We start from the raw sequence: 230,686 nt of genomic DNA, 5'->3' as shown, positions 1-230,686 counted from the left end.
CGTGCGCAACACATTCTTCCGTTTCGTGTTCCCCCTGATAGGCGGTCTGATACTCCTTGCCGTATTCGTCTTCTCCTTGGACGAAAGCATGGACCCGGACAATGCCAGCGGAGCGTCCATCGGCGGGATCGGATTGGTGTTCTTCCTGGGATTCGGCGTGCTGCTCTTCGGCGCTGTCCTGATGATCGTGATGAGATTCCGCAGTCCGGCGTTCTTCCACGGCAAAACGCTGGATCGGGACACCACGGCTCTACGGCACGAGGGCGACCTCTCCGATCTGCAACCACCGACGACGCTGGACTCGCACCGAGCCGACTGACCTGTTCTCGAAGCCGACTCGACAACCGACAGGAGACCAGACGATGGCTATTGCGCTCGACAGTGAGGTGGAGGCGGCGCTGCACTCCGCCGTCGCCGCGGCGGGCGTTCCGATCGCAACCGAGCGAGGCGATGTCGCGACGCTGCGCGCTGTCGTCGACGCCACGCTCGCCATCGACCACGGCGCACTTCCGGACAGCACTTCTGTGAGCAGAGCGGATTTCGTGGTCGAAGCGGACGACGGATGCGCTGTCGCCATTCGCTGGTACCTGCCGGACAACAGGGTGAGCAGCAGTGCAGTCGTCTACGCGCACGGAGGTGGAATGATAAGCGGCTCGCTCGAACTGTACGACAAGGTCGTCGCTCATTATGCCCAGCTCACCGGCGTGGCCTTTCTCTCCGTCGACTATCGTCTCGCGCCGGAGGTGACCGGCGATACTCCTGTGAAAGATGTCTACGCCGCGCTCACCTGGCTGGTGCTCGAGGCAGACAATCTAGGAGTCGACCCCGAACACATCGCGATCATGGGCGACAGCGCCGGAGCCGGTCTGGCGGCGGGGGCCGCAATCCTCGCACGGGACAACGGCATTGCGTTGGCTCGACAAATCCTGATCTATCCCATGCTCGATTGTCGCACTCTCGTACCGGATCCTCATTTGAGCGCGACCGCGACATGGACGTACGACGACAACTACACCGGATGGAACGCGTTGCTACCCGAGGGAGTACAGGTGTCGTCGCTCTCCTCTCCCTCGCAGCTCGACGACTTCTCGGATTTGGCGCCGACGTTCATCGACGTCGGAGACCTCGACATCTTTCGGGACGAATGCATCGACTACGCGCTGCGCTTACTTCGTGCCGGAGTGTCGTGCGAACTGCACGTGAGAACGGGTGCCCCGCACGCCTTCGAGTGGATCGCGCCCGACGCGGCGATGAGTCGTCGGTCCACCGAAGATCGTCTGCGTGTCATCGAGGCGGTCTGACGGACTTGCTTGCTGCGGACGGGTCTCTCACCGAGCTGGTGCAAAATTGTTGCCCGGGAGTGAGGTCAGCGACGAGTCGCGCTGAATACGTCCACCGGGTGCGGGACTCGAAGGCGGCCGTCGGCACCGGGCACCGACACGGCTGCGAGGTAGGCCCGCACTGGCTCGCGCAGCTCGGGGGTCAGCCGGGCCTGCACCGCGAAGTCCAGCACTTCGGTGCTCGCGGCGGAGAGGTCGACCAGCGCATCGAGAGTGACCGTGTCGTCGAGGTCGATCGCAGCGTCGACGAACGCTTTTTCCACGTCGGCGCTGAACCATTGCCGATGGCCCTGCAGCGGAGGGGCAAGGACTTCGACGAGCGCGTTGAGCGCGGCGGTCGGCGCAATCGCCACCCACAGCTGACCTCCGGGTCGTAGCAGGCCGAGCGCGGCACGCAGCGTTGCTCGTAAGTCTGCGACGTAGTACATCGAGTGCACGAACGTCACGACGTCGAAAGCCTCGTCGATGGGTGCGTCGTCGAACGACGCGACGTATGCGCGAGCGTCGAGTTCGGTGGCCTCGAGCGCCGCCATCCTGGCCGTGAAGAGCTCGGCGCTGCCGATCCAGGGGTCGATGCCGACGTACCGAACCGGGCGGCGCGGGACCCGCTGCACCAGACCCGCTGCGAGCCGGGCATCGAGCGAGCCGTCTCCGCAACCCACCGACAGTACCGAGAGCGGCCCGTTCCCCATCCTGGCCAGCCGATCTGCGAAGTGCGTGGCGATCAGACCGCGCTGATCGGAGAGCATCTCGAAGGTGGCGTGGTGCTCGGCGTAGGACTCGGGCGGCAGGCCCGCCAGTGCCTCGGCCCCGCGCCGCATCGCCCGCAATCCATCGATGAGCACGACGGCAGTGTCGGTCGGCGAATTCGGAGCTATGTTGGACATTGGACCGAGTCAACCACGGCGCCCCGGCCGGTGCGTCGTAGTCGGCTTCCTAGGAGGAATCTCGTGAGCAGCGGAGACACAGCCGAACGCAGTCTCGAGCACTGGAGCGAGGCGGGCCGCACGGGCATGGAGGCGTTCTACGCCCTGGCCACCGAGGACTATCACCAGCTGGCGTTGGCAGCCGATTGGCCGACGCTACTCGCCGGCCAGGCCCACGAGAACTGGTCGCTCCTCGACGTAGCCTGCGGCAGCGGCAAATTCCCCACTGCGCTCCGCCGTTACACAGACCTCTCCGCGGTACCCGAAGTGGCCTACGACTTGCTCGACCCGTCGGAATTCTCGGTGGCCGAGGCACGCGGAGCTCTAGGTGCGCCGTTCGTCGCCCGGAACGATTTGGTGATGACGCTGCAGGATCTGCCGAGCGATCACGTCGGCTACGACGTCGTCTGGGCCACCCACGCGCTCTATGCCCTTCCTCCCGCCGAGTTGGACGCCGCAGCCGAAAGATTCGTGGCCGCACTGGCTCCCGGCGGTCTCGGCCTGGTGGCGCAGGCTACGGAAGCCTCCCACTACATCGCGTTCTACGACGCCTTCCGCACCGGCGTCCGTGAAGCAACGCCGTACACGACGGCCGAGCAGGTGCGCGACGCGCTGATCCGCGCGGGTGCAGAGGTGCGCGATCAGCGCGTCTCGTACACCACCGGAACGACCGATCGCGCTGTCGCCGAAGGCTTTCTGCAGCGGTGCGCCTTCGACGACTCGGTGTCCCTCGACGAGATGGAGGCGGCACCCGTGCTGGGCGACTACCTCGCTTCGTGCCGTGACGCGTCCGGTTCCTACACTTTCTCGCACGAGGCGGCGCTGCTGTGGCTCTGAACGACCCTTCCACCAATGAGCTTCTCCCCGAACGTAATCGCGAGGGCGGAATCGACCAGGACTGGGCGGGAAACGATCAGGACTGGTGGGACTGGTACGTCACCCTGGCCGCCAACGACGCGGCGCCCGCAGAACTGGTAGACGGCCCTGGCCTGCCGAACATCGGGGCTGCCACGGACGAACAGGTCGAGCGTGAACTCGCCGAGCCCTACGATCTCGACCCTGCCGCTGTCGACGCATTCGCGCGGAACGCCTTCGTGCGGCTGCCCGCGGTGTTCTCTCCTGCCGTTGTACGACGCCTCGCCGAGCGGCTCGACGAGCTGCTGCGCGCCGAGCACGGAGACGACGTCGCCGGCCGGTTCACCGCGCTCGAGCAGATGTGGCTCCACGACGAACTGATGCGTGCCGTGGCGCTGTCACCCCGAATCGGCGGTCTGGCCGCGGCTCTTCTCGACGTGCCCGGTGTTCGGCTCTATCACGACAATGCGCTGTCCAAGGAGCCCGGCTGCGGACGTACGCCGTGGCACCACGACGCCGAGCACTTCCCGTTGCAGACCACCGACGCCGTCACCGCCTGGATGCCGATGTCGGCCATTCCGGGCCGGATGGGTCCACTGTCCTTCGCGCGCGGACGGGACGTGCTGAGCGAGGTCGCCGACCTGAAATTCGACAAGGTAGGAACCTCGTACGACGAGGCAGTCACCCAGCGCTTCGTCGCGCGCAATGTCGCGGTGGAGTCCGAGCCGTTCGCGGTGGGTGACGTGTCCTTCCACTCCGCGCTGTGCTTTCACACCGCAGGACCGAACCGGACGACACAGCCTCGGCGGGCACTGGCCACCACCTACTTCGCCGACGGGACCCGCGTCGTGGAGTCGCCGACTCTGATCAGCGGCACGTGGCGCGAGTTCCTCCCCGGCATCGAGCCCGGCGGGCTCGCAAACTCCGAGCTCAACCCGGTGGTCGGCCGCCTGGACTGAGCCGGCCTGCTGCAGCGACAGCAGTTTCAGTGGACATGCGTACACTGAAACTCGTGGGGAAGAAATCTCAGCGCACACAAGAGTTGGGTGAGCTCGGCGAGCTCACGCTGCGCGAGTTGGCTTCGGCTGCGGGCGGTGTGCGCGCAGTCCACTCGGCCATCGCACGACGCACGTTCGCTGCCGTGCGGCGCGGCATCGGCCCCTCCGTCCTGCCGACACAGCTCATGCACGACGCCATCGCCGCCGGAACGTATGCGAGCATCGCGGCGGCCTGCACCGGCGCAGCCAAGACGGTCGGCGCACTGACCCGAAGCGACGACATGTCCGAGGACGACACGCGGCGCGCACCCTCACACACCAGCCGCGGCGCGCAGACCATCGCCGTTCTGAACGGTCTCATCGGCGACGACATGGAGAAAACAGCACGGGTCCTGGCCCATCCGATGTCGATTCGCGTCGACGGACGCCCTGTCCCCCTGAAGTACCGCGCGCTGGCCGCGGGGTTTCCCACCGCAGGGGCGCACCTCGTGGTGTTCCTCCATGGGCTGGTCGAAACCGAATCGGCCTGGCGGCTCGGTGGGCGGCCCACGTATGGGGAGCGGTTGGATTCGGAAGCCGGAACAACCTCGATCTTTTTGCGCTATAACACCGGACGGCGCATTGCGGCGAACGGTGCCGACCTGTCGGACTTGCTCGAGCAGCTCCTACCGGCCTGGCCCGTCAGGGTCCACCGAGTCACACTGGTCGGACACTCCATGGGTGGGCTGGTCTCACGCAGCGCCGCTCACCACGCAGCCGAGAGCGGTCGCCGATGGGTCGACCTGCTGACGGACGTATTCACGCTCGGGACACCACATCTGGGTGCGCCACTTGCTCACGGTGTGCATGTCGCCGCAGCCGCGATGGCGCTCGCGCCCGAGACCCGGCCGTTCGCCAATCTGTTGGCGCGTCGCAGTGCCGGAATCCGCGACCTGATCCACGGATCCATCACCGACGACGATGGCCATGCTCGCTACGCCGACAGCTTCGATGTCGGTGCAGCCATGGATATCTCGGTCCCCGACAAGGTGCGTCATCACCACGCATCCGCGGTCGTCACCGGAAATCCGCGTAACCCGGTCGGAGTGTTCGTGGGCGACGGGCTGGTTCGCACCGACAGCGCAGGCGGTCTGAACAAACTGCGCAACATCGGACTTCAGCCCGATGACGGTCTGGCGATCAACAGTGCGCACCACTTCACCCTCCTCAACGACGAGAGGGTGTACGGCTGGATGCGGCGCACCTTGGTCGGCAGAGATTCCGATCTCGGCCCGGCGTTCTGATTCGGGCTCTACCCGAGTACCGAGGTCAGCTCCGGCCGCTTGGCTGTGCGACTGTCGCCTGACGAGCGTCTGCGGACTCGGCGAGTCAACCACGGCGCGAGGAACATCCCGGCCCAGGTGAGGTCGGCACGAACGCGCGACAGCCGGCGTGGCCGGGCCAGCGGTGCCAGGGGGTGATTCCATGCGTCGGTGGCACCCGGCAGACCGAGCGCGTAGGCGGCGGCCGCGCCAAGCCGCGCGTGTCCCGTCTCGTTCAGATGCAGACGGTCCCAACTCCACAGCCGAGGATCCGACGCCACGTCGTGCCGCTCGAGGTCGATCACCACGACACCGAATTCTTCTGCAACCTTGCGGATTTCGGCGTTCAGCTCGGTCATACGCCGCGCGATGACCGTCCTACCGGGGACCGGGTGAGCAAGACGCGGAAACGTCATGGTGATCACGGTGCAGTCGGCCGACCTCAACGCGGCGAACATTGCGCCCACTTCACTTGCCACGGTCCGCGCATCGAACTGCGGACGCAAAATGTCGTTGACCCCGGCAGCGACGGACGCGACCGTCGGCTTCAACGCCAAAGCAGCCGGCAACTGCTCGGCCCTGACCTCCGCGGCCTTACGTCCACGCACCGCGAGGTTGGCATAAACAGCCCCGTCCGCGCCCTCGGCCATGTGCTCGGCGAGCCGATCGGCCCATCCACGAAAGCCCGATGTGTCGTCGCCGTCGTTCAGCCCCTCCGTCTGACTGTCCCCGAGGGCTACATACCGCACCTGATCCTCTTGCTTCACTCAGTCCACTCCCTTTCGCGAAAGTTTAATATACAACAAATTGACTATTACGAGGACGTTGAGTCGCCTGGCGACGGGTACTGTCCGGATCATGTCGCTACGTGATGCCGTGCTCGCTGCGCTGGTCGACGGGGAGATGTCGGGTTACGACCTGTCCAAAGCGTTCGACGCAACCGTCGCCAACTTCTGGACCGCCACTCCCCAACAGCTCTACCGCGAGCTCGACCGAATGGATCGAGACGAGGTGATCTCGGCGAGACTCGTCGAGCAGGACGGCCGACCCAACAAGAAACTGTTCAGCCTCACCGACAAGGGTTGGGCGGCACTGCGCCTGGTCAGTCACAGGAAGTCGAAACTCCCTGCCATTCGGGACGAGCATCTGGTGGCAATTCACGCCCTCGAAGCCGGCGACCTCGAGCCGATGACCGACGCGATCAGAGAACGAATACAGCTCTCGCGGGACAAGCTCGCTCGGTACGACAGATTGGCGCACCGCCTGCTCGACGGACGTACCGAGACCGACTTCCTGGCGACCGCCGATCGCATCGGCCCGTACCTCACTCTGATGCGGGGACGGATGTTCGAGGAAGAGTCGCTTCGCTGGGGTGCCCGCGTCCTCGACGTGCTCGCCGCGCGCGCTGAACGCCGCAAAACCTGATCGATAGTCACAAAGTTGTGTATCGTTCGCCGGTAGCAACTCGATCATGGGCCGCCCCGGTCCCGGCCTCACTCAGGAGATGACGCGTGCAACTGTTCCGACAAGCCGTCGAGGCCAACGACCACGAGACCATAGCCTCCACCCTCGCCGAGGACGTCGTCTTCAGCTCCCCCGTTGCCTTCAAGCCGTATCACGGAAAACAAACGACCGCGGCGATACTGCGCGCCGTCACGCGCGTCTTCGAGGACTTCCGCTACGTCCGAACCGTCGAGGACATCGGCGGCAGTGATCACGTCCTGTTTTTCGAGGCCCGCATCGACGACGTGACCATCCACGGCTGCGACATCCTCCACCTGAACTCCGAGGGCCTGATCGACGACTTCACCGTGATGGTGCGTCCCCTGTCGGCGGCACAGGCACTTTCGAAGAGGATGGCCACCGAGTTCGCGGTCGAAATGGGCTCGATCGGTTCCGCAGACAAGAACGGCTGACGCGGACCTCGTCACGTCCGTGAAGTTTGCGTCCGACTCGGATTCACCCGCTGCGGCCGTGCTCTACCACTTCGCGAGACCTAGTGCCGCTCAAAGATATTCGCGCGAATCCCGAAACGTCTGCACAACGCCCCGTCCCGCGACGGCTCGGTACCGACTGATCTGATCGTCATCGAGGAGGTCGAGTACGGTGCTGGAATCTGCGTCTGTTGACCCCGATTGCCGATGACCTGCGAGTCTCGGAAGCGTTGGTGGGCCAGGCTGTCACAGTCACGGCTGTAGCAGCAATGCTCTCCGGGCTTCTGACGGCGAGCTTGACCAACAGAGTAGATCGGCGAATCGTTCTGCTGGGATTCACGGGGTTGATGACCGTCTCCAATGCGTTTGCGGCCCTGGCACCGAATATGGCGACACTCTTGGCGATGCGGATCTTGCTCGGTATAGCGTTGGGTGGATTCTGGAGCATGGCGGCAGCTACAGCGATGCGGCTCGTACCGCCAACGTTGGTACCTCGCGCCGTGTCCATCATTTTCAGCGGTATAGCCGTAGCGACCATCGTGGCTGTTCCCCTCGGCAGCTATCTCGGTGAACTGTCTGGGTGGCGTAGCGCCTTCTGGGCAACGACCGCCCTCGGGCTCGCGACCTTCGTCTTCCAACTGTTCGCGTTGCCGCGGATGCGACCGCAAGGAGCCGCGCAGTTGAGAACCCTGTGGGCTGTACTCGCACACCCGGGATTTTCGATCGGAATTGTCGGCATGCTGCTCGTCCACGTCGGACACTACGCACTGTTCACCTACATCCGCCCTGCGCTCGAAACACTCGTCGACGTCGAGTCGTCCACTCTGGCAGTGCTGTTGTTCGCCTTCGGCGTCGCGAACCTCGTAGGCACACTGCTCGCCGGATGGCTCATCGAACACAGTCTGCGTCTGACGTTGACACTGACACCCCTCTTGATCGGGATAGCTGCCCTCGGTCTTGCACTACTACCCGAAATTCAGGGCTTGTCTATATCTCTGGTTATTCTCTGGGGCCTCGCGTTCGGCGGAGTGTCGGTAGCTTGGTCGAACTGGGCCACACGCACAGTGCCGGACAAAGCCGAACGCGCCGGGGGAATCGTTGTTGTCGGCGTCCAGTCTGGTATCGCTGCGGGTGCCGCCGCCGGGGGTGCGACCTTCGGTATCGGTGGAGTCACAACCGTCTTCACGGTGTTCGGCATTGTCTTGATCGCGTCGGCACTGTTCATCTCGTTGTCCTTCAAGTCTCAACCACGTTCAGGTCGCTGAGTCTCCAGGTGCGCGGCGAACGACAAGAGCTCGGCTTCGGCATGCGCACGCCCAACGATCTGGAGTCCAACAGGAACACCGTCGACATCGGCTGCCGGAATGGACACTGCCGGCAGACCGAGAAGGCTCCACGGTGCGGTGAGCGCAAGCAAGCCAGCAGGGACATCGACCTCTCGATCGCCGATGATCGCCCTACGGCTGAACAGCGCCGGCACCGAGAACGGAATCGTCGGCAGTACCAGGAAGTCGACCGTCGCCAGCAGTTGAGCGGCGCGTACACGTACTTGTTCACGGACAGAGAGTGCCTGGGACAGTTGCGCGTTCGTATACGCGCCGCCCATCTCCAGACGCGCGCGAACCTCCGAGCCGTACAGCTCAGGTGCACTGTCGAGCCGCTCGGCGTGAACGCCGTGAGCCTCGCGCCCCTGAATGACACGGTAAGTGTGCAGTAGCTCGTCAGCACCGGGAAGATCCACTTCGTCGGTGACCAACGATGCGACCAGATCCCGCGTTGATCTGACGACCGAGTCCTGCGCGGGATGAAAGGCCTGCGGCGACAGCCAACCGACACGCGCGACGGCAGTCATCTCAGTGCGAGCCGTAAAGCCGTCGATCAACGCCGACAGCACAGCGCGGGCGTCAGCAACTGCACCGGCCAGAACGCCGACGGTGTCCATCGATTCCGCCAGTGGATAGACACCGCTCGACTCGATGGCACCCTGAGTCGGACGAACACCGACCACTCCGCAACATGCTGCCGGAATGCGCACGGAACCGCCGGTGTCGGTACCCAGGGCGAACGGGACGATGCCAGCGGCTACCGCTGCCGCTGAACCGCTGCTCGACCCGCCTGCGATGTACCCCAACGCATGTGGATTTCTCGTCGGCCCGGTGGACGAACGGTCCCCCGTCGGACCATTCGCGAATTCGTGAGTTGTCGTCTTTCCAATCGGAATCGCACCCGCGCGCCTAAGGCGTGCGACAGATCCGGCGTCTCGATCTGCAATTCGATTCGCGAAGTGACGCGAACCGGCCGTTGTCGGCTGGCCTCGAACATCGATCATGTCCTTCACCGCCATGGGCACGCCGTGCAGCACACCACGATCGACGCCGTAAGCCAGCTCTCGATCCGCCTCGGCGGCAGTAGCACAAGCACCGTCACGATCGATGGTGACGAAGGCGTTGATCGCCGACTGCGAGCGCTCCGCCTCCTCGAGCGCGATGCCGACCAGGTCGCGGGAGGAAACCCGGCGAGCCCGAAGATCCGCAGCAAGATCCGCTATGGTCCTTCGGGCAAAGTAGCCGTCGACGAGTCTTTCCCGGCTGGCCGAACGCGGACCGTCCGTCACGGTGCCGTCGCTGCCTGGGCATCGAGGGCCTCGAGGGCCTCGAGGAAAGGTTCGACAGGCGCAATGAGCAAACCAGCGCCCGCGTGTCCGCCGCCGCGTAAAGCAGCACCCATGTGGATTCTCGGAGTCACCGACGTGGACGCCACACGCGCCGCGTCGATTCCGAATGGGGCACCTCGGAATGCGAGCGAAGGAATCCGCCACTGAGGATGCTCGGTGTGTGTTATTCCGTACATGGCCAGCGTGGTCTCGACCATGGATTCCGCTGATCCCCCGCTGTAGTCCTGCAGAGAGAAAGCGGCGGCCGCGGAGAGCCCTCCGAGCCCAACGGTCTCGGTGATCAAGCTCTCTCCACCCATGAACGCCGTGTCCTCGGCGGTGATTCCGTCGAAATATTTGGCGCGCAAGGGTGGAATCGGTGCGCGGAACCATCGCTTGCCGGTTCCGGCAGTTCGAATCGCGAACTCTCTCTCGTTCAGCGCCATTGCGGTCACAATGCTGCTGTGCGGCGTACCGACCGCAGCGTCGGCGATGCTCTTGCCTGTCGCCATGGCAACATGCAAGAAGAACAGGTCGTTTCGGCTCAGGAAGTCGAGTACCTCGCGCGCGGCCCCGCTCGAACCCTCGGCATCCAAAATGGGCCCGTACAACTGTTGGAAGAGAACGGCTGTCGCCGCCGTGTTACGACTGTGCAGATCATCCCCCATCCCGAGCGCACGACGAATGATCGGACTGACTCGTACCCCGCCTCCATACCGCAACGCCGCAGACAGGATGGGACCGAGCACATCCTTGATCCACACGAGTTGTCGGTGCACGGCCTCGTTCCAGACCCCGTAGGTCAGCCTCTCTCGAGCGCCTCCTTCGTAGAGAACGCAATGACCACGTGATCCCGACACCTTGTCTTCGACGACGAGGACGGGCATCGACGCCGAAGTCACCCCGGTCACCGAGCCCACGCACCCGAAGTCGTGACAGGGCCTGACGAGGATATCTCCGTCGGTCAGTCGGGCATCTGCCTCCTCGAACGAGTCGGCGAGCCCCTCGAACAGTGCCGCTCCGAGTATCGCCCGACGCTGACCCCCTTCGTAGGCAGACCAAGGCAGGGGCGCTCCAGAAGTGAGAATCGTTCGACGAGTCATGCCAGGAAGTGCGTCGAGTGCCGGAACCACATCGATCAGAACAGGATCGGCATTCAGCATCGCCTTCAGCGAGATGTCGTTGGCTTCGGTTCTCTTGTCGAACAGTAGTTCTTGCACGGTCGTCACCTGCTGGTCGTTGGTCGCAGACGTCATGACCACTGACCGATGAAATCGAGTACGGCAGCGTTGACCTCGGCGGGCTTGGAGGCACTCAAGAAGTGGTGTCCGCCCGAGATGGTCTCGAGACGGGCTTCTCTCGAACGAGTGAGCAGTTTGATCTCCTGCTCCGCGTTTGCGACCGAGTAAACCTGGTCGGAGGTGCCGTGCAGCCAGAGGACTGGTTGCGTCACTTCGTCGAGCCGTCCGTACAGCCCGTCGCGATCACGGAGATTGACCGTGCACAGCCGCAACCGATGCCGGCCGGCATCCCCAGCATAGTTTGTTCGGTAGATCTCGAGCCACGACGCTCGCTCTTCCGGGGACAAGCCGCCCAACGCAGCGTCGAATGTCGAGTCCACGAAATCATCAGGTACCAACCAGTTATCGTCGACAGTTTCCGCGTAGGAGTCGATGTACGGCGAGCAGAACGCGGGCCCGTCCCAGCATCCGAGGTCGCGGCTGCGCTGACTTTCGATATCCATGGATGTGCCCAAGGGGATCAGCCCCTGCACCACCTCAGGTGCTAACAGAGCCATGCGCGTGGCAATCCAACCGCCCTGCGAAGTGCCCAGCACGAATGCCGAGGAAATGTCCAGCGCAGCAAGTACCTGTAGGTTCGCGATTGCGCTGTCCCAGTAGGTGAAGTGCTGGTATGTCGATCGTGTTCGGCCGTGACCGTAAGGTTCCAACGCCAACAGATTGACGGCGTCGTTCAATGCGGAATCGGAAAACTGAGGGCGATAGAGCTCTGCGGATGTCGTGTACGAATTAATCATGACCACGGTCGGCAGCTCCGGGTTGTACGGGCGCCCGAAGGTCGCCCCTATCAGCGAACCACCCAGGTGGGGTACGGCTATGGTTTGTTCTGACGCACTCATCGAATCTATCCTTTTGTTGCAGAAGCAGTTCGGGTAAAGATGGGCTACAGCGACGGCGCTCTGACCGCAGGAACCGGGTCCGGAGCTTGCTCGCGCGCCGACCGGAAGAGCTGATCGACTCGGTCCAACTCTGTCCGGTCGCTCGGTCGAACAAGGCTGACGATCACGAAGACCAGCAGATTGACGACCAGACCGACGAGGCCGGAACCCAGTCCTTCGAGCCACGGCACTGCGCCGCCGTTGTCCATGTAGGGAACAGTCAGCGCGAGCGCGATCGCCGCACCGACGAGCAGGCCCGCTATGGCGCCGTCTCGGTTGCCCCGGCGCCAGACAAGTCCGCCGAAAATCGGCACCGCCAATTGGATGATGGCTTGGTAGGCCAATTGTGTAACGCCCGCCAGGTTGGGCGAATCATAGATTCTGTAAGCGATCACTGCGGCGATCACTGCGGTGACAGCCATCGCGGCCTTCGCGAGATAGAGCTCCTGCTTGTCCCTCAGTGGATGAACGACGGCGACGATGTCGTTCGCAACTTGAGTGCCGATGGCTTGGGTGACGCCGTCGACGAAGCCCATTCCTGCGGCGAACACTATGACGAGCGCAGCGGCCAGCAACCACGTACCACCGGCGTTCTGCGACAACGCGAAAAATGACGAGACCGGGTTCGCCGCGGCGAACGAAAGCGGTGCGGCGCACAGCGCGACGAGCATGAGGAGCACACAGAATACGAAGCCTATCGCCATCGTCTGAAGTGAACCCTTCTTGACCTCACGGACACTTGCCGCCGTGTAGATACGGGTGAAAATCATCGGCCAGCATAGGCTTCCGATGATTCCGGCCGCCACGATGCCGAAGTAGTAGAGGCCGCCTTCGGCTGAACCGAAGCCGGGCAAACTCAGTTGCGAGTCGGTCAACTGCCCGATGTTCGACACGCCGCCGAAGTAGAAGAACAGCAGACCCAGGCACAGAACAGCTGAGCCGATGTAGGCAACAACGCCTTGGACCATGTCGGTAACTATGAGACCTCTCATGCCCATCTGGACCGTCCAGAACTGACGCACGACCAGCACCGCGATCCCGATCAGGATGGAATCGGCATCGGAAAGTTTCCCAAGCGATGCCCACTGAATTACCGCCCCCATTGCTATGAGACCCAGGACCAGCCAAGGGACGAGAGCGACGACGCTGATGGCACTTCCGATCAGCTTCAGAGCCCGGCTGTCGTACCGCAGGTCCAGAAGGTCGGCCTGGGTGCGAAGATCGAACTTTTTGCCCCACTTCCATACTGGCCGCGCGATGAAGTACATCGCGAGAACACCGAGGACGGAGTAGACGAGAAAGTACAAACCGATCACCCCGCTGGCAACTGTCAGGCCGAACACCGCCGTGAATGTCGATCCAGGCCACCAAGAATTGGTGTACGCCATCGAAACGAACCAACTACTGAACGAACGCTCCCCGACTGCATAGTTACTGAACGTTGCAACACTTCGCCGGGTCTTGGAGACATGAAGGACACCCACGATCAGTAGGAAAAAGACGCTCAAGGCGCCGAACGTGATGATCATCAGTCGACAACCCCTCGTCGACACTCGGAGACCCAGAGCCCTGTGGTCGCCGCGATTGCAGCGGCAGACACCAAGATCAAATACCACACCGACACTGGCAGCCCGAACACCAAACCGTGCTGGCGTGACAATGCGATGTAAACAGGGGGCAATAGCGCGATCGCATTTACCACAGCGAACAACGCAATGAACACGCCGTTCTCAGGTAAGGACCGCCGGAACATATCGGTGCGTTTCACTTCTACCTCTTCGTCTCAGCGGGTCGTTGTCATGGCGACCGTCGTGTACGGCTAGGTGAAGAGCGTATGAACTGCAGAGGCACTCTGAACATCGGTCAGTTGACGTATCCTGCAAATGAGTACGGATGAGATTCCACCCGTCGAAAAGGGCATCACAGGACCAAAACTATTCCCTAACAAGGATACTGGCGGGATCATCCAGGCAGGCGAAGCTTCGCCACCGAACGCAGAGCAACGCTCCACTGTCGGGAACCGCGCTCAGCGGTCGTCACATCTCGCTGGCGAGCAACAGACCTGCCTCGACTGCAATGGCGGCAAGCTGCACCCGCGACTGGCTGCCGAGTTTCACGAGGAGATGCTCGACATGGGTCGAGACGGTTCGGGGGCTGATGAACAACTGTTTTGCAATCTGTGGGTTCGAGTAGCCCTTGGTGACCCAGTGAAGGATCTGCACTTCTCGACAGCTCAGTCCAAGCGGCCACTGCGTCTGGCGTTCTACGACCACCACGCTGGTTCCGGATCCGACCGACAGTTCGATCCGATGACAGGAACCGTCCGGTTCTGCCCACAAATACTGCGCAGGACGGCCGGCCCACCTCAGTGCTACCGACGCTAACCACGGGCGCGCCCGTTCCCCGAGAATCTGTCCTGCCGTGTAGCCGGGCAGCTCGGACAACGCGCCAGTATCGGTAACAAGCACGGCATGCGATGCACTTCCAGCACGCTGGGCAGCGCCATGCGCGCTTCCCAACAGATCGCAAATGTCCGCGAGTAGCGGCCGAAAACTCTCGATCACCCGCAGAGCCTCGTCACTTGCGTCCTTGGCGTGCGCCCAGCTCACGTGAAGTGCGCCGGTGTACCGGCCGCTGGGCAATCTCAGGCACATGGTTGCGCCCTCCCTGAACCCCGCGGGAATCAGGAACCCTTCGGCTGACTGGGTCTCTGCGAACGGTATGTGCCAATCTCGTTGCAAATCCAACCAACGAAGTGCGTGGGGTACCTGGGTATGCAACAACTGGAACCCCGGATTGCCGTCTACGAATGCATCGTTCATGTGTTCGTCGAGTGCTGCTGTGTAGCCTTCGCTGGCCAAGGTGGCGTGCCGATGGGTTCCCGATCCTGCGTCCCAGGCAGTCAACGCATAACCATCCCACGGAATCAGATCACGTAGAACGCGCATCGCGGCGTCAGCACGTCTACCGGAATCTTCCGGCCGCGCCGTCTGGACATCACCTGGCGCAACCATGGCCGGGAGCATCGCTCGGATCTGCATGCCGTCCTCCTGGATACTCGTGCTCTGAGTATGCACCGGTCGCTGCCGTATCGTCAGCCGAGTAGACGCTCGGTAAAGATACCTCGGCGACCCGGAGCAAGGGTTTTGGCTCTGATCGAACACGTCAGCACCTGCTGCTCGCCGGAGTTCTGCGCTCGAAGTGTCAGCTCCGGATCACGGGCACGCAGTGATGGGCAGGTTTGGGGTCGGACGCATCAGGGGCGGTGGAGTCCGTGATTGTGAGTGTGCGGTCGACACCGACTACTACGGCAGTCAGGGATGCGCCCTGGTCGTTACCTCGCTTTCAAGGAAGACGATGGCAGGGTGGTGTTCTGTGCCCAGAAGTCCGAGGTTGGTTGTCAAGACGCCTGACTGAGTAATCGCTATTGCGGTCGGTCCGTCGAGACCGTCGGCGGATGTCCCGAGTGCGGTGTGCTCTCCCGTTGCATCGACACGGATCACGGCATTGTCGGGATGAACGGCGAGGTAGAAGGCACCGCTGCTGTCGATTGCGAAATCGTCTATTGCGTGACCAGATACAAGCACTTCTGGGGAGCTGGATCCTCGCTCCGAAAGCGGAATCCGAAGTAGAGTTCTCTGTGCTGTATTGGATGCGTATAGGTGGTTGTCGAAGACTTTGAGACCGTTGACGCCTGATGCCGCGATCGGGTCTGCTGAGGATGTCGGCTCGAGTGTTGGGTCATCGAGCCAGATGTTGAAAGACGGTTGACCCGGACTGACACTCAGTATCTTCCCGTTGACGGAGTCGGCGGCGAACAAAGTCCCATCATTGCCGAAAGTAATACCGTTCAAACCGGCATCGGGTGCGGCGGCCGCGTATCGAGTCCAGGCGCCGTCTGCGGCTCGGCGCCATACTCCCGCCACCGACTCGTCTTTACTCCGAACAGCTACGTACAAGCGGCCTTCGACGTCCTGGGCTACTCCCAGAGTGACTGCATCCGAGCTTCCGGGAACAACTTTTTCGGTATGTCCATCGGACCACCACACAGTATTGTTCAGAAGAGTCGCAACGAACTCACGGCTGGAGCTATCGGTTGTAACGATGTTCTCCGGGGTGTCGCCCCGAGCATAATCGAAAGAATGTACGATGTGGCTCTCGCCATTTTCGACGTCCGAGCCGCTATCAAGCGCACTCGCCTCCGGCCCGTTGCTGAACTCTCTGTCAGACTGTTCGGACGTACACCCCGCGGCAGAAAAAACTATCGTCAGGACTGTCGCCAGAGAGATCCCGATATGTGTAATCTTCATGGTCACTTCTTCCCTATGTAGGCCTCTACCTGTGGAACCTCTCCGCGTCCAAGATCGATGCTCAACGCGAAGGCTGTATCACTTGTCGATACCAAATAGTCGACTGCCCCTAAATGGACGGCGTGAAGAAGAATGTATCTCGCTCGGTAATGAGGCCTTGCTCATTGAGAGAAAAGAAATCAGAGAATCTGACGTTGACTTGCGATCCAGATTTCAGTTTTCCTTCGAAGCACCCCACTACTGCTGCGGAGCGATCTTGTTTTATCACGCATGTGATCTGGTGGCTTCCGTGTTCGATTACCCTTACGCCGTTGTAAAACGACCTGAGCATGGACTTTCCATTCAGAGGTTCGTAGCCCGGTCGGCGGTAGATTGCCTGGTCGTCGAAGAGAGCGAGCATGTCCTCGACACGGTTTGCATCGACTAGCTCGTAGTACGAGCGAACCACAGATTCGGGACCGTGTTCTACCGAGTGATTATCAAAGGGTGTTGCATGAGCTGGGAGTGGTGCGCCGCTCCCTGCAGCATGTTCGTGTCGGTGACCACCATCGGTAGATGCCATGTGCGCAGGCCTGCTCTCGATCACGTGCGGGCTGCGATTTCGCGTTGAACTCGGCCGGCTTCGATTCTACTCAATGCATACTGTTGCGCAGCTTGGACAGTCGTCAACGTCGAATCACGCGCCGTTCCAAGGATATCCCTCACTCGTTCACCGATGCCGGCCAACGCTGCTCGCCTTTCAGCATCGGTCCTTCCACGATGCCGACCGTCTACGTCTATTACTCCCCCGGCGTTGGCCAAGAAGTCTGGTACGTAGACAATTCCGCGGTCCTTCAGCGTCTGGGCGACGGAATCGTCGGACAATGTATCGTTCGCTGCTCCGGCAATGACTCGACATTTGATGCGTTCGGCCGTTCTCTGGTCAACCACGCGCGCAATTGCGCACGGCGCAAAAACATCACAGTCGACCTCAGCTGGAATCGAGTCCACGATGACCTTTGCTCCCAACTCGGCCGCGAGGGTTTCTACTCGATCGCGGTCGGTGTCTGCCAGCGACAGTCGTGCGCCCGCTTTCGCTAGATCCCGCGCGAGGCCCTCACCGACATGACCGACGCCCTGAATGAAGACGTGGACGTCCGTGAGGCTTTCACACAGCTGCACGGAGGCTACAGCTGCCCGGATAGCGTGCAGAACTCCTGTCGCGGTGGCAGGCGAAGGATCATCGTCAACCCATAGAACCTCGGCTCCGCCCTCGATCATCCATTTCAAGTCGTCCGTGGTTGTACCCATGTCGACTCCGGGCATGTACGCGGAACCGGTACGCGCGATGAACTGCCCGTACCGTCTCATGAAGGCCGGACGATCGGATACCGGTTCGGGTCCTGCGAAAAGAACGGACTTTGCGCCCCCGTAGTTCAAACCGGCGGCCGCGTTTTTGTAGGTCATGGCTCGTGCGAGTCGCTGCGCTTCGGTTATACCGGCCTCCGCCGATGGATACGATTTGAAGCGAACGCCTCCGAAGCCGTTGCCCAGGGTCGTGTCGTCGATCGCAATTGCAGCACGGAGGCCGAGACTGTCGTCGCGGCACAAGATCAATTGCTCACTGGACCAGGTGCCGAAGGGCGACGTCGGTGTGGCAGTCATCGAGTTTGCTCCTTAGTTAGGAAGATGAGTGGGTTCAGATCTCACGAGGCTTATACAAAGATACTACGACCGGTTTATTCGTATATGCAATATTGCGAAGGCTTCGACTAAGCCGGACCCAGCCTCGACCAGGAGACCCCCTCGCTCGCACACACGTGGAGAGTCGCGGTCGTGCTCGGCGGGATCGGCTAGCTGATATCTTTTGGTGCGGAACTTTTCGTCGCATCTCGATCGAGGAGAAAATGGAAAAATTCCCTGAGTTGGTCGAGCCCATCAAAGGGCAGACATTGATGGATCAGGCGTATCACCGTTTGAAGCGGGACATCATCGAACTGCGACGACCGCCTGGTGACCAATTTACCGAGCAGGAGGTGGCGTCCGCATGGGGCTTGAGTAAGACGCCCGTCCGAGAAGCTCTGGCCCGGTTGCACCGCGACGGGTTGGTGGAACCGATCGCGCGGTCGGGGTATGTGGTGGCGCCGGTGACGCTTAGGGATGTATCGAACTTATGTGACATGAGAACGCTGTTACAGGGCGAGGCCGCCGCGAGGTGCGCTTACAACGGCTTGAGCCCAGATCGTCTCGCGCATCTGCGCGAGCTGGGGTCCGATGATGGGTACGGCCAGTTGGCGGGACCTCTGATGGCCGAACGATTGCGAGCCAATTTCGAGTTCGAGTCGATAATCGCCAATGGCTCGAGAAACGAGCGGTTGGCAGAGGCAATTGCCAGAATTTTCGACGAGATCGAGCGCGTGGCTCGAATTACCGTCCAGCTGGAGCCAGACATGCCACCTTGGCGAAGCGCCGAGCGTAAGGCGATCGTGGATGCAATAGCAGGTCGGGACCCGGATGCTGCGAGACTGGCGATGCAGAGTCGAACGGAGTCCGGCAAGCGAGAGATGCTCGATGCTTTGAGTAGGAGCCCGGAAGTATCGACAGCGCAGATATCCGTGCCGGTGCTGCCGGCAAACTCAGGAGCAGCTCCCGGGTAATTGTGTGGACAGCCTCGTAGCCAAGCCTGTCGTCCGGTCGGCGTACTCGGACGACAGGCCTGGGTGGTCAATCTAGTTTGATTGCAGTTGAGGCATTCGAAGGTTCTGCACCGATTCCCTCCGCTCGTCGACCCACGGTCAGGAGGATTCCAATTCCACCGACCATAACCGCGGCTATCAGCAACAGGGCGTAGTTGTAGCTGCCGGTCCGGTCTTCGATGAACCCGGTGACGTAGGGCGCAACCAGTCCACTGGTGTTGCTGACCGAGTTGATCAGGGCAATACCAGCGGCTGCCGCTGCCCCGCTGAGCGCAATTGCAGGAATTCGCCAGAACTGCGCAAAAGCTGAGTAAATTCCGGAGATGCTTACGCACACCGCGATGATGAACAAAATCCCGTTCTCCGCGAACGTTGCGGCTACAAGACCCGCGACTCCTACGCCCATCGGTACCGTCGTCGAGAATACCGCTGATCGATTGGTTCCGACCCGTCCCCAGATGATCATTGCAACCAGGGCGAAGAAGTACGGGATTGCAGCTAGCAGTACACCTGAAACGTCTCCGTCAGACCCGAGAGTCTTGTTGAGGGAGTCGATCATCGTGGGAAGGAAGAAAGCGAAAGGGTATATGCCGAAGACGACTGCAAAAAATGCCACGGCCAATGCCCAGATCCGGCCGCTGGTAAGCGCTTGACGCATTCCGGTCAAAGCCCCGTGAGCCGAATGTTGTTCGTTCTCGAGTTTGATCGTGCCGGCAATGTAGGCACGTTCGTTCGGGTTCAGCCACTTCGCATCGGACGGACGGCTTGGTAGGAGGATCAGGATAACGATTCCAACAACAACAGTCAGAATCCCCTCGACGACGAACAATGACCGCCAGCCAGATATTCCCATTAATTGTTCGCCCCATTTCAGGAATGTGGCAGCGATGGGGGCACCAACAATGTTGGAGATCGGAATCATCAGGAAGAAGGTCGACATTGCCCAAGCTCGCTGCTTCTTGGGAAACCAAAAGGTCAGGTACAGAATGATTCCGGCTGAAAGTCCAGCTTCTGCAATTCCCAATAATATGCGGGCGATGAAAAGTTGCGTCTGAGAGTGTACGGCTGCGGTTACGACGGTTACGAGGCCCCAGCTGATGATGATGCGTGAAATCCAGATTCGCCCCCCGAATCGTTCGAGCATCATATTACTGGGTACTTCCATCAGTATGTAACCGACGAAGAACAAGCTGCCTGCCAGCCCTAACGCAGCTGAGGTCAAGCCAAGATCAGCTGAGAGCGGTTTCGCGATGTAGCCGAGGTTGGCTCGATCGATGTAGCTGACAACAAAAGCCAAACCGACGAGCGGCATAATGCGAAAGCTCACTTTGCGCCACATTCGGCGCTCTTCGGTTGGTGTGAAATGGGGAAGAACCTTGCCATCAGTCATGGCGGAGGCCTTTCGGGCTAGTGGGGACTCGTATGAGTGAGGTGGGCGGTGTTACTTGCTTCTGGCGCGCTTGGTTTCTGCGTCGAGCAGGACCGGTTTGCCTTTCTGTACCTCTATGGCGACGCCGTAGTCTCGCAGTGCGCCTTCGACTGTCACTTTTCCTTCGAGAACGTCGTCGAGAACCAGCCTGGGTTCTCTGTCGTACGGATGCCCGTAGCCGCCGCCGGCGGCGGTGATGTGTCTATGTGTTGTGTCTTGTTCGATGACCAGGAACGGTTTGGTGTCCAGGATCTTCTGGTGATCGGTATCGCGGTCGAGGAGGTTCAGTGACGGTGCACCTTGGTGCCCTCCATGGAGGCCGTACGGCTGCGATGTGCGACGGTCGGACCGGATCTGCATCGTGGCCTCATCACAGAGGAGCGTCATATCGCGGAACAGAGACAGGCCGCCGCGGAACTGACCGGCACCGCCGGAATCTGGCACGAAACCGTACGCATCGATCCTTACATGGCCCGAGGATTCCACTTCCTCTACCGGAATGTTCGCCATGTTCGCCCCGAGTGGGCTGATGCCGTCGTTTCCATCGCCAGAACGTGTAGCGCCCCATGAGCCCATCATGAAGTCCCAGATGACCACCTGGGACCCATCCGGCTCAGTGATGCCGAGCGCGATCGAACCGGGACCTCCGTCACCTGCAGCCGGGACGTGGTCCGGCAGAGCCGGGGCAAGGGCGCCAAGCACCAGATCGACGAGACGGTAGGCAACCAGACCGCGGGCTCCGCGCGCAGAGGGTCGTTGGCCGTTGAGAATCGATGCTTCCGGGATGGTGAAGGTGAACGGACGATAGAAGCCGCTGTTGGCGGGGATGTTCGATCCCAGTGCGCCCTGAAGTGACGCATAGGAAGCCGATCGTGTGAAAGATTCTGTGGCGTTCAGCGCTGAGGCGACCTGGGGAGACGACCCGGTGTAGTCGAAATGAATGTCGGTTCCGGTGATCGTGATCTCGACTTTGAAGGGAATCGGTCCCGACCCGAGACCATCTTCGTCGATCTGATCTTCGAACCGATAGACGCCGTCTGGTGCGTCCTCGAGCGCAGCTCTGACCAGGGCTTCGGAGTAGTCCAGCAATTCGTCGATCAAGACCTCGTACTCGGGGACTCCGTATCGGGTCGCTAGTTCGATCAAGCCAGCGCCACCCGCGTGACACGCTGCCATCTGCGATTCCAAATCCCCACGCAACATCGACGGCTCGCGCACATTGCGCAGAATAATGTCGTAAAAGGTCTCGTTGACCGTTCCTGCTGCAATCAAACGAGATGGTGGGATCTGAATACCTTCAGCAAAGATGCTGGTCGATTGGGATGCCATGGACCCCGCGGACCATCCGCCTACATCGCTGTGATTGACCACTGTGACTACGTAGCCCAGGAGTGCTGCTTCGTAGAAGATCGGTGCGATGATAAAGATATCGGGCAGGTGCATACCGCCCTGACTTGGATCGTTGAGAATGTAGACGTCCCCGTCGGTGATCTCATCACCGAACACTCTCAGGACCGCGTCCATTGCGTCAGGAATTGATCCAAGGTGTACCGGACAGGTATTTGCCTGGGCAATGGTCCGACCGGACGCATCACACAGAGCGGCGGAAAAGTCCATACTGGACGCGACGATTTGGGAGTGCGCTGTCCGCAGAATAGTGATGGCCAGTTCGTCCGCAAGCCCCGATACGGCGTTGCGGAATACTTCGAAGGTCGCTGCGTCTCGTAGAATTCGCTTGGTCATTTGGATACCTCGGCGTTGTCCCAGTTGATAACAATGTTGTTGAACTTGTCTAGGTGTGCTGTCGCGCCCGGAGGAACGAGAGTCGTGGAGTCCATGTCCTCCACGACGAATGGTCCACTCACCGGGTCTGCTGTCAGATGTGCACGCCGCAGAATCGGGGTCTCGATATCTTCAGCGAAGCGGCAGGTTCTAGTCGACTGCTGGCCGGGATCCGTTGGCGGAAGCATCAGTGCCTTGTCGATGCCGATGGGATTGACGATCGATCCTCGGATTCGCAGATTGACGATCTCGACGAGATCGTCGCCGCTCGCGCGACCGTAGGTCTTGAAGTGCTCGGCGTGGAAGCGAGCGAACGCAGCAGCAATTAGATCTGTGTCGACAGTGCCGTCCGGAAGAGAAATCCGCAACTCGAAACGCTGGCCGCGGTACCGCATGTCGAGGAGTCGCTCGATAGAGACATCCTTCGTCGTGGACGAAGACAAACGATCGACGACCTCTTTCTCCAACGAGTCGAACTGATCGGCCAGAATCGCGACGTTGTCGAAGATCGAGGTGTAAGGGGCGACTACTTGATACTCGGTATCCGCAACAAGAAGCCCTAGGCTACTGAACAGGCCTGTGTGAACCGGAACGATGACCGTCTTGATTCCCAGTTCCCGCGCTAGTGCAGCACCGTAGAGTGGGCCGGCACCGCCGAACGCGACCATAACAGAATCACGGGGATCTCTCCCACGCTCGCTTGTTACAGCTTTTACCGCGGACGTCATGTTCGACACTGCGATTTCGTATGCGCCACGTGCTGTTTCGCGAACATCTTTGTTCACCTGATCGGCGATTTGCGAGAGCGCCTTGACTGCGAGGTCGGGACTGATGCCGACTCGGCCACCGGCGATCGACTCTGGATTGAGGTATCCGAGCACTACATTGGCGTCGGTCAATGTGGGGCGTTCGCCGCCCTGCCCGTAGCACGCGGGACCTGGTCGCGACCCCGCACTCTGGGGGCCCACGTGCATCGCGCCCGCAGTGTCGATGTTGATGATGCTGCCTCCGCCGGCGCCGACCTCAGCGATGTCGATAGAGGGCACCCGGATTGTGTATCCGGCACCCTTCCCCATGCTGCGAGTGATGTTCATGCCACCACCGACCTCGTAATCACTCGCCACGAATGGTCGCCCATTCTCGATCAACGACGCCTTCGCGGTGGTTCCTCCCATATCGAAGGCAACCACGTTGTCGAGGTCGAGCAGCTGAGCGAGCTTCTGCACCGCAATGACGCCCGCTGCGGGGCCGGATTCGATGATCTGTACCGGCTTTTCGGCAACAGCCTCTGCGTCGAGCAAGCCCCCAGAGGACTGCATGATCGAGAACGGGCAGTCGATGCCCCGGTCGTGAAGATTTCGACTCAGCTCTGTCACGTAGTTGTGCACCACCGGTCCCACATACGCGTTGACAGCTGCTGTACTCGTGCGCTCGAACTCTCCTTGCTCGGGCGAGATGTCCACCGATGCGGTGATATATACGCCGGGAAGCAGCTTCCGAAGCTTTCCAGCGACCGATCGCTCCTCTTCAGGGTTGACATGGGAGTTGACGAGACACACTGCTACCGCTTCGATTCCGTCCGCCGTCAACTGTGCGGCCAAGGTGTCGAGGTCGCTGTCCACAATTTGCGTCACGACCGCCCCGTCGAAACCGATCCGCTGAGTGAGTTCGTGGCGATCGCGCCGCTTGACGAGGGGCTCGGGCTTCTTCCATGACAGGTCATACAGCAGGGGGCGCCGCATTCGACCGATCTCGAGGACATCTTTGAAGCCCTTGGTCGTCACCACAGCGGTTCGAGCGCCTTGGCGTTCAAGGATCGCGTTGGTGGCCACGGTCGTTGCATGCAGGACGGCGGCCACATCGTGCGGCTGCACAGCGCCTGCGGCCAGCGCGTCAACGGCTCCGTCGATGACTCCGGTTCCGAAATCCGGCGGCGTAGAAAGAACTTTCACCGGGATGACACTTGCGTGCGGACCAAGCGCGATGACGTCGGTGAACGTTCCTCCGATGTCAGCGGCGATCAGCCAGCCAGGACCCTCCACTCCTCGAGTGAACCCAGATGTGTTTGTCATATGTATTCCTTAATGAGATTGATGCACTGCAGTCGGAACGTCGTTGATCGACTCCGACTGGTCCACGTGCGAAAGATATTATGCCGGGAGAGAAATATATTTGTACCGTTTTCACCGTCTGCACCGGAAGGGTGTGGCCCTGCGTGCCTCACAATCTAGGCAGAAGGGCGAAACGCTCGGCCGCTCGACGTATGTTTTCCTCCTTCCCGCCGTACATGATTCGTGCGTAGTGCGAGTCCCGGCCTGCGAAACGGTCACCGGTCGACGCCGGTACCCCGACATCGAGCAGAGCCTCTTCGAGTTCTCGGCCGGCCAGTCCAGTCTTCGCGAAATCGACGTAGCAGAAGACGCCAGCGCCGGGCGTCACCGCATCGAATCCCGCGTTGCGGGTTGCCTCGAGCAGGATGTCGCGACGGTCTCGGAAGGTACCGAACTCGACGTCGAGCCAGTCCCTGGAGCCGATAAGTGCAGCGTGAGCAGCCAACTGTGGAATATCGCCTACGTTGATGGAGTCGCACTCGAAGGCTCGCTGAATAGCGACAAGGAGGTCCGCTGGGGCGTGAATGTAACCCACGCGCCAGCTGGAGAAGGCGTAGTTCTTGCTGAAGCTGGTCACCGTGACCAATCGATCGTGAATTCCGGACAGTGTCATCTGTGGTGTGTACCCGTGAGCGTCGTGCACGTAGTCCTCGTAAGACTCGTCTGAAAAGACATACAGGCCATGTCGTTTGGCAAAAGACAGCACGGATGCGAGTTCAGATTTGCTGGGGACGTAGCCGGTGGGGTTGTTCGGATTGCACAAGATGATCGCCCGTGTAGCTGGCGTGATAGCAGCTTCCAAACCTTCGAAAGGTAGTGCCCATCCTTCGTCGGCACACGCTTGGACGTAACGAGGCCGTGCGCCGGCCATTCGCACCAGCGCATCGTAGAAGTAGGTGGGCGCTGGAATGAGTACCTCATCGCCCGGGGCGAGTAGTGCACGAAGCGCGATGCTCATGCCATGTTGCGCACCGTGTGTCACAAGTAGCTCGGTGTCCGGCTCCGACCTGAGACCAAACCGCGCGTTTAGGTGTTCGGCGATAGCCGCTTTCAACACCATCAGGCCACGTGGGGCGCGAGGGAAGGCTTTCCCAGCGGATTCCGACACGGCTTTGACCACGTGCTCAGGCATCGGAAGAGTCGGGACTCCCTGCATGGGCACGATGTCCTGACCGGCGACGCGCCGTGCGGCGGCCCGTTCCCAGAGCTCGAGGGTAGGTAGGCGGTCGTACATACTTCTCCAATCCTTGCTGGCGGTGCGAGAGGGTTAGTATTCTCACAAACATAGGTTAAGATCTTACAGATGTACATAGATATCTGCTGGGGAACGGGAACGTACTGTGAACCGAGCGGTAGCAAGGGGCTGGACGCCCTCCCCCTACGGTTCCGGGGCTGCTCGGTTCGTACTGCGGATGGAAGAGGGCTGCGTGATGCCGATAGAGCCTTCGGGCGATCGACCCTTCATGCGAATTGAATTCGCGCCGAATGCCGTTTCTGAGCGGGCATTTAGTCCAGCAGTGCATGCGGAGTCGACGCCACCTCGCATCTAGCACAAAATATGTCCAAAGTTGTTCAGCAGCAGTTTATTTCGCACACTAGACTGACCCGGATCAGACGCCCTTCCTATCTCCGGGTCTGGAAAATATCGCAATAACGTCCACGTTGAAGAGTTTTCATAGACCGCGATCCGTCGCTCGAGACCGCGAATCGTCAATCCATGTCCTACCCCTCGCAAAGGAGCTTCACATGTCCAAGCCGTTCTATCTCAAATCCGCCATCACCGCGCCCACGCCCACGGGCGATCCGGCTGTCGCCGACACAGTCGCCCAGGTGATCGCCGACATCCGTGAGCGCGGCGACGCCGCTGTTCGGGAGTACTCCGAGAAGTTCGACAAATGGACGCCGGAGAGCTTCAAGTTGAGTCACGCCAAGATTGAAGAGATCGTTGCGCAGGTGCCACAGTCGGTTGTCGACGACATCAAGACGGTCCAGCAGAATGTGCGGGTGTTCGCGCAGCACCAGCGTGATTCCCTGACCGACTTCGAGGTGGAGACGGCCCCCGGGGTGCACCTCGGGCAGCGCAATGTACCCATAGCCGCCGCGGGTGCCTACGCGCCGGGCGGCCGTTACCCCCTGGTTGCGTCTGCGCACATGACTACTGTTACCGCAAAGGTCGCCGGGGTTCCGCACATAACAGCCTGCACCCCACCGATCCGCGGTGAGATCCCTGCTGCCACCGTAGCGGCATTTCACCTGGCCGGAGCTGATGAAATCTATCTTCTCGGAGGCGTCCAAGCTGTTGCCAGCATGGCACTGGGGACCGAGACCATTCGCAAGGTGGACATGCTCGCCGGACCGGGCAACGCATTCGTCGCAGAGGCGAAACGGCAGCTGTTCGGCGAGGTCGGCATCGATCTGTTCGCCGGGCCGACTGAGGTTTTGGTGGTAGCCGACGAGCATGCCGACCCGTTCATCGTGGCCGTGGACCTGTTGAGTCAGGCAGAGCATGGACCGGACTCACCTGCTGTCCTGATTACCGAGTCCGAGGCTCTTGCCCGGGCCGCGCTCGATCACATCGACGCGATTCTCCCGGAAATGCCGACCCGCGACTTTGCCGGTCCGGCGTGGCGGGACCACGGCCAGATCATCGTGGTCGAGGATATCGAGGCTGCTTACGCGTTGGCAGACACCTTTGCCTCCGAACACGTTCAGATTCTCACCGACACCCCACGCCGAGCCCTCGAGGTGATGAACAACTACGGTGCCCTCTTCCTCGGTGAGAAGACTTGTGTCTCCTACGGCGACAAAGTAATTGGAACCAACCACACCCTGCCGACCCGCGGTAGTGCGCGCTACACCGGAGGACTGTGGGTGGGCAAGTACCTCAAGACGGTCACCTACCAGGAAGTCACATCCGAATCGGCGAGCGCCGAACTCGGCAAGCTGTGTGGGCGCGCAGCGCGAGTCGAGTTCTTCGAAGGACACGCCCGCTCCGGCGACGTGCGCGCCGCAAAGTATGCCGGCGCACCCCTGGTATGGGCGCCGCACGACTCCACGACTCGTCGATGAGAACGGCCACAACGCACCCGATGGATGCTTCATCGCGGCTGAGTCGTCGGCTCGCACCCCCGCCCATCACACACTCCGAAGGGCCGCCATGGTCACGTTCACGCTAGACGGCAAACGCGCGCTGGTCACTGGCGCCAACAGAGGTCTTGGGCAGTCAATCGCCCGCACCCTATCCAGTCTCGGCGCCACTGTGTACGGAACGTCCCGGACGGAGGCGGGGGCTGCGCAAATCGAGTCGGACCTAGCCACTCCGGGGTTGGTTCTCGATGTCCAGAACACGGCATCGATCGCGCGGTTCGTGGACTCGCTGGCCGAACGCATCGGGGGCGGAATCGACATTTTGATCAACAATGCTGGTGTCAACCATCCAGCCCCTGCCCTCGACGTGACCGAGCAACAGTGGGACGCGGTCGCGAGCACCAATCTGAAGGGCACATTCTTTCTTACCCAGGCCCTGGCACGGACCTGGGTGGCTGCCGCAGCGGGTGCGGTGGTTGTGAACATCGGATCCCAAGCCGGCACGGTCGGCATCGAAGAACGCGCGGCGTACTGCGCCAGCAAGGGCGGACTCGATCAGCTCACCAAGGTACTCGCCATCGAGTGGGCACCTCACGGCATCCGAGTCAACACCGTTGCCCCAACGTTCGTGCGCACCGAGCTCACCGCCTCCACCCTCGACCGACCGGGATGGGGGCAGACACTGCTCTCCCGCATCCCTGCCGGACGCTTCGGGGAACCGGAAGACATCGTCGGCGCCGTCGCCTTCCTGGCCGGTGATGCCGCGAAGATGATCACCGGGCACACGTTGCTGGTCGACGGCGGCTACACCGCCTGGTGAGCAGTAGCCTGCGATGCACGGGAACCGCAGTGGTCATTCGCTGCGATGATAATTTGCGCAAACCCCGTACAACCCTGCGGCGGTGTGGTTTCGAGCGAACGGCCGGTCGGTAGGTCGGCCACGGAGTGTGATAAATCGAGTCGGATCCGATGTCGATGTCGGCGCCGCAGGTCGGGCGATCAGTAGGTTGGCGCGGCGTCGAAGGCGGAATCGGAGAAAGTGACGATGCCGTGGTCGGGAACCGTAGACGTGAGCGAACGGCACGTCGTACGGCGCGCAGCCTCGGGTGCTGGAGCCACATGCACGTGCACTAGGCCCGATGCGGTCGAGACGACGACATCCTGCCCGACTCCGGACGAGGTGACCGCTGTCGGGCGCACGTCGTCGATCCCGGTGATGCCGTACCTGGTACGTACGGCATGTTCGGCAATCTGGACGGCCGGCGGGTCGCTGCACCGGCCTCGGTAGTGCTCCATCGTCAGCTGCCCGCAGTCGTGCCGATCCACCACGGCCTGGGCATTGGTCGGGGTGAGATTGCCGTAGTAACTTCCCTCCGGTAACGCCACCATCCCAGCTGCGAAGCGGTCCCCACCGAGGTGCGTGGATTCCCACACCCGTCCGCGGTGTCGGTTCAGGGACAACGCAACCGGACGCCCGAACACCGCGCAGCACGGATCCTTCTTTCCGTGCGTGCACACAAGATAGAGGGGCAGTTCGACCGGCGTTCCGTGTCCAGGTGCCGTGCTCGTCGACGCCGACTCCACATTGAGCTCCAGCAACTGATCGACACTGTCGAATGTGTACTGCTCGATCCACGGCCCACTACGACCCGAATGAACCAGGAACGCTTTTCTCACATCCGAATGTTCACGAGTTCGGTGCGGATCGCGAACAAGCTGGGGCCGCACACCCGAAGCGGCGCACCGCCGTACGAGCTCGACACCGGTCCGCCCCAGCGGTCCGTCCGGGCCGAGCGGTTCGAGGCCCCATGGACCTCGGTGTTCGATCAGCAGCCATCCGTCGGCTCTGGCTGCGGTCCCCCGCAGCGATTCCTCGCTCTCACGCGCCAGCACCGCGCACCCGTCCCAGCGGCCCGACACCGACATCTCACTCACCGATTTCGGACGCAGTCTCCACCAGAGCCTGCGCGGTCAGAACGTTGCCGAAAAGGAAGTCCTTCGACGGCAGCTCCGTCACACGGGCACCGAGCGCGGTGAAGAGCGGGTTTTGCCGCAGTTGCGCCACCGCGTCCTCCGTCCCGGCGTCGGTCAGCAAGACGATGTCGTCGGCGGCGAGCACATCGATCAATTCGGGGCTGACATCGACGGTCTGCACAGCATCCGACCCACGGTCCTGCTGTTCAGGAGCGCGATAGCCCAGGTCGGCAAGAACCGAGTAGGGAAAGGACCCGTCCTGCGTCATGTATCGCAGCGCATCGGCGCGCACCCTCGCAACCGTCAGTGTTCGGCCCTCTTGCGGTGCACGTGCGCTGGATTCGTCGACCACTCGCTGGTAGTCGGCAATCAAGCTGTCGGCCCTTTCCTCTTCGTCGAGGAAGCCAGCCACTTGCTCGAGAGTGCTCTGCCACGACGCCGGGGTGTATTCGACCACAACAGTGGGCGCGACGGCGCTGACCTGGTCGTAGAGGTCCCGGTTGTCCTCACCCGACGTACGCATCACGATCAAATCCGGTGCGGTTGCGATGAGCGCCTCGACGTTGACCTCGACGTCGGCCGAGCCGATGTCGGTCGGTTCGGCAGCGAGCCGGGCGCGTACCACCGGGGCGTAGTCACCGGTCAGCGGGGGTTTCACAGCGGCAACAGGCTCGACACCCAACGCTACGACTGCCTCCATGGTGCGGTCACCGTCGAGGACGGCGACACGCGTCGGATCTGTCGGGACGCTCGTCTCCCCGAACGCGTGCTGCACCACCCGAACATCACTGTCGCCGCCGGTAGGGGTGGCGTCCTGACTGCACGCGGTCACCGCCACGGCGCACAAGATTGCTACAGCACCGAGGCGCCAACGGCCGAACGCCGACTCATCGTTTTTCACCGAGTTAGGGTATCCCTCGAAATCGCCCGTCGGGGTGGTCACGTCATGGAGTACCGATCTGATCGTCGGGCATGGCCACGTAAATGCCACTCGATGCAGCGGACCCAAGTCCGTCAGCCGCGTGAGTTCGGCCCGCGGGTGCGCGTAGACCTAAGCTGCTGTCGCGCCCGCACCATTCGCATCGGAAGGCGAGCACATTCGGAAGGTAACCCGGTCTGTCTGCCGATCAGCTGGCGATTCTCCAGGTCGCAAACACCGCTTGAACCCAGGTGGACGAACCGGGCTCGCAGCTGAAACGAGCGGCCACTACAGACCAAAAAGAAAAGGCCCCAACCATTTTCACTGGCCAGAGCCTTCTCGACGAGCCTCCTAACGGGATTGAACCGTTGACCGCTCGCTTACAAGGCGAGTGCTCTACCGCTGAGCTAAGGAGGCGTTGTGCGGGACCCAGCATATCCGCACACCGAACTCACAGTCCAAACAGGTACCTTGTCGGTGGATCACCCCAGCTACAGAAAACGATCATGACTTTCCTGCAAGACTTGACGACGTCTTTGAGTCGTCTCACCGGTGAGCGTCGGGCCACCATCGATACACCGACTGCAGCGCCGTCACCGCTGCGGCCAATCGACCTCGCGGACGATGCCGTCGTCGCTGAGGTGCTGGATCTGGCGGTCCGCGTCGGCGAGGTTCTGCTGGCGTCGGGAACGTCGGCCATGGATACGACCACACAGGTGCAGTACATCGCCGCAACCTACGGTTTGGCGCGCTGCGACGTGGACGTCACGTACAACTCCATCACCATCAGCGCCCACCGCGGCCCGACGCGTCCGCCGTCGACGACGATGCGCATCGTCCACTACCGCTCGATGGACTTCACCCGGCTCGCAGCCGTCGACCGCTTGATCCGCGGCGTCCGCTTGAAACTGATCCCGCCCGCGACCGCTCGCGAGACGCTGGACCGGATCACGACGGCTCCGCACCCTTACAACCGCTGGGTGGCCACATTTGCGTGGTCGGGGCTGGCGGCGTCCATCGGTGTCCTTCTCGGCGGCGGCGCGTTGGTAGCCGTCGTTAGCTTCTTGACGACGATGGTCATCGACCGCATCGGCCGAATCCTCAACCGCGCCGGGCTGCCGTTCTTCTTCCAGCAGGTAGTCGGCGGCTTCGTAGCTGCCACCCCCGCCATCACGCTCTACAACTTCCAGGACCAACTGGGCGTGTCCGTGTCACCGTCGTTGATCATCGCCGCAGGTGTGACGGTGTTGCTGTCGGGGCTCTCGCTCGTCGGCTCGGTGCAGGACGCCATCACAGGGGCGCCGATCACGGCGTCGGCCAGGTTTTTCGAAGTTCTGATGATGACGGGCGGCATCATCGCCGGCGTCGCTACGTCCCTGAAAATTGCATCGATCCTCGGCAGCAACCTGCCGCTCATCAGCAACACTCCACCACCGGACATCACCGAGGTCCCGACGAAAGTGCTGGCAGGTGCGGCCGCATCACTGTTCTACGCGCTCGCCTGCTACGCGGAAAAACGGGCTCTGACCGCTGCGTTCTTCGGCGGCTTCGCCGGTGCCCTCGTGTATCTGATGGTGCAGACGGTCGACACTGGCCCGATCATCGCGTCGGCGTTCGCGGCCACGGTCGTTGGTTTCGCCGGTGGTCTCATGGCACGTCGCGCACTGATTCCGCCACTGATTGTCGCGGTCGCCGGAATCACCCCGCTGCTGCCAGGCTTGTCTCTCTACCGGGGGCTATACGCCATCATCAACGACCAACTGCTGATCGGCATCAGCTCGCTGTTCGCCGCGTTCGGTATCGGCGTCGGGTTGGCTGCAGGCGTCGTCCTGGGTGAGTGGGGAGCTCGTACGCTGCGTCGGCCGCGGATCCTTGCCCGCACCGAGGAGCTCCTACGACCCACCCTTCGGCGCAGAGAAGAACCGCGCCGCCCGACTGTTCGTCGGCGACGCGGTTCTGTCGATCTCAAGAAGAAGAAAGGCTAGGCCCTAGTCAGGACCCCGGCTCAGGACTCAGTAGTTCCCTCAGCGGACTGGCGTGCAGCCGCGTCGGCCTCCATGGCCTCACGGAGGCTGCGGGGACGCATGTCGGTCCAGTTCTCCTCTACGTACTTCAGAGCTGCCGCGCGGGTGTCTTCACCGAAGACAACGCGCCAACCCTGCGGAACCTCGGAGAACGTCGGCCACAGCGAGTGCTGATCTTCGTCGTTGACCAGCACGAAGAAGCGTCCGTCTTCGTCATCGAATGGATTGGTACTCATCTCGCCTCACTCGTCGCATACGTATACAGGCAGTCTTCTTGGAAGAAGTGCCCCCTGACCCTAGCAACGCACAGTATCGCAGTAGTGGGTCACGTCCGGAGAAATGCCAGCACTGCCTCGTTGATCGCCTCGGGCCGTTCGAGGTAGCCGTAGTGGCCGACATCCGGAATCTCCACGTATTTGGCGTCGGGAATCGCTTTCGCCAGCTCCGCGCTGAGGTACGCCGGAATCATCCGGTCGTGCTCGAACCCCACCGACAAGCACGGGATGCCGATCTTGCCGTAGGCGGCGCCACGGTCGAAGTTCTCGTCCATTCCCAACTGTGCACGCACGCCTGCGGAGGTAGGTCCGACGGAGAACTCGAGAAGGTCGAGCCAGTCGCGGGCCTGCCGAGGATCGGCCAGCGTCGTCGGCGACAGGTTCATCGCCGCGGTAATTGCTGCGGCGTATTTGGGCGGAAGATCGGTCTTGGCATCGGCCAGGGCCCTTTCGCCCTCGCCGAGCGTCTTCTGAAACTCGTCGAGCCGCGCGTGACCGGCGAGGAAAATTGCCTTGTCGAGCAGCTCGGGGCGTCGCAGCGCAAGCTCCTGCGCGACGCGCGCTCCCATCGACGTGCCGACGACGACAGTCTTCTCCTCACCCGTTCGGACCAACTCGATGAGGGCGGCGGTGTCTGCGACGAGGTCGTCGATGGTCATCCCGTGAACGCTCTCGGAGGACGGCGCGATTCCGCGGTTGTCGAAAAAACACACCCGGTAGCCGGCCTTCACCAAGGCCGGAACCTGGTGAAGGTCCCAGACTCGGCCTGGACTGCCGGTACCCATGATGAGCACGACCAGCGGACCGGCGCCCTTGACCTGGTAGTTCAGCGATATCCCGTTCACCGTGGCGGTGGGCATGAGACTCCTCTTCTGTTGCAACTGCTCGCAAGAGTTTACGACCGGCGTCCGACACGGAGCCGACCGGCGGGTTTCTGCGGTGTTTCCAGGGCTTGCGCGGGGGTACTCGCGAGTAGGGCACATCGCCGTCCGGCGGACCGAACGACATATGCGCTAGGAGCCACAGCACATGACTGACGACAATGCATCTTCCGAAGCCAGAAAAGGCCTGCTCGACGGCATCAAGGGCAAGGCGAAAGAGGTTGTCGGCGCGGTGACGGGAAACGACTCGCTCACCACCGAGGGACAGCTCCAAGCCGCACAGGCCCGCGAGAAGAAGGAAGCCAAGGCGTCGGAGCTTGCTGCTGAGACGCAGGCCGCGCAGGCAGGCGAAGAGCTGGCCGAAACGAAGAACGCCGCGGACGATCAGCGAGCGGCAGCCGAGGAAAGCGCACGCGCATCCGAGGACGAGGCACGGCTGACCGCGCAGGCACAGAAGCTCGCCGCCGAGCGTGAAAAGACTCAAACGGTTGCAGCGGAAGTGGCCGATGCCGAGGTCGACGCCCGTGCCGAACAGATCGAGGCGGTCACCGAGGGCAACGCCGACGCCAGGGCCGCCACCGAAGAAGAGGCCGCCGCGGCTGCCCGTCACCGTGAGGAAGTAGCCGCCGCCGACGCCGCCCGCGCCGAGGCCGAGCGCGCACGTCGTAATGCTTGATTCTCGTTACTAGCTAGGAGCACATTCGCAGTGAACCTCATCACCATCCCGATCACCATCCTCCGATTCAATTACAAGCTCGCCCGGGTTCCGCTCGGATTGTTCGAGAGCAACGTCGTGCAGACGTGGAGTCCCGACGCCCCCGCGCGCCTGGCGTACGAAAAGACCGTTGGCACGCTCGATCTGAAAATCGGCGCCATCCTCGGCGACAAAGACGCCCAGCAGCGCGGAGCTTCACAGGTCCACCACGCGGACGAGATGGCCAAGGCTGTGAAGTTGGAAGCCGAGGCAGACGCGAAGGAAGCCGAAGCCGACCAGAAGCTGAAGGCATCGCGCGAAGCTGCCGAGAACGAGCGCAAGGCAGCAGCCAAGGCCGCCGAGGAAGCGACCGAAAAGGCTCGCGCCGAAGCCGAAGAGCGCAAGAAGACCGCCGCCCGTGAGGCCGAGGAGAAGGCAGCGGCCGAGAAGAAGAAGGCGGACGAGCTCGCGGCGTCGCGTGCCGCATCGGCTCGTAAAGCCGAGGAAGCTCAGAAGCAGCAGATCGACAAGGTCGAGAAGGCCGCATCCGCGCCAGCCGAAGCGGAACTCGCCGACGCCGCCGAGCACCAGGAGGACGCCGAGGACAAAAAGGCCGAGGCAGCTCGTATCGAAAAACTGTTCCTGGCGGAGAAGGAAGCGGACTAGCGCGGGTTTGCTCCGCTTAAGGGGTGACCGAATGACTCATTCGGTCACCTAGTTCGCTGGGCGCGCGGGTTGCAGCCCAAACACCTGTTGCAACCCGCGCGCTCGCTGAAACACGCGCGGGAAGGCTGCCGACGCCCGGGGGAAGGCCAGAAATTGGCTGGCGGGGCCTGGCTGCAGGATTTACCGTCGAAGGATGGGTCCAAGGGTTGCTGTGGTGACCGGCGTCGGCAGGGGTCGCTCGATCGGTTCGCACCTCGCGGTCGGTCTTGCCCGAGACGGCTGGAATCTCGCGCTGAACTACTGGACTCCGTACGACGACCGCATCGGATACGAACGCCGCGTCGACGACCCTGAGCTGACTGCGGATCTATGCCGTGACGCCGGTGCCGAGGTCACGCTGGTGCCCGGCGATCTGGGCGATCCGACCGTGCCAGCTGACATTCTCCGTCGGGCACGGCAACTGGGACCGGTGACAGGACTCGTTCTGTCGCACTGTGAGTCGGTGGACAGCAGCATCCTCACCACCGACATCGACAGCTGGGACCGTCACTTCGCCGTCAATGCCCGTGCGACGTGGCTGTTGATCAAAGCGTTCGCCTCCGAGCTCCCTCCTTCGGTCGATACGGCCGCCAGAATCGTCGCATTGACCAGTGATCACACCGCTCACAATCTCCCCTACGGTGCGAGCAAGGGTGCGCTGGACCGAATCGTCACCGCAGCTGCAATCGAACTCGCCGATCGGGGCGTCAGGGCAAACGTCATCAACCCCGGACCTGTCGACACGGGTTGGATGGACGATGCCACGCGCGCGCACGCCATCCGCGCAACCCCAACCGGAAGGCTCGGAACAGCCGACGACACAACCGATCTGGTGCGGTTCTTGTTCTCGGATCAGGGGTCGTGGATCAACGGGCAGATCTTGTACAGCAACGGCGGTTTCACGACCGGATAGGTACGCGCTACACCCGCGACAGTCCTAGCATCTGCAAGAATCGTTGGCCCGCAGATACTCTCGGCGGAGCGACCTCTTCGGTCTCGGATAGCAAACGGCGCGCAGCGTCGGAGTAGTCCGCGCACAGAACCTTCAGATTCGCTACTCTTCGTTCCATTGCCAATCCCGCCAGAAGTGGCAATGCGACCATAGTAGGAACAATAGTTGCTATGGGGTGTCGACTCTCGTTGAACGACCACACCAGCGCATAGATGAGGAGAGACCCGAAGACCAGCGTCATGCCTTTGCCTACATAGTGAAGGGCAGTCGACCGTGACTGCGCCATCCGACCGTAACGGAGGGCCGTCGACATCTCACGAATCGATCCTGGTGCCACCCAATCCGATCCCGCCGACCTCCAAGCACTATCGATGGAAAACGCTTCGTGTTCACGGTAATCCGGATCGACGCCATCGGTGATGAGTGGACTACCAGCAGCCTTACGAATGACACGAGCGACCTCCTTCGTCGCTATCGTCGTTGCAGTCACGACCACGGCCACCAGCACTGTGCACACACCTACATACAGACCTCCGCCCCAGACCGTTGAGTCGACGAACTTCACTGCCGTGAACAACGCAAGGGAGGCGAGAAACCACACTACGGTCGCGGATCCCCACACCGATCGAACCAACATTCCGAGCCACGTCGGCACCGAGATGTCGCTGTTGGATACAACGGGAATCGACGCAAAGTACACCGCGATGTAGACGAGAAACGCCGTGGTATAGGACATTGTGGCCACGAGCCACGCCCAGTCCCGAACGACGTTGATCCAGCCAGCATCGTAACCCGCCACCAACCCCCACATCGAGGCAATGGATACGAGTGCCGCCACGACCATGACCGCACCAGCGAACGCTCCACCCAACAGCGCTCCGAACACGCCATTCGGTATCGCCAGTTTTGTACCACTCCGTGTTTCGTACATCCCGAACCCCATTCGGCTTTCCGATCAGACTGTCGACCGATGCATATACTGCACGAGGGCACCGACAAGAACCTCGAAGCGCTCAGTGCACAACCCTGAACGTCGACCGATACGCACTCGGCGATACCCCGATGTCCGCCATCAACTGCTGACGCATCGAGGTGGCTGTCCCGAAACCTGCCTCGGCGGCGACGCGGTCGATGGTGTAGTCGGTGTTCTCCAGCAACTCTCTCGCGCGGTGGAGACGCTGCTGCACAATCCATTTCGCGGGCGACATTCCCACCTCTGCGGTGAAGCGCCTCGTGAACGTACGCACACTCATAGACTGCTTCGATGCCAACATCTCGAGACTCAACGGCTCACTCAGGTTGGCGACCGCCCAAGCCTGTGCGTCGGCGGTGGATGTGGCAGTCGTCCGCGGGACCGGGCTGTCGATGTATTGAGCTTGACCTCCACTTCGGTGGGGCGGAACGACGGTACCCCGCGCAACTCGATTGGCGACGGAAGAGCCGTGATCGCATCGAATCATGTACAGGCACAGATCGATTCCCGACGCCTCGCCTGCGGCGGTCAGGATGTTGCCCTCGTGTGTGTAGAGCACGTTCGGCTCGAGCAACACCCGTGGGTACTGAGCGCGGAACTGATCCGCCGAGTTCCAATGCGTCGTCGCGCGTTTGCCGTCGAGCAGACCCGCCGCCGCGAGCACGAACGACCCGGTGCAGATCGAGGCAATGCGCGCGTGTGCCGGCACAGCGTCGAGAAGGCCACCTACGTCGTGCCGGGAGGGCCCGTAGTCGAGGTCCGACGCAGGCACGATCACGGTGTCTGCGCTCTCCAGCTCCTCGACACCCCTCGTGACATAGATGTCCACGTCGGCGTCGGTTCGCACAGGACCGGGCGTCGACGTGCAGGTCACGACGTCGTACAGCGGTACACCGTCCTCGGACCTGGCCTGGCCGAAGAGTCGGTGCACCGAACCGAACTCCATCGCAAGCAGACCGTCACGAACGAACACGACAACCTTGTGCATGGCCGAATTCTTTCACATGTTGTCGTCTAGGCCACTGGTTCCAGCTCCGGAACTCGCGCAGGCTCGTCGTATGAACATTTTGTGGGTATTCGCGCATCCCGAACCACGATCCCTGAGCGGATCCCTCCGTGACACCGCACTCAAAAGCCTCGCCGACGCGGGCCACACCGTCGAAGAATCCGACCTGTACGCGATGGGCTGGAACCCCGTCGTCGACGCTGCCGACTACGGCCACAACCTCGCCGATCGCATGCTCGTCGCGACGGCGTCGTCGACTGCCCTTCGAAGCGGGACGCTCGCCGACGACTTAGCCACCGAACAGGAAAAACTGCGACGCGCAGATGCCGTCGTACTGCAGTTTCCGCTGTGGTGGTTCTCGATGCCTGCGATTCTCAAGGGCTGGGTGGACCGGGTGTTCATCGAGGGGTTCGGTTACGGAATCCGCAACCCCGAAGGCGGAACCCGGCGCTACGGTGACGGCCTGATGGCAGGTAAGCGGGCTCTGATCGTCACCACCATGGGCGGCAGCGAACACACCGTTGCGCCGCGAGGAATCAACGGCAGCCTCGACGAGCTACTGTTCCCGATTCAGCACGGATTCTTCTGGTACACAGGCATGTCTGTCCTACCGCCCGTGCTGATTCCGAGTGCCGACCGGATGACAGAACAGGGATATACCGTCGCCGAAAAACTGGTCGCACGCAGACTCGACCAGCTGTTCACCGATGAACCGATAGCGTTCCGCCATCAGAACGGCGGAGATTACGATGCCCGCTTCGTGCTCGAGCCCGAGCTCTCACCCGGGGAATCCGGCCTGCGGGTCCATGTGGCTCCGCCACCCGTGCGCGAATAATGACGCCCCGCGGTAATTACGCGCTCACGACCTGGTCAGGGGTCGTGAGCGCGTAGTTACGTTCGGCGGTAATCACGCACTCACCGGCGCGCTAGCGCGCACTCCACGCCGACCACAGCTCCGCATATCGCCCACCGGCGGCGACGAGTTCGTCGTGCGGGCCCTGCTCGAGGATTCGGCCGTGTTCGAGGACGATGACCCGGTCGGCCGCAGCGGCCTGGGTGAGTCGGTGCGCAACGATCAACGTGCTTCGGCCGCGCGTTGCGGCTTCGGCAGCGGCCTCGAGGTCACGCGCACCGGAACTTCCGGCTTCGGCAGTCGCCTCGTCGAGGACGGCGACGGCAGGGTCGGAGAGCACGAGCCTGGCGAGCGCAAGCTGTTGGGACTGAGCCGAAGTCAGCTCGCGCCCGCCCTCTCCTACCTGAGTGTCGAGACCGTCGTCGAGCGCATCCACCCACGTGTGTGCGCCTACGGTGACCAATGCAGCTCGCACGTCCTCGGCGCTCGCGTCGGGAGCCGCCAGACGCAGATCGTCGATCAACGAACCCGAGAACACGTGCACTTCCTGGCTGACGATCGCGATGTGCCTGCGCAGACCGTCGGCGCCCAGATCCTGCAGTGTCGCACCGCCGATGCGTACCTCACCGGCGCTCGCGTCGATGGATCCTGCTGCGATCGCGGCGATTGTGGACTTGCCTGCGCCCGTCGAACCCACGAGTGCAACAGTCTCCCCCGCTCCGACCGTCAGATCGATTCCGTGCAGCACCTCGTGCCCGGATTCGTACGAATGCCGAAGTCCCGTGACCTCCAGCCGACTGTCGACGGGGCTCGCCCCGGTTCCGACGGCACGCTCGTCGGGAATATCGATGACGCCGACGAGACGCGCGAGAGATGCACCGGCGGACTGGATGTCGTCGAACGAGAACATCAGCATGCCGATGGGATTGAACAATCGATGGAACAGTAGTGCGGCCGCGGTTACTTCACCGACCGTCACGTGGCCGTCCTGCACGAACAGGAAGCCGGCAGCGAGAATCACCGACAGACCAACGCATTCCGCGCGGTTGCTGCGCGAACCGAAGCGAGTGAAGAGCCGGAAGACATCGATGCCGATGTCCCGCGCCTTGCCCGACGCCTTGTCGATCTCGGCCAGGTGCGCTTCCTCGAGTCCGTAGGCGCGAACGGTTCGGGCGCCCTGCATGCTGCTGATGAGTGCCTGCGAACGCTCACCCATGGCCACACGTTCGGCGGCGTACAGGGGCGCGGATTTGGGGAGGTACCAGCGCAGTGCCATCACGTACATCGGGATGGCGACCATTCCTGCGAGACCGAGTCTCCAGTCCAGGCTCAGCATGGCGACGACGCTGAGCGAGACGAGCAACAGCGCCGAGACGATGTTGGGGATGACCTCGCCGATCGACTTGGCCATGACCGCGACGTCGTCGCCGACCCGGGACAGCAAGTCTCCCTTGCCCACTCGTTCCAGCGTTCCCACCGGAAGATGCAGTGCACGGCCGAGTACGCGCTCACGAAGCGACGCGAGGATGCCCTCGCCGAGCTTGCTGATCATGAAGCCACTCAGCGCCGTGAACACGCCACCGACGACGGCCGCGACCGTGATGATCGCGACGACGGAGACGATCGTCGACGTCGGCGCACCATCGGTCACTCGGTCGACCAGCACACCGAAAACGTAGACGGGAATCAGCGACATCGCCGCAGCGACAGCCGAAATGGCCAACGTCACCAGCGCCAGGCCCATTCGGCCCTTCAGCTCGCCGGACAGGAAGGCCCACGACCGCTTTCCCGTCGCGATGGGAAGGAGTTCTGGCTCCCAAGTGTTCGCCGTTGTCATCGCAGAACCGTTTCCCTGTAGCGCTCGTCGTTCAGAGCAAGATCGTGGTGTGTGCCCTCGGCGACGACGCGGCCGTCGTCGACCACGAGCACCCGGTGCGTCACCGCGAGGAGCGCGGGACTGGTCGTGATCAGCACAGTCGTCTGGGCATGCTCCACGACGTGTCGAAGATCCTTGATTCCGGTGGCGATGGAGTGCTCGGTGACCGCGTCGACCGCCGTCGTCGGATCGTGAAGGACCAGCACGGGCGCGGCGACCGACAGAGCACGCGCGAGCGCCACACGCTGACGCTGACCACCGGACAGCGACGCCCCGCGATCGGTGACGGCGTGATCGAGACCCCGCTCGTGCAATTCGACGACATCGGTCGCTGCCGAGGCGACGAGGATGCGGTCCAGTTCGTGGTCCTCTCGGTCGCGGCCGGCCGTGACATTGGTGCGGACGGTGCCCGCGAACAGATCGGTGTTGTGCGGCTCGACCAATACGGTCCGGCGCACCTCGTGCAATGCGAGATCACCGAAAGCGCGTCCACCGATCGTTACGGTGCCGAGGTAGTCGTCGGCACCGATCTGCCCCGACAGCACCGCAGCCAGCGCTTCCCCGTCCTGCGCGCGCAGGGCAACGACGCCGAGCAGTTCACCCGGCGCCGCCGACATGTCGAACCCGTCGAGCGAGCGGTACGTGACGCCGCTGACGGCCACCTCGGTGCTCGTCGGCGCGCCGGTACCACTGTCGTTCAGTACGTGATCGGCACCGAGAACCAGCGCGAGTCGGTCAGCCGATCCACGCACGATCGCGGCGACCCCGGGCAGACGCGACATCGTGGTGAGCGGCTCGATGACGAACTGCGACAGGCCGACGACCGTGATCAACTCACCCACCGAAATTCGACCCTGAAGCGCGAACAGGCCTGCCGTACCGGCGATCCCGACCGACAGCAAAGCGCTGACCGTCGTCGAGAATCCGACGTACACACTGTTGGCCTTGGCCATCTTCATGGTGGCACCCAGCGCCGTGCGGCTGGATTCGTGGAAGCGCACCGACGCCGCCGTCTCCGCCCCGATCCCGCGCAAGGGCCGCACGCCGCTGACCAAGTCGGTAGCCATCCCGGACACGCGGGCGACCTCGGCCTGCTGCGTCGTCGCCGTGCGGGTCAGCAGCGGCGCTGCCCGTTGAAGCAGATACATGATGACCGGAGTGCCGACGAGAACCGCGATACCGAGGGGGATGTCGATGATCAGGAGAGCAACCGCGCAGACCACCGTCGCGGTGATCGCGGCGACGGTGCGAGCGATGACGTCGAGAATCCAGGAGGTCTTCTCGGCGTCCGAGGTGGACACCGTCAGCAGTTCACCCGAGACCAGGTCGGTGCGGACGCCACGCGGATCCAGGACTCGTCCCGCGACCTCGACGCGCATCATGTGCGCCTCACGTTCGATGGCGACCACGATGATGCGGGCGCCGAAGCGGTACGCGTAGGACAGCACGACGAACAGTCCCGCCAGCGCGATCAACGAGATGATCATTGCCCGGCCGTCGCCTGTGTCGATGGCGCGGCCGACGATGAGGCCGATCGCGACCGGGACCATGGTCTCGCAGAACTGATGCACGCAGAAGAACAGCGACGAGATGATCATCCGTGCTCGTTGACGCATGACCGTGCGTCTCAGAATCGAGCTACCGGTCAGCGGGGTAGGAGCAGCAACGGGAACGGCCATCACGCCGCCCGGAAGGTAAAAGGCATTGCCGAACCCTATTCCATTTGCCCTTCTCGCTGGCCTGCTAGATCGAGCAGTGAAGGCTCACACACGGCGAAAGTGGCGAGAGGGCGTCGAATTCTCATAGAGTCGTGGCGCGACGAGCACATTCCTCGCAGGTTTCATCATTCAGCCGACGAAGACGGAGACGATCATGGCCGCCAAGACGACCGAGGAAAACGACATCGCCGACGAGGACTTGGTCCCACTCGCCGACGAGACCGCCAGCCAAGCACAGCGCGTCGTCGCTGCATACGCCACCGATGCCGACGAGTGCCGCATGCTTCTGGCGATGTTGGGTATTGAACCCACAGCGAAAGTCGACTGACCTCGCGCCACCTGAGATCGACGAACGAAAAGGACAGCAGTGGCTGACGCCTCGCAGGGCTCGGATTTTGTCGTCGTGGCCAACAGGCTGCCCGTGGACCTGGAGACGCTTCCCGACGGCACTACCCGCTGGAAGCGCAGCCCCGGAGGTCTGGTCACTGCATTGGAGCCGATCCTCCGCGCCAACAACGGGGCGTGGGTCGGCTGGCCGGGTGTTCCCGACGTCGAGGTCGAACCGTTCGTGGAGGACGAGCTCGAACTGTGCCCGGTGACGCTCAGCGAGAAAGAAGTCGCGGACTACTACGAGGGCTTCTCCAACGCCACGCTGTGGCCGCTCTACCACGACGTCATCGTCAAACCTGTCTACGACAGGGCCTGGTGGAATGCCTACGTCGAGGTCAATCGCCGCTTCGCCGAGACCACGTCCGCCGCGGCCGCCCAGGGTGCGACGGTCTGGATCCAGGACTACCAACTTCAGTTGGTTCCGAAGATGTTGAGGATGCTGCGCCCCGATCTCACCATCGGCTTCTTCCTGCACATCCCGTTCCCGCCGGTCGAACTGTTCATGCAGATGCCGTGGCGTGCCGAGATCATCGACGGTCTTCTGGGCGCCGACCTGATCGGCTTCCATCTACCCGGAGGAGCCCAGAACTTCCTGTTCCTGGCTCGGCGCCTGGCTGGGCAAGTGACCTCACGCGGCAGCGTCGGAGTCCGGTCGCGGCTGGGCTCGGTTCAGGTGGGATTCCGGACGGTACGCGTCGGCGCATTCCCCATCTCGATCGACTCGGGCGATCTCGACGAGAAGTCGCGGTCCAAGGCCGTACGGGATCGCGCCAAACAGATTCGCAAGGAGTTGGGCAACCCGAAGCGGATCATGCTCGGAGTCGACCGTCTCGATTACACCAAGGGCATCGACGTGCGCCTCAACGCGTTCCGTGAACTGCTCGAAGAGGACCGCGTCGACCCGGCAGAGAACATCATCGTGCAGCTTGCGACGCCGAGCCGTGAACGCGTCGAGAGCTACAAAGCGATGCGCGGAGAGATCGAGCAGCAGGTGGGACGGATCAACGGCGAATACGGCCAGGTCGGCCATCCCGTCGTTCACTACCTGCACCGACCGATCCCGCGTGACGACCTCATCGCCTACTTCGTCGCCGCCGACGTCATGCTCGTGACCCCGCTACGCGACGGCATGAACCTGGTCGCCAAGGAGTACATCGCGTCACGCAGCGACCTGGGCGGATCCCTCGTGCTCAGCGAATTCACCGGTGCTGCAGCCGAACTCCGACAGGCGTACCTGTGCAACCCCCACGACCTCGACAGCGTCAAGGATGCAATCGTGTCCGCGCTCGAGCAGCCGGCCGAGGAGGGTCGACGGCACATGCGTGCCATGCGACGCCAGGTCCTCGCCCACGACGTGGACCGTTGGGCCAGGGCGTTTCTCGACGCTTTGTCCAACCCGCCGCAGGATGGTCCGTCGGTGGGCGCTTCGCGCATGTGAGCGTTGGGCGCTCCGCGCCAGTGGCATGAATAAGTGCCCTCTGGGGCACCTATTCGTTCCACTAGGGCGGCCTAGATGGGCTCGAGATTGCTCGTCAGCCAGCGCCCGTCGACCTTCTCGAGACTCATCCGAACCCGGCTGCCGCTGCTCGCCGCGTCGGGGGCGTCGGAACTCGTGGTGATCTGGTTGAGGAACAGCAGGACTGTTGCCGCATCGGGTTCGGCGGACACTACGGCCGTTCCCTGCACGGTGACCTGGACGGTCAGCGACTTCTCCTTCGCTGCGGGGGCGATCACCTCGGTCACCAGCCCCAGGTATTCGTCCCTGAAGTCGCCGGTCAAACCGTCTGCCGCAGAGTTCAATTGCTGATCGACACCGCCGAAGTCGTAGGCCAACATCTTTTTCGCCTGCTCACTCGCTGCCGTCACTGCCTCCGAACGCGCCTGCTCGGTCTGCTCGGTCCGGTGATACTGGTAATAGAGCACGCTCACTCCCGCGGCCAACGCGAGAACGACCAACACTGCGAGCACTTTCCTCACGGCACGAACTCCACTCTCGATGCGGTCATGACACCGTCGTCATCGGCGATTCTGACGCGCAGCCTGAAGTCACGGGGTTGCGCTTCCTCGACGTCGGAGTTCTGCACCATCGCCCGCGCTGCCACCAAAACCTCGGCGTAATCGTCTCCGCTGCTCTCGATTCCCGCTTCGACGATCTCTCCGTTCGAGTCGACGCGGGCTTGCTGCACGACCTCGACGAACGGACCCTCACGGCCTTCGAACTCCGCCTTGAAGTCCCCGCTCGCACCGGCGAGCAACCGATCGACATCGGCCTGAGCCGAATCCGGATGAATCGTCGTCAGATTCAGCACCGTCTGGCGTGCGGTCTGCACGAAACGTTCCGCTCGTGCATCATCGGCGCTCGCCCCACGAAGACCGAGAAACAGATACACCCCCGCTGCAACCAAAGCGACCACCACGACGACGAACGCTGCCGTCAGAACAACGCCGCGTCGGCGGGATTCGATCTTCGGCGGAGCCTCGTCATGCTGTGGGGCTTCTGGATTCGGGGCCTCGGCTGGCTTCACGGCCTCGTCGGGCTTCACGGCCTCGTCGGGCTTCAGGGCCTCGTCGGGCTTCGGGGCCTCGTCGGGCTTCAGGGCCTCCTGCTGCGGGGCCTCGGGGTCCTCGGCCCGGGCGGCGGGGGTCTTGTCCAGAACCGGAGCCGAATCCTCCCCAGCCACGGGTCCTGCTGCGCGCACAGCCCGACGGCGCGGACGCCTGGGCGTCACGCCCTCGGGATCTCCCCCAACAGTGCCTGCGCCGACACTGCCTGAGCCAACACCGTCTTCAGTGACACCGTCTTCCATGACACCCTTCCTCGTACCAGCGGTACACGGCCATGCTAACTAGAACCGATTTCCGGGGGACCCCAATCGCTCGAATGCATGCCAGCCGATGCCCGACACACCATAACTGGAACTCGTTCCTGCTGCTAACCTCGGGCCATGACCCACCCCCTCACGTGGCATCACGACGTCAGCCGTCAGGCAAAGTTCTTGGCCTGCGCCATGAGACTGACTCTGAAGCCGACATTGCGCGTCTGGCCGCTCACCGACGGCGGCATCAAGGCAATCGGCCATTTCGATCGCGCAGTGGACAGACTGCCCAAGCCGAAGCGTGTGACCATCGAGCAGGTGACCCTCGGCGGAGTTCCGTGCGAGAAAACGACCCACCCACGCATCGCGACGGGATCTCTCGACGGCGCCACGGTGCTGTACTTCCACGGCGGCGGATTCGTGTTCTGCGGCCTCGCCACCCACCGCAGCGCCTGCGCAACCTTCGCTGCGCGCGCGGGCGTGCCCGTGTACTCCGTCGAATATCGCCAGATTCCGTACGGCGGCATCGGAACATCGATCGCCGACGCCATGGTGTCCTATCGGGCGGCCCTGGACGTCGTTGCCGACCCCTCGAAGATCATCGTCGCAGGCGACTCGGCCGGCGGATACCTTGCCATGAAGGTTGCCGAACTCGCTGTGCTGGAGGGCCTCACGCCTCCGGCTGCGGTCATCGGATTCTCCCCGCTGCTCAATCTCGACCTGAAGAGCCATCCACCGAAGTTCATGAAGAAGGACGCCTACCTTCCGATGAAACAGGTTCTGGCGCTGGAGGATCGTTGGATGAACGGTCCCGACGCCATCCCCGGGTCGAGTTCGCCGATCGACGTCGATCCGTCGATATTCCCACCGGTGTTCCTCTCCACGGCGGAGTACGAGCTCATGCGTCCCGACGTGGAAGCCATGACGGCCAAACTGGTCGACGCGGGCCGAACCGTCGAGACCCACGTGTGGAAGGGACAGGTTCATGCCTTCCCGGTCCTCGCCGGGGCGATACCGGAGGCCAGGGCTCTCCTGGACCTCGCTGTCGCATTCGCCGCTCGCAACCTCTAGGGCCCGATGGCCTGCTGCCCGGTCATCAAGCCCTCGATTCCCTGTACGGGGCTGAGACCTGGTTGGTGATAGGCGGTTCCGTCGGGTGCGACGTACGTACCGGTCTGCGGGTTGTACGGCCGTGCTGCCGATGCTGGGGCCACACTCGACTCCCCACTGGGGATTTCGGTGTACGACGGGACGCCTTGTTCGACGGGCCCCCAGGGTGGATTGTTGCCGAGTGGCACGTATCCTTCGGCGCTGCGACAGATCTCGGGCGTTGGCGCTCGTCGGCCAGGCACTTCCATGCACGGTAGGTTGCGCGATCCACGAACGGCAGTGCTGTCGTTCTGATCGACCTTGCAGAACAGGTCTGCCGGGGTGTCGGGTATCGAGAGTTCGTTCGGGTCGCGGCGTTGCTCCGGGGTGAGGAATCCTGTTGTGCAGGCGGGTGGGTCGTTGACCTCGAGCTGGAAGTCGACGATAGCTCCCTCGTCGGCCGGACCACTGCCGGCCGCCGTGACCAGCGCAGCCGTGACCGGTGGATACAACACCAGGATCTGTTCGATTCCTGCGTGGTAGATGACGCCCACCTCGCCGATGCTGACAAGGTTGGCGACCAGAAGCGGAAGCGTCGGGCGCAGGTTCTGGAACAGCTGATTGGCCTCCGCCGCAGCGCCCGGGCCCTTCTCGATCACTGCCCGTAGGTCCGGATCACTGGCCCTGAGCTGGTCGGTGAACGTCGCGAGACTGCTCGTCCACGTACGTATCGCATCACTGCTGACCACTTGCCCGTCGAGCAGCGGGCCGGCTTGGTCGAGCAGCAGTGTGGTATGCTCCGAATTCGCCTGTGCTTCTTGGACGAACAGACGCGACGAATCGATCAGCTGCTGCAACTCGGGCCCGGTTCCGTTGAACGCCTTGAAGGATTCGTCGACGACGGTCTGCAGCCTGGTGTCGGAGATGCTCTTCAACAGCACATCGGCCTGATCCAGCATCGGACCGACGTCCTGAGGCACCGAAGTACGGTCGACGGGTATGACGTCACCGCCTGCAAGATTGGGTTCGGAACTGCTACGCGGAATCAGGTCGACGTATTGCTCACCGATCGCGGAGACACTTTTGACCTGCGCGTCGACGTCGGCTGGGATCGAGTACGAACTGTCGATCGACAGTTGGGCGTCGACGCCGTCCGGGGTGAGCCGCACCGAATCCACCTCTCCCACGGTCGTGCCGCGGTAGGTGACGTTCGCGTTCCGGTACAGACCGCCCGTCGTCGGGAGCTCCACGGTGACACCGTAGCGTCCGATGCCGACGAGGGCGGGTGCACCCACGTACTGGGTGGCCATCATGACGAGCCCGATGACTGTCAGAATGGAGAAGATGATCAACTGTGCGCGAACAAATCTGGTGAGCATCATGGCGCGGGCACCCCTAGCCCGGGCAGACCCGGAATGACAGGGATCTCGATCGGCGGTAGACCGGGAATGTTCAAGGTGGGCGGCATGACAGGACCACGCAACGGGTCACCCGCCGACGACGCCGTGGGCGCAGCCTGCGTGCCGAGCGCTCCTTCGAGCCCACCCATCCTGCCCGCCAACGGAGTACCCGTCAGAAAATTGGCGTCGAGACGAGGAAGCGACAGGTCGATCGTCATGGCAAGGTTCGCGTAGTCCCCGCGAATCGCATTGTCGATGCCTTCCTGCGGGAACGGGTAGGTCAGCAGCACCGACAACACGTCGGTGAGAGCATTTCCGGAGTCTGCCAACGCTTTCAGCACCGGCGTCAAGCTCGCGATGTTGATCTGCAGGTTTTCGCCCGACGTCTCGATCAGCCGCGACACCACGTCGCTCATGTTGCCCAGCGACGTGAACGCAGCGGTGATGTTGGGCCTCTCCGCGATCAACACGTCGAGTGCGGGCGGAATCTCGTTCAGCGCCTTGGTCAACGTTGCGTTCTGGTTCTGTACGTTCACCGCCAGTCGATCGATACCGCTCATGGCGTCGATGATGTCGCCGCGTTGATCGTCCAAGCTCGAGACCAGCTCGTCGAGTCGGGGAAGAAGGTCACGCACCGAATCCTCGCGACCACCGATTGCGTTGTTCAGCTCGGTCGTGATGTCCTGGATCTGTGCGAGCCCGCCACCGTTGAGCACCACCGACAACGACGAGAGCGTCTGCTCGGTCGTCGGATACGCCCCTGCCCGCTCGATCGGAATGGTGTCGCCGTTCTCGAGCCGGCCTTCGGGGTCCTCCGGCGGCACCAGCGCCAGGTGCTGCGACCCGAGCAGAGACGTCTGGCCGATCTTGGCGCTCACGTTCTCCGGCAGTTCGACGCCATCGTTCACCGACACCGTCACCAGCGCGTGCCAGTCCTGCACCTCGATGGAGTCGACAGTTCCGACGGTGACATCGTCGACCATGACGGGTGAATTCTGTGACAGCGTCGTGACGTTGGGCATCTGAATCTGTACCTGGTAGGCGCCCTCGCCGCGTCCCTCGGTCCCGGGAAGCGGTAGGGAGTTGAGGCCGTCCCACTGACAACCGGCGAGCGTGAGAATCAGCAGGGTCGCGAGTAGTACCTTCTTCATCGCCCGCCTCCCAACAGATCCCCGAGACTCGGTACCTGAACGGTCGGCATGTCCGCAACAGGAGAAGGTGCCGGGGCTGGGGCTGGAGCTGGGGCCGGCTTCAGGCCTGGTTCGGTGTAGACGATCTGGTTCTCGAAAGCGTCGACGCCCATGATCGGATTGGCCAGGAACGCTGGATAATTGAACACCAACGAACTGAGCACCGGCCCGAGGTACTGCTTGCACAAGTCCGCACTACGCTCCGAGGTCGTGTTCTCGATTCCGGCGACGGCGCCGCACACGAAGTTGATCGGATTGCCGAAGTTGTTGGCAGCGATGGCGCCCGTCAAGGTGCCCTGTGCAGGTTGATAGATGTTGTTGAAGTTGGCCAACGCGTTGGGTCCGGCGTGGAGGATGCGTTCGATCTCGGGGCGCTTGGTGGTGAGCACCTGCGTGGCGTCGGCCAGCCGTGCGACACCTTCGACGAGTCCTGCTTGATTGTCGGCCACGAAGCGCTGCACCTCTCCCACTGCGACGTTCAGATCGGTCATGGCCGTGCCGAATTCGTCGGAACTCTGCGCGAGCATCTGCGACACCGACGCCAGACGGCCGCCGAACTGCACGATCTGCTCGTTGCTGTTCGACAGTGCCGTCACGAAAGCCTGCAAATTGCGGATCGTTGCGAACAAGTCGGTCCTGCCGTCCGAGAGCACACGCATCGTGTCGGACAGTTCGGTCAGTGTGGCTCTCAGCGAATCTCCGTTGCCGTCCAGGTTGTCGGCCGCGGTGTCGATGAATCGTCCCGCAGGGCCTTTCCCGTCGACCCCATCCGGGCCGAGAGCAGTCGAGAGCTTGGTCAGTTCGGTCTTGATCTCATCCCACTCGACGGGAACCGCAGTCCGCTCCAGTGGGATCACCGCACCGTCGGACAGGGAAGGTCCACCCGCGAACACGGGAGTGAGCTGGACGAAACGAGCCGACACGAGGCTTTGCGCGATGATCACCGCCTGCGCATCGGCTGGGATGTTCAGGTTGGCCTCGACGTCCATCGTCACCGTCGCGTTCTCACCGTTCGGATCGATGGAACGCACCTTTCCGACGTTCACTCCGAGCACCCGCACGTCGTCCCCGGCGTAAAGGCCTGTAGTCGAGGAGAACTCCGCAACGACAGTCTTCTGGGTTGCACTGTTGTACACGAAGTACCCCGCCACGGCCAGAACCACCGCAAGCACGACCACGATCGATATTCTCTTCATCTCACTCCCCCGGCGGTTTCAGGATCGGCGGGGCGTTCTTCGGGAGCAGGTCAGCCAGTGTGCCCGGCAATTGTTCCGGCGCAACGACACTGTCGACGACGGTCTTCCACCACGAACTCGGCAGGATGTTCTGGATGTATGCGTTGAAGAACGGCCCGCTCGCCACGGATTCGCCCAGTGCGCTGATGTACGGGCCGAGTCCGTCGAGCGCACCGGCGATGTTGTCGTTGTTCTTCTGCAACACTGCCACTACGGAATTGAGCTTCTCGAGGGTCGGCCCGAGTTGCGTCCGATTCTCCTGCACCAAGGCCGTCAGCTGACGCGATACGGCGGAGATGTTGGTGATCAGTTGGCTGATCGCGGTGCGGCGCCGATCGAGTTCACCGAAGAGCTCGTTGCCGTCGACTATCAGTTGATCGATCTGTCCACTGCGATCCGCCAGGATGCCGGTGACGCTTTCGGCTCTCTCCAGGAGCTGTTGGAGAGATTCGTCGCGAGAGTTGATGCTCTCAGACAGTCGGGACACACCGTTCAGGGCGGCCTTCAGATCGGGCGGGGTGTCGGTGAAGGTATCCGACACCACGTTCATGGCGTCGCCCAGCTGCTGGGTGTCCAGTTCGGACACGGTAGTTCCCAGATCCCCGAGCGCTTCGGTCAGCGAGTACGGCGAATTGGTCCTGCTCGACGGTATTGTCTGCCGCACCCCGATCGCGCCGTCGCCGGACGGGTCGACCTTCAGCGACTTTCGACCCAGAATCGTGTTGGTCTTGATGTCGACCGTCGTTGCGTCCCCGAGAACTATGTTCTCCTGCACCGTGAATTCGACGCGTACCTCTTGCTCGTCGAGGCCGATGGTCTCGACCTTCCCGACGGCAACTCCGGCGACCATGACGTCATCACCGACAGCAAGCCCTCCCGCATCGAGGAAATTCGCCGAGTAATTCGTCCCGCTGGACAGGAACGGCAGTCGGTCGTACTGCAGTGTCGCGAGAACGATGCACACGGCGAGGACGATGCCGATGACACCTACATGGGCGAGGTGTTTCGCTGTGTCACTTTCAGTTCGCTCCATTTATGTTTGCACACCTCCCCGTGTCTTGCTTCGCTGTCGGGACGAGAAGTGTGCGGCCGTCGGGACCGGAGAGTTTGAACGTGTTGGAGCATAGATAGAACTGGAAGAAGCTCCCGTAGGAACCGACGCGGATGAGCTTCTTGTAATCGCTCGGCAAGCGCGTCAGGACGCGGTCGATGTTGTCTTTCCCCAGATCGAGTTGCGTTGCTGTACGGCCTGCTTCGGCGATCATGGATTGGATGTCGGGCCGCGACGCCTGCAGAAGACCCGCGAGATCGGCCGTCGCACCGTCGATTTTCGGAATTGCCGCGCCGATGGGATCGCGGTCTTGCGCAAGCCCGCTGACGAGCTGCTGCAGTGAGTCGATGGTGGTCTCGAACTGCTGGCCTTGACTGTCGATGGTGCCCAGCATCGTGTTCAGGTTGGTGATGACGTCGCCGATCAACTGGTCACGGTCGGCGAGTGAGTTGGTGAACGAGCTCGTGTTGCCGAGCAGCGAGACCAGCGTTCCTCCCTGACCTTGCAGTACGTGCAACAGCGCGGCCGACAGGTCGTTCACCTGCTGCGGATCGAGCCCCCTGAGCAATGGCTTGAATCCACCGAGGAGCATGTCCAGGTCGAGTGCGGGGGCGGTCCGATCGATGGGAATGGTTCCGCCGTCGGCCAGTTCGTCCGTACCGCCCGGCCCTTCGAGCAGTTCCAGGTAGCGATCCCCGACGAGGTTCTCGTAACGCACCGTCGCACCCGTCGTCGTCAGCAGTCGATACTTGGCATCGACGTCGAAGTCGACCTGCGCTACGGTGCCGTCGGCGATTTCGACGCCCTTCACCGACCCGACCGGGACTCCTGCGATCCGGACCTTGTCGCCCGATTTCAGACCCGAGGCGTCGACGAAGACTGCATGGTATCGATCGGCGCTACCGAAGCGGTACTGGCTGAACACCAGCGCCAACGCCGCGAAGATCAACACCATGACGAGGGCGAAAATCGACAACTTGACGGTGTTGCTTCTCATGGCTGGTGTTTTCACGGCCACGCTCCGGCGAAGAGGAACTGAAAGATCGTCGGGACGTTGACGGCGGGTTGGGTCGAGGGAATGTACGGCTGCGTCCCGGTGTCGGCGACGACGAACGGCGCCGGCCCCTGCTTCGGGTCGAAATCGGGCAGACCGTAACAATTGGGCCCGCCGGACGCTGCGATCTTGGGTAGGTCCTTCTCCACCGTGTATGCCGGATCTCCCAGTAGGAAGCTCGAGCTCAACTGAATCGACGCTTTGTCCCCTGCACCCGCAAGTGGGCCGAACGCAAGCCGTCCCTTGTTGAGCCCGACGAGGAAGCACGTCAGGGCGGGCGAGTACTCGTCGAGCAGAGTCGTTGTGTCGGTGAGGGTTCCGAGTGCGGTTTCGAGCGGTTGCTCGTTCTCGGTCAGTACCCCGTTCGCGGTATCGGCCAGGCCGGTGACATTCATCAGAAGAAGATCCAGGTTCGCTTGCTCGGACACGACGGTTTCCGATGTCGTGGTGGCGTTGTCCAGTACCCGCATCAGATCGGGCGTCGCATCGGCGTAGACGTTGGTCACGATGGCAGCCGCCGACAGATCCCGTTGCAGCGCAGGAAGAGACGGGTTCATAGTCGTCAGGTATGCGTCGGTGTCCTCCAGCAGTTCGCCCAGCTCGTTTCCGCGACCGCGCAGCGCCGACGACACGGCCCCGAGGGTCGCGTTCAGCTTCTCCGGCTCCAGCTTCTGCAGCACCTCGGACAGATGTTGGAACAAGGTGTTGAACTCGACGGTCACACTGTCGGCCGAAATGACCGCGCCCGCTTGGAGAGTCTGCGGCGACGGGTCGGGAGGGACGAGGAAGTTGACGTACTTGGACCCGAACACCGTCGTCGACTTGATATCGACGCCGGCGTTCGCTGGAATCATCGACAGCGTCGCCGGGTTCAGATCCAGGTGAATCTCGGCCGTCCCGCCGTCCTGCGTGATGGTCGCGACCCTCCCCACTTCGACGCCGCGGAGCTTCACCTTCGCCTGCGGATCCATGACCAGTCCGGCGCGTTCGGAGGTGACGGTGACTCGAACCGTGTCGGTGAATCCACCCGCGAACGTCGTCAGCGCAAACGCCACGATGACGACGAGACCGAGAACGAGGCCGGCAGCGGCAAGTTTCTTCATCTCTACCCCGACAGGTTGAAGTTGCCGGAGCTGCCGTAGATGGCAAGCGAAATCAACAGGGTCACGGTTACGACAGCGATCAACGATGCTCGGACGGCATTGCCCACCGCCACGCCGACGCCGACCGGACCGCCGCTGGCGGTGTAGCCGTAGTAGGTGTGGATCAGCATGACGGCCAGCGCCATCACGATTGCCTGCGCGAACGACCACAGAATGTCCGTCGGGATCAGGAAGGTGTCGAAGTAGTGGTCGTACACACCAGGCGATTGCCCGTAGATCACCACTGTCGCAAAGCGGCTCGCGATGAACGACGCGATGACGGCGAGCGAATACAGCGGCACGATCGCCACCATGCCGGCGAGCACCCGAGTGCTGACCAGATACGGAATCGACGGAATGGCCATCGATTCCAGTGCGTCGATCTCCTCCGAGACACGCATGGCACCGAGCTGCGCCGTCGACCCGGCACCGATAGTGGCCGCGAGACCGATACCCGCGATGACCGGAGCCGCGATGCGGACGTTGATGAACGCGGCGAAGAATCCGGTGAGGGCTTCGACGCCGATGTTCCCCAGTGAGGAGAAGCCCTGCACCGCAATGGTTCCACCGGCGAAGAGCGTCAGAAATCCGACGATGACGACGGTGCCGCCGATGACCGCGAGAGCACCTGACCCCATGCTGATCTCGGCGACGAGACGCAACGTTTCCTTCTTGTACCGCACCGCTGCGCGCGGAACCGATGCGAGGGCCTGGAGATAGAAGATCGCCTGCTCGCCCAGACGATCGGTCGAACGCGACACACGGGCAATGCGCCTGCGCGTCAATGGGAATCGGCCTGCTGCAGCGAGAGCCATTCAGCGCCGCCTCATCCGGCCGTCAACTTGATACCGACGGCCGTGACGACGACGTTGACGACGAACAGTGCCATGAACGCGAACACCACGGTCTGGTTCACCGCATTACCGACGCTTTTGGCTCCGCCTTTGACGTTCAAGCCGAGGAAACACGCGACCAGCCCGGCGATCATGCCGAACAGTCCTGCTTTGACCTGGGATACGACGAGTTCACCGAAACCGGTGAGCAAGGTGATTCCGCTGACGAACGAACCGGGGTTGACGCCCTGCAAGAACACCGAGAACACGAATCCTCCGAGGATCCCGATGGTGCAGACGAGCCCGTTGAGCAACAGCGCTATCACCGTGGACGCGAGCACCCGGGGAACGACGAGGCGGTGAATCGGATTGATACCGAGCACCCGCATGGCGTCGATCTCCTCGCGAATGGTCCGCGCGGCGAGGTCGGCGCAGATAGCCGTTGCGCCGGCTCCCGCAACAATGAGAACGGTGACGATCGGCCCGACCTGAGTGACTGCGCCCAGTGCCGCGCCCGCCCCGCTGAGGTCTGCCGCACCGATCTCCCGCAGCAGGATGTTGATCGTGAAGCTGACCAGAACGGTGAACGGCACCGCGACGAGAACCGTCGGGACCATGGAGACGCGAGCGATGAACCACGCCTGATCCACGAACTCGCGCCGCTGGAACGGCCTGGAGAAGACCGCGCGCAACGTGTACCAGGACATGTCGAAGAATGCGCCGATGGCCCGCAGCGGTACGAGAAGGAGGTCGTTCATGCACCCTCCCTACTTGCGTCGTGTGACTCAGGTCATATTAACTAGAACGTGTTCGGTAGTCAAAGAAGAAGCTGCTTCAGCCATAAGATGTTGTGTAACAATTGAATACGGTTCCAATACGGATTAAGACTGGAACGTGATCCAGTTTGTCGGAAGGCGTCGAATATCGACCCGGACGTCACCATCTTCGTACTCCACCCCACTCACGTGTGGCGGAAACTCGAAATGACTACGAACCGGCCGTGACCTGGGGTTCTCCCAGGTCGAGTGCAGCCGACGCTGAGAAGGTTCTCGACGGATCCCGTCCCGAGAAGTGAGAACCGATCCGTTCCGCGAGTCCGTCGGGAGTCCAGGAATCTCCGGACGCGTCGAACCGCTCCTCGACGGTCGGCGCTGCCATGAGCGCGACCATCGGACCGTAGACGACGAAGACCTGGCCGTTGACCTGCTCGGCCGCAGGGGACGCCAGGTAGCTCACCAACGCCGCGACATGCTCGGGCGACAGAGGATCCGGTGCGCTCTCCGGTGCCGCGCCGAACACCGACTCCGTCATCGACGTTCGCGCACGAGGGCAGATCACGTTGGCACGCACGCCGTACCGCGACAGGGCCCGCGACGCAGACAACGTGAGTGCGGTGATCCCCGCCTTCGCTGCGCCGTAGTTGGCCTGACCCTCTGGTCCGAGAAGCCCTGCCTCCGAGGAGGTATTGACGATCCGTCCGTACACCGGCCCGCTTGCGGCCTTGGATTCCGCACGCCAGTAGGCCCCGGCGTTGCGGGTCATCAAGAAGTGCCCACGAAGGTGAACTCTGACGACGGCGTCCCAATCCTCGTCGGACATGTTGAACAACATGCGATCTCGGACGATCCCCGCGTTGTTGACGACAATGTCGACGCGGCCGAATCGCTCCTGCGCCACGGCGAACATCGCATCGGCCGTCGAGCGGTCGCCGATGTCGCCCGGAACGAATGCGACCTCGACACCAGCCTCCTTGACGAGGTCGATCGCCTCGTCGGCCGCCGGGCCTGCGGATAAGTCGCCGAGGACGATGTTCGCGCCCGACCGAGCGAGCCCGATCGCTTCGGCCCTGCCGAGCCCCGATGCCGCGCCGGTGACGAGGGCGACCCGTCCGTCCAGTCGTACTTGTTCGTCGTTCACGGCTCGAATGTAGAACGTGTTCTTGTTTATAGCAAGGAGGCTATGGCCGCCAGCGAAGCGCTGCGCGCGGGCACCCCGCGATGGCGTCGTCGATCGCGGCCTTGTTCTCTGGCAGGTCGGCCGCGTCGGTGACGATCAACTGATCGTCGTCGTCGAGCTCGAACACATCGGGAGCCAGGCCAACGCATACGCCGTTGGCCTCGCAGAGATCGAAGTCGACCTCGACCATGTCCGCTCCTCTCGGTGGGGGCTTCGCCCCCGTGCGTGCGTAGTGACACCAGGGCGTAACTACGCACTCACCGGGGGATATCAGTCGTAATACTAGAACCTGTTCCACCTCGTGTGCAATGATTCCACCAGCATGGAACGTGTTCCAGAAACGAGGCCACCAATGCACATCGCGTACACCGAGAAGCAGGCAGCGCTGCGCGAGGAGCTGCGCTTGTATTTCGCGCAACTGATCACCCCCGAACGGCGCGAGGCGTTGAGTTCGACCTCGGGTGAGTACGGCGAAGGCACTGTCTACCGCGACGTGGTTCGCCAGATGGGCCAGGACGGGTGGCTGGCACTCGGCTGGCCCACCGAGTTCGGCGGTCAGGCGCGCTCGGCGATGGATCAACTCATCTTCACCGACGAGGCAGCCATCGCAGGCGCACCGGTGCCGTTCCTGACCATCAACAGCGTTGCCCCCACGATCATGGCGTTCGGCACCGAGGAGCAGAAGTCCTTCTTCTTGCCCCGCATCGCCGCAGGTGAGCTTCACTTTGCGATCGGCTATTCCGAACCCGAGGCCGGTACCGACCTGGCGTCGCTACGAACCACCGCGGTGCACGACGGCGACGACTTCGTCATCAACGGTCAGAAGATGTGGACGTCCCTGATCCAGTACGCCGACTACGTGTGGCTCGCCTGCCGTACCGATCAGGATGCACGCAAGCACCGCGGCATCAGCATGCTCGTCGTCCCCACCGACGCCGACGGCTTTTCCTGGACGCCCGTGCACACCATGGCAGGCCCCGATACCAGCGCCACGTACTACCAGGACGTCCGTGTACCCAGCAACGCCCTGGTGGGGGAAGAAAACCGCGGCTGGTCCCTGATCACCAACCAGCTCAACCACGAACGGGTCGCTCTCACATCCGCGGGTCCGCTGGTGGCGTCACTGCGCGAGACCCGGGCCTGGGCCCAGAACACCAAACGGCCGGACGGCACCAGGATCATCGACCAGGAATGGGTACAGATCGCACTCGCGCGCGTGCACGCAAAGGTCTCGTACCTGGAACTGCTGAATTGGCAGATCGCCAGCGCGGACTCTTCCGAGCTCGGTCCCGCCGACGCGTCGGCGAACAAGGTGTACGGCACCGAACTCGCGACCGAGGCGTACCGCGCACTCATGGAAATCCTCGGCCCGTCCGCCACACTCCGCCAGGGTTCACCAGGAGCGCAGTTGCACGGCAGACTTGAACGCTTGCACCGATCCTCGCTGATTCTGACCTTCGGCGGCGGCACCAACGAGGTGCAGCGCGACATCATCGGCATGACAGCTCTCGGGCTTCCTGCCTCGGCTCGCTAGGAGTAGGCATGGATTTCACCAAGACCGAGGCTCAAGGCGACCTCGCCGACCTCACCCGCGACCTCGTCGCGAAGTTCAGCACCAACGACACTCAGCGACAGCTGGATTCGAATCCGTCGAGTATCGACACCGCGCTGTGGAACGCACTGGTGGCCGGTGGGCTCACGGCAGCAACAGCACCGGAAATCGTCGGCGGCGACGGGTTCGGCATTCTGGAGGCCACGTCCATAGCCATCGAGCTCGGCCGGGGTCTGGCAGCAGTTCCGCTGGTCGTCAGCTCCGTTGCTGCAGAGGCGATCACCGAGTTCGGTACTGCTGACCAGCAGGCGGAGTGGGCAGCTCCTGCTGTCCGAGGTACGAAGATTCTCACGCTGGCGATCGACGAAGAACACGGCGACGACGTGCTCGATCCCCTCACTCGTGCCGAGTCGACCGCCACCGGATGGACGGTGAGCGGAAGCAAGATTACCGTCGACAGTGCCTCTGCTGCAGATGGATTCGTCGTGACGACGACGCATGGTGTATTTCTCGTCCGCGCCGACGACCCGGGCGTCACCGTCACACCTCAGCACGGCGTCGACAATCGCAGTCTCGGTATCGTCGACTTCGACTCCGTCGAGCTGGGCCACGACAGACGGCTCGACGGCGAGGACGTGGCCCGGTGGATCCGAGCCCGCATCACACTGGCCACGTGTGCGTACCAGGTGGGCGTACTCGAGGAATCGTTGAAGGTCAGCGCCGACTACGCCCGTGAACGAGTGCAATTCGGCAAACCGATCGGCAGCTTCCAAGCGGTGGCACAACGACTGGCCGACGCCTACATCGACGTCGGCGGTGCGCGTCTCACGCTGTGGAAAGCCGCGTGGGCGCTCTCCTCGGGCGAGCCGGGTGACGACGAGGTTGCCGTCGCCAAATTCTGGGCCGCCGACGCAGGCCACCGCGTCGCGCATACTCTCGTGCACATACACGGCGGAGTCGGGCTCGACCGAGATCACCCGGTCCACCGTTACTTCCTCGCCGCCAAACGAGGTGAGTTCGCATACGGCGGTGCCACCGCGCAACTTCGGCGGCTCGGCTCGTCGTTGGCATCCGTTCCTGCGTGATGTCCACTGTTGCCGATCTACTGCTCGCCCGGTCTTCGGACACCGAGACGGCACTGCTCTTCGACAACCAACGCGTCACGTGGGCCGATCATGTCCTGATGTCGAGGAGGTGGGCGGCGTGGGTCGACAGCATGCTCGACGACGCTTCACCGCCGCACGTCGGTGTCCTACTCGACAACGTCCCCGAGTTCTCCTACCTGCTCGGCGCCGCCGCGCTGGGCGGCTTCGTCCTCGTCGGACTCAACGCGACGCGGACCGGAGCGGCCCTTACCGACGACGCCTCGCGCACGCACTGCCAGCTGATCCTCACCGATTCCCGACGGCTCGGCGACATCGAAGGCGCGTTCGATATTGCGACGGTCGAGCTGGCCGAGCCGTTCGATCTGTCCGGCACCGCGGCCCGCGCCGACGATCTCCTCGCGCTCGTCTTCACCTCCGGCACGAGCGGCGATCCGAAGGCCGTGCGCTGCACCCACGACAAGATCGCGGGGCCGGGAAAAATGCTCGCGTCCCGGTTCGAGTTGGGCCCCGCTGACACCGTGTACGTGTCGATGCCACTCTTCCACTCCAACGCCATCATGGCGGGCTGGTCCGTAGCCCTGGCGTCAGGCGCCAATCTCGCGCTTCGTGCAACGTTCTCGGCCTCGAACTTCATCTCCGACGTTCGCCGTTTCGGCGCGACGTACGCGAACTACGTCGGCACTCCGCTGTCGTACATCCTCGCCACACCGCCGAGGCACGACGACCGCGACAATCCCCTGCGAGTGGTCTACGGCAACGAGGCGACGCCAGGAGCCGCAGCCGTCTTCGCGGACCGATTCGCGGTGCGAGTTGTCGACGGTTTCGGATCCTCGGAGGGAGGGATATCGATCGCGCGGACGCCCGACACGCCCGCGGGCGCACTCGGGCCGATACCGGACGGCGTCGACATTCTCGATCCGTCCGGCACGAGTTGTGCCGTAGCTCGTTTCGATCCCGGTGGCGCGTTGGTCAACGACGGCGAGGCCGTCGGCGAGCTCGTCAACACAGCAGGGCCGGGGATGTTCTGCGGGTACTACGACGACGATGCCGCCGACGCCGATCGCATGCGCGGAGGCATGTACTTCAGTGGCGACCTCGCCTATCGGGACGCCGACGGGTACGTCTACTTCGCCGGCCGGTCGACGGGATGGCTGCGGGTCGGCGGAGAGAATCTCACTGCTGCCCCGATCGAGCGAATACTTCTGCGTCACCCAGAAATTCATGCTGTCAGCGTGTACGGCGTTCCGGCTACCGGACCGGGCGACCGGGTGATGGCGGCAGTCGTGGCACCGGAGCACATCATGGACGAGTTGCCCTCGTTCCTGGCCGACCAACCCGATCTGGGAGTGCGAGCCAGGCCCGAACTCGTGCGGGTATGCACAGACCTTCCTCGGACCGCGACTCACAAGGTTCTTGCTCGCGAACTGCAACGGCAGCGGTGGAACACCGCCGATCCGGTGTTCAGATCAGCGGACGGCTGCGGGCGCTTCGAGAGGCTCTCCGAGCGTGACCGGCGGGATCTGGATAATTCGGTCGACACCGCCAGAGCGCGCTGATAGCTTCACTCGCGTCAGCTTTTCGAAGTATCGATTCATGGTGAGGAGGGAATTTCGCATGGTCATTCGGCGTACGGCCGCGTCTGCGGCCCCTCCAGTCCAGTTTCCTTAGCCGGCCCGTAGATCTCGGGTCGGCCCTTCGAAGGGCTTCCCAGTGTCTACACACAGCACATCTCCGTCCACACACAGCACATCGCTTTCGACCTATGGATTCGACGGCCACTGGCGCGAACTCGCTGCGTCCGTCACCTCCCCTGGCGAGCCCGGACGCGTCACCGTCGTCGATCGCGGCAGTTGTGGTGTCGGGATGGAGACAGGTTTTCGTCATGTTCGAACTTCTCGACACAACGTGTGCACCGGCGACTGGGTAGTCGTCGACAACGAGACGGTCACTGCAGTTCTGCCGCGCCGCACCGCGATCGTCCGGGCAACGGCGGGAGGAACATCCGCCTCCCAGACTCTGGCCTCGAACGTCGACACAGTCGTGATCACCGTCGCAGCAGATGTCGGGCTCGACCTGGGTCGCGTCGAACGCTACCTGGCACTGGCGTGGGACAGCGGTGCGACGCCGCTACTCGTGGTCACCAAGTGCGACAAATCAAGTGCGGCTTCATTCTTGGTCGACGGCTTGCTTTCTGCCGCGCCTGGAGTGTCGCTGGCGACGGTCAGCTCGGTCACGGGAGACGGAATCGACGAGTTGCTCGGCCTACTCGTCGGCACGACCGCGGTAATCGGTCCGTCGGGGTCGGGCAAGTCGACGCTGGCGAACACCCTCGTCGGCGAGGGAGCACTCGACACGGGCGACGTACGCGCCGCCGACTCGAAGGGCAGACACACCACCGTCCGACGCGAATTGCTACGGATGCCGGTCACCGGCCAGTGCATCATCGACACACCCGGGCTCAGGTCGGTCGGGCTGGTGGCGTCGGAAGCTGGATTGCACCAAACGTTTTCGGATATCGACGAGCTGGCGGGGCTCTGCCGGTTCAACGACTGCTCGCATCGCTCGGAACCGGGATGCGCGGTTCGCGACGCGGTCGATCCCCGTCGGATCGCGAACTATCACCGCCTGGAACGCGAGAACCATTGGGCAACAACACGTCGGGACGCAAGAGAAAATCAGAAACGACTCGCCGAAGCCAAAGCGATCTCGAAGGCGCAGAGGCGGATGTACAAGGCTCGAAACGAGTGGTGAATCAGTCGAACAGAGTCGGGGATTCCGGTTCCGTCGTCGCCGGCTTGGCAGCGTCGACAGGGGACGCCTTACGAACCACGGACAACGTCGTGGTTCGCACCGACAGTCGATGGCCACCATGATGCTCGAGTAGCGCAAGGCCCTGCCGGATCTCGAGTACCTTCCACGGTCCGGCATGCCCGTTCGCCTGAACCAGGTCGCCTACTGCGATCTCGGAAGCCACTGCTTTGTCTCCAATCGACTAGGGTCGTGCTCGTCGAGTGTCAACCCTAGTCGACGGGTCCCTGCAGATGGGTCACCGCAGCTCGTTGAGCCTTTTCACCGCATTCTCGTAGCCGGACACGAGCTCGCCGACGATTTCCGATACCGGGCGTATTTCGTTCATCCTGCCCACGATCTGCCCGACGGGCATGGCCACCACATCCGGATTCTCGGCCTCGTTGATGCGCTGATGCGCCTCGCTGACCAGGATGTTCTGCAGCGGCATCGGGAGCGGGCTCGGAGCGTCGGGCTTGTCCCAGGCATCTGTCCACTTGGTTTTGAGCAGCCGCGCAGGCTTGCCCGAATAGATTCGTGTGCGGACAGTGTCGCTCGAGGTCGCCGTCAGCAGCGCTTCCTGCATCGCCGACGGTTGTCCGTCATGCCGTGCGCCGAGTCGATACTCGGCCGCGGTCAACCACGTCGACCCCATCCAGACTCCGTGCGCCCCGAGGGCCAACGCGGCCGCTACCTGACGTCCGCTGCCGATTCCGCCCGCGGCCAGCACCCGTGCCGAGTCGCCCACGGCGTCGACGATCTCGGGAAGCAGAACCATCGACGCGATCTCGCCGGTATGACCGCCGGCCTCGTACCCCTGAGCGATGACGATGTCGACGCCGTTCTCCACGTGCCGACGAGCATGTTCCGCCGTGCCGGCCAACGCTGCAACCGGCACGTTGTGCTCGTGCGCCTGGACGACGACGTCGTTCGGCGGTGACCCGAGTGCGTTGGCGATCAACGCGATCCGATGCTTGAGCGCAACATCCACATGCGAGCGTGCGACCGAATGAAGCCAACCGAGCACGCCCTCGTTGCGGGCCGCATCCTCGTCGAGCGGCGGCACCCCCAGCTGCTCGAGAGTGCGGTCGATGAACGCTCGGTGCTCGGCGGGGATGAGCTCGTTCAGGTCCACCGAGGCGCCCTCGGTCGGAATCTTCGCAGGCATCACGATGTCCACGCCGTACGGTTTCCCGTCGGTGTTCTCGTCCATCCACGTCAGAACCGCATCGAGCTCTTCGGCGTCGTTGAAGCGCACGCAGCCGAGTACGCCGAGACCGCCGGCCCGACTGATCGCTGCCGCAACGTGTTCGGACGGTGTGAAACCGAAGATCGGGTAGTCGATCCCGAACGTGGCACTGAGTTCGGTCCGCATCAGCGCACCTTGTCCGACAGATGTGCCACATTGACCTCGTCGGCGGGCCTGAGCTCGGTCTGCGCGACCGCCCATCGATAGTCCGGCTTGCCTGCTGGGGAGCGTTTTATTTCGTCGACGAACCACACCGCTCGCGGAACCTTGTATCCGGCAATCTCTTTCCGCGCGCAGGCGTCGAGGTCGGCGAGAGCTGGACGGTCGGAGCTTCGAGCCTGGACGACCGCTGCCACCGTGTGGCCGAGGCGCTCGTCGGGGACGCCGACCACGATGGCGTCGAACACCTCGGGGTGCGATTTCAGCGCACCTTCCACTTCCTCGGGGAAGACCTTCTCACCGCCGGTGTTGATCGACACCGAGCCGCGACCGAGCATCGTGACGCTGCCATCGGCCTCGACCTGCGCGTAGTCACCCGGGATCGAATACCGAACTCCGTGGATCTCCTTGAACGTCGCTGCGGTCTTCGCCTCGTCCTTGTAGTAACCGACTGGAATGTGCCCACGCCGTGCGAGCAAACCTGTTCTGCCGGAGCCCGGTTCGACGGGATGACCGTCCGCGCCCAGCACCGAGGTCGACGCGTCGATCTTCACCCTCGGCCCGCCGGTGTGTTCGGTTCCCTTGGTGACGACACTGAGGCCACCGAAACCGGTCTCCGACGACCCGATCGAATCGGTGAGCATTCGGTTGGGCAGCAACTCCAGGAACTTCTCCTTGATGCTCGGCGAGAACAACGCAGCGCTACTGGCCATCAGGTACAGCGTCGACAGGTCGTAAGGCTTACCGTCCGGCCCGCCCTCGATCAAGGCGTCGAGCATCGGACGCGCCATGGCGTCACCGGTGATGAAGATCAGATTGATGCCGTGCTTGTCGACCAACTGCCAGATGGCATGCCCGTCGAAATCGGGGTGCAACACTGTCTTTCCGCCACCGAACAGGGACTGGAAGGTGGCCCACTGCGCGCCGCCGTGAATCATCGGCGGGATCGGCATCCGCGTCATGACGGGGTTGTTCGCACCCATCTTCGCCAGGTCCCACTCATCTTCCAGGTACTCCCCGGTCATGAAGTTGATACCGCCGCCGAGCACACGCCACACGTCCTCGTGGCGCCACATGACGCCCTTGGGGCTGCCCGTGGTTCCGCCGGTGTAGAGCATGTAGATGTCGTCGGGGCTGCGCTCGCCGAAGTCGCGCTCGGGCGAGGACTGGGCGAGAGCGTCGTCGTAGGAAGTCTGACTGTCGTCCCCGTCGATCACGACGGTGGTCTCGAGTAGCGGGCACAGTGGCAGCACCGCGGTCACCTTGTCGGTGTATCTGCCTTCGTGAATGAGGGCAACCATGTCCGAATTTTGGAAGATGTACTGCAACTCGTTCTCGACGTACCGGTAGTTGACGTTGACCACCACACCGCGAAGCTTGAACACCGCGATCATGGACTCGATCGTCTCGATGCCGTTACGGCTGTACACACCGACCTTGTCACCCGGTCCGACTCCCTGTTTCTGCAGGTAGTGAGCGAGTCTGTTGGTTCTGTCCTCCATCTCGGCGTAGGTGATCTCACGATCTCCACACACCAGTGCCACCCGGTCGGGGACCAGGTCTATTGCATGTTCCACGAGGTCTGCGATGTTGAGGGCCACGTGACAAAAGTAGAACGTGTTATCGTTTCTGGCAATAGCCAATTGGAGACCCAGGTCACATAGAGCGGGAGTATGACAACAGTGTCCTCGATCGCACCGGAAACAACTGCCGAATCAGCACATGCGCTCGTCGAGAAGCGCGGCCACGTTCTCATCGTCACGATGAATCGCCCCGAGGCGCGCAACGCGCTCTCGGGCGAAATGATGGCGATCATGCGCGACGCCTGGGATCGGGTCGACTCCGATCCCGATATTCGCGTTGCGATCCTCACCGGCGCAGGCGGGGCGTTCTGCGCGGGCGCCGACCTCAAAGCAATGACGTCCACCCACCCGGGAGACAGCTTCTCCTCGGGCGGATGGGACATGTCGAAGATCGAGGCCCTGCTCAAGGGCCGCAGACTCACCAAGCCGTTGATCGCGGCGGTGGAAGGCCCAGCGATCGCGGGCGGTACCGAGATCCTGCAGGGCACCGATATCCGCGTCGCCGGCGAGAGCGCCAAGTTCGGTGTGTCCGAGGCGAAGTGGGGACTGTTCCCCCTCGGCGGGTCAGCAGTACGGCTGGTGCGTCAGATCCCGTACACCGTCGCAGCCGATATCTTGCTGACGGGCAGGCACATTCGGGCGCACGAGGCGTTGCAGATCGGACTGATCGGCCATGTCGTTCCGGACGGTCAAGCACTCGAGAAGGCGTTGGAGTTGGCAGATCTGATCGCCGCCAACGGCCCCCTTGCCGTGCAAGCGATCCTGAAGACCATCCGCGACACCGAAGGAATGCACGAGGAAGAAGCGTTCAAGATCGACGCCGAACTCGGCGTTGCCGTCTTCAAGAGCGATGACGCCAAGGAGGGCCCCCGGGCCTTCAGTGAGCGCCGGAAGCCGTCGTTCGAGGGTCGTTAGCGGCTCCGCCGCCTGTGCGTGCGTAGTTACGTCGGAGTGTCACTACGCACGCACGACCCCCACCCTCCCTCGTGAGTGAATAATTACGCCGGGACGTCACTACGCGCGCACGGGCGGGAAGAGCCGCACACCCGGCGGCCATTTTTCGTCGGACCTCGATGCAACTATGCGCGCATGAATCTCAGAAGCGACTGGCAGCGGCTCCTCGACGATCAGCTGGGCATGGTGAGCGCCGCTCAACTCCGCAAGCACGGACACACGGCACGCGCGACTGCACACCGCATCGAATCCGGTGATTGGCTACAGGTTCTCTACGGCGTCATATCGGTCACCAATGGCCCTCTGACCAGGCCTATGATGGCCCACGCTGCCCTCGTCTACGGCGGCGGCACGTCGATACTGAGCCACGACACCGCAGCCGAGTACTGGGGAATGCACCGGGCGTCCGACGGTCCGGTCCACATCACCGTGCCCTACGGTCGATCTGCAGTGGACCAGGGCCCAACTTTCAGGCCGGAAACCCGCCGACCGACAGCCGCCGCTCATGCGGCGGTTCACCCTGGAGTAGTCGTGCACAGGTCGCGAGCCATCCAGCACACCCGAATCGACGCCGGGTTGCCGATGACGTCCAGCGCGGACACCGTCATCGATCTCGCTACCTCTGCTCCGACGGCTCGCGAGGGCACGATTGCCTTCGTCGGCGCCGCCAGCTCGGGGAAGGTCTCCCTGGCGGCCATCCGTCTTCGCCTCGAGCAACGGCGACCATGGAGGTATCGAAAGGCAATCGAGGACACCCTCGATCTGCTCACCGGCGGGGTTCAGTCGGCTCTGGAGCACCGTTATGTACTGGATGTCGAAGCTGCCCACGGGCTCCCTTCAGGAACGCGCCAAGGGCGAGTTGTCGTCGACGAGCGTGTCTTGTTCGAGGACGTCGACTACAGCGCACACGGAGTTCCGTTGATCATCCGGTTGGATGGCGCGCGCTATCACTCGGCGAGCAGCGTGAAATTCCGCGATCGCCGACGCGACAACGCCGCTGAGATGGCGGGCCGGCCCAGGCTCGTCTATGGCTGGGAGGAAGTCACGCGCACACCCTGCGAAGTCTACGAAGAGGTCCGGTCGGTCCTGGTTCGAGAGGGGTGGAGTGACAGCTCGTATCCGTGCCCGTCGTGCAGCCCGGTACGCATCAGCGCATGATCGCCTCTTCGGGGGTGCCGTTGGCGAGAAGTGCTGCAACCGTGGCCGCCTCCATTCCAGGAGAACCACACACCAGGACCTGAGAATCGAGGAAGGGCTCCTGCACACTCATGACGTCGGCGAGGCTGCCTTCCCAGCAGTGCTCGGGCCCGAAAACGCCGGTGGTGCCGTCGATCTCGGAACGGATGGTGTCGTGCCATCGATCCGGAGCCCACGGGTCCTTCAACTGATCGACGACGGGAACGATTGTCAGCCAGGGCAACTCGGACGCAAGGATCCACAGTAGATCGGCCGCGTACAGGTCACGCGGCGACCGACCGCCGACGAACAGCGTGACCGACGGCGGAGTCTCGCGCCGCGCCAGATCGAGGATCAACGACCGCATCGGAGCGAGCCCGGTTCCGCCGGCAATCATGACAACGTCCCTACCCGAGTCGTCGATTCGCAACGAACCGGCTGGATCTCTCAACTGCCAGATGTGACCGGGACGAGTTTCGTTGACAATCGATCCGCTGACCCAGCCTGCGGGCACAGCACGCACATGGAACTCGAGCTTCCCGTCCAGTGACGGCGGCATGGCGCTCGAGTAGCGCCTGCTGAGTCGCGCGTTCTGGGGAACTGTGACCTCGAGCGACTGCCCTGCTTCGAACGGGATGGCGTCTCCGACCAGCCGAATCACAGCCAGGTCGTTGCGGAGTCGATGGTATTGCACTACCTCGGCGTTCCACGTCTGCATGGACCAAGCCTAGGCGGAAGTCCCGTCGCGCTGCGCGCCCGTGCGCGACGAGTGACATCCCGACGTAACTACCCGCTCACGAACAGCCCAGAGATCGTGAGTGGGTAATGACATCCCGGCGTAATTACGCACTCACGGGCGGCGGAGCCGCACGTCACCACGGGTCGTGCCGGACCGCCTGCAGATCGACGCCTGCGCCCTGGAGTCGGAACTTGGTGGTGTTGATCATCGAGGGCGAGCCCACGATCTGAATGTCGCGATCCGTCCACGCACCGAACTCCGCGACTACTCGGCCGATCTGCCCGACGATCGGCGACGACCCACCGGCCGCGGTCGGGTACCGCGGGCCGTCGTACCACCACGGGTCGGTCTCTTCCTCGACGATTCCGACGACGGACAACCACGGGTTGATGGCGGCGATCTGCTGCAACGTCGGCAGGTCGTACAGGTCGCAGGGATATCTCCCGCCGTAGAAGACATGTACGCGTGGGTTGTCGGTGCGCAATGCCATCTCCATCAATTGCGACCGGATCGGCGCAATTCCGGTTCCCGACGCGATCAGCAGGCGGTCCCTGCCCTGCGCCGTGTGCCGAGTCATGCTTCCCAGCGGAGAGCCAAGTGTCCAGCGGTCGCCGATTGCGGTACTTCCAACCAGGGCAGGGCTGACCCAGCCGCCGGATACGCGTCGGATGTGGAACTCGATCTCTCCCGCAGCGTTCGCCGGGATCGCGGGCGAGAGGTACCTCCACATACGGGGCCGACTGGGGATCGAGACACTCACGTACTGACCTGCGCTGTAGTCCAGTGGCTCGTCGAGCATCAGTCGTACGACCGACACGTCGTCGAGCACGCGTTGATGATCGACGACGGTGGCCTGCCACACCGGAGGTCCGTCGTCGGCGTCTGCCGCCTCGATCATGGTTCCCGCCATCACGGCGATCACCTCACGCCACGCTGAATCGACCTCGTCGGTCCACATCTCGTTACCGGCGAACTGCTCGATCGCCGTGATCAGTGCGTCGCCGACTGCCGCGTAATGCGCATCGACAACGCCGTACTTCCGGTGATCCCGTCCCAATTGCGCCAGAAATGGCAGCAGCCGATCGAGATCCTCGAGTTGATCGATTGCGTAGCCGATAGCCGTCACCAATTTGTCCCGCTGAGTCTCCATCGAAGCAGGAAAGAAATCGCGGACGCCTGGATTGCGGGCGAAAAGAATGGCGTAGAACGACCGTGTCAGCTTTTCGGGCCCACCCTCGACTGCAGCAACCGCTTTGAAGGTGGTTCTGACAAGCGAAATCGTCCGAGCATCCATCTCTCGAACCCCCTATCGTCACAACGTGCACGCAGCGTGGCTCGCTGGCTGCTGCGATTGGCACGGAGTCTAGCCCAGCTACCGCCTTCCGACGCATCGAGGAAATCCGAGTGACCGTATCGGGCGAGCATAACCGTCGAATTGCCCGAGAACGCTCGTGGACCAAACTCCTTGACACAAATATGTTGGGCCCCATCGAATTACAGGTCTTTTCAGCAACTGTTCGAGGGCTTAGGATTTCGAGCGTCGATCAAGATCGAACTTGTGCCAATCGAAACGGGGTAGGCGAATCGTGACTGTCGCTGTCGGGGCGGGCTTGAAAGAACCAGCGAAAAAGCGGAAACTACCGTCGCCCGACCTGTCCTCTCGACTGACCGAATGTCGCGACTTCTTCGCCCTCCCGGAGCTCTCGCACCTCCCGGCCGAACGAAAGTCTCGGGCGCTGGACGAACTCCGAGCGACCGGCACCTACGTTCAATCCGCCGAGGAGATCCTGATCGGCGCGAAGCTGGCATGGCGAAACCACGCGCGGTGCGTCGGGCGAAAGCACTGGCGCACGCTCAAGCTTCTCGACGCCAGGCATGCCACCACCGCCGAGGACATCGCCGACGCATGCTTCGAACATCTTCGTGTGGCGACCAACGGGGGCGCTCTGCAGTCGGTCGTGACCGTCGGCCCACCCCCGCTGCCCGACGGTCGCGAATACCGAATCATCAGTCCGCAACTCATTCGGTACGCGGGATACCTGGGTGACGACGGTTCGGTTGTCGGCGACCCGGCGCACCTCGACCTCACTGCCCTTGCGATCCGGCTCGGCTGGCGCGGCGAAGGAACTGCCTTCGACGTGTTGCCGTTGATGATCCAGACACCCGAAGAACCGATTCGATGGTTCGACGTTCCCCGTGAGCTGGTTCTGGAGGTCGACTTCGAACATCCGAACTACCGATGGTTCGCCGGGCTCGGACTGAAGTGGCACGCGGTGCCTGCAGTCTCGAACATGGACCTCGAGATCGGCGGCGTTCGCTACCCGTGCGCACCCTTCAACGGGTGGTACGTCAACACCGAAGTAGGTGCCCGAAACTTCAGCGACACGGACCGGTACGACATGCTGCCGACCATCGCGAAGAAGCTTCGCCTCGACATGAGCTCGGACCGCACCCTATGGAAGGACCGCGCGCTCGTCGAGCTCAACCGAGCCGTCATCCACAGCTTCCGCGAGTCGGGGGCGTACATGGTCGACCACCACACCGTCGCCAAGCAGTTCGTCGACCACGTCGACCGCGAAGCCAAAGCAGGACGGGAATGCCCGACGGACTGGTCGTGGATCAATCCGCCGATGTCGTCCGGCATCACCCCGACGTTCCACCGGCTCTACGATCCGCCGGACATGGACATCAGACCGAACTTCGTCTCGCGTGGCTCGTCGGGATGCCCGTTTTCCTGAGGTCTCAAGTGAGCGAATGTCTCATTCGGTCACCCTCGGCCAACACCCGAACACGACGAAGCCCGCCGACGCACTGGCATCGGGGGGCTTCGTACAGATTCAACGCTGGTTGCGCGGCTTCCAGACTACGAGAGCATTGCGCTGGATGGGCACGAGATCTCGTCGGTAACCGGCGTGAACGTTTGCCAGTTCCTGTGCGAGTTCGGACACCCGCGCTTGTAGTGCCTCGACCTGATTCGTCAGCTCGATTATTCGCTTGATGCCCGCGAGGTTGACGCCTTCGTCCTGCGACAGCCGCTGCACTTCGCGGAGAAGCGCGACGTCACGAGGTGAGTATCGACGCCCACCTCCGGTGGTCCGGTGCGGGGTCACCAACCCGAGGCGGTCGTAGGTTCGCAGGGTCTGGGCGTGCATTCCTGCCAACTGGGCCGCGACGGAGATCACGAACACCTGGGCGTCGGGATCAGCTTGTCCGGGAGTGGACTGACCCGATCCTGGCAGCGGGGGAACGGTCATCAGACACCTGCCCACCCGGCCCGCGGGTCGAATCCGCTGGCCTTTTCGGCTTCCAGATATGCCTGCAACGCTTCGGTTGCCGGGTCGTCGAGCTTTTGTGGCACTGCAACCTTGACGGTGACCATCAAGTCACCGGGGTTACCCGTCTTCTTCGGAACGCCGCGACCACGGACTCGGAGTACTCGTCCGTCGACCGTTCCCGGTGGGACTTTGACGCCGACGCGGCCGTCGAGAGTCGGGACGGACAGCGTCGTTCCGAGCACGAGTTCGCCGTAACTGACCGGAACGGTGACCGTCAGATCGTCACCGCTGCGTCCGAATACCTTGTCGGGGCGGACGCGGACCGTGACGTAGAGATCGCCCGACGGAGCCCCGCGCAGCCCGGCTTCGCCTTGGCCGGCCAGCCGGATCTTCTGGCCGTCGGACACTCCCGGTGGCACGCGGACGGTGATGGTTCGGGTGCGGTTCTGGACGCCGGTACCGCGGCAATCGACGCATGGGTCGTCGATGATCGAACCGGTTCCGCGGCAGTCGTCGCACGGCTCGCTGAAGCCGAACGCGCCTTGGTTGCGGTTGACGACGCCTGCGCCGTTGCATTTGGGGCACACCCGCGGGCTGGTTCCTGGTTTCGCTCCGCTGCCATGGCACGTCGTGCACGACGACGGGCTCGTGAGGCGCAAAGGAACGGTGACGCCCTGCGTCGCTTCGCGGAATCCCAGAGTGGTCTCGGTTTCGACGTCGCTTCCGCGGCGCGGGCGGCTGCTCGCCGGCCGTTGTTGCGTCCCGCCGCGGTTGAACAGACCACCGAAGAGGTCGCCGATGCCGCCGTCGCCGCCGCCACCCTGCCCGAAGATATCGCCGACGTCGAAGCTCTGTCCGCCGCCGCCGAATCCTCCTGCGCCGGGGCTGAAGCCTCCACCGCCGCCTTGTCTGCCGAAGCCACCGGAGGCGAAGAGGCGCCTGGCCTCGTCGTACTCCTTGCGCTTTGCAGCGTCGGCGAGAACGGCATGGGCCTCGCTGACTGCCTTGAACTTCTCTTCGGCAGAGGCGTTCCCCGGGTTGGCGTCGGGATGGTTGTCCCGTGCCAATTTCCGGTACGCCTTTTTGATCTCTTCTGCACTTGCGCTGGAGGAAACGCCCAGCTCCTTGTAGAAGTCCTTCTCGATCCACTCCCGCTGGCTCACCGGGCGTTTCCTCCTCTCGCGCTATCTCTTTTACTGCTCCTCGGACGCAGGTGCATCCGATTCTTGTACTGCATCCACAACGCCGACCATCGCGGTACGGAGAACACGATCGCCGAGCTTGTAGCCCGGACGCATCAGAATCCCGACGACGGGTTGGCTGCCGTCACCCTCATGGGACACGGCTTCGTGGATGGCGGGGTCGAACGTGTCGCCGACCGCGCCGAACGTCGCCAAGCCGATGTTGGTGAACACACCGGCGAGCTTGTCCGCCACCGCTTTGAGCGGACCTGTTTCCAGGTCGCCGTGCTGGCGGGCGCGCTCGAGGTCGTCGAGCACCGGGAGCAGCTGGGATACGACGGACGCCTTGGCGTTGTCGATGACCGACTGCTTGTCCCGGTCCGTGCGACGCCGGTAGTTGGCGTACTCGGCTTGCAGACGCTGCAGGTCGGACGTGAGTTCCGCGACCTGTGTGTCGCGGGGGTCCTCTTCTACCTCTGCCTCGACCGCCTCTTCGGAATCCACCGAGCCGGGTTGCGGCGCGGCGCCGGTGCCCGCGAAGGGCTCCGGAACTGCGTCGCCTTCCCGAGGCTCACCGGTCTCGGGATCGATCTTTCGCTTGTCCACGAAAGTAACCGGTTCCTGCTCGGTGTTAGGCAGATCGTGGTCGCTCTCGCGGGGGGTCACTTCTTGTCCGCGTCGTCCGCGGGCTCGTCGACAACTTCTGCGTCGACTACACCGTCGTCAGCAGCCTGAGCGGAGCCTTCTGCGCCGCCCTGCTCCTTGGCCTGAGCCTCGTAGATGGCGGTGCCGAGAGCCTGCGACTCGGTCGAGAGCTTCTCCACGGCGGTCTTGACTGCCGAGATGTCGGTGCCCTGCAGAGCCGTCTTGGCCTCTTCGATGGCCGTCTCGACGCGTCCCTTGAGCTCGGCGTCGACCTTGTCCTCGTTGTCCTTGACGAACTTCTCCGTCTGGTGGACGAGGGACTCGGCCTGGTTGCGAACCTCGGCCTCTTCGCGACGAGCCTTGTCCTCGTCTGCGTGAGCTTCCGCGTCGGCGACCATGCGGTCGATCTCTTCCTTGGACAAGCCGGAGCCGTCCTGGATCTTGATCGTGTTTTCCTTGCCGGTGCCCTTGTCCTTGGCCGTGACGTGCACGATGCCGTTGGCGTCGATGTCGAAGGTGACCTCGATCTGCGGGACGCCGCGAGGAGCAGGCGGCAGCTCGGTCAGCTCGAAGGAGCCGAGGAGCTTGTTGTGCGAAGCGATCTCGCGCTCACCCTGGAAGACCTGGATCTGCACCGAAGGCTGATTGTCGTCAGCGGTGGTGAAGGTCTCGGAACGCTTCGTCGGGATGGTGGTGTTGCGCTCGATGAGCTTGGTCATCACGCCACCCTTGGTCTCGATGCCGAGGGACAGCGGCGTGACGTCGAGGAGCAGAACGTCCTTGACCTCACCCTTGAGCACGCCGGCCTGCAGTGCGGCACCGACGGCCACGACCTCGTCCGGGTTGACGCCCTTGTTGGGCTCACGTCCGCCGGAGAGTTCCTTGACCAGCTCTGAGACAGCAGGCATACGCGTCGAACCACCGACGAGCACGACGTGGTCGATGTCCTTGACGGCGATGCCGGAGTCCTTGACCACTGCCTGGAACGGCGCACGAGTGCGGTCGAGCAGGTCGGAGGTGATCTTCTGGAACTCGGAGCGGGAAAGCTGCTCGTCGAGGAACAGTGGGTTCTTGTCGCCGTCGACCGTGATGTACGGAAGGTTGATCGAGGTGCTCTGCCCGGAGGACAGTTCGATCTTCGCCTTCTCTGCAGCCTCACGCAGACGCTGCAGTGCCATCTTGTCCTTGGTCAGATCGATGCCGTTCTGAGCCTTGAACTTGTCGACGAGCCAGGTCACGATGCGCTCGTCCCAGTCGTCGCCACCGAGGTGGTTGTCGCCGGACGTCGCACGGACCTCGACGACACCGTCGCCGATTTCCAGCAGGGAGACGTCGAACGTGCCGCCACCGAGGTCGAAGACCAGAATGGTCTGCTCGCTGTCGCCCTTGTCCAGGCCGTATGCAAGAGCAGCCGCGGTGGGCTCGTTGACGATGCGCAGGACGTTGAGGCCGGCGATCTGGCCGGCTTCCTTCGTCGCCTGACGCTGTGCGTCCTCGAAGTAGGCAGGCACGGTGATGACCGCGTCGGTGATCTCTTCACCCAGGTACGCCTCGGCGTCGCGCTTCAGCTTCTGCAGCGTGCGCGCGCTGATCTCCTGAGGGGTGTACTTCTTGTCGTCGATCGACGTCGTCCAGTCGGTGCCGATGTGGCGCTTGACGGAGCGAATCGTGCGGTCGACGTTGGTGACCGCCTGGTTCTTCGCAGGTTGGCCGACCAGCACTTCGCCGTTCTTGGCGAAAGCGACGATCGACGGGGTGGTGCGTGATCCCTCGGAGTTGGCGACAACAACCGGCTCGCCGCCCTCGAGGACGGACACGACCGAGTTGGTGGTCCCGAGGTCGATACCGACCGCACGAGCCATAGTAATTCCTCCTGTTTGTTGCTTGGGTGATCCACAAGCTTGCGTGGTTTCTTAGCTGAGTGAACCGCGCTCAAGTCTGCAAGAAGTTTTCGACTTCTGTCAACTCGGACTTGAGCCCCATCCACTCAAGGCTACGAATTCCTCAACGGAGGGACTTACGTATTTGTTCCCGGCCATGTGGAGCCGCCCGACACAGCACTGCGCCGCGACGGCAGAAACTCGTCGCGGCGCAGTTGGTGGAAAGAACTAGGGCTGCTCGGGAACGTCGGCCGGCGAGCAGTCCACGCTCAGGAGGCCGAACGCAATGTTGTCGGGGTAGCTGGCGTCCAGCTGCGGAGAGAACACCGCGGCACCGCTCGGACGCGACTGCCACACCTCGTCCTTGCTCGGGATCGTGTAGGAAACGCCTTCCCCAGCCTTGATGAGCTTCTCGTTCATGACACCGGGGGCGTCGGGAAGAACGGCGAAGTTGGTGGTCACGTCCCGAGCGTCACCGACGCCTTCGTTGTCGATGTCGATCTGCAGCGCTGCGACATCGCCGCCGAGGTCTCCGTCGCGCGGATCGCAGACCGCAACGATCGACACGATCAGGTTGGGCGACTCCGCAACGGACGATCCGGCCATCGGCGCGGGCGCCTCTTCCTGCGCGGACGACACGGGCGCCAGAGCGACCGCACCGACGGCGGCGGCGAACGCGGCCGTCGAGGCCATGACTGAGATGCGGGCAAAGCGACGCATGTGTTACTCCTGTGACTGAAGGGGTTGTTGTTGCGTTCAACTATCGCTCATCCCAACCGGACATTCCATACCAGCCAGTCTCGATACGGACACATCTTCGTACGGCGCCGGTCTCGACTCACACCGGTGTAATTCACTTTCGAGCCATGTTTCGTCGCCAACCAGGTGGGGGATGCAACAAACCTGCAATGGGAGCGTTCCCTACGTAGGGTTCTAAGAAAAGCGAGGCTACGGAGGCACATGGATCCCGAAGTGCAGCACGAACCGAGCGAGATCACCTACGACGAAAAGTTCTATCCGGCTCGGCCGCGCCCTCTGCGTCCGTCCGTGCGTCGGGCGAACCGAAACGGTGCGACGCCACAGGACGGGGATCCGTCGGCGTCGAATCCCGAGTACGTCGAGTGGCTCACCGAACAATCGATGTTGCGCGACGCCAAACTCATCGCCGAGCAGCTCTCCGGCAAGGGGAGCATGTGGCAGAACCCATATGCCGACCCCAACCCCCGCGGTGCCGTCGAGCGAGCTCCGGTCTGGTTCACGGCGTATCCCATCTCCGTCATCAACGCTCCGCAGACGAGCTTCCTCAGTACTTTGGGCGACGAAGCTCTCTGGCAAGCGTTCTCGGATATCGGAATCACCGCGGTGCACACCGGCCCGGTGAAGGTCGCCGGCGGTATTCACGGGTGGCGTCCCACCCCGTCGGTCGACGGTCACTTCGACCGAATCGGCATGCAGATCGACCCTGCGTTCGGGTCCGAGGAAGAGTTCCGACGCCTATGCGTCGTCGCAGCCGCGTACGACGGCATCGTCATCGACGATATCGTTCCAGGTCACACCGGCAAGGGCGCCGATTTCCGCTTGGCGGAGATGGCGGTCGCCGACTACCCGGGCATCTACCACATGGTCGAGATCGAACGCGAGGACTGGCATCTTCTCCCCCGCGTGCGCGCCGGGGCCGACTCGCAGAACATCGACGCCGAGGCTGAGGCCAATCTGGCGCGAGCCGGTTACATCATCGGCCAGTTGCAACGCGTCATCTTCTACGAGCTCGGCGTCAAGGAAACGAACTGGAGTGCAACGGCTCCCGTCGTCGGTATCGACGGGGTCGAGCGTCGCTGGGTCTACCTGCACTACTTCAAGGCGGGGCAGCCGTCGATCAACTGGCTCGACCCGTCGTTCGCCGGAATGCGCTTGGTGATCGGCGACGCATGTCACTCCATCGCCGATCTCGGCGCCGGTGCGCTGAGGCTCGACGCCAACGGCTTCCTCGGTGTCGAGCGTCGTGCAGAGGGTCCCGGCTGGTCCGAGGGCCACCCTCTGTCCGAGGCCGCGAACCACCTCATTGCCAGCGTCGTACGCAAGATGGGCGGGTTCACGTTCCAGGAACTGAACCTCACCATCGACGACATCAAGGCAATGGGAGAAAACGGCGCCGACCTGTCGTACGACTTCATCAACCGTCCGGCATACCAGCACGCTCTGGTAATGGGAAACACCGAATTCCTCAGGCTGACAATGTCGCTGTCCCGTGATCACGGCGTCGACCCGGCCTCTCTCGTGCACGCGTTGCAGAACCACGACGAGCTGACCTTCGAGCTCATCCACTTCGCGACGCTGCATGCCGAGGACGAGTTCAACTACTGCGGTGAGGCGGTGAAGGGTTCGGATCTGGGTGATCAGATTCGCGCCGAGCTCACCGATCGCCTCACCGGCCGATGGGCTCCTTACAACCGGCTGTTCACTACCAACGGAATTGCCTGCACCACAGCAAGTGTCATCACGGCGTCGCTCGGAATCCGCGATCTCGATCGCATGGACGAAAGCGACATCGAAACCGTCAAGACCGCCCACCTGATGCTCGCTATGTACAACGCGCTGCAACCGGGCGTCTTCGCGTTGTCCGGGTGGGACCTACTCGGCATCCTTCCTATCGACGCCGACGACGTGGCCGACCTCATCCGCGAGGGGGACACCCGCTGGCTCAATCGCGGTGCGCACGACCTGATGGACAGCTTCCCGGACGCGGTTCGCTCGGAATCGGGGATTCCTCGCGGCCGTAGCCTCTACGGCTCACTTCCGGAACAGCTGAAGGACTCGAATTCGTTCGCCCGCCGCCTGGCTCGAATTATCGAGCTGCGCAACAGGTACGGCATCGCGACGGCCCAGCAGCTCGATGTTCCGACGGTGTCGCACAAGGGACTGCTCGTGCTCGTGCACGAACTGGGGCAAGGCACCATCCAAGCGACGGTCATCAACTTCTCGTCCGACGAGGTCGTCGCAACTATTCAGTCGAAGTACCTGACGCCGGGTGCGGGGGTCTACGACATGTTCGACGATTCGGACATCGGCGTGGTCGACGAGCTCAACAGCTTCCCGATGACCCTCGGGCCGTATCAGGGCGTGCCGGTGATCCTGCGCTGACCTGCCTGTGTGTGGTTGGTGCGGATGCCCACTGACCACACACAGGGCGCGGAGCGTCACTAGACTCGACGGCTGTGACCGATTCAGGAAGCCATCGCCGACCCGAACCCGTGGTCCGTCCTCAGCCGGAGCGACCGAAAATTGTCGTCGAACCACTTCGCGTCAGGCCTGAGCCGACGCGGTCCGGCGGAAGCACTGTGGTGAGTCTCGGTGCATGGGCTGTTGTCGCCGCAATTCTCATCGGGTTGGCAGCCGTGGTCGCCCTGAACTACGACGCTGTGCGGGCTGCCCTCGACATCGCTGTCTCGCAGAACAGTTCGGGAGCCACTCGCTCCGAGGTGGACGACACCGTGACAGCGACCTTGCTGGGTAGCGCGGCTGCTGCAGCCGTATTGATCCTCGTAGCCGGGGTCGGCCTGACGCTTGCTGCGTCACGTCGCGGCGTCTCGGGTGTGATTCTGATGGCGGCGGGGCTGGCGACGATCGGCGCGTTCGTTCTCTTCTGGTCGTTCATGTCCGATGCCGCCGATATCGCCGCGGGAGCACTTCGATGGGGGCCACTCGCGGGTGCGGCGGTCGCCGCGATTGCTACCGTCGCCGCGGCCGGTGCCGTCCTGACTAGAAGGTGATCTTCGCCGCACGATCACGCACTTCGGTATTAGGGTTGCTTTACTTTAACTGTGAACAACCCTTACCTTCGTGCAGCTACCGCCGCGTGCGCCGCGGCGTTACTTGTCACCGCGTGCAGCTCGAGTTCCGGTGACGAGGCGCCCGACGCCGCCTCCAGCGCCCATGACGTCGAGACCTCCTTCGGGACAGTTTCGATTCCGGATTCGGTGACGTCGGTTGTCGTCATCGACGGACGGCGCGATCTCGACATTGCACTCGCGTTCGACCTACCGATCGTCGGAATGCCCGTCGAGACCGAGGCGCCGCCGGAAATTCCCGGCCCCCTCACCGAGCCGACCCGGGCGCTGCTCGCCGACGGTGTACCCGAGTTGTACCCGAGAAACGTCGTCGACATCGAGTCCATCGCCCGCGTGGACCCGGACCTGATCATGGGACGCGACGAAGTAGTCGAAGAGATCTACGACCAGCTCAGCGCTATCGCGCCGGTGCTCCCCGTCGGATCAACAGGCTCCGGTACAACCTGGCAGCAGGACGTCGAAACGGTCGGTGACGCACTGGGCTTGCAAGGCAAGGCGTCGGAGATCATCGCCGCTTACGACGCGCGCGTCGAGGAGGTCACAGTGTCGAACGCCGCGGCCATCGCCGATACCGTGGTGCTTCCGATCAGCACGTCGGACGAGGGCGGAATCTCGGTCGGCCGCGAACGTGTGCCGTCGATTGCGTTGGTCGACGTGGGCGCACGTTTCGGCAGCGCATGGAACGATGCGACGCCCGAGGTGGAGTACGGCCCGGAGAACATCACTGCGGCGTCCGACGCTCAGGCCCTCATCGCCGCCATTACATCCGAAGAAGATCTCCGCGCGATGAACGCGAACCAGTTGTGGACGAATCTTCCTGCTGTGCAGTCGGGTCGAGTCGTGCGCACCGACAAGTTCACCAACGACGGTGGGCCGTTGACGGCGATGTGGACGCTCGATCTCGTCGAGCAGCTGTATGCGGCTGCGCCGCCCGTGAGCGGGTAGTTACGTTCTGGTGTCACTATGCACGCACGACCAGGTCAGAGGTCGTGCGTGCGTAGTGACGTCGGGCGGTAATTACGCACGCACGGGCGGCGAAGCCGCAATCCCCTCCGCACTTCGCGCAGCCACAGCACACGCCCGCGAGGTGAACTGATCCAGCAAAGGATGCTCGGACAACCGACGCCACTTCAGAGCCGCACCGAGGGCCGCGTCCCGACACTCGGTCGGCCCTGTTGCCGGATCGAGGCCGAGGCGGGTGGACGCATCGATACCGAATCCGCCGATCAGCCGGTGCAACTCGGCGAGCTCGTTCTCCGGAAGCTTCGGCTTGGTCGAGCGCATTCGGCCCAGTAGCCGCAACTCGTGAAACCCATGCACGTCGGCCAACATTCGGCCGGCCTCGGCCCCCAACGCGGCCGACTCGGCGATCGGCCTGGTTTCCAGGATTCGCTGCAGGGCCACCAGCGCCGAATGCAACTTGAGTTGATCGGCGCGCTGACCGAACTGGACGTCGATGACCGAACGTAGTTCGTCGAGACCGCTTCGTTCGACCAATTCTGCTGCCAGGGTTGGGGAATCGCGAACACCGAGCTTGATCAGCGTCACCGCCATCCGGATCCCGAACAGCCCGAACCGGTCGACGATCGAAGCCCGCAGCGCCGGGTCGATGGGCAACAGACCTGGCCGCGAGAACCGGTCTGCCGACAACATCGCCAGCTGCAGATCCTCGTCGGGCACCTGCGCCAACATCTCGAACGCAGCGAACTCGTTCTGACGCAACGTTTCCGCGGCCAACGCCAGCAGGCCCGCGACGGGTACGACGGCCTGGCAGAGTCCCGTCGCCTCCAACTCGGCCGCGAATCGCGCGGCAACCTCCTTGGCCGACATCATCGCGTCCATGCGACCTGCGCCGACCTCGTCGGCGCGGGACACGACTCCCACGACTCCCAACGGCCCCGAATCCCCGCCCACGTGCGAGGAAATCTGACTCAGAAAGGACACGTCCGTTGCGTTCAGCGTGCGAAGTAAATACACGACAGCGTCGGCGCCGGACGACGAGTTCTCCGGTGTCAGCATCGACAGCGTCCGCGCGGACACGTCACGGGAAAGCGACGACGTTCCAGGGGTGTCGATGATCGTGGTGTGTGTCAGCGTTCTCGCCGGCCACTCGACGTCGAGACGATCGACCTGCGCGGCCGTCAGTGCACCGAGGTCGAACGTCAATCGGCCGTCCCGGCGTTGCACCGGGACGTGCGCAGAACGGTCACCGTCGTACCATGCCGTCACGTTCGGCGTCGCGCCGCTGCGATACCAGGTCACCACCTTGGTGCACTCGGTGGCGTCGGTGGGCGCAATATCCTGCCCCACAAGCGAATTGAGAAGAGTCGACTTTCCTGCCTTCAGCGACCCGGCCAGCGCGACTCGCAGTGGCTGATCGAGACGATCGAGGCATTCGGTCAGCAGTGCCGCAGCGTAGGTGTCGATGGAGTAGGCGCTCCGAGCCGCAGTGATCAGCGCCCGTGCGTCGGCGAGTGAGCTCACTTGTCGACGACGTTCGACACGAGAGCCGACGCCTGCTCGTTGAGCTCGGCCACGACCTTCATCTCACGGTCCAACTGTGCTGTGCGCGTTGCCCGCTCGGTCGACTCGACGTTGGCAGCTTCCTGCGCCGCCCGCAGCGAATCGTTGAGCGATCGCAGCGTCTGCTCGGCGATGGACGTGAAGTGATCTCGCAGCACTCGCTGAATAGCGCGCAGTCGATCCTTCGATTCCTTGCCGACCTGGAAACTCACGTCGTCGGTGAATCGTCGGATCGCCATCTTCGCCTCGCCGCGCCTGGCCTTGACCCGGTTCTCCTTGTCCTCTTTGTATGCTTTGGTACCCAACAGAACTCCGGCACCGATCGAGATCGGATTGAGCAAACTCAACCCGACGAACGTGGTGATGAGGCCGAACATCAGCACACCACCGTACGAACCGCGCATCCCGACGAGCACTTTCTGGGTTATGCCGGTCTTACCGGTCTCCAGATCGGCGAGCGAGGCGACGGGGTCGAGGACATCGTCGAGGTCGCCGAGGTCCAGGTCGGGAAGAGCAACCGAGCCTGCGGCGGCGAAATGGTCGGCGACGAGTTCCGCCAGCCAGAGTGCGCGCTCGTGTGCCCACACGAAGTTGTCGCCGACCGAAGCCGCTATTTGCTCTTCGAGCCAGTCCCCCAGCTCGATCCAGTCCGATCCGGGATCCCCTTCGTCGACGGTTTCCTCCGCCTCCCGGGTCACCCTCCTGAGCCGGTCGCGAAGATCGTGATCGATGTCCGACGCCAGGTCGGCGATGCCGTCGGCGAGGGTCTGTTGCCACTGCGAGGTCTTCTTGTGCAGTTCTTCGGCTGCCGACTTGGCTCGCTGCAAGCCCGCGACGGCGGCCGCAGCACGTTCGGGGTCGCGGAGCGCAGCGAGTTCACTGCCCATGGCGAGTGTGAGATGTTCGGTCACCGAACGGATGTCGAGGGAAACCGCGGAGCGAGTCGTGGCATCGGCACGGGCGACGACGTTGTCACGCAGGAACGCGTACAGCTCGGGGAATCCGGACTCGACGTTCAGTTCCTCGTCGTTCAGGCGCAGAGCGTGAGAACGCAGCAGTGACGACAGCGGAATCATCGGCACATCGAGGCCCTCTCTGGCCAGATGTGCACGGTTGGCGTCGACGATCTGACGCCAATGCGGATACAGGTCCGTCTTGGTGATCAGCAGTGCGACGGAGGGGCACAGTCCGAGAACCTGTCGGAGGAAGGATATTTCGGGTTCGGTGAACTCCCGACTCGCATCAGAGACCACGAGCACGGCGTCGGCGGAGGGTATGAGCCCCAAAGTACCTGCTGCGTGCGGGTTTCCGTGACCGCCGACCCCCGGCGTGTCCACCAGGACGAGTCCGTCGGCGAGAAGCGGGCTCGGCACGTTGACCTCGAGCCGCAGGACCTCCCGTCCCTGAGCCAGCGGGCTGGCCGGGGTGATGTTCTGCAGTTCCTCGAGTGGAACCGGGACGCGTACTGCGTCGCTGCCGGGTTCGGCGAGGACCAGCTCGGCGAACGAACTGTCCGAGTTCTGAACGATCGTCGGGATCGCGGTCGTCTCGTCGTCGCCGACCGAACACACGTTGAGATTGAGCAGCGAGTTCACGAACTGGCTTTTTCCCTGTTTCAGGGGACCGACCACGACGATGCGCCTGCGAGGGTCCAGTACCCGCTCCTTGGCCAGTTCCATCCTGGACACGAGATCGGACCGCCCGACCGTCTGCGCCACTGCCGCAGTTCGATCGAGCAGTTCGGCCAGTTGTTTCGCTTGCCCGTCCATGGCCTTCTTTCGGTACACGTGCTGTCTCGACTGTGTTCGAACTCTAACGATAAAAAAAGACCCCGGGCGTGAGAACCGCCCGGGGTCTTTACTTCAGCTCACCGACGTACGTTACGGGTTCAGCAGATCGATGTGGTGATCGACGGACCCGAGATCCGACGTCGAGTGCGCCGAACTGTCGGCGTCGCCGTGCAGGCTGCTCTCCGAGTGCAGCGAGGACTCCGCCTGGCCGAACACGTCGGAGTCGACCGCCGACCATGCGCTCGAATCGAAGGCTCCGGTGAACGAGCTGGATGCGCTTCCCACTGCGTCCGCGGCCCCCTCGAATCCGCTGGTGACGCCGCCCGTGGCGCCCCCGACCACGTCGGCACCGGTAGCAATCCCACCGGCAACGTTTCCTGCCGCACCGCCCGCTGCCTCCGCACCGGCTGCAACTCCGCCTGCCGCACCGCCCGCTGCCTCCGCACCGGCGGCAACTCCGCCCGTGACTCCGCCTTCGAGTCCACCGGCGACGTCACCGGCGAAGTCGGTTCCCGCTGCTGCGCCGCTTGCGATTCCGCCGGCGAGATCGGCACCGGCCGAGGCACCGGCGTCGAGACCTGCGGTGACACCTGCACCGAGATCTCCTGCAGCCGAGCCACCGGCAGAAATGCCTGATTCGAGTCCTGCGCCGAGTTGACCGGCAGCCGAACCACCGATGTCAGCTGCGCCCTGGAGCGAACCGGCGAGGTTCGCCCCTGCCTGCGCTGCTGCGTCGATCCCAGCCGACGCCGTTCCGTCGACTGCACCGGTGACACCGGCACTGAGGTCGGCTCCTGTCTGTGCGACTGCACCCAGTCCACCGGTCACGCCTGCGCCGATGCCACCTGCCAGACCGCCACCCAGACCAGCCAATCCGCCGCCGACGCCTGCGAGTCCGCCGGACAACCCTGCGCCTGCGTTGCCGACGGCTGCGAGTCCGCCGCCGAGGCCCGCTGCTGCGCCACCGGTGAGTCCGCCGACCGCTCCGAGTCCGAGTTCGCCCGCGCCGCCGACGCCGCCGGCCACTCCGCCGCCGACTCCGCCCGCTGCTCCGAGTGCTGCGTCGACCGCACCGGTGAGTGCACCAGCTAGTTCTGTGCCGCCGCCGAGCGCTGCGCCGAGGTCGAGTGCGCCGCTCGTGTCGAGCACGGTGTCGAGTGCGGCACCGAGGCCTGCCCCTGCTTCTCCGCCGACGCCGAAGGCCGCGCCGAGAACACCTTCGAGGTCGGTTGCCGCCGCGATATCGACACCGGCCGACGCGTCGATCGCCGTATCGAGTGCTGCTGTGAGGCTGCCGATCGCGCTGGTGTCGAGGTCGAGCGCTGTACCGAGTGCGCCGCCCACGACGGTTCCGAGTTCACCGGTTGCGAGGCCGGCCAGGTCGAGATCGGCCAAGGCGCCCGCGTCGAGGACTGCTCCGAGCGAGGTTCCGATGGTCGACGCCAGTCCGCCCTCGGCTCCGAAGATGCCCTCGAGTCCGGACGTGACGCCGACTCCGACGCCACCCGCCAGGTCTCCTGCTGCGCCGAGTGCGGCGTTCAATGCTCCGTCGAGCGTGCCTGAAAGAACTCCGTCAGCTCCGAGGGCCCCGCCGAGGTCGAGTGCTCCGCCAGCCCCCACCACTGCGTCGAAGGCAGCGCCGAGGCCTGCACCCGCTTCTCCCCCGACTCCGAACGCTGCGCCGAGGATGCCTTCGAGGCCCGCGCCGACCGCGCCATCAAGACCGCCTCCGACCACACCGTCCAGTGCGGTACCGAGGGACGTCGTCAGATCGCCGACGATGCCGCCGTCGAGATCGAGGGCGGTGCCGAGTGCACCGGACACGATTCCTGCAAGGTCGACGCCCGCCAGGCCGCCGAGGTCTAGGTCTGCGAGGGCACCGGCGTCCAGGACTGCTCCGAGGGACGAGCCGAGAACGGCAGCGAGACCGCTCTGGAGTGCGAAGACTCCTTCGAGGCCACCGCCGAGGCCTGCGGTGAGGTCGCCGGCGATCCCGCCGCCTGCTCCGATTGCCGCGTCGAGGGCCGTGCCGAGACCGGCTGCGACGCCGCCGCCGAGTCCGAGGCCTGCGGTCAGTGCGGTTCCGATACCACCTGCGAGGCCACCGGCAAGGTCGATCTGGCCTGCGCCGATGACGCCGCCGACGACGTCACCGAGTGCCGCGCCCAAGTTTGCGCCGATGTCCCCGCCGATGCCGAAGACAGTGCCGAGTGCACCGCTCAACGCACCGTCGATGCCGGCGAGTGCGTTCAGGTCGAGCCCTCCGACAGCACCGAGCGCTGCGTCGAGGGCTCCGGTGAGACCGGTCGAGATGCCGGCACCCAGGTCTACGCCTGCACCCAAGCCCGCACCCAAGCCCGCACCGAGTCCTGCGCCAAGGCCGCCGCCGACGGCGAGGCCGCCGCCGATGAGTCCGGTGAGCGCGCCGCTGAGATCAGCAGCACCGCCGAGGTCGATGGAGCCGCCGGCTCCGATGATGGCTTCGAGTGCTGCTCCGAATGCGGCACCGAGGTCGACGCCGACCTGTCCACCTACTGCAAGTGCTGCGCTCAGGGCTGCGCCGATGGATGCTGCGATGTCGCCCGCCAGGTCGAGGTCTCCGCCGAATCCCCCGCCGATTCCGCCGCCGATGACTCCACCGCCTGCGAGTCCACCGCCGACGACAGCGCCTGCTGTGAGGCCGAGTCCGGTGGACAGTCCGCCGCCGATCGCGCCGCCTCCGGCGAGGCCGCCTTCAAGGCTGCCTGCTGCTCCGGCGCCTGCACCGAGGATGGCCGAGAGCTGCGAGCCCGCTCCGGCGAACAGTCCGGACTCGGCGACCAACGGGGCGACCGCGACGATGTCTGCGTGGCAGACCTCGCCGAGTCCGGCGGCGGCGAGCGCAGCCTCGGGGTTGGCGCAGTACGCGGCAGCCGCCTCGTCGTTGCGGAGGAGGCCGAGGATGAAGTCGAGTACTGCGTTGGTGGCCATTGCGTGGCTCCTTCGATGTCGGTCAAGTTCGTGGTTGATCACAAAGCTATGGGCCCCCAGCGGTCTTCCCAACGGGGTCGACCCCCCTACTCGAACGGGACATCCCAGGGGTGAGGCGTTAGGGGAAAGCCCCTCGTTAGGGGATTTCCCCGCGAACCATCCACCACCTGCTGTGAGACGTAACGAAAGGTGCCATGCTTTCGACATCAACAACAGCGTCGGCGGGCGTCGCTGCACGACACAACGGAGATGATGATGAGCGCAGGGCTCGGCATTCGGATCGGCACAGTCACCTCGGTGGCCGCCCTCGACACTTCACACGACCCGTATGCGCCGCGTGACTTCGCCGCGGACGAGGCGATGCCGACCGTCGTACGTCGTTCCGCTCTCGATCTTCGTCCGGGCGTAGCCCCGGCCCTCGCCGATCTCCGTGATCGCCAGCAGCGCCACCTGCTCGGTGGATTCGCCGACCGGGTCGGAGATCCTGTTCCCCTCATCGACGAGGAAGGCCGCTCGTACCTCGCCGAAGACCTGTTCGCGACGGCTACTCGCGCCCTGGTGGCCGAAGTCGCCGCAGGCGCGGCGACCGAACCTGCCGTCGTCGTCACCCATCCCGATCGGTGGTCGGCCTACACCGCCGACGTACTGCGCGAGGCGCTCGGCCGCGCCGGCGTTCCCGACGCCACACTCGTCCCCGAATCCTTCGCTTCGATGCGCTGGTTGGAAGCGATCCGCGGCGAGCCCGGCGACGGTCTGACCGTCGTCTACGACCTCGGCGCAACCTCGCTCTCGATCATGTTGATGCGCACCGGGTTCGAGGCCGGGGCAATCGGCAACGGAGTGCAGTCTCAGGATTTCGGCGGCGCACAGTTCGATCACCTCATCACGCAGTACGTGCTGGAGGGTGCGTCGAGCAGCCAGTCCTTCGAGTTCGATCCGTTCGATCCCGACACCGTCGGAGCGCTGGTGGAACTTCGCGCGCGCTGCGGAGAAGCCAAAGAGCAACTGTCGTACGACACGGCAACCACACTCACGGTGGAACTTCCGGGTCTCCGCAGCGAGACACGACTGGTTCGCGACGAGATCGAAGGGCTGTTCCGCCAGCCGATCCTCGACTCCGTCGAATTGATTCGTGAGGCGCTGCACGCCGCGGGCCTCGACATCTCCGATGTCTCGCAGGTACTTCTCACGGGAGGAAGCTCCAGCATTCCCCTCGTCGCCGAACTGATCTCCTCGGAGTTGCGCACACCCGTCGTGTCCGGACCTCACCCCGATCGTATCCCGGCGATCGGCGGCGCGATCATCGCCAACGAGGTCGCATCCTCCGTCGTCGCAGATCTCCCTCCCGCACCTCTTCCCACCGAAATCGCCCGGCCTGCAACACGACCCGCACCGATCCCGACGGCGACAGCCTCAGCTGCGCCGGGAATGTCGGGCCGCAAGAAGGCCGGTATCGTGTTCGCGTCCGTGGCCGCACTGGTGGTCATCGCAGGCGGCGGTCTGTCCGTCGGAACGGCACTGACGTCCAAGGACACACCTGTCGAAACGGTCTCCGAGAACACCGCGGGCACGACCAGCGCGACGGAAGCACCCGCGACGACGGCAGCAGTCGTCGCCGACACCGGACAGACCGCAACCACCGAGAACGGCCTTCCCGCACCCACTGTCGCCGCCGACGGCACGCTGATACCTGCCGCGGGAACCATCATTGCTCCCGACGGCACCGTCGTCGCCGATCCGAACGCACCGGCGGCCCCGGTCGTCGGCAACACGGGCCAGGCACCTGCGCCCGCAGCACCCGCAGCGCCGAACGTCAGCGTGCCGAACCCAGGCGGGCCGAACGTGTCGGTACCCAGCCAGCAGGCACCGACGTACACGCCTCCCACCTACAACGGCCCCACACTCGGCGACGTCGGTAACGGCGCCGGCGGCGTGGTGAGCGACCTCGGAAACGGAGTCGGCGGACTCACCGGAGGCGTCGTCGACGGACTCGGCAACGTCGTCGGCGGACTCACCGGCCCGCTGACCGGCGGACGCTGACGCAGGTGCCGGGGGCGTTGACCAGACCCCAGATCGCAGCACGCGCCACCGACCGCGGCAGACCGATTTCCCAGGCCCTGGCCTCGACCGTCCTGACCGCGACGGGTGGGTGCCCGCGGACCGTGGACGTCGCGCTCGATGCCGCGCAGCGGGCGGACATCGACAGTTCGGTCACCAAAGCCGTCGTCGACGCGGTGTACGAGCACCACGTCGAGGTGCTCGGCTCCATGAGCGACATCGATCGAACGGTTGTGGCTCTCGCACACTACGGAGTCGGCTCCGATCCCGACGCGATGCACGATCTGCTCGACGCGCGCGCTGACACCGCCGCAATACTTGCTCACGCAGTGGATTTCGGTGTGCTGACGGCCTCCGGCACCGCCCTCCCCGACGTCGACCGCGCCTTGGACGACGTGATGGGCCGCCGCCTCTCCGCGCTGTTGACCCGCCTGCTCGAATACCGAGTCAAGACCGACACTCTCGACATTCCGACCGCAGTCACGTTGACCTGCAGCGGAATTCGCCATCCCGAACTAGCTGCTTTCCTCGTTTCCTCTGCCGACGAGGCGCCTCCCGTTAGTGCCGCGACTCTCTACGAGCACGCCGTGACCGCCGGCGCCGATCCGCTGCCTCTTGCCTCTCGCCGCGGCGAAACTGCAGCACTGCTCGGCGACTTCGCGTCCGCAGAACGATACTGCGATTCGGTCCTCGAACATCACGACACGGTCGATACGCTCCAATTACGGACTGCTATAAGAACATCGGCGACGGTAGCCGCCGAGCGTGGAATGATGTCGCGGAGTGCATCCCTGTACACGTGGCTCGGCCCTGGACGCGTCGGGGCCGACGCCGACCTCGCGGTGACGACCATGCTGGTTGCCGGTGACCGCGCCGCTGCCGACGCAGTGTGCACGAACATCGGCGCAGCCCCTCCCACCACCTCGGGTGCCGCATCCAAGTTGCTGGCGGACGGACTCCGGCAGTCGATCGACGCAGTCTCCACACTAGCGGCGACCACGGCAACCAGTACCCTCATGCGGTCGGTATCACTGACCGACAACATGATTCGTCGTGCAACACCCGATTCGGCCGCGGCGATCGCGATCCTGTTCTCGCTGCACTGCGGCGATCTTCCGCGCGCTGAGTCGACGGCATCGTCCGCGCTCGCCGCTCTGCCGTCCGGGCATCCCGATACCGCTCGCATCACCTTGCTGCATGCGTGGACGACGATGTTGTCCGGCGATCTCGCCGGGGCGCAGACTAGAATCGACTCACTCCGGATACCGTTGTCCCACAGCAGAAATTTGCTCTTCCTGCACGGTCTGCGAGTCGCGATCGCTCGACGCTCGGGCGATCCCGGCTCACTACGAAAAGCGTGGGACGACGCGCAGGACGTCATCGCGTCGTATTCGGTCGATCTGTTGTCGCTGCTACCGCTCGGGGAGCTGTGGCTCGCAGCGGTGCGCGTCGAACAGCCCGAACGAATGACCCACTTGATCGCCCAAGCCGACGCCGTCATCGCGGACCTGGGCGAGCCGCTCGCATGGTCCTCGTCGCTGCACTGGTACGGCGTCCAAGCCGCCATTCTCGCCGAACACCCCGCCGAGCTCGTTCCGCACGCCCGCGCACTCGCCCGTGCAGCGGAGTCCAACCAGTACGGCGCCGCACTCGCCGCGGCAGGTCGAGCCTGGCTCGGAGTTCTGCAGGGCCACCCCGACCCCGCAGAGGTCGAGGACGCAGCACGTGCGCTCACGCGTTTCGGGCTTTCATGGGACGGCGCTCGCTTGGCGAGCGAGGCTGCCCTCCGTGTCGAGGACACCCGAGCGGCGACGGCTCTGCTGCAGGTCGCACGAACCCTGCGGCTCCCGGCGTCCGCGCCGACGTCCGAGGTCGCCGAGGAACCGAAGGGTTCACTCAGCGCGCGCGAGGCCGAGGTGGCCGAGCTGCTGGTCCTGGGCGTCACGTACCGGGAGGCCGGCGCACGGCTGTATATCTCCGCGAAAACCGTCGAACACCATGTCGCACGGATCCGCCGTCGACTCGGCGCGGGGTCGAGGTCGGAGCTGCTCTCGATGCTGCGGGCGCTGGGCTACGGGTCGGGTTCGACCGAGGTGTAACTCCTGCGTACCAGAATGCGACAAACGTGTCAGTGCAGGCGACCGTCCCGGTGTGCCGCTCGACGAGAAGGTATACCACGACGATGTTGAACCGGCACGCTCACTTCGACGCGGCCGAGCCGTCGGGTCACATCGAATCGGCTCGCGTCGGCCTCCCCGATGTCGGTCTGCACATCGACGACGAACGATCCATTGCCGCCGTGTCCAGGCCGTCGCCCGCCAATCCGTCCCTGCACATCGCATCGCTGCACAGCACCGTCCTCTATGTGCACGCCGACGGCACGGCCTCGCTCGGGGGTACGAGCGATCCCTATGCCGCAGCGTTCACCGAGTTCGTGAGCACGGAGATCGCGTCGGGCTTCGAGCCCGGTGATCTCGTCGCGATGGCGCTGCGCTGCCTGCTCGTCGAGGTAGCAACCTCCGTCGGCACCGAGATCGAGAACCTGGCCGCCGCCGCGACCTTTCCCACCCAGTGGACGGCCGAACGTGTGTCCTCGGTGCGCACCGCGATGAACAGGAACGGCCTCGGCCACGTCGCGCTGGTGTCCGAAACCGAAGCGTTGGCAGCGTGGGCAGAGGCAACGCACGCGACGTGGGCGGGCAAGGATTCCGCAATCGCTGCAGCGCGCGGTGCCGCCGCGCTCGCCGCGGCGTACCCCGTCGACGCGGTGACCGAAGAGATCGTCGTCGTCGGCCGCGAGAAGTCACGCACCGCGCCCTTCCCGACGCGCACTCCGGTTCTGGCCGCCGTCGCACTCGCTGCCGTGCTCGCGCTGGGAGGTGGAGTCGCGTCGCTGTTGTTGAACGACAGCACCGCACCCGAGGTGCCGGTGATAGAAGGTGCGCCCTATGCAGTCCCCACCACCACGACTAGCGCACCTGGCACCATGCTGCCGTTCCCGACGGTGGTCCCGATCATCGAGCCCGTCCTCCCGCAGGCCCCGGAGCAGCCGGCCGATCCCACAGAGGTGGAGCCAACCGTGTCTCCGGAACCGGCGCCCGCCCGTACACAGCCTGCAGCCGTGACGGAACCACCACCTAGCAGCGAAGAGGCGCCGCCGGAGGAAGAACCCACGATTCCGGACAAAGAACCCCTGCCCGAACTACCCGCCGACCCGACGCCCGATCCCGAGGACGAAGAGCCGACAACTCCGGTCGAGAACGAAACCCCGCAGAACGAAACCCAGCAGAAAGAAGCGCCGCAGAACCGCATCTCACAGAATGATGATGACGCCTGATGGGCTATCTCGCGATGTCGATCGGTGACGACACAGCTGCCGCAGTACACCGCCCCGACCAGTCCGTGGATCCGGAGATATTCGAGACACCGGCCACCTTGTCGTTCGGGCAGGACGGAACGGTCAGCCTCGGCGCCCCGTCCGCTGCCGAGAACGTATCGAGATTCGCCTCTCTAATCGGACAGGGTGTCGACGGCTACGTCGCCGAGGATCTCGTCGCGCATGCGGCGAACTGCCTCGTCTCGATGGTGACGGCGAAGCACGGCGGGGTCGTACCCGCGACCGCGCTCACCTACCCACGGACGTGGGGGCCCGAAGAGCTCGCATTGCTGCGTACTGCCCTCGATCACACGGGATTACACGGGGTACGTCTCGTTTCCGAAAATCGCGCGATGTTCGAGTTCGATTCGGTGTCGTCCTCCGACGTCGAGGTCTCGACCGCCGTGTCCCTAGCCGTCGGCGCATTGGCTGTGCTGGAGGAATCCGATGTCGCCGAAGGTGATTCGTTCGATACCGACGCAATCCCAGTCGTCACCGAGCAGAAAGCGTTGGCGTTCTCGGAAGCGATGTCGGCTGCACCTTCCGAAACGCCCGACGATACCGAGCGCACCCGCCGGAAGCCGCTTCTCGTCGTCACGGGCATTGCGGTGGCGGTGATTCTCGCTTCCGTCGGCATAGCGGCAGCGTTCGGCACATTCGACGACGGGGCCGAAGTCTCGCCGCCCGCGATCACGGACGCACTGCTGCCCACCACGACGCAAGCGCCGACGACAGTGTCCAGCGCCGTCGCTCCCTTTCCGACGGCACCGCCTGCCGAACCGGAATCGACACCGGACACCACCGAGAATCCCTCAGCGGAGGTCACTCCTGAAGTAGCGCCTGCGGTGCCCGCGCCGGTACCCGAAGCGCCGCCCGAACCTTCCTTCTCTACGCAGCCGCCTCGAACACCCTTGCAGTTTCCAGTCGTCCCGCCGGTCCCGGAATTCACCTACCCGACGGTTCCGTCGTTCCCCTGATCGGGCTCTCGACCTGCGACTTCCCGTGTTGTAGGCACTCATGCCTTAAGGTGGGGCGCTGATGCTCAGCACCCGATGAAGGGATTTCATGCGTAACACGGGGGCACTGCGCGCAGCAGTGATCTGTTCGACTGCGTTTTTGTTCTTCGGTATCTTCTCGGCCCCCGCGTCGGCAGACCCTGAATCACCCGTTCGCCAGAGTTCGGCGGACGACTTACCTCGAGAGTTGGCCGACGCTGTAGTCCGGGATCTGAAGATCTCGCCTCAGGAGTATTTGGACCGCGCCGCGCTGGCGCAGGAGTTGTCCACCTACGCATCCGATTTCCGTGCGTCGAGGCCGTCGGACTTCGCGGGTGCGTGGATCGGGCCCGACGGTAAGGCCGTTGTTGCCGTGACCTCGGAGGCCGCTGCTAGCGCTGTGGCCAAGGACGGGTACGACACAGCACAGGCGCCGGTGTCCGCGGACGGGCTCGAGAAGTCGCTTGCAGACCTGAACTCGTGGGTCTCGTCACTCCCGCGTGAGGTCGCGAGCCAGGTGAACGGGACGTCGATCGACATCCTCGACAACCAGATCGTCATCGACCTGGCCAACAGCCCCGTCGGCAGTGCGCTGAACCTCCCGACGCTACTGGCGAATCTGAAGGTCATCCTGACTCCCGGACCACCCAAGCCGGTCGACCCGGCGCCGATGGGCGGCGACACCTACGTCACCACCAAGAGCGCCATCAAGGACACCCCGTCGACCGAGATCAGTATCTGCTCGTTCGGGTTCAACGCTGTCAACGGTTCGGGCAATCCGGTCAATCTCAGTGCCGGCCACTGCAATCCGAACGCCGACACCGGCGTCGGTGGCGCGCCGATCTATCTGCCCAACCCCGCGAATGTGCACGACAGCACCAAGATCGGCACGTTCGATCGTTCGAGCCTCGGCTCACCCGACGGCCTGGACTGGTCGGTCATCTCGCTCGACGACGCGGGCGTTTCGTCCGGTCTCGACCGCCCGACCGTCCGCGGCGCCAACGGCAGCACGGTGACGATCACCGGAACCGCCTCGCCCGTCGTCGGAGCGCCTGTCTGCAAGTCGGGACAGTCCTCGTCGTTCACGTGCGGTGTGGTGGCTGCGGATCGCGTCGAAACCCAGTTGTTCATGGACGACGGATCGAGCCGAACAGTCCGTGGATTCGCCAGCACGGCATGCACGCTCGCAGGTGACAGCGGAGGTGCCATCATCACGGGAACACTCGCCCTCGGCATCACCAGCGGGTCCAACAGCGGTGGCGCGCCGGACTGCACGGAAGCGAATCTTGCGCTCGCTCAGTTCGGCGGAACCGCCAGCCTCGGCATCCCCATCGACCAGGTTGCACAAGCAACCGGTACGACGGTTCGAACCTCGCCCGTCGGCTGACCTGCTCGCTCGACAAACAATTCCGCCGCGGCACGCACGACGCCGTGGCGGAATTCTTTGTTGGCGGTCACAAACTTCTTCCCCGTTTGTGCCAGCGTAAGCAGATTGTCGGTATTGTTCCCATTTCGGTCGAGTGACCGAATACGACGAGGGGGAACTATCATGCCCGCATTCACGACTATCTGGATTCAGCTCGCCGAGCAGTTACTGTTGTTGTGGCAGAGCGTAATTGCGCTTCCGCCTCCGGCTCAGTAGCTGCTATCGGGGTCAGGCGAGGAGGGTTCCGCCCAGTCGGCGCAGCCGACGAATCGCCGTGGAACCCTCCCACGCGATCACGGCGTCGGTCACCAGACCTGGCGCGCGATACCGGGAGGGCACGGCAACAACTCTGTTCAGGTTGGTAGACGAGTTCGACCACGCCGATTTGATGGCGTTGACGCCTATTCCCTGGTCCAGTTCGGTGACGTCGAGAAGATCATGGTTGTCGACGAACCACTCCGAAAGTTGATGCCCCGGCTGCCAACGCGAGAACCCCGGATCGTAATGACCCAGCCACGCTTCGAGTCGATTACCGGAACGCAGCGCAATCTCGTGCGCGCACCAACGACCGTCGACGACCAATCCCACCACGACCGCTCGGCCTGCCGCTGTCTCGTCGCGAAGAAAGTCATGGGCAAAGCTGCCATCCGGTGCAGCAAGATAGTTGAGTCGACGATGCAGCGAGGTCGAGGCTTCCGCCACGCGGGCCATATCGGACCACCTGCGATCGAAATGATCGATACCGGAGATCGTTTCGTAGGACAGGGGCGCGCCAGCCGCAGCAAGTGAGTTCCGATACTGCCGGAGACGTTTGCGCGTCCGACGACTCCGCAGATCCTTCGCCGTGACGCCTCGCGGAACCGAAATACACGGCGCAGTCTCAACCGTCGTCGAGTTCGTGACGAATCCGGGATCACGCTCGAGGACACCGAACCCTGGGTCTCTCTCCGCCAGGGAACTCGCATAGAAGACCCATCCACGGCGAGCAACCGTCTCCCACAGCGCCTCGGCTACATGCTCGTCTTCGCAAAGAAACTGCTGCGGGATACCGCGGCCCGAACCCGCCAGGCGAGCCAGATCGAACGCACCCAACCGACGAACCGCAAGCGGAATCACGCCCACGAGACTGCCTCCACGACGAGCAACGACGATGCGCGTCGATCCGCGAGAGTCCCCGAGCTCACGAAGGGCATAGGTCGGCCTGGCCGAGAATCTCCCGCCAATCCGTTCGGCGAGCTCGGCCCACTCGGACTCGACACTGCGGGCATCTGTCAACACTTCCGCCGTAACAGACCGGACAACCGTTTTCACACCGTGACCATACCAAGAGTTCGTAAAGAGTGAGGAAACATTCATCCGTTCGAACGGCATGCGGATGGACACGAATTCGGGTCCGGCGGGCTCAATCAAGGCCGTGTGACGACGCGCGTCACCACCTACGACGGACGCCGCCGCGTCGTATGATCACCGAGCGCAATCCGGTACGCGAGTACCGAATCCACAGACCGCACCGGACGTCAGGTCTACTCGAACGGAAGGTTCTCCCCCTCATGCTCGCACTACTCGGGGTCGGCTTCGACCTCCTCGGTTACGCCGCCACCATCGTCATCGAAGCGATCAACCTGTCGTCGCCCTACATCCGCTACGGATAACGACACACGACAAAGCGCCCGCCACCAACCGGTGACGGGCGCTTTGTGTTCGAACGACTAGTTCATGCTGTCCGCGAACTTGGTGGTGCCGGGAGCCGAGTTCAGGGTGTTCAGCAAGTCGATACCCGCGACGACCAGTGTCGGTCCACCGGCAACGATTGTGCCGATGATAGCGCCAACTCCGGCTCCGGCAGGAACAGCCGCGATAGCTCCAGCGCACAGCGTTAGGCCACATGAAGCAATCAGTCCAACTGTCGCGCCAATTACGGTGCCGGTGAAGCCACCGATTGCGGTTGCAATCCCCAGCTGCGACGCGAACGTCTCCTGCGCGATGAGGTTCTCCTCGGTCGATGCGACCGGGGTGGCGCCGAGGCTGCGCGAATTCGCAGATGCCTTGGTCAGGTCCAGCTGCGGGACCAGACGGAGAGTCTTGCCGTCGTTGTCGACGTTCTGCTCGTAAGGGAAGTTGAGCCCGCCGAGGTTGAAGGACAGCGGCAGTGTCACGACCACAGCATCTTTGGAGTCCAGCACGTCGACGGTCTTGCCGTCGTCGGCGACCTTGAAGACACCGGCGTCGATCGTCGTGACGATCGTGCGGTCCTCGAGGTTCGACTCGAAGCCGATTTCCTCGGAGGTGCCGGGCGCTGCGGGAGCTTCTGGGGCTGCGTACGCGGTGCCGCTGGCAAGACCCATTGCGGCGGCGACAAGTGCCGACGTAACGACCAGTTTGCTGAGTTTCATGTGGAGATTGTTCCGTTTCTATGCAAGAGAGCCTGGCAGTACCGAACAGAGGTAGCCCGTCAGACGCAGATACACCCCAGCCGAATCCGCGAGTAAGTCGGTGCGGGGTGCAGCATAACCCACATCACCGACCGAACGTTATCGTCCTGGCGCCTATGCGAGTCCCATTAGTTACCAACTGCCACTCGCCGAGCGCGCGAACAGGCTAAATGCCCGAAAAATGTCATTCAACCGAATTCTCGCACAAAAGAATTCAGCCATCCGAACGACCCGCGAGCCCTACTTAGGTCTGCCTTCACGCAGTTGCTGTCCGAGCATGCGCATAACGTGACCCTCGCGACGGAACCTACTGACCGGTCCAGCCCACCGCACCAGTTGCCAAGTCGCGTAGTGACCAGCAGACGGGCGCGAACCGTCGCTAAGTTACTGGCCAGTAACACTGAACTTGTTACTAGCGGGTAGCGTCGCTACTCTTAGGCTGATCGGGCTGACCCGAGGTAGCTCTCTCGCTACCTATGAACGAAAGGCCGCTTACATGAACGCCCTGACGATCACGTTGGGCACGGTCGGTTTCCTCCTCAGCCTTGTCTGTTGGGGGTACTTCTTCCGCGGCATCTGGAAGATGGTTGCGGCCATCGCCCAGGGTCAGCCGGACAAGACCCGCCTGCGCCCGTTCATCCCGCGCTTCAAGCAGATGATGATCGAGTTCATCGCCCACACCCGCATGACCAAGTTCAGGACGGTCGGGTGGGCCCACTGGCTGGTCATGGTCGGCTTCCTCGGCGGATTCCTGCTGTGGTTCGAGGCATACGGTCAGACGTTCAACCCCGAATTCCACTGGCCGCTCTTCGGCAACACGTTCGCGTGGCACCTGTGGGACGAGCTGCTGGGCATCGGAACGGTCGTCGGCATCGTGACGCTCATCGTCATCCGCCAGCTCAACCATCCACGCAAGCCCGAGCGCCAGTCGCGTTTCAGCGGCTCACGGATGAAGGTTGCCTACGTCATCGAGGGAATCGTTCTCCTCGAAGGCCTCGGCATGATTCTCGTCAAGGCCGGCAAGATCGCCACGTACGGTCACGCCGACGTCTACTCCGACTTCTTCACGATGCAGGTAGCCAAGCTGTTGCCCGCCAGCCCCGAAATGGTCTCGGTCTTCGCGTTCGTGAAACTGATGACAGGCATGATCTGGCTGCTCATCGTCGGCCGCAACATCAACTGGGGCGTCGCGTGGCACCGTTTCACCGCCTTCCCCAACATCTACTTCAAGCGCGAGGCCGACGGCGGCGTCGCTCTGGGCGCAGCCAAGCCCATGATGTCCGGCGGCAAGGTCCTCGTCATGGAGGACGCCGACCCCGACGTCGACGCGTTCGGTGCAGGCAAGATCGAGGACTTCACCTGGAAGGGCTGGCTCGACTTCACCACGTGCACCGAGTGCGGGCGTTGCCAGTCGCAGTGCCCCGCCTGGAACACCGGAAAGCCGCTGTCCCCGAAGCTGCTCATCATGTCGCTGCGCGACCACGGCAACGAGAAGGCTCCGTACCTGCTCGCCGGCGGTAAGAAGGACATGGCAGGCGACGAAATCGGACTCGTCGACGCCGACGGTAAGCCTGATCAGGCCAAGCTCGACAAGATCCCGCAGGCCGCTCGCGACGAGGCCGATCGCAAGCTCGTCGCCGACGCCATCGAGGGCGGCATCATCGACCCCGAGGTTCTGTGGAGCTGCACCACGTGTGGCGCATGCGTCGAGCAGTGCCCCGTCGATATCGAGCACGTCGACCACATCATCGACATGCGCCGCTACCAGGTCCTGATCGAGTCGGAGTTCCCGTCCGAGCTCGCGGGCCTGTTCAAGAACCTCGAAAACAAGGGCAACCCCTGGGGTCAGAACTCCAAGGACCGCCTCAACTGGATCAACGAGATGGACTTCGACATCCCGGTCTTCGGCCAGGACGCCGACTCCTTCCAGGACTACGAGTACCTCTTCTGGGTCGGCTGCGCCGGCGCCTACGAAGACCGTGCCAAGAAGACCACCAAGGCCGTCGCAGAGCTTCTGGCCACCGCGGGCGTCAAGTTCATGGTGCTCGGTGCCGACGAGACCTGCACCGGCGACTCAGCTCGCCGCGCAGGCAACGAGTTCCTGTTCCAGCAGCTCGCACTGCAGAACATCGAGACCCTCAACAGTGTCTTCGAGGGTGTCGAACAGAAGAAGCGCAAGATCGTCGTGACCTGTGCGCACTGCTTCAACGCGCTCGGCAACGAATACCCGCAGGTCGGCGGCGAGTACGAGGTGGTTCACCACACCCAGCTGCTCAACCGTCTGGTGCGGCAGAAGAAGCTGATCCCGGTGGCCTCGGTCAGCCAGGACATCACCTACCACGACCCGTGCTACCTGGGACGTCACAACAAGGTCTACGACGCCCCCCGCGAGCTCATGGCAGCATCCGGCTCCAATTTGAAGGAAATGCCTCGTCACGGCGAGCGGTCCATGTGCTGTGGTGCCGGTGGCGCTCGCATGTGGATGGAAGAGAACATCGGCAAGCGCATCAACATCGACCGCGTCGACGAAGCGCTCAGCATGAACCCGAAGAAGATCGCCACGGGTTGCCCGTTCTGCCGCGTCATGCTCACCGACGGAGTCACCGCACGGCAGGAAGGCGGCGCACACGAGGGCGTCGAGGTCGTCGACGTCGCGCAGCTCATGCTCGACTCGATCACCCGCGTCGAGTCCTCGGTTCTGGCCGAGAACATCAAGGTGATTCCTCGTGAGCGGACTCCGGAAGAGGAGCTCGTCACCGAGGAAGCGGCAGAGGTCGAGGAAGCCGAGCGCATCCAGCCCGTCGAGGAGCCGGCAGAAGCGAAGTCTGCACCCGCTGCGCCTGCACCCAAGGCCGGTGGCTTGAAGATGAAGGGCCTCGCGAAGGCGCCGGGAGCCAAGGCGCCTGGTGGCGCCAAGGCCGACACCACCGAGGCGTCCGCGGATGCACCTGCCAAGCCGAAGGGCCTCGGGCTCGCCGGTGGCGCAAAGGCGCCCGGCGGCAAGGGTCTGGCCCTCAAGGGCAAGGCGCCAGGAAAGGCCGCTGCACCGAAGGCCGCTCCTGACGAGGCTGCCGAAGCAACTGCACCAGCTGAGGCAACGGCTTCTGCTGAGACGACCGCATCTGCGGAGTCGACGCCGACGGTCAAGCCAAAGGGTCTGGCAGTCAAGTCCGGGTTCAAGAAGCCCGGCGCGAAGACTCCGGGCAAGCCGGCCTCTCAGGCTCCTGCCGAACCCGCAGGCGACTCCCCTTCAGTTGAAGAATCGCCTGCAGCGGAGACGTCGTCGGCACCCGCTGCCGAGTCGGCACCCGCCGCGGAGTCGAAGCCCACGGTCAAGCCCAAGGGTCTCGCTGTGAAGTCCGGGTTCAAGAAGCCCGGGGCGAAAACTCCGGGCAAGCCTGCAGAACCGTCCGAGACCACGGCACCAGCAGACGCCAATGCCTCGGAAGCACCGGTAGCCGAAACAGCAGCACCCGAGGAGTCGAGCGGGGAACCTCAGCCCGCTGGCGTCGAAGAATCCACGCCAACCGTCAAACCCAAGGGTCTGGCAGTCAAGTCCGGGTTCAAGAAGCCGGGCGCCCGCACACCGGGCAAGGCTGCGCCGGCCTCGGAGTCTTCACCGTCCGAACAGCCTGCGACAGAGGAGAAGGCGACCGAAACCCCGGTAGCCGAGGAGACAGCAGCCGAGGACACCACTGCCGAGGCTTCGGCGTCCGACGCGGAGAGTTCCTCGTCGAACGCTGACACCCGAACTCCGCCTCCGGCCAAACCGGGTGGACTCGGATTCCGTCCGGGCGCAAAGGTTCCAGGTCGCAAGAAGTAACCTGACACCCTTTTTACCAAGTTCGCACCCCTGCTCTGATCCGAGCAGGGGTGCGAACTTGTCAATAGGGGTGCTAGCTCCCCGCCGAATCCTCGGTTCTCCGCCCTTAGCACAGGTATGCCCACCAAACTCCGCACACTCGCGCCACGAGGCCCAGTTATCCACAGCTACAGGCTTTATCCACAATTCCGGGATCGGGTCTTGTTCGGCGTGGAGTGTGCCGCGACTATTCACCCATGACCCGAATCGTGTCCAGATCGGACGCACTCGCACGAGGTGTGACCGACGTCGAACTGCAGCGCTTCTGCCGGACCAACACCTGGCGACGACTTCGTCCCGGAAGGTACGTCAGGAGAAGCGAATTCGAGGCATTGTCCGCTACGGACAAGCATCGGATCGTCGCGGAAGCAGTTCTGGATGCGTCGACAGCGAAGGATGCGGTGCTCAGCCACGCCACCGCGGCGGTATTCCACGGACTGGATGTGCCGACTGCTGAGCTACGACGAGTTCACATCACCCGCAACAGAACCGGCGGCGCACGAACCAGCACACTCCGGGTAGTACACGGCACGCCCTATGCGGACTCGGAAGTGACCACCGTCGATGGCATACCAGTCACAGCGCTCGCTCGGACCGTGGCGGACGTCGGGCGATCGATCACGTTCGACACTGCCGTCTGTATAGCAGATCTCGCGGCTCGCATCGGAGGAGTGACACCAGAACACGTGATTGCCGTCCTGGATGCGTGTCCGACTCATCCGCACAACCGCAAGGCCCGTCGGGTCGCCGAATTCATGGACGCCAAGTCCGAGAGCGTCGGAGAATCACGTTGCCGAATCCTGCTGCACAGCTTGGGATACACACCGCGACTACAGGTACGCATCGCCGACGACGACGGCATAGTCGCGCGCGTCGACTTCTACCTGGACGGTATCTTCACGGTGATCGAATTCGATGGGAAGGTCAAGTACGGCCGTCTGGTTCCCGAAGGCGAAACCCCGTCGGATGTGGCGTGGAAAGAGAAGGTGCGCGAGGACCGAATGCGGTCGGGCGGTGCACAGGTCATACGGTTGACGTGGGCCGACCTCAACAGACCCGAGCATGTCGCCCGTCTGATCCGAGCAGCAGCGGACCGTGCCGCGAAATTTCCGCCTCCGACGCTGAAGTTCGACTGAGCTGACACCACTTTTGCCGACCTGACACACCCTCTCTGGTCATAGAATGCGTGTCAGGTTGGCAAAAAGGGTGTCAGCTCACTCCGAAACCTAGGGACGCCAGAGTTCGAGCGTCGGGATGCCGGGCGGCGTGAATCCGAGTACCTGGCCGTAGAAGGACAGTTCGGACTCACGAGCGTTGACCTGCGTCTCGAGCTTACGGAACCCGTGCGATTCCCCCTCGTACGCAAGGTACGCGTGCGGAATTCCCTTCTCCACCAAAGCATCGCGAAATCTCTCGGCCTGCGAGGGCGGCACGATCGGATCGGCCAGGCCTTGCAGCAGCAACACCGGGCACGACAACCCGTCGACGTTGTTGACCGGCGCCCGCGTTCGGTACAGATCGATTGCCTCGGGGAGCGGCCCGATCAGTCCGTCGATGTACCTGGATTCGAAGTCGTGTGTCTCGGCGACGAACAGCTCCAGTTCGGCAACTCCGTAATACGATGCTCCACAAGCGAATACATCGGACGATGTCAGCGCAGCCAGCACCGTCCACCCACCTGCGGAACCTCCTTCGATCGCGAGACGATTCGGATCGGCCAATCCTGCGTCGGCAAGCCCGTTCACGGCTGCGACGGTGTCCTCGACGTCGACCACTCCCCACTGGTCGCGTAGACGGTTGCGGTACTCACGCCCGTAGCCGCTCGATCCGCCGTAGTTCACATCGACGACGCCGATGCCCCGGCTGGTGAAATAGGCGAACACCGGGTTGAGCGCGGGGGCCACATGCGCGGTGGGACCGCCGTGCACGAATGCTACGTACGGCGGCAATTCGCCGTCCAGTCCTTGGTATTCGGGATTGCGAGGCGCATAAACGATCGCGTGAACCTCCCGCTCCGGCCCCTGGAACGTCACGGGCTCGCCCATGGGCAGGTAGTCCTCGTCGGGAACGGTCTCGAGGCCGGAACGGACCAGTTCCACCGCGCCCGTATCGAGATTCAGCAACCGAAGCCCACTCGGACTCTGCGCACTACCCGCTTTGAGCAGAACCGAGGTCCCGACGCGTCCGCCGAGCGAGATCGATGTAAGTCCGTCCAGATCGATGTCGTCGAGCGTGCCAGTTTCGGGATCCAGCACCGCAAGGGTGTCGGTCCCAAATGTACGCACGGTCAACAGCTTTCCGTCGTCGAGAAGCGAATACCAGCGCGCGCCCAGCTGCCAGAGCGGCGCTCCGAAGTCGGCATCGGCAGCGTGCACCGCCGCGATCTCGCCGCCGAGACCCACCGAATAGATGTTCCACCACCCGCTGCGGTCGCTGACGACGTACAGCGACTCATCGTCGATCCATTCCGGTTGCAGAACAGATTCCTCGTCTCCGCCGATGACTTTCGTCCAGTCGCCTGTGTCGAGGTTCGCGACGCGCAGTTCGGTTCCGTCCCAGGGCATTCGAGGGTGGTCCCAAGCGATCCAGGCGATCTTCGAACCATCCGGCGACAGCCGCGGGTACGCCAGAAAGTTCGATCCCGACACCAACGAACGCACGCCGGATCCATCGAGTGCGATCGACACGATGTCGCGAGTGACTGCGCCATCGTCGTGGGTTTCCCTGACCGCGAGGACATCACCTCCCACGACGGACAGTTCGCCGTATCGAACAGAGGACGCGGCCTCGGGCGCAGATGTCAACGGGACCGGCGTCGCGCCCGGTTGCGCGATGTAGACGCGCTGATCGGAAAACTCGGCGAACACGATCCGCCCGTCGGCCGTCACATCCCACGCGCCTCCGCCGTATTCGTGAACGCGACTGCGCGCATTGAACGGCTCGGCCAGCAGAACCTCGACTACGCCGTTTCTCTCGCGACAGACCGTGGTTCGTCCGTTCTCGGTCGGCCGCAATTCCGCCCACCAGATCTCGTCCCCTACGAATCGGCCGCCTTCGACCGGATGACCGCTCGCGGACAGGTCCGCAGCGGAGATCGGTGACGGCCAGGATCCGAAAGGCAACGCAGCACGAGTCATGCATTCAGCGTAGGGGGTCACGTCCGTTCGACCTGTCGGGCCGTAACGCAACGTTCACCGCGCAGTAGAAAACGAAGGCGATGATGGAGGGAAGCGTTCGACCGCAGGGGGTACACGATGAGAGAAACCGTACGACAGAGCCTCGACCAGTCCATGATCGAGTTCGGGCGATCATGGTTCCGCTACGGCGGCGGAAGCGAGGAAGACATCTACATCGCGTTCGGGTTGTCCGCCCGCTCCTACTTCGAACGACTACGCACCGTCCTCGACGGGCAGGCCGGGGCTTCGTTGGATGAGCAGACGCGGGATCAGATGCGTGCGGTCTGCGTGCGGCGCCTTCGTTAACCGACCGGGGACAACAGTTCGGGCCCGTTGTTCTTGACGCTGTTGACGGCCGTGCTGACTTCGTACGGAACCAAGTGTGGCTCGGGGATCGCTGCCAACATGTCCTGCACCGACGCGATCTCGGTGATCGCCGGGCTCAGCCAGTCCGAGCGCAGGCTCTCCGGAACGATCACCGGGGACCGGTCGTGGATGTGACCGAGCGCGTCCGCTGCGGGCGCGGTCAACACCGTCACCGACCACACCCATCGGTCCTCGTCGTCCTCGGCCTTGGTGGGATCACGCCACAACTCGTACAGGCCCGCCATTGCGAGGACCCCTTCCGAGTGAAGGAAGTACGGAACCTTCGCTCCGTCGCGCTTCTCCCACTCGTAGTATCCGTCGGCCGGGATGATGCACCGCCTGCGCGACGCGGCCTTCTTGAACGACGGCTTCTCGGTGATGGTCTCCGAACGCGCGTTGATCATCCGACTGCCGATCTTGACGTCTTTGGCCCACGACGGAATCAGGCCCCACCGGACGGACCGCAGTTGACGCACAGCGTCGGCGTCGGGTTCGTCCTTCGGTGCCCGCTCGACAACCGTGCGCACCGTCTGAGTAGGCGCCACGTTGTAGGCAGGCGGGATCTCCTCGCCCACGGTCTCGGCGATGTCGAACACCGCACGTAGATCACTGTCGCTCTGGGTACTTGCATACCGTCCGCACATGGTCTCGATTGTCGCACCGACTACCGACAAGAAAGCACCGACGACGAATATGCCTCGCGGCGCCGGGTACGCACCTGGCACGATAGGCGGGTGAGCCATCCGCAGATTCACCACCAGACGCGCCACCGCACGCTCCAGCAATCGACCAAGCTGCAGAACGTGCTGTACGAAATCCGCGGGCCGGTACACGCCCACGCCGCGCGGCTGGAGGCCGAGGGCCATCGGATTCTCAAGCTCAACATCGGCAACCCTGCGCCGTTCGGTTTCGAAGCTCCCGACGTCATCGTGCGCGACATGATCGCCGCACTCCCCCATGCACAGGGGTACTCCGAGTCGAAGGGAATCCTCTCGGCTCGACGGGCCATCGTCACGCGATACGAGCTCGAGCCGGACTTTCCCGATCTCGACGTCGACAGCATCTATCTGGGCAACGGAGTGTCCGAGCTCATCACGATGACGATGCAGGCGCTGCTCGACGACGGTGACGAGGTGCTGATCCCCGCGCCGGATTACCCGCTGTGGACCGCGATGACGACGCTCTCCGGCGGCAAAGCAGTGCACTACATGTGCGACGAGGAGGACGGGTGGAACCCTGATCTCGCGGACATCGAATCGAAGATCACGCCGAAGACCGTCGCGCTGTTGGTCATCAACCCCAACAACCCGACCGGTGCGGTCTACTCGAGGGAAGTCCTACAGGGCATCGTCGACCTGGCCCGCAAGTATCAGCTGCTTCTGTTGGCCGACGAGATCTACGACCGAATCCTGTACGACGATGCACAACACATCTCGCTGGCCAGCCTCGCACCCGACCTGTTGTGCCTGACCTACAACGGGCTGTCGAAGGCGTACCGGGTCGCGGGCTACCGAGCCGGATGGCTTGCCATCACCGGTCCGAAGGAGCACGCGGCCGGATTCCTCGAAGGAATCGATCTCCTCGCGTCGACCAGGCTTTGTCCCAACGTGCCTGCGCAGCACGCGATCCAGGTGGCGTTGGGCGGCCATCAAAGCATCGAAGACCTGATCCTGCCCGGTGGACGATTGCTCGAACAACGCGACACCGCGTGGGAGAAGCTGAACTCGATCGACGGTGTGTCCTGCGTCAAGCCGCGCGGCGCTCTGTACGCATTCCCGCGCCTCGACCCCGAGGTGCACGAGATCTACGACGACGAGAAGCTCGTCCAAGACCTTCTGCTGCAGGAGAAGATCCTGGTCGTTCAAGGTACGGGCTTCAACTGGCCAGGCCACGACCATCTTCGAATCGTCACGCTCCCGTGGGCACGTGATCTCGCGGTCGCCCTCGAGCGATTCGGCAACTTCCTCGCGTCGTACAAGCAGTAATCTCGCCGGCAACCTGACACACGTATTGCCAACCCAGCACCCCTGCTCGCCTCAGAGCCGGGGTGCTGGGTTGTCAAAAGGGGTCCAAGCTCCCTGGCAGCCCCGTTAACTGACGGGAAAGTAGGGAAAGTGATTGAAAAGTGACACAAAAAACACAGCCACGACGCCACAATTTCGCCCGGGCTTAGGTAGATTGGCGGTCGGCACGTTCGCGTGCCCGAGCACTGGTCGTACCCCACCCCGGGCGATCAGGAAGGTGGCGGGGGACGCCCCCCCTGCTCCCCGCCACCGAGCTCCTCCAAGCTTCTGGCTCCACCAACCATTAACCTTGCACGGTGGAGTCACACGGTCACGGACATGGACACAGCAACACCCCTGCTCCGCTCGGCCCCGTAGCCGCACGGATCGTCATCGGGCTTCTCGCCGTCATCGGAATCGCCGTGATCGCCGGTGCTGTCGCACTCTGGCCGAGCAAGCAGAGCGTCGAGATTCCGCTGCCGTTCCAGACATCGGGCGGCGGCGCCGTCAACACCGAAGCGGGGACGGTGATCTCCCAGGACATCGGCGCGTGCGGCAGCGGATCGGCAGGTCGCGTGTTCACCGGCAATCCGACGCCTCCCATCGGCGCCGGGTACGAGTGTCAGCGCAGCATCGTGACCATCGAGTCCGGACCGAATGCCGGAACGAGAACGCTCATCGAGATCGTGCCTGGTCCAGGACAACCCGACATCAGGACCGGTGAAAGTGTTCGGCTGGTTCGACAGACCGATCCGAACGGCACCACTCAGTATTCGTTCAACGACTTCGCCCGCGGTTTACCCCTCGCCGTGATCGTCGGAGTCTTCGCGTTGGTGATCTGCATCGTCGCGCGCTGGCGAGGGTTCCGCGCGCTGGTGGGACTGATCATCGCCTTCGCGGTTCTGGTCGGATTCATGCTGCCGGCGTTGCTCGACGGTGCCCCGGCCATACCGGTCGCCCTCGTCGCCGGGTCGATCATTCTGTACGGAGTGCTCTATCTCGCGCACGGGGTCAATCTTCGAACCAGTTCGGCACTTCTCGGAACCTTGACCTCGATGGCAGTTGCAGCGGCGTTGTCCTACATAGCAATTCGGATGACCCACCTGACTGGCCTGTCCGAGGAGCAGAACACCGACGTCCAGGCATACATCCAGCAGGTCAGCATCACCGGATTGCTGCTCGCCGGGTTCATCATCGGATCGCTCGGTGTCCTCAACGACGTCACCATCACGCAGGCGTCTGCGGCGTTCGAGATCGCGTCGGCCGACGCCACGGCCACCAGGCGCCAGATCTTCTCCTCGGCAATGAGAGTCGGCCGAGACCACATCGCCAGCACCGTGTACACGCTCGTACTGGCCTACGCCGGCGGTGCGCTACCGCTGTTGCTGCTGTTCAGCGTCGCAGGCAGATCCATCCAGGACGTCTTGACGGGTGACGCAGTGGCGATCGAGATCGTGCGTTCATCTGTCGGCGGCATCGCGCTGGCACTGTCGGTGCCGTTGACCACCGCGATCGCGGCCATGCTCGCGCGCCCGGGTGGGGTGGGCGGCCCGAACTCGACGCCCACCGCTACCTCGACGGCCCAGCCCGCCCAGAAGGCCCACCCAGCACCGACGCCCCAACGAGCACCGAGGAAGTCCGGTCGCCACTCGCGGTGACGCGGCTCCGCCAGTGGCACGGTTAGGGCCTCCTGGGGGCACTTGTTCGTGCCACTCGAGTCAGGCGAACGCTGCGGCGACGGACTCCGACAGAAGTGCCCCTGCACTCGTGCTCAGCCCGTTTCGCAGACCTGGATCAGCCTCGCACGCAGCTTCCCACCCCGAGTCGGCCAGAGCGAGCACGTACGGCAACGTGGCGTTGGTGAGTGCGTACGTCGACGTACGCGGCACGGCGCCTGGCATGTTCGCAACGCAATAGAAGACCGATTCGTGGATGCGATACGTCGGGTCGTCGTGCGTGGTGGGCACCGAGTCCTCGAAGCACCCGCCCTGATCGATAGCGATGTCGACGAGGACCGATCCGGGCTTCATTCGCTGAACGAGACTGTTGGAGATCAGCTTCGGAGCTTTCGCACCCGGCACGAGCACCGCCCCGATCACCATGTCGGCACCAAGCACGGCCTGCTCCAACTCGAGAGCGTTGGACACAACCGTCTTCACGCCGCCCCTGTACTGATCGTCGATCGCCCTCAGCGCCTTGACGTTCAGGTCGAGAACCGTCACATCGGCATGCATTCCGTGGGCGATCGCGACTGCGTTGCGCCCCGAGACTCCTGCCCCGATCACCACGACGTTGGCGGGCCGCACGCCCGGCACTCCGCCCATGAGAACTCCGCGGCCTCCACCGCTTGCCATCATGTGGTACGCGCCGACCTGCGGAGCCAGTCGTCCTGCAACCTCGCTCATCGGGGCGAGGAGCGGCAGAGATCCGTCGGGTGCTGTGACAGTCTCGTACGCGATCGACGTGGTGCCCGACGCCAGCAGCGCGTCGGTGCACGCCTTCGACGCGGCGAGGTGCAGGTAGGTGAACAGCACCTGATCCTTACGCAGCCGGGAGTACTCCTCGGCGATGGGCTCCTTCACCTTGAGCAGGAGCTCGGCCGCCTCCCAGACTTCGTCGGCGGTGGCGAGGATCTGCGCGCCTGCCGCTTTGAAATCGCGATCGGAGAACGACGAGCCAAGGCCGGCTTCGGTTTCGATGACTACTTCATGTCCTCGCGAGACCAGTTCGTGCACGCCTGACGGGGTGATGGCCACCCGGTACTCGTGGTTCTTGATCTCGCGGGGAATTCCGATTTTCATGGCGGCCTCCTACGTCGGAAAGTGGTTCTAGCGGTTGAGGCAACTGTGAATTATCGACAGTTTCGACGCAACGGATGTGAATATAATTCTGTAAGGTGGCACGTATGTCAGCTGAAGATTCAGCGAGCCGCCCGCGCGGGCCCCGTCCGCCGAATGATGTTCGACGCGCACCGCTCGACCGAATCGATCTCATTTTGATCGACGAACTGCGGCGCGACGCTCGCATTCCGAACAACGCACTCGCGGCGGCTGCGGGCATTGCCCCGTCGACGGCTCTCGGTCGGGTTCGTTCACTCGTCGAACGCGGCGTCATTCGCGGGTTCCATGCCGAGATCGACCCCGAGGCGCTCGGGCAGGGTATCCAGGCGATGATCTCCGTGCGCCTGCAAGCGGATGCCCGGAAGCGAATCAGCGAATTCGGCAAGCAGATCGCCGCCCTGGAGGAAGTACTCAACATCTACTTCATCGCCGGGGCCGACGATTTTCTCATTCAGATCGCAACCGTCGACACCGCGGCGCTACGAAACTTCGTCGTCGACAACTTGAGTGCGCATCCAGCCGTCGCTGCGACCGAAACCATTTTGATCTTCGAGCACGTCAGGCCACGGAACGGGACGGCCTACTAGGACCGCGGCCTATCAGGGCGCCGGTGGGAACAGCGGCGGAATCGACGGCAGCGTAAATCCAGGGAGGCCAGGTATCAGTGGCGGCGGTTCGGGCAAAGGCGCCGGCGCGACCTCGGAAGGCGCCGGTGGTGGCGCTTCCTGCGTGGTCGTCACCACTGGCTCCCGAGTCTGTTCGACGACGGTCGGCTCAGGCTCGGGCTCGATCGGAACCTCGGTGGTCGCGACCGGCGCGGGCGGCGGCACCGGTACGACGGGAATGCTGGGAATGGTCGACGGCGGCGCAGTGGTGGCAGGCGCGCTGGGCGCCGGGGCCTGCGTCACCGCGGTGTCGACGACGGTCGGCGTGCTGGTCGGCCTGGTCAGGAGAAAGCCCGACACGGCTATGACCGCTGCTGCGGCTACTCCGACCACGGACCACGAACGAATCTTGCGTCGCTTGCGTTCCGAATCGTCCTCGCCGTCGGAGTCGTCGTAGTCGGCATCCAACCAGTAGACGTTCTTCAGCGCGTAGTGGCTGGACGCCGGTGCCTGCGACTCCGGCGCCTCGATGCTGGGTGCCTGCACGTTGTCCTTACCGCTGGGCTCAGGGGATGGCATGGGGATGGGCGCGGGAGCCGTTGCGGGTGCGAACGCTGAAGCAGACTTCGCCACGGGCGCCGATGTGGGCGGCGCGAACGCGGTGGTTGCTGCAGTCGCGCCCACGAGCGGCGGAAGCGCGGTGGGCAGCGTGTCCCGCGAGATCGAGATGGTGGGCGTCGCGTCGGTCGGGCGAGGTGACGCGGGACGCACACGGGTCGCGGCTGCGGGCGTCGGCCGAGCGGCTGCGGGCACTGGTCGAGCGGCTGCGGGCACTGACCGAGCGGCTGCGGGCGACGGTCGGGCTGCGGGTGACGGCCGGGCGGCAGTCGGCGGCTGGGCAGGAGCGTTCGTTTCCGACGAGCGTGCCGACAGGGCCGCGCCGCGTGCGGCGACGGACTCGGGCTCGGTCGGAGTGAGAGCCGGAAGCGCCAGCGATGGGCCGACTCTCTTGCGAACCAGAGGGATGCGGGCGCCGCCGCCGATCAGGACCACAGCGTCGATCGGAACGTGAGCATCGATGAGGACGTCGCGCGCGAATTCGATCGAGCGATCGACCTCGTCGGTGATCAACGTCTCATAGCTGTCACGCGAGAGAAGAATCATGCCGCTCTCGTCGGGCAGGCAGACGGCATCGTTGCTCGAGAGGCGCTCCTTGGCGACGCGGCAGCGACGGGTGAACAAGTCGATGTCGGGTGAATCCGCGGGCTTGCCGAGACGATCGAGTTGGTTGTCTCTGAGGATCGCGTCGAGCCGATCCCCACTGAACTCGGTGCTTCGGCGGGTCGCGATGACGCGTCGAGCACCGAGATCCACCACGCTGACGTTCACTCCCGAGCTACCGAGGTCGAAGAGTGCGACAGTCGCATACCCCGCTGCCTCGCCGCTCTCGGCTAGGTATTCGATGACAGCCTCGACCTCGTGCACGAGGTGGTAGTTCTGCAGATGCTGATTTTCCAGGGCCCGATGCAGGGTGTCTGCCTGGTGGGCATCCCGATACGCGACACCGGTAGCCATCGACGGTTCCGATTCCGCAGCGAGCGCGCTGATCGATTCGGCGGCGAGATACTCGACATCCTCGTCGACGGTGTCTATCACCTGATTGCGAAAGAAAAGTTGTTGCGGTGCCTCGAGCACGCGCGAGGGCGTCAGAACGGATCCGAGGGCCGCGGCATTGCGAGGCAGCGCCATACGCACCGCGTGGGCGCCCATGGACACCCCGAGAAGAGCGGTCACGAAGCCACCTCGCACCGGCGAATCGCATGGCCGTGCCGCGAACTCGCACCATCCGTCGATCGCATGAACGTCAGGCTACCCGTTCACGTCACCAACCGTGATTCACAGTGCACGCGCTAGAACCTAGGCAATTACCCAACGGAATATCCCAAATCGGGCGAAACCGACAACTTTTTCGTACTTCGGTCGGCTGTAACGGACCATAACAGTCTAGGATATTGTTTGTGTAGGTCTGGGGAGACTTCACGAACCGATTCGTTGGCTCGATTCGGTTCGTCAGTCGCAATTCGCGAGATCATCAGGTCTCGGTGAGACATGATCGTGGAGGATTCGAAATGCAGACGAACAACCTGACAGCAGAGTCGGTACGTATTCGAGGGGTACTGGAGCAGTTCGGCAAGCTCCCGATCCCAGTTTCGGAGATCGACGAGCTCGCAGACCTGTACGACAACGGGCTGACGTCGCACGCCAGTGTGAACGTGATGATCGCGCTCGAGGACGAGTTCGACATCGAATTCCCCGACTCGATGCTGCAGAAGTCGACTTTCGGCAGCATCAGTGCGATCTCCGATGCGCTTGCGCGTCTGAGCGCCTGATTCATGACGACCACCCAGGACCACCGCACCGAAACGATCTCGCTTCCCGACGTTCTCGCAATCCTTCGGGAGCACGCGCACAGCGTGGATCGAGATGCCCGTTTCCCGTCGGAGTCCGTTGCGGCGCTCCGCGCCGCCAACCTGCTGGCAGCCGCCATCCCCGTCGAACTCGGCGGCGACGGCGCAACTCTGACCGAGCTCGCACACACAGCCCGAGCGCTCGGTGCCGAGTGCGCCTCCACAGCAATGATCTTCGTGATGCACCAGTCGCAGATACTCAGCCTGGTTCGTCACGGCAAGTCCGATGCGATGCAGAAGCTGCTGCACCACATCGCGGAGGAACAGCCGTTGGTCGCGTCGGCGACCACCGAGATCAACATCGGCGGCGACGTCCGTTCGAGCAGTTGCGCCGTCGAGTACGACGGTGACCGGATCCGGCTGTCGAAGAACGCGCCGGTCATCTCGTACGGCGAGTACGCCGAAATCATCCTGGCCACCGCTCGCCGTTCGGTCGACAGCCCGCCCAGCGACCAGGTGCTCGTCGCGTGCGTCAAGCCGGACGTGCAGCTCGAGAAAACCGGAAACTGGGACACCATGGGTTTCCGGGGTACCTGCAGCCCAGGATTCATGCTCGACGCCTCCGCGCCGTCCTCCAACATCCTCGGCGACAACTACGGCGATATCTCAGCGCAGACCATGCTTCCCGTTGCCCACGTCCTGTGGGCATCCGCCTGGCTCGGGATCGCCGACGCTGCGGTGTCCAAGGCACGTCGGTTCGTGCAGAAAGCCGCCCGCCGCACTCCCGGGACGCCGCCGCCGAGCGCACTACGGCTCGCCGAACTGATGGTGTTGCACGAGCAGATGGCCGACACCGTGTTCATGTCGGCATCCAAGTTCGAGGAGATCGCGGACGATCCGCAGCAGCTCAGCGCGCTGGGCTTCGCTCTCAAGATCAACGCGACGAAGGTGACGGCGTCCAGTCTGGTGATCCAGATCGTTGGGCAGGCTCTCCAGATCTGCGGCATCTCCGGATACCGCGAGGACAGCGATCTGAGCATCGGACGGCATCTTCGCGACGCCCACGGATCGGCAATCATGGTCAGCAACGAGCGCATTCTCGGCCACAATTCTCAACTCGCACTCATTTTCAAGGGCAAGTGATGACGACCAATATCAGCAGCATCGGCGAAATGACCGATCTCGACCGTGAACGCAGCCTGTTTCGAAGCCAGTTGATCGAGGCAGGTTTGCTGGTACCGACTTCGGTGGAGGGCCTGTACGGACGCACCGGCCTGTTCGAGGACGTCATCGACACGATCGATTCGGTCGTGAAAGCCGCAGGCGCAGGCGAACACGGGTACGAAGCACCCCGTTTCAGGTTCCCGCCGGTCTTTCCGCGAGATTCTTTCGAACGTACGGATTACATCGCGTCGTTCCCCAACCTCACGGGCGCCATCAACACCTTCGACGGCGACAACAAGACGCACGCAGCTCTCCTCGCCGAACGGTCGGAGGGCAAGGACTGGGATCACTTCCTGCATTCAGCAGGCACCATGTTGGTCTCGGCCGCGTGCCACCCTGCCTACTCGATGCTGACCGGTGTCCTGCCCGAGGACGGCGTGCTGTTCGACATCTACGGATACTGCTTCCGCCACGAGCCTGCGGTGGATCCCGCACGGATGCAGGCCTTCCGGATGCACGAGTTCGTGCGCGTCGGAACGCCGGCCGACGCCATCGCACATCGTGAGCGTTGGGTCGATCGTGGTCTCCAGGTGCTCGAGGACCTCGGACTCGAAGCGCGCGCAGTCATCGCGAACGATCCGTTCTTCGGTCGCGCGGGCCGCATCCTTGCTGCCAACCAGCGGAACGAGAACCTCAAGACCGAGCTCGTCGTCAACCTGTACGGGGACCTCGACGAGGGCACTGCCGTCGTATCGTGCAACTGCCACCGTGACCACTTCGGCCACACCTTCGAGATCACGACACCCGACGGACAGCCTGCTCACAGTGCATGTGTCGGCTTCGGTATGGAACGAATTGCGTTGAGCATGCTGCGGACTCACGGCCTCGACCCACGGCAGTGGCCGAGCAAGATTCGCTCACTCTGACACGTGAAGTGTTCGTAAGCGTCCGCTCGAGATCGGGTGCTTACGAACGCGGTGGTTCGATACGAGCACCCTTGGCCGAATTCAGCGCTCTGATCCGTCCCGAGGGCACCCGGTCGGTTGTGCGATTCTTGGCCGCGATATGCCGAATCTGCCCGGCCGCCAGATGGAACCACGAATCCGACGGCTCGCCGTCGTCGAATTCGACGCATACGTACTGCGCCGTTGCCGCCGTCGATATCTCGATCTCCCAACCACCCGAGGCTCTTTCGACTACCTCTGCGCGCAGCCCGATGTCGAACTGCTGTGGACGAGCAGCGCCGCCGATGACGAACGTGGTACTTGCACAGCGACGTCCGTCCGAGTCGACGAGCTCCGCGACCACCGCGTCGTAGGTTCGCACACCGAACCCGTGCGCGTGATTGAAGTCCTGAAACCCACCCATCAGCGAGTCCAGAGACCGAACGAGGCTGCTGTGCGGGTCGATCGACACGGCAGAACTGGACGCAGCCGAGCTGGGACCTGTCTCCGTGTGCACGACTACCCGCAGCTCGCCGTCGATCGCCACGGGTGAATCGTTGACGACCTCGAGGGTCAGACCGTCGAGACCGTCGTCCTCGATCACGATCGCCACGGGTGCGCTCGCACGGGCAGCAGCGAACCACGGGGCTTTGGGCATACCGTCTACGTCCAGCAGGCCCCAACCCGCACCGGGCTCGAAGTCACGAGCCATCAGTACCAGCGCGCCTGCACAACTCGACGCGGTCCGGCGCCAATGGACAAGACATGCGCCGATCAATTCACTGACAGCGGCACGACCGAGATCGAGATAACGCTCGGGGTCGGATCTTCTGACGATATGAGGATCGACGCCGAAGAGTTGACGCACGTAGTGATCACGGACGTCCTCGAAGTCCCAGGACGCGCCGCGGTCACGCGGGACGGCGGCTTTCCACTCGGGCGCGTGCCCGGCCGGATTGGCCGAACCGAAGAATCGCTCCACAGCTCGCCGTTCGGGAGGGATCGAAAAGGCCAGGCATTCGGCCGCGAAACGGACGCGGGCGGACCGTACATCGGACAGCGGACGGAGATATCCGCCGACGCCGAAATAATGCGCAACTCCCGTGCTCGAGTGAGTGTGGACGTCACCGTTCTCGCTCGACGGACTGGACAGAACATACGGCGTGCCCGGCAGGAACCGTCTCAGCGCTTCTGGCACAGTCCGTTCCAGCGCAGTGATCGACTGCTGCGCCGCAGGGAGCCCGAGCATTGTCGGCTGCTGCAACGTCTCGCTCCCGCCGCTGACGACGGTGAGTGCCGGATTGCCCGACAGGGAACCGAACAGCGCCCCCAATTCGGCATCGAGGTCGGCGGTGAACTCTGCATCCTCGGGCGGGTCGGTCGTGGCGAGCATGACGTCTTGCCAGACGAGGATCCCCAATTGTGCACAGTGAGACCAAAATTCGGTCTGTTCGTAGACGAGCGTGCCGACCACCCGAACCATGTTCATTCCGGCGTCCCGAATCCGCTGCAACGACGCGTACAGGGCGTCGGAGTCCGAGGTGAGCCGGACCGGATCGAGGGGTGTCCAACACACTCCTCGGCAGAACACGTCGACGCCGTTGATCGACAGATCGAATCCCCCTGCGGTGCGATCGACCTCGATCGACCTGAATCCGACGTCGCTCTCGTGCACGAGGTCACCGTCGGTGAACACCCTCAGCGGATGGAGAACGGGTTCGCCGTGCGTATGCGGCCACCACCGGGGCGCGTCGGCAACCTCGATCGTGGCCTCGAAAGCAGTTCCGTTCGAGATGAATTCGCGACGAATACTCCCCAGCTCGACGACGACCGACTGACCCGGTCCAGAGCTGCGCGCAGTCACCGTCGCGACTCCGCTCGTTCCCACCACGGCAGTGCGGCACACCACGTCGGTCAGCTTCGGATCCACGAGCAGCCTGATCGGACGCCAGGGACCCACGACCTGAGGAAGCGTGCCGTAGACAGGTGCGCGTCCGAGAAGAGTAGTCCTGATGTGCCGCAGGCCCTGTTGCGCAATCATGGACGAACGCCAACGCCCGCGCGGCATCCTCTTTGCCAGCCGACCGGCCAGCGATTCGAATCGAATCGCAATGCTCACCTGTGCACCTGCTGCATGTATCTCGGCGATCACGGGGGCGAACATCGACCGACTACGGGCCACTTCCAGACCGTCCACCCAGACGGTCGCCAGGGTCGCCAGACCGTCGAGTTCGAGCCGCAAGGGCGTGCCCGTCCCCGAACCGTCGGGCGTTAGAGCAACGGTGGTGACGAACCACCAGTCGAGCGCGTCGACGTCGTGGGTGGCCCAATCGGTGACTCCGGAATCGGCCAGTGCACCCGCCGCGGTACCCGGAACGCGTGCGCGGAGCCACTCCGCATCCGACGGCAGATTTTTCGGGTCGACGACGGTTTTCGGCTCGGTCGCGAGGCATGTCCAGATCGCGTCCGTCAGCACGTCAAAGGTCACAGGGCTGAGATTATCCTCTGCATTGCTTGATCCCAGTGTTCGGACATGGACGCGAGCGGCTCGTCGAGCGAGACCGATCGTCCCCGAGCAGCGCGAGCCATGCGGAACTGCACTGCCTTCGCCCCGCTCGCGACCTGAAGGAAGTGGGGAACGGCCTCGACTGCGCCCTCGACTCCGCGTCCTTCGAGGTAGCCGCAGAGGTCGGCGGCCAATTCAGCGGTAGCACCGCATTGACGAAGGAGTCCGAAGGACCAGAGGTGGAACGCGTCGGGTCCGTGGCTCTGGACCCACGGCACATCTGCGATCACGCGGTCCGCCAGACGCTCGACGGGATTTCCTGCCGATCGCCGAGCCAGGTGACCGCGCGCGATGTCGAGGTCGGCGTCGCCGAAGCCCGAAGCGATGACGCTACGGTCGAACTTGACTCGCTCCACGTACGGCACGAGCACCTGTTCCGGCGCCGCCGGTGCAAGCCCGAAGACACCGTCGAAGTCGTCACCGGCGAGTTGGTAGTACCCCCGGTTGTGGAAGTACCCGAGTGTTCGATTGAGCGAGTCGAACGAGTTGGGAACGATGGTGGTCTTCGTGTGCTGGTTTCGGTAGCTGGTTCCGTTGGTATCGGGAAGCCAGAATCCGTCGACCTCGACGGTGGTCAACGCCCCGTCGGTCAGAGATTCCTGGATGTGGTCCGTCAGCGGTCGCCAGATGTTCATCTCCGCGACCTCGATGCCGTAGAGGCGTCGCAGATCCTCGGGTTCGAACTTGACGAAGTCCCACTGCCGACCGTCACACCCCGCGCTCAGCACGAAGGCCAGTGCAGGGATGGGGTCGGCGCCGAGCGAGTGCAACAGCTCGACCCACAGGTCCACATAGCAATTGGTTTCGGTCCACACCCGGGCAGTGCCGTGGATCGGATGCGCTTCGTACGTTGCGGCATCCAGATCGATCGCCGACAACGCACCGAGGCCTACGGGCGGGACACCGAGGATCGATGTCTCGGCGCCGGCGAATACATCGCTCGTCATCTCTGGCTCCCTACCGCTGACAGGCCCCCGGTCTGGGTTCATGTCGCTTTTGTCTGATCCCGGTGAGGCAATATTAGCCAATCGCCCCGTTTTACGCGCGCTATCGGGGGATAAACCGGTTTTGGTTTGTGAATCGTTACACTTCGACGTTGCACGACGGTGATAGAAGCGCCTTCGCATACCCGGCGGTCTGATAAATATAACTCTCGACCCATTGAATCGCGCTCTGATGCGTCGGGCTGGCGGCCATCGTCAGTTCGCCCGAGTAGCACTCCTCGACGATGAACCGCGCTCGGGACAGATGCGGTGTGTAGGTCACCACGATGATGTGGTTCCACCCGTTCTCCAACGACAGACGTTCGATCTCCTCGGCTTCGCCGCGAGTCGACCACGGGCTCGGTACGAAGCACTCGACCTCCACGGAGTAGTCACCGCCGCAAATCTGCTGCATGCGTGGATCTTCGGGCCCAACCGAATTGGACAGTACGACGCGTGGCGCGTAACCCTGTTCGGCGAGGTCGATACCGTATTCGAAGCGCTCGTACGGGCTGCCACCCAGAACGATGACGGCGTCGGCCGCGCGGAGTTCGTCCACCTGAGGGAATACGTACACCGGCAGCCCTGCCAGCACGCCGATCACCGCAAGAACAGCAGCTACGAGGGTGAACCGCCGAATATTCATCCACCGGTCCGTCTGATGATGGACACGACCGTCCGCAGGATGATCTTTACATCCAGCCAGAGGCTCCAGTTCTCGATGTAGAAATTGTCGTACAACGCTCGGTCCTTCAGTGACGTATCGCCGCGAAAACCGTGAACCGCAGCCCATCCCGTGAGCCCACCGGGTACACGATGCCGTGCAGAGTATCCCGGAATTTCACTCGCGAACTTGTCGACGAAGTGCGGCCTCTCCGGACGAGGGCCGACCAGATCCATATCACCACGGACGACGTTCCAGAGCTGGGGAAGTTCGTCCAAGGACGATCGTCGCATGAATTTGCCGAGACGACCGACGCGGTGATCTTGCGAGATGTTCCACGTCGTGTCCGATTCCTGGGTGGACTCCGGTTTCATCGAGCGAAACTTCAAGCACTCGAACTCTCCGTCGTCGCCGGTGACCCTGATCTGCTTGAAGAGGATCGGAGCCGACCGATCGTCCAACCACACTGCCAATGCGAGCGCTGCCAGCAGCGGCGACAGCACGATCATCGTCGTCGCTGCCAGAACCCGACTTGCCACGCGTTTGATACGCCACGCCAGTGACCGGTGCGCGTCGCGGCGAATTCGAACGAGAGGAATGGCGTGGATCCGGTCCATGTCGCCGCTGACACTGACGAACTCGAACAGTCGCGGTACGACAAGGATCTCGCAGTCCATGCGATCGCATTCACGCAGCAACGACAGAAGAGCAGACTCTCGCATCGCCGAGAACGCGATGACGACGGTGTCGATCTGATGAATCGCGATGTACGAGCGCAGCTGGTTGGCCAAGGGCTCGACCGGAATCGTGCTGGCGACGGCGGCGGGCATGGGTGAGTCGTCGAGAAGCGCATGAGGCTTGAGACCGAGGTCGGGCGACGCTTGCATCGCTCGAACGAGCTCGCTTGCCACCTTCCCACTACCGATCAAAATGGTTCGACGCTGGAATTTCTCCATCTGGCGCAGCTTGCCCGTAGCCCAGTACGCGATGGTTCGGGCCACAACGACCGCAGCCAGCACCACACCCCAGAGCACCGCGAGCCGCGGCAGCGTCACTGCGTGATTCACGATCAGTTCGACGATCGATACTGCGGCGGCGACGGATACCGCCAGCCGAGGCAGGTCGTCGAGGACCGACAACGTCAGTTCGTGCTTCCACTTCTGCACGACGCCCAGGAGCAGGACGGTGAGCAGGACGACCGGGATGCTCATGCCGACCACCGGCAGAGCAATCAACGCACCCGCCGCCGCGACGGCTTCCAGCACGGCTCGGAAGGCGATGGGAAAATTGTCCGTCAGCCAGGAGTGGGTTCGGCGCCGACGCTCGTGTAGGTCTGGGCGAAGGAGGATCGGGGTAGCAGGCACACGGTTGACCGCGAACCGACTCGCACGTGCTTGCTTGGAAAACTTGGGCAGCAGATTCTGCAGTTGCTCGCTGTCGAGTTCAGGGGTGCTCACCACGGAACCTCCACCTCGTCGCACTTCCTGGATGTTTGCCTGTGCAGCCGTCGAATCAGACATGCGCGTCGAGGCGAACGAGGGCCGCCTTGATCGCTTCGATGCTGGCAAACGTCGATTTCCGAAGCGCGGTCTCTGGAAACTCGACCTCGAACGCTTCTTCGAGGCCGAGCATGAGTCGAACGCTGGCATGCGAGTTCAATCCGGCGTCGTATAGGTCATCGGTGTCGTTGATCGACTTCGGGTCGGCGTCGAGGTCTGCGACACGGCCTAGAACGTCGCGGATCACGTCCTCGTGCGTCGTCGAGTGCTTCACAGTCAAGTTCCTTCGCGTGCAAGGGCGGTCCGGACAACAGTTAGGTAAACGCGCCCCGAAGCGAGTCCACTGCTAACTTACACCGCCTGTAGAAGCGATTCCATACAGGTTTACAACCTAAAACTGTCTTGTCGTTGTGATTTTAACCGCATTAGGAAACTTTAAGTATGCTTTGGAATCGGTCAAGATGGTCACATGATCAACTATCAGGAAGCCGAGGTCGCCGAGCTTCGCACTCTGTTCGGAGCGACGACGGTCCCATGGGCAGGTCACAGTTTCGACTCTCACGAGGCAGGCTGGGCCGCCTTGAGCGGCGCCGATCAACCCGACTACAACCTCGCTCTGGTGCACGGCGACAACGCCGACCGGCACGTGCAGTCGACGATCGACACCATCGACGCCTCGGGCCGACCTGCGATCGTGATGTTGGCCGGCCGCGGCCTGGCCGGCGGACAGATCCTCGCCGACGCCGGATGGGTCTGCATCGGCGCGATGCCGTTCATGGCTCGCGAAAATCCAGGCGGCCTGCTCGACCCCGACATCCGGGAACTGACCGAGACCGACCTCGGGCGGGCGCGAGAACTCGCAGGCGCGGCGTTCGGAGTCGGATCCTTGGCTGCAGGCAGACTCTTCACCCCCGAACTCCTCGACCATCCCGACACCACCATCGCCGGACTGTTCGTCGAGGACGAGTTGGTGTGCTGCGGGCTCATGTGCCGCGCGCCCGGTGCGTCGACCGGATGGGCGCTGGCAACGGCCGCCCGGCATCGAGGCTCCGGATACGCCCGCAGACTTATCTCCGGCAATCTGGAAATAGACTTCGCACGCCGGGGCCCGTCGACCAACCTCTGCCTGGCCACTCCGCGAGGCCGGCGGCTGTACGAGGACATCGGCTTCCAGACGGTGGAGTACTGGCAGACCTGGTCGAAGCCGCGCTGGTTCCTCGGCGTCGGTTGAGCACATCTCAGCTCTCCGGGCAGCATGGGCGCGTAGTCGGATTTTGGCCGTGAATACGGTTCGGACACCTCTTCCGCGGCATTGAGCGCCGCGTCTCCTTACTTAGCGATGTAAAACATGCGCAACACTTGTTATTGGCCATGCAAACAAACTCGAGCCCGGCCCTGACGCGCCGCGAGTCGCGCCGAGTCATGTGCGGACTGCTGGTTTGCTTGAGGCACACCAAATCTGGCATTCGACACGAGCTGAAGGCGAAACAATGGGACGTACTTTGGGTGATCGAGGCACCGTCGACCGCAGGAGCGTGATTCGTGGCGGCCTGGTCGCAGGACTGGGGACAGCTGCCGTCGCGGGCGGACTTCTGAGTACTCGTGGCCCGCAGGACGATGCGATGGAGATCGCTCTGGCCGCCGGCGAACCGGACGCAGCAACACAACTCGGCTTCGTGAGCGTCAAGGCAGCGCCGCACAACGCGACGGGCAACGGCAACTCCGACGACACTGCGGCCATCGTCTCGGCGTACAACGCCGCACGCGCCGCCAAGGCGTCGCTGTACTTCCCGTCGGGGTCGTACAAGGTCAGTTCCCTCCCCCAGTTCGACAGTCTCACCACTGTCCGAGGGGCAGGCGCCGACGCCACCACGATCATCTACACCGGGACCGGAACCATGCTCGCTTTGCGCGACCGCCAGCGCGTCGCGTTCAAGAATCTCGGCTTCTGGGCCGCCGGAAACGGTGGCACGCTGATCTCACTGGACAACTGCTTTCGCTGCTCCTTCGAATCGGTGATGCTTCGCGGAAGCCACACCGCCGCAACGAATCCCCGGTACCTCGGCCAAATCGGTGTGTCGATCGCGAGCAACACCGGTGGCACCTCGTTCTCCAACTGCGACATCAACAATTTCGGAGTCGGCATTTCGACCTCCGCCATCCAGAACTACATCACCAACTCCAAGTTCACCACCAACTGGATTTCGCTACGCGGTACCGGCAACAACTTCGCGTCGGGTATGGCGATCTCCAACACCGAGTTCGTATCCGACATCAACGTGAAGTCCACGGACAAACACATCCACATCGACGGCCGCGCAAGCGACTGGTGGCTCACCAATGTGTGGATCGAAGGAGCGGCAACCGCAATCGCAGTGGGTGCGGCAGGGGTCGGTGGACCATCGCAGTTCGGAATGGTCAACTGCAAGATCGCAGCGCGAACTGTCGACCTCGATCTGATGCACTGCCGGCAGCCATATTTGGCGAACGTCGCATTCGACGCCGACCAGAATGCCCAACCTCAGCTACTGAAGATCAATGCGGCCAACGTCCCCGAGGGCGTCGCCACCAACCTCATCACCAGTGTCGGAGCGGACTTCCCGATGTCGACATTCCCTGCCGGCTGGACCGTCACCGGCCGAGCCAAGCACCTTGCCGCCGGCGGACCGCTCGTACGATCTCCGAACGGCAAGATCTGGAAACTCGCTGTCAGCAACACCGGTCAGGTGTCGGCCGTCGACGCAGGCAATATCTGACCGACGATCAGGTGGGCCGGACCTCCCCCAGCGAGGAGGTCCGGACACTGCCGTCGGTCTCCACGGTCAACCGCCAGTAGGCCCCGGCGGAGTCCTTCAGCACGACTCCCCCGTCCGATCGCTCGGAAAGCCATGTGCCACTGGGAAGGACTGCAGCGACGAGCTCGTCGTTCACAGTCCGCGCCTGCACGAGATCGACGCCTTCGGTCGAACCCCGCGCGACGACGGTCCCGACGAAGGTAGGGGCCGACGCGACTCCTCGGCCGGTGACGATCCATCCGGGCGGGAAGGTGTCGAGTGCTATGTCATCCGCTGCGCTGGAGACCAATCCGACTGCCGTTCCATGGGCGCACCCGGCAGCATCGATGCGCAATTCGACCGGCTGACGATCGGGGTCGGGATCGAAGCGAACGTTCGCCAGATACGGCTGCCTGCAGTACCTCAGATCGATGCAGATCGTGCGTGCGGCGACCTTGCAGTTGACCATCCCGAATTGCGCCGGGCCACCGCGACCCGCTTCACCGACGACCACTGCCTTGTCGCATCCTTCGAACCAGACGTTGGCGAGCCACCAATCGTTGGATGCTCCGTCGATTCGGAGGTGAGTATCGGTCGTGTTCGGGTCGTTGTCCGAGACGAATTCGACGTTGGCGAAGGAGAGGCCTGCGTTGAAATCGTTGCCGGTCCCGAGCACACCCACGTAGTTGCTGGTCAACTTCGACGACGTCAGGTAGTTCTGGATGCAGGACGTCACCACGCCGGTTCCGAAATTGTTGATGTCACAGTTCACGAACGAAGTGCCACCGGTGTTTTCGGACAGCACGACGCCACGCTGGTCGAGGAAATCAGGATAGGTGCCGCTGGAGTGATTTCCCCTGATGACGACCGAATCGAACGAGCAGCGGAAGCAATTCGCCAGGGACACAACGGTGCTGCCGTTGCGTGTGGCGAAGAACCCGAGGCGCCTGAAATTGATGCGTTGTGTGTTCCTGAGCTCGATCAGCGTTGCGTCACCGTCGTAGATCACCGTCGAGACGTCACCGCCGTCGCCGAGCACAGCGGTGTAATCGACCATCTCCGGCCACCGGCTCACACGGTAGTTTCCGGCCGGAAAGTAGACGACGACGCGCTCGCCGGCGTCCGCGAACGCCGACAGCACCGCATCGGTGTCGTCCGCGACACCGTCACCGACGGCCCCGAAGTCCCGGACGTTCTTGGCGGACGGGGTGTCCGTGACTGTCGGAGATCGGAACTCGACCCGCTCCTCGTCGGTGCCGGAAGCACACGCGGCGGCCAACGGAGTCATCAACGCGGCACCGGCCGACGCCAGTAGGAGCCTGCGGCGGCCGATTCCTCCCGAGCTCACGATCTGGACCTCGCATCGACCCCACGAGAAGTCGTTCCGCCGAGAAGGGTTCCGAGCACGTGCTCCGAGACAGCATCCCGCACTGCGCGGTGATAGCCCGAGTGATCACCGACGGGAGGTGTGATGAGCTGAGGTGTCGAGGGGAGGTAATTCATCCTCTCCAATCCTTCGTTCCCACGCTGATCGACGAACCACTGGAGATCGGCGGGCGCAAGAACGACCGTTTGATCGATTCCTTGCTTCGCCAGCGACCCGAGGATCACCTCCGGCACCTGCGTTATGCCCCGGACGCCCAACAGTTTCCAAGCCCAGTACGGAAGATGCCGCTGCAGTGCGGCTTTGACGCGCGCACGAGGGGTGCGCTGCCATTCCGGATCCGTTCGGGGAACGCCCATATCCGCGGGGACGATCTTGCCCTGCGCGCTACGTTTCCGACGCCAACTCCACGCGACGGCGTTGATCAGAACGACCGAGCCCGCCCCCAGTTCACGGGCTGCATAGGCTGCGTACCAACTGCCCGAGCAAATTCCGGCTGCAATGAAATCCTTTGGGTCCGACGCGACGGCACGCGTTGCGACATCCACGTCGTCCATGCTTTCGTCCGAATAGATCGGAGTGTGTTCGGACCGAACAACGTCGTCGCTCTCACCCGTCCCACGCCTGTCGAAGCGCAATGATTCGGCGCCGAGTTCTGCTGTTTCGCGGGCTAATTCGACCCAGATACGCGACGGTCCGATGCGGGTGTCGTTTGCGGTGGCACACAGCAGAAGCGTTTTACCGCTCGGCTCGGCGGGCGACGCCGGGCTGGTCCTGATTGCGAACACACCCTGTGGGCCGAGAGATTCGATGGTCTCCACCACCGCCACACCACTCTCGGCACCGGTGATGACGGTTCGGGTCTCGAACGACGGCGTTATCGGCGACGTTTCAGTGGGCATGACCTCGTCGAGCCAGGTGGTGATCGTGTCGATCGCGGCTTCCGGTATCGCGACGAGAAAGCTCTCCGGAGTGACGAACTCGTCCATTCCCTCGGCAGTGGTCACCGTCGCACCGGACTTCTGAATCAGCCCTGCGATGCGCTTGTTGTACTCGCCTTCTCGGTTCACGAACATCCAGTGCCGCACCGAATCGGCATCCACCGACATGGCCAACGCTGAGAAAGCAGCGGCGGCAGGCTTCGTCAGCGACAGGCCGATCATCGGAACTTCGTCCTCCGGCGCGAGTTCGTTCTCGCCCCCCACGCCCAGCGCATAGAAGGCTTGCTGCTCGCGGACGTACATGCGTCCGGTCGCTATCGGGTCCCACAGCACAACCGCGGCGAGGCTCGCGGCCCGCGCCGCCGCACGTTCGGCGAGTAGGGAACCTGCACGCAAACCGACCAGTGCGACCTCGGTGACACCGATTCCGCGCACCCATGACACAGCCTCGTCGATGCTGTCCAACCATCGCTCGACGATGTCGTCCGCGTTCTGCGACCCACTGGAATCACCGACGCCGTAGTAGTCGAACCGGAGCGCGACGAACCCACGATCGGCCAGCTCCTGCGCGAGCATCTTCACTCCGCGATACGTGTTGATGTGCTCTTTGCCCAGCGGTGGACACAGAATCACGGCACCGCGCGCATGTCCGACGGGCAGGTGCGCCACACCGAACAACGGCTGGTCCTGCGGCCCGAACCAGGTGGGATGGGTGCTCGATTTCATCGTATGAACCTCCTGTCCGACACGGTCACTTCCTGGTGAATGGGCTTGGCACTCTCTTGTTTTCGCGGGGAGGCGAGGGCCTCGTCTTGTCGGCGCCCTGAGATCCGGTGGGCCGCGACTCCGACGCACTCTTACTACTGCCGCGCTGCGAGGTCGTCGTCCGATCGTCCGACGCGCTCTCGTCGGGCGCATCACTGTCTGTTTCGGCTGCCGCCGGGGGTTCGAGTTTCCGCAGTGCGACGGTGTCCTCGGAGTCCGCCTTCACCTGGCTTTCGGCCGGTGCTCCGTCCGCTTTCACGTCGGCACTGTCGATCTCGAGTGCGGAGGCACTGTCGGTCTCGGCTTCGGAGGTCTCGGCTGCGGAGGTCTCGGCTGCGGAGGCCTCAGGTGCGGAGGCCTCGGGTGCGGGGTCGTCGAGTGCCGAGGTCTCGGATGTGGAGGTCTCGGCATTCCAGCGCTCGACGTAATCCGAGGTGTCGGACGGTCGTACGGCCTCGCTGCGGAAGGCAGACTCCGTCGGCTGTGGGACAAACGAACTCGCAGCCCTGGTGGGTCGCGGGTAAGCGCCGAGCGGGTCGTAGTCGACCAGCGGGTCGTAGTTGTCGAAGAGTCGGTCTGCCCCTGGCGGATTTCGGTACCGTTGCGGCTCCGTGTCGTAGCGGATCGACTCCTCGTACGTAGCGAATTCCTGTCGATCCGTTTGTGAGCGGTGTCCGTACCACTCCGGATCGGCGCCGGACCTTTCCTGGTACCGGTAATCGTCCTCGTTCACGCGGTACGAGTTAGCGTCGCGATCAACAACGTCGTTGTGTGCAAAGTCGTTGTGGGCAAAGTCGTTGCGTGCGAAGTCGTTACGTGCAACCTCGTCGTGCGTGCTGTGCGCTGCCGGCTCGGCGGGTTCCGGAGCACGATCTACGGGGGGTGTCGACGCGGACATCGGGGTCGCGATGGCGGAGTGTGGTTCCTCGGCGACAGAGGCGCTTTCGCGTCGAACGGGCGTCGCCACAGGCGGCGTGCGCACTCCTGATGCCACGTTCGGACTCGATTTCGGCTGTGACTTCGACTGGGACTTCGACTGGGTGCGCGTGCCCTTGGTGTACTTCGAACGCAACGCGTGGAGGCGGGACGGTGTCTGCACACCTGCGATTCCCAGAACGGGTGCGCCGGAATCCATGGTCTGCTGGACTGCGCCGGACACCTCGTGAGCCTTCGCCCGGCCGATCTCGGCCAGGAACAGAACCCCGTCGCTGCGTAGTGCGACGCCCAATGCGTCCACGGGAGAATCCGCGAACGACGAGGACGCGATCAGCACGTAATCGAACACTGCCCTCAGCTCGGACACCGCAGACGCGAATCTCCGTGAGGTGAAGATCGATTCGGCGTCCTGGTAGTCGGACCCTGCGGGAAGGATGTAGTAGTCGTCTCCGACGCTGGCCACCAGTACGGACATGGGGTCCACGTCGCTCAGCAGGAGGTCGCTGAGTCCGTACGCGCCGTTCAAACTCAGCTGTCCGGTGATCCGCTTGGACTCGAAGTCCGCGTCGACGACCACCACCGAATTCCCGGCTCCGCTGAACGCCTCCGTCAGGGCGAGCACGTATCGCGGATCCGAAGCCTGCGCCAACGATTCCAGTGCGACAACGACATTCGACTTGCCGCGGGTGAGACTGTCGATCCTGAGCGCGACGAGCTGCGACTCCCGCACGACATCCTCGGCGGTCAGCGTTCCGAGGAGAGGCACCGACGACGCCTTCTCGATGTCGCGAGAACTGCGGACAGTGGTGTCCAGTCGATCGCGAAGCAGTGCTCCGAGCCCACCGAGTCCGAGGCCGGCGAGCAAGCCGAGAAGCAGATTTCTGTTCGATGGTGGACCGGACGGCAGGTTCGGAGTCTGAGCAGGGTCGATCACCGTCACCTTCGCAGCGGGCGCAGCGCCGATCTCGGTCGTCTCCACCGTGTTCACGAGATTGCGGAACTGCTGGATCACCGCGTCGTTGACCACCCGCGCACCCTCGGCTGTCGGACTGTTGACGCTGATCTCGATGAGAACCGTCGCGGGCGCGAACGTCGCCGACACCTCCGACTGGAGCTGACCTGGAGTCGTATTGAGCTGCAGCGACTTGATGACGCCTTCCATGACTGTCGAACTCGTGACGAGATTGACGTACGACGTGACACGCTGCTGAGCCGCCATGTTGCCTTGGTAGGCGTCACTGACCGAGGTTCCCGTCGCCATCGACACATACACACGACTGGTCGACGTGTACGTGGTGCTGAGGGTGGAGTTGTATCCGGCGGCCAGCACCAGACCTGCTACACCGGACACTGCGATGATCAGCCATCGTCTGCGCAGGATGCGTACGAAATCGATCAGGCCCATGTGTTCAATCCTTTGTTCGCGATGCCGCCGGCCGGAGCCAGCTGTACTACTTCTGTGTCCGCACTGTCTCCGGACACGGTTCGTGCGGTCCGTCGGCGGTACTCGCCGACGCACAGATAGACCATCCAAATCAGGATTGCCGCCTGCAGCGACTTACCCAAAGACTCCGTGCTTCCTAGAATTCCTCGTTCGAACAGAACCGGGAACTCGATCAACGTCAGTCCCAGCACCACCGGGATCACGTTGCGTGCCAGAATCCACCGCACCGCAAGGAGCAACAGCAGGAAGGTGAACAGCATCGAGCACACGATGCCCGAGTAGCCGCCCAGTACGTAACCTTCGTTCACGTTTCCTTCCGCCAAAGATACGGAAATCCCGGTCATATCGACCGAGGAACCTCGTACCTGCGACGCCCAGGCCGTGCCCGACTGAAATTTCTCGGCGCCGAGAATTTGCGACGGGACAAAATTCAGGATGGCGTTGCGGACCACGTCGGATCCGGAAATCCACGGGCGCCCGTTCATGTACCAGGCGTCGGTGGCGGCTTCGAGAAGGTCGAATCGACGAAGAATACTCAAGAACGGCTGCACCGATGCTGGGTAGCTTGCGTCGGCGACCAGGGCGACGCTCTGCGTGGAACCCGAGGTCTTGAGCGACTGCAGTAACCCGAACGCCCCGACGGCGCCCACTCCGATGAAGCCGATTCCAACGGTGGTCGAGCGGTTCCACCCTGTCATCGCGAATCGCACTGCAAGCGCAAGCGCTGCGCCGAGAACAGGCGTCTTCGACTCGACCGCCACCGTCCAGAGAAATTCTCCGCCCGCCATCGCGGCGAGCAACAACGCAGTCGATCTGGGATTCGTCGGTCGCGCGAACACGATCAGACCGAGCGCACCGACCGTCGCCATCGTCGTGACGAAGTCGAGGATCGGGTTCGCGCTCGAGACGTCGCCGGCAGATCCCGTCGAACCCGTGGCGTAGGACACGAGCCGCCCCAACGTGCCGAGCACGTAGACCACCCAGAGTGTGGGAAAGAAGTTCGGATCCGACGATGCTGCGGAGACCTGCAGTGTCTGCGTCTTACGCCTGGACCACACCGCGTACACGACAACGAGCGCGGCGTAGAACCACATGCCGAACACGACGGGATTCAACGCTGCTTCGATGCCGCGGTCGTACCCGACGCCGGCGAGTCGGGGGTCGGCGATGCTGTCGGCGAACTGCGGAACCGGAAGTGTCCACAGAAGTACAACCGGACGCGCGATGTACGACAACGACCAGTACACAGCCTGCGCGATCAGGAACACCCGAGCGATCCCTGGCACGAAGACCGCCGCGACCACAATGGTGGACAACGCACCGGCAACGGCCAGCACGTTCAGCTCTGCGCCGTTCACATCCCTTCGCCCCCTGCGGGGACATCAGCCGACGAGTTCATCGATGATCTCCTTCGCTCGGTCCGCGTAGGTGTGATGTCCGTCGACGATGCGCTGAAATCCGCGCTCCGCGATAGTTGCTGCCTCGCTCGGATGTGCCCTGCACCAGTCGAGGCGCTCCGCCAGTTCGGCGGGATCCGAGAACAACAGGGCTTCCTTCTCGTCGACGAGCAGCGCCGAGTGCTCGTCGGTTCGTTCACCGACGAACAATCCGCCTGCGGCAGGCACTTCGAACGTCCGGCACGTATGGGTGTCCCGGTTGTCGGAGTTGAGGAGGACCAGGTTCGACGTCACGGCAGCAACCGCCACGGAGAAGTCTTCGCCGTACACCGCACCTGCGACGTGAGCTCCCGAGGTTCGCAGTTCCGGCACCCTTCTCCATCCAGGCCCTTGAACCAGCATCTTGCTGCCGTGAGTACGGGCCAGGTCCACGATCAGACCGCGGCGGTCCGGGCGGCACGCGCCGATGAAACCCACGTCGAAGTTCGTTGCCCTGCGCTTCGCTGTCGGTCGATGCCATGCGGGGTCGTAGGCACTGTGCACGAACAGCGCCTTGCGTGCGCCGCGCGCCAGAAGTTCGGGAACGTTGTGACGCTTGGTCGTAACGATCAGGTCCCACGCAGACTCGTGTTCGAGATACTCCGGACTGGTGTTGTACGGATTGGACGCGTCGTCAGGGCTGTAGTGGACGTGTAGCGGAGCCTGCACCTCGAGCAAGCGAGCTTGGTCGAGGTAAACCGATTTGAAGCCGAACACCACGTCGGGACGGAAGCTGTTCGCAGCTTGCTCGATGGTTCGGTGCGTCTGCTCGATCACCCATGGGGCACGTCGATGCTTGACTTTCGAATACACCCACGGCGGTGAGAGCCGGCGCGGAAGGGAGACAGCGGTGGAATCGACAGCGAGGACGTCGTGCCCTGCACTACGAAACCCGTCGGCGAGCGAGCGCGCGTTGCTTCCTATCCAGTCGTCTCCGACGTACAGAATCTTCATCGATGCTCACCTTGCAAATTGAGATACCCGGTTACGTAGTCGGCCCATTTGCGCCGCGTGAGCTCACGCGAGTACAGAATTCTCAGCCGTAGGAGGTACCAGGCCGCGACCGCTACCTCGCAGGTGAACGTTCCCCACACGAGAGACCATACCGATCGGTTCATCAACGCGACACAGATGGCGACGATGGAGAACGCGAAGCCGATGATCGCGCCGATCAACACACCCTTGGTGTCCTGCCGTACGGGCAGGATGGCCGTGGTGACGAACGAGGTGAGTGCGGTGAACGGAAGTATGAACGCCTGAACTCGCATGATCGACGCAGCGGCGTCGAATTCATGTCCGAAGATCAGCGGAATTATGTAGGGAGCGATCACCCAGAGCACGAGCGCGGCAACGAAAGCCACGATTACGCACGCACACAGCGCCTCCACCGAACGACGCCAGAACCTGGACTCGTCCTGATCGCGCGCCAGACGAGGCAGGAGTCCGAACCCGATGGCGTCCAGGAGCGATTGAAGCGCCCGGATGAGTCGGTCGCTTGCCGAGTACAACCCCAACGACGCCGCGGACAGCGCGCCCGAGTAGATCGTTGCCGCACCTTGGCCGTAACTGGTGATCAGCAGACGCGAGGAGAGAACGGGCCCAGCCAACCTGAGCATCGCGCGGATGTCCTTCGGTCGACTCGGAAGACCGAAGTCCGTGAGCGTCCGGCGCCAGGTCAACCCGACCGGAATGAGCGCCGAGATGATCAAACAGCTCATCGCCACTGACGCGTTGGGAAACCTGGGCAGCAGCACGATCAGCAGGCCGAGGTACGCGATTCGACCGATGCTCTGGTAGATGACGTCGATGCCGAATCGGCCCTGTCCCAACAAGACCCAGTCCTCTCCGGACGAACTCAAGCCACCGGCGAACAGTCCGAGGACAATCATGTGCACGTGCATGTGCGCGTCGAAGGCGACACTGATCCCGAGTGCGACGGCCATCGTCGTCAGAATCGTGCCGCGAACGGCGAGATAGTTGCCACGCAATTGGTTGACGTTCTGCGCGTTCATCATTGCGGCGAGGAACGTCGTTATTCCGAGATCCACCAACAGCGAGCCGATGAAATACGCCGACATACCGATGGCAAGCAGGCCGACGCCCTCGGCGCCGAGGAGCCGCGCGGTCAACGGCAGGGTCACGATCGTGATCAGGTATTGGCCGTACTTACCGAAACTGACGAAAGCTATATCGCGTACTACCGCGAACTTACTTAACAGCGTGCCTAGTTTGCCCGGTCGTCTGTGTCTGCCGGCAGGGTTCGTGCGATTCTCCTGCGGGCGATCGATGACGTCCTGCGCCTCAGCCATCCGCGGACAGCTGCGGTTCTCGCACAGCGGCGACATCCGCTACGAAATGCTCCACCGCACGGGCAGAGTCGACGACGTCGAAGTTCTGGGCGCGCTTCGGCCCTTCGATGGCGAAGCGCTCGCGAAGGTCGGAATCGAGCATGAGTATTTCGATCGCCTGGGTCAATTGACGCTGATCTCCGCTCTCCACCAGGATTCCGTTGATCCCGTCCTGCACTATTTCTGCAGTCCCACCCGGCGTCGAAGCGATGACCGCGCAACCGGCGTGGAGCCCCTCGACGACAACCTGCCCGAAGGGCTCGGCCATCACCGAGCAGTGAACGAGAATGTCGGAGCGACGCATGTAGTCCTGCGGATTGTCGACATGCCCCGTGAAGGTCACCGGCAACTCCAACTCTCGCGCCAGGTTCTCCAGTTCCAACTGGTAGGACTCCTCGCCGAAGAACGTTCCTCCGACGAGAAGAACCTGTTTGGGGAGAACCTTCGACTCGGCAAGTGCACGGAGAAAGACGTCCTGCCCCTTCCACGACGTCAGGCGCCCGACCACACACAAGGTGAGATCTTCAGGCTGTCGCGGTGTCGAATCACGTTCGCCCGCGCCTGTATTCGCTGTCAACTCCACGCCCGGGTAGGCGACGAGGCTGGGCCTACGCCACTTGTACAGCGACTCGCGCGTCAACTCACTGTTGGCGATGTACGCCGAGCTGACGATCCACCCCAACGTGCGGATGATGACGGCAAGGGCTCGGCCGAAGTACTCGACACTGATCCGATCATGTGTGTGCCAGATCAGCGGGACCCGGGCACGGCGTGACGCGACGGCACCCATGACGAGCGCCTTCGTGGTTTCGGCGACGATGATGTCGGTCGAGGAGTTCCGGGCGATGCCGCCGAGACGCCAGCCGATCCGCACGAGGTCCGCGGCACCGCGCAACAGGCCCGTCACCGAAGAATCGCGGATCGTCATCTTGCTGCTGTCGAACGAACCCGACATGTCCAGGACATCGATGTTCTGCTCGCGAAGCATCGAGACCATCGGCCCGTCCTCGGTGAACGCGACGGACACATCCGTCGTCGACATCGCTCCGACCATCCGGGCAAGAGCGAGCTCCGCGCCGGACGGGGCTGCCGTGTGCGCGAGAAAGAGAACTTTGGTCATCGTGTCACCGATCGGTAAAGGCCGACATGGCGTTCGGCCGCGACCTGCCACGTGAACTTCTCGGCGTACGTTCGGCATGCGGCCGAATCCGGAATGTCACCGTTCAGTGCCGACCGCAACCGATCGGCCAGGGCCTGCGCATCGCCGGCTGGCACGATCAGGCTCGGATCGAGCCCGGCAACGGCGTCGGGAAGACCACCGCAGTCGGTGACGATGGGTGGGCGGCCCGCAGCCAAGGACTCGAGCGCGATCAACCCGAAGCCTTCCAGCGCGACGGTCGGAACGACCGACAACGAGGATTCGCTGTAGAGCTCCACCAGGCGCTCGTCGGTGGCCTTACCTTCGAAACGGACAGATTTAGTGATTCCGGCCGACTCGACCTGCGCTTTGAGCGCAGATTCCTGTGAACCCTCGCCGACGATCACCAGCAGGGCATCGGGGTGCGCTGCCACTACGGTCGGCCAGGCCCGAACGAGTACGTCGATCCCCATGCGAGTTTCGAGTCGGCGGACGCACACCACGGTCGGTCGGTCGGGCACGCGGTTCGACGGAGTGAACTTCTTCAGATCGACACCGGGCGGGATGATGTCGATGGACTCTTCGGGAATGCGGTAGTCCTGCACCAGCAGCGTGCGTGAGTGGCGGGACAGGACCACGAACTTGTCGGCACCGCTGTATCGGGCACGTTCGAGCATCTTCTTCGCGAGGACTGCCCGCGACGACGAACCGGCTACGGCACTCTCCGCAGCCCACGGACCATGGAAGTGCACGACGAGCGGGTTGGTTCCCCGTGGACCGAACGACGGGCGCCCGAACAGACTGAAGTGGCGGTCCACCACTACATCAGTGGGCGCCAACAGGTTGTCGAGAGTGGACCGCGCAACTCTGGCCATCGTCGATCCGCCGGTCGGGCCCCAGCTCGAACCGCCCGGATCGGGTGTACCGAACGCAGCTGCGGTCACGTCGACCTCGGGAACGAGACGGAGCGCGCCGAACAGGTCCGAGAAGTACCGTCCGAGTCCGCCCGGATTGCTGGAGAACCACTCGGATCCCGTCATGTGAACGCCGATGGGCGCGACAGGTGGTGCGACAGCGCGGGTCATCTCCGACACCTCACTTCGGCTACCCACAGAGCACCTCCGGCTGGTTCTGTTCGAAACAGGGAAAAGAACCGTAAAAATGCACTTTTACACACACTGGCACGGTTTCACTCTATATAGCGTACCGATAGAGACCTGTTACAACCAGAATTGGCGGGTTTTGGGACCTATGACACGTGAAAGCAGGCCGAAGGCAACCTTCACAGGCTGAGCTATGGGCGCAGACGGCTCAGAACCGGGGCAATTGGATAACCGGCGGCGGCGGCAACTGAATCTGCGGAAGCTGAAAGTTGGGAAGCCCCGGAATCAGGGGCGGGGGCGCCGGTACGGGTGCTTGATACGGCGCAGGGACCTCGTACGCCGGGGCCTCGTAGGTCTGCACCGGAGCCGGGGCAGGCGCCGGCTCCACTGTGGTCGGCGGTGGCGGCGCGACCGTCGTCGTCGCAGGCGCACGTGATGTCGACGGTGCGACGCTGGTGATCGGCTGTTCGCTGTCGGCGGGCGCACTGGTGGAATCCTCCGACCCGCCGTAACCGAGGGTCAGGCCCAAGGCCGCGACCGCAGCCAGCCCGGCGGCCACGAGGGCCGCGCCTCTGATCTTTCGTTTCGTCGTGACGGAGCGGTCGACCGGCTCGGGGCTGAGCCAATCAGGAGCGCCACTGAGTTCCGTCGCCGCAGTCTGCTGTCCGCTGCGGGAGGCCTGCATTCCGTTCCAAGGAGGCTGGACCCCGTTCCCTTCCGGCGCACTGTCCTCGGTCGGGGCATAGCCCACCGGCGTCGCGAGGAGTGCTGCGCCTTTGGCCGCTACCGATTCGGGATCGGCCGGAGTCACGACGGTCATGCCGGTCCACGACCGCAGTATTGCCTCGACGAGCGGAATCCTCGCACCGCCGCCGATCAGAAACAGGGCGTCCACGTGCTGAGGTGAACGAGCGACCACGTCGCGCACCAGTCGTGCGGAGTACTCGATCGGTACGGTCACGAGAGCCTCGAACGACTCCCGCGAAATCAGGATCACGCCGCTCTCGCCGGGTAGGCACACGGCGCCCGAGGTGGACAGCTGTTCCTTGGCGATTCGGCACCGAGTGGTGAATTCTTCGAGACCGACCGAATTGCGGAGATCCACTCCCTGCTTGGCGAGTTGGTTGTCGCACACGAGACGATCGAAATCCGAGCCACTGATATCGGTCGTCCGCTCGGCGAGCAGCACGTCGCCGGATCCGCGGTCGACGACGCTGATCGTCAAGCCCGAGCTACCCAGGTCGTACAGGGCGATCGTGCCGAAATCACCGATCTCGCCCGATGCTTCCAAGTACGCGAGCGCCGCGCGGGCCTCGGGGACGAGTCGGTAGTTGTACAACCGTTGATCCGACATGGCCTGCTGGATATCGCCGAACTGCTGCTGATCGCGGTACGCGACACCCGTTGCTTCGACGGACCGTTCTCCGTGGTTTTGCGACAGGACGACGCCGATGGACTCGGCCGCAACTTCCTCGGCGCGATCCCACAGCGCATCGACGGTGTCGTGGTGGAAATCCATCTCGCGCGTACCTGAAGTCTGCAGGCGAAGGTCGGGCCGCGCCATACGTACGGCGCTTGCACCTACCGACACACCGAGAACCTCAGTCATGACCTGCCTCACTAGGACCTGCGAAGGGACTCGCCGACTGGGTATATAACGATCCAGTCTCAGCCGCCCCCGCTCGGCATCACTGTAGCGCGAGCGGTCACCGAATGCGATCAGCCGTTAGGGTGACCGCGTGCACGTCCTCTTCGTCTGTACCGGAAACATCTGTCGCTCGCCCACAGCCGAGCGGTTGACCACCGCCTACGCGCACGAGGCCGGGATGGAGCTGACGTCGTCGAGTGCAGGCACACACGGGTTGACCGGACACCCGATGGATCCCACGGCCGCAACCGTCCTCCACCAACTCGGCGGCGAATCCGACGGGTTTCTCGCGCGACGCATCACCCCGCGGATCGCCGGTGACGCCGACCTCGTGCTGACGATGACAGCGACCCACCGCGACGCGGTTCTCGCCATTGCTCCTCGAAAACTGCGCACGACCTTCACCCTCCTCGAAGCGGTCGGCCTCGCCGAGGCGTCGGGAGCCAAGTCGATCGCGGACATCGCCGACGCACGCGCACACCATTCCGTCGGCACTCTGGACATCGACGATCCGTACCGGCGGACGCACGATGTGTACGAGGAGATCGGTCAACAGATCGCCGACGCATTGCCCGCAATTCTGCGTCTGCTCTGACCGAGCGAAGTTCAGGCGCTCTGCGGTAGCGTTCTCGCATCGAGAGCCGCTGAGCGAAGTAGCGGCACGTGGACGACAAGGCTGAACTCAATGCGCGACAAAGTCATCGCGATTTCGGCGGTGGCCATCGCCGGCGTCGCTGTCGCTGTAGGACTGGTCATCGGTGCTCTCGGTGGTGCGTTCGACGATTCGAGCCAGAAAGTTCAGCCGCCGGCCCTGCGGTCCGATCTCAGCGCTGCCGTCAGCGCGACCACTTCTCCGGCGATCACCGTCCCACCGTCGCCGACCTGGCAGATCGCCGTTCCGACCACACCGAAACCGACGACGACAGAGCCCACCTCGACCTCCGCCAGCCGGCCCGAGTCGACCAGCAGGACTCCTCGTGGTCGGACGACTACAACCGAGCAGGGCGAGGACGAGGACTCCTCGACCGAGGACGCAACCTCGACCACTCGCTGATCTTCGCGTTCGTCGGTAGCGTCGAACCATGGGCTTTCGTGCGCAACATCCGATTCCTGTTCTCCGGATATTCGATGTGCAGAAGGCACGTGACTTCTATGTCGACTATCTCGGATTCACTGTCGATTGGGAGCACCGTTTCGACGGAGTCACTCCCCTCTACATGCAGGTATCCCGAGGAAAGATCGTTCTGCACCTGTCGGAGCATCACGGTGACGGCACACCGGGAACGGTCGTCTACGTTAACGCGACGGGCGTCGAGGATCTGCACGCCGAGCTCCAGGCAAAGCCGTACGGCTACCTCAGACCTGGACTCGACCGTTCCGACGGAAATATCGGGCTTTCACTTCGCGATCCGTTCGGCAACGAGCTGCGTATCGAGGACAGACGCTGAAACTGGATTCCGGGCATATATATATGTGTCATCTCCAGTTACATGTACTCTTTCGTTCATGCCCGTTATCGAACATTCCGCATCTGCGGACGTCCCCCGCTCGCACGCGTTCGCGTACGTAGACAACTACCGGAACGTTCCCCAGTGGATGTTCGGAATCCAATCCTTCAAGTCGGTAGGGGACGTCGGCCACGGACTCGGTGCGATCTATGCCGCCGAGATGCACATCGGCCCGAAGACGCTACGTTCCACTCTTCGTGTCACCGAGTGGGTACAGGACGAGATCCTGACGCTGTCCTCCGTCGAGGGCTTCCCGACGGTATCGACGTGGGCATTCAGCGACGGAGAAGACGGAAACACGAAGCTCGACGTGCACTTCTCTTACACCTTCCCCGGCGGCCTGGCAGGACGAGCCCTCGGCGCGTTGGTGGAACCTGTTGTGGGTCAAGCGATTCGCCATACCGAATCGACACTCCGGAAAGAGCTCCACGCGAGCTACTGAGCGACCGAGTCACCGATCCGTAGCGCCTCCACCAATTCGCGGTACAGCGAATCCGACTGCAGCAGTTCGTCGTGCGTTCCCCTCGCCCGGATCCTGCCGTCCTCCATCACGAGGATCACGTCGGCGTCCAAGACCGTGGACAGACGATGCGCGATGGTCACCACTGCGCGGGTGGACGCGATGGACCGGATCACGTCGTGGATCGCAGCCTCGGTCCTTCCGTCGACCTGCGCGGTGGCCTCGTCGAGAAGGAGCACCCGTGGGCTGCGAACAATGGCTCGGGCCAACGCAATTCGTTGACGCTGACCGCCCGATACCACCTCGCTCACGAGATCGGTGTCGAGACCGTTCTCCATTGCTCGCACCGTATCGGCAAGGTGCACCGATTCCAGAGCCGCCCAGATATCGGCCTCGGTTGCTGCCGGATGCGTGAACAACAAGTTTTCGCGAATGCTGCCGGGAATGGTCGGTGTCTCCTGCTCGACATACGCCAAAGCGCTGCGTACCTCGTTGTTGGACAGGTCCGCGTACGGCGTTCCGGCGAGCCTGATTCGACCGTCGACCGGTTCGAGAAACCTCAGGATGAGGGAGAAGACGCTGGTCTTTCCGGCGCCGGAAGGGCCGACGATCGCGGTATGGCCTGCAGCCGGTACGTCGAACGATATGCCTTCGACGGCGGGCGGGCCTCCTGGCCGGTACCGCGCGGTCACATCGGAGAAACTCAGTACGGGGCCGTTGCCGATGATCTTCGCACGCCCGCCTTCTGCCGACGTTTCGATCTCCAGTTGTTCGATCTGCCGAATACGCGCTGCGGCAGCCATTCCGGACTGAAGCGCGGTGATGTTGGTCGTCAGCGAGGACAGCGGGTCCATCAGCTGAAAAGCGTAGAGCAGAAATGCAATCAAGCTCGAGATGGCCAGGGCACCGATGCTCACTCGATAGCCGCCGATTCCGAGAATGCCGATGATCGCCAGCTGCACTCCTCCGCCCGCGACAGTCCACGCCAACGCCGACAGACGGACCGCACGCACACTGTGATCGGCCGAGTCCTTGGCGTCGAGAATCACTCTGTCGGACTCTCGGTCCTCGGCACGAGATGATTTGACGGTGCGAATCGCGCGCAGGGCACCGTCGAGACGCCCGCCGAGCCGGCCGACAGACTCCTGGGCATTCTTCTGAGCCTCGGCGATCGGCGGCATCAGCTTGGCGAACAGGGTTCCGATGACGATGATGGCAACCACGATGGTGCCGAGAAGAACGAAGTCCAACACGGCCATGAGGACCAGAGCACCGATCAGCGCAATCGTGCTGTTGACGATCGCAACCAACGCCGACGATGCCGCCTCACGGAGAAGGATCGTGTCCGAGGTGACGCGGGTGACCAGTTCGCCGGTCGGACGCGTCGCCAATTCACCCACCCGCGCGCGAAAGTATCTGCGAATCATGGACGTTCGTGCATCGAGCACGATCCGCTCGGCCAGGGTGCCGAGCAGAATCCACTGGACGTACAGAACAGCGGACCCGATGAGTAGCAGAACCACGAGCAACGCGACGGCGCCGCCGAAGGACTGGCCCGAACCGAGCCCGTCGAGAACGGACTTGGTGACCATCGGCGTCGCCAGCGATGCGCCCGTCCCGACGAGGCCGAGCAACATGCCGATCGACAACGTGCGCCGGTGTGGTCGGACGAAGACCCACAGCATGCGGAGGTTGGGCAGCGACAGCGCCTTGTCCGGTTCACCCATGCTCGCCAAGGTACCTACCCGCGGCGGCGTCAGTGTCCGGTGAACCCGATCTCGGCGATGTCGGCCTCGAATTGAGTTCCGGTCGGTGCCAGTTCGGCGATCCAGACCAGAACCTGACGCAACCCCGGCGGGGCGTCGACGCCGATGTCGTTGACGCCGACCCGCAGAACGTCGGATCCGAGAACCCTCGTCGACGCCAGCGTCCCGTCGCCCTCGGGTGGTGTCCTGATCTCGACGACGGCCCCTGGCTGCGGCGTTGCGACCCAGACCGCGCTGAGATCGACCGCCTTCGCGAACGATACGAGTACGCCGATCCCGTTCCCCGGATCCCCGAAGGGCGCACGGTATCCATCGGTGGACCAGAAGGTGTTCGGATCGGCGTCGACGGCCAACCCGGCGTCGTCAGCGTTGTCGGGGGCACGAACAGCCGACCACACCTGCGCGCCGTCGGGCAGAATCGGACCACTCGGTGGTGCTACGGGGACCGCCGGCGCCGCGGGTGTCGGGACGGCGACGACATTCTTCACGTCTCCGTAATCGCCGCCGAAGAGTGTGGTGGACACGAACCACCCGCCGAAACCCAACACTGCGACTAGGGTGGCCGCACCGCCCACGAACGCCGCCGTCCTCCGCGGTGCGGGGGCTGGAGTTCCGATGTCGGTGGTCGGGTCGAACGCGTTGGCAACTCCCGGTTCACCCACGGACGCGACGAACGGCGTCGTGGACGCAGGATCGAGCACTCTGACGATGCCCGGCTCGGATCGGGCGAATTCGCGGAATCGGCGCATCGCGTCCGCCGAGGTGTCCCGCGCGCGGATCGTGTCGCTGTGGACCAGGGTGAGAACGACGTCACGACCGGTTACGACATCTCGCGCATCCCATCGATGTGCCCACCCGACCGACGGAAGTCGCGTCAGGAGTCGGAACCTACCCGCGACGACAGATCCTGGTACCGATGCAGTGTCCACCCTGCGCCTCCAGCCGTGGCATTTCGCCAACGAACGAAGTGTGCGCTGCTCGAAGGGAGTGACGCCTCGCCTTCGGAGGATGAAATCAAGTCGGAACCGGAGAGTCCCACACCAGGTGAACCGTCGTGCCGTCGTCGTCGGACGTCACCGAGGTGGCGTCGGCCAGCGCGTGCATCAACGGCACGCCTCGGCCGCGGGTTGAGTCGGGCTCGTGAACCGCCCAGGCGCCCCGGTCCCGGATCGTGACTTCGATTCGACCGGTAGCCGGTGTGCACTGCGCATGCAGGTCGAGAGTTCCAGTCGCCTGGCCCGACGAATACGCGTGTTCGACGGCGTTGGCCATGGCTTCGTACGTCGCCAGCACGACATCGTATACGCGGTCCGGCGCTACCTGCAGACTCGTCAACCACTCGCTCAGTGCAACCCTGAGTGCAGAGGCGCGCTCTGCGACGGCGGATTCACCGTCGAAATTCAGGTGCATGACGTCCTCGTGAGCTGGTGCGGTCGGCAATCGGGTAGCAGCAGCCACGGCGTCTTCTCCACCGAATGCAATTGCCATCATGACCCCGTCATACCCGTTGAATCAGGATTTATCCGTCTGCACAGCAACGAGTGCTTCGTCCACAGTGGCGAAGATCCCGAAAACCTCGTCCAAACCGACCAAAGTCAGAGGACGACCAGTCGACGGCCCGTCCGCGACCACTGCGAAGCCTGCCGTCGCGCCGAGCTTGTTGTGCGTCGACGCCAGAAGCGACATTCCCGCCGAGGCCAGGAAACTGACCGACGAAAGGTCGATCACTACGGCCTTCGGGCCTCGTTCGAGGATCAACTCGACCGACTCGGAGAGCTGCGGCGCCGTTGCCAGGTCGAGTTCACCGGATACGGTCACGATCACGACATCGTCGTGCCACTGCACTGCCACGTCGAAATGCTGAGGGCCGGTCCCTGACTCGTCTATCGTCACCTGGCAAACATACCCTCTGCCGATGTGTGATCTGCCGCCGCAGAGCGTGCCCGCATTCGCCGGCACGGATAGGGTCGTTTCCCGTGATGCCTTCCCGTCTTGTCGACAGTGCGGCGGTGGCGGTGGGCGGCGCAGTCGGTGCGGTTGTGCGCTACGAGATCTGGCACTGGCGAGACTCACCGAAGTGGCTGCTCGTCAACACCTTCGGGATCAATGTTGTCGGCTGCCTGCTGCTGGGCGGTGCCCTCGGGTACCTGTCCGGCTCCCGCGCGCCGATCCCCCGGGCCGGCGTCACGGGCCTCGCCTGCGGCTTCACCACCTTCAGCTTCTACGCACTGCAGGGGGTCACCCATGACGGCGCGTGGAATTCGGTCGTGTACATCGTCGTGACGCCCGTGGTCGCAGTCGCGGCACTGGCAGCGGGGGCTCTCGTCACGCGGCCGGTGAGTCGGATTTCATGACTGTTCTGATACTGATCGCGCTCGGAGGCGCAGCGGGCGCTCTCGTCCATCACCATCTCACCCGAGCCGACCCGAAACGCGTCCTCGTGTTGACCGTCGTCACCTGCGCGGTTCTCGGCTTCGTCACCGCCGCGGCACCTCCGCAGTGGCTCGCAGCCGTCGTGTCCTTCGGATTTCTTGCCGCTCTCGCGCCGATGAGTTCGATCGCGCTGGTCACCGTGCTCGAGTTCCGAGCGCGCAGGTACCGCAGCGGAGCACTGTTCCTGGTTGCGAGCATCGTCGGCGGCATCGCGTGCGCCATGTTCGGGTTCTTGCTCTACAGCTCAGGGATGACGCTCTACCGCAAGTTCTGACAGTCACCCTGCACTGCAGCTTTGGCGAACCCGGCGAGCTGGTAGAGGTACGTGTACTCCCAGTGGACGAGCGAGAAGTTGTACGTTCTCGGCACCGCGACCATCGTGACGTCCCCACCGAAACACTGGCCGAAAATGTACTGAGCTCGGGGCAGGTGATACCGCCAACTGATGACGATCACGTGATCCCATCCACGCTCCTGCGCGAGCTTTTCGGTGAAGATCGCCTCACCGCGCGTCGTACTCGGTACCGGGTCCTCGCACAACACGGTGTAGGTGTCGGTCTGTTTACCGCAGTACTTCTTCATCGTGGAATCGGCTTGCCCGTACGGATCCGACAGCACAACCGTGTCGGCGACGCCTTGTTCGGCCAACGAGATGCCGTACGCCTCCCGGCCATCGTGTTCACCACCGAGCACGATGATCGCGTCGGCGCGGCTGATCGGATCGTCGTTCGCTCTCGTGAACGTCAAATACCCGCCAACCCCCACCACGGACACAACCAGAACCGGCAGCACGAGGGCCAACACGATCAGGACGTTCCGACGGATCACCCGTCAAGCGTAGGTCCGTAGGTGCCACCGGTGACGTGCTCGGCGACGAACGTCACGCTCGTCCGTTTCGGGTGAATTCACAGTGTTCGACGCGCGCCGAGTTTCCGATCGTCGGAAGGTACTCCCATGAATCGATGGCTCACTGCCTGCGCAGCTATGGCGTTGCTGACCCTGTCGGCATGCGGAAGCGACGAGAGCAGCACTACGACCACAACGTCCACTACCACCAGCTCCACGACGACTTCGTCCTCGGCCGCACCCACCACGACGACGACGACGGTGCCCGCTCCGGCCCCCGCACCCGCTCCGGCGCCCGGCCAGCAGGGCGCGGATGGATCGACCGGCAACAACCTCAGTCCCGTGTATTGCGCCAACAATCAGGATCCTGGCTGCCCAGCTGGGAGTTACAACCCTGACCCCAATGCCATTCCCAACCCGAACGGCGACGGCTCACTCGTTCCGTGCGAGGGAACGATCTGTACCAATCCGAACAGTGGCGCTGGTACCGATCCTTCGGAGAACGGCGGAACCGATATGGAGAACCCGAACGGCGACGGCACCGACGTCCCCTGTGAAGGAACGATCTGCACCAACCCGAACAACGGCGGCGGGTAGCTCGTTACAACATGGGTGTGCCACCGCAACGGTTGGACAGTTGCGGTGGCACATCCATGAGGGGCTCTACTGGCTCGGCTGCGGGAGCTCGCAGTCCTTCACCTCGGGGTTGACGCCTGCGTAGTTCAGCGGGCCTGCAACCACCGTCAAGGCGATCGTGCCGACGCCGGCACAGTTCTCGGGTGCACTGTCGAAGTACCCGCGCTGGAAGACGGCGACACCGCCGATGATCAGCCAAACCAGAACGATCAAAGTGACGAAACGCATGACATATCCCCTACCCGTAGCCGTGTCTCGGTTACCGCGAACCGGATCAATACCCCATTCGCGGCAGCCGAAACGTCTTCGGGGAGCGAACCCAGCACCCCTTTTACGGACCTAGCACCCCTGCTCTGATCAGAACGGGGGTGCTGGGTCGGTAAAAGGGGTGTCAGCTTCAGTCCGGCTACGCCCCCACACGAACCTGGCGCTGCGCGGGCGACAGGCTCGCGTCGGCGAGTCCGAGATGATCGCGCAGCGTCGTTCCCGTGTACTCGGTGCGGAACAGCCCGCGGCGCTGCAGTTCCGGCACGACGAAATCGACGAAGTCGATGAACGTTCCCGGCGCTTGGGCGGCGGACAGGATGTAACCGTCGGCCTCTCCGCCGGTGAAACCTTCCTCGATCTGGTCGGCGATCTGCGATGCCGTTCCCACGAACTGCGGCAGCAATACACCCTGCGCATAGAGCTTGCCCACGTCGCGCAAGCTCAGGGAGTCCTTGTCGCTGAGGCGTCGGGCAAGGTCGAAGAGCCCTTGACTGCCGGGCACGGTGACCTCGGTGACGGGTGCGTCGAGGTCGTACTGCGAGAAGTCGTGATCGGTGTGCACGGAGAGGGTGATAAGGCCCGAGATCGGGTCGGCGAGCTCGTTGTGGAAGGCCTGCTTCTCGCGCGCGATCGCCTCGGTCTCCCCGACGAACGGTACGAAGGAAGGGAAGATCTTGATGTCCTCCGGATTCCGACCGAAGTTCGACGCCCGCGACTTGACGTCGTCGTAGTAGGCCTTGCGCCCCTCCTTCGTCGGGTCGATCTCGAAGATGGCGTCGGCCCATCGAGCCGCGAAATCACGACCGGTCGACGACGAGCCTGCCTGGAAGATCACCGGCCGACTCTGCGGTGAGCGGGGAACCGTCAACGGGCCGCGGGTCTTGAAGTACTGGCCGTCGTGGTCGACGGTGTGGACCTTGTCAGGATCGGCGAACACACCGGATTCCTTGTTCTGCACGAGAGCGTCGCGTTCCCAGCTCCCCCACAACTTGTAGGCGACCTCGAGGAACTCGTGGGCTCGGGCGTAGCGCTCGTCGTGGCCGAGGTGATCGTCGATGCCGAAGTTCTGCGCCTCGGCTTGGTTGAGCGAGGTCACCACGTTCCAGCCTGCCCGGCCTCGGCTGAGGTGGTCGAGTGTGGCGAAGATTCGTGCAACCTCGTACGGGTGGAAATACGTCGTCGACTTGGTGATCGCGAGACCGATCTTCTCGGTGACGCTCGCCAGACCCGCTGCGACGAGGGAGGGATCGAGCGTCGCCGACGCCTGAGTGCCGCTGCTGAGCGGGACGCGAATGTCGTTGCCGTAGCGGACCGGTGTGGCGAGGAGGTCGGCGAAGAACAGAAAGTCGAACTTGCCGCGCTCGAGGGTCTGGGCGACGCGTTCGTAGTAGTCGGGTCCGAGGTAGTCGGTCTCCGAGGCGGGATGACGCCACGCCGCGTGTGAGTGAGTGACGTGGGATGCGATGAGAAAGCCTGCGAGGTGCAGTTCACGAGACATGAGGGTTCCTGTTCAGAAGTAGCCGTTGAAGGGCAGTGGCTCGGAGTTCAGCAGTGCGTTACCGATCGCCGACGCCTTGTACGCGGCCGGGTTGTGCAGTGTGATCGTGCGGATGTTGCGCCAGTGGCGGTCGAGATTCTTGGAGCGGGAGGCGGCCGATGCTCCGCCGACTTCGAAGAGCGCGGTCGCTGCCCGAGTGGCGATCTCGTCGATGTGCACTTTGGCCTGCGACGCACGAAGGGATGCCGTGGCGGCGAGTTCGGCGTCGGGTACGGCGTTCGCGAGCGAGGCGAACGCAGCGTCGATCGCGTCGGCGGCGGCCAGGGTGACCGATTCCGAGGCGAACGCCGTGCTGGACAACGTGCCGAGAGCGTTCTGCAGCAACGGGTCTCGCCTCAGGTCCTCCGTCGGCCCGTGGGCGAACCCGCGCGTGCGGTGTGCGATCAGCGCATGGGCGTCGGACACGACATTACGGAGGATGCCACTGACCAGTCCGTGCAAGTACAGCTGCAGGAAGGCGAACTGGTAGGACGGGTCGGGTGCGGCGTCGAGCGGAATACGCGAGACGATGTCGCCCTCGGTCACGGCGACGGATTCGAATCGTGTTGTCCCGGTTCCGGTTCTGCGCTGGCCGATTCCGTCCCAGTCGTCGATGATCGTCACGCCTTCCCGATCGGTCGGAACGATCACCGACGCAACAGCGGCACCGTCCACGTCGGCCCAGATGCTGACGTAGTCCGAGAACAGGGTGCCGGTGCTGTAGAACTTCTCTCCGTCCAGCAGGAAACCGTCACCGTTGGTCGTGAGGTGGGTGCCGTACTTGAAGTTGCCCACAGCCTCGGATCCGCGTTCGCTGCTGGCGTTTCCGAAGATCTTGCCCTGGAGGATCAGCTGGATCCACCGGTCGTTCTCGTAGCCCTGATAGTCGACAGCGGTCGCCTGACGCAGTCGCTCCTCGACGAACCAGTAGTGCGTGCGGAGTATGTGCGCGACGATGGGGTCGGCTTCGGCGAGGTCGATGATCACCCCGAACAGCTGACGCACGGTGAGCCCGCCGCCACCGATGCTTGCGGGTAGGCGAAGCGTGCCGAACCCGGCGCGGCGGAGCGCCTCGATCTGCTCGAATGGGTTGGTGTCGTCCAGATCACGCGCACTGGCGTTCTCCCCGACGGATGCGAGCAACTCTCGATACTCAGGTGAACCCGGTACGACGACCCCGACGGTCTCGACTGTGGATGTCATGCGAATGCCTTTCGATCGGTCACCTACCTACCGATCCAACACTCGATCATCGAGCCCGACCTGTCACCAGTTCTAATCAGCCTGAGCCTGACAGTTGACAGTGACGATCACTTCCCTACGCTGTCGAATGTGCATAGGGCCGAACGAGATCACTGATCGACCTTCGCCTCATCGGTGAGCGTGTCGAGCTGACGTCCCTTCGTTTCGGGTGCCGCGTAGGCCATCCACAGCACCGCGAGAACAACGAACGCCGTGACGATGGCGAAGGTCAACGGCAGGCCGAGTACCGGCCACATCACGGACCCGAACAGCAACGGAGCGAAGCCGGTAGCGACTCGGCTGACCGAGGAGGCATATCCGAAACCCGACGCCCGAAGAGGCGTCGGGTACAGCTCGGAGACGTAGCAGTACAGCACCGGGATGGATACCTGGATGACGAACCCGAACACGGCCAACCAGACGAGCGCGGAGGATCCGACGTCGAGCATCATCGCGAAAATCACCAACGCCGAACCCGCGAGCGGGCCGGATATTCCGATGACCCACTTCCTGCCCACCACCTCGACCAGATACGCCGAGAGCGCGACCCCGAGAATTCCGACGCCCGTCATCAGCGTCGTACCTGCAAATGCAGCGAAGTCGTCGTAACCTTCCCGCCGCAGGATCGAGGGCATCCAACTCAGAGCGGCGTAGTACAGCAGAAGGATCGACACGAAGAGCAGCCATGACGCGGAGGTGATCTTCGGGCTGTAACTCCACACCGACTGCAGTCCGGCGAACACCGAGCGCTGGACCGGGGTTTCGGCGACGATCGAATACTCCTGGGCGTCGACGCCGGTGCGGGCCACCATGTCGTCGATGACCGCACGGGCTTCCTCTTCTCGGCCGACCTTGGCGAGGTAGATCGGAGACTCGGGAATACCGCGTCGTACCCAGAACAGCAGCAACGCAGGCAGAATCATGAAGAGCAACATGATGCGCCAGCGGATGTCGCCGTCGATCGGGACCAGCAGAGTAGCGACGACGCCGCAGATCGTGGCACCGATGGGCCACCAGCCGTCCATGGCGGACAACACTTTTCCGCGGATCCGGCGGGGCGAGAATTCGCTGACGAGCGCGTAGTCCACCGGAATGCAGCCACCGAGTCCGAAGCCCGCGCAGAACCGTAGGAGTACGAAGATCTCGAAGTTCGGCGAGAACGCCCCGAGCACCGAGAACAACGCGAAGATCAGCAGGGTGATCGAGAATGCCCGCTTGCGGCCGAGGCGGTCCGCGATGGTTCCCCAGACCACGGCGCCGAGCGCCATGCCGATGAGGTTGCCGGTCGCGACGAGGCCACGCTCGGTTTGTGAGAGGTCCCAGTACGCCCCGAGCAGGGGTGTCAGGAATCCGTTGAGGGTCACGTCCCAGGCGTCGAACATGAAGCCGAGACCACCGATCACGAAAATACGACCCTGCACCCCCCACTTCCAGGGAAGCTCCTGCACGATCTGCTCACCGGTCTTCACCGATGCATCCTCTCACCTGTGCGGTGTCGACCCGAGGATGTCCCGCGGGTCACGGCAGCAGAGGCTTGAGCACTCGACTCGGCACCCAGTGCGTGACGGTCTCGCATCGGTCCTTGGACATGAGCTGGTAGGTGACGCGCCCGATCCAGTCGCCGTCGACGGTCATGGACCATTCGGTGAGGTCGCCCGGTACGACGGTGCGGACGTCGAAGCCTTCTGCCGTGAACGTTCCGCTGTGGTGCGGGGGCTGCGGATAGAGGATGGACAGGTCGATCAGGACCTTGACCGACGGCGTCAGGACCTTGAACGGTCGACGCCGCGGATCCACGCCGCCACCCGATCCGTTCACTCGCATTGTTCGACCATACGTTCGAATGCCAGCGGACTCAATCCAGCACTGGCGTACACTGTACGGTGACGAAAGGTTGGTCATGATGCATCCACTTCCACCGCTCGACAAACAAGCCGAGCGGTTGATCGAACTCGGCGTCCACACGCTTGCCGGACTCACGGAATCCCAGGTACGCGGCTTCGCCTCGGCCGAAGGCAACGACGGACTCCTGGTCCTGAGCAGCGCACGCCCATCAGAACTAGCGTTGCTGATGTCGTACTCGGGACACTCGGGATTCGTCGTCACCGACATGCCCGACGTCGACGAGTTCTCTCCCATCGAGTCCGCGGTGATTCCCGACGCCTCCGCCTACCTGGTCCACGACCTCACGCGCGGCGACGAGATGGAGAACTGGAGTCCCGACGAAGCCCTGCCCGCCATCGTGGGCGCGGGCCGCACACCGCTCACCGTGCTCGAGGGCATCCATTGGCTAATGCAGGTGCCGGAGGTTCTCGAACGCGGACATTGCTTCATGACGATCGGATCCAGGCTCCGCAAACCCACCGGCACACTCGACACGAGAACACCGGCGATCTGGATCAGCAACGGCACCGGCCGCGACGGCAAGGACAACCGAAACGCCCCCAAGGTCGGGTGGTGCTGGGCGGGTAACAGGCACACCTGGCTGGGCTTTGCGTCTGCGGCCGGACGTTGTGCGGCATCTGCGGCTTCGCCGCCCGTGCGTGCGTAGTTACGTCCCGCGGTAACTACGCACTCACGAGTAGATTCACAATTCGTGAGAATTATCGCCGCGGCATTCCTGGTGACCGCCGGGCTGGCAGCGTGCTCGGCCGAGGCCGAGGGGCCTGCTCTCCCGCCTGCGGAGGGTTCGTTCGACTACCAACTCGGAGGTTCTTACGACGGCGAATTTCGCACGGTCGCACGCGATTCGATGGACGAGCCTCTACCGGGCGCATACTCGATCTGCTACGTGAACGGGTTTCAGACCCAACCGGGTAGCGAGTGGGACGAGGCATTGCTGCTGCGCGACTCCGACGGCGGCCTCGTCGTCGACCCCGCGTGGCCCGACGAACACATTCTCGATACACGCTCTGCCGACAATCGTCGGGCGATCGTGGACGTGATCGGACAGTCGATAGATCTTTGTGCCACCAAGGGTTTCGACGCCGTCGAGATCGACAACCTCGACGCTTGGACTCGGTTCCCGGAGCTCGACGAGGATTCGACGCTGCAGGTGGCCTCGGCGTATGCCGATCGCGCACACGATGCGGGGATGGCCATTGCCCAGAAGAACGCACCCGACGGCGCTGAAAAGATCCGAAGCACAGTAGGATTCGACTTCGCAGTCACCGAGGAATGCGCGGCATTCGACGAGTGCGCCGCCTACACGGACGTCTACGGGTCGGCAGTACTGGACATCGAGTACACCGACGAACTCGCCGAGTCGTTCGAGAATCTGTGCGCACGTCACGACAGACCGAGTACGACGATCCTGCGCGACCGAGACCTCACGACACCCGAGGATGGGGACTACACATACGAGCAGTGCTGACCTGGCGGGACTGGTGACGTTTCCCAACGTTCCGGTACGCAACTCGACAACGCCGCACGAAACTGTGACTGTGGAGGGCGTCCCGCTCGCCCGAGGTTTGGAGAAGTACCCGCATGAAGTCCCCGCGTCGCTCGATCGTCGTTCTCGCTGCCGCCCTCACAGTGGGGCTCGCAGGATGCGGGTCGGACGACGGTTCGGAGGCAAGCGCCGACGAGGGAACCGGCGGTGGCGATCTCTGCGCCCAGCTGGAGGACATCTCGAAGTTCGAGATGGAGTCGCAGTCGTCCGCGGCGATCGACCCAGCCGACTGGCCTGGCATGCAGTCGGTCCTGAAGACCTACGGTGACGGATTGTCGGAACATTACGATCCCGCCATCGAGTCTGCCGACGCCGACATCTCGGCCGATCTCACCACCGTTCGCGACGCAAGCGCACAGGTCACCGGGCTGGTCACCGAATCCGCCACGTTCGAGGAGTACCAGCAGAAGACCGAGGCCACGATCGACGTCGAAGCCTTCACCGCTGCCCGTGACGCAAGCGCCCGGATCGACACGTACGCGCAGGCCAACTGCGAGTTCGCCAAGCAGGCGCAGCAGCAGGGCCAGGACCCGCAGCAGCAGGAAATCCCGCAGCAGGATCCGGCGGCTCAGGATCCCGCAGCCCAGGATCCGCAGCAGCAGCAGCCGGCCGGGTGATTTGGGCTCGCGGGTGACCGAATGACTCATTCGGTCACCCGCGGCCCCGCACGCGCGCGTTCCAGCCCACGCACCGGTTGCAACACACGCGCCCGCTGCAACCCGCGCGCCCGCCGCAACCCGCGCGCCCAGCACCCCACCGGAGCGAACGACTCATTCGGTCACCCGCGAAACACTAAATGCTCCAGCCGGATTTAACAGAACGGCGGCACCTCACAGGGTCGTCACCCGCCGCCACGAACAGTGCCGTCAGCATCGGAATTCCGTAGCCTAGGACTGCGTCGGGGAGCGGTCCGGTGGCGACGAGGGACACCAACCCATGCCCGACGATCCACGTCTGCGTCGCCAGATCGAGCGGGTCGACATCCGAACGAATTCGGCCCTGATCGCGGGCACGGCTTGCCGCGCCGACGAGGTGCTGCAACCCCGCGTCCGCCGCGACCGGATCTTCGAGATCGAAGGTTGCGTCGAACATGACCCGGTACAGGTCCGGACTCTCGAGCCCATTGAGCAGGTACGCAGAGCCGAGTGCTGAGAGGTCACGTATCGGGTCGGAGGTCTCCTCGACGAGCGCAAGCCTGGCAGAAAGTCTCGTGAACCCCTCCTGCCGCAGCGCTTTCCACAATCCCTCGAGCCCATCGAAGTAGGTGTAGACCGCCATCGTCGATACCGAGGTGCCCTTGACCAGAGCGCGCAACGTCACAGGCTCCCTGTCTGCCAACATTTGCGCAGCCCGTTCGATCAGTATCGAACGAATTCGAGGATCTTTGCTTCGTACCATGGCACAACAATACATAACGCTGTTATAGTTTGGCGTATGCCGCGGTAAGCGGCCTCTCCGAACGAAAGATGCCGTTCCAATGACAATCACCCTGCACAACCCCGATGGACTGCCCAAGCCCGATGTATACCGCCAGGTTTCCGTAGCCCAGGGTTCACGTTTGGTCTTTCTCGCCGGACAGGTCGCACGCGACGCGGACGGAAACAAGGTCGGCGAAGGCGACTTCGCGGCCCAGGTCGAGCAGGCGTACCTCAACGTAGCCACTGCCCTCGCTGCCGTCGGAGGATCGTTCGACGACGTCGCCAAATTGACTGTCTACGTGGTCGATTGGAACGAAGAGAAGATGCCGCTCCTCGGCGAAGGTGTCGCGCGCGCGGCCGAACGTCTCGGGGTCGACCCAGTCAAACCGATCACCCTCATCGGCGTGGTGGCACTCGGGGAGCCGGACATTCTCGTCGAAGTCGAGGCAACAGCCGTACTCGACTGATCGGCGTCTCGGAACGTCACTCGCAACGCCACGATCGAGCTGATGGAAGAGCGCAGTGGGCGGAGTGCTGTACGTCGGACGAACCACGGCTCACGCGCCGGACAGTTCCTCGACGAACGTGATCTTATTGCCCGCTGGATCTTTCACACCGAGTGTCTTGACGATGCCCGGGTACTCCACGATCTCACCCGCCTCGATCTTCGCCGCCGCCAGCAGTTCCGCATGCTGAACGAGATCTCCGACACCGATGACGACCGCCGTTCCGCCAGCTGGGGAGTCGACACAGACTTGGATCCACGCGTTTTCGGCGATCCGCCACTCAGCAGTGTCGTCCATCGGTTCGACGTCGGCAGGTCGACCGAACAGGGTTGTGTACCACGCCGTGGCTTCGTCGAAGTTCTCCACTGGAAGTACCGCTACCACGCTGTCCAGTTTCATCGCCGACCCCTCGTCCGATACCCGAAATTCGGACATTACCGCCTCAGCCCATCTGGTACGTCCCAATTCCGGTAGCGATCAACCGTTCGGAGCCGGTGGCAACGATGTCGACCGAGCACGTACTGAGCCGCCGACCCGCCCTCACTCGCGTGCCGACGATGTCGATGCTCTCGGCCTGTGCGGGTTCGACGAACTCCACCGCCATCGAAATCGTCACTCCGCGTAGCTTGTCCGGCACCCGTTCTCCGGACCAGGCTGCCGCCATGATCCCGATGTCGATGCAGCTGACCAGGGCGCCCCCGTGGACCATTTCGCCCACCGTCACCAGATCTGCCTTGAACGGCATCCGCAGTCTCGCCGAACCCTCCGATATTTCGACGAGCTCGATACCCATGTGCCGGACGAACGGCGAGCTCGGAAGGAACATCGTCATCGCTTCGCTGCCGGTGTTCGGTGCAGTCACGAGAACCCCTATCGGTCGTTGATTCTGTTATCGGAATTAGACTACGATATCTCCATGCCGATGAACACCCCCACCGATCGACGCAAACGCAAGACACACAACGCGGTTCTGGACGCAGCCGAGCGACTCTTCCTACGCGATGGCTACCGCGGCACCACGATCGACATGCTGGCGAAGGAGGCAGACGTTGCCGTCAGCTCGATCTACGCCAACTTCGCCGCAGGCAAAGCCGATGTCTACGCAGCTCTCGCCTGGCGGACCGCTTCGCTCCATCGAGAGGACATGCCCACTTCCGGTGCGATCGTCGACTCGCTGGACCGGTACGTCGCATTTCACCGCGACCACCCCCTCGCATTGCGGCTGCTCGGTCTTCATGATGTGGAGGCGTCGGAGTCCGACTCGATCGTCGAAGCGAAGGCCGCGATCGACAGCGTGCTGGGCGAGATCATCGACTCCATGATGTCCAGGGTCGCGGAAGTCGGCTGCGACACGGACCCACGGGCGCTCGTGCTGCACGCCTGGACCGCGATCAACGGTGCCGTGTCGCTGTACCAACGCAGAATGATCGACGCCGCAACGTTCGACACGATGCTGAAGATTTCCAGAGGCGATCTCGTCGGCCACCTGCGAGGTGATCACGATGCGGATCGGTGAACTCCATCGACGGCAACAACTCGGAGTTGTCGGCGCAGCGTTGGCGGGTCAAATCCGCTCCGCGCCAGCACTGTTCCGACAGCCCGCACATACCGCAAATCCCGCCGGCCGACCCACGCCCCCGGACTCGAGACTGTGCCGCGACGCCTTGGCCGAGGCGCACACTCTTCTGAGCTCGACAATCCTCGCTCACAGCCTTCGCTGCTGGGAGTTCGGAGTAGCTCTCGCAGAGCTCGACGGGCTACTGTTCGACCCCGAAAGTCTGTACGTCGCATGCCTGTTACATGACGCAGCCCTCGGGGCCGACCACGATCCACACATCGGATGCTTCGCCGCGCTCGGCGCTGTGCGCGCACGCGAGTTCGTCCTCCGGCACGACGGGCCCCCACCGATGGGCGACCGAATCCACGACGCCGTCGCACGACACATGGATGTCGCCACTCCGGTCGACGCGGGGACCGAGGCTGCCCTGCTTCACGACGCCGCACATCTCGACGTCGTCGGCGCCCGTTCTCACGAGCTGAGCCGGGAGGTTCTGACGCGAGTTCACACGGACCTGCCACGGGTCGGGTTCGCTTCCGACTTCTCCCGCGCTATGCGTATCGAATCACGCCTGCGCCCCAGGTCCATCGCCGCGACGATGTGGCGTGCCGGAATGCCCGCCGCGATTGCACTAAACCCGCTCGAGCGGCGTGCGCAAGGTACCGACCCTGTTCGGCGATAGCGACTGCTAGTCGACCAAACCTTCGCTCTGGAGCCATTCGTAGGCGACGTCGGAGGGGTCCTCACCCTCGATGTCGACCTTGCCGTTGAGTTCCTGCATCAGATCGTCAGTCAACCGCTCGGAGATGGTAGCGATCAGCGGCGCGATCTCAGGGTGCGCTTCCAGGACCGAGGCGCGAATGACGGCGGTGCCGCTGTACGGCAGGAAGTACTTCAGATCATCGTCGAGCACGGTGAGATCGAGGTTCTTGATACGTCCGTCGGTGGTGTACACCATGCCGAAGTTGCATGGTGAACTCTGTGCGGTCGAGGTGTACACGACGCCTGCGTCCATACGAGTCACCTGGTCACCCGGCACACCGTTCGGTCCGTTCAGCGGAATACCGTACTTCTCCAGCATCGGCCCGAATCCATCGGCACGAGAGAAGAACTCGTCGTCGACGCAGAAGGTGCGATCACCCTCCGGAAGAGCGGCGACGTCCGAGAGAGTCTTGACCCCGAGTCGCTCGGCTGTTCCCGACGCCGCCGCGAAGGCATAGGTGTCGTTGAAGTTGGCCGGTGGCAACCATTCGAGATCGTTGGTGCTGAGCTCGAGGTCGTGCACTTTCTGCCACAGCTCGTCGGGATCGGCGATCGTCTCGGTCTCGCCGTGGTAGTTGACCCAGCCCGTGCCGGTGTATTCCCACAGAATGTCGGCATCACCGTTGAGCTGCGCCTGCCGCGACGACGCAGAACCGGGCGCACCCGTCAGGTCGCTGACGTCGGCGCCCGCGGCAGCGAGGTAGGTAGCGGTGATCTTGCCGAGTAGAACACCCTCGGTGAAGCTCTTGGACGTCACGACGAGCGACGTTCCCTCTAGAGGCTTTTCGCCGTCGGGCAGGTTCGTCGCCTGAAAAGTGCCGGACGAGCTGACCAGACCGCAACCGGTAGCCAGGGCGGCGACGAGCGCTACGAATCCGAGCCGGCGGATCATGCCACTCCTCGTGGGGTTGCGAACAATTCGACGAGGCGTCCCAGCCAGTCGATCGTCAGAGCCAGAAGCGCCACCAGGATCGCGCCGGAGATGAGAAGTTTCGGCAGGAACAGCGTCACACCGGTGGTGATGAGCGTGCCCAGGCTGGTGGCGCCGATGAAGGTACTCAGTGTCGCGGTTCCGACGAGGATGACCAACGCCGTCCGAACACCGTTGAGAATCACCGGGACTGCGAGCGGAAGTTCCACTTGCACCAAGGTCCGCAGGCCGGAGAATCCGATACCGCGTGCCGCTTCGATGGTTCGCTTGTCCACCTGGTCGATACCTATGATCGTGTTCTGCAGAATCGGCAGGATGGCATAGACGACCAATCCGACCACCGCAGTGCGGAATCCGGTGCCCAGCCACATGGTCAGCAAGACGATCAGGCCGACGGCGGGCGCGGCTTGCCCGATGTTCGCAAAGTTGATCACCACACCTTTGAACGGCCTGGCTTTCTGCCGCGTCAGCAGGATTCCGAGCGGGATCGCAATGACGACGACGAAGACGGTAGCCGTGAGCGTCAACGTGATGTGGTCGAGGATGGTCGTCTGCAGCGTGCTCCAGCCGAGCGACGCTTCCTCCGTCGGCGTCAACGTCGTCGAGCGATACCAGAGGAAGTATCCGACACCGAAGATCACGATGAGCAACGGCTCGAAATAGACGTCGATCGGTGTGCGGCGCAGTCGATTCATGTGGCCGAGCCCTCCGCGTGCGCGGTGTAGGACACGTGTCCATCGCCTGCGCGGGCCTCGCCCAGCTGGCTGCGGACGACGGACATGACAGTCTTGATGGTGAGCGACCCGGTGACCACTCCACGGCCGTCGGTCACGACCACGCCACCCTGGCTGGCGGCCAACATGATGTCGAGTGCGTCGTTGAGCGTCGACGACGGTGCGACGACGGGAAGCCGTGGGTCGATGTAGTCCGTCACACGGTCCTTCGTCGCGACCTCGTCGAGGGAAGGCCACGATCGGGGTTTTCCGTGCTCGTCGACGACGACGATCCACGTCACGCCTGCGGCTTTCGCTCGGGCGATGACTTCCTGCGACGAATCGCCGACACGAGCCGTGACGACGGATTCGTGCTCGACGTCCTTGACCCGGGAGAGGGTGAGGTGGGCGAGTGTTGCGCCGGAACCGATGAATTCCTCGACGAACGGAGTCGCCGGTTTCGCGAGAATTTCCTCGGGTGTGGCGTACTGCTCGATCTTGCCGCCCTCGGACAGGATGAGCACCTTGTCGCCGAGCTTGGTGGCCTCTTCGAAATCGTGCGTGACGATGACGATGGTCTTGGCGACCTCGTGCTGGATGGCGATGAGACTGTCCTGCAGTCGTACTCGCGTGATCGGGTCGACGGCGCTGAACGGCTCGTCCATGAGCAGAACGGGCGGGTCGGCGGCGAGCGCACGAGCCACTCCGACGCGTTGCTGCTGGCCGCCGGACATGTCCTTGGGCAAGCGGTCGCGGAAGGTGTCCGCGTCGAGTCCGACGAGGTCGAGTAGGTATTCGGTGCGCTCGGCGATGCGTTCCTTGTCCCACCCGAGGACGCGCGGGATTGCGCCGATGTTCTTGGCGACGGACCAGTGCGGAAATAGTCCGCCTGCCTGGATCACGTAGCCGATCGACTGTCGCAACTTGTCCGGGTCTTCGCCGGTGACGTCGCGGTCACCGATGAAGAGCCTGCCCTCGGTCGGTTCGATCAGGCGGTTGATCATCTTGAGCGTCGTCGTCTTACCGCAGCCGGAAGGTCCGACGAACGCGACGATGTGGCCGGCCTCGATCTCGAGGTCGATCTTCTGGACCGCAGGCTTTGCCTGCCCCTTGTATTGCTTGACGACGCCGTCGAGCCGAATCGATGCACCGCTGACGGTGCGTTCGGTGTCGGTCATGACAATCCCTTCGATATGGTGAGGCGCCCGAGCAGGACGAGCAATGCGTCGAACACCAGCGCGATGACGACGATGAGAACGGTTCCGGTCACTGCCATTTCGACGGAATTGGTCCCGCCGAGACGCGAGAGTCCATTGAAGATCAAGGAGCCGAGACCTGGTCCGAGGACGTAGGCGACGATGGCTGCGACTCCCACCACCATTTGCGTCGATACGCGGATGCCGGTGAGGATGACCGGCCACGCCATCGGCAGTGACACCGACAGCAGAATTCGTCTGCGGGACAGGCCGATTCCCTTGGCCGACTCGATCACCGATTCGGGTACCGAGCGGAGTCCGACGATGGCGTTCCCGATCACCGGCATGGCCGCGAAGAACGCGAGCATGATGAACGACGGAACCACACCGAGCCCGAACGGGACGATGAGGAGGGCGAGGAGCGCCAGGGATGGGATGGTCAATGCCACACGACTGGTGGTCAGTGTCAGCGACGAAAACAACGGAAGGCGATGTACCGCGACCGCGACGAGTACGGCGACCAGAGTTCCGACCAGTACCGTCTGAAATGCAAGTGACGCATGCTGATACGTCAGGAACGAGAGAAACTCCCCCCCCGCCCCTGAAGGTAATTCCACAGGTCCACGAATTCTCCCTTTGTGCGGCCGCGTACTCCACCGAAGACAGTGCTGCCGGCTTCCAATTCGGGGACGTTACCGGTATTTCCCCGGGAGTTCAGGGTTTTAGGAGATCGATGAGCCTGCGTGACCCACAGCAATACATCGGGCTTGGAGTACGCTCACCTGCGGCTATTCCAGCTCGAATCAGGTTCGTCGCGGGCGCACCACCATTAAAAATCAGCTCGAGCAAAATTCTTACAAAGCCGCAACGATGTCCTGCTCGAGAAGGTGATGGTTGATTGCAATGGCGGCCCGGGATCCGGCGCCTGCTGCATCGACGATCTGGGCAGGCGAGCTCGACACGTTCCCCGCAGCCCACACCCCGGCGACGCTGGTTCCGCCGACGGCATCGGTGACGATCCAGCCCGACTCGTCCGTCGACGCGCCTACCTCGATCAGCAACTGATTCTGCGGGACGAACTGCGGCCCGACGAACAATGCCGCCCGCTGCACGGTTCGGCCGTCGTCGAGCACGACCGTCAACCCATCCCCCTCGCTGTCGTCGACACGCTGGACGCTGCCCTCAGCGATGTAGACGCCCCGGGCGAGGAGTCGACGCCGTTCTTGCGGATCGAGCCGAATGCCGTTCGGGAAGAAGACGACATTCTCCGACCACTGCCGAACCAGTGACGCTTGATGGATGCTGTACGGCCGATTGTCACCGCCGAGCACGCCGATGGGCTGGTCCCGTACCTCGTGACCGTGACAGTAGGGACAGTGGAGAACGCTGCGGCCCCATAGCTCCGCCGCACCTGGCACCGCTGGGAGCTCGTCTCGAAGTCCGGTTGCGACCAACACGCTGCGCGCCGACACGGCAATTCCGTCGTCGCATCGAACCGTAAAGGCCACATCCGACGGGTCGACCGAGATCGACTGCACGCGTCCCCGCTCGATCTTTGCGCCGTAGCCGAGAACTTCACGACGCCCGATCTCGAGAAACTCCGAGGTCCCCATCCCGTCTCGGGTGAGGAATCCGTGCAGATGAGTCGCGTTCGCGTTGCGAGGACTCCGCGAATCGATCACCAGAACCGTTCGCCGGGCGCGAGACAGCACGAGCGCCGCGCTCAGTCCTGCGGCACCCCCGCCGACGATCACCACGTCGCATTCCGTCATTGAGCCTCCCCCATGTTCGACTAATGTGACCGTAGCAAATTGTTAACTGGTTAACAAAGGGACGACCGATGACATCGAACTTGAGAACGACGACGATCGAGGCATGGCGCGCCGACAATCCAGGTCTCGATACGTCGGCGATGACACTCGTCGCACTGGTCAAGGAGGTCAGCGAGGCCCTGCGTCGGGTTGTCGACGACGTCTACGAGGAATCACCCCTCTCACCCGCAGATATGGAACTCCTCGTCCCACTCCGGTACGACACTGCGGGCACGACGGCGATCCGGCTGGCCGAGCGTCTCGGAATGTCGCGTGCCGGCGTGAGCAAGACGCTGTCGCGCCTCGAATCCCGCAAAATTATCTACCGTGAGGAAAACCTGCAGGACAAACGATCCGCGCTGGTGCGCCTCACTACTTACGGCGAAACCGTCGTCGACGATTTATTTCCGCGTGAGTTACGCGCTCACGCAGCGATTCTCGCGCGTCTCGGCGAGGACAGGGACCGCGTCACGACGGCTCTCGAGCTCTTGGCTCGGGCATTCCGCTGACTTCAGGCGGTCCACGGGCATTTCGCAACGTCCCGACGAGCCAAAGCGACTGCACGACGGGTTTTTTCGGTCTTAGCCGCCCCTGCGTCGGTATCGATTGACACACCGGGCGATTCGTATACTTCGACGCCATGCGACGGTTCGACAGGGCAGTCTGCAGGACGTCCGTCGGGTACCGTTATCCACACCGAGCGGTTCGGTTCGCCCTGTCGATGAACCTCCGCCTCGAACAACGGACTTCACGACGCAACACTGACACGACGGATTGGGGGGACATGCCGAATCGGCCGAGTGGATCCCAATGGCGTCCTCGTGCAGCGTTTCTGCTGGCCGTAGCCTCGATCAGCCTGCTGACGGCATGCACAGCGGGCACGGATAACGCGGAACCATCGCCGACGCCGACGTCCACCTCAAGCGCAACATCCAGCCCGGCGACGACCACCCCGCCCACGACGGTGGAGACGCCGCCGCTCGTGCCGCCGAGCATCGTCGCGTCCGTGCAGGCACCCTCCACATACGAGGAACCGGCCGCCCCCCAGCAGATTTTCGTCGAGCCTGCGGATCCTCCGACCTTTGCACCCGTACCGCGGCAGGTTCCCGATGAGCCGGCGCCGCCTCCGCCGCCGCCGAGTGCCATCGATTCGCGCGGATTTCCGCTCGGTACGACATGCGGCCCGGTGTCGTGCACTTCGCCCGACGGTTTGACCTTCGTCAATCCGGACGCAGTCCCGAATCTCGAGAGCCAGGGGTTCGATCTCTGCGATCACACCTACTGCCCGCCTCCCGGTTTTCAACTTCCCTCGACGGGCAGTGGCGCAGGCCGGTAACACCGCGTTTCACGATGCCCGATGAGCATCCGCGCTGACACCGAGGGCCCGTTATCGATCTGTTACCAGGTGGATATCTCACCGTGATGGATCTCGAAATGGCGATGTGACCTTCTCCTGACAAAGTTCATGTCAAGCACGAACTTCCGACGCGAAGGGCCGAACCATGATCACCGCGACCAACCCTTTGTCCATCGACTCCTTTGCTCTGCCTCCTGAACTCACGAGCCGGTTCACGATCGAGACCGAGTCCTACTCGGCCGAGTTCGCCATACTTCGCGTCGCCGGCGATCTGGACATCACCGCTCGCGCCGAGCTGGTCGACAGCCTCGACCAGCTCGTGGGGCGCGGCTCCGACGTGCTCGTCGACCTTTCCGGAGTGTCGTTCATGTACTCCGGCGCCGCCAACGCCGTTATCGACGCCGCATCCGCCAGCACCGCCGACGTTCGCATCTTCGCGCCGACGCGTCCGGTCCGGATGATCCTCGACGTTCTCGGAGCAGGGTCGCTCCTGGTCGACAGCGGCTTCGACAGGAGGGCCGCGGTATGACGATGCAGGACCAGTCTCAGTCCGGCTCCACCGTCGGCGACGACGGGAACGACGACACGGCGTCGCAAAACTACTCCACCTCTTCGTTCCTCCAGATGTTCCTCGAAGCTCGTCCTCCGCGCGCCGAGTAGGGTATCGGGCGTGACGACGCCTGCCTGGACGAAGCAGACTGCACGACTTTCCCTTCGCACGGTCGCCGTCGGTGACGAGAAGGAGATGTTGGAGTACTACTCCGATCCCGAGGTGTGCCGCTATCTTCTGCACGGCCCGTGGACGGCGGACGACGCACGCAAGAACGTCGAAATCCGAAGTGGGCGAACCAATCTCGACGACGGTGATCTCAACGCAGTCGTGCTGCTGGACGGGCGAATCATCGGCAATCTGTCGGCTCACTTCGTCAACGAAACCAATCACACCGTCGAGCTGGGGTGGACGTTCTCACCGCGCTTTCACGGTTACGGCTACGCCACCGAAGCGGCCACGGCATTCATAGAGACAGTGTTCGAGTTGCCGCGTGTGCACCGCGCAATCGCGCAGATGGACGCGCGCAACGACTCGTCGGCCAGGCTCGCCGAACGGCTCGGTATGCGCCGGGAGGGCCACTTTCTGCAGGATTGGTGGAACAAGGACGCCTGGTCGGACACTTTTCTGTACGCCCTCCTGCGCGACGAGCGCTGACTCGAGCACCCCGCCGGACCGAACGACTCATTCGGTCACCTACGAGCCCGTACGCGCGCGTTCCAGCCCAAGCACCGGTTGCAACCCGCGCACTCGCTGAAACCCGTGCACCGAGCACCCCGCGGATCGAATGACTCATTCGGTCACCCCGCCCGGAACCAAACGATGTGCCCCACATCACAATCCGCCGACGTTTGCTTTCTCCGTCGAGAACCGACTAACTATCTGCAACTTACAATCACACTCAACGGAGAGGTGTAGCGACATGAGCTTCATCGACAAGGCAAAGAACGCAGCAGAAGACGCACTCGGCAAGGCCAAAGAGGTCGTCGGCGATGTCACCGACAACAAGGACCTCAAGGCAGAGGGCAAGACGGACCAGGGCTCCGCAGGCGTCAAGAAGGTCGGAGAGAACATCAAGGACACCTTCAAGTAGTCCGTCTCTTCACGCTGTTGGGGCCGCTGATCCACGGATCAGCGGCCCCGACGGCCCCCGTACTCGTTCACTCATCGACAAGGACCACCAATGACCGCCACCGATCCCACCACTACTCGCCCGGCACCCCGTCGTAAGGGTGGTGTCTTTTCCAAGTTCGCACTGGTGATTGCGCTCGTGCTCGTAGTTGCACTCGTGATCTTCGTACTCCAGAACACCGTGCACACGCGCATCAACTTCATCGGCTGGAACTTCGATCTGGCTCAGGGCGTCTGGTTGCTCGGTGCCGCGGTCGTCGGATCCATCATCACGCTGGCTGTGAGCGCTGCAGTGCGCGTTCGCCGCGCAGTGCGCTGAGAGAGGATCTCCAATGCTTCCACTTCTGGCCCGCAAGTACCTGTATCGCTACCTCATCGTCGCGATCGGCCTGCCCATCCTCGCCCGACTTCTCGTTCTCGGTGGGCTCACCATCGAAAAGCGTTCGGGCAAGCCAAATATCATTTCGAAGGCATTGAAGAAGGGCGGCGCGTTTGCACAGCGTCGCGCGGACAAGTCCGCTGGAAAGAACAAGAAGAAGTAGCACAGTCCTGATGTATAGTCCGCTATACGTATAGTGTTCTATACATCAGGAGGAGCGCATGACTGTTCGACGCATTCTGGCCGGCGCGGTTGCGCTGGCCACCAGCCTTGTCATCGGTGTACTGGCTTTTCTGCTGTCACCGGTCGCACCCGCGATATCCGGGGTGGTGTTCGCACTGTGCGCCTTGCCCGTCGGAATCGGCCTCGGCTGGGTCGTGTTCGTCGCTCCCGCAACTACCGCGGACATCACCGAGGACGATGTCGAATCTCGTTGGCTGAACTCTGCTTTGAGTGGAACGGCCACCGATCTCGTTGTCGTCATGGGTCTGTCACTCACCGCGGTGTCCATCACCCGAGTCGATCTCTCCCCGACTCTGTTGCTGACCTCACTACTCGTCGTGGCTTTCGGGTCGTGCACACTCCGCTACGCGCTCCAGCGGTACCGAACCCTGTCTGCGTGACGTGAAGAACGACGTACGACGCCGACGCCTCCAATTGGGTTGGTCTCAAGCGGAACTGGCGGATCGCATCGGAGTGACGCGATTGACGGTCATCTCGCTCGAGAAGGAGCGCTACGATCCCAGTCTTCCGGTCGCCTTTCGCCTGGCGACGGCATTCGATTGCGCCATCGAAGATATTTTCATGCCGGACGAGTCCGCCTGACGTGCGGCTCCGCCGCCTGTGAGTGCGTAGTTACCGCCCGACGTAATTACCCGCTCACGGCCGTGGACCTGCTCGGTGAGTGCGTAGTTACCGCCCGACGTAACTACGCACTCACGGGCGGAGTCGCCTCGCCACCGAATCGACCGAACCGATAACCAGCACGATGCCGATCAGACCGAGCACGAGATAGGCCTGCGGCGCCCAGATGTCGAGCACCAGGTACTGCCACAGTGCCCAGCCGATCGCCGTCGCGCCGACCACGCCTGCAACGAGCAGTGAGCCGGACACGTCGACGATCACGGCAGCGGCCACCACGAGCGGAGCGATCCCCAGTGCCACGAGCACGAATGCGCCGGCGTATCGGTAGTCCCAGGTGTGCCATGCGGGCAGCATGTCCACGCTGAGCCCGAGGGTGCCGCCGTTGGGGTCGGAGACCAGCGCGATGCCGTTGAACAGTCCCGACGCACCCAGGATGAGCAACACGGCAGCAGTGACGAACTTCTTCACCGCTTCACCATGCTGCGGACAGCCTTTATTGCAGAGTCCATAGGGTCTCGTCGACCACGTGCGGTCGACGGGCGTATTCGAGCATGCGATCGCGTCGGGCATGGTCTTCGTCCACGACGGAGTCGAGTGCTGCCTGCAATCGGTCCTGATAGACGTTGACGGGACACCCGAAGTGCAAGAAAACCTCCGACGGCGCCGGCCCTCCGTACGGATCCCATCTCTGCGCGAACGCCACAATCTCTGCATCCGAGAACGAGCTGGCCATCGCACCCCCTTCACATGTCGACCCCGAGCCGTCTCTCAAGTTAGACGACCGAATCCAACTTGTCAGTATGATTCTGCGCCCAGGTGCTCCCGGCAGGGGATGTGACGCAGTCGCAGATTGGACGTTCGCGGCCCGGGGTACTTGCGCGATGTTCGCCGTGCCGGTCGACATTCAAGCCGAAACCCAGGAGATCCAGTGCTCAAACGTGACGTGTCCGCGCGCCTCGACGTCGACATCACCGCCCCCACCACCCTCGAATTCCAGATCGCCATCGCGCCGCACCCGGGTACCACCGTGACGGAATCGCTCAGCTTTCTCCTCGACGGCAACCCGATTCAGGCCAAGGAAGTCAGCGGCGCCCACGGCAACCGCATCCATGTGTTCCCGGCGGATGCCGGAAACCTGCAGGTCGCCTACGACGCAACCGTCCTCGGCAACACGACACCTGCGCCCGTCACCGACTACGACATGTCGCTCTACCTCCGCCCCAGCCGCTACGCCGAGGCCGACAAGTTCTACGGCTTCGCGGCCACCGAGTTCGGCGACTACGCGGACTCCGAGGAGCTGCTCGAGCGCATCTCGTCGTGGGTCGGCGCGCGCTTGAACTACGTGCCGGGCAGCAGCGATCCCATCGACGGCGCGACCGACACCCTGCTCGCCGGCGCTGGTGTGTGCCGTGACTACTCGCACCTGGTGGTCGCGATGCTGCGTGCAGTGAACGTGCCGGCTCGCCTCGTCGCGGTCTACGCACCGGGCTGCGATCCGATGGACTTCCACGCCGTCGCCGAGGCTTTCGTCGGGGGAACGTGGCGAGTGGTCGACGCCACCTGCTTGGCTCCGCGTTCGACGCTGGTCCGCATCGCGACCGGCCGCGACGCCGCCGACACCGCGTTCCTCGACAACCACAAGGGTGCGATCACGCTCAACAGCTCGGTCGTCACCGCCGTCGTCGACGGAGAACTACCCACCGACGACATCACCGAGCTCGTCTCCCTCACCTGACCTCCGCCGAGATCGAGGTTGTGCACCGAATTCGCCCGAAAGCAGTGCACAACTTCGATCTCGACGAACCAGGAGCGCAGCGGGTCCGGACGACGAAATCTACCCCCACGTTGTGCGCGTATCGGGTGGTTCAGCGCACAACGCGGGGGTAAATTCGCCTCAGGAGGTCGTCCATGAGCTCACCGATCGATGATTTGTTGCATCACTGCCGCTCGCTCGGGCTCACCGCAGATGTCGGCACCATGTTCCGAAGCCCCGCACTCCGGTGTGAGGGCAAGGTGTTCGCCTTCGTCGGTCACAACGACACGTTGATCGTCAAACTTCCCCACGATCGCATCGCCGAACTCGACGCCGACGGCCTAGGACATCAGGTGACGATGGGCGAGCGCACGATGCGGGAATGGGCCGAGGTGCCCGCCGGTCCGGCACCCGAACTATGGAACGACCTGACCGTCGAGGCCTACCGTTTCGTGAGCTCCCTGGTCAGCTGAGGACGACCGATACCCTTCTTTACTTGTCCATGACTCAGCGAACGAGATTGAGCCGCGTCTCGTTGACGACGACGACACCGTCGCGGACGCCGAGGAGTGCGACCTGCTCGGACCGGCCCCGAGTATTACCGAGCAGACCTTCGATCGACACCGATGCCCGACGCGCACCTGTGGCGGGATCGATCGACACGATGTCGCTCATCCACCCCCTCACCCAGACCTCGCCGTCGTACAGGACGTCCGGGGTATCGAGCAGTGGCTCGGTGTCCTCCGGCCACGCGGGCTCACCGGTGTGCAGGTCGAGCGCTGGGGCGTCACCAGCCAGAACGACGTCGCCGACGATCGCGATGTCGCTCGAGATTCCGTACCGGTCTCCCGACCAGAGCTCACGACCAGACACCGGGTCGAATGCTCTGCCGTTCAACACGATCGGATCTTGTGGATCGGTCGGAGCGTCGATCAACGTTTGTTGCCACGCCTCCGCGTCGACCGTCGCGAGGACCTTGCCTTCTGCATCGACCACGTCAGTGCGATATTCGAACAGGTCACTGCAGTGCCGACCGAGCACCAGATGCACTTGGTCTCCGCGCACGGATTGCGCTCGCACACAGTCGGGTAAACCGAACGTCGACAGAATCTCGCCGGTCTCGGGATCGAACACCGTTGTCGACGACAAGAACTTCGTGACGCCGACGCCTCCGACGAACTCGATCATGTCGCCGTACGTGTCCATCCCGAAATAGGCGTCCTCCATCGTCAGTGACCATCGCGAATCGGGCGCGTCGAGTGTTCCGCGGTGGATTCTCGTCGAAGTACCGTCGACCTCGCCCTCCATCACATAGATGTCGGTGCCGTCGGTGCTGACGCTGTAGATGTTCCATTCGGTGGGATGACGGGCAATCTCGCCATCGGTTGTGTCCACCGTGACGATGTCGCTTCCACTGCGGCACAACAACAGTCCATCGAGGAGAGACGTCGAACAGCTTTCCACGCCGTCAGCGGACGAGGTCCATCGCACGTCACCTGTCGCCGCGTCGAACCCGACCAGCTCGGACTGCTCGAACTCCCTGGTCTCCTGGTTCGTCAGACCGACCTTGGCGACGAGGACGTCACCTGCATCGACGACGCCACCCTTCACGTCACCGAATCGCGCGCCCACCGGATCCTCGAAGGTAGCGAACTCGTTGCCGAGCACATCGCTCGCGGCGAGGGTCCACACCGCACCGGGGGACGTGGGGGTCGGCTGTGCACCGGGCTCCGCCTCCCGTGGCGCCGTGCTCACCAATATCACCGCCGCGCCGACGCTTACCGCAGCCGCCACCGCTGTCACCACCAGGCGTGTGTTCACAGAATGTCCAGCCCGTCGGTCATGGCGATAGTGCGCAGGGTGTCCACACCGAGCGGTTCGTCCGGGTTCTCGGCGTGCGACCGCACTTCCACCTGCGTACCCGATGGATAGGTCACGATGACCGATCGTCGCATTCCCCCGGTTGGACCTCCCTCCGCCGCAGGCGAATACGAGTATTTCGACTCTTCCACCTGCATCACGGCTCCACCGTCGAGCATCTCCGTCTCGAGCGGGCGGCCCGGATAGGCAGGGTCGTACACGCTCGGCACAGTGGGTAGCGCCTGGCCGCCGCGGATCGAGATGGATACGTCCGCGCCCGTGCCCAGCACGTCGGCACGGGTGCACACCACTCCGGTTTCGAAGTCCGCCAGCATCAACGTGCCCAACTTGGGTTCGAACCGCTGGCCGACGTCGACCCCGTCCAGTGCACTGTTCAATGCCGCTGCCGACGCGGCGTCGATCGTCTGATCGCCCGAGAAGTAGCCGAACGAGTTGTCGCATCCACCAACAGGTTCGGGGGTATCAGCTGGCACTGCGGCGGTCACCCTCAGCTCCGGCAGCGCCGCTATGGCTTTCAACTCGTCGACGGTGAGGACGGTGTCTCGTTCACCGGTGTTGGTCGACTGAAATCCCGTGGCATCGGAGGACGTCGCGGAGATCTGCGAACCGTCGGGAGCGTAGGCGACGACAGACCGGAAAGTGGTTCTGTCAGGCCCGAATTCGTACCAGGACTCGTTGGCATCCATGACGGTTCCGTCGGCGGCCCTCGAACGTTCGGTCACCGAACCGGCGACGCACGGAGGAACGACCCCGTCTCCCTGAGACACCGAAACGGCTAGCTGGCCCAGGGAGTCGCCGCGCCCCACTTCACCCGATGCGGATGCAAAGCCCTGCGGCAGCGGCTCTCCCGGCTCTGTCGACGCCATCGGGATCGGTTGGAATGTCAACGATTCTCGGTGGCTGCCGAAGAGCACGTCGACGCCGTCCGGCAGCGCGTCCGCCACAGCCCTCGTCATCATTACCGATCGCGGACCCGAGTACCACGGGTACTGCGGATTGTCGTAGACGTCCTCACTGGTGAACGATGCCGACAATGTCGCGCTCTCCACGGACGGCGGCTCCACGACGTCGCACCCGGGAATGGTCGTCGGGAATGCCACCTCCGGCGTTCGGTAGGTCGTGTCCACCGGCTCGGGCTCCGGCGAAGGCTCGGGCTCGGATTGGGGCGTCGACTCAGCGGCGACGGCGGCCGTGGGTGCGTCCGCCGGCGACACCCTCTCCACGATGGCCGCCACGCACACTCCGATCGCGACGATGGACACGATCGTCAGGGCATCGGCCCATACTCCAGCTCGACGAGGACTTAGTTCGCGCACCGAAACAACATACCGTTACCCCCGGATCACTCCAGCGTCTGTGAATCCGCTGCACAACCTCGAACCCGGCAGGAGAGAGGCGATAGTGGCACGATCGGACGCGTGAACACATTCCAGCGTGCAGCCGCTAGTTTCAACGCTCTCGTGCGGCCGCTGATCAAGGCCCCGGTCATCGGCAAGTACATCGGTGGCGCGATCACCGAGATCACGTACACCGGGCGAAAGTCGGGCGAGGAGTTCAGCATCCCCGTCGGCTACAAGCAACGCGGTGACGAGGTGACCATCGGAGTGGCTTTTCCCGACAAGAAGAGCTGGTGGCGGAACTTCTACCCCGATGGCGGTCCGATCCGAATCGACTTGGGCGGCGCCACTCGCACGGGCCACGCCGTCGCGCACAAGAAGGGCGCAGGCGTATTCGTCAAGATCACCCTCGACCGAACGTAGGTCACGGCAAGTCCCGGATGTCCTCGATTCGGTGATCGAACTCCCAGGCTCGGCAATTTACTCCCACGATGTGCGCTCTGAGGGGCTGTGGGCGCACAACAGGGGGGGTAGATCGGGGCGGATGCCATCTGTGGATCAGCGCCCGTGCTTACAACTGAAATATCCGTTCACAACCGAAATCTTGGTTGTAAACGCGCAACTCCGTTGTGAACGGACCAGGATTGGACACTGCGCGCAGGGGGTACAAACCGGACAGGGCCGTCCTTTCGTCGGTACCGCCGCACATGAGGAGTTCCCCTTGCCCGCTGTCAGACGCTGCCTGCTTCTCGCGTCCGGTTCCATTCTCACCGCGTTGGTCTGTGCAGCTCCGGCGTCGGCGCTTCCAGTACCCGGCGATTTCGCCGACGTGCCGTCTCGGACGTCGCTGTCCTTCGTGCATTCCCCGACGGGTCTGCGTGTGGGTACCGGGAACGAGAACGAAGCTCGGCCGGGTCTGTCGACGGTCAAGCTGTACATGGCGGATTATGCAGTGCGCCACGGTGACGGGTCGCCTGCCGACCTCGACGCGGCCGCGCGAATGGTCCAGTTGAGCGACGACGGCGCCGCCTCCACACTCGATTCGAAGTACCCGCAGGCCATCGACGCCACTGCCGCCGAGTACGGACTCACATCGACCTCGCGCGGCGGATTCTGGGGCAGCTCGTACACCAGCACAGCCGACACCGTGACGTTCCTCGAGGCCAAGAAGCGCTCCGATCCGTCCAGTCCCGTCCTGAGATGGATGAACTCGTCGGCCCCGGTCGCTGCCGACGGAACGAATCAAGATTGGGGCACTGGCGAATTGGCAGATTCGACCGGCACCAAGTGGGGATGGGCCGACGACAGTTCCAGCGTGGTTGCCTCCGCATCGATCGGCGACGAATTCTCGGTGGCCGCCAACACGTACGGTCCGCCGTCGGCGCAGACTCAGGACGTTCTCGACGCCCTTGGGTCGTTCGACCTGACGCCACCGCCCGCGCCGCTGCCCGCACCGGTGCTGCCGGACATCGACCAGTGGTTGGCCGGGCTCATCGGCGGTTCCGGGAACGCCCCGCGCGGATAGTTCCGAAAGCTAAGACCGCGACCATGGGTCACCAGCGATCGTAGATCGACGGCGGCTGCCTCAGGTCCGTTGTGGGATACGTAGGCCTGGCCGCAGTAGTTCGGTCGACCAGCGCGCTCACGCGCGGGTCTTCGAGTAACTCCCGCTTGATGTCCCCGGCGGCACGGGTGGCCTCGTCGAGCGCGGATGCGTGAGTTTGCACGATCACGTCCGCGGATATCGCCGAAAAAGATTCACTCAGAACTAGATCGGTGATTCGTCCGTCGACGTCCACCTCGATTCGGACCTCGCCGCCTCCCGATCGGGCTATGCCTCTGATTGTCTGAAGCGCCCGGTGGATGCGAGCGGCCTTGGCCGTCAGCTCCTCCTCCTCACGGCCTGCGGTCACGACTGCAGGATCACACCGGGGGCGTATGTCTGGCCCGGTCGTTCACAATTCTCGAATGGGAAACTCGGCGACGAAACACCCAGGCTCACTTCGCCATCCATGCTGAGCCTCGCCACCAGGCGGTAACCGTCGAAGGACGTGGCCCGCACGAATCCGAGATCGCCGCCGGATCGGTCGTCGACGAACCAACCCCAACTGGTCCATCGTCGAACCAACCGCTCCAGCGCGGCTCGGCCGTCGCCGCCGCCCACCACCCAGAACGCAACCGAAAACCGATGGGGCCCGTCGATCGTCGTGTTGTCGTCGTAGCTCGGTTCGAACTTCGCGAAACTCAGCTGTGCATGGGGAAAGTCCGGGTGGACGCGGTCCAACCGTGCGCCCGCCGGGAGGACGGCCAGTGAATTCTCCAGCAAGTCGAACGAAAAGTTCTGTGCCTCCAGCGGACTCAGCTGTTCGTTCATTCGCTTCCACCCCAGTCCACGATGTCACGCCCGTCGCTGCCGCCCGACCCCATGCCCGCTGTGCCCCTGCCGACGATGATCGCGCCCATCGCGTCGAGAGCCTGATTTCCCCGGTCGAAGTAGTTGTCGTGCGAGGACGGCCCCGTATCTCCCGTGCTGAAGGTCGTCGCTCCGAAGTACGGTGCGGCGGGGTTGCTTCCGTGTACGTCGGGGGCGATGTCGGCCGTCCAGTCCCCCGGTCCAGCTGTTGCGTAGACGTGCGGCGCGTTCTGCGACGGGTCGAGGCCGTAGAAGGTGAGCTCGTCCACCCGCTGCACTCCCGCGCCGTGGCTCCCGACGAACACCACGTCGTCCACGTCGAGCGCGGCTCCGTCTCGCATCGCATGGCCGATGACGGTGTTGCCGTAGCTGTGGCCGATGACGGTGTTGTGCGCCGGCATGCCCTCGTGAGCGGCGCGGAGGCCGTCCTGGAAGCGGTCGAGGCGAACGGCTCCGGCGTCGGCGAATCTCTCGGACGTGGCGTCGTGCAGATCCGGCGGGGCGGTGTATCCCAGCCACGTGATGACCGAGTTGGGGCCTCGGCTCACCATATTGGCGGTGTCGAGGAGGTTCTCGGCGCGGGTCATGTCGCGGCCGATGGATGCGAGCACCGTCGACGTCCCCGGGACGTACGTCGCAACGTTGGCGGCGACATCGGGGTTGTTCAGTGCCAGTGCGCCGCGGCCCTTGTCGTCGATGTTGAGCAGGAATGTCGGGGCGCCCTCGCGGGCGAGCTGGGTCTGCACGGTTTGGTAGCCGACGACCATTTCTTCTGCGGCGTCACGATCGTCGAGCCACCGGGAGTATTCGCGCAACTGGTCGGCGTCCTCGCCGCTGTAGCTGCGGCTTTCGAGTGGCAGATTGCGGTCTTCCATCCAATCGGGGTGACGGGCCTCGACTGCGCCGAGCAGGTCTCGTGCGTCGCTGGTCAGGGTCGCGAGCAGGAGGGCGTTGTACCGAGACTTGTCGACGGCGGGGAGACCGTCCCGGTTGCCGATCGTCGGATCCCACGCGGCGAGTCCATCCTTGTCGGCCTGGGTCAGCTCGCCCCAGAAATCGGCGAGCGCGGCGGGATCGTCGGGGAGGGCGGAGTGTCCGTCGACGATGGCGCGCACCTGCGGACTGTCCGGCTGCGGGGCTGCTCCTGGGTCGCGCTGAAGCCCGAGGACGGTCTCGACGGCTTTTCGCAACCTCGCTGCGCAGGACTCGTCGGTGTCGGCTGCGGCAACGAGAAGCGGTGTGAGCTGGTCCTCGATCTCGCGGGCCTTCTGCTCGAAGTCCGACTGCAGAAGAAGATCGACGACGCCGTCTCCGGTGGCGCTGGTGGGAGCGACAACGCTGCCGTCGTCGAGCACCTCGAAGCCCCTGGCCACAGCGGAGTCCACGACCGTGAGCGCGGAGGTGCGCACGGCATCGAGTTCTCGCGCCGCGATTCCGAAGGCGTCGGAGTAGGCGTCGACGGCGGTGGCGAGTTCGCTCCCGGACAGGTGATCGGCGAGCGCACGGGCCTGCGCTGCCGCTGCCGCATCGCCTTCCCAATGGACGAGTGCGTCGTCGATAGCGCGTTGTGAGTGGTGAACCCGCACGTCGAACATGCTGTTGACCCGCGCGATGTCCTCGGCGACGCCTGCCAAAACCGTTGGATTCCAGCCCCGAAGCTGGGAGATGGACGCGGGCATCACAGCTCACCACGCAGGTCGAGCAGTTGATGACGGAAGGTGGCTTCGGCCTCGTCGTATCCGTCGGCACTCGCGGACGCGGCGTCGGCGATGTGTCTGAGTCGGTCGGCGGTGGCCCGGTAGGCGGCGAGGATCGGTTCGGCAGAGGGTCCCGCTGCCATACCGAATGCCGAGTGAGGCATCGCGGCTACCCCTACGTCGACGGGTGGTGACGGGTCGAGCAAGGCGACGGCATCAGCCGTGTCGACGAGCGATGACGACAACGCACGCAACGAGTCCGACTCGAATTCGAGCATTCCTGCACCCCCGCTCAGGCAAACGCCCTAGCGCTCGCCGACCGCACTATCCCTACACTCTCTTGGACGCAGCGGGGGCGCGTCCGGTTCCGTCGATTTTTCGGTGATGTGTCGGAGGGTCGCCGCGGGCGGGCTCAGGGTTCACCCTGATGCGCGTTGGGGTGCCGAGAGACAACACTGGCCTTCATGAACGTCGAACAGTGGTGGCCCGAGATCACGCAGGAATCCCGAGAGTGGCTCGTCGAACACAACGGCGAACCGGTCGACGAGGGTGTCCGCGCCGATATCCTCTCGATAACCGGCGGCGACACCGCACCCACCTGGGTGGTCGGGGAACCTATGTTGACCGACCGAACCGTCGACTGGATCGAGGCCGTCGCCAACGACGAAACGCCCGAATTCTGAAGACGTACAGAGACGGCTCAGTCCTTGTACCTTCGCGATGGCGGAGTCACACCGTTCTGCGGAGCCGCTCCGGACCCGGGTGTCGAGGTCGGAGTGATCGCCGGACCCGAGGGCCGGGCCGTCGAACGAACGCTCTCGGTGGTCTCCGGCGCCGACGGCACTGCGGGGGGCCGGTTGTCGTACGCAGTGGGCGACGGCGACGCAGGTGGTTCTGCCGGCTTGCTGTCCCACTGGGTGGCGACCGATCCTGGGGTCACCGGGTTCGGCACCTGGTGCGGAATCGACTTGTCCGTCTCGTAGTAGTACGAGTAGTTCTCCCCACCCTTACGGCCCTGCGGCATCATCGTGAACACGGCACCGAGGATGTGTGCGCCGATCTTCTCCAGGTTCTCCACCGCCCTCGTCACCTCGCTCTCGCTGGTGTGGCCGAATCGTGCGACGACGAGTGCGCCGTCACTGTGCGTGGTCAGCAGCGCGGAGTCGGTCACCGGGAGCAAGGGCGCGCCGTCGAGGATGACGTAATCGAATCGACCACGCAGTTCCTCGATCACACGACGTGAGGCTTCGGATCCGAGCAGTTCCGACGGGTTGGGCGGCAGCGGACCCGACGCGAGAACCTCGAGTCCCTCGTAGCTACTCGGCTGGAGCACGTCGGACAGTTCAGCCTGACCGGCCAGTACCGTCGAGAGCCCGACCGACCCGATCAGATTCAGGTACTTCGACACGCGTGGGCGTCGTAGATCGCCTTCGACGAGCGCGACGTGATGGCCGGCCTCGGCGAGCGCGAGGGCCAGGTTGACCGCGACGGTGGTTTTGCCCTCGGTCGGCACGGCGCTCGTGACGACGATGACGCGCGGCGGATGGTCGACCTCGAGGAACTGCAAGTTGGTGCGCAACTCACGGAACGCTTCTGCGCTCGACGACCTCGCGGCACCGAACGACACCACGGAGGTCTCCTTCAGATCCTTGTCGAACGGGATCGTTCCGACGAGGGAAGTCTTCGCGGCGGCTTCGAGGCGAGAGCGCGTCTTGATGGTGTTGTCGAGACGGTCGCGCAGTACTGCGAGCGCGATTCCGAGCAGTAGCCCGACTGCCGCGCCCAGGGCCAGATTGCGGGTCGTCTTGGGACTGATCGGGCTCGACGACGCCTGTGCCTGCTCCACCGAACGAACTCCGGCAGCGGCCGATCCGCCGTCTTCGGGGGTTTCGAGTTCCCGTACGAGCGTGGTCAGCTGCGAGGCGAGCGAATTCGCGACGTTACGAGCTGTCTCGGGAGCTGTGTCCACGACGCAGATGTCGAGGAGAACGGTGTCGGGGGTCGAGGTGGCAGTGACTTTGGCCGCCAGCTGTGCGGGCGTCATGGACAAGCCCAACTCGTCGATCGTCCGCGACGCGAGCGTCTCGCCCGTCACCAATTCGGAGTACGACGCAACGCGCTGCTGCGAGAACAGGTTGCCCTGGTAACTCTCGCTCACCGTCGACCCACCGGACGTGGAGACGAACACCCGACTGCACGACTGGTAGGTCGGCGTCGTGAGCAGCGAGACCGCCAGCGCGCCCAGAACTGCGACCGCGACGGTGACCACGATGATCATCCACCGCGTTCTCAGGATTCGGAGGTAGTCCTGGATTTCCACTTGGGCTCCCTAATTTCTATTCGCACAGCGAGTACTAGATGGTGTCGTGCCTGGGGCACATGCTGCTGTTCAACGTGGTGACGGAGACTTCGGATACAAAGTGAACTGCACGACGTCGATGCGACCGTCTTTGAAACGTGCCGAACATCCTGTGAGGTAACGGATGTAGCGGTCGTAGATTTCTTTGCTGGACAATGCAATCGCCTGATCGCGCGAGGCCACCAGGCGATCGGTCCATTCGTCCAGGGTTCGCGCGTAGTGCGGACCGAGAGCATGCTCACGCGTGAGCCCGAACCCGGCCTCGGACGCTCTGGACACCACCATGTCCGACTGAGCCAGCTGTCCGCCCGGGAAGATCTCCCGCATGATGAACCGCACGAAGTGCGCGTCTTCGCGAGTGAAGACGACTCCGCGTGCGAGGACCTCGGCGATGGGCCGCATGACGATCGTGTGCAACAACATTCGGCCGTCCGACGGGAGAACAGCGCGGCACCTGTCGAAGAACGCCGCGTAACGCTGGCGCCGGAAATGTTCGAACGCACCGATGCTGACGATCCGATCGACGGGCTCGTCGAATTCCTCCCAGCCCTGCAGTCGGATCTCCGCGCCGGGTAGGTCTCGGACGACATCACTCGCGTGTTCGTACTGATTGCGGCTCAAGGTCAGGCCGACGACGTCGACGCCGTACTGCTCCACCGCTCGCTTGGCCAGAGCGCCCCAGCCGCAACCGATGTCGAGCAGCCTCATACCCGGCTGCAGATCCAGCTTGCCGAGTGCGAGATCGATCTTCGCGGTTTGGGCCTCTTCGAGCGTCATGTTCTCACGCTCGAAGTAGGCGCAGCTGTAAGTCATGCTGTCGTCGAGGAACAGTTCGAAGAACTCGTCCGACAGATCGTAGTGAGCTCGCACGTTGTCGACGTACGGTTCCAGTCTCCTGGTAGTCGCGCCCTGCTGATTCATCACGCCACACCTTCCGTCACCGAAGGGGTACCGAGTACCCGACCTATCGCGCGGGCGCCTGCTTCACCCAGCATGTGTTCGTGATCGGCGTCCACTCGGTGTACCGAGACGACACCCCCGACGAAGTCTTTCCATTGGTCCGCGCCCCTCGAGTTCCGCGACGCGAGGTAGTCCACATCACCCTTGAACACGGGAACTCTATGCGCTGCAACCCAACCGGCTGCAGATGTCACCGGCCGATACACCCGCCGCAGATGGTCGGCGGTGACGAAGGACAGTTCGCTACGGGTGCGGTGCAACTCGGCGGCGATGCCGTCGAACGATGAGCCCTGAACCCCGAGCTGCGACGCAAGGTCCTCGACACCGAATTCCTCCGCGTCGTCCGGTGCGGTCAATCGAGCGTCGACGAGTGCCAGAAGAGCGACATCCTCGCCGTCTTCTTGCAGCCGAGCGGCAACAGCGTGGGCGATCACACCACCGAGTGACCAGCCGAGCAGATGGTACGGGCCCTCCTGCTGCACGCTGCGAATCTCGCGGACGTACCGCGTCGCGAAACCGTCGATCGTCGACGGAATGGCATCTCCGTCAGCGATTCCGGGAACCTGCAGTCCGTAGACGGGCCGGTCGGTCTCGGCGAGGAGCGAGAGGTAACTCCACGCGATGCCGACGGCGGGATGGATGCAGAACAGCGGCATTCCGATGCCCTCGGCGCGAAGCGGCAGAAGCACGTCGAACACACCACTGCTACCGCTCGCGGTGTCGGACTCGACGTGCCTGGCCAAACCGGCCACCGTGGGGCGTACGAACATGGCAGTCACCGGAATCTGCTGTCCCAGTCGATCGGCCAGCGAATCCATCACCCGGACGACCTGCAGCGAATGCCCGCCGAGGTCGAAGAAGTTGTCTTCGATGCCTATGTGGTCCTCCGGCATCTCCAGCACGTCGGCGAACACCGTCCGCACGAGGAACTCCAGTGCCGTTGTCGGGAGCACAATGCCGCCGGGGACAGCAGTCGGTTCCGGAAGTCGACGCACATCCACTTTGCCGGAAAGCGTCGTCGGCAGCGAATCGACGACGGTCACCGTGTTCGGAACCATGAACCCTGGCACGGCTTCGGCTACGAATGCACGCACATCCCGCGGGCCGGCCGATCCGACGACATACGCCGCGAGCGCGTCACCCCGACCGACGACGCTTGCCTGCTCCACATTCGGATGCCGCAGCACAGCTGCCTCCACCTCGAAGAGTTCGACTCGGTGTCCTCGGATCTTCACCTGAGAGTCGACGCGACCGACGTACTCGAGCTGGCGGTGTCCGCCGAACGGTGTCCACCGCGCCAGATCCCCTGTGCGATAGAGCCGTCGACCCGGTACGAACGGGTCGGCCACGAACGAACTCGACGTCGCACCTGCCTGGCCGATGTACCCCTCCGCGAGACCCCTACCGCCCAGATAGAGCTCACCCACCACGCTGTCTCCGACCGGGCGCAGCCGAGCGTCGAGTACCACGGCGTCGAATCCTCGCGTCGGGCCACCGATCGTGACGTCGGGCAAGTTGGTTTCATTGCGTAGCAACGGCTCTGGCCACGACGGCGTGCACGTGCTCATCACGGTGGCCTCGGTCGGTCCGTACGCGTTGAACACCGAGCGACCATGCGACCACCGGTGCAGAAGTTCGGAGTTGACGGCTTCACCTGCGATGACGACGACGGCGAGCGTCGGCATCGCCTTCGCGTCGGTCACCTGCAGTACCGTCGGCGTCAGGCAGGCATGGGTCACCTCGTGCTGCTCGACGAGAGCTTCGAGTTCTCGGCCGCCGTACACGCCAGGGGCAACGATGACGCTCGCCGCGCCCGCTCCGACCGCCAGCAGCATCTCGAACACGGCGGCATCGAAGCTCGGCGATGCGAACCGCAGCACGCGAGAATCCGGACGAACCCCGAACAGGTCACGTTGACTCTGCACCAGATCGGCGATTCCACGCTGAGTCACCCGCACTCCCTTTGGAGTACCGGTCGATCCCGAGGTGTAGACGACGTAGGCAGCTGCGTCGATCGGTACTTCGCGAGCATCGAACTCGGACCGGCGTTCGTCGGTGACTTTCAGCCACCGGGCGTCCGCGTCGAAGTTCGGTCCGGAAATTCCGATCACCGGAAGTGCCTGAACCAGCACCTCGTCGATGCGTGCAGCCGGCTGCTGCGGATCGATCGGAAGGTAGGCCGCCCCGACTTTCGCAACTGCCCACACGGCGATGTCGAACTCGATCGACCGTGGCAGCACGACGGCCACCAGATCCCCCGGAGCTACTCCAGCACCGACAAGTGCATGAGCCAGCATGTTCGAACGCTCGTCGAGCTCGCGGTAGGTCAGTGCCACATCGCCGTCCACCACCGCAATGCGATCGGACCACTTCTCGGCCGCGCCGGCGAACACAGCCCCCAACGAGTAACTCTCCGGTGCCTCGTCGGCGTGCACCATGTCGATGGTGCTGCCGCGACCCCGGAACTGCGCGCTCCCCAGTTCGATCCCTGGCTGCGCGGCGACGGATGTCAGCACCGCCAGCAGGCGCGTCGCCAGGTTCTCGGTCACCGACCTCGCGAATCTCGCCGCCGAGTAGGTCAATCGTCCGGCGAGGCCGTCGGCGGTCTCCTCGACGACGAATTCGAGATCGAACTGAGTGGAGGCGACGTCGATTCGACGCGGAGTCGCCGTCTCGGAGCCGAACGCGAATGCGGGAGCGTGCAGGTCACCGAAGGCGAGCAGCACCTGGAACAGAGGGTGAACGTCGACGGACCGCGTCGGGCTCACCGCGTCCACAACCCGTTCGAACGGCACGTCCGCATTGCCGAACGCGTCGAGGTCCACTTCTCGCACGTCGAGTACGAACTGCTCGAACGTCTTCGACGGGTCCACCTCGGTGCGCAGCACGACCGTCCCGACGAACATTCCGACGAGCGCGTCGAGTTGCGGGTCCGAGCGCCCCGACACCGGTGTCCCGACGGCAATGTCGGTGGTTCCCGATGCTTCTGCCAGAACCACCGCCAGTGCCGCGTGGACCAGCACGAACACTGTCGCCCCGAGTCTGTGTGCGAGAGTGCGGAGTTCGTCGAGAGTGTCGGAGTCGAGTCCGAATTCGATCGGTTCGGCGTCGGCGTTCGGATCCGGATTGCCGGTGGGCAGGTCGAGGTAGCCGGGCATCGACGCGAGCGTGCGACGCCAGTGGTCGAGTTGACGGTCCGACACCGCGCTCAGTACGTCCCGCTGCCATCGCCGGTAGTCCGCGTAATCGACTGCAAGGGGATCGAATTGGGGAACGGTACCTGCGATGCGCGCCCTCAACGCCGTCTCGACGTCGCGGGCGAGCGGGGCGAGGGACAGTCCGTCGACGGCGATGTGGTGGGCCGCGACCGTCAGCTTTGCCGTGCCGGAGTCATGGGTCACCGCAAACCGGACGGGAGGCTCGACCGTGAGATCGAATCCGTCGGTCGCCAATGCCTGGGCGTCGGCGTGACGCTCGTCGAGCGACGAGAGAACCACGTCGGGCTCGAGAACGGTCGTCGTCGGACCGTCCGGAGTTCCTGGATACACCGTGCGCAGCGGTAGGTGCCGACGCAGTACATCTCCGACGGCCTCGCGCAGAACACCGAGGTCAACCTCCGGTGGCACTTGCACTTCGAACGCGATGTTGTACGCGGCAGAGTTTGGGTCGTACCGGTTCTGCCACCAGATCCGTTGTTCGGCGGGCGCGAGGCCAGCGAAATCGTGAGCATCCGGGTGGTGTGCCAACACCGGAAGCGGAGTGTGGTCCTCGGACGCCTTCTCGACGGCGGCCGCGAGCAGTCGGGCGGTCGGTGCTTCGAATACCGTCCGTACGGGGACGTGCGTGCCGAGCGCTGCCCCGATGCGATTCGCGACGCGCGTCGCGGCCAGCGAATCCCCGCCCAGGGCAAAGAAGTTCGCATCGACGGCAGGGTCGAGTACTCCGAGGCTGTCGGCGAAGATTCCGAGAACGACGTCCTCGGACAGCGATGTCGTTGCGGCGGCGTCGACAACTGGCGGAACTGGGGTCTCCAGCGCGGCAAGGTCCACTTTTCCATTGCCGGTCAACGGAATACGGTCGAGCGTGGTCACGGTCGCGGGTACCAAGGCGAGCGGAAGTCGCTCGAACAGCCACTGTTTCGCCGCGAGCTCGTCGATACCGACGACCCAAGCGAGGATTCTGTCCTCTCGCACTGCTGCGACCGCGCCTCGCACGTCAGGATGCGACGCCAACGTCGACTCGATATCGCCCAGTTCGACGCGGACGCCCCGCAACTGCACCTGGGAGTCGATGCGTCCGCGATGCTGAAGCTCGCCTGCGGGGTCCACACGCACGAGATCGCCGGTGCGGTACAACCGAGTTCCGCCGCGGCCGGCGACGAAGCGCTCGGCGGTCAGCGCCGCGCGTGTTCCGTAACCGCGGGCAAGGCCGGCACCTCCCAGGTACAGCTCGCCCACGCCGCCTACCGGAACTGCCGTCAGCCTGCGGTCCAGCACGTGGGCAGTGACGTAATCGAGTGGTCTACCGATGGTGACCGTGCCGTCGACCTTCATCGGTCCGGTGAGCGTAGCGACGACGGTGGCCTCGGTCGGTCCGTACGCGTTGAGCATTCGGTGGCCGGGCGCCCATTGCCGAACGACGTCGGAGCCGAGCACATCACCCCCGACGGCAACGGTCGTCAGCCCCGCAGTGGCGGGTACCGTCGCCAACACGGCGGGGGTCGACAGGTAGTGCGTGACGCCGTGCAACGTCAGGAATCGGCTGATTTCGTCACCGTCGACCAGGTCGCGCGGCGCGATCACCAGCGTTGCACCTGCACCGAACGCCAACACCAGTTCCAGCACCGCGGCGTCGAAGTTGACCGAATAGCCCTGCAGCACACGTGATTGCGCTGTCACAGCATAGTGAGGAACAACCTGACCGGCCAGCGCGTACACGCTCGCGTGGGTCACGGTGACCGGCTTGGGGGTGCCGGTAGATCCGGAGGTATGGATGACGTATGCAGGGTGGTCGGGACGCAGAGCCGCAGTGCGCTCGCCGTCTGCGATCGGGCCGTCCGCGAGCATCAGCGCCTCGGATTCGTCGACCCACGTCACTCCGGTCTCGTCACCGCCGACGCCGATCACGATGCCGTCGAGCATCTTCTCGCGCCGCGCAGCCGGATAGTGAGGGTCGATCGGGGCAAACGCCGCGCCGGATTTCACGATCGCCCACAGTGCAAGCACGTACTCTGCCGACCGTTCCAGAGACAGGGCAACGACGGATTCTGGGCCGACACCGTGCGCAATCAGTAAACGCGCCAACCTGTTCGACCGGCGGTCCAACTCGTCGTACTCGATCCGGGTATCACCGTCGATCGCGGTCCCAACTGTTGCCAGGACGTCGAGCAGGGTTCCGACCGGTGCCGGACCTGCCTCGGTGCTCCTCGCAGCCAACTGCAGGTCGCCGACGATTGCGGTCGGTTCGGTGACGACGGCTCGAAGGACGGTCAGAAAGACCGACGCGAACTCGGCGACGGTGGGCTCGTCGTACAGGTCGACGGCGTACTCGATACGGCCTGAGATGCCTGCTTCCGATTCGGCGAGAACCACGTTGAGGTCGAACTCCGACGTACGAGTCTCGATGGGATGCAACGAGATCGGTAGATCGTCCAGCGACTCGTGGTGAGCGTTGTCGAAGGCCAACATCACCTGGAACAGCGGGTGGCGGTCGAGGGAACGGTCGGTGGCCACTGCGTCGACGATTCGTTCGAACGGCAACTCGGCATGCGCGAACGCGTCGAGGTCGGCGCGTCTCACTGCGGTGACAAGATCGTCGACACTCCCGTCTGGGTCGACCGTCACGGCGAGCGGAACGGTGCCGACGAACATCCCCACCATGTCGTCCAGCGCCGGGTGTCCCCGCCCAGCCGTCGGTGAGCCGATGACGGTTCGCGTCGATCCGGTGAACCGGCTCAACGTTGCTGCGAGCGCGGCGTGCACGATCATGAACGTGGTCGCGCCTGCCGACTGGGCACGGCGGTGGAGTCGTGTCACCAGGTCCGCGTCGAGGACCAACGGCAGTCCTTCAATCACCATCGACTGCACGGCAGGCCTGGGCCGATCGGTGGGCAGCGCTGCGAGCAGGTCGTGCTCACCCGCATCCGAGACGTCCAGCACCGAAGTCCAATAGCGCAGTCGGTCATCCGCGACGGCATCGACGACGGCTCGGTTCCACACGGCGTAATGGCTGTACTGCGCGGGAAGACGGCCCCACGTCGGTGCATGCCCGGCGGTGCGCGCGGCGTGGGCGACCGCGAAATCTTTCACGAGCGGGTCGACGGACCATCCGTCGACCGCTATGTGGTGCAACACGATCACCGCTACCACAGAATCGGCGGTCTCCAGCACTTCGGCGCGAAGAGGAAGGCCCTGGGCAACATCGAATCCCGTCGATGCGATCTTCTCGATCGTCTCGTTCAGGTCCGCCGCTGCTACCTGACGCGCAGCGATGTCGGTGAGCACAGTGCTTGTTGCCAACACCACCTGACGCGGGCCGTCGCCGTCGTCCGGGAAGTAGGTTCGCAGCGACTCGTGCCGTTCCAGCACGTCGCGCAGTGCAGCGACGACGAGCGCCACATCAGTGCCGGGTGCCAACCGAATCCCGACGGGCATGTTGTAGGCAGGCGAGCTCGAATCGAACTGGTTGAGGAACCACAGCCGCTGCTGGGAATACGACAACGGAACCCGTTCGGGAAGAACAGTATCGAGCAAGTCCAGCGATACCTCCCGGTCGACGGCGGCATCGAGGGCTGCCGCGACGGCTGTCACGCTCGGCGTGTCGAACAGCGTGGGCAACGTCAATCCGGAACCCAGCCGGGCGATCACCCGAGTCGCGCTGAGCGAGTCTCCGCCCAGCTCGAAGAACGTGTGATCGCGCCCCACATCCGCAACACCGAGCACGTCGGCGAAGACGCCGGCAACCACCTTCTCCGTATCGCTCTGCGGTGCAACGTAATCAGACAACGAGACTGCGGTCGGGCTCGGAAGCGCTCGGCGGTCGACCTTGCCGCTCGCCGTCAGCGGCAGAGCGTCGAGCACCACGATCCGCTGCGGCACCATCCATCCGGGCAGTCGAGTGCGGAGTACCGAATCGAGGCCGACATCGGTGCCGGTGACGTAGAGAGTGATTCGGTCGTCTCGTACGTCGGCGACGGCAGCGGTGACGCCAGCCGACGTGGTGGCGACCGCCTCGACCTCGCCGAGTTCGAGGCGTCGACCGTGCAGCTGAATTTGGCCGTCGCGCCTGCCGACGTACTCGAGATCGGATCCGTCCACCGCTGAGCGGACGATGTCTCCGGTGCGGTAGAGCCGTTGGCCCGGCGCACCGGGATCGGCGACGAACCGCGCGGCAGTCAGACCGGGTCGACCCACGTATCCGCGGGCGACGCCCTCGCCGCCGAGGTACAGTTCGCCGGTTCCACCGTGAGGGGTGGGTCGTAGGGCAGTATCGAGCACGAGCGCGCGGACCCCCGGCAGCGCGGTGCCGATGGTGATCCGGCCCCCGGCGGTCATCGGATCGGACAGTGTTGCGAGAACAGTGGTCTCGGTGGGTCCGTAAGCATTGAGCATGACACCGGATTCGGCGAACCGGTCACGCAGCGCCGGCGGGCAATCCTCACCGCCGACATCGAACACCTCGACGCCGCGCAGGTCCTCAGGCTGCAGCGTCGCGAGAACTGACGGCGACGTGATCAGGTGGGTGATTCGGGTGCGGGTGGTCAACTCGGCCAGCGGTCGACCCGCGTAGACATCGGCGGGAGCCACCACGAGGGACGCGCGCGCGGCGAACGCGGCGAGAATCTCCTGAATGGAGGCGTCGAACACCGGGGACGCAAGATGGAGCACGCGCGACGAACTCGTCACGTGATATCGGTCAACCACAGTGGCAGCCAACTGTGCGAGTCCACGATGAGTGACGCTGACAGCCTTCGGTTTTCCCGTCGATCCCGAGGTGTGGATGACGTAGGCTTCGTTGTCGAGGTGTTGGGGCGGCGCCCGGTAGGTGGGGGCATCGGCGCCGTCGTTGGCGTCTAGCAGATCCTCGATCGCGAGCCAGTCGACAGCGCCGGGAAGTTCGGCGATGGACGCCCGCGACGCGATCCCGAAGGACACGCCCGCATCGACGAGTAACCCGTCGAGTCGCTGGGCAGGTTCGCGCGGATCGATCGGAACGTAGGACGCTCCCGCTGCCGCGATCGCAGCAAGGACGAGCACCGACAGCTCAGAACGTTCGAGCGCCGAAGCTACTCGCGTTTCCTGACCTGCGCCCAGCGCGATGAGCTGGGCCGCAACGTGTTCCGTGCGTTCGACGAAATCCGCAGGCCCGAGTTCGACGCCGTGGGCGTGCAGGGTGACACCGCCGCACAGAAGCGTCGGCAGCACCACAGGCTCGACAGTCGTAGTGTCCTCGACGTACGCCAGGTTTGCGTCGTAGGACAGTCGAATATTGCTGAGCAACAAACCATCCGGTGCAGCAACCAGCGATGTGAGGACCTCGAGGAACCGCGCGTGATGCACCGCGAGCTCGTCCGTGGTGTACACCGCAGGATTGCCGAGGAAGTCGACGCGGGTACTGGACCCAGCCACACCCGGGTACACGTTGACCATCATGTCGTCGATCGGGCCGCTCGAGAGCACGCGGTACTCGCCGACGACGTCACCGAGCCGAATCGTGCTGTCGTACATCATGATATTCACCGTCGGACCGAAAGCGCCCGGCCTACCAAGGTCACTCCGCAGGCTGCGCTCCCGCCTCCCCAGGTCTCCCCTCAACCCCGCACCCACCGAACGCTGCATGTCCTCGACGCGGAAGCGCTGATGCCGGAGGGCGCCGGTGAGCTCGACCTGAATCCGCCGGAGAAGCTCCTCGACGGTGATGTCGGCGTCGACTCCTACGCGCAGGGGCACGATGTTGGACATCATGCCCGAGGAGTCGCGCAGCTTGGTCGTCGCTCGGCCGGACACGGGCAGGCTGAGCATCACGTCTTCGGTGTCGGTCATCCGAGCGAGGTACAACGAGAAGGCCGCGAGCACGACGGGCACGTCGGACGAGTTGTACCGACGGGCAACGTCGGCCATGGCGTCGGCGATGTCGTTGTCCAGCACGGCTCCGACGCTGACCGATACTCCACTCGGAAGCGAGGACGACCGCGCCAAGCGAGGTGCGTCGGCGTGGCCTTCGAGTCGACCCTGCCAATACCGGCGGTCCGTCTCTTGGCGGGAGGAGTCGACGTAGGAAGCCTCGTAGTCGTAGATCTCGCGTACTCCGACGGCCCTTGTCTTCGGGATGTCAGTGTCGGTAATTAGCGCCGTGTATGCGGCTGCAGTGCGTTCCTGCACGGAGATGGCACCGAGGCCGTCCATGACGACGTGATGAGCGCGGCTGTACCAGAAGTAATGTGCGTCACCGACCTGGATGATCTCGGAAACGATCAGTTGATCGTGAACCAGATCGACAGGTTGTCGGTGGTGCTCGTCCATGTACTGCTGTGCGTACGCGACTGGGTCCGACTGGTGGCGCAGGTCCTTGTAGATCATCGCGTACGGAACGTTGGTGTCGAACCACTGCAATGGGCGACCGTCGACCTCGGTGAGCCGGACACCGGGTGACTCGAGATCGCGGCAGGCGATGTCCGTCGCTCGGATCAGTACTGCGGGATCGATCTCCCCGCGAATCTCGACGTATTGCGCGACGGTGAACGGAACGTCGGGTGCGATCTTCTGGGCGAAGTAGATGTTCAGTTGGGCTGCGGACAGCGGAAAGCGGCCATCGTCAGTCGATGCGCTTTCTACTGCAGACACGTGCCCCCTCCTCAACCGTCAGTGCCGACTGCTTGGCAATGGATCCACCGAACATCATCGAATCGACGTTGATCTACAGACACCTTCCGTCAAAGTAGTGGACCGGCGGCCATTGCTCCACTTCTCGGATAAGTCCAAGAAAGTTTCTGGACGGCCTGGAAGGCTCATCTCGGCTTGATTACGGAAATGTCATAGAAAAAGTTCGAAATGATTGTTTCGGCGGTCAATGCCGATCGCGCAAGGACGAATTGGGCCCGTATCGGACCGCGCCGGCAGACCTCACCAAGATGTCGATGTCGGTCGCGAGGGACCATGACGATGCGTACGAGTGAGTGAGTTCGGCGATCTGCTGCGGCGTGCGCTCGGCGGCCGGCTCCAGGACCCACAGCCCGGTCATGCCCGGCCGAATGGTCGACCCGACGAGCGGAGCCGACTGCACCGCTAGCGGGCGTGGCCCGACGAGGCTCATCTCGCCTCTCATCACGTTGACGAGCTCGGGCAGGTGTCGTAAGCCGAGGCGCTCGATAGCCCACCTCACCGGCGGCAACGTCGGTACGCGGAAGTTGTGCAGTTCGAATTCTCTGCCCTCCCGATCGAACCTGGGCAACCTGTCGATCGCGGGGCTACGTGGGTCCACGCATTTGACGACGAGGGCGCACGTCACCAGAACCGGGGTCAGCAGTAGGAGCATCGCCGACGCCACGACGCGGTCGAACACAGCTTTGACGGCGGCGTCCCACGGCTTCAGCCGAGCCTCGCCGAATCCGTCTCGACCCTTCGAGCTCGGCGCCTGGCCCAACCGCTTCCCTTCCATCGAAACATTCGCGCTCGATCGTGAGCCCTCTGAACAACACAACAGACGTCGTATTGCACCACTATTACGTTACGATTTCAGTAACGCTCTGTCATTTCCGTCACATTGCACTTTGCGAAGTTCGTTAATGTGTTATTTGCCTGAAGGACATTCAGCTCGCTCGCACGTTCTCGTCGCCTAAGCACTACTCTTCCCGGTGCACCAGTCATCCGAACTGAAGGCCACGAGGAGCAAAAGAACGATGACCCACAGCACCGAGTCAGCACCGAGATCGAGCACGAGCAAGAAACGGCCCGTCCTCATCGGGGTCGGAGTTGTGGTTTTGATCGTCGTCGCCTTCGTCGCGTGGCTTGCCTACGAGGCCGTCAGCGCCAAATCGAATCTCGAAGCGACTCGTACTGCTGCCAATTCGGCCAAGGATGCGCTTCTCGACGGCGACGTGCAGGGCGCGAAGGCGGCAGCCGCAGATGCGTCGAATTCTGCCGCGAAGGCACAAAATGCCGCGTCCTCACTTCCGTTCACCGTCGCAGGCGCCGTTCCGTATCTCGGCAGTCCCATCGCCACGATCACCGAGATCGCCGACGTGGTCCACGGCTTGGCGGTCGATGTGCTCGAGCCTGCATCGGATGCGAGTGCGAGCATCTCACCGGACAGCATCGTCGAAGGTGGTGGGCGGGTGAACCTCCAGGCCCTGATCGACGCCGAACCCGTCCTCGCGTCGACGTCGGCAGCTGCCGAAGACCTCTACGCCAGGGCACAGGCCATCGAGGATCCGGCCTACCTCGGGGTCGTGCAGGACGCACGGGTCCAGTTGGAGAATCAGACTCACGATCTTGCCGGCTTGCTCACCAACACCTATACGGCAAGCAAGCTCGTCCCGACGATGATGGGCGCGAGCGGCCCGCGCTCGTACTTCCTGGCGTTTCAGACGAACGCCGAGGCGCGCGGCACCGGCGGTCTGCTCGGCGGCTTCGGCATTCTGCGCGCAGAGGACGGGACCGCACGCGTCGACACACTCGGTAGCAACAACGAGCTCGAGTTCGCCGAACGACCCATCGATCTGGGTCCCGAGTACAACGCGCTGTGGGGTCCCCGAAACACCACCACTGATTTCCGCAATTCCAATGCGAGCCCGAACTTTCCGTACGCAGGTCAGATCTGGTCGTCGATGTGGGCCGAGCAGACCGGCGAGCAGTTGAACGGGGCGATCGGCACCGATCCCATCGCACTCGGCTACATCCTCGACGCGACGGGCCCCATCACGTTGGCCGACGGCGAGGTCATCTCCGGCGACAACGTCGTCGAGGTCACGTTGTCGACGGCGTACTCGCGTTTCGGTGACGATCAGATCGCCCGCAAGGCGTATCTACAGGAGATCGCGGCGGCCGTAGTGGGCAAGATGACCACCGGTGTCGCACCGACCAGAAAGCTGCTCGACGCCGTGGGCCGCGCGGGCAGCGAGGGCCGCATTCAGATCTGGAGTGCGGATCCCGCCGAGCAGGATGTTCTGTCCGGCACCAAGATCGGCCACACGTTGCCCGATGATCCCGCCCCGTACGCCAACGTCGTCGTCAACAATGCGGGCGGCAACAAGCTCGACTACTACCTTGCTCGCGACATCAGCTACACCGCGGAATCATGCACCGGCCCGACGCGGAAGTCGACAGTGACCGCCACGTTGACCAACAACGTCGATCCGAACGGTCTCACTTCCTACGTGGCGAGTACGTTCCAGCCCGGCGTCCCTTACGGCACCAACGAGTCGATCGTCTATCTCTACGGCACGCAGGGCGCGAAAATCGTGTCGACGAAGGTCGACGGCGTCAGCGCGTTCTCGGTTCAGGGTGGAACCGAACTGGGGCATCCCGTGCAGGCGGCGTACCTCACCGTTCCACCCGGGGAGTCCTCGACGGTCGTGTGGGAGCTCGAAGAGCCCTCGGTGCCGGGTGAGGCCGTGGTTCCGAAGCAACCACTCGTCGACGACCCCAGCATCACCGTCGACGTTCCGCAGTGCTGAGCTGAGTTCGCGCTCGAAGCCGGTCCTCTATCGCCTAATTTTGGCGTAATTAGGTGTTGGCTAGGCGTTCGAGGGTAGCTTCTCGGTTTCGCAAGCATTCAGGTCGCGGTCGATCTGTAGCGCGGTTGCGAACGTCAACTGCGATCCGAGGGCTAGCACTGTTTTTGCCGAGCTGGCACCTCTGTTCTCGTCATAGCAGGGTGTCCAGGTCGGCAAAATGGGTGCTTACTCCTGGAACGGAGTCGGCAGAACAACGCGTTACGCCTCGGAGTTTTGCACCTCGGCAGCAGTTGGGATGGTGCGCCTCACACACTCTCCCAAGACGCTGTCCCAGTGCGCACTTGCCATGTAGTTCGAGTGGCCCAGCATCTCTGTACTACTGGGCGCAGGATCCGCGAACCAGTGCTCGTTGCCGAGCCTCAGGTGGCCGTTTTCGGGGGATTTCGGGGCGCATTTTTGGTAGACGGGATTATTTGGTGGGGTACTGTCGTCGCCGTCCACAAGAACAGTCGCTCTCATCGACGTCGCCCCTTCCGGCACACGCTTCCAGGAGAGCACGGGGCCACCCACGAAGTCTGTGAACCGAATCAGGTTGTGCCACTTGCCTCCCAGCGACTTCATCACGCGCGCATGTGATTCAAAGCTGAGCATGCTGGGAAACCCGCGGGCAAAGGCCCATTGCAGTTGAGAGCCGTATGTCATCAGCCCAATCCGCTCGAGGATCGCCGCTCGGTTCTCGTGCTCCACCAGCTCGCGGTCGATCTGGAGTACGGCTGCGTACATCAGCAGTGAACCCTGACTGTGTCCGCAGAGCACGATGCGGGTATTGGGAGCCGTTCCGTTGCTGAACGTCTCGCTTTTCGGATTCCACTCCAGATGGTGGTAGATCCGGCCGACGAGGTCATCGAGTGCCCGAGGCGCATACGACATTGGCGTCACAGGATGTGCTTCGCGCGGCCAGAACGACACAATGTCCCAGATGACACCCAAGTTTCTGCCGCTCTTGTCCGGGTTCTTCCGGGCATTCATTATCGACCGTAGCAGCGTCACGACGAGGAATCCGATCACCGCGAGCCCGACGCCCTCAAGGACTCCCTGCCATTTCGCCCAGTCCGCATCGCCGAGTCGATCCCAGTGACGGGCAAGCTCTGCCGCAGGCTCGACAAACCAGCCAATTAGTCTGTCCCGTAACGAATACAGCCACGCAGGCAGGTTGTCCGCGGTGTAGATCGAGACGATGCCGCCGAGTACACCCAACACAACCATGTACGCAACGATCCGATGCAGTGATTGATTGATGCGGGAAAGGAACCATCTGGACCCGAATTTCACTGTCTCGCCGAGACTCAGAGGCGTATCTCCGAACTGAAGAATCTGGGCGTCTCGGTACAACCTGCTGAACTCCAGCCTTAAGTTCAGCACCACAAGCGCACAGATGGCCAAGATCGCCAAACCGCACGCCATCACCCCCCAGAGCAAAGCAACCGCCTGATAGATACCCGGAAGCCGCACCTTTTCATCGTTCTGTACCAGGAAGTGGGCGACGATCTCGGCCAGTCCTGCGCCCAGACCCGCTCCCAGCAGACAAGCCAGGCTGGCGACGAACGGCGCGTGGACACCGAACAGCATTGCTCTGAATTTGACCGGCACCCGATCACCCGACTCCGGATCGGATTCCCAGATCACTTCCTTCTGGAATCTCCACTGTCCGACTCCAGCGGGAAGAACCAAGACCAACAAAAGCAAGCAAGCTCCGCACAGGGTGATCATGAGGAGTGAGACACCGTCGTTGACGCCAGCCAGCGAAACACCGAATTCGGATCGGTCGAGCCTGCCGGGCACCACAAGGGCGCACACTCCGACGAACACACCGAAGGCGAGGGCACTGAGAATCCAGCCAGGTTTGCCACTCAGGAACTTCTGTGCAAGTTGGTGGTAACCGGAATACCGGCCGCCGGACAGCGTCGGATCGTCGAGTGCGGCACCGCAAACAAGCGCCAGCAGCGACAGCGCAACGGCCGCGCCCCAGAGATACGTCTCTGCGTTGTGGCCCGACCACCGCCACATACCGAGCAAGAGGAGTGCAGCGGAACAGAATGCTGCGACGGTATGCAGCGTCCTCAGTGCGGGCGCAGTCTCCGACTCGCTCGACGTGGCACGAAATTCTGCTCGCCCGATCGCATCTGGTGCGTCTACCGCCGGCAATGGTTCGGCGGATGCGGCTACGTCCGCCGTCGGATCTTCCTCGAATCCAAGCGTCTTTGCGTACTTTGCTCCGGTCATCGTTCCACACACAACCACCGCTGCGGTTACGACAGCAGCGATGACGAGGGCGCCCGCAAGGGGGTGGGCGCGCAGCGCGTCGGGAATATCGGCGATAACCAGTTTGGCGGGGGTCCACCGCTCCAGCCATGACGGCAGGTGCCCTGCGATCGACTCGGAACTCCAGCACGCTGACGATTGCGGACTGGGAACCGTGGCCGACAAACATTGTGCAAAGAACAGGTCGGCGACGATCACCGTCAACTGCGCTGAGATCAACGCAGTCAGCAACAATCCGATGATGCGAATGAGCGCTCGCGCCATGGTTACCAACTTGGCCGTTTTCGTGCCGGTCGGTGCAGGCAGCATCCACTGCGCCACGTTCACCAAAGCGAATGGCAGCAGCAGTGCCCACATCGCCTGCATGAATCCACCGGAAGTCATGCTCCCCCAGTGGTAGGCCTCACGAAGCCGGTCATGCGGAACTTCGCCGAAGGTTATCGGATGTTGGTATGGATTGGCTTCCTCCGGATTAGTGGGCTCGGCTTCCTGAAAGAACCGTCCGTGACGTCCGGGGTTGATCTGGACGACGGATTTGGCGCCGAGGATGGAGGCGGGCGGAGTACCGCTGACACCATGGGTGCGTAGCTCGACGACCAGAAAGCCATCGGCAGTACGTCCAGGCACGTTCTCATTCACTGTCATCACTGAGCCGCCCTTGTCGAAGTATCGACAGAAATTACCCCGAATAAAGTTTGTCCATATGCGTATTTCCAATTTCCGAGTTACGAGATACGACCGCCGTGGATAGTTTAGTTACGAAAGGAAACGACAATGCCAGCGTTTGCGGTGCATTCCACTTCCGATCTTGACTCCATTTCCGCAATTCAGGCATAGGCTTGCCGGAAGCTCGTGTTCCGGTATCCAGCGGTGGGCCGTATAACTCCGGGGGTCAAAATGAAGCTGTCGAAAACACCCTTCTGGTACTTCCTCGTAGCTGTCTTCCTCCTGGCGGTCGCATGCTCTACAGCAGACGACGCAGCCCGGACGATTCCAAGAATTCCGCGCGAGGCTCCCGCGAATCTACCAGTGCCCAAGCCTGTTATCCCGGCGCCCGCCGTTCCACGCGTACCTCGCATACCGCAGTTACCAAAGCCACCTGGCATCCCTGTTTCCGGAGCCTCGCTGGAATATTTGCTGACACGGAAGCTTGTTGATTTTGTCTACGGAAACGACGGCGAGAAGCTGGTCAAGCGAGCAGTGTGCGTCACGTTGAACCAGTACAACAAGGCCACCGGCGACGTGGACGAGTGGGAACGTCGCATCACCGCAAACGTCGTGTTGCCTTCGAACAACAGCACCGAGGCCTCCGGACGAATTCTACGAGTATCCGTCGACAAGGCCGTGGAACAAGTCGCAACCAAGCTTGCTGGACTCACGGCAGAGGGCCAAACCCGCGTGTACGCGCTTAACTGTCTTCCATAAACGGGCCACTATTCACACGCTGCGTAGGGCAGTACTACTCCGGAAGCTTCGCCAGCGTCAGCTTGACCTGCTTACGCACTTCGCTGTCCGGATCATCCGCGTAAGGCTCGATCTTCGGCCGCAGGCCGGAAGGCAGAGGCTTGTACTGACGGATGTACTTGATGCCCAACGCGCGGACGGATGGATCCTCGACCTCGCCGACGACGATGTCGAGACCATCGGGGCGTCCCTGCTTGATCAGCCACTCCAGAATCGCCGCCCGACCCGAGCCCAATGTCCGGTCCGCCGCGACCGCAGCCATTCGGTCGTAATCCGACGGGACAGCAAGCTGCAGCAATGCATTTCCCACTGCGAAGCTGTTGATCGGAGGCAAGGGAGGATCGAGGTAGAACTGATCGAACAGCACCGGAACCGCCTCGGTTCCCATCGCATCCACGGTGGTGAGTGCGCGGGCAAGTCCGTCGCGAAGATTGCCGATGACCTGGGGGTCCGTGGCTTCACTGCGCGCTTCGACGTTCTTCAGCCAATCGATGAGCAGCGGAATGAGGTCCGGATACCGCTCGTTGGTGTTCACCAGGTCCGTCAGCGTACGAAACCTGAGCTTGGCCTTGCGGCTGGCCTTGGTGATGTCAGCTGTGAGCAGCTCGTGAGCGCGCTGATGTTGAGGAGAGGGAGCCATGCTAGTTCAAAGCCATTCTCTTGAGGACTATTTCACCGTTGTCGATCATTGTCTGCAGTGGACCGGAAATGATGGTCCTCTCATCGACTATCAGCTCGAAAGTATAGCCGCGCTCGGATGCGAACTGTGCCATGTCCTTGACTTGCTGGGTTGCACCGATACTGTTGGTGTTCTTGACTTCGCGGACGATCGCAGCGGTGTCGTCGATCTCGTCGGGAATCCTGGTGCGGCCGTTGATCTCGATGGGCCTCTTGGGAATGTTGGGGTCGATTCCGGCCTTGAGTTCACCGATGCGTCCGGCGAGGTTGTTCTTCTGCCCCTGTGTGGTGGCCTGCTTGAGCTCCATCTGCAGGAAGCGGACCAACCTGGCGTTGCTCTTCGCCGCCGAACTAGCGCTGAAGAAGTCGGCGATCTTGATGGCCGCTCTCATGCTCTTCACACTCGAGATGAGGCCACTGATCTTGGTTCCGTAGCGTGCAATGGTGCTCGTGGCCTTCGCCGTCGCCACGGCCGCGCCCGCACCAAAAGTGACGAACGACGACAGAATTCCTGCTGCAGCGGTGATGGCCAGTTCGACGGCGAGATCGTTCAGCAGATCGGCCATCTTCGCGCGAACGTCGGCAAGGTAACTCTTGTGTGCTTCGACGCTGTCGCGCAGAGCTCCTGCGAGAGCGGCATACTCGTCGACGAGCGAGCCCAGCTCTTCGAGGTCCTCGACGACGATGTCTACTTCTTCGCCGTTCATCTGGTCGAGAGTCGCGCAGGTCGCCTGAAGCTTTCCGAGGAAGGAACCGTCGCTGTCGCTCGCGACCTTTGCCCAGGCAGTGGATGCGGTGGTCAGTTTGTCGGTGTCGCCGTTGGGAACCGGAACCCCGATGTTCTGCAGGAGGCCGATGACCTCGACGAGCCCCTCGCCTTCTGCGCCCGCAGAAGCCGGCAATGCGACGCACATTCCGAGCTGACCGTCGCCCGGATCTGCAGGCGGGGCCAGCGGCGCACCACCACCGACGTTCGAATCTGCCTCGGCCTGAGCGTGGTTCGCGCCCATCTGAATCAAGACTCGGCCGTAATGATGGATCGCGGGACCGAGGTTGCGGCCCATCGATTCGAACGCTGCGGCTTGCGCGTCGTACGCTTCGGCGAATTCTGTTCCGGCGTCGTCTGTTCCGGCCATCTGGCCGGTGTCGGCCAACGCCGCCATGGTGTCGGTGTGGATCTTCGACACTGCGGCAGCGACGGTAAGCACCGAGTTCGCGGCGTCGTAGTAGTTCTGCGGCCTGATCGTCTCTGCCATCAGCGTCCGAGCATCGAGATGTTGGTCGATCTCGCCGACGAATAGTTGCCGTGCGCGATCCGCGCCGCCAACCGCATCTCTTCGACCTCGCCGTTGGCGCGGGCGATAGCGGCGTTCCAGCGCGCCTGACGTTCCTGGTAGGCGGCCGATCCCTCTCCACCCCATACCGCGGCGCAGCGCTGGGTGACGTCGGCGTCGATGCCGGCCATGGTGTCGGTGAGCGAGCGAACGTACTGCGCGATCCGTTCGGTCGTCTGGTCGAGCAACGCCAGGTCGACGGTGTATCCGTGGGGCGGGGTGGTCACAGCCGCAGCATCTTCGTCGACGAGAAGGTGGTGGCGTTGTCCGATTCGGCCCGCTCGTAGTCGCGTGCCGATTCTCCGACGAGATCGCCGATCTGCTCGAGGTCGCCCGCGATGACTTCGATGGCCGACTTCAATTCGGCCCAGCTCTGCCCGTAGGAATCGGCAGCTCCACCGGTCCACACCTGGAGCAGGTCCTCGACGTCGCGGCCCAAACGCGCGAGATCGTCGACCATGTCCGACGAGTACTTGCGTGCACTGACAGCCGCATCGATCTGCACCGCTGTCTCGGTGTACATCTCATCCCCCATGCTGTCCCCCCAAGTTCAGCGAATGCGGATCACGCCCACACGAGCGGTGTACCTTTCGCGGCCTTCATCGGGCCGAGGTCGAATGTCTGCGGATCAGGCATGTCGTACGGGACGAGGATCTGCAGCGCGTACTCGCGGTGTTCCAGCAGGATCTCCAGGCGAGGCTTCGTTGCGCCGTCGACTACGACGTTGGACACGATTGCAACCGAACGAAGCCCATCGGCTTCGGCACGCACTCCGTCGACCAATCTGTCTTTGAGAGGCGACGCCGACGACGAGTACTCGTCGGAATCGGATTGGACTGCCGACACCACTCGACGGCCACCATCGCGATCGTTGAGCACCGCGATCGGGTCGAGACCCCAGTTCTGGCTCAACCGCTCGGCCGCGATGTCGATGCCGACGTCGAGCAGGTCGTCGAAATCCGCCTGACACTCGACACTCGTCTGCTGACGCCAGTTCGCCACAATCCCCCCGATGCTCCCTCGTCGCACTCCCCAGGGCGACGGGGCCAAGCATAGCTTGGAGAGGACGTATGCTCCGCGAACCGCACCCGGGTCTCAGGCTCGACCAGGCCGCGGAGACTTGTCGACGTCAGCCGCCCTGCGGTGGTGGGGCTTCGATTTACTCACTAAGACTCGACGGGGCATCAGACCCAAGATGCCCGCTCGACCCCAGAGCTCCGTTGGCTGTGCCGACTGACCCGCTGACGCCACCAGACGCATCAAACCCACCTTCGGTTAGGATTTGAGTCATTTTCGGAGGTGCATTTCTCGGGTTATGTTCCCGTTCGGGCTGGGTGAAGTCGGACCCATCCATGTTGTGATCGGTCACGAATAGTCGGCGTGATCACCGTGATTCGCAGTCTCCTCGCCACCGCCACAGGTCGGCCCAAGGACACCCGAGAGTGCACGTGCGCCGCCTGCAACTGGACCAGGGGCTGACGCTCGTCAGGATGCGCCATCAGATGCAACACTGGACAACATGAGACGACCGTACTTGCCAACCGGGGCCATCAGCGTGGCTATTCTGTCCCTCGGCGTCAGTGGCCTGTCTCAAATACTCCTGGCGGCGGTGTCGGTTGGATTTGTGACGGCGATGGTTCTGGACTCACGGGCGGAACGTGTCGGTCCAGAAGCTCACCTGGAATCACGTTGATGATCGTCTTTTCGACGATGGTCGGCGGGATCTCGTGAGTCGCATCATCTTTCGGCATGTTTGCCAGTATCACGCCCGCAAGGGTCACTAGTCCGAACAGAATCGTGAGCATTTCCTTGCGGTCGAAAGGTTCCTTCATTCGGCGAAGGAAGGACGCAGTCTCTGGGCTGACCTTCTCAACCCGCCGTATGGCTGCGCGAGGCCGGTCTTCGTAGTTTTCCGCCGCCCACCGTAGAGCCTTTTGATATTTCGCCAGCTTGTCACGCGTCCACGCTGACGCCGTTACGGCGTGGACCAATCCCTCCGAAAACCTGAACGTGCCGTCGAGTACGTGCGAGATCCCTCCGCAGTGCGGACACTCGACGGACACGTTCGAGACTTCGACGGTGATGTTGCCGCTGGCGGAGAGGAGGCCGACATGGTCGACGAATCGGTCGCAGTTCGGACACCACGCGGGAACCTCGGTCATCGGAGGAACGTAGCAGAAGCGCGCCTGGTGCTACGCCGCTAGAGCGGCCATTGCCTTCCATGTACCGGGGTCGCCAGCAGTGACGCACATCCACCTGGAACGCCGCCCGCTGCTCGCGTTATGCGCCCGCTTCGGTGAGTCATTCGGATGACTGACGCGACTGCACGCGACATTCGTTCTTCGGTAGCGTCTCGGAACATGAGCACACAAGACGAGAACGCATGGACGATGGCCGAGGAGAACTGGAAAGCCGCGGTGCTTGCAGAAATCACTCGCCGTATCGAGGAAGGTCAGTACGTTCCCGACAGTTTGAAGTCGCCATTCCTTCGGGGGTCCACTGCTGACCCGTACAACCCCGACATCCTCACCAAGTCGCAGCTGGAAGATCATCTTGCCGATGCCGAAAAGATCGACACGACCGACAAGCTGGAGTTTTACGCGGCAACGTTCAGGGTGCCGAACCCCCACTCGTAAGCAAAGTCATTCGGGCAAACGAATGGTGCTGCAACCGACCGCGCAGTACGGCACCATTCGACCATGCCACAGTCCCTGGTTCGCAGATTGCCGTTCTACTTCGTCGGCGCAGCGATTCTCACTATAACTGCGATGTTCCTGGTGATCAGCGCCAACGGCAGCCGTGACACCGTCATTATGCTCGTCGCGTTCGCGTTCGTCCTCGCGGCATTGGCTGCGGTGCGCATCTATATCGATGGCACACGCGTCCAGGTCGAGGAGCGGCAGTGCCTCCAAAACCGCGGCCTGGACCACGGATTCTGCTCTGATGAGTGCCTGGACGAGTGGCGAGAGTGGGAAGCGATCAAGTAGATCGCTTCCCACTACTCACAAAGCGGCCAGCGCCTCACCCATAGGCAGCACCGGCACGTCGCCCTTCGCGGCGATGTAGTCGACAAGGGCATTGAAGTTCGCCACGGTCCACGCATACGAGGTGCCCCCAGACGCGACGATGTCGTGGAAGGTGAAGATCACCACGAGCCCTGCCGCGTAGGCCTTGTCGACCATCGCATGCGCAGACGCAAGCGAAGCCGGGAGCGGAGATCCGCAGTGGATCGGCAGGCGTTGCGGTTGTCCCTTGTCCGCCCGTCGTCCTGGCTTAACGGAAGTACTGCGCTGCCGCATAACGCACAGCCGGACTCGAATTGCTGCCCGGGTACGCGATGCACTCAGAGCGGAACCCGTCCGTCACAAGGAACCGCTTCATGTATTGCAGCGTGGCTTCCAGCGTCTCAGAGCCGTACGTCGAAAAGCTGACGTGCTCGGTGGTGCAGTGCGCGCCGATCTCCCAGCCATGTAGATCCTGGAACGTACGGAGGTCTGCGAGGGTGAGGTAGCTCGCGTTCGCGCCGAGCAGGCTGATCCACGGGAAGATCGTCCCCCGGAATCGGTATTGATTCATCGTTGCGAGAGCGGCCGTCTTGGTCGTCGCCCACGAGTCGTCGAACGTGAACGCGATGCAACCCTTCGGGTACTTCTGTCGGGCGAAGAACGACACTTCGCCAAACTTGGTCGGTGTCGTCTGACCTCCGACTCCCGCGATAGCCACGCGCGCCGTCTGCACCGCGCTGCCGGCTCCCGTTCCGACAACGCTCGATGGGTTGTCGAGCGAGACCTGCAAGACGGTCCACTGGTCCGCGCCGACCTGCTTCGGGACGGAGTCCACGATGACGTCGTAGATCGCGTAGTTTGCGCCGAGGCTCGATTCGGACGAAGCGTAGGAACTACCGACGAGATCTTGGTCGGGTCACCGACCTTGATCGCGATACATGCGACCTTGCCTGCTGGGTTGAACGGTGTGATGCCACCCGACTTGGTGGTCGATGCGCCGCTGCCGTCGTTCTTGGTCTCACCGCTGACGCACTGCGATCCCCAGGCACCGTCCGTGGTGTCGTTGAGATTCGGGTTGACGAGGTTTCCGCCCGCGGTCCATCCGTGACCGGCCTCGAAGCGGCTAATCAGGGCCCTGTGGCTTCGTCATGCGCGGTGAGGCAGAGCCGAGGGCGTCACGGTTCGACGCAAATGTGATCGTCAGATCCCATTTGGTGCTGTCGTACGAACCGGTGGAGGTGTGTGCGCTGCTTGCTTTGACGACGTCGCCTGCGGGCGAGACGACCGATTGCCCGACTGCATAGGTGGTGTTCGCGGCCCACTTGCCGATGAACCGTTGATCGAGCGCGGACAGGGGTTCGACGTGATTTGATGACTTTCCAGCGACGGTTCGCGCCGATGGTGACGGCTTGGAATATGCGGGCCGATCCTGCAATGCGGAGGATGGCCGCTGTCGCGCTTCCTGTATCGATGGTGTCGCAGCTCGCGCACGTCACGGTGACCGTGTTGACGCTGGTGTCGAGGTCGTCCTTCTGGACTTCGATGACCGCGCCGTCTGCGACACCGGAGAGTACTGGGAGCGCCACGGATAGTGCGCCACCGTTGGCGTTGTATCAGTTGATCTTGCCTGCCCCGGGTGCGACTGTGGTCGTGAGTGCGGCGGTTGCGCCGAGCGGGGTGAGTACGTTGACCATCATCTATTCGCTCCCGTCAGGACGCCGCGATAGTCGCGGTGCCGTTTCCGTTGTCGGTGATGGTCACTCCGCCGCTGCCGCCGCCCGAGACGGTCCGGAGGGCTTGCTCGGTGGCGTCGAAGCTCGCGCGGGACGTGCCAGCAAATGTGCGCTTGCCGGCATCGGATATGGGAGCCGGAAGGATGACAGTGTCGCCCGTTGCGTATGCGGTGAGGGGTCGCCAAACGGGCGCATAATGTTTGCCGTGAGCCTTTTCCCAGTTCAGGCTGTTTACGGCGCGATGTTGAGAGGGTGCGCAAGCATGAATTCGAAAGTACGTTCGTCTCAATTCCGATCAACACGAACGAGCAGGAACCCTTGATGCCGAGGAGAAGAACATGGCGCCAGCACACCAAAGGCGATAACGACAACCAAGCTAATAGCTGGTGTCGGACTAGCAATTCAAATTCCTGGCATGAGACGCAGGTGGTTCTGGGAACCTCATTCTGGCTGCAGTTTGCGTCGCGGCGCCCAATGCGAAGACTGAGATCTGATATTCAGATACGTCCCCGAACGCAAAAAGCCTGGACTCCGTTATCTGCATGAATGACGTAAGTCCACAGGCCATCCGAGACGGTGCCAGCGTACTTCATTTGCCCGAGCATGAGGCCGGCCGCTGGCATGCCGACGTTGGTGAGCGTTGTGACGCTCGGCGTTGACGACGACTGCAGACCCACGCCTACTGTGGGCGGTGTGGACCGCGATGGTGGACGACGACTCTGGCCGAGGCCTCCTCTTCTGCCGCGCCCGATTCTGATGGACCAACGCTGGGAACGACTCGTGTTCTTGCATTGGCGCGTCCCCAGTCACCGGGTCGCTCCGCTACTGCCTCGTGGGTGTGTCCCCGACGAGTTCGACGGTTCGTCGTGGGTTGGCCTGATCGGGTTTCACATGGTGGGTGCGGGGTTGGGGTACCGGCGTCCCGTCCCCTACTTGGGCACGTTTCCAGAGATCAACGTCCGGCTGTATTCGGTGGACGCAGAAGGCCGACGGGGAGTCGTGTTCCGATCTCTCGAAGCGAGCCGTCTCGCGGTGGTGGCGGGAACCAACCTCGCCCGCGTTCCCTATCGATGGGCGTCCATGTCCATCGATGACGACTCATCGAAGATCGCCTACCGAAGCACGCGATTGGCACCGCCGCACCGCGGCGTCACAACGGATTTCGGGGTGGTTCGTGGCTCACGCGACATGTCCGACGACCCACTTGCTGTATTCCTCACGGCGCGTTGGGGTCTGCACACGTCTATGGCAGGACGACTTCTCTACGTGCCGAACGTGCACCGGCGATGGCAACTGTCGGACGCCTCGGTCACTCACTGCAACGACCAACTCGTCGGAGCTGCGGGACTTCCGAATGTCTCAGGCCGGCCACCGGACTCGGTGCTGTACGCATCTGGTGTCTCCACGCAATTCGGCCGGCCGTACACCGTGCAGCGCTGACTGAAGACTAACCCAGGCGTCGTCGCCGGACGCCCTAGGAGCCGTCCGATCGATAGCTGACCGCCTCCAAGGCAAGTCGCCGGATCTCGACGATCACTTGCCCGATGACGACGGTTCCGATGAGCATGGTCTCGACCGCCGCCGTGCGGTCCGGCATGGCACGTGCGTACTCCACCTCCGGCTCGACGACGCCTTCGACAAAGTCGCTGATTGCATCGAAGTAGGACATCGAGATCGGGAAGTCGAACCTGCGGAGCGTGGCGATCAGTTCGGCAAGCCGGTGCGGCGCCGGAGCGTTCGGAGCGACGTGCCACTTCCGTGATGCCATCCAGGTCTGCACTTCGTCGAAAGCGGCGTCGACGTCGTCCGGACGGTCATCGGCGGGTACTTCGTCGAGGCCGTGCATCACAGCACCGAAGGCGTCGTGCATGGGCGTCGCCTCGTCGTCGACCGCTGCGAGTGTGGCACGGACGCGCGAAATCGGAAGTCCGCCAACGTCTATGAGTGACCGGATCAGCTGAAGGCGCCGAACGTGCAGTTCGCCGTAGTCCGCTTGATTGGTCGCCGTCTGCTGCCCGGCAGGCAGTAGTCCCTCGCGTAGGTAGTACTTGATCGACGCGACGGAGACGCCACTGCGCCTGCTCAGCTCCGAGACCTTCACCGGCCGACCCTTGACATCACCAGCAGACAGTAGCACTATCCATAATAGATAGAGTCACTATCCAAACTGGAGGTATCGACATGAGCGCAGTTCAGCCTGGCCGCTACACCGCGCAGATGGACGAAGATTTCGTCGTCTTCATCATCGGGATGCGCATCAACAAGCTTCGGAAGGTCCACAAGTGGTTCGGACCGTTCGCTGCCATGCCGCGGATGCTTCGCGAACTGCGCACACATCCCGACAAGGGATTGTTGGGCGCACGCATGTCAATCGGCGGACGGACCATCACCGTGGTCCAGTACTGGCGCAGTTTCGACGACCTGGAAGCGTTCGCGAAGAACCCGAACGATCCGCACCTGCCCAACTGGAGAGCGTTCAACAAGAAGGTCGGCGTCAGTGGTGACGTGGGTGTTTATCACGAGACGTACCGCGTCGGGGCCGGACAGCACGAGTCCATCTACTCCAACATGCCCGTCATGGGATTGGCCGAAGCCGGCAGCTCCGTGGCCGTCGGGAAGCGTACAGAGACTGCACGGAAGAGGATTTCGACGAACTAGCCCTAAAACCCGAGAAACTGATCTATGCACTCGGAGAAGACTGAGCAACCCCGCCCATAGCCAAACCATAGAGATCCATTAACCCGCCATAGTGGTGATCGTCCGAAACAACTCGACTTTCCAATGCCGACCAAAACCGCTGGCTTCGCGCCGCATTTTCCTCCAAAGTCTGCAGAATCGCAGACGCCAGCAAATCAGGAGAGTCGTCGCCGTAAACACGCCCTGTCCCCGGTTCAACCATTTCTGGCAAACCACCACGATCGCTTACCACCACAGGCACGCCGTGCTGAAGGCTTTCGCGAACCGTATACGGACTGTTCTCTGCCCACCGAGAAGGGTGCACAGTCAAACTAGCATCCGACAAAATCCGCTCAAGACTATTTACTTCATACCGACCGAAAAAGGACACATTTCGTAAGTTGAGACTAGCTGCAAGTTCCACGAGAGAATCACTCGCGCTGCCGCTACCGTATATATCCAGACGAGCACCCGGGTAAGCAGCCGACACAGATGGCCAACCCTTAAGCAACACGTCAACACCCTTCTCTTCCGAAAGCCGCCCAATGTACAACACCCTAGGGCGCTTTTCAGCAACGTCACTACCCACGGTGCCAGCCTTTCGAACTCCCCAAGACAAATCAAGATATCTTACTGGCGCAGCAACAGCAGGCGACTCTTCGAGCAATCCCGCCATATATCTAGATGGGGCGTGTATCACAGATCGCGACCGCGACCAAAAGTAATCAGAGATTGGGAGCTCGACAGCGCCGAGAACCGAACTACCCAACGACCCCTTTATGCACTTCCGCGACAGGATTGCGCCCATTCTACGTCCCATAGAGGCGCCGATGCATGCGGTGCACTCCTGATTCTTTGCGTCGTCCCAAAGCCGTTGATTCGCACACACGAACTTGTATTCATGCGCAGTCGTGATCGATGGAAGACGCTTTTTAGACACCACACGAGCTAGGCTCGGAGTAAGCTGGCGACACGTCATATTGAAATGGACTACATCAGGACGAAATTCGTCGATACACGCCGAAAAAAGCCGGCCGACCTTTGGCGAGTATACCGAAGCCATTGCACTCTGGGCAGTGTGCAATGGCGTCGATGAATACGACCTGAACGGTGACATGGAGACCTCGTCTCCCAATACATGCATCGAATGCTCACCTTCTGGAGGCGACATTCCAAAAAAATGAAGCGTGTGGCCATGTTCTCGTAGATGTGTGGCTAACCACGCCATGTACGTCTCAACACCACCTACGTGGTGCAGGAACTTATTGACTACCAATATTCGCATCGTCTGATCGCCTCCGAGACCTTGGTCGAGCTGATCGTTTAACACCTACGAGATTAAGACTTTTCAATATTCGCCTGAGAAAAAATACACCAGGATCGGCCATCCTCAGCAACATTGCAATGAGACAAAATGCCACCAAATAGGCGATTGCGCTATATACAACGGATAGAAATCCAACGTTAAGATGCTCAAAATACAACTTCATCTGAAACCCAAAGCAACCGCTGCCTAAGGTCAGGCCAGCTACCCTGCTGCCCACCGACCACACGACCGAGAGATTCACTTTCTCCTCTGTTTTAAACCAAAATGCACACACTAGCCACGATAGCCATAAACCCGACACCAACACGACCAGTATGGCAAAAGTGCCAAAGAAAGCTGCGATAATGAGAGAAACACCAAGTACCGATTTTGTCAACATATTGTATCGGAGAAGAGAAGCAGTACTACCCAACGACACGAAGTTCCAAAAATAGACCAGCGCCAAAGCCTGCGCAGGTATACCTATCGAAACCACCTGCAGCATGTTCGCTGCACCAGACCATTGACTACCGAGCAAAATTGCAACAATTTCTGAAGAAAAGACAAAGATGAATGAACCGCAAAAAGCACCAACTAGCCCAACGGACTTCAGGACTTTAGCAGAGAAGGATGAATACTCGGCTGTACTGTCGCGATTGGCGAAATTCGCAAGCACGACATTAGTCAACGGCGACAAGATCTGATTGATCGGCAAGGAATAGATCTGAAACGCACGACCGAACTCACCCGCTTGTACTACACCGGAAAATTTTCCGATCAGAATGGCCGGCAGTGCGTTGACCGAATAGCTTAGAACTTGCGCCAACCCCAGGTTGGCACCAAACGAGATAAACGACCGTATCGAAACTGACCGATCTACAGCCGGCGGAATCCAGCGCGTCGAAAAGACACGGAGTATCAACACCACAAAAGATGCCGACACCTGAAGACCTACCAAGGACCACGGCCCGGCCCCTTCCAACGCAAGAACGCATCCCACAATTAGTCCAACGCACTGGCCCGTCACATCGGTTGCCGCAACTGCACCAAATCGATGCTCGCGACTTAGCCTTACCTGAAACTGCGTCTGAACTGCGTTGAGGAAAAACACTCCACCTAGGCCACATACGACACCACCCAGACCCGGAATGCCCAGCAATATCTCGGCAGGGAACGCGATAGCCAGAGAGACTAACAGAAGCGCAAGCCCAAGAACTACGCTTGCCCAAAACAGGTTCCCTTGCTGCTTATCGCTTAAGCTCTTCGCTTGAATAGAAGCCGCAGAAAGACCGAAGTCTCTTAAGAGTTCTGCGACTCCAACCAAAGCAGTCGCGACGGCGACAACGCCAAACTCTGCTGGAGTCAGCAGTCTACCTAGAACAACCAGATTGACCATTAGAAGGAATAACTTGCAAACCTGCCCAGCTACTGTCACCAAAGCCGAGGAGGCCGACGAGCTGGCTTTAACGCGTGGCACTAGCGCCATCCCCATCTGCTGGCTTATCGCCTACCACTCCACTGTCAAGTAGCGATACAACTTTGTCAACGATTTCCGTCCACCCATATTTCGCTGACTCGACCCTCACCAGTTCGGAGAACGTGCCCAGCCGCTCGTTGATTGTCGCAATCGACTGCGCAAGCTCTGACGCATCCCAATTCTCCTTCATGAGGATCCCAAGGTCCCCGTTCACTTCGAAACGTAGATCGCCTACCGGTGCCGCGACTACAGGCTTTCCAAAAGCCATAGCAAGTTTCAACACTCCGCTAGTCGACCCCTCCCGGTATGGCAGCACTACAACGTCGCACGCCGAAAAGTAGTTTTGTACCTGATCAAACGGAATACGGTAGTCAGCCAAAACCACGTCGTCCGGGAGATGATCACTTTTCAACGTTATTGCAAGTCTGGACGAGCTATCGAACATGCGCTTCCCGGCAATAATAGTGATTGGGTCAACACCACTGTTAGTCAGCTCTACGTGAGCGTCCAGCAACTCATGGATACCCTTCCTATCTTCAATATTCCCGAAAGACAAGACCACGAGACGGTTCGACCCAGCCGGAAGGTTTAAGACTGCACGGGCGGTCTCGCGTGTGAGGCTCTTGGTATTGAAAATGTCATAGTTCCCGTGTGGTACAACAACGCTATTCTCGGCGAATTTCGAATTGGACGCGTCAATTGCCGATTTTGCACTTCCTGTATGGAACACGCGAGCACTAAAGGATCGATAGTAGATTTTATAGATAAACGGCCCGAACGGACGGCGATAATGTGGCACGACATCGTGAACAACAACAGCACATCGCGCGCCTAACTGCCGCATGAACCGGACTAGAAGCGATTCTAAAAGCGGAAACTTCAACGGACCCTGAAATATAAAGTCTGAGCTAAGACGGTATCTGAACCACAGACGCGTGAATTTCACAATGTCGATCGGGTAGTGCCTACTTCTCCTGAACAACTGCAACACTGCGAAGGGTCCCGACGCCAGTTGAGGATCGATCGCGGAAGACGTCACAAGCGTTGTAGCGCGTCGCAAGCCAGACTTGCGGCAGAAAGATACTGCATAGTCGGTGAGTCCGGAGTCGCCGGTGAATGTCACCACGAAAAGCTGCCGGGAGGAGACGTCAGTTGACACTCTGACTCCCGCGCGTTCCGGTTCGGGTACGACCGGGCTGGTCCTTAGTGCCAAACTGAGTGTGCAAACCCTCGTCCATAGTCTGGAACAGAAACCCGAACGTCCACATCAGTGCCGGAAACGTCCACTCATTTACTAGACCCCATCCTGTCGTGACGACTGGGTACAGCGCGATCATGCTGCACACCCAGACGGCCGCCGCGTCATTGCCAAGACCGGCTCCTCGAAACCGCTGCACCGCACGAACCGTCCCGTACGCGAACGGGATCGCGAGCAGAATGAGTCCGGCGGCGCCGATCTCAGTCAGAAGCAGCAGCGGGGCGTTGTGTACTGGCCAACCGACTCCAGTGAGTCGGTCAAACTGGCCGAAGTACGCGACGTACGTGTTCGGACCGACACCGAACAACCAGATGTTATCCAACTGCGACAGTGCGACATCAAGAAATCGAGCCCGACTACCGCCGAATGGGTCGGATTCGTTGCGTTCAGAAACACGGGTATAGCCGATAACAGCGATAAACGCGAGGAGGGGCACCAACACAAAAAAACTTGGAGTCAGCTTGAAGCGCAACCTCCCGCGCAATGCGCTGATCGCGAGCCAGAGCGCGATCAAAACAACGTACGCTAGTATGTTCGCGCGTCCAGCACTCAAAGCTAAGGGCACTGTACTACCGACGATGCTGGCCCGCGAAAGAATCCGCGTCTTGGAGTCCAGGCTAAAAGTGAAAGGTAGGGCGACGATGCATAAGAGGAGAATCATCTTGCCCAAAGACGCCGGGTGATCAAAAGTTCCGTTTGCCCTACCGGTAACGGTATCGTCGTCAACAATTGTTGGCACGAAGATCGCGATTTGCATTTCTTGAAGTATCGAGATTGCACTCTGCGCCACGACCACCAGGAATACGGACCAGGCAATCAAACGGCTCATTTGCAGGTTTGATGCAAACTGATGAGCAGTCTTTGCCCCGACGTACCAAGCGCCAACAGCTGTCAGGAGCGCAAGGGCACCCGCGTACTGTAATAATGTTCTGTCCCACACGACTAGCAGAGCCACACCAAGATAGACAACGACAGGAACCAAGAGTCGACCGTTCACGGCGCCCACAGAGCGATTAAAAAAGAACCACATCGCAAGTCCCGCGATTACTGCCCCTGCAGTAGTCAGGCGCGCCGCTGATCCCGCAATCCCCACGTGAATACTCGCTCCGCCATCCGCGAAATAGTAAATCGGGCGCGATATAGTGAAAAGCGTCAACATTCCGAGCAGAGGCAACAATGCACGCACCGAAAACAGAGGTGAGAATGCGTAGAATCCTACCGCCAACGCGAATGCTATAAGCGCCATTTCTACCGAGGACATTGCACACCTCGGTCGGTTCGCGCAATTTTATCCCCACTATCGTATTCCATCCAAGTAAAGTTCTGGGCGGACAACGAAGTCACTTTTGGCAGGTTGGATTTTATAGTTTCAACTAGCGAATCAAGTCCGTAGTTCTCAATTTGTGACACAACGCTCACCAGACGTGAACTGTCGTGCAGCTCGTCTAACTCAATACTCAAGTTGGGTAGTTCGAAAAGTGAATATAGGCCTTCTGCCTTCCCGTTGGTATTTATTATTGCAGCCGGAACGCCCTCGGAGAGCGAGAGTATTCCAAGATGCATACGTCCAGTCACGACGAACCTACATTTTCGAACAATTGCTTTGACATCTAGGGGGTCCAATAAGCGATCGATATAGTCGACGCTTGCGTTCGGCGGCCTGAGAGACCTGAGCGCGGCTTGCGCGTCCAAGTCGGAGTCCCCCGGGCGGATCACGTGTGGGAGGACAAGAACGGTATAGCCTCGCTCAACTAATTCGTCGACTAGTTTTACGTACACGGTCGCCTCAACTCCGGCTCCACTTACCAAGCCGCTTACGTTCACGACCACCGTTGAACCTTGTTCTTCATCAGAATGTTTCGCACTTTGTAGCGAGAACACTAGGTCCGCGACGCCTACAGTGTTCTCAACACCCAGCGAAACGAGCCGATCTCGTGAAATTGGATCCCGCACGTACAAGGTTGATTGGCTCTTGCCGAGGTACCTCATCGCGGTGACCGCGGAAGTCACTGGTTCTGCCGACCAGCTGAAGCCAAAGACGGCGGTCGTCTGTCCGGCACGTTGACTTGCCGCAAGTATTGAGCAACGTGCGATCGAACTGGTTGGGAAATAGCGCCCGTCCATCACGTCAGCGCCAATCACACCAATCTGACTGGCCCGTCGCGCTATTCTGTGAAATTTCCAGGCATCGGGAATCCTGGTCAGCAAACCTCTGTCAAGCAGTCCAGGCAGTTCAATCCAAGTCACCTGTGGTGTGCTTTCTAAAGATTGAGAAAACGCTGCGGCTGAATTGCAAATCACAGTAGTCCGGCATTCTGCCTTCTGGAGCACGGTCGCTAGCATCGCGTGATCTCCGATGTTCCCGCTGCCTGCGGTTGCTATGACAACGAGTTGTGAGTCACCGGAGCTGAAGGACGGATCATGCAAATCATTGCGCAACAGGGCGGCCCCCCACCTTAGAATGGTGTCTTCGATCAGAAAGAGTCGAGCATATGCTGGTCTTGTTCGCATTTTACCTAAGACGGTACCTACGCGCTTCCGAGCTGCCGATTTTATTGACCCAGTCATTTGCCCTCCTCGTCCGCGCGAACATGGCGTACCATACGTCTATGGCTCGCCTGCTGCAGATCGACAACAGCGGCCCTCCTGATGACACCCGCCATGCGAATCGCAGCTGAGGCGATCTTGCGAATACGCGGACGCCAATCCAACTCAAAGGCGTAGGCCATTTCGTATTTCAAGAGAGAGGGCGCTATTAGAACGGTGTAGTCGGTCAGCCTGCCGCTTGCTTTCGCCTGAGCAAACGCTTTGAAGCTGTACTGGCTCAGCCTGCGTCGCTGTCGCGCTATTCGACGACGTTTTTCGCTTGGTTGGTCTGCATCGGCCGTTGACACTCGTTTCTTAGGTGCCCACCTGCCCGAGGCAGCGTCGTCCCTCAAGCGTACAGCCAGTCCCTCGCGTCTATGTCGTATATTTCCCAGTTGGGTTGCACGGGCGGATTCGGTGTCCATGCGCCCACCGTCTAATTCGTGGTTTCTTACGCCTTCGTCAATAATTCGTGCAATTTTTGGATCTCGAGTGACAACGATGTTTGTTCCTCGCCAATTTTGTTCGAACTCAGGAAGCCAAGCATCTCCGAATGTGGCATCCGCTGTTTCTCCGAAGATGTCATCGCAATAGTTACATGCATTAAGCTGAAAAGAGCCGTAGCCCCAATTTGCCCCGAATAGGTCCGAGGACCTGTCCGCAATCTCAGTCCGTCCTGTGGCCGTCCAAGCCGAAAACCCGTAACCGCTCGCGGTTCCGGATCCGGACTTCACCCTAAAATCTACACCAGCCAGGTCCGGCGGTATTATACCCAATTGCCAGGCCAGAGATTCGGCGAAGAGACTTGATTTCATATGTCCGCATACGAGGGCGAAACAATATTTCACCCGTTCGCGGAGTATTGGATCTGCTCGCATAAGATTTCTGACAGCAGTCACATAGCACGGCACGCCGATAAATGCATACGTACCTGGAGTTTCTCGCACCCGCTCGATCGCTCGGTCCATCGAGCAAGAATAGTAGTTAGATTTGCGAGTCTTTTCTGACTCGCCACTAGTGGATAGTTTGTAATCGAACAGTTGTCCATCAGTTGACGCTCCGACATGAATTACAGCATCTATGTCGCCGTTCTCCAGCAACCAATTTGTTACGTAAGTGGTCAACCCTCCCGAACTGCTTTTGCTTACATCGAGATCATTTGCGACGCGTCCGTAGTGCACAGATTCGTAGCGACCGAGCACCGAATCAACGGTCTCGAGTTCGGGAAATTCGTTCTGCGCGTGTTCATCTTCGGAGGGTGATTCGTCCGCAAAGGGGCAGATACGTGAAGCGACTTCCAGTGAACGTGTGCTAGTATCGCTGATCTTTGCCGTCTGAAATCCATTTCCCGTATCGACCATAGAAATTACGTCTGGCAGTGCAACAGCGCATGCGCCACATCCAACGCAGGCATCATTTTCCAGCACGAGACGGATGGTTGACATGTTCTGCCTGGGCAGATTCTCGCGTCCCGCGCCGGTCTGAGGGTTCACTTTTTCCTTCAATTTGTCGCTATTCGTAGAGTAGGCTCTGGAGGGGTTATTGCGGTAGACGCCGAATCGGTTTGTGATGCTCACAGGATTAGGACTGCCTAAGGAGTTTCGTCAGTTCATTTGCGCTCGGACGCGTGTGGATGACGGCCCCGATGTCGCGAGATCGTGAAGCACTGCGCTGTAGCGCCGGCACACCCCTTCCCACGTGTAAGCCTCCTTGGCTCGCGCCGCGCTCCGCTCACTCAACTTTTCCTGCAAGACGGGGTCGTTCATTACCCTGCTTAGGCCTTCGTAGATTGCGTCCGGCGTAGGTGCGACGAATATGCCTGCATCCTCAAGGACCTCACGATTGAACACGGTATCGCGGGCGACTGTGGGGGCTCCACACGCCATGGCTTGAACGAGGGCAGGATTGGTCCCTCCGACGCTGTGTCCGTGGAAGTATGCGCCTGCGTTTTCCCACAAAGCGAAGAGTCGATCGTCGTCACTCACGTGTCCGAACCACTTGATCCGTTCGTTCGTGTTCGCAAGTCGACGCAGATTCTCCTCGGTGTCGCCACCATATCCGGATGATCCCACGACTACCACATCCCACCTTTTACTGAGGCGCGCAGCTGCGTCTAGGAATTCGTCGATCGTGTTCTCCGGAACGAAGCGAGCCACCATTAACACGTACTGTCGCGATGTCAGGCCATCGGGCGTTGCGCTGCGAGCTCGAAATGTACCTCCGTAGGGAATGAACTCTCCGGTTCTGCCAAATTCTTGACCCCAACGTGTGCCGAGGGCTTTTGAATCGAAGACAAGATCGTCTGCTTGGCTGGCAGTCGCCGACGCACCCGAGCGAAACAGCGCCCGAGCCGCAGGGCCCCACTTCGCGCGCTCCCACTCGATTCCATCCACGTTGACCAGTGTCGGGATGCCGCGCGCGCGTAAGAAGGGAAGCCAGAAGCCGTTGGCGACGTTCATCAGCAGTGCAACATCGGGGCGAGAACGAGCGCAGTGAAGTGAAGATGTCAATCCGTATGAGAGTGTGCTTAGCGAGCGCGACTCCACACCCCATGTGTTGATGCTTCGTACCCTCGGATCGCCGCCGGCGGTACCCGCATCGATCGTTCGCCCGCGTCCGTATACCGTGGTGTCCCAACCATCATCCGCGAGATATGGAGCAAGCCTTCTAACCAGCGTCTCAAATCCGCCGTAGAAGCTCGGATAACCCCTGGTACCGATTATCGCCACGGAAAGACCATTCACAAGCTGCTACCCCTACTTAGTATCTTTAAACTGCGTATGCGATTGCGCCCGTCCCAGGTTCACCCCAGTACGCTCGCTTCCCTGAACCCGCAATGCCAAGGCTCGGAATCAGACCGAACTGACTGCTGTGGCGTGATGCCCTGAACGGCGCGGTTGTCGGGGTGAACGGTTGACAGTCTTACGAAGGGGCGCACGTCAGTACGCGCCGTCGCTACCAGCCACTGCCTTTACCGTCTTCGCGATGATGAGCAGGTCGCCGACCATCGACCAGTTCTCCACGTACGAAAGATCAAGCCGCACTGTTTCTTCCCATGACAAATCCGACCGTCCACTCACTTGCCACAGGCCCGTGATTCCGGGCTTGACCAATAGTCGGCGTCGAACGTCACCGTCGTATGTCTCGACCTCGCGGCGAAGCGGCGGGCGTGGACCAACCACGCTCATCTCGCGCCTGAGGACGTTGAGGAACTGTGGGAGTTCATCGATGCTGAAGCGCCGCATGAACTTGCCGGCCTTCGTGACACGCGGGTCGTCGCGCATCTTGAACAGCACGCCACCTTCACTGTCGTTCTGCGCAAGAAGGGCCTCAACCTTCTTATCGGCGTCCTGCACCATGCTGCGGAACTTGATCATCTCGAACGGCTTGCCGTCGATACCCATCCGCTCCGACTTGTAGAAGATCGGCCCCCGACTCGAGAACTTCACAGCAAGGGCCGCGATGAGAAGGACCGGCGAGATGACAAGGAGGACGGCGAGTGCGAAGACAATGTCGAATGCAGTCTTGCTGAACCTGGTTGCGCCGTTGTACTGCGGCTTCTCTACGTGAATCAGCGGGAACCCTGCAACCGGGCGCATGACTAGGCGCGGACCCGCTACGTCGACAACACCAGGGGCGACAACGAGGTCGACGTTCTTCTTCTCGAGATCCCACACCATCTTGCGGATGCCCTTGGTACCAAGATGCTCTGTGGCAGTCACAGCAACCGTGTCAGCGCCCGAAGCTTCGATCGCTTCGACCACGCTGTACTCGTCACCAAGAATCGGGATCTCGAATCCGTCGAGCGATACGGCATCACGCTCGGGCTCATATCCCGGCAGGCACATGCCGACAACGCTGTAGCCCGACCCTGGGGAACGCTCGAATTGCTTGGCCATCGACACAGCTGCCTTGCGGCTACCAACGATCAAGACAGCCGTCTGATATTTGCCCTTGTTCCGCTGCGCGGTAACACCCTGGCGCCACAACCACCGACTCACGAGCAAACCGAGCAGACCAACGGGAAGTGCGATCGCGAGATACAGGCGTGCAAAGTCGACCTTGAACAACAGGGAGACGATGGCTACTAGGCCGAAGAGCCGGAAGGTGGCGGACACGATGCGGCGGTACTCCTCCGCGCCGTTTCCGATCACACGAGGCGAGCGGGTCCGAAAGATTGCGAGGAAGGCAATCCAGATCGCCGCGAGTGCAATCGAGACGCTGGTAACGCTCGCGAACGCCCTTGCGCCTTCGGTCTGAAGTTCGCCGAAGCGAATGAGTTGAGCGATCGCGACCGCTCCGATGACCACAGCAACGTCCGAGACCCTCAACCTGTCGACGTACTGGTGCTCCCATACCCGCCTAGATGTCAGACGCCTGACTCTCTTCGCGGGCTTGGGAGCTTTCTGAGTAGCCCCGCCGCGCGGAGTCCGCTGCACCGATCCGAGTGTTGCCACCGACTCCCCCTCCTCACCGTGCCCCGCAGCGATGCGCCGTCGGCCTATGGTCAATGAACCCGATCACGACACATCAACACTGACGTGAGGAGTCCGGTCGCTTAGCCCGCTGCTGGGGCATTCAAAATTTTCGCACGCAATCTGGAATGCGACTCCCCGAGTGGTTCACATCACAGGACTATTACGTTCGACTTGACTGGTTTACCACATCCACGATCACGCCCGTGGTGATTGTTTGTGAGAAATCCCAACGCAGTGTGCATCGCTACGACGTCGACTGTCGTTACCCCGGCCCTGCCCGGGCACTGCCTACTGCGAATAGCATTGTTATGCAAGCTGGTTCACCAACGGGTCAAGCACAGTAGCGATCGCGTAACGCTATGGAAACATGCATGCGCGATTGATATTTACTTTTCACTTGCGCTCTTTCCCTAAAACCAACTGTGTGGCCATGTTGCCGCAGCAAAGAGGCATTTTGCCCGCTTTCTGCGGCCGACACAAACGCAGGTGAACCGAATGTAATTCGACTGAATGACCCGAGTTCTTACTCAATCGCTCTACCCCCGATTCTGCGACAGTTGGCCTGTGAAACGAGGCGCAAGAGGGTTACGGGCGCCCTAACCCTCGGTAGATCCACCCAGCTGCTCGCCACTCCTCGGGATCGAGACAGTTACGACCGTCGATCAAGGTTTTCGCCCGGACCACACCGTCGAGATCCGCAGGCTTCAGGGCCCTGAACTCCTTCCACTCGGTGAGCAGGAGAACGACATCCGCGCCCTCGCACGCTTCGAGTGCGGAAGAGCTGTAACTGAGAGTCGGAAAGAGCGCCCTCGAGTTGTCCATGGCCTTCGGGTCGTACACGCTCACGGCAGCGCCCTGAAGCTGGATCTGACCAGCAACATTGAGAGCCGGCGAGTCACGGACGTCGTCCGAGTCCGGCTTGAAGGCTGCTCCCAGAACGCCGACGCGGGCGCCCAACAGCGAACCACAGGCTTCTCGAGCCAGTTCGACCATGCGGGTCCGTCGTCGCATATTGATGTTGTCCACCTCGCGGAGGAACGTCAGCGCCTGGTCAGCACCGAGCTCACCTGCACGGGCCATGAACGCACGGATGTCCTTCGGCAGGCAACCGCCACCGAAACCGATACCGGCGTTGAGAAACTTGCGACCGATGCGATCGTCGTGACCGATGGCGTCGGCGAGGATCTTCACGTCGGCGCCGGACGCTTCACACACCTCGGCGATGGCGTTGATGAATGAAATCTTCGTCGCCAGAAATGCATTGGCAGACGCCTTGACCAGCTCGGCCGTCGCCAGGTCCGTCACCAGGAACGGGATCTCCTCGTCGAGCAACTGCGCATAGACGTCGCGAGCGAGAGCCTCTGCGCGGCCCGGGCGGTCCCGATCGACACCGAGGACCAACCTGTCCGGGTGGAGAGTGTCCTTGACTGCGAAACCCTCACGAAGAAACTCGGGGTTCCAGGCAATCTCAACGTCGTCTCCCGCCGGAGCGAGCTCGCGGGCGAGGATCCCGAGACGCTGCGCGGTACCTACTGGCACAGTCGACTTACCGAAGATGACGGCCGGCTTGGTCAGCAGCGGGGCAAGCGTCTTGATCACCGAGTCGACGTAAATCAAGTCGGCTGCGAACTCGCCCCTCTTCTGAGGTGTGCCCACACCGAGAAAGTGGGCTTCGCCGAACTCGGCGGCCTCCTCGTACGAAGAAGTGAAACGGAGTCGGCCGGACGCAATGTTGCGCTGAAGAACTTCTTCCAGTCCCGGCTCGTAGAACGGCACCTCACCAGCTTCGAGCTTGGCAAGCTTGGCTGGATCGACATCGACCCCCAAGACATCGTGGCCTAACTCAGCCATGCAGGCAGCGTGGGTTGTTCCCAGGTAGCCAGTCCCGAACACAGTAATCCTCATAGCGCCTGTCTTCCCGGTTCCAACATCGTTGACACAATTTGCTGGTGGCAGCGAACCCGGCTACCTCGCAGTGAATGGCCTGCCCTCACCACCAAGCCCCTATCCGTTGGTCAAGACCCACCGCGTTGCATGATCCGAGCCCACTGGGATCGTCCGTGAACGCCTGCCAAGACTCACATCGACTGGCCACGGCCGAGCCAACAGATCCCGAACACGAGATGAACCGAGGCTCTGAGCAAGAGGGCGAACCACTCGGGCGGCTGATAGTGACGTGTCAGGCGACAGGAAACCTCACGGTGTTTGCCAGTGGAGCGAGGTACGTAGTGCTCACTGCGTTGGGCGTGACCGTCATCGAAGCCCCACCCGAGGGCATCGGGAATGTGATCTCCCCTGTCAGGGGTTCGAAGGCTCGCGATGCAAAGGGAAGCACGATGAGTCGAGTGCCGCTGCCGATCCCGTCAGTTCCCGAGGCAGACGAATAGTTCACGAAGATCGCGTTGTGACACGGTCCAGTGAAGAACGGCAGCCATGACACCGAGACCGTCACCTGCCCCGGGCGGTCATGAGGTGTACGAACAGCGCCGGTCAGTTGGCCACTGCACGGGACCGAGAAGTTCTCTCCCAGCGAGTAAGCCACCGGGAGCGGAGTGATCTCCGGGTGATGCGCGTGGGCCAACGCTGGCGCGCCGACAATCGACGCAATGGCCGCGCTTGCGACGACCGCCACCCTCATTACCGCTGTTCTGATCACAGAAGTGGACACTACAGGCCCGGCATTTCGGACAAAATGCGGCCGCAGCACGCACTACGCCCCGCCTGCGCGCACCGCGCCAGCTCACGAGACGTCAATCAGGGCAACAGGAGTCGAACAGAAGGTGAACCAAGCATGGACCACTTTTTCTCGGGTCATTCGTGCGAACGACACGCTTGGCGGTACGAATCATGGCGATCGCAACTGTGTACTTTCACTGCCGCCCGGTGGACTATGAAATCTCCCAGCCGAAAGAGGTGACACCATGTCCGATGCCCAGTACCGCATCATCGATGACGACGTCAGTACCCTCGTTCGGCTCTGTGGCTTCTCACCCGAGCACGCGCGCGCCCAACTGACAGCCTTTTCGCACCGAGAGAAAGCAGGGCTGATTCCGGCCACGCGGGCGCTCGAGGTTCTGGAGGAGACTGCGTCGTTGGCAAGAGACGCGGTCGCTGACAACCGTCGCCGGTGGCGCGAAATTCTGCGTAGTTCCGAGAATCGGTCCGACGCGTTGGCTGCCTGACGCCGACCAACCCGTCGCCCAGTTTTGGTGCTGTTACTCCACTGATGTTGCGTCACATGAACGAAACAATCCCGAAGACTTGTTCTCCTCCCAAACCTACTGGGCGACACTGTGATGCGATCGGCCAGCGGTTGCAGCCCGCTCGACCTCGGAATACCGTGGGGTCTGATGTCGCCGCCGACGGGCGCGCACACATGAACACAAAGGGTGAGGCGTGACCGAACAGGCCGAACGTTCCGACCTCCATTCTTCGTGTGGGACGGACGCGGCGGACTCCTCCGGTATCGCTTACGACATCGGCGACCGCTACCGCCCTGGGTCAGGCCCAGTACTCGTAACCGGCGTCCAAGCGATCGCCCGGATGCTCGTCGAGCAGCAGGTCAGAGACGCAGCCCACGGAATTCGCACGGGCACCTTCGTCTCCGGATACCAAGGCAGCCCTCTAGCCGGATTCGACCGACTGCTCGCCGGCACACCAACTCTGCGTCGCGACTACGACATTCGGCTCGTACCGGGACTCAACGAAGAACTTGCTGCAACCTCAGTATGGGGCAGCCAGACCGAATTGCCCGTCGGAACTCGGTCCCACGACTCGGTCGTCGGTGTCTGGTACGGCAAAGGTCCAGGACTGGACCGCGCAACCGACGCACTCCGCCACGGCAATATGTACGGAGCTCACCCCACTGGCGGAGCCCTGCTGCTGGTGGGCGACGACCCCGGCGCAAAATCCTCGTCCGTCCCGTGCGTCAGCGAGCGTTCCCTCGCCGCGATGAGCATTCCCACCCTCTACCCACGCAACGGCGAAGAGATGGTGAAGTTCGGGCTGCACGCCATCGCACTGTCGCGCGCATCGGGATGCTTCGTCGCATTGAAGATCATCGCCGACGTCGCCGACGGCCTGTGGACCATCGACGGAAGCGCAGCCGACGTCGACATCACCGTCCCCGACATCGAATGGGACGGCAAGCCGTGGACCTACCGTCAGCGATTCTTCATGGCGCCGCCGGACAGCGTCCTCGCCGAAGCCGACCTCCTCGGACCCCGATGGGCGATGGTCGAGGCCTACGCTGCCGCGAACCGAATCGACACCATCGAGGTCGCCCCGGACACGGCACATTTCGGCATCGTCGCCGCCGGAGGTGCCTACGACTCCATGCGGCAAGCACTCGTCGACCTCGGCCTGACCGACGACGACCTCCACCGACACGGCATCCGCATCCTCCGCGTCGGCATGCTCTACCCACTCTCCGCCACACGCGTCAAGGAATTCGCCGACGGTCTCTCCGACATCCTCGTCGTCGAAGACAAGGTGCCGTTCCTCGAATCGCAGCTGCGCGAAATTCTGTACGGCATCGACGGCGCACCGCGAGTGCAGGGCAAGAAGGCATCCGACGGCTCGCGGCTGATTCCCGTCGACGGTGAACTGACTGCCGCTCGCCTCGCCGGACCCATCCGCACCGCACTCGCACCGTTCGTCGATCTGCGTCGACCACTCCCCCTACCGCTGACGCTCACTCCGCTCGAAGCCAAGCGCACCGCATACTTCTGCAGCGGCTGCCCACACAACAGGTCGACGGCCGTGCCCGAAGGATCCATCGCGGGCGGCGGAATCGGCTGCCACACGTTGGTCACCATGTCGAGCCGCACCGACAGTGCGGTCAACGCGCTCACCCAGATGGGCGGCGAAGGCGCACAGTGGATCGGCCAAGCCGAATTCGCCGACGTGCCACACACCTTCCAGAACGTCGGCGACGGCACCTTCTTCCACTCCGGCCAGCTCGCCGTCCAAGCGTGCATCGCGGCAGGCGTCAACATCACCTACAAGATCCTGTTCAACTCGGCCGTGGCCATGACCGGTGCACAGGACGCCGAAGGCGGACTGTCGGTGCCTGCCCTGACTCACAAACTGAAGTCGGAGGGCGTCGCACGCATCATCATCTGCGCCGACGAACCCGAACGCCACTCCAAATCCTCACTTGCACCGGGTACCTCACTTCTACACCGCGATCGTCTCGACGATGCACAGAAGGAACTCCGCGATATCCCCGGAGTGACCGTGCTCATCTACGACCAGCGCTGCGCAGCCGATGCAAGGCGCCAACGTAAGCGCGGAAAGATCCCGGCCCGCAGTACCCGCGTCGTCATCAACGAGCTGGTGTGCGAGGGCTGCGGCGACTGCGGCGTCAAGAGCAACTGCCTCTCCGTTCAGCCGATCGACACCGAGTTCGGACGCAAGACTCGCATCGACCAGTCGAGCTGCAACACCGACTACACCTGCCTCGACGGTGACTGCCCGTCATTCGTCACCGTCGAGGTGCCGGACAACGCGGTGGTCCCGTCGAAACCTCCGAACGCCAGAATCGATCCACCGGAAGTGACTGCACCGGAACTCGATACGATCGTCGGCACACACAACATCTTTCTCGCAGGCGTCGGCGGAACGGGCATCGTCACAGTCAATCAGGTGCTCGCCACCGCGGCGATGCTCGCCGGACTACACGTGGAAGGCCTCGATCAAACCGGCCTGAGCCAGAAGGCAGGTCCGGTCACCTCACACCTTCGCATCAGCTCGACAGTGGTGGAACCGTCCAACCGCATCACCCCCGGGAACGCCGACTGCATTCTCGCTTTCGACCTCCTCGTCGCAGCCGACAGCAAATACGTCGGCTTCGGCCACCGCGGGCGAACGGTGACCGCTGCCTCGACGTCCAAGACACCGACCGGCGACATGGTGTACGACGCCTCGGTCTCCTACCCCGAAGAGTCGGTCATGGTGGAGCGGCTCGAGTCCGCGTCGAAGATCCTCACCTCGATCGACGCGATGAAGGCAGCCAAGGCCGTACTCGGCAGCACCGAGGCAGCGAACTTCCTTCTCGTCGGTGCGGCGTATCAGGCTGGTGGACTGCCTATTCCGGGATGGGCAATCGAAAAGGGCATCACCATCAACGGTGTCGCAGTCGACGACAACATCGCAGCGTTCCGATGGGGCCAGGTGGCGGTAGCCGATTCCGACGCATTCGCCGACGCCGTCGCCCAGAAGGTCTTCCCGACGCACACCGTGGCCCCGGCCGAGATGTTCGCAGACTCGCCCCTCGAAGGCGAGGTCCTCGAACTTACTCGTAGACGCGCAGGTGAGTTGATTGCGTTCCAGAACCTCCGTGTCGCACAGAAATACGTGGCGTCCGTCGAGAACATTTGGCGTGCAGAGCGATCGGTGACCGATCAGACCGAATTCTCCGATGCCGTCGCACGAGGACTGTTCAAGCTCACGGCGTACAAGGACGAGTACGAGGTGGCGCGAATGCTCACCGACCCCCAGTTCATCGAGCTGGTACGCGTCGAGGTGCCGGGCGCGAAGAACATGCAGTTCAAACTACATCCGCCCGCACTGCGCGCACTGGGCCGAAAGAAGAAGATCGGCCTCGGCCCGTCGTCGCGCATTCCTCTGAAAGTGCTTGCACGAGGCCGAGTTCTGCGCGGAACACCGCTCGACCCGTTCGGGTACGCCCACGTACGGCGGGTGGAGCGCCAACTCGTCGAACAGTATCGGACATTGATGACCGACCTCGCAGCTGCGCTGTCGACCGACAACTACGCCAGGGCGGTCGAGGCGGCTGAGGCAGCGCAGCTGGTCCGCGGATACGAGGGCATCAAGCTCGACAACGTAGACAAGTACTACGCCAAGCTCGGCGAACTGGGTCTGTAGGTACCCGGCTACAGAACGCGCATGGCTTCGTCGTAGGCGTCGACCAGATTTCGTGACATACGGTCGAGTGTTCCGGCCTGAGCGATCGCTTTGGTTGCGAGCCTCACGGATTCTCGGTACTCGGGATCGGCGAAGAACTGGTCCACCGCCTGTGCGGCATCGTGCGGCTGGGTTCCGGCGAGGGCATAACCGAGCGATTCCATGCTGGGAATGGACCGAGCCAAGACCGGGCAGCCGACATCGGCGGCTTCCAACGTCGCCAGTGGACCGCCCTCCCATGCCGCAGTGTGGAGGTAGAGATCCGACGAGCGGAGCAGTTCACGAACCCGATTCGGCGGAATCCACCCGGTGATCTCGACACCCGCCCGCTCCAGCAGGGCGCGACTGTCCGCATCCCCTTCCCCGATCCACCGGTACCGATAGCGCGAGGTTCCGAGCTCGGAGCACACGTGCGCGAAGAACTCGGGATCCTTCTGCGCCATGATCCGGCCGATCATCGATATGACGGGCTTGTCGTCGGCGCGGTGAGCATTGCTGTCGGAATTCGAGGACCCGACTCGTACTTTCGCAGGCATGACGATGTTCTCGACCACGGCCGACGGCATGTCGTCTCGCAGACCGTGACCGATCTGCTCCTCGTGCGGCGACACCGCGACGAGCATCTGCCGGCGCTGGGCAAGCACCTTCTCGACGGTGAAGTACACACCGTTCTTCACCGCGCCGTGGCCCGCCTCCATGACGTAGCAGTGCGGCGAATACACGATTCGCGTCCCTCGCGGCAGGATCGCACGAAGCGCACCCGCGTAACTGGAGTGCAGATGAACTATGTCGTAGTCACCCTCGCGCACGACCCGCCTGGCCTCGAGGAAGAAAGCCTTCAAACCCGAATCGACCTGGTGGACCTCGACACCCTCGGGCACGTCGAGCGTTTCGTGCCCGACGCGGACGCGGGCGAACAGACTGTGCTCGTACTGATCGGTCCCGGTGATGTAGTGAATAATTGCACTACGGACCCCGCCTCCGAATGCCTCGGAGACGTGGAGAACCTTGAGCTTCTTGGGGACCAAATTCGTGCTCCTTCGGAAAAACCCGCCGCAGAATTTATTATTACCCGCCGAAGGGATTTCGACACCGCTTGTGGCGCATTCGACATTCGAATACTGCAGTAGACATGATTCTGGTTGGTATAAGCGCGTCAAAACAATCTTCGCGGCGTTTTGCCTGCATACCGTTCGTCGATCTATTTGTTAAATGCGTATTTCCTGAAAACTCATGCCGGTCGGTTTGGATTATTTTGCATTCAATAGTTGAGTTCTGCTTCTTCGAGACCGTCTCGCTGAGCCATCCGTATCGCTGCGTCTCGGATATGATGAGCGCTCGAAGTGCACGATGACCGAACAGGAATGTCGCATGAGTACCGAGCCCATATCCGAGCAGGCGACCCCCGAACGCGAAAAGCGTACGACGGATCAAATCCCGACCAACGCTCGCGAACAAATTGGTGAACGTTTGTTCAATTACGTTGTCACGCACGTTCCGTCGCACTGGATCCGACAGAACTGGCTCAGGTTCTTCGGAATGAAGATCGGCAAGAACACCTCGATCATGATGGGCACCCGCGTCCATGGCATCCAGCAGCTCACCGTGGGCAACAACTGCTCCATCGGTTTCCGGTGCCTACTCGATGCCCGCGGAGAACTGACCATCGACGACGACGTCGTACTGGCCAGCGACGTACACATCGTGGCAGGCCATCACCTGGTCAACTCCGACGACTTCGGCCGCTTCCTGTCGCCGATCCACATCAAGCATCACGCCTGGGTCGCCAGCCGCTCGACCATTCTGGCCGGAGTCGAACTCGGCGTCGGATCAGTCGTCGGAGCGTGTTCGTTGGTCCGAAAGGACGTCGCGGACATGGAGATCGTGGCCGGTGTTCCCGCCAAGCCCGTTGGCACCAGGCGCTCGACGCTCGACTACCACCCGATCTTCCGTCCGCTGTTCTACTGACGTTTCAGCAGGTGCTGGGCGGCGGTACATCCCCGAATCGTTCGCCCAGCCACTGCACGGTCGCGCTCCCGTCGACATCGCCGTGCCCCTTGTCGGGTTGGAAGATCGCCTCGATGACGTCACCCTTGGCGCAACCATCCGCGATGGCGTTCTCGGTCCACTGAGTGTCGATGAATTCGTCCTGGCCGCCGTAGACCACGATCATCGGCGCCGACGCAGGACCGGCAGGTAGCCGCGACAGCGCGAGCAACGACGTCACCTTCGCCTCGGCCTCAGCGGAGGCAGGCTCGAGGTCGCTCGGGTCGAACTGGCTCAAAACCTTTCCGCGCTCCTCGCCTTCCGGCCCCGAACAAGCCCCCAGAACGTCCCAGTTCTCGCGAATCGCGCCCGACGCATACTGATCGACGTCGAAGTCCGGGTAGGACTTCTCCAGGCCCATCAGCATCCAGATGTAGGCCGCGGCCTGATCGCCGGTGAGCGTGCCAGCAGCAGCCTTCGCAGCCATTCCCGACATGTCGGCAGCCGGCACGAGGCTGACGGTTCCCACCAGATCCAGCTCGGGTGCGTAGGTGGCCGACTGCTCGTTCGCCGCCCACGTCGCGCCACCGCCCTGTGAACCACCGAACGCGGCCCATCGATCGGAAACCGACGACGACAGTTTGCGTAGCGCCCGAACCGAATCGATGACGTTCAGTCCTGCCGTGCGATTGTCGAGGTACGGGTGATTGCCGTCGGTACCGAGCCCCTGGTAGTCGGCTGCGGCCACCGCGAAACCAAGATCCAGGTAGCTTTTCACCAACGCCGAGGAACCCAGTAGATCGGACGACGCCGACGGAGCACACTCCTGCCGGATCCCACTGGTTCCGTGTGCGAATGCAATGATCGGCCACCCGCCTGCAGGTGGTCCACCAGGCGGGACGAACAGTGTGCCCGACACAACCGTCGGCGATCCGTCGATTCCCGAGGTGGACCGATAGAGAACCTTGGCGGTGGTGGCTCCCGTAGCGGCAACCGAACGGTCGAAACTCGGGATCGTTTTCGCCTCGACGAGGGAGCCTGGGCCGGTGTCGTCGAGATCGGCCGTGGGAATGGATTCCGGCTCGCGCACGGCAGTCGGTGTCGGCGAAGAACATCCGACGACGAGCGCTACGGATACTCCAAGCGCTGCAACCCACGCCCCAGCTCTACTGCGAACCGGCAACCGCATCACACCACCTCAGGCTCTTTCTCATTCTGCGTTCTGCTCTTCGACATCGGCGTTCTCTGCGGGCGGGTCCAGGAGCGCTGGGCAGCTGTTTATCGGCGGCACTGCTGCAAAACGATCTGCCATCCATGCGAACGCCGACACCGTGTCCAGGTCACCGTGTCCTTCACCGGTTCGGAGCTGCCACTCGATCACGTCGCCGAGCTCGCATCCTCGTCGAACGGCGTCGAGCGTCCACGGCCATCGCACCAAAGTGTCGTTGTCGCCCTGCACCACCAACATCGGCGCGGCGGCCCTGCCCGGACCACCTTCGGTTCCTGGGCCACCCGCGGCGAGCGGCATCGACCATTGCTTCAACCGGTCGGTGAGCACCTGCGTCGATTCCGGCGAAGACGGTGCCACGTCGTCCGCAACGATGGCTACGGCCAATCGATTTCGTTCCTCCAACGCGGCGCCCGCGCACTGCAGCAACGCGTCATTGTTGTCGAGAACCTGCCCGTGCAGGTAATCGGTGAGTGCGACCTCGGGAAAGACGTGGGACAGGCTGTTGACGGCGAACTGCATTAACGGTAGTTGGTCTGGGGTCAGCGTTCGGGCAGCGGCGTCGGCTGCCAGTCCTGACATGTCCGCGGCTGGAGCAAGCGCCACCACGCCGACGAGATCGAGTCCGTCGCCGTAACTTCCGTCGAGCTCGTTGGCCGCCCACGACGCCTGCCCGCCTTGCGAGCCTCCGAACGCGGCCCACCGCGAACTGGCCTCGGGAACGAGTTCCCGGGCCGCTCGGACAGCGTCGATCATGTTGAATCCGACGGTCCGCGGCTCGAGATACGGGTGGGGGCCGTCGCTTCCCAGGCCTTGGTAATCCGGCATGACCACGACGTAGCCGTTGTTCACCAACGCAGCAACCGGGCCCGCGTTGCCGATCAGATGCGGATACATCGACGGCGCGCAGTCCTCGAGAACCCCGGTCGTTCCGTGGCCGTAGGCGACCACGTCCCATCCGCCCTCCGGCGCGAGCCCGGGCGGGACGAACACCGAACCGGTTACCTCGGTGGATGATCCGTCGACACCGGACGTGGATCGATACGTGATCTTGTGCGACGTTCCACCGAGCTTGCCGATGCGCATGTCAGCGGTGGTGAAGTTGGAGGAATCGACCAAGGAGCCAGGGGCGGTGCCCGTGTACTGCGGACCGGACGACGGTGTCTCGCTCTCGCCCGAACTGCATGCCGACACGGTGATGGCCAGTGCGAGCGCTAGAGCGCACAACCGCCACGAACCGGCGAACGTCATACGGAAGGACATTGGCCGACAGCTTCCTGGCCGTCGAATCGTGCACCGATCCACGAGAATGCCCGCGAGGCATCGATGGTCCCGTGTCCTTCGCCGATACGCAGTTCCCACTCGATGGAGCCTCCGCTGGCACATGCTTCGGACAGCACGCGCTTCGTCCACGCCTGGTCCACCAGTTCGTCCTGGTCGGCGTACATCACCAGCAGGGGTGCACCCGCTGTATGTGCGTCCAACGAGCGCTGCTTCAGCAACGACTCCATCAACGCCTGCGCGGCCGGGGACGCCGGCACCAGATCGGCCTTGTCCGCGTTGGCCAGAACGTCGATCGCTTCGGGCACCCGCGGCCCGTTGCAGAGGACGAGCAGATCCTTGTTGGCAGCGATACTTCCGCGCATGTAGTCGTCGAGATTCAAGTCGGGCGCAGTGGTCGCCTTCAGGCCCATGATGGCAAGAAAATACAGGTGAACTTGATCGCGGGTGAGCAAGCCGGCCGCAGCCTTGGCCGGCAGATCCGACACGTCGGCAACAGGAACCCACGCAGCAGCACCGACGAGATCCAGCCCCTGGCCGTACCGAGGCTCGACGTCATGTGCCGCCCACGTCGCGAGTCCGCCGAGCGACCCGCCGAACGCAGCCCACTGTGAACCGGCGTCAGGAGTCAGGTGTCGCGCAGCACGGACCGCATCGATCACGTTGTAGCCCAGAGTGTCTGCGTCGAGGAACGGATGCTCGATGGTGTTGCCGCCGCTCCCGAGGCCCTCGTAGTCCGACATGACCACCATGTAGCCGTTGAGCAGCAACGCGGTGATGGGCAACCACTGATTGAGCAGATCGTCGTACATCGACGGACCGCAGTCGAAGTTGATGCCGGTGTTGCCGTGACCGTACGACACCACGCGCCAACCGCCCTCGGGAGCAATCCCGTTGGGCACGAACACCGTTCCGGTGACCTCGGTTCGGCTCACCCCGTCGGAGGCGGTGGACACGTACCTGATCCGCGACACCTGGGCGCCGGTCTCGGAAATACGCGGAACGACGGTGGTGAACCTCTCCGCCGACAGAAGCGATCCGGGCTCCGAGCCGCCCAGTTGTGCAGGTGCTGTCGGCGCTACCGACCGGTCGGGTCTCGCGACCGGATTGGTCGTCGCAGTAACGGCATTACGCGCCGTCGGCGTATCCGGTGCGCACGACGCGAGCAACGCAACCGCCAGCACCACAGAACCTATGCGGCGGATGCCCCTGAATTTCGTCACGAACCGCTCTTCGTCCTCGCTGCTGACAACACTGTTCCCACTACATTCGCTCCGACCAGACGCAGCTTGTCGGCCGCCTCGGTCACATCGGTACGCCCGGTACTGCCGTACCGCGCGAGCAGCACCGCACCGTCGGCAGACTTGGCCAGCAAGGCTGCATCGGTGTACTGCAACACCGGTGACGCGTCGATCAACACGAAATCGTACGTCGCACGAAGCTCTTTCACGAGATCCGTGAGAATCACCATGCTGAGCAATTCACTCGGGTTGGGCGGCAACGGCCCGGCGGCCAGGATCGACAGGCCGAGATGGGACGTGGGCTGCACTGCCTCGTCGAGCGGAGTCTGGCCCGCCAGGACCGTCGATGTTCCCGAGTCGCTGGACGCACCGAAGAACGTCGCCAACGATGGGGCTCGAAGATCTGCATCGACGAGAATCACACTGTGGCCCACTTCGCCCAGTGCGACGCCGAGGGCCGCAACCGCGCTGGTTGTCCCGGCGCCAGCTCGCGGGCTCGTGAACACCAGAACACGAGCTTCCTTGGTGGCGCCGACGAACGAGAGATTGGTCCGAAGCTCTCGGAACGCCTCCGACGCGACCGGACGATCGGTACCGAAGAGAACCGGACGGGTGTCCTTGGGGATCTTCTCGCGCGGGATCACGCCGACCACCGGCGCGTCTGCACGTTCGGTCAGACTGTGCGGAGTCTTGACCGAGACGTCGAGGCGGTCGCGCAGCACAGCTACTACGAGCCCGAGCAACAGACCAGCCACTGCGCCCAGCATGAGGTTGCGAGTCCACTGCGGGGTCGCCGGGGATGCCGGTGTGTCGGCGAGTTCCACCAGAGTCGCGGACGCAGCAGGTGAGCCGCCGCGCGCCGACGTCTCGAGTTCGGATACGAGCTGACTTGTTTGAGCCGCAACCGTATTCGCGAGATCACGGGCGAACTCCGGATCGGGGTCGAGCACCGAGATGTCGAGCAGAACCGACTCCGGCTGCGGCGTCGCCGTCACCTTTCCGATGAGTTCCTCGGCAGTGATGTCGATACCCAGCGAATCGATTGTTCTCTGCGCGACCTGTTTTCCAGCCGCCAGCGATGCGTACGAGGTGACGCGTTCCTTGGAGAACAAGTTGCCCTGGTACGCCTCGGCTACCGATGCACCACCGGTCGTGGTCACGAAGAGTTGCGATGACGCCTTGTACTCCGGCGTCGTCACGGCGCTGACCAGGGCGGCACCTCCGACGGCTACGATCAGCGTCGCCAGGATCGAAACCCACCTGGTCCGCCAAATCCCCAGGTATTCACGTATGTCCACCTACACGGTCTCCTGTCGATTACCCGGCCATCACGGCCGATCGGCGATCCGCCCCTTGTGTGCGAACGATTGAATAGTAAGTGGAAGTCCGACACGCTCGCAGCACGACGACGCCGGCTTGGACCATTCACCGGTTTCTCGTAACAGTTCTCGAACTTCCGCCGATAAAAGTTTTTCGCCTTCGTCACACCATTTTTGCGATGCACTGCAAACTACCGGAACTCTGCAATAATTCGAATCCGACTAGGACACTCCTGCGCGGCGGACACTCACGGGCACACGGCCGGGGGCTGACGGCCCGTATTCCATCACCGGACTCGACGGAAGAAGAGCGACATGAAAAGCGCGTTGATTACGGGTATTACCGGGCAGGACGGGTTGTACTTGTCCGAGTTGCTGCATGACAAGGGCTACAAGGTGTACGGGTTGGTGCGTGGGCAGAACAACCCGAAGCGTGCATTGTTGGAGAAGACGCATCCCTTCGTGGAGATCCTCTCGGGCAACCTGTTGGACCTGTCGTCGTTGATGCGCGCGTTCTCCGCGGCTCAGCCGGACGAGGTCTACAACCTCGGTGCTGTGTCCTTCGTCGCATATTCGTGGGAGAACGCTCGGTTGACCACCGATGTCACCGGAGGCGGTGTCCTCAACGTGTTGGAGGCGCTTCGTTTCTACCAGGACACCTCCGGGAAACGAGTGCGTTTCTATCAGGCGTCGAGCAGTGAAATGTTCGGCAAAGTTCAGCAGGTACCGCAGTCGGAGTCGACGCTGCTGTGGCCGCGTTCTCCGTACGGGGTGGCCAAGGTGTACGGGCATTACATGACCATCAACTACCGCGAGTCCTACGACCTGCATGCCTCGTCGGGCATCTTGTTCAATCACGAGTCTCCGCGTCGCGGCCCGGAATTCGTCACCCGCAAGGTCTCCCAAGCTGTGGCGCGGATCTCGTTGGGTCTGCAGGACAAGATCGCGTTGGGCAACCTCGATGCCAAACGTGACTGGGGTTTCGCCGGTGACTACGTCGAGGCGATGTGGTTGATGTTGCAGCAGGAGCAGGCAGACGACTACGTCATCTCCACCGGTGAGACGCATTCGATTCGGGAGTTGCTCGATATCGCGTTCGCCGAGGTCGGTATCGCCGACTGGAGTGACTACGTCTACATCGACCCGGCGTTCATGCGTCCGGCCGAGGTCGATCTACTCATCGGCGATGCCTCGAAGGCACGTGACGTGCTCGGGTGGAAGCCAAAGGTCGAATTCCCCGAGCTGGTGCAGATGATGGTCCGCACTGACGTCGACGAGCAGAGCAAACTGGCGGCCGGCCGGTGACAGCAAAGGTACTGATCACCGGCGTAGGTGGCCAGGACGGGACGTACTTGGCTCGACGCCTCATCGCCGACGGGTATCGAGTGACGGGAACAGTTCAGCCGGGCTCGCATTTCAATTCCGATCTCGCCGCGATCGACGGATTGGAACTGCGGACGGTCGAATTGTCCGACGCCGAAGCAAGTAGTCGTATTGTTCACGAACTCGAACCCGACTTCGTGTTTCATTTCGCCGGAATATCGTCCGTTGCGTATTCGTGGGACGAACCTTTGGAAACAGCTGCGGTCAACGGTATCTCGGTCGTGGCCATTCTCGACGCCATCCAGGAGTTGCAGGAGAAGACCGGCCGTCGGCGCGTGCTGGTCAACGCGTCCAGTGCGGAGATCTTCGCAGGGTCTTCGGTTTCGCCACAGAACGAGCTGACCCCGGTGAGCCCGACGTCGCCATACGGTGCGACCAAGGCCTTCAGCCATCACATGGTGCAGGTATACCGATCCCGCGGAGTACACGCGAGCAACGCGATCTTCTACAACCACGAATCACCGCTACGGCCACAGCGTTTCGTCACACGCAAGATCACCTCCGGGGTTGCTGCCATCAGGGCCGGTCACCAGAAGACCCTGGAGCTGGGCAATCTCGACGCCAGGCGCGACTGGGGATGGGCCCCGGATTACGTCGACGCCGCCTACCGCATGTCCCAGCAGGAGGTTGCCGGCGACTACGTCGTTGCCACCGGGGAAGCGCATTCGGTACGGGATTTCGTCGACACCGCCTTCCGCGCCGCGGGCATCGAGGAGTGGGACGGACTCGTCACCAGCGCCGAATCGCTCCACCGTCCCGCCGACTCCGCAGAAATGGTCGGCGACGCAAGCAAGGCAGCACATGAGTTGGGCTGGAGTCCGACCAAGCGTTTCCACGACGTGGTGGAAGCAATGGTCGAACACGATTTGGCTCTGTTGGAAGGGAAGATACTTCGATGATCGACGGCTACACCACCAGTCGCCGCCTGCAGTTCGGTGAGCGCATCTTCAACTGGGCCATCACTCATGTCCCGTCGCACTGGGTACGACAGAAGTTTCTGCGCACGTTCGGCGCGACCATCGGGACCAACACCTCGATCATGATGGGCACCACGATCCTGGGGCTCAACCGTCTGGTCATCGGCAACAACTGTTCCATCGGATTCGACTGCGTTCTCGACAGCCGAGGCGGATTGACCATCGACGACGACGTCGTACTGGCCAGTGACGTGCAGATCATCACCGGGCACCACCTCGTACACAGTGACGACTTCGCCATCAAGCTCGAGCCGACGCACATCGAACACCACGTCTGGGTCGCAAGCCGGTCCACCGTGCTGCAGGGTCTGACCATCGGCGCCGGAGCCGTCGTCGGGGCGTCTTCGCTGCTGCGGGACTCGGTGAAGGACATGGACATCGTGGCAGGCATACCGGCGAAGGTTGTGGGACAGCGTGTATCGACGCTCGACTACCATCCGATCTTCCGCCCGATGCTCTACTGACAGGGCAGGAGAACACATCGTGGATCTCAGCACAACGCATCTCGTCTACATCGCTCCCGCCGCCGGCAGGAGCGGCGTAGGCGACTACGCCGACGACTTCCTCGCGGCCGTCGCGCCTCACTTCAAATCGGTCACCGACTACCGCATCACCACCGACGGCAACGAGTCGGTGCTGGAAGTGATCGCTGCCGTCCGCGAAATTCGTCGCGTCATCCTCGACCTGGAGAAGAATGGACCGATCCTGGTCCACTTCGAACAGAGCGCCGGATCACAGGCGACGTTCTGGGGTTCATGGTTGCCGGCGCGGATTCCGGTCACCTCGACCATTCACGACGCGCCGTACCCGGTCTGGTGGCCGTTCAAGACCAAGCTGCTCTACCGCTACCGACTCCTGCACCACGCGGTGCACTATCCGACGCGTCCGTTGACTTCGCGGCTGCAACGACGAGTCACCAAGGGACGCACACTCTTCGCGCTCACCTCGATCGGCGCCGACAACGTGCAGATCAGGATGAAGGATTCGACGGCTGTTGCGTCGCGCATCTTCGTCCCCGAACGCGGCGAGCTACCTCCGCTGATCGAACGTCCCCTGGCCGTCGGCATGTTCGGACACGTCTACAAGGGCAAGGGGTTCGACCTCATCGGTCGGCTTCGCGAACAACTGGACGACGACATCGACATCGTCGTCGCCGGACGCGGCACCGATGCGCTGGATCCCATCGACGGAGTGCGTGTTCTCGGCGAAGTGAACGACGAGGACGAAGATGCGTTCTTCGCATCCATCCGGTTTCTCGTCGTGCCCTACTCGAAGGACAATCCGTACGGCAAGGCATTCGCCGCATCGAGCGCGGTCTCCCGCTCCTACGCATACAACACGCCCATCATCTGCATTCTCGACGGGTCACTTGCGGAGATGGCAATCGAGGGTGGAGCAATCGGGGTAGGCGGCGGCATCGATGCCATTGCTGCCGAGGCCAATTCGGTGCTGCGCGACGAGCCGGCCCAGAACAAGATCGAGGACGAGGTTCGCGAACTGCGTCGCGCCAGGACCATCGACAAGTGCGTCGAGCCGTTCGTCTCCGCATGGGCGAAGCTGTAAGCGACCATGAAACTTCTGCCCGACAGCAATATCGTGCGAGCCGGCCTGGCCTCCTTCTGGAGCTACGGCGGCCGCGTTTTCGGGCTCGTGTGGACTGCCGCCATGATCCACTCTCTCGGGATCGATCAATACGGCATCTACGCAATGGGATTCGCAGCAGCAGCACTGCTCAACGCACCACTCGACAATGCCTTCTACATACGGTCGATGCGTATCTCGGAGGAGGACTACCAGCGCGAGAGGTGCGCCCGCGTTCTCTTCGGCACTCTCGTCGGCGCCGTGGGTGTCCTCGTTTATTTCCACTGGTATGTGGCAGGTTTCGCGCTGATCGTCGCTGCCGGAGAGCTGTTGTTCAACACGTTCAAGTCCGTCTATCTGCGTCAGAGCAGACCGGACATCACCATGCGCTTCGACGCGTTCCGCCAACTGGTGGCCATCGGGCTCGGCGGTTCGTACCTCTACCTCGCGCAGTCGCCGAGCTTGTTCGTCTCCAGCAGCTTGTACTTGCTTCCGTATCTGGTCATCTGGGCCAGCACGTTGCGATTCGTTCCGGGCCGGGGGCCCAAGTTCCCCGGGCCTCGACGTGAGTTCCTGCTGCTGTCGTCGGAGGCATTCGCGGCGGCCGCCTACGCGTCGGGAGACGTCCTGATCATCGGTGCCGTCGCGGGTAGCGACGTGGCGGGGTACTACTCGGTCGCGAGCGTCACCGCGCTCGCCATCGCATCGATCGGCCAGAACTACGCCAACACCTTCATCGACACCCTCCGAGCGGCCGGCGGGCA

At 62.8% G+C, this 230,686-nt stretch carries 210 protein-coding genes, 1 tRNA gene and 2 pseudogenes (2 of these 213 cut by a window edge); 87 read left to right on the top strand and 126 right to left on the bottom strand.

Going from position 1 to position 230,686, the window contains the following annotated elements:
• Positions 1 to 319, top strand: the end of a protein-coding gene (locus tag D8W71_RS07820) for an APC family permease (RefSeq protein ID WP_121112429.1). The gene continues 1,271 nt to the left of window position 1, outside the view; 319 of the gene's 1,590 nt are visible here — the last part of the coding sequence; its start codon lies off the left edge, out of view; its stop codon occupies positions 317 to 319.
• 43 nt (positions 320 to 362) lie between these two features.
• A complete protein-coding gene (locus tag D8W71_RS07815) occupies positions 363 to 1,301 on the top strand; it encodes an alpha/beta hydrolase (RefSeq protein ID WP_201265291.1) in 939 nt (312 codons plus the stop codon).
• Between the two features lie 65 nt (positions 1,302 to 1,366).
• Here D8W71_RS07815 and D8W71_RS07810 read toward each other — a convergent pair whose 3' ends face one another.
• Positions 1,367 to 2,227, bottom strand: coding sequence for a class I SAM-dependent methyltransferase (locus D8W71_RS07810; RefSeq protein WP_121112427.1), 861 nt, complete (start codon positions 2,225 to 2,227; stop codon positions 1,367 to 1,369).
• A gap of 63 nt (positions 2,228 to 2,290) precedes the next feature.
• Between D8W71_RS07810 and D8W71_RS07805 the strand changes: the two genes are divergently transcribed.
• The 3 genes from D8W71_RS07805 to D8W71_RS07795 are packed head-to-tail and all read left to right on the top strand — an operon-like array spanning position 2,291 to position 5,402.
• On the top strand, positions 2,291 to 3,103 hold the full coding sequence (locus D8W71_RS07805; RefSeq protein WP_121112425.1) for a class I SAM-dependent methyltransferase: 813 nt from the start codon (positions 2,291 to 2,293) through the stop codon (positions 3,101 to 3,103).
• Complete coding sequence (locus D8W71_RS07800) at positions 3,094 to 4,080, top strand: phytanoyl-CoA dioxygenase family protein (RefSeq protein ID WP_121112423.1); 987 nt, start codon at positions 3,094 to 3,096, stop codon at positions 4,078 to 4,080. The genes D8W71_RS07805 and D8W71_RS07800 overlap by 10 nt, the downstream gene beginning before the upstream one ends.
• A gap of 53 nt (positions 4,081 to 4,133) precedes the next feature.
• Complete coding sequence (locus D8W71_RS07795; RefSeq protein ID WP_161965421.1) at positions 4,134 to 5,402, top strand: esterase/lipase family protein; 1,269 nt, start codon at positions 4,134 to 4,136, stop codon at positions 5,400 to 5,402.
• A gap of 8 nt (positions 5,403 to 5,410) precedes the next feature.
• Here D8W71_RS07795 and D8W71_RS07790 read toward each other — a convergent pair whose 3' ends face one another.
• The gene (locus D8W71_RS07790) at positions 5,411 to 6,187 is read right to left on the bottom strand and encodes an SGNH/GDSL hydrolase family protein (protein WP_121112420.1); all 777 of its coding nucleotides are present in this window, start codon (positions 6,185 to 6,187) and stop codon (positions 5,411 to 5,413) included.
• A 91-nt stretch (positions 6,188 to 6,278) separates the two neighbouring features.
• Between D8W71_RS07790 and D8W71_RS07785 the strand changes: the two genes are divergently transcribed.
• The 3 genes from D8W71_RS07785 to D8W71_RS07770 all read left to right on the top strand — a co-directional run bounded on the left by D8W71_RS07785 (position 6,279) and on the right by D8W71_RS07770 (position 8,619).
• On the top strand, positions 6,279 to 6,845 hold the full coding sequence (locus tag D8W71_RS07785) for a PadR family transcriptional regulator (protein ID WP_121112419.1): 567 nt from the start codon (positions 6,279 to 6,281) through the stop codon (positions 6,843 to 6,845).
• 86 nt (positions 6,846 to 6,931) lie between these two features.
• Positions 6,932 to 7,336, top strand: coding sequence for a nuclear transport factor 2 family protein (locus D8W71_RS07780; protein WP_121112418.1), 405 nt, complete (start codon positions 6,932 to 6,934; stop codon positions 7,334 to 7,336).
• A gap of 209 nt (positions 7,337 to 7,545) precedes the next feature.
• Positions 7,546 to 8,619 (top strand): MFS transporter, encoded by a 1,074-nt coding sequence (locus D8W71_RS07770; protein WP_201265290.1) that lies wholly within the window; start codon positions 7,546 to 7,548, stop codon positions 8,617 to 8,619.
• Here the strand turns inward: D8W71_RS07770 and D8W71_RS07765 are convergent.
• From D8W71_RS07765 to D8W71_RS07730, 8 genes are all read right to left on the bottom strand, one after another.
• On the bottom strand, positions 8,598 to 9,968 hold the full coding sequence (locus D8W71_RS07765) for an amidase (protein WP_201265289.1): 1,371 nt from the start codon (positions 9,966 to 9,968) through the stop codon (positions 8,598 to 8,600). The two genes, D8W71_RS07770 and D8W71_RS07765, sit on opposite strands and share 22 nt — an antisense overlap.
• A complete protein-coding gene (locus D8W71_RS07760) occupies positions 9,965 to 11,263 on the bottom strand; it encodes a DUF1116 domain-containing protein (RefSeq protein ID WP_153275340.1) in 1,299 nt (432 codons plus the stop codon). Before D8W71_RS07760 ends, D8W71_RS07765 begins: the two co-directional genes overlap by 4 nt.
• Positions 11,260 to 12,147 (bottom strand): alpha/beta fold hydrolase, encoded by an 888-nt coding sequence (locus D8W71_RS07755; protein WP_121112414.1) that lies wholly within the window; start codon positions 12,145 to 12,147, stop codon positions 11,260 to 11,262. The genes D8W71_RS07760 and D8W71_RS07755 overlap by 4 nt, the downstream gene beginning before the upstream one ends.
• A 44-nt stretch (positions 12,148 to 12,191) precedes the next feature.
• The gene (locus D8W71_RS07750) at positions 12,192 to 13,715 is read right to left on the bottom strand and encodes a sodium:solute symporter family protein (RefSeq protein ID WP_121112412.1); all 1,524 of its coding nucleotides are present in this window, start codon (positions 13,713 to 13,715) and stop codon (positions 12,192 to 12,194) included.
• A gap of 507 nt (positions 13,716 to 14,222) precedes the next feature.
• Positions 14,223 to 15,227 (bottom strand): helix-turn-helix transcriptional regulator, encoded by a 1,005-nt coding sequence (locus tag D8W71_RS07745; RefSeq protein ID WP_153275339.1) that lies wholly within the window; start codon positions 15,225 to 15,227, stop codon positions 14,223 to 14,225.
• Positions 15,228 to 15,500: 273 nt separating this feature from the next.
• Positions 15,501 to 16,496: an SMP-30/gluconolactonase/LRE family protein gene (locus tag D8W71_RS07740; protein WP_153275338.1), complete on the bottom strand. Its 996-nt coding sequence runs from the start codon at positions 16,494 to 16,496 to the stop codon at positions 15,501 to 15,503.
• A gap of 109 nt (positions 16,497 to 16,605) precedes the next feature.
• Positions 16,606 to 17,058 (bottom strand): nuclear transport factor 2 family protein, encoded by a 453-nt coding sequence (locus D8W71_RS07735; RefSeq protein WP_121118779.1) that lies wholly within the window; start codon positions 17,056 to 17,058, stop codon positions 16,606 to 16,608.
• 20 nt (positions 17,059 to 17,078) lie between these two features.
• Complete coding sequence (locus D8W71_RS07730) at positions 17,079 to 18,140, bottom strand: Glu/Leu/Phe/Val dehydrogenase family protein (RefSeq protein WP_121112406.1); 1,062 nt, start codon at positions 18,138 to 18,140, stop codon at positions 17,079 to 17,081.
• A 242-nt stretch (positions 18,141 to 18,382) separates the two neighbouring features.
• Here D8W71_RS07730 and D8W71_RS07725 point away from each other — a divergent pair, with 242 nt between their 5' ends.
• Positions 18,383 to 19,132: a GntR family transcriptional regulator gene (locus tag D8W71_RS07725; RefSeq protein ID WP_201265288.1), complete on the top strand. Its 750-nt coding sequence runs from the start codon at positions 18,383 to 18,385 to the stop codon at positions 19,130 to 19,132.
• Positions 19,133 to 19,199: 67 nt separating this feature from the next.
• On the opposite strand, the gene D8W71_RS07720 is transcribed toward D8W71_RS07725, so the two are convergent.
• The 4 genes from D8W71_RS07720 to D8W71_RS07705 all read right to left on the bottom strand — a co-directional run bounded on the left by D8W71_RS07720 (position 19,200) and on the right by D8W71_RS07705 (position 25,625).
• Positions 19,200 to 20,561: an MFS transporter gene (locus D8W71_RS07720; protein WP_121112404.1), complete on the bottom strand. Its 1,362-nt coding sequence runs from the start codon at positions 20,559 to 20,561 to the stop codon at positions 19,200 to 19,202.
• A 51-nt stretch (positions 20,562 to 20,612) separates the two neighbouring features.
• Positions 20,613 to 22,343, bottom strand: coding sequence for a hydantoinase B/oxoprolinase family protein (locus tag D8W71_RS07715; RefSeq protein ID WP_121112402.1), 1,731 nt, complete (start codon positions 22,341 to 22,343; stop codon positions 20,613 to 20,615).
• The gene (locus D8W71_RS07710) at positions 22,340 to 24,454 is read right to left on the bottom strand and encodes a hydantoinase/oxoprolinase family protein (RefSeq protein WP_121112400.1); all 2,115 of its coding nucleotides are present in this window, start codon (positions 24,452 to 24,454) and stop codon (positions 22,340 to 22,342) included. The genes D8W71_RS07715 and D8W71_RS07710 overlap by 4 nt, the downstream gene beginning before the upstream one ends.
• Before the next feature lie 148 nt (positions 24,455 to 24,602).
• On the bottom strand, positions 24,603 to 25,625 hold the full coding sequence (locus tag D8W71_RS07705) for a pyridoxal phosphate-dependent aminotransferase (protein ID WP_236077911.1): 1,023 nt from the start codon (positions 25,623 to 25,625) through the stop codon (positions 24,603 to 24,605).
• A 614-nt stretch (positions 25,626 to 26,239) separates the two neighbouring features.
• Between D8W71_RS07705 and hisD the strand changes: the two genes are divergently transcribed.
• Together hisD and D8W71_RS07695 are read left to right on the top strand one after the other, a co-directional pair.
• Positions 26,240 to 27,562, top strand: a complete 1,323-nt coding sequence (hisD, locus tag D8W71_RS07700) for a histidinol dehydrogenase (protein ID WP_121112396.1) — start codon at positions 26,240 to 26,242, stop codon at positions 27,560 to 27,562.
• 88 nt (positions 27,563 to 27,650) lie between these two features.
• On the top strand, positions 27,651 to 28,400 hold the full coding sequence (locus D8W71_RS07695; protein WP_121112394.1) for an SDR family NAD(P)-dependent oxidoreductase: 750 nt from the start codon (positions 27,651 to 27,653) through the stop codon (positions 28,398 to 28,400).
• Between the two features lie 179 nt (positions 28,401 to 28,579).
• On the opposite strand, the gene D8W71_RS07690 is transcribed toward D8W71_RS07695, so the two are convergent.
• The 3 genes from D8W71_RS07690 to D8W71_RS07680 all read right to left on the bottom strand — a co-directional run bounded on the left by D8W71_RS07690 (position 28,580) and on the right by D8W71_RS07680 (position 30,890).
• The gene (locus D8W71_RS07690) at positions 28,580 to 29,506 is read right to left on the bottom strand and encodes a sucrase ferredoxin (protein ID WP_121112392.1); all 927 of its coding nucleotides are present in this window, start codon (positions 29,504 to 29,506) and stop codon (positions 28,580 to 28,582) included.
• Between the two features lies 1 nt (position 29,507).
• Positions 29,508 to 30,455: an ABC transporter substrate-binding protein gene (locus D8W71_RS07685; RefSeq protein WP_153275337.1), complete on the bottom strand. Its 948-nt coding sequence runs from the start codon at positions 30,453 to 30,455 to the stop codon at positions 29,508 to 29,510.
• Between the two features lie 363 nt (positions 30,456 to 30,818).
• Positions 30,819 to 30,890 (bottom strand) — tRNA-Thr (locus tag D8W71_RS07680).
• An 89-nt stretch (positions 30,891 to 30,979) separates the two neighbouring features.
• Between D8W71_RS07680 and D8W71_RS07675 the strand changes: the two genes are divergently transcribed.
• Entirely contained in the window at positions 30,980 to 32,458 is a 1,479-nt protein-coding gene (locus D8W71_RS07675) for a threonine/serine ThrE exporter family protein (protein ID WP_121112388.1), read from the top strand.
• 20 nt (positions 32,459 to 32,478) lie between these two features.
• Here the strand turns inward: D8W71_RS07675 and D8W71_RS07670 are convergent, their stop codons facing one another.
• The gene (locus tag D8W71_RS07670; protein ID WP_121112386.1) at positions 32,479 to 32,733 is read right to left on the bottom strand and encodes an MbtH family protein; all 255 of its coding nucleotides are present in this window, start codon (positions 32,731 to 32,733) and stop codon (positions 32,479 to 32,481) included.
• An 89-nt stretch (positions 32,734 to 32,822) separates the two neighbouring features.
• Positions 32,823 to 33,632, bottom strand: coding sequence for an alpha/beta fold hydrolase (locus tag D8W71_RS07665; RefSeq protein WP_121118775.1), 810 nt, complete (start codon positions 33,630 to 33,632; stop codon positions 32,823 to 32,825).
• 169 nt (positions 33,633 to 33,801) lie between these two features.
• Between D8W71_RS07665 and D8W71_RS07660 the strand changes: the two genes are divergently transcribed.
• From D8W71_RS07660 to D8W71_RS07650, 3 genes are all read left to right on the top strand, one after another.
• A complete protein-coding gene (locus tag D8W71_RS07660) occupies positions 33,802 to 34,329 on the top strand; it encodes a general stress protein CsbD (RefSeq protein ID WP_121112384.1) in 528 nt (175 codons plus the stop codon).
• A 30-nt stretch (positions 34,330 to 34,359) separates the two neighbouring features.
• Positions 34,360 to 35,013: a hypothetical protein gene (locus D8W71_RS07655; protein WP_121112382.1), complete on the top strand. Its 654-nt coding sequence runs from the start codon at positions 34,360 to 34,362 to the stop codon at positions 35,011 to 35,013.
• 193 nt (positions 35,014 to 35,206) lie between these two features.
• The gene (locus D8W71_RS07650; protein ID WP_121112380.1) at positions 35,207 to 35,965 is read left to right on the top strand and encodes an SDR family NAD(P)-dependent oxidoreductase; all 759 of its coding nucleotides are present in this window, start codon (positions 35,207 to 35,209) and stop codon (positions 35,963 to 35,965) included.
• 7 nt (positions 35,966 to 35,972) lie between these two features.
• Here D8W71_RS07650 and D8W71_RS07645 read toward each other — a convergent pair whose 3' ends face one another.
• Positions 35,973 to 36,890 carry a hypothetical protein gene (locus D8W71_RS07645; RefSeq protein ID WP_153275336.1) on the bottom strand — a complete coding sequence of 306 codons (918 nt, stop codon included), beginning with the start codon at positions 36,888 to 36,890 and terminating at the stop codon, positions 35,973 to 35,975.
• Positions 36,891 to 37,017: 127 nt separating this feature from the next.
• Entirely contained in the window at positions 37,018 to 37,965 is a 948-nt protein-coding gene (locus D8W71_RS07640; protein WP_121112376.1) for a GlxA family transcriptional regulator, read from the bottom strand.
• A gap of 70 nt (positions 37,966 to 38,035) precedes the next feature.
• On the opposite strand from D8W71_RS07640, the gene D8W71_RS07635 reads away from it, so the two are divergent.
• On the top strand, positions 38,036 to 38,818 hold the full coding sequence (locus tag D8W71_RS07635) for an NAD(P)H-dependent oxidoreductase (RefSeq protein WP_121118773.1): 783 nt from the start codon (positions 38,036 to 38,038) through the stop codon (positions 38,816 to 38,818).
• Between the two features lie 91 nt (positions 38,819 to 38,909).
• On the opposite strand, the gene D8W71_RS07630 is transcribed toward D8W71_RS07635, so the two are convergent.
• Together D8W71_RS07630 and D8W71_RS07625 are read right to left on the bottom strand one after the other, a co-directional pair.
• Positions 38,910 to 40,673 (bottom strand): ABC transporter ATP-binding protein, encoded by a 1,764-nt coding sequence (locus D8W71_RS07630; RefSeq protein ID WP_121112374.1) that lies wholly within the window; start codon positions 40,671 to 40,673, stop codon positions 38,910 to 38,912.
• A complete protein-coding gene (locus tag D8W71_RS07625; RefSeq protein WP_442972023.1) occupies positions 40,670 to 42,391 on the bottom strand; it encodes an ABC transporter ATP-binding protein in 1,722 nt (573 codons plus the stop codon). Before D8W71_RS07625 ends, D8W71_RS07630 begins: the two co-directional genes overlap by 4 nt.
• A 193-nt stretch (positions 42,392 to 42,584) precedes the next feature.
• On the opposite strand from D8W71_RS07625, the gene D8W71_RS27570 reads away from it, so the two are divergent.
• Positions 42,585 to 42,758, top strand: a complete 174-nt coding sequence (locus D8W71_RS27570; RefSeq protein ID WP_201265287.1) for a hypothetical protein — start codon at positions 42,585 to 42,587, stop codon at positions 42,756 to 42,758.
• 39 nt (positions 42,759 to 42,797) lie between these two features.
• A complete protein-coding gene (locus D8W71_RS07620; RefSeq protein ID WP_121112370.1) occupies positions 42,798 to 44,258 on the top strand; it encodes an alpha,alpha-trehalose-phosphate synthase (UDP-forming) in 1,461 nt (486 codons plus the stop codon).
• A 71-nt stretch (positions 44,259 to 44,329) separates the two neighbouring features.
• Here the strand turns inward: D8W71_RS07620 and D8W71_RS07615 are convergent, their stop codons facing one another.
• The gene (locus D8W71_RS07615; protein ID WP_328588818.1) at positions 44,330 to 44,797 is read right to left on the bottom strand and encodes a h domain protein; all 468 of its coding nucleotides are present in this window, start codon (positions 44,795 to 44,797) and stop codon (positions 44,330 to 44,332) included.
• Complete coding sequence (locus D8W71_RS27875) at positions 44,794 to 45,627, bottom strand: hypothetical protein (RefSeq protein ID WP_236077779.1); 834 nt, start codon at positions 45,625 to 45,627, stop codon at positions 44,794 to 44,796. The genes D8W71_RS07615 and D8W71_RS27875 overlap by 4 nt, the downstream gene beginning before the upstream one ends.
• Positions 45,628 to 45,765: 138 nt before the next feature.
• Here D8W71_RS27875 and D8W71_RS07605 point away from each other — a divergent pair, with 138 nt between their 5' ends.
• A complete protein-coding gene (locus D8W71_RS07605; protein ID WP_121112366.1) occupies positions 45,766 to 46,707 on the top strand; it encodes an alpha/beta hydrolase in 942 nt (313 codons plus the stop codon).
• On the opposite strand, the gene D8W71_RS07600 is transcribed toward D8W71_RS07605, so the two are convergent.
• The 10 genes from D8W71_RS07600 to D8W71_RS07555 form a co-directional block, all read right to left on the bottom strand.
• Entirely contained in the window at positions 46,704 to 48,107 is a 1,404-nt protein-coding gene (locus tag D8W71_RS07600) for an MCE family protein (protein WP_121112364.1), read from the bottom strand. The two genes, D8W71_RS07605 and D8W71_RS07600, sit on opposite strands and share 4 nt — an antisense overlap.
• Positions 48,104 to 49,276, bottom strand: coding sequence for an MCE family protein (locus D8W71_RS07595; protein ID WP_121112362.1), 1,173 nt, complete (start codon positions 49,274 to 49,276; stop codon positions 48,104 to 48,106). The genes D8W71_RS07600 and D8W71_RS07595 overlap by 4 nt, the downstream gene beginning before the upstream one ends.
• Complete coding sequence (locus tag D8W71_RS07590; protein WP_121112360.1) at positions 49,273 to 50,511, bottom strand: MCE family protein; 1,239 nt, start codon at positions 50,509 to 50,511, stop codon at positions 49,273 to 49,275. Before D8W71_RS07590 ends, D8W71_RS07595 begins: the two co-directional genes overlap by 4 nt.
• Before the next feature lies 1 nt (position 50,512).
• Complete coding sequence (locus D8W71_RS07585) at positions 50,513 to 51,583, bottom strand: MCE family protein (protein ID WP_121112358.1); 1,071 nt, start codon at positions 51,581 to 51,583, stop codon at positions 50,513 to 50,515.
• Entirely contained in the window at positions 51,570 to 52,598 is a 1,029-nt protein-coding gene (locus D8W71_RS07580) for an MCE family protein (RefSeq protein ID WP_121118769.1), read from the bottom strand. The genes D8W71_RS07585 and D8W71_RS07580 overlap by 14 nt, the downstream gene beginning before the upstream one ends.
• 11 nt (positions 52,599 to 52,609) lie before the next feature.
• Positions 52,610 to 53,758, bottom strand: a complete 1,149-nt coding sequence (locus D8W71_RS07575; RefSeq protein ID WP_121112356.1) for an MCE family protein — start codon at positions 53,756 to 53,758, stop codon at positions 52,610 to 52,612.
• Between the two features lie 2 nt (positions 53,759 to 53,760).
• Positions 53,761 to 54,612 carry an MlaE family ABC transporter permease gene (locus D8W71_RS07570; protein ID WP_121112354.1) on the bottom strand — a complete coding sequence of 284 codons (852 nt, stop codon included), beginning with the start codon at positions 54,610 to 54,612 and terminating at the stop codon, positions 53,761 to 53,763.
• An 11-nt stretch (positions 54,613 to 54,623) separates the two neighbouring features.
• Positions 54,624 to 55,388, bottom strand: coding sequence for an MlaE family ABC transporter permease (locus tag D8W71_RS07565; protein WP_121112352.1), 765 nt, complete (start codon positions 55,386 to 55,388; stop codon positions 54,624 to 54,626).
• 229 nt (positions 55,389 to 55,617) lie between these two features.
• Entirely contained in the window at positions 55,618 to 56,556 is a 939-nt protein-coding gene (locus D8W71_RS07560; protein ID WP_121112350.1) for a 3-oxoacyl-ACP reductase, read from the bottom strand.
• 31 nt (positions 56,557 to 56,587) lie between these two features.
• Entirely contained in the window at positions 56,588 to 56,776 is a 189-nt protein-coding gene (locus D8W71_RS07555) for a ferredoxin (RefSeq protein ID WP_121112348.1), read from the bottom strand.
• A gap of 162 nt (positions 56,777 to 56,938) precedes the next feature.
• On the opposite strand from D8W71_RS07555, the gene D8W71_RS07550 reads away from it, so the two are divergent.
• The 4 genes from D8W71_RS07550 to rsgA all read left to right on the top strand — a co-directional run bounded on the left by D8W71_RS07550 (position 56,939) and on the right by rsgA (position 61,995).
• Complete coding sequence (locus D8W71_RS07550; RefSeq protein WP_121112346.1) at positions 56,939 to 58,120, top strand: acyl-CoA dehydrogenase family protein; 1,182 nt, start codon at positions 56,939 to 56,941, stop codon at positions 58,118 to 58,120.
• A gap of 8 nt (positions 58,121 to 58,128) precedes the next feature.
• The gene (locus D8W71_RS07545) at positions 58,129 to 59,223 is read left to right on the top strand and encodes an acyl-CoA dehydrogenase family protein (protein ID WP_121112345.1); all 1,095 of its coding nucleotides are present in this window, start codon (positions 58,129 to 58,131) and stop codon (positions 59,221 to 59,223) included.
• Positions 59,223 to 60,800 carry an AMP-binding protein gene (locus D8W71_RS07540; protein ID WP_201265286.1) on the top strand — a complete coding sequence of 526 codons (1,578 nt, stop codon included), beginning with the start codon at positions 59,223 to 59,225 and terminating at the stop codon, positions 60,798 to 60,800. The genes D8W71_RS07545 and D8W71_RS07540 overlap by 1 nt, the downstream gene beginning before the upstream one ends.
• A 154-nt stretch (positions 60,801 to 60,954) precedes the next feature.
• A complete protein-coding gene (rsgA, locus tag D8W71_RS07535; protein WP_121112341.1) occupies positions 60,955 to 61,995 on the top strand; it encodes a ribosome small subunit-dependent GTPase A in 1,041 nt (346 codons plus the stop codon).
• A 1-nt stretch (position 61,996) separates the two neighbouring features.
• Here the strand turns inward: rsgA and D8W71_RS07530 are convergent, their stop codons facing one another.
• The 3 genes from D8W71_RS07530 to D8W71_RS07520 form a co-directional block, all read right to left on the bottom strand.
• A complete protein-coding gene (locus tag D8W71_RS07530) occupies positions 61,997 to 62,218 on the bottom strand; it encodes a hypothetical protein (RefSeq protein WP_121112339.1) in 222 nt (73 codons plus the stop codon).
• A gap of 72 nt (positions 62,219 to 62,290) precedes the next feature.
• Complete coding sequence (locus D8W71_RS07525; protein WP_121112338.1) at positions 62,291 to 63,406, bottom strand: NAD(P)H-dependent flavin oxidoreductase; 1,116 nt, start codon at positions 63,404 to 63,406, stop codon at positions 62,291 to 62,293.
• The gene (locus D8W71_RS07520) at positions 63,406 to 65,040 is read right to left on the bottom strand and encodes an acyl-CoA synthetase (RefSeq protein WP_121112336.1); all 1,635 of its coding nucleotides are present in this window, start codon (positions 65,038 to 65,040) and stop codon (positions 63,406 to 63,408) included. Before D8W71_RS07520 ends, D8W71_RS07525 begins: the two co-directional genes overlap by 1 nt.
• A 72-nt stretch (positions 65,041 to 65,112) precedes the next feature.
• Here D8W71_RS07520 and D8W71_RS07515 point away from each other — a divergent pair, with 72 nt between their 5' ends.
• Both D8W71_RS07515 and D8W71_RS07510 read left to right on the top strand, forming a co-directional pair.
• Entirely contained in the window at positions 65,113 to 65,937 is an 825-nt protein-coding gene (locus D8W71_RS07515; protein ID WP_121112334.1) for a crotonase/enoyl-CoA hydratase family protein, read from the top strand.
• Positions 65,938 to 66,111: 174 nt separating this feature from the next.
• On the top strand, positions 66,112 to 67,134 hold the full coding sequence (locus D8W71_RS07510; protein WP_121112332.1) for a hypothetical protein: 1,023 nt from the start codon (positions 66,112 to 66,114) through the stop codon (positions 67,132 to 67,134).
• Here the strand turns inward: D8W71_RS07510 and D8W71_RS07505 are convergent.
• Both D8W71_RS07505 and D8W71_RS07500 read right to left on the bottom strand, forming a co-directional pair.
• Positions 67,124 to 67,870, bottom strand: coding sequence for an FAD-binding oxidoreductase (locus D8W71_RS07505; protein WP_121112330.1), 747 nt, complete (start codon positions 67,868 to 67,870; stop codon positions 67,124 to 67,126). The two genes, D8W71_RS07510 and D8W71_RS07505, sit on opposite strands and share 11 nt — an antisense overlap.
• A gap of 154 nt (positions 67,871 to 68,024) precedes the next feature.
• A complete protein-coding gene (locus tag D8W71_RS07500) occupies positions 68,025 to 69,185 on the bottom strand; it encodes a globin domain-containing protein (RefSeq protein ID WP_121112328.1) in 1,161 nt (386 codons plus the stop codon).
• Between the two features lie 316 nt (positions 69,186 to 69,501).
• Between D8W71_RS07500 and D8W71_RS07495 the strand changes: the two genes are divergently transcribed.
• Positions 69,502 to 70,629: a nitric oxide synthase oxygenase gene (locus D8W71_RS07495; RefSeq protein ID WP_442972041.1), complete on the top strand. Its 1,128-nt coding sequence runs from the start codon at positions 69,502 to 69,504 to the stop codon at positions 70,627 to 70,629.
• A gap of 99 nt (positions 70,630 to 70,728) precedes the next feature.
• Here D8W71_RS07495 and D8W71_RS07490 read toward each other — a convergent pair whose 3' ends face one another.
• The 5 genes from D8W71_RS07490 to D8W71_RS07470 all read right to left on the bottom strand — a co-directional run bounded on the left by D8W71_RS07490 (position 70,729) and on the right by D8W71_RS07470 (position 75,592).
• Positions 70,729 to 71,145 carry a heat shock protein transcriptional repressor HspR gene (locus tag D8W71_RS07490; RefSeq protein WP_121112324.1) on the bottom strand — a complete coding sequence of 139 codons (417 nt, stop codon included), beginning with the start codon at positions 71,143 to 71,145 and terminating at the stop codon, positions 70,729 to 70,731.
• Positions 71,145 to 72,329: a molecular chaperone DnaJ gene (gene dnaJ / locus D8W71_RS07485; protein ID WP_121112322.1), complete on the bottom strand. Its 1,185-nt coding sequence runs from the start codon at positions 72,327 to 72,329 to the stop codon at positions 71,145 to 71,147. Before dnaJ ends, D8W71_RS07490 begins: the two co-directional genes overlap by 1 nt.
• Positions 72,330 to 72,359: 30 nt before the next feature.
• Positions 72,360 to 73,013 carry a nucleotide exchange factor GrpE gene (grpE, locus tag D8W71_RS07480; protein WP_121112320.1) on the bottom strand — a complete coding sequence of 218 codons (654 nt, stop codon included), beginning with the start codon at positions 73,011 to 73,013 and terminating at the stop codon, positions 72,360 to 72,362.
• Entirely contained in the window at positions 73,010 to 74,854 is a 1,845-nt protein-coding gene (gene dnaK, locus D8W71_RS07475; RefSeq protein ID WP_121112318.1) for a molecular chaperone DnaK, read from the bottom strand. The genes grpE and dnaK overlap by 4 nt, the downstream gene beginning before the upstream one ends.
• Positions 74,855 to 75,100: 246 nt before the next feature.
• Positions 75,101 to 75,592, bottom strand: a complete 492-nt coding sequence (locus D8W71_RS07470) for a Pro-kumamolisin, activation domain family protein (RefSeq protein WP_121112316.1) — start codon at positions 75,590 to 75,592, stop codon at positions 75,101 to 75,103.
• Between the two features lie 240 nt (positions 75,593 to 75,832).
• Here D8W71_RS07470 and treS point away from each other — a divergent pair, with 240 nt between their 5' ends.
• From treS to D8W71_RS07455, 3 genes are all read left to right on the top strand, one after another.
• Positions 75,833 to 78,013: a maltose alpha-D-glucosyltransferase gene (gene treS, locus D8W71_RS07465; protein WP_121112314.1), complete on the top strand. Its 2,181-nt coding sequence runs from the start codon at positions 75,833 to 75,835 to the stop codon at positions 78,011 to 78,013.
• 74 nt (positions 78,014 to 78,087) lie between these two features.
• Positions 78,088 to 78,642, top strand: a complete 555-nt coding sequence (locus D8W71_RS07460) for a hypothetical protein (protein WP_236077778.1) — start codon at positions 78,088 to 78,090, stop codon at positions 78,640 to 78,642.
• A gap of 51 nt (positions 78,643 to 78,693) precedes the next feature.
• A complete protein-coding gene (locus D8W71_RS07455) occupies positions 78,694 to 79,665 on the top strand; it encodes an ABC transporter substrate-binding protein (RefSeq protein ID WP_121112312.1) in 972 nt (323 codons plus the stop codon).
• A 72-nt stretch (positions 79,666 to 79,737) separates the two neighbouring features.
• Here the strand turns inward: D8W71_RS07455 and D8W71_RS07450 are convergent, their stop codons facing one another.
• The 3 genes from D8W71_RS07450 to D8W71_RS07440 all read right to left on the bottom strand — a co-directional run bounded on the left by D8W71_RS07450 (position 79,738) and on the right by D8W71_RS07440 (position 86,003).
• Positions 79,738 to 81,204, bottom strand: coding sequence for a dynamin family protein (locus tag D8W71_RS07450; protein ID WP_121112310.1), 1,467 nt, complete (start codon positions 81,202 to 81,204; stop codon positions 79,738 to 79,740).
• Positions 81,201 to 83,012: a dynamin family protein gene (locus D8W71_RS07445; RefSeq protein WP_121118765.1), complete on the bottom strand. Its 1,812-nt coding sequence runs from the start codon at positions 83,010 to 83,012 to the stop codon at positions 81,201 to 81,203. The genes D8W71_RS07450 and D8W71_RS07445 overlap by 4 nt, the downstream gene beginning before the upstream one ends.
• Positions 83,013 to 83,123: 111 nt before the next feature.
• Positions 83,124 to 86,003: an IniB N-terminal domain-containing protein gene (locus D8W71_RS07440; RefSeq protein ID WP_121112308.1), complete on the bottom strand. Its 2,880-nt coding sequence runs from the start codon at positions 86,001 to 86,003 to the stop codon at positions 83,124 to 83,126.
• A 255-nt stretch (positions 86,004 to 86,258) separates the two neighbouring features.
• Here D8W71_RS07440 and D8W71_RS07435 point away from each other — a divergent pair, with 255 nt between their 5' ends.
• From D8W71_RS07435 to D8W71_RS07415, 5 genes are all read left to right on the top strand, one after another.
• Positions 86,259 to 88,043, top strand: coding sequence for an Hsp70 family protein (locus tag D8W71_RS07435; RefSeq protein ID WP_236077776.1), 1,785 nt, complete (start codon positions 86,259 to 86,261; stop codon positions 88,041 to 88,043).
• A 5-nt stretch (positions 88,044 to 88,048) separates the two neighbouring features.
• Positions 88,049 to 90,160 carry a LuxR C-terminal-related transcriptional regulator gene (locus tag D8W71_RS07430; protein ID WP_121112304.1) on the top strand — a complete coding sequence of 704 codons (2,112 nt, stop codon included), beginning with the start codon at positions 88,049 to 88,051 and terminating at the stop codon, positions 90,158 to 90,160.
• 83 nt (positions 90,161 to 90,243) lie between these two features.
• Positions 90,244 to 91,398 (top strand): hypothetical protein, encoded by a 1,155-nt coding sequence (locus tag D8W71_RS07425; RefSeq protein ID WP_121112302.1) that lies wholly within the window; start codon positions 90,244 to 90,246, stop codon positions 91,396 to 91,398.
• Positions 91,398 to 92,414 (top strand): hypothetical protein, encoded by a 1,017-nt coding sequence (locus D8W71_RS07420; protein WP_121112300.1) that lies wholly within the window; start codon positions 91,398 to 91,400, stop codon positions 92,412 to 92,414. The genes D8W71_RS07425 and D8W71_RS07420 overlap by 1 nt, the downstream gene beginning before the upstream one ends.
• Before the next feature lie 88 nt (positions 92,415 to 92,502).
• Positions 92,503 to 93,819 carry a S1 family peptidase gene (locus D8W71_RS07415; protein ID WP_201265285.1) on the top strand — a complete coding sequence of 439 codons (1,317 nt, stop codon included), beginning with the start codon at positions 92,503 to 92,505 and terminating at the stop codon, positions 93,817 to 93,819.
• A 267-nt stretch (positions 93,820 to 94,086) separates the two neighbouring features.
• On the opposite strand, the gene D8W71_RS07410 is transcribed toward D8W71_RS07415, so the two are convergent.
• On the bottom strand, positions 94,087 to 95,169 hold the full coding sequence (locus D8W71_RS07410) for a GNAT family N-acetyltransferase (protein WP_161965420.1): 1,083 nt from the start codon (positions 95,167 to 95,169) through the stop codon (positions 94,087 to 94,089).
• Positions 95,170 to 95,567: 398 nt separating this feature from the next.
• Entirely contained in the window at positions 95,568 to 96,251 is a 684-nt protein-coding gene (locus D8W71_RS07400; RefSeq protein WP_121112294.1) for an ammonium transporter, read from the bottom strand.
• A gap of 535 nt (positions 96,252 to 96,786) precedes the next feature.
• Here D8W71_RS07400 and D8W71_RS07395 point away from each other — a divergent pair.
• Positions 96,787 to 100,113 (top strand): (Fe-S)-binding protein, encoded by a 3,327-nt coding sequence (locus D8W71_RS07395; RefSeq protein WP_121112292.1) that lies wholly within the window; start codon positions 96,787 to 96,789, stop codon positions 100,111 to 100,113.
• Between the two features lie 236 nt (positions 100,114 to 100,349).
• Positions 100,350 to 101,288, top strand: a complete 939-nt coding sequence (locus tag D8W71_RS07390; RefSeq protein WP_121112290.1) for a hypothetical protein — start codon at positions 100,350 to 100,352, stop codon at positions 101,286 to 101,288.
• Between the two features lie 90 nt (positions 101,289 to 101,378).
• Here D8W71_RS07390 and D8W71_RS07385 read toward each other — a convergent pair whose 3' ends face one another.
• A complete protein-coding gene (locus D8W71_RS07385; protein WP_121112288.1) occupies positions 101,379 to 103,289 on the bottom strand; it encodes a dipeptidyl-peptidase 5 in 1,911 nt (636 codons plus the stop codon).
• 117 nt (positions 103,290 to 103,406) lie between these two features.
• Here D8W71_RS07385 and D8W71_RS07380 point away from each other — a divergent pair, with 117 nt between their 5' ends.
• Complete coding sequence (locus D8W71_RS07380) at positions 103,407 to 103,634, top strand: DUF3263 domain-containing protein (protein WP_121112286.1); 228 nt, start codon at positions 103,407 to 103,409, stop codon at positions 103,632 to 103,634.
• Here D8W71_RS07380 and D8W71_RS07375 read toward each other — a convergent pair.
• Complete coding sequence (locus tag D8W71_RS07375; RefSeq protein WP_121118761.1) at positions 103,631 to 104,338, bottom strand: SOS response-associated peptidase; 708 nt, start codon at positions 104,336 to 104,338, stop codon at positions 103,631 to 103,633. The two genes, D8W71_RS07380 and D8W71_RS07375, sit on opposite strands and share 4 nt — an antisense overlap.
• Positions 104,339 to 104,428: 90 nt before the next feature.
• On the opposite strand from D8W71_RS07375, the gene D8W71_RS07370 reads away from it, so the two are divergent.
• Together D8W71_RS07370 and D8W71_RS07365 are read left to right on the top strand one after the other, a co-directional pair.
• Positions 104,429 to 105,679, top strand: coding sequence for a pyridoxal phosphate-dependent aminotransferase (locus tag D8W71_RS07370; protein WP_121112284.1), 1,251 nt, complete (start codon positions 104,429 to 104,431; stop codon positions 105,677 to 105,679).
• Between the two features lie 335 nt (positions 105,680 to 106,014).
• A complete protein-coding gene (locus D8W71_RS07365; RefSeq protein ID WP_121112282.1) occupies positions 106,015 to 107,355 on the top strand; it encodes a YibE/F family protein in 1,341 nt (446 codons plus the stop codon).
• 60 nt (positions 107,356 to 107,415) lie between these two features.
• Here D8W71_RS07365 and ald read toward each other — a convergent pair whose 3' ends face one another.
• On the bottom strand, positions 107,416 to 108,498 hold the full coding sequence (gene ald / locus D8W71_RS07360) for an alanine dehydrogenase (RefSeq protein ID WP_121112280.1): 1,083 nt from the start codon (positions 108,496 to 108,498) through the stop codon (positions 107,416 to 107,418).
• A 104-nt stretch (positions 108,499 to 108,602) separates the two neighbouring features.
• Here ald and D8W71_RS07355 point away from each other — a divergent pair, with 104 nt between their 5' ends.
• A complete protein-coding gene (locus D8W71_RS07355; protein ID WP_121118759.1) occupies positions 108,603 to 109,124 on the top strand; it encodes an Lrp/AsnC family transcriptional regulator in 522 nt (173 codons plus the stop codon).
• A 12-nt stretch (positions 109,125 to 109,136) separates the two neighbouring features.
• On the opposite strand, the gene D8W71_RS07350 is transcribed toward D8W71_RS07355, so the two are convergent.
• Positions 109,137 to 110,936 carry an Hsp70 family protein gene (locus D8W71_RS07350; RefSeq protein WP_121118757.1) on the bottom strand — a complete coding sequence of 600 codons (1,800 nt, stop codon included), beginning with the start codon at positions 110,934 to 110,936 and terminating at the stop codon, positions 109,137 to 109,139.
• A 335-nt stretch (positions 110,937 to 111,271) separates the two neighbouring features.
• Here D8W71_RS07350 and D8W71_RS07345 point away from each other — a divergent pair, with 335 nt between their 5' ends.
• From D8W71_RS07345 to D8W71_RS07335, 3 genes are read left to right on the top strand one after another with little or no spacing between them, the layout of a single operon-like run.
• Positions 111,272 to 111,532, top strand: a complete 261-nt coding sequence (locus D8W71_RS07345; RefSeq protein ID WP_121112278.1) for an acyl carrier protein — start codon at positions 111,272 to 111,274, stop codon at positions 111,530 to 111,532.
• A gap of 3 nt (positions 111,533 to 111,535) precedes the next feature.
• Entirely contained in the window at positions 111,536 to 112,693 is a 1,158-nt protein-coding gene (locus D8W71_RS07340) for an acyl-CoA dehydrogenase family protein (protein ID WP_121112276.1), read from the top strand.
• A complete protein-coding gene (locus tag D8W71_RS07335; protein ID WP_121112274.1) occupies positions 112,693 to 113,640 on the top strand; it encodes an amino acid--[acyl-carrier-protein] ligase in 948 nt (315 codons plus the stop codon). The genes D8W71_RS07340 and D8W71_RS07335 overlap by 1 nt, the downstream gene beginning before the upstream one ends.
• Positions 113,641 to 113,680: 40 nt before the next feature.
• Here D8W71_RS07335 and D8W71_RS07330 read toward each other — a convergent pair whose 3' ends face one another.
• The 5 genes from D8W71_RS07330 to D8W71_RS07310 form a co-directional block, all read right to left on the bottom strand.
• The gene (locus D8W71_RS07330) at positions 113,681 to 116,146 is read right to left on the bottom strand and encodes a glycosyl hydrolase 2 galactose-binding domain-containing protein (protein WP_121112273.1); all 2,466 of its coding nucleotides are present in this window, start codon (positions 116,144 to 116,146) and stop codon (positions 113,681 to 113,683) included.
• On the bottom strand, positions 116,143 to 117,171 hold the full coding sequence (locus D8W71_RS07325; protein ID WP_121112271.1) for a DUF1839 family protein: 1,029 nt from the start codon (positions 117,169 to 117,171) through the stop codon (positions 116,143 to 116,145). Before D8W71_RS07325 ends, D8W71_RS07330 begins: the two co-directional genes overlap by 4 nt.
• Before the next feature lie 136 nt (positions 117,172 to 117,307).
• Entirely contained in the window at positions 117,308 to 117,853 is a 546-nt protein-coding gene (locus tag D8W71_RS07320) for a YdcF family protein (RefSeq protein ID WP_121112269.1), read from the bottom strand.
• Positions 117,850 to 119,391 carry a sugar transferase gene (locus D8W71_RS07315; protein WP_121112267.1) on the bottom strand — a complete coding sequence of 514 codons (1,542 nt, stop codon included), beginning with the start codon at positions 119,389 to 119,391 and terminating at the stop codon, positions 117,850 to 117,852. Before D8W71_RS07315 ends, D8W71_RS07320 begins: the two co-directional genes overlap by 4 nt.
• The gene (locus tag D8W71_RS07310; RefSeq protein ID WP_121112265.1) at positions 119,384 to 119,644 is read right to left on the bottom strand and encodes an acyl carrier protein; all 261 of its coding nucleotides are present in this window, start codon (positions 119,642 to 119,644) and stop codon (positions 119,384 to 119,386) included. The genes D8W71_RS07315 and D8W71_RS07310 overlap by 8 nt, the downstream gene beginning before the upstream one ends.
• A 195-nt stretch (positions 119,645 to 119,839) precedes the next feature.
• Between D8W71_RS07310 and D8W71_RS07305 the strand changes: the two genes are divergently transcribed.
• Positions 119,840 to 120,601, top strand: coding sequence for a GNAT family N-acetyltransferase (locus tag D8W71_RS07305; RefSeq protein ID WP_121112263.1), 762 nt, complete (start codon positions 119,840 to 119,842; stop codon positions 120,599 to 120,601).
• 259 nt (positions 120,602 to 120,860) lie between these two features.
• Positions 120,861 to 122,126 (top strand): glycosyl hydrolase family 28-related protein, encoded by a 1,266-nt coding sequence (locus D8W71_RS07300; protein WP_121112261.1) that lies wholly within the window; start codon positions 120,861 to 120,863, stop codon positions 122,124 to 122,126.
• A 7-nt stretch (positions 122,127 to 122,133) separates the two neighbouring features.
• Here D8W71_RS07300 and D8W71_RS07295 read toward each other — a convergent pair whose 3' ends face one another.
• The 9 genes from D8W71_RS07295 to D8W71_RS07255 form a co-directional block, all read right to left on the bottom strand.
• A complete protein-coding gene (locus D8W71_RS07295) occupies positions 122,134 to 123,492 on the bottom strand; it encodes a glycosyl hydrolase family 28-related protein (RefSeq protein WP_121112259.1) in 1,359 nt (452 codons plus the stop codon).
• Positions 123,489 to 125,195 carry an alpha/beta fold hydrolase gene (locus D8W71_RS07290; RefSeq protein WP_121112257.1) on the bottom strand — a complete coding sequence of 569 codons (1,707 nt, stop codon included), beginning with the start codon at positions 125,193 to 125,195 and terminating at the stop codon, positions 123,489 to 123,491. Before D8W71_RS07290 ends, D8W71_RS07295 begins: the two co-directional genes overlap by 4 nt.
• 25 nt (positions 125,196 to 125,220) lie before the next feature.
• The gene (locus D8W71_RS07285; RefSeq protein ID WP_121112255.1) at positions 125,221 to 127,575 is read right to left on the bottom strand and encodes a Wzz/FepE/Etk N-terminal domain-containing protein; all 2,355 of its coding nucleotides are present in this window, start codon (positions 127,573 to 127,575) and stop codon (positions 125,221 to 125,223) included.
• Positions 127,566 to 128,972, bottom strand: a complete 1,407-nt coding sequence (locus D8W71_RS07280) for a hypothetical protein (RefSeq protein WP_121112253.1) — start codon at positions 128,970 to 128,972, stop codon at positions 127,566 to 127,568. The genes D8W71_RS07285 and D8W71_RS07280 overlap by 10 nt, the downstream gene beginning before the upstream one ends.
• Positions 128,973 to 128,996: 24 nt before the next feature.
• On the bottom strand, positions 128,997 to 130,004 hold the full coding sequence (locus D8W71_RS07275) for a CgeB family protein (RefSeq protein ID WP_121112251.1): 1,008 nt from the start codon (positions 130,002 to 130,004) through the stop codon (positions 128,997 to 128,999).
• Positions 130,001 to 131,359 carry a lipopolysaccharide biosynthesis protein gene (locus tag D8W71_RS07270; protein ID WP_121112249.1) on the bottom strand — a complete coding sequence of 453 codons (1,359 nt, stop codon included), beginning with the start codon at positions 131,357 to 131,359 and terminating at the stop codon, positions 130,001 to 130,003. Before D8W71_RS07270 ends, D8W71_RS07275 begins: the two co-directional genes overlap by 4 nt.
• A complete protein-coding gene (locus D8W71_RS07265) occupies positions 131,352 to 132,518 on the bottom strand; it encodes a glycosyltransferase family 4 protein (protein WP_121112247.1) in 1,167 nt (388 codons plus the stop codon). Before D8W71_RS07265 ends, D8W71_RS07270 begins: the two co-directional genes overlap by 8 nt.
• Positions 132,515 to 133,576 carry a glycosyltransferase family 4 protein gene (locus D8W71_RS07260; RefSeq protein WP_121118755.1) on the bottom strand — a complete coding sequence of 354 codons (1,062 nt, stop codon included), beginning with the start codon at positions 133,574 to 133,576 and terminating at the stop codon, positions 132,515 to 132,517. The genes D8W71_RS07265 and D8W71_RS07260 overlap by 4 nt, the downstream gene beginning before the upstream one ends.
• A 271-nt stretch (positions 133,577 to 133,847) precedes the next feature.
• Entirely contained in the window at positions 133,848 to 135,248 is a 1,401-nt protein-coding gene (locus D8W71_RS07255; RefSeq protein WP_236077774.1) for an Hsp70 family protein, read from the bottom strand.
• Between the two features lie 130 nt (positions 135,249 to 135,378).
• On the opposite strand from D8W71_RS07255, the gene D8W71_RS07250 reads away from it, so the two are divergent.
• The 4 genes from D8W71_RS07250 to D8W71_RS07235 all read left to right on the top strand — a co-directional run bounded on the left by D8W71_RS07250 (position 135,379) and on the right by D8W71_RS07235 (position 137,237).
• Complete coding sequence (locus tag D8W71_RS07250; RefSeq protein ID WP_121112245.1) at positions 135,379 to 135,882, top strand: arsenate reductase/protein-tyrosine-phosphatase family protein; 504 nt, start codon at positions 135,379 to 135,381, stop codon at positions 135,880 to 135,882.
• A gap of 90 nt (positions 135,883 to 135,972) precedes the next feature.
• Entirely contained in the window at positions 135,973 to 136,341 is a 369-nt protein-coding gene (locus tag D8W71_RS07245; RefSeq protein ID WP_121112243.1) for a hypothetical protein, read from the top strand.
• Positions 136,342 to 136,369: 28 nt separating this feature from the next.
• Positions 136,370 to 136,735 (top strand): glyoxalase superfamily protein, encoded by a 366-nt coding sequence (locus tag D8W71_RS07240; RefSeq protein ID WP_121112241.1) that lies wholly within the window; start codon positions 136,370 to 136,372, stop codon positions 136,733 to 136,735.
• Positions 136,736 to 136,793: 58 nt separating this feature from the next.
• A complete protein-coding gene (locus tag D8W71_RS07235; RefSeq protein WP_121112239.1) occupies positions 136,794 to 137,237 on the top strand; it encodes an SRPBCC family protein in 444 nt (147 codons plus the stop codon).
• On the opposite strand, the gene D8W71_RS07230 is transcribed toward D8W71_RS07235, so the two are convergent.
• The 4 genes from D8W71_RS07230 to D8W71_RS07215 all read right to left on the bottom strand — a co-directional run bounded on the left by D8W71_RS07230 (position 137,231) and on the right by D8W71_RS07215 (position 140,914).
• A complete protein-coding gene (locus D8W71_RS07230; RefSeq protein WP_121112237.1) occupies positions 137,231 to 138,982 on the bottom strand; it encodes an ABC transporter ATP-binding protein in 1,752 nt (583 codons plus the stop codon). The two genes, D8W71_RS07235 and D8W71_RS07230, sit on opposite strands and share 7 nt — an antisense overlap.
• 29 nt (positions 138,983 to 139,011) lie before the next feature.
• Positions 139,012 to 139,950, bottom strand: a complete 939-nt coding sequence (locus D8W71_RS07225; protein WP_121112235.1) for a hypothetical protein — start codon at positions 139,948 to 139,950, stop codon at positions 139,012 to 139,014.
• Between the two features lie 85 nt (positions 139,951 to 140,035).
• Positions 140,036 to 140,512, bottom strand: coding sequence for an ATP-binding protein (locus tag D8W71_RS07220; protein ID WP_236077773.1), 477 nt, complete (start codon positions 140,510 to 140,512; stop codon positions 140,036 to 140,038).
• 21 nt (positions 140,513 to 140,533) lie between these two features.
• The gene (locus D8W71_RS07215; RefSeq protein ID WP_236077772.1) at positions 140,534 to 140,914 is read right to left on the bottom strand and encodes an STAS domain-containing protein; all 381 of its coding nucleotides are present in this window, start codon (positions 140,912 to 140,914) and stop codon (positions 140,534 to 140,536) included.
• An 86-nt stretch (positions 140,915 to 141,000) separates the two neighbouring features.
• On the opposite strand from D8W71_RS07215, the gene D8W71_RS07210 reads away from it, so the two are divergent.
• Both D8W71_RS07210 and D8W71_RS07205 read left to right on the top strand, forming a co-directional pair.
• Positions 141,001 to 141,375, top strand: a complete 375-nt coding sequence (locus tag D8W71_RS07210; RefSeq protein WP_121112233.1) for a CrcB family protein — start codon at positions 141,001 to 141,003, stop codon at positions 141,373 to 141,375.
• A complete protein-coding gene (locus D8W71_RS07205; RefSeq protein ID WP_121112232.1) occupies positions 141,372 to 141,728 on the top strand; it encodes a CrcB family protein in 357 nt (118 codons plus the stop codon). Before D8W71_RS07210 ends, D8W71_RS07205 begins: the two co-directional genes overlap by 4 nt.
• On the opposite strand, the gene D8W71_RS07200 is transcribed toward D8W71_RS07205, so the two are convergent.
• Complete coding sequence (locus D8W71_RS07200) at positions 141,713 to 142,282, bottom strand: YdcF family protein (protein ID WP_121112230.1); 570 nt, start codon at positions 142,280 to 142,282, stop codon at positions 141,713 to 141,715. The genes D8W71_RS07205 and D8W71_RS07200 overlap by 16 nt on opposite strands.
• Positions 142,283 to 142,408: 126 nt before the next feature.
• Between D8W71_RS07200 and D8W71_RS27565 the strand changes: the two genes are divergently transcribed.
• Positions 142,409 to 142,897 carry a hypothetical protein gene (locus tag D8W71_RS27565; protein WP_236077771.1) on the top strand — a complete coding sequence of 163 codons (489 nt, stop codon included), beginning with the start codon at positions 142,409 to 142,411 and terminating at the stop codon, positions 142,895 to 142,897.
• A 66-nt stretch (positions 142,898 to 142,963) separates the two neighbouring features.
• Here D8W71_RS27565 and D8W71_RS07185 read toward each other — a convergent pair whose 3' ends face one another.
• The 5 genes from D8W71_RS07185 to D8W71_RS07165 form a co-directional block, all read right to left on the bottom strand.
• Positions 142,964 to 143,164, bottom strand: coding sequence for a hypothetical protein (locus tag D8W71_RS07185; protein WP_121112226.1), 201 nt, complete (start codon positions 143,162 to 143,164; stop codon positions 142,964 to 142,966).
• Positions 143,165 to 143,342: 178 nt separating this feature from the next.
• Positions 143,343 to 144,701, bottom strand: coding sequence for an LLM class flavin-dependent oxidoreductase (locus tag D8W71_RS07180; RefSeq protein ID WP_121112224.1), 1,359 nt, complete (start codon positions 144,699 to 144,701; stop codon positions 143,343 to 143,345).
• Positions 144,702 to 144,713: 12 nt separating this feature from the next.
• Positions 144,714 to 145,943: an acyl-CoA dehydrogenase family protein gene (locus D8W71_RS07175; protein ID WP_121112222.1), complete on the bottom strand. Its 1,230-nt coding sequence runs from the start codon at positions 145,941 to 145,943 to the stop codon at positions 144,714 to 144,716.
• 149 nt (positions 145,944 to 146,092) lie between these two features.
• Positions 146,093 to 147,451 carry an MFS transporter gene (locus D8W71_RS07170; protein ID WP_121112220.1) on the bottom strand — a complete coding sequence of 453 codons (1,359 nt, stop codon included), beginning with the start codon at positions 147,449 to 147,451 and terminating at the stop codon, positions 146,093 to 146,095.
• Between the two features lie 49 nt (positions 147,452 to 147,500).
• Positions 147,501 to 147,806 (bottom strand): hypothetical protein, encoded by a 306-nt coding sequence (locus tag D8W71_RS07165; protein WP_236077770.1) that lies wholly within the window; start codon positions 147,804 to 147,806, stop codon positions 147,501 to 147,503.
• 76 nt (positions 147,807 to 147,882) lie between these two features.
• On the opposite strand from D8W71_RS07165, the gene D8W71_RS07160 reads away from it, so the two are divergent.
• The 3 genes from D8W71_RS07160 to D8W71_RS07150 all read left to right on the top strand — a co-directional run bounded on the left by D8W71_RS07160 (position 147,883) and on the right by D8W71_RS07150 (position 150,050).
• Positions 147,883 to 148,533 carry a DUF5701 family protein gene (locus tag D8W71_RS07160; RefSeq protein ID WP_121118747.1) on the top strand — a complete coding sequence of 217 codons (651 nt, stop codon included), beginning with the start codon at positions 147,883 to 147,885 and terminating at the stop codon, positions 148,531 to 148,533.
• A gap of 45 nt (positions 148,534 to 148,578) precedes the next feature.
• The gene (locus D8W71_RS07155) at positions 148,579 to 149,355 is read left to right on the top strand and encodes an endo alpha-1,4 polygalactosaminidase (RefSeq protein WP_236077769.1); all 777 of its coding nucleotides are present in this window, start codon (positions 148,579 to 148,581) and stop codon (positions 149,353 to 149,355) included.
• A 113-nt stretch (positions 149,356 to 149,468) separates the two neighbouring features.
• Complete coding sequence (locus D8W71_RS07150) at positions 149,469 to 150,050, top strand: hypothetical protein (protein WP_121112218.1); 582 nt, start codon at positions 149,469 to 149,471, stop codon at positions 150,048 to 150,050.
• A 175-nt stretch (positions 150,051 to 150,225) separates the two neighbouring features.
• On the opposite strand, the gene D8W71_RS07145 is transcribed toward D8W71_RS07150, so the two are convergent.
• A complete protein-coding gene (locus tag D8W71_RS07145; protein ID WP_201265284.1) occupies positions 150,226 to 150,831 on the bottom strand; it encodes a TetR/AcrR family transcriptional regulator in 606 nt (201 codons plus the stop codon).
• A 79-nt stretch (positions 150,832 to 150,910) separates the two neighbouring features.
• Here D8W71_RS07145 and D8W71_RS07140 point away from each other — a divergent pair, with 79 nt between their 5' ends.
• On the top strand, positions 150,911 to 151,318 hold the full coding sequence (locus D8W71_RS07140; protein WP_121112214.1) for a RidA family protein: 408 nt from the start codon (positions 150,911 to 150,913) through the stop codon (positions 151,316 to 151,318).
• A 90-nt stretch (positions 151,319 to 151,408) separates the two neighbouring features.
• Here D8W71_RS07140 and D8W71_RS07135 read toward each other — a convergent pair whose 3' ends face one another.
• Complete coding sequence (locus D8W71_RS07135; protein ID WP_153275334.1) at positions 151,409 to 151,756, bottom strand: VOC family protein; 348 nt, start codon at positions 151,754 to 151,756, stop codon at positions 151,409 to 151,411.
• A gap of 43 nt (positions 151,757 to 151,799) precedes the next feature.
• Complete coding sequence (locus D8W71_RS07130) at positions 151,800 to 152,219, bottom strand: PaaI family thioesterase (RefSeq protein ID WP_236077767.1); 420 nt, start codon at positions 152,217 to 152,219, stop codon at positions 151,800 to 151,802.
• 54 nt (positions 152,220 to 152,273) lie between these two features.
• On the opposite strand from D8W71_RS07130, the gene D8W71_RS07125 reads away from it, so the two are divergent.
• Positions 152,274 to 152,873 carry a TetR/AcrR family transcriptional regulator gene (locus D8W71_RS07125; protein ID WP_121112210.1) on the top strand — a complete coding sequence of 200 codons (600 nt, stop codon included), beginning with the start codon at positions 152,274 to 152,276 and terminating at the stop codon, positions 152,871 to 152,873.
• Positions 152,860 to 153,597 (top strand): HD domain-containing protein, encoded by a 738-nt coding sequence (locus D8W71_RS07120; RefSeq protein WP_153275333.1) that lies wholly within the window; start codon positions 152,860 to 152,862, stop codon positions 153,595 to 153,597. Before D8W71_RS07125 ends, D8W71_RS07120 begins: the two co-directional genes overlap by 14 nt.
• A 6-nt stretch (positions 153,598 to 153,603) precedes the next feature.
• On the opposite strand, the gene D8W71_RS07115 is transcribed toward D8W71_RS07120, so the two are convergent.
• The 5 genes and pseudogenes from D8W71_RS07115 to D8W71_RS07095 form a co-directional block, all read right to left on the bottom strand.
• Positions 153,604 to 154,569 carry a glycine betaine ABC transporter substrate-binding protein gene (locus D8W71_RS07115; RefSeq protein ID WP_121112206.1) on the bottom strand — a complete coding sequence of 322 codons (966 nt, stop codon included), beginning with the start codon at positions 154,567 to 154,569 and terminating at the stop codon, positions 153,604 to 153,606.
• Entirely contained in the window at positions 154,566 to 155,303 is a 738-nt protein-coding gene (locus D8W71_RS07110) for an ABC transporter permease (RefSeq protein WP_121112204.1), read from the bottom strand. Before D8W71_RS07110 ends, D8W71_RS07115 begins: the two co-directional genes overlap by 4 nt.
• Positions 155,300 to 156,499, bottom strand: a complete 1,200-nt coding sequence (locus D8W71_RS07105; protein ID WP_121112202.1) for an ABC transporter ATP-binding protein — start codon at positions 156,497 to 156,499, stop codon at positions 155,300 to 155,302. The genes D8W71_RS07110 and D8W71_RS07105 overlap by 4 nt, the downstream gene beginning before the upstream one ends.
• Positions 156,496 to 157,142: pseudogene (locus D8W71_RS07100) on the bottom strand (ABC transporter permease). The gene D8W71_RS07105 and the pseudogene D8W71_RS07100 overlap by 4 nt, the downstream one beginning before the upstream one ends.
• Positions 157,143 to 157,371: 229 nt before the next feature.
• On the bottom strand, positions 157,372 to 158,289 hold the full coding sequence (locus D8W71_RS07095) for an NAD(P)/FAD-dependent oxidoreductase (RefSeq protein ID WP_121112200.1): 918 nt from the start codon (positions 158,287 to 158,289) through the stop codon (positions 157,372 to 157,374).
• Positions 158,290 to 158,357: 68 nt separating this feature from the next.
• Here D8W71_RS07095 and D8W71_RS07090 point away from each other — a divergent pair, with 68 nt between their 5' ends.
• The gene (locus D8W71_RS07090; RefSeq protein ID WP_121112198.1) at positions 158,358 to 158,837 is read left to right on the top strand and encodes a MarR family winged helix-turn-helix transcriptional regulator; all 480 of its coding nucleotides are present in this window, start codon (positions 158,358 to 158,360) and stop codon (positions 158,835 to 158,837) included.
• 178 nt (positions 158,838 to 159,015) lie between these two features.
• Here D8W71_RS07090 and D8W71_RS27560 read toward each other — a convergent pair whose 3' ends face one another.
• Positions 159,016 to 159,552 carry a hypothetical protein gene (locus D8W71_RS27560; protein ID WP_121112196.1) on the bottom strand — a complete coding sequence of 179 codons (537 nt, stop codon included), beginning with the start codon at positions 159,550 to 159,552 and terminating at the stop codon, positions 159,016 to 159,018.
• A gap of 278 nt (positions 159,553 to 159,830) precedes the next feature.
• On the opposite strand from D8W71_RS27560, the gene D8W71_RS07080 reads away from it, so the two are divergent.
• The 8 genes from D8W71_RS07080 to D8W71_RS07050 all read left to right on the top strand — a co-directional run bounded on the left by D8W71_RS07080 (position 159,831) and on the right by D8W71_RS07050 (position 162,570).
• Positions 159,831 to 160,214, top strand: a complete 384-nt coding sequence (locus D8W71_RS07080; RefSeq protein WP_121112194.1) for an STAS domain-containing protein — start codon at positions 159,831 to 159,833, stop codon at positions 160,212 to 160,214.
• Positions 160,211 to 160,345, top strand: coding sequence for a hypothetical protein (locus D8W71_RS28165; protein WP_268959859.1), 135 nt, complete (start codon positions 160,211 to 160,213; stop codon positions 160,343 to 160,345). The genes D8W71_RS07080 and D8W71_RS28165 overlap by 4 nt, the downstream gene beginning before the upstream one ends.
• A gap of 10 nt (positions 160,346 to 160,355) precedes the next feature.
• Positions 160,356 to 160,892, top strand: coding sequence for a GNAT family N-acetyltransferase (locus tag D8W71_RS07075; protein ID WP_236077765.1), 537 nt, complete (start codon positions 160,356 to 160,358; stop codon positions 160,890 to 160,892).
• 265 nt (positions 160,893 to 161,157) lie between these two features.
• Positions 161,158 to 161,328 carry a CsbD family protein gene (locus D8W71_RS07070; RefSeq protein ID WP_121112193.1) on the top strand — a complete coding sequence of 57 codons (171 nt, stop codon included), beginning with the start codon at positions 161,158 to 161,160 and terminating at the stop codon, positions 161,326 to 161,328.
• Positions 161,329 to 161,418: 90 nt separating this feature from the next.
• A complete protein-coding gene (locus D8W71_RS07065; RefSeq protein ID WP_121112191.1) occupies positions 161,419 to 161,685 on the top strand; it encodes a lipopolysaccharide assembly protein LapA domain-containing protein in 267 nt (88 codons plus the stop codon).
• Positions 161,686 to 161,698: 13 nt separating this feature from the next.
• Positions 161,699 to 161,908, top strand: a complete 210-nt coding sequence (locus tag D8W71_RS07060; protein WP_121112189.1) for a hypothetical protein — start codon at positions 161,699 to 161,701, stop codon at positions 161,906 to 161,908.
• Between the two features lie 58 nt (positions 161,909 to 161,966).
• Positions 161,967 to 162,368, top strand: a complete 402-nt coding sequence (locus tag D8W71_RS07055) for a hypothetical protein (RefSeq protein WP_121112187.1) — start codon at positions 161,967 to 161,969, stop codon at positions 162,366 to 162,368.
• Between the two features lies 1 nt (position 162,369).
• Positions 162,370 to 162,570, top strand: a complete 201-nt coding sequence (locus D8W71_RS07050; protein WP_121112185.1) for a helix-turn-helix transcriptional regulator — start codon at positions 162,370 to 162,372, stop codon at positions 162,568 to 162,570.
• Between the two features lie 111 nt (positions 162,571 to 162,681).
• On the opposite strand, the gene D8W71_RS07045 is transcribed toward D8W71_RS07050, so the two are convergent.
• Complete coding sequence (locus D8W71_RS07045; protein ID WP_121112183.1) at positions 162,682 to 163,077, bottom strand: hypothetical protein; 396 nt, start codon at positions 163,075 to 163,077, stop codon at positions 162,682 to 162,684.
• Positions 163,078 to 163,102: 25 nt separating this feature from the next.
• Positions 163,103 to 163,342, bottom strand: a complete 240-nt coding sequence (locus D8W71_RS07040; RefSeq protein WP_121112181.1) for a hypothetical protein — start codon at positions 163,340 to 163,342, stop codon at positions 163,103 to 163,105.
• A gap of 195 nt (positions 163,343 to 163,537) precedes the next feature.
• Between D8W71_RS07040 and D8W71_RS07035 the strand changes: the two genes are divergently transcribed.
• Positions 163,538 to 164,344, top strand: coding sequence for a transglutaminase-like domain-containing protein (locus D8W71_RS07035; RefSeq protein ID WP_121112179.1), 807 nt, complete (start codon positions 163,538 to 163,540; stop codon positions 164,342 to 164,344).
• Between the two features lie 173 nt (positions 164,345 to 164,517).
• On the top strand, positions 164,518 to 164,835 hold the full coding sequence (locus tag D8W71_RS07030) for a hypothetical protein (RefSeq protein WP_121112177.1): 318 nt from the start codon (positions 164,518 to 164,520) through the stop codon (positions 164,833 to 164,835).
• A 34-nt stretch (positions 164,836 to 164,869) separates the two neighbouring features.
• Here D8W71_RS07030 and D8W71_RS07025 read toward each other — a convergent pair whose 3' ends face one another.
• Together D8W71_RS07025 and D8W71_RS07020 are read right to left on the bottom strand one after the other, a co-directional pair.
• Positions 164,870 to 166,183 (bottom strand): PQQ-binding-like beta-propeller repeat protein, encoded by a 1,314-nt coding sequence (locus tag D8W71_RS07025; protein WP_236077764.1) that lies wholly within the window; start codon positions 166,181 to 166,183, stop codon positions 164,870 to 164,872.
• On the bottom strand, positions 166,180 to 167,559 hold the full coding sequence (locus D8W71_RS07020; protein ID WP_121112175.1) for a hypothetical protein: 1,380 nt from the start codon (positions 167,557 to 167,559) through the stop codon (positions 166,180 to 166,182). The genes D8W71_RS07025 and D8W71_RS07020 overlap by 4 nt, the downstream gene beginning before the upstream one ends.
• Positions 167,560 to 167,661: 102 nt before the next feature.
• On the opposite strand from D8W71_RS07020, the gene D8W71_RS07015 reads away from it, so the two are divergent.
• A complete protein-coding gene (locus D8W71_RS07015; RefSeq protein ID WP_121112172.1) occupies positions 167,662 to 168,003 on the top strand; it encodes a hypothetical protein in 342 nt (113 codons plus the stop codon).
• Between the two features lie 298 nt (positions 168,004 to 168,301).
• A complete protein-coding gene (locus D8W71_RS07010) occupies positions 168,302 to 169,105 on the top strand; it encodes a hypothetical protein (RefSeq protein ID WP_121112170.1) in 804 nt (267 codons plus the stop codon).
• A 28-nt stretch (positions 169,106 to 169,133) separates the two neighbouring features.
• Here the strand turns inward: D8W71_RS07010 and D8W71_RS07005 are convergent, their stop codons facing one another.
• Genes D8W71_RS07005 through D8W71_RS06990 form a run of 4 tightly spaced genes read right to left on the bottom strand, consistent with a single transcriptional unit; the run spans position 169,134 to position 171,968 of the window.
• Positions 169,134 to 169,493: a YbaB/EbfC family nucleoid-associated protein gene (locus tag D8W71_RS07005; protein WP_161965419.1), complete on the bottom strand. Its 360-nt coding sequence runs from the start codon at positions 169,491 to 169,493 to the stop codon at positions 169,134 to 169,136.
• Positions 169,490 to 169,954: a hypothetical protein gene (locus D8W71_RS07000; protein ID WP_121112166.1), complete on the bottom strand. Its 465-nt coding sequence runs from the start codon at positions 169,952 to 169,954 to the stop codon at positions 169,490 to 169,492. The genes D8W71_RS07005 and D8W71_RS07000 overlap by 4 nt, the downstream gene beginning before the upstream one ends.
• Positions 169,951 to 171,672 (bottom strand): alpha/beta hydrolase, encoded by a 1,722-nt coding sequence (locus D8W71_RS06995; protein WP_121112164.1) that lies wholly within the window; start codon positions 171,670 to 171,672, stop codon positions 169,951 to 169,953. The genes D8W71_RS07000 and D8W71_RS06995 overlap by 4 nt, the downstream gene beginning before the upstream one ends.
• The gene (locus D8W71_RS06990; protein WP_121112162.1) at positions 171,672 to 171,968 is read right to left on the bottom strand and encodes a hypothetical protein; all 297 of its coding nucleotides are present in this window, start codon (positions 171,966 to 171,968) and stop codon (positions 171,672 to 171,674) included. Before D8W71_RS06990 ends, D8W71_RS06995 begins: the two co-directional genes overlap by 1 nt.
• Before the next feature lie 186 nt (positions 171,969 to 172,154).
• Here D8W71_RS06990 and D8W71_RS06985 point away from each other — a divergent pair, with 186 nt between their 5' ends.
• The gene (locus D8W71_RS06985; protein WP_121112160.1) at positions 172,155 to 172,373 is read left to right on the top strand and encodes a hypothetical protein; all 219 of its coding nucleotides are present in this window, start codon (positions 172,155 to 172,157) and stop codon (positions 172,371 to 172,373) included.
• Between the two features lie 17 nt (positions 172,374 to 172,390).
• Here D8W71_RS06985 and D8W71_RS06980 read toward each other — a convergent pair whose 3' ends face one another.
• From D8W71_RS06980 to D8W71_RS06965, 4 genes are all read right to left on the bottom strand, one after another.
• Positions 172,391 to 174,010, bottom strand: a complete 1,620-nt coding sequence (locus D8W71_RS06980) for a polysaccharide biosynthesis tyrosine autokinase (RefSeq protein WP_121112158.1) — start codon at positions 174,008 to 174,010, stop codon at positions 172,391 to 172,393.
• Between the two features lie 69 nt (positions 174,011 to 174,079).
• Positions 174,080 to 174,970: a cyclopropane mycolic acid synthase family methyltransferase gene (locus D8W71_RS06975; RefSeq protein WP_121112156.1), complete on the bottom strand. Its 891-nt coding sequence runs from the start codon at positions 174,968 to 174,970 to the stop codon at positions 174,080 to 174,082.
• Positions 174,970 to 184,851: a non-ribosomal peptide synthetase gene (locus D8W71_RS06970; RefSeq protein ID WP_121112154.1), complete on the bottom strand. Its 9,882-nt coding sequence runs from the start codon at positions 184,849 to 184,851 to the stop codon at positions 174,970 to 174,972. Before D8W71_RS06970 ends, D8W71_RS06975 begins: the two co-directional genes overlap by 1 nt.
• 223 nt (positions 184,852 to 185,074) lie before the next feature.
• Entirely contained in the window at positions 185,075 to 185,665 is a 591-nt protein-coding gene (locus D8W71_RS06965) for a sugar transferase (protein ID WP_121112152.1), read from the bottom strand.
• Between the two features lie 241 nt (positions 185,666 to 185,906).
• On the opposite strand from D8W71_RS06965, the gene D8W71_RS06960 reads away from it, so the two are divergent.
• Positions 185,907 to 187,682, top strand: a complete 1,776-nt coding sequence (locus D8W71_RS06960; RefSeq protein ID WP_121112150.1) for a DUF4012 domain-containing protein — start codon at positions 185,907 to 185,909, stop codon at positions 187,680 to 187,682.
• 258 nt (positions 187,683 to 187,940) lie between these two features.
• Here D8W71_RS06960 and D8W71_RS06955 read toward each other — a convergent pair whose 3' ends face one another.
• Positions 187,941 to 190,652, bottom strand: a complete 2,712-nt coding sequence (locus tag D8W71_RS06955; RefSeq protein WP_153275332.1) for a hypothetical protein — start codon at positions 190,650 to 190,652, stop codon at positions 187,941 to 187,943.
• Positions 190,653 to 191,138: 486 nt separating this feature from the next.
• Here D8W71_RS06955 and D8W71_RS06950 point away from each other — a divergent pair, with 486 nt between their 5' ends.
• Entirely contained in the window at positions 191,139 to 191,429 is a 291-nt protein-coding gene (locus D8W71_RS06950) for a hypothetical protein (RefSeq protein ID WP_121112146.1), read from the top strand.
• A 34-nt stretch (positions 191,430 to 191,463) separates the two neighbouring features.
• Here the strand turns inward: D8W71_RS06950 and D8W71_RS06945 are convergent, their stop codons facing one another.
• From D8W71_RS06945 to D8W71_RS06920, 6 genes are all read right to left on the bottom strand, one after another.
• On the bottom strand, positions 191,464 to 192,108 hold the full coding sequence (locus D8W71_RS06945; RefSeq protein ID WP_121112144.1) for a hypothetical protein: 645 nt from the start codon (positions 192,106 to 192,108) through the stop codon (positions 191,464 to 191,466).
• A 1-nt stretch (position 192,109) separates the two neighbouring features.
• Positions 192,110 to 193,402: a putative toxin gene (locus tag D8W71_RS06940; protein WP_121112141.1), complete on the bottom strand. Its 1,293-nt coding sequence runs from the start codon at positions 193,400 to 193,402 to the stop codon at positions 192,110 to 192,112.
• Entirely contained in the window at positions 193,402 to 193,707 is a 306-nt protein-coding gene (locus D8W71_RS27455; protein WP_161965418.1) for a WXG100 family type VII secretion target, read from the bottom strand. Before D8W71_RS27455 ends, D8W71_RS06940 begins: the two co-directional genes overlap by 1 nt.
• Positions 193,704 to 194,003: a WXG100 family type VII secretion target gene (locus D8W71_RS06930; RefSeq protein ID WP_161965417.1), complete on the bottom strand. Its 300-nt coding sequence runs from the start codon at positions 194,001 to 194,003 to the stop codon at positions 193,704 to 193,706. Before D8W71_RS06930 ends, D8W71_RS27455 begins: the two co-directional genes overlap by 4 nt.
• Positions 194,004 to 194,044: 41 nt before the next feature.
• Positions 194,045 to 194,482 carry a hypothetical protein gene (locus D8W71_RS06925; protein ID WP_236077763.1) on the bottom strand — a complete coding sequence of 146 codons (438 nt, stop codon included), beginning with the start codon at positions 194,480 to 194,482 and terminating at the stop codon, positions 194,045 to 194,047.
• A gap of 575 nt (positions 194,483 to 195,057) precedes the next feature.
• Complete coding sequence (locus tag D8W71_RS06920; protein ID WP_121112137.1) at positions 195,058 to 195,642, bottom strand: hypothetical protein; 585 nt, start codon at positions 195,640 to 195,642, stop codon at positions 195,058 to 195,060.
• A 198-nt stretch (positions 195,643 to 195,840) separates the two neighbouring features.
• On the opposite strand from D8W71_RS06920, the gene D8W71_RS06915 reads away from it, so the two are divergent.
• Both D8W71_RS06915 and D8W71_RS06910 read left to right on the top strand, forming a co-directional pair.
• Positions 195,841 to 196,116 carry a hypothetical protein gene (locus tag D8W71_RS06915; RefSeq protein ID WP_153275330.1) on the top strand — a complete coding sequence of 92 codons (276 nt, stop codon included), beginning with the start codon at positions 195,841 to 195,843 and terminating at the stop codon, positions 196,114 to 196,116.
• Between the two features lie 63 nt (positions 196,117 to 196,179).
• Complete coding sequence (locus D8W71_RS06910; RefSeq protein ID WP_121112133.1) at positions 196,180 to 196,467, top strand: hypothetical protein; 288 nt, start codon at positions 196,180 to 196,182, stop codon at positions 196,465 to 196,467.
• Between the two features lie 15 nt (positions 196,468 to 196,482).
• On the opposite strand, the gene D8W71_RS06905 is transcribed toward D8W71_RS06910, so the two are convergent.
• Both D8W71_RS06905 and D8W71_RS06900 read right to left on the bottom strand, forming a co-directional pair.
• Positions 196,483 to 196,662, bottom strand: coding sequence for a hypothetical protein (locus D8W71_RS06905; protein WP_121112131.1), 180 nt, complete (start codon positions 196,660 to 196,662; stop codon positions 196,483 to 196,485).
• Between the two features lie 91 nt (positions 196,663 to 196,753).
• Positions 196,754 to 197,320, bottom strand: a complete 567-nt coding sequence (locus tag D8W71_RS06900) for a polysaccharide deacetylase family protein (RefSeq protein ID WP_161965416.1) — start codon at positions 197,318 to 197,320, stop codon at positions 196,754 to 196,756.
• Between the two features lie 135 nt (positions 197,321 to 197,455).
• On the opposite strand from D8W71_RS06900, the gene D8W71_RS06895 reads away from it, so the two are divergent.
• Complete coding sequence (locus D8W71_RS06895) at positions 197,456 to 197,593, top strand: hypothetical protein (protein WP_153275329.1); 138 nt, start codon at positions 197,456 to 197,458, stop codon at positions 197,591 to 197,593.
• Positions 197,594 to 197,608: 15 nt separating this feature from the next.
• Here D8W71_RS06895 and D8W71_RS06890 read toward each other — a convergent pair whose 3' ends face one another.
• Positions 197,609 to 197,920 carry a hypothetical protein gene (locus D8W71_RS06890; protein ID WP_121112125.1) on the bottom strand — a complete coding sequence of 104 codons (312 nt, stop codon included), beginning with the start codon at positions 197,918 to 197,920 and terminating at the stop codon, positions 197,609 to 197,611.
• A 991-nt stretch (positions 197,921 to 198,911) separates the two neighbouring features.
• On the opposite strand from D8W71_RS06890, the gene D8W71_RS06885 reads away from it, so the two are divergent.
• Positions 198,912 to 199,658 (top strand): YqjF family protein, encoded by a 747-nt coding sequence (locus tag D8W71_RS06885; RefSeq protein ID WP_236077759.1) that lies wholly within the window; start codon positions 198,912 to 198,914, stop codon positions 199,656 to 199,658.
• A 34-nt stretch (positions 199,659 to 199,692) separates the two neighbouring features.
• On the opposite strand, the gene D8W71_RS06880 is transcribed toward D8W71_RS06885, so the two are convergent.
• A complete protein-coding gene (locus D8W71_RS06880; protein ID WP_121112121.1) occupies positions 199,693 to 200,319 on the bottom strand; it encodes a MerR family transcriptional regulator in 627 nt (208 codons plus the stop codon).
• A gap of 80 nt (positions 200,320 to 200,399) precedes the next feature.
• Here D8W71_RS06880 and D8W71_RS06875 point away from each other — a divergent pair, with 80 nt between their 5' ends.
• Complete coding sequence (locus D8W71_RS06875; RefSeq protein ID WP_236077758.1) at positions 200,400 to 200,876, top strand: DUF4188 domain-containing protein; 477 nt, start codon at positions 200,400 to 200,402, stop codon at positions 200,874 to 200,876.
• Positions 200,877 to 200,898: 22 nt separating this feature from the next.
• Here D8W71_RS06875 and D8W71_RS27870 read toward each other — a convergent pair whose 3' ends face one another.
• The 11 genes and pseudogenes from D8W71_RS27870 to D8W71_RS06825 all read right to left on the bottom strand — a co-directional run bounded on the left by D8W71_RS27870 (position 200,899) and on the right by D8W71_RS06825 (position 214,655).
• Positions 200,899 to 201,483 (bottom strand): glycosyltransferase, encoded by a 585-nt coding sequence (locus D8W71_RS27870; RefSeq protein ID WP_236077757.1) that lies wholly within the window; start codon positions 201,481 to 201,483, stop codon positions 200,899 to 200,901.
• 51 nt (positions 201,484 to 201,534) lie between these two features.
• Positions 201,535 to 202,179: pseudogene (locus D8W71_RS28365) on the bottom strand (glycosyltransferase); the annotation flags it as partial.
• Positions 202,157 to 203,635, bottom strand: coding sequence for an oligosaccharide flippase family protein (locus D8W71_RS06865; RefSeq protein WP_161965414.1), 1,479 nt, complete (start codon positions 203,633 to 203,635; stop codon positions 202,157 to 202,159). The pseudogene D8W71_RS28365 and the gene D8W71_RS06865, both read right to left, overlap by 23 nt.
• 28 nt (positions 203,636 to 203,663) lie before the next feature.
• Positions 203,664 to 204,407, bottom strand: coding sequence for a glycosyltransferase (locus D8W71_RS27450; protein ID WP_161965413.1), 744 nt, complete (start codon positions 204,405 to 204,407; stop codon positions 203,664 to 203,666).
• 418 nt (positions 204,408 to 204,825) lie between these two features.
• Positions 204,826 to 206,196, bottom strand: coding sequence for an O-antigen ligase family protein (locus D8W71_RS06855; RefSeq protein ID WP_153275327.1), 1,371 nt, complete (start codon positions 206,194 to 206,196; stop codon positions 204,826 to 204,828).
• On the bottom strand, positions 206,184 to 207,266 hold the full coding sequence (locus D8W71_RS06850; RefSeq protein ID WP_161965412.1) for a polysaccharide pyruvyl transferase family protein: 1,083 nt from the start codon (positions 207,264 to 207,266) through the stop codon (positions 206,184 to 206,186). The genes D8W71_RS06855 and D8W71_RS06850 overlap by 13 nt, the downstream gene beginning before the upstream one ends.
• 233 nt (positions 207,267 to 207,499) lie before the next feature.
• Complete coding sequence (locus tag D8W71_RS06845; protein WP_121112107.1) at positions 207,500 to 209,098, bottom strand: Coenzyme F420 hydrogenase/dehydrogenase, beta subunit C-terminal domain; 1,599 nt, start codon at positions 209,096 to 209,098, stop codon at positions 207,500 to 207,502.
• 27 nt (positions 209,099 to 209,125) lie between these two features.
• Positions 209,126 to 210,250 carry a glycosyltransferase gene (locus tag D8W71_RS06840; RefSeq protein ID WP_236077756.1) on the bottom strand — a complete coding sequence of 375 codons (1,125 nt, stop codon included), beginning with the start codon at positions 210,248 to 210,250 and terminating at the stop codon, positions 209,126 to 209,128.
• 210 nt (positions 210,251 to 210,460) lie between these two features.
• Positions 210,461 to 211,978: a sugar transferase gene (locus D8W71_RS06835; RefSeq protein WP_236077755.1), complete on the bottom strand. Its 1,518-nt coding sequence runs from the start codon at positions 211,976 to 211,978 to the stop codon at positions 210,461 to 210,463.
• Positions 211,979 to 212,584: 606 nt separating this feature from the next.
• Positions 212,585 to 213,904, bottom strand: coding sequence for a UDP-glucose dehydrogenase family protein (locus tag D8W71_RS06830; RefSeq protein ID WP_121112105.1), 1,320 nt, complete (start codon positions 213,902 to 213,904; stop codon positions 212,585 to 212,587).
• A gap of 274 nt (positions 213,905 to 214,178) precedes the next feature.
• A complete protein-coding gene (locus tag D8W71_RS06825) occupies positions 214,179 to 214,655 on the bottom strand; it encodes a hypothetical protein (protein ID WP_236077753.1) in 477 nt (158 codons plus the stop codon).
• A 265-nt stretch (positions 214,656 to 214,920) separates the two neighbouring features.
• Between D8W71_RS06825 and D8W71_RS06820 the strand changes: the two genes are divergently transcribed.
• Positions 214,921 to 215,181, top strand: coding sequence for a hypothetical protein (locus D8W71_RS06820; RefSeq protein ID WP_121112100.1), 261 nt, complete (start codon positions 214,921 to 214,923; stop codon positions 215,179 to 215,181).
• A 214-nt stretch (positions 215,182 to 215,395) separates the two neighbouring features.
• Complete coding sequence (locus D8W71_RS06815; RefSeq protein WP_121112098.1) at positions 215,396 to 218,887, top strand: indolepyruvate ferredoxin oxidoreductase family protein; 3,492 nt, start codon at positions 215,396 to 215,398, stop codon at positions 218,885 to 218,887.
• Positions 218,888 to 218,895: 8 nt separating this feature from the next.
• On the opposite strand, the gene D8W71_RS06810 is transcribed toward D8W71_RS06815, so the two are convergent.
• Positions 218,896 to 219,954, bottom strand: coding sequence for a glycosyltransferase (locus tag D8W71_RS06810; RefSeq protein WP_153275326.1), 1,059 nt, complete (start codon positions 219,952 to 219,954; stop codon positions 218,896 to 218,898).
• 343 nt (positions 219,955 to 220,297) lie between these two features.
• Here D8W71_RS06810 and D8W71_RS06805 point away from each other — a divergent pair, with 343 nt between their 5' ends.
• Positions 220,298 to 220,894 (top strand): acyltransferase, encoded by a 597-nt coding sequence (locus tag D8W71_RS06805; protein WP_236077752.1) that lies wholly within the window; start codon positions 220,298 to 220,300, stop codon positions 220,892 to 220,894.
• A gap of 4 nt (positions 220,895 to 220,898) precedes the next feature.
• Here D8W71_RS06805 and D8W71_RS06800 read toward each other — a convergent pair whose 3' ends face one another.
• From D8W71_RS06800 to D8W71_RS06785, 4 genes are read right to left on the bottom strand one after another with little or no spacing between them, the layout of a single operon-like run.
• Positions 220,899 to 222,101: a lipase family protein gene (locus tag D8W71_RS06800; protein WP_121112093.1), complete on the bottom strand. Its 1,203-nt coding sequence runs from the start codon at positions 222,099 to 222,101 to the stop codon at positions 220,899 to 220,901.
• A gap of 21 nt (positions 222,102 to 222,122) precedes the next feature.
• A complete protein-coding gene (locus D8W71_RS06795) occupies positions 222,123 to 223,391 on the bottom strand; it encodes a lipase family protein (protein WP_161965411.1) in 1,269 nt (422 codons plus the stop codon).
• Positions 223,388 to 224,644 (bottom strand): lipase family protein, encoded by a 1,257-nt coding sequence (locus D8W71_RS06790; RefSeq protein ID WP_153275324.1) that lies wholly within the window; start codon positions 224,642 to 224,644, stop codon positions 223,388 to 223,390. The genes D8W71_RS06795 and D8W71_RS06790 overlap by 4 nt, the downstream gene beginning before the upstream one ends.
• On the bottom strand, positions 224,641 to 225,960 hold the full coding sequence (locus tag D8W71_RS06785) for a polysaccharide biosynthesis tyrosine autokinase (protein ID WP_121112087.1): 1,320 nt from the start codon (positions 225,958 to 225,960) through the stop codon (positions 224,641 to 224,643). Before D8W71_RS06785 ends, D8W71_RS06790 begins: the two co-directional genes overlap by 4 nt.
• Positions 225,961 to 226,296: 336 nt before the next feature.
• On the opposite strand from D8W71_RS06785, the gene D8W71_RS06780 reads away from it, so the two are divergent.
• The 5 genes in view from D8W71_RS06780 to D8W71_RS06760 are tightly spaced (at most 19 nt apart) and all read left to right on the top strand, a layout consistent with a single transcriptional unit that may run on beyond the window.
• Positions 226,297 to 227,286: a GDP-mannose 4,6-dehydratase gene (locus tag D8W71_RS06780; protein WP_121112085.1), complete on the top strand. Its 990-nt coding sequence runs from the start codon at positions 226,297 to 226,299 to the stop codon at positions 227,284 to 227,286.
• Positions 227,283 to 228,263, top strand: coding sequence for a GDP-mannose 4,6-dehydratase (locus D8W71_RS06775; RefSeq protein WP_121112082.1), 981 nt, complete (start codon positions 227,283 to 227,285; stop codon positions 228,261 to 228,263). The genes D8W71_RS06780 and D8W71_RS06775 overlap by 4 nt, the downstream gene beginning before the upstream one ends.
• The gene (locus D8W71_RS06770) at positions 228,260 to 228,805 is read left to right on the top strand and encodes an acyltransferase (protein ID WP_121112080.1); all 546 of its coding nucleotides are present in this window, start codon (positions 228,260 to 228,262) and stop codon (positions 228,803 to 228,805) included. Before D8W71_RS06775 ends, D8W71_RS06770 begins: the two co-directional genes overlap by 4 nt.
• 19 nt (positions 228,806 to 228,824) lie before the next feature.
• A complete protein-coding gene (locus D8W71_RS06765) occupies positions 228,825 to 229,904 on the top strand; it encodes a glycosyltransferase family 1 protein (protein WP_121112078.1) in 1,080 nt (359 codons plus the stop codon).
• Between the two features lie 6 nt (positions 229,905 to 229,910).
• Positions 229,911 to 230,686, top strand: partial view of a lipopolysaccharide biosynthesis protein gene (locus D8W71_RS06760; RefSeq protein ID WP_121112076.1) — the 5' portion only. The gene runs 403 nt beyond the window's last position; only the first 776 of its 1,179 coding nucleotides appear in the window; its start codon is at positions 229,911 to 229,913; its stop codon lies beyond the right edge, outside the window.

It is taken from the genome of Rhodococcus sp. P1Y (assembly GCF_003641205.1).
Classification (GTDB): domain Bacteria; phylum Actinomycetota; class Actinomycetes; order Mycobacteriales; family Mycobacteriaceae; genus Rhodococcoides.
Note: the sequence above shows the minus strand (reverse complement) of the source record. Positions and strands in the feature narration are given on the sequence as shown.

What these genes read in the sequence shown, in the direction of transcription:
- D8W71_RS07815 (WP_201265291.1), top strand. Translation starts at nt 363, where the DNA reads ATGGCTATTGCGCTCGACAGTGAGGTGGAGGCGGCGCTGCACTCCGCC.
- D8W71_RS07810 (WP_121112427.1), bottom strand. Translation starts at nt 2,227, where the DNA reads ATGTCCAACATAGCTCCGAATTCGCCGACCGACACTGCCGTCGTGCTC.
- D8W71_RS07785 (WP_121112419.1), top strand. Translation starts at nt 6,279, where the DNA reads ATGTCGCTACGTGATGCCGTGCTCGCTGCGCTGGTCGACGGGGAGATG.
- D8W71_RS07760 (WP_153275340.1), bottom strand. Translation starts at nt 11,263, where the DNA reads ATGACGTCTGCGACCAACGACCAGCAGGTGACGACCGTGCAAGAACTA.
- D8W71_RS07755 (WP_121112414.1), bottom strand. Translation starts at nt 12,147, where the DNA reads ATGAGTGCGTCAGAACAAACCATAGCCGTACCCCACCTGGGTGGTTCG.
- D8W71_RS07750 (WP_121112412.1), bottom strand. Translation starts at nt 13,715, where the DNA reads ATGATCATCACGTTCGGCGCCTTGAGCGTCTTTTTCCTACTGATCGTG.
- D8W71_RS07745 (WP_153275339.1), bottom strand. Translation starts at nt 15,227, where the DNA reads ATGCAGATCCGAGCGATGCTCCCGGCCATGGTTGCGCCAGGTGATGTC.
- D8W71_RS07740 (WP_153275338.1), bottom strand. Translation starts at nt 16,496, where the DNA reads ATGAAGATTACACATATCGGGATCTCTCTGGCGACAGTCCTGACGATA.
- D8W71_RS07735 (WP_121118779.1), bottom strand. Translation starts at nt 17,058, where the DNA reads ATGGCATCTACCGATGGTGGTCACCGACACGAACATGCTGCAGGGAGC.
- D8W71_RS07730 (WP_121112406.1), bottom strand. Translation starts at nt 18,140, where the DNA reads ATGACTGCCACACCGACGTCGCCCTTCGGCACCTGGTCCAGTGAGCAA.
- D8W71_RS07725 (WP_201265288.1), top strand. Translation starts at nt 18,383, where the DNA reads ATGGAAAAATTCCCTGAGTTGGTCGAGCCCATCAAAGGGCAGACATTG.
- D8W71_RS07720 (WP_121112404.1), bottom strand. Translation starts at nt 20,561, where the DNA reads ATGACTGATGGCAAGGTTCTTCCCCATTTCACACCAACCGAAGAGCGC.
- D8W71_RS07715 (WP_121112402.1), bottom strand. Translation starts at nt 22,343, where the DNA reads ATGACCAAGCGAATTCTACGAGACGCAGCGACCTTCGAAGTATTCCGC.
- D8W71_RS07710 (WP_121112400.1), bottom strand. Translation starts at nt 24,454, where the DNA reads ATGACAAACACATCTGGGTTCACTCGAGGAGTGGAGGGTCCTGGCTGG.
- D8W71_RS07705 (WP_236077911.1), bottom strand. Translation starts at nt 25,625, where the DNA reads ATGCCTGAGCACGTGGTCAAAGCCGTGTCGGAATCCGCTGGGAAAGCC.
- hisD (WP_121112396.1), top strand. Translation starts at nt 26,240, where the DNA reads ATGTCCAAGCCGTTCTATCTCAAATCCGCCATCACCGCGCCCACGCCC.
- D8W71_RS07695 (WP_121112394.1), top strand. Translation starts at nt 27,651, where the DNA reads ATGGTCACGTTCACGCTAGACGGCAAACGCGCGCTGGTCACTGGCGCC.
- D8W71_RS07690 (WP_121112392.1), bottom strand. Translation starts at nt 29,506, where the DNA reads ATGTCGGTGTCGGGCCGCTGGGACGGGTGCGCGGTGCTGGCGCGTGAG.
- D8W71_RS07675 (WP_121112388.1), top strand. Translation starts at nt 30,980, where the DNA reads ATGACTTTCCTGCAAGACTTGACGACGTCTTTGAGTCGTCTCACCGGT.
- D8W71_RS07670 (WP_121112386.1), bottom strand. Translation starts at nt 32,733, where the DNA reads ATGAGTACCAATCCATTCGATGACGAAGACGGACGCTTCTTCGTGCTG.
- D8W71_RS07665 (WP_121118775.1), bottom strand. Translation starts at nt 33,632, where the DNA reads ATGCCCACCGCCACGGTGAACGGGATATCGCTGAACTACCAGGTCAAG.
- D8W71_RS07660 (WP_121112384.1), top strand. Translation starts at nt 33,802, where the DNA reads ATGACTGACGACAATGCATCTTCCGAAGCCAGAAAAGGCCTGCTCGAC.
- D8W71_RS07650 (WP_121112380.1), top strand. Translation starts at nt 35,207, where the DNA reads ATGGGTCCAAGGGTTGCTGTGGTGACCGGCGTCGGCAGGGGTCGCTCG.
- D8W71_RS07640 (WP_121112376.1), bottom strand. Translation starts at nt 37,965, where the DNA reads ATGCACAAGGTTGTCGTGTTCGTTCGTGACGGTCTGCTTGCGATGGAG.
- D8W71_RS07635 (WP_121118773.1), top strand. Translation starts at nt 38,036, where the DNA reads ATGAACATTTTGTGGGTATTCGCGCATCCCGAACCACGATCCCTGAGC.
- D8W71_RS07630 (WP_121112374.1), bottom strand. Translation starts at nt 40,673, where the DNA reads ATGACAACGGCGAACACTTGGGAGCCAGAACTCCTTCCCATCGCGACG.
- D8W71_RS07625 (WP_442972023.1), bottom strand. Translation starts at nt 42,391, where the DNA reads ATGGCCGTTCCCGTTGCTGCTCCTACCCCGCTGACCGGTAGCTCGATT.
- D8W71_RS27570 (WP_201265287.1), top strand. Translation starts at nt 42,585, where the DNA reads ATGGCCGCCAAGACGACCGAGGAAAACGACATCGCCGACGAGGACTTG.
- D8W71_RS27875 (WP_236077779.1), bottom strand. Translation starts at nt 45,627, where the DNA reads ATGGAAGACGGTGTCACTGAAGACGGTGTTGGCTCAGGCAGTGTCGGC.
- D8W71_RS07605 (WP_121112366.1), top strand. Translation starts at nt 45,766, where the DNA reads ATGACCCACCCCCTCACGTGGCATCACGACGTCAGCCGTCAGGCAAAG.
- D8W71_RS07600 (WP_121112364.1), bottom strand. Translation starts at nt 48,107, where the DNA reads ATGATGCTCACCAGATTTGTTCGCGCACAGTTGATCATCTTCTCCATT.
- D8W71_RS07595 (WP_121112362.1), bottom strand. Translation starts at nt 49,276, where the DNA reads ATGAAGAAGGTACTACTCGCGACCCTGCTGATTCTCACGCTCGCCGGT.
- D8W71_RS07590 (WP_121112360.1), bottom strand. Translation starts at nt 50,511, where the DNA reads ATGAAGAGAATATCGATCGTGGTCGTGCTTGCGGTGGTTCTGGCCGTG.
- D8W71_RS07585 (WP_121112358.1), bottom strand. Translation starts at nt 51,583, where the DNA reads ATGGAGCGAACTGAAAGTGACACAGCGAAACACCTCGCCCATGTAGGT.
- D8W71_RS07580 (WP_121118769.1), bottom strand. Translation starts at nt 52,598, where the DNA reads ATGAGAAGCAACACCGTCAAGTTGTCGATTTTCGCCCTCGTCATGGTG.
- D8W71_RS07575 (WP_121112356.1), bottom strand. Translation starts at nt 53,758, where the DNA reads ATGAAGAAACTTGCCGCTGCCGGCCTCGTTCTCGGTCTCGTCGTCATC.
- D8W71_RS07570 (WP_121112354.1), bottom strand. Translation starts at nt 54,612, where the DNA reads ATGGCTCTCGCTGCAGCAGGCCGATTCCCATTGACGCGCAGGCGCATT.
- D8W71_RS07565 (WP_121112352.1), bottom strand. Translation starts at nt 55,388, where the DNA reads ATGAACGACCTCCTTCTCGTACCGCTGCGGGCCATCGGCGCATTCTTC.
- D8W71_RS07555 (WP_121112348.1), bottom strand. Translation starts at nt 56,776, where the DNA reads ATGGTCGAGGTCGACTTCGATCTCTGCGAGGCCAACGGCGTATGCGTT.
- D8W71_RS07550 (WP_121112346.1), top strand. Translation starts at nt 56,939, where the DNA reads ATGCACATCGCGTACACCGAGAAGCAGGCAGCGCTGCGCGAGGAGCTG.
- D8W71_RS07545 (WP_121112345.1), top strand. Translation starts at nt 58,129, where the DNA reads ATGGATTTCACCAAGACCGAGGCTCAAGGCGACCTCGCCGACCTCACC.
- D8W71_RS07540 (WP_201265286.1), top strand. Translation starts at nt 59,223, where the DNA reads ATGTCCACTGTTGCCGATCTACTGCTCGCCCGGTCTTCGGACACCGAG.
- D8W71_RS07525 (WP_121112338.1), bottom strand. Translation starts at nt 63,406, where the DNA reads ATGCGGACCGAACTCAGTGCCACGTTCGGGATCGACTACCCGATCTTC.
- D8W71_RS07515 (WP_121112334.1), top strand. Translation starts at nt 65,113, where the DNA reads ATGACAACAGTGTCCTCGATCGCACCGGAAACAACTGCCGAATCAGCA.
- D8W71_RS07510 (WP_121112332.1), top strand. Translation starts at nt 66,112, where the DNA reads ATGAATCTCAGAAGCGACTGGCAGCGGCTCCTCGACGATCAGCTGGGC.
- D8W71_RS07505 (WP_121112330.1), bottom strand. Translation starts at nt 67,870, where the DNA reads ATGCAGACGTGGAACGCCGAGGTAGTGCAATACCATCGACTCCGCAAC.
- D8W71_RS07500 (WP_121112328.1), bottom strand. Translation starts at nt 69,185, where the DNA reads ATGGATGCTCGGACGATTTCGCTTGTCAGAACCACCTTCAAAGCGGTT.
- D8W71_RS07490 (WP_121112324.1), bottom strand. Translation starts at nt 71,145, where the DNA reads ATGACCGTTCCCCCGCTGCCAGGATCGGGTCAGTCCACTCCCGGACAA.
- dnaK (WP_121112318.1), bottom strand. Translation starts at nt 74,854, where the DNA reads ATGGCTCGTGCGGTCGGTATCGACCTCGGGACCACCAACTCGGTCGTG.
- D8W71_RS07470 (WP_121112316.1), bottom strand. Translation starts at nt 75,592, where the DNA reads ATGCGTCGCTTTGCCCGCATCTCAGTCATGGCCTCGACGGCCGCGTTC.
- treS (WP_121112314.1), top strand. Translation starts at nt 75,833, where the DNA reads ATGGATCCCGAAGTGCAGCACGAACCGAGCGAGATCACCTACGACGAA.
- D8W71_RS07445 (WP_121118765.1), bottom strand. Translation starts at nt 83,012, where the DNA reads ATGGACGGGCAAGCGAAACAACTGGCCGAACTGCTCGATCGAACTGCG.
- D8W71_RS07440 (WP_121112308.1), bottom strand. Translation starts at nt 86,003, where the DNA reads ATGGCCACCAACGCAGTACTCGACTTCATCCTCGGCCTCCTCCGCAAC.
- D8W71_RS07435 (WP_236077776.1), top strand. Translation starts at nt 86,259, where the DNA reads ATGAGCGCAGGGCTCGGCATTCGGATCGGCACAGTCACCTCGGTGGCC.
- D8W71_RS07425 (WP_121112302.1), top strand. Translation starts at nt 90,244, where the DNA reads ATGTTGAACCGGCACGCTCACTTCGACGCGGCCGAGCCGTCGGGTCAC.
- D8W71_RS07420 (WP_121112300.1), top strand. Translation starts at nt 91,398, where the DNA reads ATGGGCTATCTCGCGATGTCGATCGGTGACGACACAGCTGCCGCAGTA.
- D8W71_RS07415 (WP_201265285.1), top strand. Translation starts at nt 92,503, where the DNA reads ATGCGTAACACGGGGGCACTGCGCGCAGCAGTGATCTGTTCGACTGCG.
- D8W71_RS07400 (WP_121112294.1), bottom strand. Translation starts at nt 96,251, where the DNA reads ATGAAACTCAGCAAACTGGTCGTTACGTCGGCACTTGTCGCCGCCGCA.
- D8W71_RS07395 (WP_121112292.1), top strand. Translation starts at nt 96,787, where the DNA reads ATGAACGCCCTGACGATCACGTTGGGCACGGTCGGTTTCCTCCTCAGC.
- D8W71_RS07390 (WP_121112290.1), top strand. Translation starts at nt 100,350, where the DNA reads ATGACCCGAATCGTGTCCAGATCGGACGCACTCGCACGAGGTGTGACC.
- D8W71_RS07385 (WP_121112288.1), bottom strand. Translation starts at nt 103,289, where the DNA reads ATGACTCGTGCTGCGTTGCCTTTCGGATCCTGGCCGTCACCGATCTCC.
- D8W71_RS07380 (WP_121112286.1), top strand. Translation starts at nt 103,407, where the DNA reads ATGAGAGAAACCGTACGACAGAGCCTCGACCAGTCCATGATCGAGTTC.
- D8W71_RS07375 (WP_121118761.1), bottom strand. Translation starts at nt 104,338, where the DNA reads ATGTGCGGACGGTATGCAAGTACCCAGAGCGACAGTGATCTACGTGCG.
- ald (WP_121112280.1), bottom strand. Translation starts at nt 108,498, where the DNA reads ATGAAAATCGGAATTCCCCGCGAGATCAAGAACCACGAGTACCGGGTG.
- D8W71_RS07355 (WP_121118759.1), top strand. Translation starts at nt 108,603, where the DNA reads ATGTCAGCTGAAGATTCAGCGAGCCGCCCGCGCGGGCCCCGTCCGCCG.
- D8W71_RS07345 (WP_121112278.1), top strand. Translation starts at nt 111,272, where the DNA reads ATGCAGACGAACAACCTGACAGCAGAGTCGGTACGTATTCGAGGGGTA.
- D8W71_RS07340 (WP_121112276.1), top strand. Translation starts at nt 111,536, where the DNA reads ATGACGACCACCCAGGACCACCGCACCGAAACGATCTCGCTTCCCGAC.
- D8W71_RS07335 (WP_121112274.1), top strand. Translation starts at nt 112,693, where the DNA reads ATGACGACCAATATCAGCAGCATCGGCGAAATGACCGATCTCGACCGT.
- D8W71_RS07325 (WP_121112271.1), bottom strand. Translation starts at nt 117,171, where the DNA reads ATGACGAGCGATGTATTCGCCGGCGCCGAGACATCGATCCTCGGTGTC.
- D8W71_RS07320 (WP_121112269.1), bottom strand. Translation starts at nt 117,853, where the DNA reads ATGAATATTCGGCGGTTCACCCTCGTAGCTGCTGTTCTTGCGGTGATC.
- D8W71_RS07315 (WP_121112267.1), bottom strand. Translation starts at nt 119,391, where the DNA reads ATGTCTGATTCGACGGCTGCACAGGCAAACATCCAGGAAGTGCGACGA.
- D8W71_RS07305 (WP_121112263.1), top strand. Translation starts at nt 119,840, where the DNA reads ATGATCAACTATCAGGAAGCCGAGGTCGCCGAGCTTCGCACTCTGTTC.
- D8W71_RS07300 (WP_121112261.1), top strand. Translation starts at nt 120,861, where the DNA reads ATGGGACGTACTTTGGGTGATCGAGGCACCGTCGACCGCAGGAGCGTG.
- D8W71_RS07290 (WP_121112257.1), bottom strand. Translation starts at nt 125,195, where the DNA reads ATGAAATCGAGCACCCATCCCACCTGGTTCGGGCCGCAGGACCAGCCG.
- D8W71_RS07285 (WP_121112255.1), bottom strand. Translation starts at nt 127,575, where the DNA reads ATGGGCCTGATCGATTTCGTACGCATCCTGCGCAGACGATGGCTGATC.
- D8W71_RS07275 (WP_121112251.1), bottom strand. Translation starts at nt 130,004, where the DNA reads ATGAAGATTCTGTACGTCGGAGACGACTGGATAGGAAGCAACGCGCGC.
- D8W71_RS07270 (WP_121112249.1), bottom strand. Translation starts at nt 131,359, where the DNA reads ATGGCTGAGGCGCAGGACGTCATCGATCGCCCGCAGGAGAATCGCACG.
- D8W71_RS07265 (WP_121112247.1), bottom strand. Translation starts at nt 132,518, where the DNA reads ATGACCAAAGTTCTCTTTCTCGCGCACACGGCAGCCCCGTCCGGCGCG.
- D8W71_RS07260 (WP_121118755.1), bottom strand. Translation starts at nt 133,576, where the DNA reads ATGACGGGATCCGAGTGGTTCTCCAGCAATCCGGGCGGACTCGGACGG.
- D8W71_RS07255 (WP_236077774.1), bottom strand. Translation starts at nt 135,248, where the DNA reads ATGACTGAGGTTCTCGGTGTGTCGGTAGGTGCAAGCGCCGTACGTATG.
- D8W71_RS07245 (WP_121112243.1), top strand. Translation starts at nt 135,973, where the DNA reads ATGCGCGACAAAGTCATCGCGATTTCGGCGGTGGCCATCGCCGGCGTC.
- D8W71_RS07240 (WP_121112241.1), top strand. Translation starts at nt 136,370, where the DNA reads ATGGGCTTTCGTGCGCAACATCCGATTCCTGTTCTCCGGATATTCGAT.
- D8W71_RS07235 (WP_121112239.1), top strand. Translation starts at nt 136,794, where the DNA reads ATGCCCGTTATCGAACATTCCGCATCTGCGGACGTCCCCCGCTCGCAC.
- D8W71_RS07230 (WP_121112237.1), bottom strand. Translation starts at nt 138,982, where the DNA reads ATGGGTGAACCGGACAAGGCGCTGTCGCTGCCCAACCTCCGCATGCTG.
- D8W71_RS07220 (WP_236077773.1), bottom strand. Translation starts at nt 140,512, where the DNA reads ATGATGGCAATTGCATTCGGTGGAGAAGACGCCGTGGCTGCTGCTACC.
- D8W71_RS07210 (WP_121112233.1), top strand. Translation starts at nt 141,001, where the DNA reads ATGCCTTCCCGTCTTGTCGACAGTGCGGCGGTGGCGGTGGGCGGCGCA.
- D8W71_RS07205 (WP_121112232.1), top strand. Translation starts at nt 141,372, where the DNA reads ATGACTGTTCTGATACTGATCGCGCTCGGAGGCGCAGCGGGCGCTCTC.
- D8W71_RS27565 (WP_236077771.1), top strand. Translation starts at nt 142,409, where the DNA reads ATGAATCGATGGCTCACTGCCTGCGCAGCTATGGCGTTGCTGACCCTG.
- D8W71_RS07185 (WP_121112226.1), bottom strand. Translation starts at nt 143,164, where the DNA reads ATGCGTTTCGTCACTTTGATCGTTCTGGTTTGGCTGATCATCGGCGGT.
- D8W71_RS07180 (WP_121112224.1), bottom strand. Translation starts at nt 144,701, where the DNA reads ATGTCTCGTGAACTGCACCTCGCAGGCTTTCTCATCGCATCCCACGTC.
- D8W71_RS07175 (WP_121112222.1), bottom strand. Translation starts at nt 145,943, where the DNA reads ATGACATCCACAGTCGAGACCGTCGGGGTCGTCGTACCGGGTTCACCT.
- D8W71_RS07165 (WP_236077770.1), bottom strand. Translation starts at nt 147,806, where the DNA reads ATGCGAGTGAACGGATCGGGTGGCGGCGTGGATCCGCGGCGTCGACCG.
- D8W71_RS07160 (WP_121118747.1), top strand. Translation starts at nt 147,883, where the DNA reads ATGATGCATCCACTTCCACCGCTCGACAAACAAGCCGAGCGGTTGATC.
- D8W71_RS07150 (WP_121112218.1), top strand. Translation starts at nt 149,469, where the DNA reads ATGAAGTCCCCGCGTCGCTCGATCGTCGTTCTCGCTGCCGCCCTCACA.
- D8W71_RS07145 (WP_201265284.1), bottom strand. Translation starts at nt 150,831, where the DNA reads ATGGTACGAAGCAAAGATCCTCGAATTCGTTCGATACTGATCGAACGG.
- D8W71_RS07140 (WP_121112214.1), top strand. Translation starts at nt 150,911, where the DNA reads ATGACAATCACCCTGCACAACCCCGATGGACTGCCCAAGCCCGATGTA.
- D8W71_RS07135 (WP_153275334.1), bottom strand. Translation starts at nt 151,756, where the DNA reads ATGAAACTGGACAGCGTGGTAGCGGTACTTCCAGTGGAGAACTTCGAC.
- D8W71_RS07125 (WP_121112210.1), top strand. Translation starts at nt 152,274, where the DNA reads ATGCCGATGAACACCCCCACCGATCGACGCAAACGCAAGACACACAAC.
- D8W71_RS07120 (WP_153275333.1), top strand. Translation starts at nt 152,860, where the DNA reads ATGCGGATCGGTGAACTCCATCGACGGCAACAACTCGGAGTTGTCGGC.
- D8W71_RS07115 (WP_121112206.1), bottom strand. Translation starts at nt 154,569, where the DNA reads ATGATCCGCCGGCTCGGATTCGTAGCGCTCGTCGCCGCCCTGGCTACC.
- D8W71_RS07110 (WP_121112204.1), bottom strand. Translation starts at nt 155,303, where the DNA reads ATGAATCGACTGCGCCGCACACCGATCGACGTCTATTTCGAGCCGTTG.
- D8W71_RS07105 (WP_121112202.1), bottom strand. Translation starts at nt 156,499, where the DNA reads ATGACCGACACCGAACGCACCGTCAGCGGTGCATCGATTCGGCTCGAC.
- D8W71_RS07095 (WP_121112200.1), bottom strand. Translation starts at nt 158,289, where the DNA reads ATGACGGAATGCGACGTGGTGATCGTCGGCGGGGGTGCCGCAGGACTG.
- D8W71_RS07090 (WP_121112198.1), top strand. Translation starts at nt 158,358, where the DNA reads ATGACATCGAACTTGAGAACGACGACGATCGAGGCATGGCGCGCCGAC.
- D8W71_RS07080 (WP_121112194.1), top strand. Translation starts at nt 159,831, where the DNA reads ATGATCACCGCGACCAACCCTTTGTCCATCGACTCCTTTGCTCTGCCT.
- D8W71_RS28165 (WP_268959859.1), top strand. Translation starts at nt 160,211, where the DNA reads ATGACGATGCAGGACCAGTCTCAGTCCGGCTCCACCGTCGGCGACGAC.
- D8W71_RS07070 (WP_121112193.1), top strand. Translation starts at nt 161,158, where the DNA reads ATGAGCTTCATCGACAAGGCAAAGAACGCAGCAGAAGACGCACTCGGC.
- D8W71_RS07065 (WP_121112191.1), top strand. Translation starts at nt 161,419, where the DNA reads ATGACCGCCACCGATCCCACCACTACTCGCCCGGCACCCCGTCGTAAG.
- D8W71_RS07060 (WP_121112189.1), top strand. Translation starts at nt 161,699, where the DNA reads ATGCTTCCACTTCTGGCCCGCAAGTACCTGTATCGCTACCTCATCGTC.
- D8W71_RS07055 (WP_121112187.1), top strand. Translation starts at nt 161,967, where the DNA reads ATGACTGTTCGACGCATTCTGGCCGGCGCGGTTGCGCTGGCCACCAGC.
- D8W71_RS07040 (WP_121112181.1), bottom strand. Translation starts at nt 163,342, where the DNA reads ATGGCCAGCTCGTTCTCGGATGCAGAGATTGTGGCGTTCGCGCAGAGA.
- D8W71_RS07030 (WP_121112177.1), top strand. Translation starts at nt 164,518, where the DNA reads ATGAGCTCACCGATCGATGATTTGTTGCATCACTGCCGCTCGCTCGGG.
- D8W71_RS07000 (WP_121112166.1), bottom strand. Translation starts at nt 169,954, where the DNA reads ATGAACGAACAGCTGAGTCCGCTGGAGGCACAGAACTTTTCGTTCGAC.
- D8W71_RS06995 (WP_121112164.1), bottom strand. Translation starts at nt 171,672, where the DNA reads ATGCCCGCGTCCATCTCCCAGCTTCGGGGCTGGAATCCAACGGTTTTG.
- D8W71_RS06990 (WP_121112162.1), bottom strand. Translation starts at nt 171,968, where the DNA reads ATGCTCGAATTCGAGTCGGACTCGTTGCGTGCGTTGTCGTCATCGCTC.
- D8W71_RS06985 (WP_121112160.1), top strand. Translation starts at nt 172,155, where the DNA reads ATGAACGTCGAACAGTGGTGGCCCGAGATCACGCAGGAATCCCGAGAG.
- D8W71_RS06975 (WP_121112156.1), bottom strand. Translation starts at nt 174,970, where the DNA reads ATGAATCAGCAGGGCGCGACTACCAGGAGACTGGAACCGTACGTCGAC.
- D8W71_RS06965 (WP_121112152.1), bottom strand. Translation starts at nt 185,665, where the DNA reads ATGGAAGGGAAGCGGTTGGGCCAGGCGCCGAGCTCGAAGGGTCGAGAC.
- D8W71_RS06960 (WP_121112150.1), top strand. Translation starts at nt 185,907, where the DNA reads ATGACCCACAGCACCGAGTCAGCACCGAGATCGAGCACGAGCAAGAAA.
- D8W71_RS06945 (WP_121112144.1), bottom strand. Translation starts at nt 192,108, where the DNA reads ATGGCTCCCTCTCCTCAACATCAGCGCGCTCACGAGCTGCTCACAGCT.
- D8W71_RS06940 (WP_121112141.1), bottom strand. Translation starts at nt 193,402, where the DNA reads ATGGCAGAGACGATCAGGCCGCAGAACTACTACGACGCCGCGAACTCG.
- D8W71_RS06930 (WP_161965417.1), bottom strand. Translation starts at nt 194,003, where the DNA reads ATGTACACCGAGACAGCGGTGCAGATCGATGCGGCTGTCAGTGCACGC.
- D8W71_RS06920 (WP_121112137.1), bottom strand. Translation starts at nt 195,642, where the DNA reads ATGACCGAGGTTCCCGCGTGGTGTCCGAACTGCGACCGATTCGTCGAC.
- D8W71_RS06915 (WP_153275330.1), top strand. Translation starts at nt 195,841, where the DNA reads ATGAGCACACAAGACGAGAACGCATGGACGATGGCCGAGGAGAACTGG.
- D8W71_RS06910 (WP_121112133.1), top strand. Translation starts at nt 196,180, where the DNA reads ATGCCACAGTCCCTGGTTCGCAGATTGCCGTTCTACTTCGTCGGCGCA.
- D8W71_RS06905 (WP_121112131.1), bottom strand. Translation starts at nt 196,662, where the DNA reads ATGGTCGACAAGGCCTACGCGGCAGGGCTCGTGGTGATCTTCACCTTC.
- D8W71_RS06895 (WP_153275329.1), top strand. Translation starts at nt 197,456, where the DNA reads ATGCCACCCGACTTGGTGGTCGATGCGCCGCTGCCGTCGTTCTTGGTC.
- D8W71_RS06875 (WP_236077758.1), top strand. Translation starts at nt 200,400, where the DNA reads ATGAGCGCAGTTCAGCCTGGCCGCTACACCGCGCAGATGGACGAAGAT.
- D8W71_RS06855 (WP_153275327.1), bottom strand. Translation starts at nt 206,196, where the DNA reads ATGTCCTCGGTAGAAATGGCGCTTATAGCATTCGCGTTGGCGGTAGGA.
- D8W71_RS06830 (WP_121112105.1), bottom strand. Translation starts at nt 213,904, where the DNA reads ATGAGGATTACTGTGTTCGGGACTGGCTACCTGGGAACAACCCACGCT.
- D8W71_RS06820 (WP_121112100.1), top strand. Translation starts at nt 214,921, where the DNA reads ATGTCCGATGCCCAGTACCGCATCATCGATGACGACGTCAGTACCCTC.
- D8W71_RS06805 (WP_236077752.1), top strand. Translation starts at nt 220,298, where the DNA reads ATGAGTACCGAGCCCATATCCGAGCAGGCGACCCCCGAACGCGAAAAG.
- D8W71_RS06800 (WP_121112093.1), bottom strand. Translation starts at nt 222,101, where the DNA reads ATGCGGTTGCCGGTTCGCAGTAGAGCTGGGGCGTGGGTTGCAGCGCTT.
- D8W71_RS06795 (WP_161965411.1), bottom strand. Translation starts at nt 223,391, where the DNA reads ATGACGTTCGCCGGTTCGTGGCGGTTGTGCGCTCTAGCGCTCGCACTG.
- D8W71_RS06780 (WP_121112085.1), top strand. Translation starts at nt 226,297, where the DNA reads ATGAAAAGCGCGTTGATTACGGGTATTACCGGGCAGGACGGGTTGTAC.
- D8W71_RS06770 (WP_121112080.1), top strand. Translation starts at nt 228,260, where the DNA reads ATGATCGACGGCTACACCACCAGTCGCCGCCTGCAGTTCGGTGAGCGC.